Annotated in this window: 190 protein-coding genes, 26 tRNA genes, 3 rRNA genes, 3 pseudogenes, 1 riboswitch and 3 other annotated features (1 of these 226 only partly in view); of the genes and pseudogenes, 178 read left to right on the top strand and 44 right to left on the bottom strand. The window is 36.0% G+C overall.

Annotated features, from left to right (window positions below; genetic code table 11):
- Positions 1 to 654, top strand: partial view of a YncE family protein gene (locus IGJ34_RS14145; protein ID WP_430597705.1) — the 3' portion only. 468 nt of this gene lie to the left of the window's left edge; the window shows 654 of its 1,122 coding nt (coding positions 469-1,122); its start codon lies beyond the left edge, outside the window; it ends in the stop codon at positions 652 to 654.
- 76 nt (positions 655 to 730) lie between these two features.
- On the top strand, positions 731 to 2,071 hold the full coding sequence (locus IGJ34_RS14140) for a dihydrolipoyl dehydrogenase family protein (protein WP_430597704.1): 1,341 nt from the start codon (positions 731 to 733) through the stop codon (positions 2,069 to 2,071).
- Positions 2,072 to 2,262: 191 nt separating this feature from the next.
- Here the strand turns inward: IGJ34_RS14140 and IGJ34_RS14135 are convergent, their stop codons facing one another.
- Both IGJ34_RS14135 and IGJ34_RS14130 read right to left on the bottom strand, forming a co-directional pair.
- A complete protein-coding gene (locus tag IGJ34_RS14135; protein WP_069640263.1) occupies positions 2,263 to 2,652 on the bottom strand; it encodes a hypothetical protein in 390 nt (129 codons plus the stop codon).
- Between the two features lie 162 nt (positions 2,653 to 2,814).
- On the bottom strand, positions 2,815 to 3,555 hold the full coding sequence (locus IGJ34_RS14130; protein WP_206833859.1) for a tyrosine-protein phosphatase: 741 nt from the start codon (positions 3,553 to 3,555) through the stop codon (positions 2,815 to 2,817).
- Positions 3,556 to 4,169: 614 nt separating this feature from the next.
- Between IGJ34_RS14130 and IGJ34_RS14125 the strand changes: the two genes are divergently transcribed.
- A complete protein-coding gene (locus IGJ34_RS14125; protein WP_430597703.1) occupies positions 4,170 to 7,031 on the top strand; it encodes a Cna B-type domain-containing protein in 2,862 nt (953 codons plus the stop codon).
- Between the two features lie 132 nt (positions 7,032 to 7,163).
- Positions 7,164 to 7,616 carry a universal stress protein gene (locus tag IGJ34_RS14120; protein WP_069640260.1) on the top strand — a complete coding sequence of 151 codons (453 nt, stop codon included), beginning with the start codon at positions 7,164 to 7,166 and terminating at the stop codon, positions 7,614 to 7,616.
- A 198-nt stretch (positions 7,617 to 7,814) separates the two neighbouring features.
- Here the strand turns inward: IGJ34_RS14120 and IGJ34_RS14115 are convergent, their stop codons facing one another.
- Both IGJ34_RS14115 and IGJ34_RS14110 read right to left on the bottom strand, forming a co-directional pair.
- Complete coding sequence (locus tag IGJ34_RS14115) at positions 7,815 to 8,099, bottom strand: hypothetical protein (RefSeq protein WP_069655020.1); 285 nt, start codon at positions 8,097 to 8,099, stop codon at positions 7,815 to 7,817.
- A gap of 153 nt (positions 8,100 to 8,252) precedes the next feature.
- Positions 8,253 to 9,569 (bottom strand): S1C family serine protease, encoded by a 1,317-nt coding sequence (locus IGJ34_RS14110; RefSeq protein ID WP_069655021.1) that lies wholly within the window; start codon positions 9,567 to 9,569, stop codon positions 8,253 to 8,255.
- Positions 9,570 to 9,992: 423 nt separating this feature from the next.
- Between IGJ34_RS14110 and rlmH the strand changes: the two genes are divergently transcribed.
- From rlmH to IGJ34_RS14045, 13 genes and pseudogenes are all read left to right on the top strand, one after another.
- The gene (gene rlmH, locus IGJ34_RS14105) at positions 9,993 to 10,472 is read left to right on the top strand and encodes a 23S rRNA (pseudouridine(1915)-N(3))-methyltransferase RlmH (protein WP_069655105.1); all 480 of its coding nucleotides are present in this window, start codon (positions 9,993 to 9,995) and stop codon (positions 10,470 to 10,472) included.
- 43 nt (positions 10,473 to 10,515) lie between these two features.
- Positions 10,516 to 10,995: a hypothetical protein gene (locus IGJ34_RS14100; protein ID WP_430597702.1), complete on the top strand. Its 480-nt coding sequence runs from the start codon at positions 10,516 to 10,518 to the stop codon at positions 10,993 to 10,995.
- A gap of 152 nt (positions 10,996 to 11,147) precedes the next feature.
- Positions 11,148 to 12,104 (top strand): hypothetical protein, encoded by a 957-nt coding sequence (locus tag IGJ34_RS14095; RefSeq protein WP_430597701.1) that lies wholly within the window; start codon positions 11,148 to 11,150, stop codon positions 12,102 to 12,104.
- Positions 12,105 to 12,647: 543 nt separating this feature from the next.
- The gene (locus tag IGJ34_RS14090; RefSeq protein WP_430597700.1) at positions 12,648 to 13,538 is read left to right on the top strand and encodes a hypothetical protein; all 891 of its coding nucleotides are present in this window, start codon (positions 12,648 to 12,650) and stop codon (positions 13,536 to 13,538) included.
- 443 nt (positions 13,539 to 13,981) lie between these two features.
- Entirely contained in the window at positions 13,982 to 14,395 is a 414-nt protein-coding gene (locus IGJ34_RS14085) for a DUF1310 family protein (protein ID WP_206836570.1), read from the top strand.
- The gene (locus tag IGJ34_RS14080) at positions 14,379 to 14,762 is read left to right on the top strand and encodes a hypothetical protein (RefSeq protein WP_430597699.1); all 384 of its coding nucleotides are present in this window, start codon (positions 14,379 to 14,381) and stop codon (positions 14,760 to 14,762) included. The genes IGJ34_RS14085 and IGJ34_RS14080 overlap by 17 nt, the downstream gene beginning before the upstream one ends.
- Positions 14,763 to 14,790: 28 nt before the next feature.
- Complete coding sequence (locus IGJ34_RS14075) at positions 14,791 to 15,189, top strand: DUF1310 family protein (RefSeq protein WP_111247134.1); 399 nt, start codon at positions 14,791 to 14,793, stop codon at positions 15,187 to 15,189.
- Position 15,190: 1 nt separating this feature from the next.
- Positions 15,191 to 16,474, top strand: coding sequence for a hypothetical protein (locus tag IGJ34_RS14070; protein WP_430597698.1), 1,284 nt, complete (start codon positions 15,191 to 15,193; stop codon positions 16,472 to 16,474).
- A gap of 13 nt (positions 16,475 to 16,487) precedes the next feature.
- Complete coding sequence (locus IGJ34_RS14065) at positions 16,488 to 16,811, top strand: hypothetical protein (protein WP_111248032.1); 324 nt, start codon at positions 16,488 to 16,490, stop codon at positions 16,809 to 16,811.
- A 4-nt stretch (positions 16,812 to 16,815) separates the two neighbouring features.
- Positions 16,816 to 17,094: a hypothetical protein gene (locus IGJ34_RS14060; protein WP_430597697.1), complete on the top strand. Its 279-nt coding sequence runs from the start codon at positions 16,816 to 16,818 to the stop codon at positions 17,092 to 17,094.
- A 69-nt stretch (positions 17,095 to 17,163) separates the two neighbouring features.
- The gene (locus IGJ34_RS14055) at positions 17,164 to 17,409 is read left to right on the top strand and encodes a hypothetical protein (protein WP_086277165.1); all 246 of its coding nucleotides are present in this window, start codon (positions 17,164 to 17,166) and stop codon (positions 17,407 to 17,409) included.
- Positions 17,410 to 17,541: 132 nt separating this feature from the next.
- On the top strand, positions 17,542 to 17,862 hold the full coding sequence (locus IGJ34_RS14050; protein ID WP_206836562.1) for a DUF960 family protein: 321 nt from the start codon (positions 17,542 to 17,544) through the stop codon (positions 17,860 to 17,862).
- 47 nt (positions 17,863 to 17,909) lie between these two features.
- Positions 17,910 to 18,376, top strand: a pseudogene (locus tag IGJ34_RS14045) (JAB domain-containing protein).
- 209 nt (positions 18,377 to 18,585) lie between these two features.
- Here IGJ34_RS14045 and IGJ34_RS14040 read toward each other — a convergent pair.
- A complete protein-coding gene (locus IGJ34_RS14040) occupies positions 18,586 to 19,476 on the bottom strand; it encodes a tyrosine-type recombinase/integrase (RefSeq protein ID WP_206836556.1) in 891 nt (296 codons plus the stop codon).
- A gap of 95 nt (positions 19,477 to 19,571) precedes the next feature.
- Here IGJ34_RS14040 and IGJ34_RS14035 point away from each other — a divergent pair, with 95 nt between their 5' ends.
- Positions 19,572 to 22,145: a hypothetical protein gene (locus IGJ34_RS14035; RefSeq protein WP_430597696.1), complete on the top strand. Its 2,574-nt coding sequence runs from the start codon at positions 19,572 to 19,574 to the stop codon at positions 22,143 to 22,145.
- 127 nt (positions 22,146 to 22,272) lie between these two features.
- Here IGJ34_RS14035 and IGJ34_RS14030 read toward each other — a convergent pair whose 3' ends face one another.
- On the bottom strand, positions 22,273 to 23,805 hold the full coding sequence (locus tag IGJ34_RS14030) for a GNAT family N-acetyltransferase (RefSeq protein ID WP_430597695.1): 1,533 nt from the start codon (positions 23,803 to 23,805) through the stop codon (positions 22,273 to 22,275).
- A gap of 469 nt (positions 23,806 to 24,274) precedes the next feature.
- On the opposite strand from IGJ34_RS14030, the pseudogene IGJ34_RS14025 reads away from it, so the two are divergent.
- Positions 24,275 to 25,593: pseudogene (locus tag IGJ34_RS14025) on the top strand (ISL3 family transposase).
- 177 nt (positions 25,594 to 25,770) lie between these two features.
- Here IGJ34_RS14025 and IGJ34_RS14020 read toward each other — a convergent pair.
- Positions 25,771 to 26,502, bottom strand: a complete 732-nt coding sequence (locus IGJ34_RS14020) for a LytR/AlgR family response regulator transcription factor (RefSeq protein WP_206836544.1) — start codon at positions 26,500 to 26,502, stop codon at positions 25,771 to 25,773.
- 13 nt (positions 26,503 to 26,515) lie between these two features.
- Entirely contained in the window at positions 26,516 to 27,811 is a 1,296-nt protein-coding gene (locus IGJ34_RS14015; RefSeq protein ID WP_206836541.1) for a sensor histidine kinase, read from the bottom strand.
- Positions 27,812 to 28,069: 258 nt separating this feature from the next.
- On the opposite strand from IGJ34_RS14015, the gene IGJ34_RS14010 reads away from it, so the two are divergent.
- The 14 genes from IGJ34_RS14010 (at position 28,070) to IGJ34_RS13945 (ending at position 40,232) form a co-directional block, all read left to right on the top strand.
- Positions 28,070 to 28,504 (top strand): hypothetical protein, encoded by a 435-nt coding sequence (locus IGJ34_RS14010; RefSeq protein WP_430597694.1) that lies wholly within the window; start codon positions 28,070 to 28,072, stop codon positions 28,502 to 28,504.
- A gap of 105 nt (positions 28,505 to 28,609) precedes the next feature.
- The gene (locus IGJ34_RS14005) at positions 28,610 to 29,209 is read left to right on the top strand and encodes an accessory gene regulator B family protein (protein ID WP_430597693.1); all 600 of its coding nucleotides are present in this window, start codon (positions 28,610 to 28,612) and stop codon (positions 29,207 to 29,209) included.
- Positions 29,210 to 29,247: 38 nt separating this feature from the next.
- A tRNA-Cys gene (locus IGJ34_RS14000) sits at positions 29,248 to 29,318 on the top strand.
- 48 nt (positions 29,319 to 29,366) lie between these two features.
- Positions 29,367 to 29,486: a cyclic lactone autoinducer peptide gene (locus IGJ34_RS13995; protein WP_206836828.1), complete on the top strand. Its 120-nt coding sequence runs from the start codon at positions 29,367 to 29,369 to the stop codon at positions 29,484 to 29,486.
- Positions 29,487 to 30,354: 868 nt separating this feature from the next.
- A complete protein-coding gene (lanM, locus tag IGJ34_RS13990) occupies positions 30,355 to 33,429 on the top strand; it encodes a type 2 lanthipeptide synthetase LanM (protein ID WP_430597692.1) in 3,075 nt (1,024 codons plus the stop codon).
- A gap of 15 nt (positions 33,430 to 33,444) precedes the next feature.
- A complete protein-coding gene (locus IGJ34_RS13985; protein WP_430597691.1) occupies positions 33,445 to 35,604 on the top strand; it encodes a peptidase domain-containing ABC transporter in 2,160 nt (719 codons plus the stop codon).
- A 26-nt stretch (positions 35,605 to 35,630) separates the two neighbouring features.
- Positions 35,631 to 36,998, top strand: a complete 1,368-nt coding sequence (locus IGJ34_RS13980; RefSeq protein WP_430597690.1) for a S8 family peptidase — start codon at positions 35,631 to 35,633, stop codon at positions 36,996 to 36,998.
- Between the two features lie 45 nt (positions 36,999 to 37,043).
- Positions 37,044 to 37,199, top strand: coding sequence for a mersacidin family lantibiotic (locus IGJ34_RS13975; RefSeq protein WP_010772178.1), 156 nt, complete (start codon positions 37,044 to 37,046; stop codon positions 37,197 to 37,199).
- A 29-nt stretch (positions 37,200 to 37,228) separates the two neighbouring features.
- Positions 37,229 to 37,432, top strand: coding sequence for a lichenicidin A2 family type 2 lantibiotic (locus IGJ34_RS13970; protein ID WP_430597689.1), 204 nt, complete (start codon positions 37,229 to 37,231; stop codon positions 37,430 to 37,432).
- A gap of 50 nt (positions 37,433 to 37,482) precedes the next feature.
- A complete protein-coding gene (locus IGJ34_RS13965; protein WP_430597688.1) occupies positions 37,483 to 37,686 on the top strand; it encodes a lichenicidin A2 family type 2 lantibiotic in 204 nt (67 codons plus the stop codon).
- Positions 37,687 to 37,737: 51 nt separating this feature from the next.
- Positions 37,738 to 37,893, top strand: a complete 156-nt coding sequence (locus tag IGJ34_RS13960) for a mersacidin family lantibiotic (protein ID WP_206836700.1) — start codon at positions 37,738 to 37,740, stop codon at positions 37,891 to 37,893.
- Positions 37,894 to 38,053: 160 nt separating this feature from the next.
- On the top strand, positions 38,054 to 39,091 hold the full coding sequence (locus IGJ34_RS13955) for a site-2 protease family protein (RefSeq protein ID WP_430597687.1): 1,038 nt from the start codon (positions 38,054 to 38,056) through the stop codon (positions 39,089 to 39,091).
- 301 nt (positions 39,092 to 39,392) lie between these two features.
- Entirely contained in the window at positions 39,393 to 39,713 is a 321-nt protein-coding gene (locus IGJ34_RS13950; RefSeq protein ID WP_430597686.1) for a DUF960 family protein, read from the top strand.
- Positions 39,714 to 39,761: 48 nt separating this feature from the next.
- Positions 39,762 to 40,232: a JAB domain-containing protein gene (locus IGJ34_RS13945; RefSeq protein WP_430597685.1), complete on the top strand. Its 471-nt coding sequence runs from the start codon at positions 39,762 to 39,764 to the stop codon at positions 40,230 to 40,232.
- 230 nt (positions 40,233 to 40,462) lie between these two features.
- Here IGJ34_RS13945 and IGJ34_RS13940 read toward each other — a convergent pair whose 3' ends face one another.
- The gene (locus IGJ34_RS13940) at positions 40,463 to 41,470 is read right to left on the bottom strand and encodes a LacI family DNA-binding transcriptional regulator (protein WP_430597684.1); all 1,008 of its coding nucleotides are present in this window, start codon (positions 41,468 to 41,470) and stop codon (positions 40,463 to 40,465) included.
- 211 nt (positions 41,471 to 41,681) lie between these two features.
- Here IGJ34_RS13940 and IGJ34_RS13935 point away from each other — a divergent pair, with 211 nt between their 5' ends.
- The 5 genes from IGJ34_RS13935 to IGJ34_RS13915 all read left to right on the top strand — a co-directional run bounded on the left by IGJ34_RS13935 (position 41,682) and on the right by IGJ34_RS13915 (position 46,148).
- A complete protein-coding gene (locus IGJ34_RS13935; RefSeq protein ID WP_430597683.1) occupies positions 41,682 to 42,329 on the top strand; it encodes a ribulose-phosphate 3-epimerase in 648 nt (215 codons plus the stop codon).
- A 40-nt stretch (positions 42,330 to 42,369) separates the two neighbouring features.
- Positions 42,370 to 42,807: a ribose 5-phosphate isomerase B gene (gene rpiB / locus IGJ34_RS13930; RefSeq protein WP_069655031.1), complete on the top strand. Its 438-nt coding sequence runs from the start codon at positions 42,370 to 42,372 to the stop codon at positions 42,805 to 42,807.
- A gap of 128 nt (positions 42,808 to 42,935) precedes the next feature.
- Positions 42,936 to 43,862, top strand: coding sequence for a sugar phosphate isomerase/epimerase family protein (locus tag IGJ34_RS13925; protein ID WP_430597682.1), 927 nt, complete (start codon positions 42,936 to 42,938; stop codon positions 43,860 to 43,862).
- A gap of 51 nt (positions 43,863 to 43,913) precedes the next feature.
- Positions 43,914 to 45,287: a PTS transporter subunit EIIC gene (locus IGJ34_RS13920; RefSeq protein ID WP_430597681.1), complete on the top strand. Its 1,374-nt coding sequence runs from the start codon at positions 43,914 to 43,916 to the stop codon at positions 45,285 to 45,287.
- A gap of 123 nt (positions 45,288 to 45,410) precedes the next feature.
- Positions 45,411 to 46,148: a DeoR/GlpR family DNA-binding transcription regulator gene (locus IGJ34_RS13915; protein ID WP_069655034.1), complete on the top strand. Its 738-nt coding sequence runs from the start codon at positions 45,411 to 45,413 to the stop codon at positions 46,146 to 46,148.
- Positions 46,149 to 46,238: 90 nt separating this feature from the next.
- Here the strand turns inward: IGJ34_RS13915 and IGJ34_RS13910 are convergent, their stop codons facing one another.
- From IGJ34_RS13910 to IGJ34_RS13900, 3 genes are all read right to left on the bottom strand, one after another.
- Complete coding sequence (locus tag IGJ34_RS13910) at positions 46,239 to 47,009, bottom strand: ABC transporter permease (protein WP_430597680.1); 771 nt, start codon at positions 47,007 to 47,009, stop codon at positions 46,239 to 46,241.
- 84 nt (positions 47,010 to 47,093) lie between these two features.
- Positions 47,094 to 48,026 (bottom strand): ABC transporter ATP-binding protein, encoded by a 933-nt coding sequence (locus tag IGJ34_RS13905; protein WP_069655036.1) that lies wholly within the window; start codon positions 48,024 to 48,026, stop codon positions 47,094 to 47,096.
- Positions 48,027 to 48,353 carry an ArsR/SmtB family transcription factor gene (locus tag IGJ34_RS13900; protein ID WP_069655037.1) on the bottom strand — a complete coding sequence of 109 codons (327 nt, stop codon included), beginning with the start codon at positions 48,351 to 48,353 and terminating at the stop codon, positions 48,027 to 48,029.
- Positions 48,354 to 48,526: 173 nt separating this feature from the next.
- Here IGJ34_RS13900 and truA point away from each other — a divergent pair, with 173 nt between their 5' ends.
- The 9 genes from truA to IGJ34_RS13855 all read left to right on the top strand — a co-directional run bounded on the left by truA (position 48,527) and on the right by IGJ34_RS13855 (position 60,324).
- Entirely contained in the window at positions 48,527 to 49,264 is a 738-nt protein-coding gene (gene truA, locus IGJ34_RS13895) for a tRNA pseudouridine(38-40) synthase TruA (RefSeq protein WP_206836721.1), read from the top strand.
- A 414-nt stretch (positions 49,265 to 49,678) separates the two neighbouring features.
- Positions 49,679 to 52,678 (top strand): sulfatase-like hydrolase/transferase, encoded by a 3,000-nt coding sequence (locus tag IGJ34_RS13890; protein WP_430597679.1) that lies wholly within the window; start codon positions 49,679 to 49,681, stop codon positions 52,676 to 52,678.
- A 612-nt stretch (positions 52,679 to 53,290) separates the two neighbouring features.
- The gene (locus tag IGJ34_RS13885) at positions 53,291 to 53,947 is read left to right on the top strand and encodes a DUF998 domain-containing protein (RefSeq protein WP_206836726.1); all 657 of its coding nucleotides are present in this window, start codon (positions 53,291 to 53,293) and stop codon (positions 53,945 to 53,947) included.
- A 413-nt stretch (positions 53,948 to 54,360) separates the two neighbouring features.
- Positions 54,361 to 55,266 carry a phosphatase PAP2 family protein gene (locus IGJ34_RS13880; protein ID WP_430597678.1) on the top strand — a complete coding sequence of 302 codons (906 nt, stop codon included), beginning with the start codon at positions 54,361 to 54,363 and terminating at the stop codon, positions 55,264 to 55,266.
- Positions 55,267 to 55,534: 268 nt separating this feature from the next.
- Positions 55,535 to 56,455, top strand: a complete 921-nt coding sequence (locus IGJ34_RS13875; RefSeq protein ID WP_206836733.1) for a phosphatase PAP2 family protein — start codon at positions 55,535 to 55,537, stop codon at positions 56,453 to 56,455.
- Positions 56,456 to 56,717: 262 nt separating this feature from the next.
- The gene (locus IGJ34_RS13870) at positions 56,718 to 58,031 is read left to right on the top strand and encodes an NCS2 family permease (protein ID WP_430597677.1); all 1,314 of its coding nucleotides are present in this window, start codon (positions 56,718 to 56,720) and stop codon (positions 58,029 to 58,031) included.
- A gap of 144 nt (positions 58,032 to 58,175) precedes the next feature.
- Positions 58,176 to 58,544: a MarR family winged helix-turn-helix transcriptional regulator gene (locus tag IGJ34_RS13865; RefSeq protein WP_069655043.1), complete on the top strand. Its 369-nt coding sequence runs from the start codon at positions 58,176 to 58,178 to the stop codon at positions 58,542 to 58,544.
- An 88-nt stretch (positions 58,545 to 58,632) separates the two neighbouring features.
- Positions 58,633 to 59,736 (top strand): NADH-dependent flavin oxidoreductase, encoded by a 1,104-nt coding sequence (locus IGJ34_RS13860; protein WP_069655044.1) that lies wholly within the window; start codon positions 58,633 to 58,635, stop codon positions 59,734 to 59,736.
- 132 nt (positions 59,737 to 59,868) lie between these two features.
- Positions 59,869 to 60,324 carry a GNAT family N-acetyltransferase gene (locus tag IGJ34_RS13855; RefSeq protein WP_430597676.1) on the top strand — a complete coding sequence of 152 codons (456 nt, stop codon included), beginning with the start codon at positions 59,869 to 59,871 and terminating at the stop codon, positions 60,322 to 60,324.
- Positions 60,325 to 60,385: 61 nt separating this feature from the next.
- Here the strand turns inward: IGJ34_RS13855 and IGJ34_RS13850 are convergent, their stop codons facing one another.
- Positions 60,386 to 61,411, bottom strand: coding sequence for a YdcF family protein (locus IGJ34_RS13850; protein ID WP_111247559.1), 1,026 nt, complete (start codon positions 61,409 to 61,411; stop codon positions 60,386 to 60,388).
- A gap of 117 nt (positions 61,412 to 61,528) precedes the next feature.
- A complete protein-coding gene (locus IGJ34_RS13845; protein ID WP_111247558.1) occupies positions 61,529 to 62,125 on the bottom strand; it encodes a lipoprotein BA_5634 family protein in 597 nt (198 codons plus the stop codon).
- A 209-nt stretch (positions 62,126 to 62,334) separates the two neighbouring features.
- Here IGJ34_RS13845 and IGJ34_RS13840 point away from each other — a divergent pair, with 209 nt between their 5' ends.
- Positions 62,335 to 63,525, top strand: a complete 1,191-nt coding sequence (locus tag IGJ34_RS13840) for an AbrB/MazE/SpoVT family DNA-binding domain-containing protein (protein WP_069655048.1) — start codon at positions 62,335 to 62,337, stop codon at positions 63,523 to 63,525.
- A 135-nt stretch (positions 63,526 to 63,660) separates the two neighbouring features.
- Here the strand turns inward: IGJ34_RS13840 and IGJ34_RS13835 are convergent, their stop codons facing one another.
- Together IGJ34_RS13835 and IGJ34_RS13830 are read right to left on the bottom strand one after the other, a co-directional pair.
- Complete coding sequence (locus tag IGJ34_RS13835; RefSeq protein ID WP_430597675.1) at positions 63,661 to 64,524, bottom strand: sce7725 family protein; 864 nt, start codon at positions 64,522 to 64,524, stop codon at positions 63,661 to 63,663.
- Positions 64,524 to 65,195, bottom strand: coding sequence for a hypothetical protein (locus IGJ34_RS13830; protein ID WP_069655050.1), 672 nt, complete (start codon positions 65,193 to 65,195; stop codon positions 64,524 to 64,526). Before IGJ34_RS13830 ends, IGJ34_RS13835 begins: the two co-directional genes overlap by 1 nt.
- A 287-nt stretch (positions 65,196 to 65,482) precedes the next feature.
- On the opposite strand from IGJ34_RS13830, the gene IGJ34_RS13825 reads away from it, so the two are divergent.
- The 5 genes from IGJ34_RS13825 to IGJ34_RS13805 all read left to right on the top strand — a co-directional run bounded on the left by IGJ34_RS13825 (position 65,483) and on the right by IGJ34_RS13805 (position 75,590).
- Positions 65,483 to 69,730, top strand: coding sequence for a bacterial Ig-like domain-containing protein (locus IGJ34_RS13825; RefSeq protein WP_430597674.1), 4,248 nt, complete (start codon positions 65,483 to 65,485; stop codon positions 69,728 to 69,730).
- Positions 69,731 to 69,830: 100 nt separating this feature from the next.
- Positions 69,831 to 70,436: a bacterial Ig-like domain-containing protein gene (locus IGJ34_RS13820; protein ID WP_111247554.1), complete on the top strand. Its 606-nt coding sequence runs from the start codon at positions 69,831 to 69,833 to the stop codon at positions 70,434 to 70,436.
- Positions 70,437 to 71,864, top strand: coding sequence for a helix-turn-helix domain-containing protein (locus IGJ34_RS13815; RefSeq protein WP_069655053.1), 1,428 nt, complete (start codon positions 70,437 to 70,439; stop codon positions 71,862 to 71,864).
- A 720-nt stretch (positions 71,865 to 72,584) separates the two neighbouring features.
- On the top strand, positions 72,585 to 74,126 hold the full coding sequence (locus IGJ34_RS13810; RefSeq protein ID WP_430597673.1) for an ABC-F family ATP-binding cassette domain-containing protein: 1,542 nt from the start codon (positions 72,585 to 72,587) through the stop codon (positions 74,124 to 74,126).
- Between the two features lie 471 nt (positions 74,127 to 74,597).
- Positions 74,598 to 75,590 (top strand): phosphatidylinositol-specific phospholipase C, encoded by a 993-nt coding sequence (locus tag IGJ34_RS13805; protein ID WP_205634368.1) that lies wholly within the window; start codon positions 74,598 to 74,600, stop codon positions 75,588 to 75,590.
- 510 nt (positions 75,591 to 76,100) lie between these two features.
- On the opposite strand, the pseudogene IGJ34_RS13800 reads toward IGJ34_RS13805, so the two are convergent.
- Positions 76,101 to 76,949: pseudogene (locus IGJ34_RS13800) on the bottom strand (IS3 family transposase); the annotation flags it as partial.
- Complete coding sequence (locus tag IGJ34_RS13795; RefSeq protein WP_111246974.1) at positions 76,937 to 77,467, bottom strand: helix-turn-helix domain-containing protein; 531 nt, start codon at positions 77,465 to 77,467, stop codon at positions 76,937 to 76,939. The pseudogene IGJ34_RS13800 and the gene IGJ34_RS13795, both read right to left, overlap by 13 nt.
- Positions 77,468 to 78,148: 681 nt before the next feature.
- Here IGJ34_RS13795 and IGJ34_RS13790 point away from each other — a divergent pair.
- Positions 78,149 to 81,400 carry an Ig-like domain-containing protein gene (locus tag IGJ34_RS13790; protein ID WP_430597672.1) on the top strand — a complete coding sequence of 1,084 codons (3,252 nt, stop codon included), beginning with the start codon at positions 78,149 to 78,151 and terminating at the stop codon, positions 81,398 to 81,400.
- Between the two features lie 130 nt (positions 81,401 to 81,530).
- Here the strand turns inward: IGJ34_RS13790 and IGJ34_RS13785 are convergent, their stop codons facing one another.
- Positions 81,531 to 82,697 (bottom strand): ISL3 family transposase, encoded by a 1,167-nt coding sequence (locus IGJ34_RS13785; RefSeq protein WP_430597671.1) that lies wholly within the window; start codon positions 82,695 to 82,697, stop codon positions 81,531 to 81,533.
- A 449-nt stretch (positions 82,698 to 83,146) separates the two neighbouring features.
- On the opposite strand from IGJ34_RS13785, the gene IGJ34_RS13780 reads away from it, so the two are divergent.
- Both IGJ34_RS13780 and IGJ34_RS13775 read left to right on the top strand, forming a co-directional pair.
- The gene (locus IGJ34_RS13780) at positions 83,147 to 83,974 is read left to right on the top strand and encodes a class I SAM-dependent methyltransferase (RefSeq protein WP_206837788.1); all 828 of its coding nucleotides are present in this window, start codon (positions 83,147 to 83,149) and stop codon (positions 83,972 to 83,974) included.
- Between the two features lie 1,358 nt (positions 83,975 to 85,332).
- Positions 85,333 to 86,001, top strand: coding sequence for a hypothetical protein (locus IGJ34_RS13775; protein ID WP_069655059.1), 669 nt, complete (start codon positions 85,333 to 85,335; stop codon positions 85,999 to 86,001).
- Between the two features lie 409 nt (positions 86,002 to 86,410).
- Here the strand turns inward: IGJ34_RS13775 and IGJ34_RS13770 are convergent, their stop codons facing one another.
- Positions 86,411 to 86,755: a potassium channel family protein gene (locus tag IGJ34_RS13770; protein ID WP_069655060.1), complete on the bottom strand. Its 345-nt coding sequence runs from the start codon at positions 86,753 to 86,755 to the stop codon at positions 86,411 to 86,413.
- 1,510 nt (positions 86,756 to 88,265) lie between these two features.
- Here IGJ34_RS13770 and IGJ34_RS13765 point away from each other — a divergent pair.
- Both IGJ34_RS13765 and IGJ34_RS13760 read left to right on the top strand, forming a co-directional pair.
- Entirely contained in the window at positions 88,266 to 88,844 is a 579-nt protein-coding gene (locus tag IGJ34_RS13765) for a histidine phosphatase family protein (protein WP_206849288.1), read from the top strand.
- A gap of 335 nt (positions 88,845 to 89,179) precedes the next feature.
- Complete coding sequence (locus IGJ34_RS13760) at positions 89,180 to 89,569, top strand: hypothetical protein (protein WP_430597670.1); 390 nt, start codon at positions 89,180 to 89,182, stop codon at positions 89,567 to 89,569.
- A 217-nt stretch (positions 89,570 to 89,786) separates the two neighbouring features.
- On the opposite strand, the gene IGJ34_RS13755 is transcribed toward IGJ34_RS13760, so the two are convergent.
- A complete protein-coding gene (locus tag IGJ34_RS13755; RefSeq protein ID WP_430597669.1) occupies positions 89,787 to 90,263 on the bottom strand; it encodes a hypothetical protein in 477 nt (158 codons plus the stop codon).
- 421 nt (positions 90,264 to 90,684) lie between these two features.
- Between IGJ34_RS13755 and IGJ34_RS13750 the strand changes: the two genes are divergently transcribed.
- A complete protein-coding gene (locus IGJ34_RS13750; RefSeq protein ID WP_430597668.1) occupies positions 90,685 to 91,779 on the top strand; it encodes an acyltransferase family protein in 1,095 nt (364 codons plus the stop codon).
- A gap of 136 nt (positions 91,780 to 91,915) precedes the next feature.
- Here the strand turns inward: IGJ34_RS13750 and fabI are convergent, their stop codons facing one another.
- Entirely contained in the window at positions 91,916 to 92,668 is a 753-nt protein-coding gene (fabI, locus tag IGJ34_RS13745; protein WP_206837803.1) for an enoyl-ACP reductase FabI, read from the bottom strand.
- Between the two features lie 303 nt (positions 92,669 to 92,971).
- Between fabI and fabF the strand changes: the two genes are divergently transcribed.
- A complete protein-coding gene (gene fabF / locus IGJ34_RS13740; protein ID WP_069655067.1) occupies positions 92,972 to 94,210 on the top strand; it encodes a beta-ketoacyl-ACP synthase II in 1,239 nt (412 codons plus the stop codon).
- 2 nt (positions 94,211 to 94,212) lie between these two features.
- Positions 94,213 to 94,647, top strand: coding sequence for a 3-hydroxyacyl-ACP dehydratase FabZ (fabZ, locus tag IGJ34_RS13735; RefSeq protein WP_010762460.1), 435 nt, complete (start codon positions 94,213 to 94,215; stop codon positions 94,645 to 94,647).
- 159 nt (positions 94,648 to 94,806) lie between these two features.
- On the opposite strand, the gene IGJ34_RS13730 is transcribed toward fabZ, so the two are convergent.
- Positions 94,807 to 96,483 (bottom strand): PucR family transcriptional regulator, encoded by a 1,677-nt coding sequence (locus tag IGJ34_RS13730; protein WP_430597667.1) that lies wholly within the window; start codon positions 96,481 to 96,483, stop codon positions 94,807 to 94,809.
- Positions 96,484 to 97,097: 614 nt separating this feature from the next.
- On the opposite strand from IGJ34_RS13730, the gene IGJ34_RS13725 reads away from it, so the two are divergent.
- The 5 genes from IGJ34_RS13725 to IGJ34_RS13705 all read left to right on the top strand — a co-directional run bounded on the left by IGJ34_RS13725 (position 97,098) and on the right by IGJ34_RS13705 (position 104,809).
- Positions 97,098 to 98,240, top strand: a complete 1,143-nt coding sequence (locus IGJ34_RS13725) for an ankyrin repeat domain-containing protein (protein ID WP_430597666.1) — start codon at positions 97,098 to 97,100, stop codon at positions 98,238 to 98,240.
- A 24-nt stretch (positions 98,241 to 98,264) separates the two neighbouring features.
- The gene (locus IGJ34_RS13720; protein WP_167351528.1) at positions 98,265 to 98,426 is read left to right on the top strand and encodes a hypothetical protein; all 162 of its coding nucleotides are present in this window, start codon (positions 98,265 to 98,267) and stop codon (positions 98,424 to 98,426) included.
- Positions 98,427 to 98,664: 238 nt separating this feature from the next.
- Entirely contained in the window at positions 98,665 to 102,657 is a 3,993-nt protein-coding gene (locus IGJ34_RS13715; protein ID WP_430597665.1) for an MSCRAMM family protein, read from the top strand.
- Between the two features lie 281 nt (positions 102,658 to 102,938).
- Positions 102,939 to 103,502, top strand: coding sequence for an elongation factor P (gene efp / locus IGJ34_RS13710; RefSeq protein ID WP_069655071.1), 564 nt, complete (start codon positions 102,939 to 102,941; stop codon positions 103,500 to 103,502).
- Positions 103,503 to 103,645: 143 nt separating this feature from the next.
- Positions 103,646 to 104,809 (top strand): cation:proton antiporter, encoded by a 1,164-nt coding sequence (locus IGJ34_RS13705; RefSeq protein ID WP_069655072.1) that lies wholly within the window; start codon positions 103,646 to 103,648, stop codon positions 104,807 to 104,809.
- Between the two features lie 55 nt (positions 104,810 to 104,864).
- Here IGJ34_RS13705 and IGJ34_RS13700 read toward each other — a convergent pair whose 3' ends face one another.
- Positions 104,865 to 106,334: a peptide MFS transporter gene (locus tag IGJ34_RS13700; protein WP_430597664.1), complete on the bottom strand. Its 1,470-nt coding sequence runs from the start codon at positions 106,332 to 106,334 to the stop codon at positions 104,865 to 104,867.
- Positions 106,335 to 106,522: 188 nt separating this feature from the next.
- On the opposite strand from IGJ34_RS13700, the gene IGJ34_RS13695 reads away from it, so the two are divergent.
- The 7 genes from IGJ34_RS13695 to IGJ34_RS13665 all read left to right on the top strand — a co-directional run bounded on the left by IGJ34_RS13695 (position 106,523) and on the right by IGJ34_RS13665 (position 113,975).
- Positions 106,523 to 106,909 (top strand): YbgA family protein, encoded by a 387-nt coding sequence (locus tag IGJ34_RS13695; RefSeq protein ID WP_430597663.1) that lies wholly within the window; start codon positions 106,523 to 106,525, stop codon positions 106,907 to 106,909.
- A 204-nt stretch (positions 106,910 to 107,113) separates the two neighbouring features.
- Positions 107,114 to 107,950: an ABC transporter permease gene (locus IGJ34_RS13690; protein ID WP_430597662.1), complete on the top strand. Its 837-nt coding sequence runs from the start codon at positions 107,114 to 107,116 to the stop codon at positions 107,948 to 107,950.
- A complete protein-coding gene (locus IGJ34_RS13685; RefSeq protein ID WP_069655075.1) occupies positions 107,943 to 108,722 on the top strand; it encodes an ABC transporter permease in 780 nt (259 codons plus the stop codon). Before IGJ34_RS13690 ends, IGJ34_RS13685 begins: the two co-directional genes overlap by 8 nt.
- 57 nt (positions 108,723 to 108,779) lie before the next feature.
- Entirely contained in the window at positions 108,780 to 109,820 is a 1,041-nt protein-coding gene (locus tag IGJ34_RS13680; RefSeq protein ID WP_206837817.1) for an ABC transporter ATP-binding protein, read from the top strand.
- 27 nt (positions 109,821 to 109,847) lie between these two features.
- Positions 109,848 to 110,912: an ABC transporter substrate-binding protein gene (locus IGJ34_RS13675; RefSeq protein ID WP_430597661.1), complete on the top strand. Its 1,065-nt coding sequence runs from the start codon at positions 109,848 to 109,850 to the stop codon at positions 110,910 to 110,912.
- Positions 110,888 to 112,672: an adenine deaminase gene (locus tag IGJ34_RS13670; RefSeq protein WP_206849319.1), complete on the top strand. Its 1,785-nt coding sequence runs from the start codon at positions 110,888 to 110,890 to the stop codon at positions 112,670 to 112,672. Before IGJ34_RS13675 ends, IGJ34_RS13670 begins: the two co-directional genes overlap by 25 nt.
- Positions 112,656 to 113,975, top strand: coding sequence for an amidohydrolase (locus IGJ34_RS13665; RefSeq protein ID WP_430597660.1), 1,320 nt, complete (start codon positions 112,656 to 112,658; stop codon positions 113,973 to 113,975). The genes IGJ34_RS13670 and IGJ34_RS13665 overlap by 17 nt, the downstream gene beginning before the upstream one ends.
- Here IGJ34_RS13665 and IGJ34_RS13660 read toward each other — a convergent pair.
- The 4 genes from IGJ34_RS13660 to IGJ34_RS13645 form a co-directional block, all read right to left on the bottom strand.
- Complete coding sequence (locus tag IGJ34_RS13660; protein WP_430597659.1) at positions 113,970 to 114,512, bottom strand: hypothetical protein; 543 nt, start codon at positions 114,510 to 114,512, stop codon at positions 113,970 to 113,972. The genes IGJ34_RS13665 and IGJ34_RS13660 overlap by 6 nt on opposite strands.
- 77 nt (positions 114,513 to 114,589) lie before the next feature.
- The gene (locus IGJ34_RS13655; RefSeq protein WP_430597658.1) at positions 114,590 to 115,108 is read right to left on the bottom strand and encodes a transcription repressor NadR; all 519 of its coding nucleotides are present in this window, start codon (positions 115,106 to 115,108) and stop codon (positions 114,590 to 114,592) included.
- Positions 115,109 to 115,129: 21 nt separating this feature from the next.
- Positions 115,130 to 115,969: a chorismate mutase gene (locus IGJ34_RS13650; RefSeq protein ID WP_111247530.1), complete on the bottom strand. Its 840-nt coding sequence runs from the start codon at positions 115,967 to 115,969 to the stop codon at positions 115,130 to 115,132.
- Positions 115,970 to 115,981: 12 nt separating this feature from the next.
- A complete protein-coding gene (locus tag IGJ34_RS13645; RefSeq protein ID WP_430597657.1) occupies positions 115,982 to 116,686 on the bottom strand; it encodes an NAD-dependent protein deacylase in 705 nt (234 codons plus the stop codon).
- Between the two features lie 229 nt (positions 116,687 to 116,915).
- Between IGJ34_RS13645 and IGJ34_RS13640 the strand changes: the two genes are divergently transcribed.
- Positions 116,916 to 117,215: a hypothetical protein gene (locus IGJ34_RS13640; RefSeq protein WP_069655083.1), complete on the top strand. Its 300-nt coding sequence runs from the start codon at positions 116,916 to 116,918 to the stop codon at positions 117,213 to 117,215.
- Between the two features lie 102 nt (positions 117,216 to 117,317).
- On the opposite strand, the gene queG is transcribed toward IGJ34_RS13640, so the two are convergent.
- Both queG and IGJ34_RS13630 read right to left on the bottom strand, forming a co-directional pair.
- Positions 117,318 to 118,466, bottom strand: a complete 1,149-nt coding sequence (gene queG, locus IGJ34_RS13635; RefSeq protein WP_206849302.1) for a tRNA epoxyqueuosine(34) reductase QueG — start codon at positions 118,464 to 118,466, stop codon at positions 117,318 to 117,320.
- Between the two features lie 312 nt (positions 118,467 to 118,778).
- Entirely contained in the window at positions 118,779 to 119,849 is a 1,071-nt protein-coding gene (locus tag IGJ34_RS13630) for a zinc-binding alcohol dehydrogenase family protein (protein WP_430597656.1), read from the bottom strand.
- Positions 119,850 to 120,035: 186 nt separating this feature from the next.
- On the opposite strand from IGJ34_RS13630, the gene IGJ34_RS13625 reads away from it, so the two are divergent.
- Positions 120,036 to 121,142, top strand: a complete 1,107-nt coding sequence (locus tag IGJ34_RS13625; RefSeq protein WP_430597655.1) for an NAD(P)/FAD-dependent oxidoreductase — start codon at positions 120,036 to 120,038, stop codon at positions 121,140 to 121,142.
- Positions 121,143 to 121,362: 220 nt separating this feature from the next.
- Here the strand turns inward: IGJ34_RS13625 and IGJ34_RS13620 are convergent, their stop codons facing one another.
- A complete protein-coding gene (locus IGJ34_RS13620) occupies positions 121,363 to 122,343 on the bottom strand; it encodes an L-lactate dehydrogenase (protein WP_069655088.1) in 981 nt (326 codons plus the stop codon).
- Between the two features lie 350 nt (positions 122,344 to 122,693).
- On the opposite strand from IGJ34_RS13620, the gene pth reads away from it, so the two are divergent.
- From pth to IGJ34_RS13420, 40 genes are all read left to right on the top strand, one after another.
- Positions 122,694 to 123,260, top strand: a complete 567-nt coding sequence (pth, locus tag IGJ34_RS13615) for an aminoacyl-tRNA hydrolase (RefSeq protein ID WP_069655089.1) — start codon at positions 122,694 to 122,696, stop codon at positions 123,258 to 123,260.
- A gap of 33 nt (positions 123,261 to 123,293) precedes the next feature.
- Positions 123,294 to 126,827, top strand: a complete 3,534-nt coding sequence (gene mfd, locus IGJ34_RS13610; protein WP_430597654.1) for a transcription-repair coupling factor — start codon at positions 123,294 to 123,296, stop codon at positions 126,825 to 126,827.
- A gap of 126 nt (positions 126,828 to 126,953) precedes the next feature.
- Positions 126,954 to 128,537, top strand: a complete 1,584-nt coding sequence (locus tag IGJ34_RS13605; RefSeq protein ID WP_069655091.1) for a putative polysaccharide biosynthesis protein — start codon at positions 126,954 to 126,956, stop codon at positions 128,535 to 128,537.
- Between the two features lie 5 nt (positions 128,538 to 128,542).
- Positions 128,543 to 128,818, top strand: coding sequence for an RNA-binding S4 domain-containing protein (locus IGJ34_RS13600; protein ID WP_010763793.1), 276 nt, complete (start codon positions 128,543 to 128,545; stop codon positions 128,816 to 128,818).
- Between the two features lie 63 nt (positions 128,819 to 128,881).
- Entirely contained in the window at positions 128,882 to 129,343 is a 462-nt protein-coding gene (locus IGJ34_RS13595; RefSeq protein ID WP_069655092.1) for an FtsB family cell division protein, read from the top strand.
- Between the two features lie 43 nt (positions 129,344 to 129,386).
- Positions 129,387 to 129,860, top strand: a complete 474-nt coding sequence (locus IGJ34_RS13590) for a S1 domain-containing RNA-binding protein (RefSeq protein ID WP_069655093.1) — start codon at positions 129,387 to 129,389, stop codon at positions 129,858 to 129,860.
- 94 nt (positions 129,861 to 129,954) lie between these two features.
- Positions 129,955 to 131,337 (top strand): tRNA lysidine(34) synthetase TilS, encoded by a 1,383-nt coding sequence (gene tilS, locus IGJ34_RS13585; protein ID WP_430597653.1) that lies wholly within the window; start codon positions 129,955 to 129,957, stop codon positions 131,335 to 131,337.
- A 146-nt stretch (positions 131,338 to 131,483) separates the two neighbouring features.
- A complete protein-coding gene (hpt, locus tag IGJ34_RS13580) occupies positions 131,484 to 132,029 on the top strand; it encodes a hypoxanthine phosphoribosyltransferase (RefSeq protein WP_069655095.1) in 546 nt (181 codons plus the stop codon).
- Between the two features lie 100 nt (positions 132,030 to 132,129).
- Positions 132,130 to 134,292 carry an ATP-dependent zinc metalloprotease FtsH gene (gene ftsH / locus IGJ34_RS13575; RefSeq protein WP_069655096.1) on the top strand — a complete coding sequence of 721 codons (2,163 nt, stop codon included), beginning with the start codon at positions 132,130 to 132,132 and terminating at the stop codon, positions 134,290 to 134,292.
- Between the two features lie 130 nt (positions 134,293 to 134,422).
- Entirely contained in the window at positions 134,423 to 135,319 is an 897-nt protein-coding gene (hslO, locus tag IGJ34_RS13570; RefSeq protein ID WP_430597652.1) for an Hsp33 family molecular chaperone HslO, read from the top strand.
- Positions 135,320 to 135,331: 12 nt separating this feature from the next.
- Complete coding sequence (gene dusB, locus IGJ34_RS13565; protein ID WP_430597651.1) at positions 135,332 to 136,327, top strand: tRNA dihydrouridine synthase DusB; 996 nt, start codon at positions 135,332 to 135,334, stop codon at positions 136,325 to 136,327.
- A gap of 94 nt (positions 136,328 to 136,421) precedes the next feature.
- Positions 136,422 to 137,918 (top strand): lysine--tRNA ligase, encoded by a 1,497-nt coding sequence (gene lysS / locus IGJ34_RS13560; RefSeq protein WP_069655099.1) that lies wholly within the window; start codon positions 136,422 to 136,424, stop codon positions 137,916 to 137,918.
- 719 nt (positions 137,919 to 138,637) lie between these two features.
- A 16S ribosomal RNA gene (locus IGJ34_RS13555) occupies positions 138,638 to 140,198 on the top strand.
- A 284-nt stretch (positions 140,199 to 140,482) separates the two neighbouring features.
- Positions 140,483 to 143,394, top strand: a 23S ribosomal RNA gene (locus IGJ34_RS13550).
- Between the two features lie 95 nt (positions 143,395 to 143,489).
- Positions 143,490 to 143,605: ribosomal RNA gene (rrf, locus tag IGJ34_RS13545) — 5S ribosomal RNA — on the top strand.
- The 16S, 23S and 5S rRNA genes sit together here with 25 tRNA genes alongside, the layout of an rRNA operon.
- A gap of 14 nt (positions 143,606 to 143,619) precedes the next feature.
- Positions 143,620 to 143,692 (top strand) — tRNA-Val (locus tag IGJ34_RS13540).
- Positions 143,693 to 143,698: 6 nt separating this feature from the next.
- Positions 143,699 to 143,771 (top strand) — tRNA-Lys (locus tag IGJ34_RS13535).
- A gap of 12 nt (positions 143,772 to 143,783) precedes the next feature.
- A tRNA-Leu gene (locus IGJ34_RS13530) sits at positions 143,784 to 143,865 on the top strand.
- A gap of 35 nt (positions 143,866 to 143,900) precedes the next feature.
- Positions 143,901 to 143,973 (top strand) — tRNA-Thr (locus IGJ34_RS13525).
- 8 nt (positions 143,974 to 143,981) lie between these two features.
- Positions 143,982 to 144,053: transfer RNA gene (locus IGJ34_RS13520), tRNA-Gly, on the top strand.
- Positions 144,054 to 144,068: 15 nt separating this feature from the next.
- Positions 144,069 to 144,154: transfer RNA gene (locus IGJ34_RS13515), tRNA-Leu, on the top strand.
- Between the two features lie 97 nt (positions 144,155 to 144,251).
- Positions 144,252 to 144,325, top strand: a tRNA-Arg gene (locus IGJ34_RS13510).
- Positions 144,326 to 144,334: 9 nt separating this feature from the next.
- Positions 144,335 to 144,408, top strand: a tRNA-Pro gene (locus tag IGJ34_RS13505).
- Positions 144,409 to 144,420: 12 nt separating this feature from the next.
- Positions 144,421 to 144,493 (top strand) — tRNA-Ala (locus IGJ34_RS13500).
- Positions 144,494 to 144,511: 18 nt separating this feature from the next.
- A tRNA-Met gene (locus tag IGJ34_RS13495) sits at positions 144,512 to 144,585 on the top strand.
- Between the two features lie 15 nt (positions 144,586 to 144,600).
- A tRNA-Ile gene (locus IGJ34_RS13490) sits at positions 144,601 to 144,674 on the top strand.
- A 37-nt stretch (positions 144,675 to 144,711) separates the two neighbouring features.
- Positions 144,712 to 144,801 (top strand) — tRNA-Ser (locus IGJ34_RS13485).
- An 84-nt stretch (positions 144,802 to 144,885) separates the two neighbouring features.
- Positions 144,886 to 144,959: transfer RNA gene (locus IGJ34_RS13480), tRNA-Met, on the top strand.
- Between the two features lie 54 nt (positions 144,960 to 145,013).
- Positions 145,014 to 145,087 (top strand) — tRNA-Asp (locus IGJ34_RS13475).
- 12 nt (positions 145,088 to 145,099) lie between these two features.
- Positions 145,100 to 145,170, top strand: a tRNA-Gly gene (locus tag IGJ34_RS13470).
- 4 nt (positions 145,171 to 145,174) lie between these two features.
- A tRNA-Ile gene (locus IGJ34_RS13465) sits at positions 145,175 to 145,248 on the top strand.
- Positions 145,249 to 145,267: 19 nt separating this feature from the next.
- Positions 145,268 to 145,355, top strand: a tRNA-Ser gene (locus IGJ34_RS13460).
- A 9-nt stretch (positions 145,356 to 145,364) separates the two neighbouring features.
- A tRNA-Glu gene (locus IGJ34_RS13455) sits at positions 145,365 to 145,436 on the top strand.
- A gap of 18 nt (positions 145,437 to 145,454) precedes the next feature.
- Positions 145,455 to 145,544: transfer RNA gene (locus IGJ34_RS13450), tRNA-Ser, on the top strand.
- Positions 145,545 to 145,628: 84 nt separating this feature from the next.
- A tRNA-Met gene (locus IGJ34_RS13445) sits at positions 145,629 to 145,702 on the top strand.
- A gap of 54 nt (positions 145,703 to 145,756) precedes the next feature.
- Positions 145,757 to 145,830, top strand: a tRNA-Asp gene (locus IGJ34_RS13440).
- A 13-nt stretch (positions 145,831 to 145,843) separates the two neighbouring features.
- Positions 145,844 to 145,916, top strand: a tRNA-Phe gene (locus IGJ34_RS13435).
- 17 nt (positions 145,917 to 145,933) lie between these two features.
- A tRNA-Gly gene (locus tag IGJ34_RS13430) sits at positions 145,934 to 146,004 on the top strand.
- 11 nt (positions 146,005 to 146,015) lie between these two features.
- Positions 146,016 to 146,089 (top strand) — tRNA-Ile (locus IGJ34_RS13425).
- 11 nt (positions 146,090 to 146,100) lie between these two features.
- A tRNA-Glu gene (locus IGJ34_RS13420) sits at positions 146,101 to 146,172 on the top strand.
- A gap of 103 nt (positions 146,173 to 146,275) precedes the next feature.
- On the opposite strand, the gene IGJ34_RS13415 is transcribed toward IGJ34_RS13420, so the two are convergent.
- Complete coding sequence (locus IGJ34_RS13415) at positions 146,276 to 147,553, bottom strand: ISL3 family transposase (protein WP_430597274.1); 1,278 nt, start codon at positions 147,551 to 147,553, stop codon at positions 146,276 to 146,278.
- A gap of 385 nt (positions 147,554 to 147,938) precedes the next feature.
- Here IGJ34_RS13415 and licT point away from each other — a divergent pair, with 385 nt between their 5' ends.
- The 21 genes from licT (at position 147,939) to IGJ34_RS13310 (ending at position 172,424) form a co-directional block, all read left to right on the top strand.
- Entirely contained in the window at positions 147,939 to 148,778 is an 840-nt protein-coding gene (gene licT / locus IGJ34_RS13410) for a BglG family transcription antiterminator LicT (protein WP_069654719.1), read from the top strand.
- A 145-nt stretch (positions 148,779 to 148,923) separates the two neighbouring features.
- A complete protein-coding gene (locus tag IGJ34_RS13405) occupies positions 148,924 to 150,825 on the top strand; it encodes a beta-glucoside-specific PTS transporter subunit IIABC (protein WP_111247589.1) in 1,902 nt (633 codons plus the stop codon).
- A 77-nt stretch (positions 150,826 to 150,902) separates the two neighbouring features.
- Positions 150,903 to 152,336: a 6-phospho-beta-glucosidase gene (locus tag IGJ34_RS13400; RefSeq protein WP_111247590.1), complete on the top strand. Its 1,434-nt coding sequence runs from the start codon at positions 150,903 to 150,905 to the stop codon at positions 152,334 to 152,336.
- A 16-nt stretch (positions 152,337 to 152,352) separates the two neighbouring features.
- Positions 152,353 to 153,174, top strand: a complete 822-nt coding sequence (locus IGJ34_RS13395) for a histidine phosphatase family protein (protein ID WP_111247591.1) — start codon at positions 152,353 to 152,355, stop codon at positions 153,172 to 153,174.
- Positions 153,175 to 153,300: 126 nt separating this feature from the next.
- Positions 153,301 to 154,059 carry a tyrosine-protein phosphatase gene (locus IGJ34_RS13390; RefSeq protein WP_069653568.1) on the top strand — a complete coding sequence of 253 codons (759 nt, stop codon included), beginning with the start codon at positions 153,301 to 153,303 and terminating at the stop codon, positions 154,057 to 154,059.
- Positions 154,060 to 154,086: 27 nt separating this feature from the next.
- Positions 154,087 to 154,569, top strand: a complete 483-nt coding sequence (locus IGJ34_RS13385; protein WP_430597650.1) for a nucleoside deaminase — start codon at positions 154,087 to 154,089, stop codon at positions 154,567 to 154,569.
- 190 nt (positions 154,570 to 154,759) lie between these two features.
- Positions 154,760 to 155,077 (top strand): cupin domain-containing protein, encoded by a 318-nt coding sequence (locus IGJ34_RS13380; protein ID WP_069653570.1) that lies wholly within the window; start codon positions 154,760 to 154,762, stop codon positions 155,075 to 155,077.
- Between the two features lie 22 nt (positions 155,078 to 155,099).
- Positions 155,100 to 156,737, top strand: coding sequence for a peptide ABC transporter substrate-binding protein (locus tag IGJ34_RS13375; RefSeq protein ID WP_430597649.1), 1,638 nt, complete (start codon positions 155,100 to 155,102; stop codon positions 156,735 to 156,737).
- A 172-nt stretch (positions 156,738 to 156,909) separates the two neighbouring features.
- Complete coding sequence (locus IGJ34_RS13370) at positions 156,910 to 157,350, top strand: GNAT family N-acetyltransferase (RefSeq protein WP_430597648.1); 441 nt, start codon at positions 156,910 to 156,912, stop codon at positions 157,348 to 157,350.
- A 470-nt stretch (positions 157,351 to 157,820) separates the two neighbouring features.
- The gene (locus IGJ34_RS13365) at positions 157,821 to 158,252 is read left to right on the top strand and encodes a hypothetical protein (RefSeq protein WP_111247593.1); all 432 of its coding nucleotides are present in this window, start codon (positions 157,821 to 157,823) and stop codon (positions 158,250 to 158,252) included.
- Between the two features lie 883 nt (positions 158,253 to 159,135).
- Positions 159,136 to 159,825 (top strand): winged helix family transcriptional regulator, encoded by a 690-nt coding sequence (locus IGJ34_RS13360; RefSeq protein ID WP_069653574.1) that lies wholly within the window; start codon positions 159,136 to 159,138, stop codon positions 159,823 to 159,825.
- Between the two features lie 339 nt (positions 159,826 to 160,164).
- On the top strand, positions 160,165 to 163,512 hold the full coding sequence (locus IGJ34_RS13355) for a pectate lyase-like adhesive domain-containing protein (RefSeq protein WP_430597647.1): 3,348 nt from the start codon (positions 160,165 to 160,167) through the stop codon (positions 163,510 to 163,512).
- 16 nt (positions 163,513 to 163,528) lie between these two features.
- Positions 163,529 to 163,873 (top strand): LPXTG cell wall anchor domain-containing protein, encoded by a 345-nt coding sequence (locus tag IGJ34_RS13350; protein WP_430597646.1) that lies wholly within the window; start codon positions 163,529 to 163,531, stop codon positions 163,871 to 163,873.
- Positions 163,870 to 164,676, top strand: coding sequence for a WxL domain-containing protein (locus IGJ34_RS13345; protein WP_206836779.1), 807 nt, complete (start codon positions 163,870 to 163,872; stop codon positions 164,674 to 164,676). Before IGJ34_RS13350 ends, IGJ34_RS13345 begins: the two co-directional genes overlap by 4 nt.
- 34 nt (positions 164,677 to 164,710) lie before the next feature.
- Positions 164,711 to 165,556 carry a WxL domain-containing protein gene (locus IGJ34_RS13340; protein WP_430597645.1) on the top strand — a complete coding sequence of 282 codons (846 nt, stop codon included), beginning with the start codon at positions 164,711 to 164,713 and terminating at the stop codon, positions 165,554 to 165,556.
- A gap of 101 nt (positions 165,557 to 165,657) precedes the next feature.
- Complete coding sequence (locus tag IGJ34_RS13335; RefSeq protein ID WP_069653579.1) at positions 165,658 to 166,731, top strand: DUF916 and DUF3324 domain-containing protein; 1,074 nt, start codon at positions 165,658 to 165,660, stop codon at positions 166,729 to 166,731.
- A gap of 27 nt (positions 166,732 to 166,758) precedes the next feature.
- Positions 166,759 to 167,427, top strand: a complete 669-nt coding sequence (locus IGJ34_RS13330) for a hypothetical protein (protein ID WP_111247598.1) — start codon at positions 166,759 to 166,761, stop codon at positions 167,425 to 167,427.
- Between the two features lie 19 nt (positions 167,428 to 167,446).
- Positions 167,447 to 168,160 (top strand): signal peptidase I, encoded by a 714-nt coding sequence (gene lepB, locus IGJ34_RS13325; protein ID WP_240485846.1) that lies wholly within the window; start codon positions 167,447 to 167,449, stop codon positions 168,158 to 168,160.
- A 135-nt stretch (positions 168,161 to 168,295) separates the two neighbouring features.
- Positions 168,296 to 168,437: riboswitch (SMK box riboswitch) on the top strand.
- Positions 168,435 to 169,622, top strand: a complete 1,188-nt coding sequence (gene metK / locus IGJ34_RS13320; protein WP_111247599.1) for a methionine adenosyltransferase — start codon at positions 168,435 to 168,437, stop codon at positions 169,620 to 169,622. It overlaps the preceding riboswitch by 3 nt.
- A 290-nt stretch (positions 169,623 to 169,912) precedes the next feature.
- The gene (locus IGJ34_RS13315) at positions 169,913 to 171,376 is read left to right on the top strand and encodes an MDR family MFS transporter (RefSeq protein WP_069653582.1); all 1,464 of its coding nucleotides are present in this window, start codon (positions 169,913 to 169,915) and stop codon (positions 171,374 to 171,376) included.
- Positions 171,377 to 171,617: 241 nt separating this feature from the next.
- A complete protein-coding gene (locus IGJ34_RS13310; RefSeq protein WP_430597644.1) occupies positions 171,618 to 172,424 on the top strand; it encodes an alpha/beta hydrolase in 807 nt (268 codons plus the stop codon).
- A 30-nt stretch (positions 172,425 to 172,454) separates the two neighbouring features.
- Here IGJ34_RS13310 and IGJ34_RS13305 read toward each other — a convergent pair whose 3' ends face one another.
- Entirely contained in the window at positions 172,455 to 173,102 is a 648-nt protein-coding gene (locus IGJ34_RS13305; protein ID WP_069653584.1) for a TetR/AcrR family transcriptional regulator C-terminal domain-containing protein, read from the bottom strand.
- A 228-nt stretch (positions 173,103 to 173,330) separates the two neighbouring features.
- Here IGJ34_RS13305 and IGJ34_RS13300 point away from each other — a divergent pair, with 228 nt between their 5' ends.
- Both IGJ34_RS13300 and IGJ34_RS13295 read left to right on the top strand, forming a co-directional pair.
- Positions 173,331 to 175,052, top strand: coding sequence for an ABC transporter ATP-binding protein (locus IGJ34_RS13300; RefSeq protein WP_430597643.1), 1,722 nt, complete (start codon positions 173,331 to 173,333; stop codon positions 175,050 to 175,052).
- Positions 175,045 to 176,814: an ABC transporter ATP-binding protein gene (locus IGJ34_RS13295; RefSeq protein WP_111247604.1), complete on the top strand. Its 1,770-nt coding sequence runs from the start codon at positions 175,045 to 175,047 to the stop codon at positions 176,812 to 176,814. Before IGJ34_RS13300 ends, IGJ34_RS13295 begins: the two co-directional genes overlap by 8 nt.
- 109 nt (positions 176,815 to 176,923) lie before the next feature.
- Here IGJ34_RS13295 and IGJ34_RS13290 read toward each other — a convergent pair whose 3' ends face one another.
- From IGJ34_RS13290 to IGJ34_RS13270, 5 genes are all read right to left on the bottom strand, one after another.
- Positions 176,924 to 177,487 carry a class I SAM-dependent methyltransferase gene (locus IGJ34_RS13290; protein WP_069653587.1) on the bottom strand — a complete coding sequence of 188 codons (564 nt, stop codon included), beginning with the start codon at positions 177,485 to 177,487 and terminating at the stop codon, positions 176,924 to 176,926.
- Positions 177,487 to 178,455 (bottom strand): TIGR01212 family radical SAM protein, encoded by a 969-nt coding sequence (locus IGJ34_RS13285; protein ID WP_069653588.1) that lies wholly within the window; start codon positions 178,453 to 178,455, stop codon positions 177,487 to 177,489. Before IGJ34_RS13285 ends, IGJ34_RS13290 begins: the two co-directional genes overlap by 1 nt.
- A 14-nt stretch (positions 178,456 to 178,469) precedes the next feature.
- Entirely contained in the window at positions 178,470 to 179,120 is a 651-nt protein-coding gene (locus tag IGJ34_RS13280; protein WP_069653589.1) for a phosphatase PAP2 family protein, read from the bottom strand.
- Positions 179,121 to 179,274: 154 nt separating this feature from the next.
- Positions 179,275 to 180,306: a DUF4097 family beta strand repeat-containing protein gene (locus IGJ34_RS13275; RefSeq protein ID WP_206836796.1), complete on the bottom strand. Its 1,032-nt coding sequence runs from the start codon at positions 180,304 to 180,306 to the stop codon at positions 179,275 to 179,277.
- Position 180,307: 1 nt separating this feature from the next.
- Positions 180,308 to 180,964 carry a DUF1700 domain-containing protein gene (locus tag IGJ34_RS13270; RefSeq protein ID WP_069653591.1) on the bottom strand — a complete coding sequence of 219 codons (657 nt, stop codon included), beginning with the start codon at positions 180,962 to 180,964 and terminating at the stop codon, positions 180,308 to 180,310.
- A gap of 310 nt (positions 180,965 to 181,274) precedes the next feature.
- Here IGJ34_RS13270 and IGJ34_RS13265 point away from each other — a divergent pair, with 310 nt between their 5' ends.
- The 10 genes from IGJ34_RS13265 (at position 181,275) to wrbA (ending at position 196,650) form a co-directional block, all read left to right on the top strand.
- Complete coding sequence (locus tag IGJ34_RS13265) at positions 181,275 to 183,572, top strand: LysM peptidoglycan-binding domain-containing protein (protein WP_430597642.1); 2,298 nt, start codon at positions 181,275 to 181,277, stop codon at positions 183,570 to 183,572.
- A 51-nt stretch (positions 183,573 to 183,623) separates the two neighbouring features.
- Positions 183,624 to 183,850 (top strand) — a binding site (T-box leader).
- Positions 183,851 to 184,055: 205 nt separating this feature from the next.
- A complete protein-coding gene (gene leuS, locus IGJ34_RS13260) occupies positions 184,056 to 186,569 on the top strand; it encodes a leucine--tRNA ligase (RefSeq protein ID WP_430597641.1) in 2,514 nt (837 codons plus the stop codon).
- A 570-nt stretch (positions 186,570 to 187,139) separates the two neighbouring features.
- The gene (abc-f, locus tag IGJ34_RS13255) at positions 187,140 to 188,741 is read left to right on the top strand and encodes a ribosomal protection-like ABC-F family protein (RefSeq protein WP_430597640.1); all 1,602 of its coding nucleotides are present in this window, start codon (positions 187,140 to 187,142) and stop codon (positions 188,739 to 188,741) included.
- 437 nt (positions 188,742 to 189,178) lie between these two features.
- On the top strand, positions 189,179 to 191,830 hold the full coding sequence (locus IGJ34_RS13250; protein WP_430597639.1) for a fibronectin type III domain-containing protein: 2,652 nt from the start codon (positions 189,179 to 189,181) through the stop codon (positions 191,828 to 191,830).
- Positions 191,831 to 191,840: 10 nt separating this feature from the next.
- Entirely contained in the window at positions 191,841 to 192,371 is a 531-nt protein-coding gene (locus IGJ34_RS13245) for a hypothetical protein (RefSeq protein WP_083241732.1), read from the top strand.
- 63 nt (positions 192,372 to 192,434) lie between these two features.
- Positions 192,435 to 193,091 carry a hypothetical protein gene (locus tag IGJ34_RS13240; protein WP_069653597.1) on the top strand — a complete coding sequence of 219 codons (657 nt, stop codon included), beginning with the start codon at positions 192,435 to 192,437 and terminating at the stop codon, positions 193,089 to 193,091.
- A gap of 23 nt (positions 193,092 to 193,114) precedes the next feature.
- On the top strand, positions 193,115 to 193,429 hold the full coding sequence (locus IGJ34_RS13235; protein ID WP_206836812.1) for a hypothetical protein: 315 nt from the start codon (positions 193,115 to 193,117) through the stop codon (positions 193,427 to 193,429).
- A gap of 336 nt (positions 193,430 to 193,765) precedes the next feature.
- Positions 193,766 to 195,232 carry a glycoside hydrolase family 1 protein gene (locus tag IGJ34_RS13230; protein ID WP_430597638.1) on the top strand — a complete coding sequence of 489 codons (1,467 nt, stop codon included), beginning with the start codon at positions 193,766 to 193,768 and terminating at the stop codon, positions 195,230 to 195,232.
- 342 nt (positions 195,233 to 195,574) lie between these two features.
- Entirely contained in the window at positions 195,575 to 195,886 is a 312-nt protein-coding gene (locus tag IGJ34_RS13225; protein ID WP_069653600.1) for a rhodanese-like domain-containing protein, read from the top strand.
- A gap of 158 nt (positions 195,887 to 196,044) precedes the next feature.
- Positions 196,045 to 196,650, top strand: coding sequence for an NAD(P)H:quinone oxidoreductase type IV (gene wrbA / locus IGJ34_RS13220; protein WP_069653601.1), 606 nt, complete (start codon positions 196,045 to 196,047; stop codon positions 196,648 to 196,650).
- Positions 196,651 to 196,868: 218 nt separating this feature from the next.
- On the opposite strand, the gene IGJ34_RS13215 is transcribed toward wrbA, so the two are convergent.
- From IGJ34_RS13215 to IGJ34_RS13205, 3 genes are all read right to left on the bottom strand, one after another.
- Positions 196,869 to 197,687 carry an amino acid ABC transporter substrate-binding protein gene (locus IGJ34_RS13215; protein WP_206836295.1) on the bottom strand — a complete coding sequence of 273 codons (819 nt, stop codon included), beginning with the start codon at positions 197,685 to 197,687 and terminating at the stop codon, positions 196,869 to 196,871.
- A 14-nt stretch (positions 197,688 to 197,701) separates the two neighbouring features.
- Entirely contained in the window at positions 197,702 to 198,337 is a 636-nt protein-coding gene (locus IGJ34_RS13210) for an amino acid ABC transporter ATP-binding protein (RefSeq protein WP_069653603.1), read from the bottom strand.
- Between the two features lie 157 nt (positions 198,338 to 198,494).
- On the bottom strand, positions 198,495 to 199,139 hold the full coding sequence (locus IGJ34_RS13205; RefSeq protein WP_181429461.1) for an amino acid ABC transporter permease: 645 nt from the start codon (positions 199,137 to 199,139) through the stop codon (positions 198,495 to 198,497).
- A gap of 62 nt (positions 199,140 to 199,201) precedes the next feature.
- Positions 199,202 to 199,448, bottom strand: a binding site (T-box leader).
- Between the two features lie 105 nt (positions 199,449 to 199,553).
- Positions 199,554 to 199,784 (bottom strand) — a binding site (T-box leader).
- Between the two features lie 256 nt (positions 199,785 to 200,040).
- Between IGJ34_RS13205 and IGJ34_RS13200 the strand changes: the two genes are divergently transcribed.
- The 6 genes from IGJ34_RS13200 to IGJ34_RS13175 all read left to right on the top strand — a co-directional run bounded on the left by IGJ34_RS13200 (position 200,041) and on the right by IGJ34_RS13175 (position 204,292).
- Positions 200,041 to 200,763, top strand: coding sequence for a gamma-glutamyl-gamma-aminobutyrate hydrolase family protein (locus tag IGJ34_RS13200; protein ID WP_206836293.1), 723 nt, complete (start codon positions 200,041 to 200,043; stop codon positions 200,761 to 200,763).
- Positions 200,764 to 200,827: 64 nt separating this feature from the next.
- Positions 200,828 to 202,474 carry a peptide ABC transporter substrate-binding protein gene (locus IGJ34_RS13195; protein WP_430597637.1) on the top strand — a complete coding sequence of 549 codons (1,647 nt, stop codon included), beginning with the start codon at positions 200,828 to 200,830 and terminating at the stop codon, positions 202,472 to 202,474.
- 230 nt (positions 202,475 to 202,704) lie between these two features.
- Positions 202,705 to 203,268 (top strand): alkaline shock response membrane anchor protein AmaP, encoded by a 564-nt coding sequence (amaP, locus tag IGJ34_RS13190; RefSeq protein WP_206848991.1) that lies wholly within the window; start codon positions 202,705 to 202,707, stop codon positions 203,266 to 203,268.
- 13 nt (positions 203,269 to 203,281) lie between these two features.
- Positions 203,282 to 203,497 carry a DUF2273 domain-containing protein gene (locus IGJ34_RS13185; protein ID WP_069653608.1) on the top strand — a complete coding sequence of 72 codons (216 nt, stop codon included), beginning with the start codon at positions 203,282 to 203,284 and terminating at the stop codon, positions 203,495 to 203,497.
- A gap of 38 nt (positions 203,498 to 203,535) precedes the next feature.
- A complete protein-coding gene (locus tag IGJ34_RS13180) occupies positions 203,536 to 204,006 on the top strand; it encodes an Asp23/Gls24 family envelope stress response protein (RefSeq protein ID WP_069653609.1) in 471 nt (156 codons plus the stop codon).
- Positions 204,007 to 204,043: 37 nt separating this feature from the next.
- The gene (locus IGJ34_RS13175; protein ID WP_069638886.1) at positions 204,044 to 204,292 is read left to right on the top strand and encodes a GlsB/YeaQ/YmgE family stress response membrane protein; all 249 of its coding nucleotides are present in this window, start codon (positions 204,044 to 204,046) and stop codon (positions 204,290 to 204,292) included.
- A gap of 63 nt (positions 204,293 to 204,355) precedes the next feature.
- Here the strand turns inward: IGJ34_RS13175 and IGJ34_RS13170 are convergent, their stop codons facing one another.
- Positions 204,356 to 204,676 (bottom strand): DUF960 domain-containing protein, encoded by a 321-nt coding sequence (locus tag IGJ34_RS13170; RefSeq protein ID WP_111247618.1) that lies wholly within the window; start codon positions 204,674 to 204,676, stop codon positions 204,356 to 204,358.
- A 193-nt stretch (positions 204,677 to 204,869) separates the two neighbouring features.
- A complete protein-coding gene (locus IGJ34_RS13165; protein ID WP_430597636.1) occupies positions 204,870 to 205,484 on the bottom strand; it encodes a 50S ribosomal protein L25/general stress protein Ctc in 615 nt (204 codons plus the stop codon).
- A gap of 526 nt (positions 205,485 to 206,010) precedes the next feature.
- Here IGJ34_RS13165 and IGJ34_RS13160 point away from each other — a divergent pair.
- Positions 206,011 to 206,766 (top strand): pseudouridine synthase, encoded by a 756-nt coding sequence (locus IGJ34_RS13160; protein WP_430597635.1) that lies wholly within the window; start codon positions 206,011 to 206,013, stop codon positions 206,764 to 206,766.
- Positions 206,756 to 207,442 carry a YjjG family noncanonical pyrimidine nucleotidase gene (locus tag IGJ34_RS13155; RefSeq protein ID WP_111247620.1) on the top strand — a complete coding sequence of 229 codons (687 nt, stop codon included), beginning with the start codon at positions 206,756 to 206,758 and terminating at the stop codon, positions 207,440 to 207,442. The genes IGJ34_RS13160 and IGJ34_RS13155 overlap by 11 nt, the downstream gene beginning before the upstream one ends.
- Positions 207,443 to 207,490: 48 nt before the next feature.
- On the opposite strand, the gene IGJ34_RS13150 is transcribed toward IGJ34_RS13155, so the two are convergent.
- Positions 207,491 to 207,943, bottom strand: coding sequence for a GNAT family N-acetyltransferase (locus IGJ34_RS13150; protein ID WP_069653614.1), 453 nt, complete (start codon positions 207,941 to 207,943; stop codon positions 207,491 to 207,493).
- A gap of 123 nt (positions 207,944 to 208,066) precedes the next feature.
- On the opposite strand from IGJ34_RS13150, the gene udk reads away from it, so the two are divergent.
- The 22 genes from udk to IGJ34_RS13040 all read left to right on the top strand — a co-directional run bounded on the left by udk (position 208,067) and on the right by IGJ34_RS13040 (position 230,558).
- Positions 208,067 to 208,696, top strand: coding sequence for a uridine kinase (gene udk, locus IGJ34_RS13145; RefSeq protein WP_430597634.1), 630 nt, complete (start codon positions 208,067 to 208,069; stop codon positions 208,694 to 208,696).
- 178 nt (positions 208,697 to 208,874) lie between these two features.
- Complete coding sequence (locus tag IGJ34_RS13140; RefSeq protein WP_069653616.1) at positions 208,875 to 209,543, top strand: response regulator transcription factor; 669 nt, start codon at positions 208,875 to 208,877, stop codon at positions 209,541 to 209,543.
- Positions 209,534 to 210,631: a sensor histidine kinase gene (locus IGJ34_RS13135; RefSeq protein ID WP_430597633.1), complete on the top strand. Its 1,098-nt coding sequence runs from the start codon at positions 209,534 to 209,536 to the stop codon at positions 210,629 to 210,631. The genes IGJ34_RS13140 and IGJ34_RS13135 overlap by 10 nt, the downstream gene beginning before the upstream one ends.
- Before the next feature lie 56 nt (positions 210,632 to 210,687).
- Positions 210,688 to 212,037 (top strand): ABC transporter permease, encoded by a 1,350-nt coding sequence (locus IGJ34_RS13130; RefSeq protein ID WP_430597632.1) that lies wholly within the window; start codon positions 210,688 to 210,690, stop codon positions 212,035 to 212,037.
- 44 nt (positions 212,038 to 212,081) lie between these two features.
- Positions 212,082 to 212,699, top strand: coding sequence for an ATP-binding cassette domain-containing protein (locus tag IGJ34_RS13125; protein ID WP_430597631.1), 618 nt, complete (start codon positions 212,082 to 212,084; stop codon positions 212,697 to 212,699).
- A gap of 104 nt (positions 212,700 to 212,803) precedes the next feature.
- Positions 212,804 to 214,291 (top strand): ABC transporter permease, encoded by a 1,488-nt coding sequence (locus IGJ34_RS13120; protein ID WP_430597630.1) that lies wholly within the window; start codon positions 212,804 to 212,806, stop codon positions 214,289 to 214,291.
- 12 nt (positions 214,292 to 214,303) lie between these two features.
- A complete protein-coding gene (locus tag IGJ34_RS13115) occupies positions 214,304 to 214,978 on the top strand; it encodes an ABC transporter ATP-binding protein (protein ID WP_111247624.1) in 675 nt (224 codons plus the stop codon).
- Positions 214,971 to 216,452: a PASTA domain-containing protein gene (locus tag IGJ34_RS13110; RefSeq protein ID WP_430597629.1), complete on the top strand. Its 1,482-nt coding sequence runs from the start codon at positions 214,971 to 214,973 to the stop codon at positions 216,450 to 216,452. Before IGJ34_RS13115 ends, IGJ34_RS13110 begins: the two co-directional genes overlap by 8 nt.
- A gap of 537 nt (positions 216,453 to 216,989) precedes the next feature.
- Entirely contained in the window at positions 216,990 to 217,331 is a 342-nt protein-coding gene (locus IGJ34_RS13105) for a type II toxin-antitoxin system PemK/MazF family toxin (protein ID WP_069653623.1), read from the top strand.
- A 260-nt stretch (positions 217,332 to 217,591) separates the two neighbouring features.
- Complete coding sequence (locus IGJ34_RS13100) at positions 217,592 to 218,566, top strand: Gfo/Idh/MocA family protein (RefSeq protein WP_111247625.1); 975 nt, start codon at positions 217,592 to 217,594, stop codon at positions 218,564 to 218,566.
- Positions 218,567 to 219,125: 559 nt separating this feature from the next.
- Positions 219,126 to 220,994, top strand: a complete 1,869-nt coding sequence (locus IGJ34_RS13095) for a BglG family transcription antiterminator (RefSeq protein ID WP_069653625.1) — start codon at positions 219,126 to 219,128, stop codon at positions 220,992 to 220,994.
- Positions 220,995 to 220,999: 5 nt separating this feature from the next.
- Positions 221,000 to 221,338, top strand: coding sequence for a PRD domain-containing protein (locus tag IGJ34_RS13090; RefSeq protein WP_069653626.1), 339 nt, complete (start codon positions 221,000 to 221,002; stop codon positions 221,336 to 221,338).
- Positions 221,339 to 221,395: 57 nt separating this feature from the next.
- Complete coding sequence (locus tag IGJ34_RS13085; RefSeq protein WP_111247627.1) at positions 221,396 to 221,749, top strand: glycine-rich SFCGS family protein; 354 nt, start codon at positions 221,396 to 221,398, stop codon at positions 221,747 to 221,749.
- 25 nt (positions 221,750 to 221,774) lie between these two features.
- Positions 221,775 to 222,149 (top strand): DUF4312 family protein, encoded by a 375-nt coding sequence (locus IGJ34_RS13080; RefSeq protein ID WP_430597628.1) that lies wholly within the window; start codon positions 221,775 to 221,777, stop codon positions 222,147 to 222,149.
- Positions 222,150 to 222,932 (top strand): DUF4311 domain-containing protein, encoded by a 783-nt coding sequence (locus IGJ34_RS13075; protein WP_430597627.1) that lies wholly within the window; start codon positions 222,150 to 222,152, stop codon positions 222,930 to 222,932. It begins immediately after the preceding gene.
- Between the two features lie 24 nt (positions 222,933 to 222,956).
- The gene (locus tag IGJ34_RS13070) at positions 222,957 to 223,619 is read left to right on the top strand and encodes a DUF4310 family protein (RefSeq protein WP_430597626.1); all 663 of its coding nucleotides are present in this window, start codon (positions 222,957 to 222,959) and stop codon (positions 223,617 to 223,619) included.
- A gap of 121 nt (positions 223,620 to 223,740) precedes the next feature.
- A complete protein-coding gene (locus IGJ34_RS13065) occupies positions 223,741 to 225,060 on the top strand; it encodes a PTS sugar transporter subunit IIC (protein ID WP_430597625.1) in 1,320 nt (439 codons plus the stop codon).
- Positions 225,061 to 225,374: 314 nt separating this feature from the next.
- Positions 225,375 to 226,463 carry a DUF871 domain-containing protein gene (locus IGJ34_RS13060; RefSeq protein WP_430597624.1) on the top strand — a complete coding sequence of 363 codons (1,089 nt, stop codon included), beginning with the start codon at positions 225,375 to 225,377 and terminating at the stop codon, positions 226,461 to 226,463.
- A gap of 8 nt (positions 226,464 to 226,471) precedes the next feature.
- A complete protein-coding gene (locus IGJ34_RS13055) occupies positions 226,472 to 227,581 on the top strand; it encodes an amidohydrolase/deacetylase family metallohydrolase (protein ID WP_430597623.1) in 1,110 nt (369 codons plus the stop codon).
- A complete protein-coding gene (locus tag IGJ34_RS13050) occupies positions 227,571 to 228,665 on the top strand; it encodes a DgaE family pyridoxal phosphate-dependent ammonia lyase (RefSeq protein WP_430597622.1) in 1,095 nt (364 codons plus the stop codon). The genes IGJ34_RS13055 and IGJ34_RS13050 overlap by 11 nt, the downstream gene beginning before the upstream one ends.
- Positions 228,666 to 228,680: 15 nt before the next feature.
- The gene (gene dagF, locus IGJ34_RS13045) at positions 228,681 to 229,424 is read left to right on the top strand and encodes a 2-dehydro-3-deoxy-phosphogluconate aldolase (protein ID WP_430597621.1); all 744 of its coding nucleotides are present in this window, start codon (positions 228,681 to 228,683) and stop codon (positions 229,422 to 229,424) included.
- 123 nt (positions 229,425 to 229,547) lie between these two features.
- Entirely contained in the window at positions 229,548 to 230,558 is a 1,011-nt protein-coding gene (locus IGJ34_RS13040) for a sugar kinase (protein WP_430597620.1), read from the top strand.
- Positions 230,559 to 230,686 lie beyond the last annotated feature (128 nt).

Raw genomic sequence — 230,686 nt, 5'->3', positions numbered from 1 at the left:
CATGTTGGAGGGATCACATATGATCCGATTGCAAAAAATGTCTGGGTTTGCGCTCGCCATAAAGATCGAGCAGAAATTGTTGCGATTCCAATGGACAGTATAGAAAACTATGAATTAAAAAATACGCTTCAACCAATCAAGTACACACAACAAGTAGAACTACCACAAGTAAAAAGAGCGTCAGTCATTACGTATTCAAATAAAAATATATATGTCGGCTATTTTGATAGTCAATCAGATGGCAAGTTAGAACAGTACCCTTTAGATGAAAGAGGGAAAATGACAGGGCAATTGGCTTCGGAGCAAGTAATCCACACAACTATGGATATAGATAAAAGCAAAACAAATGAAACAATCGTTAAAGAGTTACAAGGGATTACGTTTGTTGAAGATAAACTAGTTGTTACTCAATCTTATGGTGCGTCCAACAACTCTAAATTACTACTATTTAATTATGATACAAACAAAAAAAGTTTTTTAGATAATGATATAGAGAAAGTGGTTGATATGCCGGCTCATGCAGAACAAGTATCAGCAAGTGAAGGACAAATATATGCGATTTTTGAGTCTGCTGCTAAACCTTATCGAGAAAACGAAAAAGTATGGGTTGATCGAGTTTTAAGGATCGATACCAAAAAATTGCTTCAAGAATAATAAAATCACTAAAAAGAATATTTAGTAAAGAGCGAAACATTCTAAGCTAAAATTAACTAGATGGGAAAGTGAGTGTATGACAAAATCGTATGATGTGATTGTTATTGGAAGTGGATTAAGTGGTTTGACGATTGCTTACGGACTAAATAAAAAAGGGTTGAGTGTTGCTATTGTCGAAGCTAACAAGTTTGGTGGAGCGGTTGCAAACTACGGTAGTACTCGAAAAAAAGAGTTGGTTGCTTTTGCAGAGCTAAAACTTACTGCACAGCAACTAGCCAAAACAGGTGCGATAAATGAACTAACGCCCAACTGGCAGTCAGCTATGGCCTATATAGATTCACTCGAGAACACTGAATCACTAGAGCATGAAACAGCATTGCGAAAGGCTGGAATCGATACAATTTATGGAGAAGCAATATTTGTGGATGAGCATCATATTGAAGTAGCTGGCACTCAATATGAAGGGGAAAAATTTGTGATAGCAACAGGTGCAAAAAGTAGAACATTACAAATTGAAGGTAGCGACTATTTAAAAGACAGTACTGATTTTTTGACGCAAAAAGAGTTGCCGAAGAAAGTAATTTTTATTGGGGCTGGGATTATTGCGTTCGCCTTTATAACCATTGCTGAAGCTTTTGATACAGAAGTGACTGTCATCCAGCATGATGAGCGAGCCTTAGCTGCCTTTGACCAAGAACTTGTTTATAAGCTGATTGAGTTAAATAAAAGTCGTGGAATAAACTATCATTTTGATGAACAGCTTATTGCAGTAAAAAAGAATCGAGACAATTATAGTGCCATAACGGCTAAAGGTATCGAGTATCAAGCAGATGCTATTTATTGTGTTGCTGGTAGAATACCAAATATATCTGATTTAGGAATTGAAAGGATCGGGATTGAATCAGATCAACACGGTATTGTCGTCGATGAGTATCTAACAACCAACATATCAACTATATATGCATGTGGAGATTGTAGTAACACTTCTGTACCAAAACTAGCTACATATGCAGTTTGGGAGGCAGACTATTTAGTCGAACATTTGACCGGAGATGGGCTGAAAAACATAGACTATCCATTATCCGTGATGTCCACCTTTAGTCAACCTAAATTAGCCCAAGTAGGCATCTCAATTTCCCACGCCAAAGAACATCAAGATCTATATAGCGTTGAAACGATTGATATGACTGATTGGCTAGATTATAAAAAAAATAATGACGCTATTGCGTTAGTAAAAGTTATATATCAGAAAAGTGATAATAGAATAGTTGGTGCAACTAGCTTAAGTAATCAAGCGGATTTGTTTATTAATTATTTTACGATGGCATTGCATGCGGGATGGACTAAATCAGAGCTGAAAAAAATCATTTTTGCTTACCCATCATTAGCGAACGATGTGTTAAGAGCGTATCATTAAAATAACATAGAAAAATCGATGCGAGTGAAGGAAATTCAATCTTTGAGTTTCCTTCCCCCTGTTAGTGAGGAGAATAGCACGATGAATACTCGCTATATCAGTCTTGACAATAGTTGGCATTCATAGAAAAACTTCTTAAAAGGAATTGCTTTGTTATGATTACGACGGAAAAATTTAAAATCATACCATTGTTATTTTTTTCTGTTTTTTTCCATATAATCAATCGTTGTAGGGATTATTTTTTGAACATATAACCAGATAATCAAAAAAAATATACTAGGAAATACTAAATTTACTACTGTATGAAGAGTAGCGTTTGTAATGAAAATATTTATAATCCCAGTTATGTAGCAACTGCAATAAAAGGTAAGTGCAATATTTTTAAATTTTAAAATTTTTAATTTAGTAGATTCACTTATTTTTTTTTTATACTTTAGTTCATAGTTATCAGTGTTTATCAACAATGTAATCATCGTACCAAAGACACCTATTTTAGCTGTTTTATCTGCTAATAATAAGATATATGCAAGAACAAAAATAATTGGAATATATGAGATGATGTCTTTTAATTCTTCCTTCACTTTATAACCATCCATTCGCTAGCAGATCTTTTTTATGGTAGTGTATTAATTTTAAAACGAGATTGGGACATACCTCTACGATTTAGACAACTCGAATAAGCGGTAGGAACAGAAGCCACTATCTCAACCTCGTTTTCTGAGATAGGTTATGTTCAACAACTGCTAAACAATGAATTTTTTTCTGAATTGATCTACATAATCAGTATCTAGTTTTAATCCCTCAAATAAATAATTGTCAAAAGAACCAAAATGCTCTTCTAAAACTTTTTTTGCATGACATAAATACGTTTTATCAACATTTAAAGCAAGTTCCAAAGCGTTTAGTTGCTGTTCAGTAAGTTTGCTTTTCATTGAGTCAATAATTTGTTTATTTGCTGATTTTCTAGATTCATTTGTTTTTAGATAATCGTCCATGATGCTTTGATCAGAGGCACCAGCTATTTTTAAAATAAGAGCAGCTGCAAATCCAGTACGATCCTTCCCGGCAAAACAATGAAATAGAATAGGTTGATTTTCTTCTAAAATTTCCGTAAGAAACTTACTATAACCAGACAGTGCAGAATTACTGATTACAAGTTCCTCATAGGTTTCAAACATCGCTTTTTCGACATCACTTTGATCAATATCTAACATTCCTTGTAAAGAAGCGATGCTAGATGAATCCTCAGATGCTAATATATCAATATTCTCTATTTTAATGTTGTTCATATCCATATCTGGCTGCTCTGAGATTTCTGTTTTGTTTCTAAAATCATAGACCTTTTTGATTCTACAATCATCCTCTAAAAATTGAATGTCTTTTTTCTCTAATCCAACTAACTGACCACTTCGATAGAAATAGCCTTCTTTTAAAGTTCCTGTAGGTACGGTAATGCCACCTATATCTCTTAAATTTGTTATCATAATAAACACCTTTCTACATAATTTGTATATGTAATAATACTCGCGATATTTGCGGATGTAAAATAAATAGACAGATGAAATTGTTAATAGTAGCGACTCTTTATAAAAAATTAATATTCTATTTTTATAGAAGTATATTGAGGATTAATTGTATTTTTAGTGTAAATTTTTATTTTATTAGAAAATATATTTTTTTAAAAAGAAAATATTAATTGGCGGAGAAACTCCTTGTGTATCATCTTTTTTTATTATAAAAACAGTTATTTTGAAATTAAATTAAAAATATTATAAAATTAAATATTAATATTGAATAGTTAGTTAATCAGATGATACTCTAAATATCTAGGGAAGAGAAAACTTCATTTCATGATGTGATAATTAAATAACGAGTGTCCGGTTTTTATAATTTCTAAAGGTAATGTATAATCTAAACTGTTTGATACAGAATAAGATTTTCAATAACGTTTTAATAGTGAGTAGATTTTAATAAAAGAACATGTATATTCTAGTGAACTAGAAAAAATGTTTAATTTAAAAATTACCTTTGAAATGTTATTGGAAATCAGATACTACTCCATTTATATGCAATTATAAAAAAGAAAGAAGATGAAAAGATGAAGAAATACATATATTTATTGTTGATTTTCTTTAGTTTTATTTGTTTACCTAAAGTTGCCAAGGCGGAGGCGACTATTTTACCGCCAGAACCAATTAAAAATGTTCGTTTAGATACTAATTTAAAAGGTAATCCTGATGTTAAGCTAGTTAATTTGAATTTATTGAATTCTAGATTATATACGATTGTCGATAATGATAAAAATTTATATTTTTGTTTGGATGAGAGTAAATACTATCCATCAGGTCAAGATTATAAAGTAGATATGAATGAAAAAATATCTGGCTCAGTACTATGGTTGATGCAAACTTTCTACGAAAATCAATATACTCAGAATTCTGTACCAAATGTTGAAGGATATCGTGATGCAAACGAGTTAACTAGATATGCTGCAATACAAGTTGTTATTTGGAAATTAACTGGAGGAAAATTTGATAATAAGTTAATTGAATCAAATCCTTTAATAAAAGATCTATACACAGAAGCGCAAACAAAGACCAATGATGATACTTCGTATCAAGAAGTGATTAACAAAATAAATAACGTTGAAATCAACGCAAAAGAGATTATTCCAAACGGTGACGATGGTACAAATTATAATTACTTATTGCAATTTGAAGACAATATCGATCAAGAAACAGAAAAATTACTTCAAGTAAAGGATGAAGAGATAAATATAGGGGTACAACTGTATAAAAATTCCAAAATAACTGATATTACGAAAGATGCTACAATCAATAAAGACTACAATAAGCGAACAATCTCTATAGATATACCGAAAGACCTAATTGATAAAGATAAAGCCGATGATGCGGTCATTTATTTTAATATAGATACAATGCTCACGACTAGACATCCCTACTATTTGGTATTTGTTTCAAGTGGAGTTCAACCACTCGGTGGATATCAACCAATTGAAAGGACATTAACTACCAGAACTAGTATTGATTTAGATTTATCCGAAACATCTTTTTCAGTGTTGAAAAATTGGGAGGATTCAAATAATCAAGATGGCATACGTCCATTGAATTTACCTGTACAATTATATCAGAGCGATAAACCATACACGCATACAAGTAACGAAAGCCTGACACAAGGCAATGAAACTAAATTTGGTGAGGTACAAGAGCTAAATGAAGAAAATGGCTGGGAGTATATCTGGGGGAACTTACCAATAAAAGATAATAATGGAAATCCTCTATATTATACGGCTAGAGAAGAACTTGATTCAAAATATGATTTGAGTATAAATTCGACTGATGAAGGAAAAGCTATTCTTTTAACCAATACGTATAAACCTGAAACAGTTGACCTAAAAGGAGTCAAATTATGGGAAGATGGAAATAATCAAGATGGGATACGCCCCTCATCTATTGTGGTCAATTTATTAGCAGATGGAGAAATAATTCAAACAAAGAATGTTACAGAAAATGAAGGATGGGCATATGAATTTTCCGATTTACCTAAATACAAAGAGGGGAAAGAGATTGACTATACAGTGACAGAAAATTCCGTTCCTAATTATACAGCAATTAGTGATGGAGTGAATATTACAAATACCCATATCCCAGAGGTAACAGAGATCAGTGGAACAAAAATATGGGATGACAAGAATGACCAAGACGGTAAACGTCCAACAACGATAACAGTAAACCTTTTAGCAAATGGATCACCAGTTGACTCAAAAGAAGTAACGGAAAAAGATAACTGGACATACCATTTTGATAACTTATCTAAGTATAAAGATGGGCAAGAGATCGTCTACACTGTAACAGAAAATGATGTGCCAGAGTATTCGACAAGTATAGAAGGAACAACTATTACGAATCATTATACGCCAGGAAAAACCAGCGTAACAGTAACAAAATCGTGGAATGATGGAAACAATCAAGACGGCATTCGTCCCGACAGTATCAAGGTCCAATTATATGCGGATGGTGAAAAATCAGGAGAAGAAGTTGCCTTAAATGAAGCCAACAATTGGACAACCACTTGGACGGATCTGGCAGAGAAAAAAAATGGACAACCGATTGTCTATACTGTAAAAGAAGTAGGAAGTATCGAAGGATACAATAAAACAGTCAATGCCGAAAATAGCGGCAACATTATTATTACAAATACCCATATCCCAGAGGTAACAGAGATCAGTGGAACAAAAACATGGGATGATAAAAATAATCAAGACGGTAAACGTCCAACAACGATAACAGTAAACCTTTTAGCCAACGGAGCACCAGTTGACTCAAAAGAAGTAACGGAAAAAGATAACTGGACATACCATTTTGATAACTTACCTAAGTATAAAGATGGGCAAGAGATCGTTTATACTGTAACAGAAAATGATGTGCCAGAGTATTCAACAAGTATAGAAGGAACAACTATTACGAATCATTATACGCCAGGAAAAACCAGCGCAACAGTAACAAAATCGTGGAATGATGGAAACAATCAAGACGGCATACGTCCTAACAGCATCAAGGTCCAATTATATGCGGATGGTGAAAAATCAGGAGAAGAAATTACCTTAAATGAAGCCAACAATTGGACAACCACTTGGACGGATTTGGCAGAGAAAAAAAATGGACAATCGATTGTCTACACTGTAAAAGAAGTAGGTAATATTAAGGGATACGATGCAACAATCAATGCCGAAAATAGCGGCAACATTATTATTACAAATACCCATATACCCAAAAATGGAATAAAGGGTAATGATCCTAAAACGCCAAGTAAAAATAGCTCTAATAAAGATTATCCAGCAACGGGAGAAAAAAATAGTTGGATTTTCTATGCAATAGGATTACTATTGATAGTAATTGTGAGTTATGTAGGCTTAAAGAAGGTAAAATACCATAAGTGAAATGGTTATAAAAAGCACACGAATCGCAAAAATTAATTCTTAAATAAAAGATAATAAAACCAATATAAAGTTGTATTAAAGGTATAAATTTCAAATGAATGATATACTTAAGGAAAAATTGAGGTGAATTTTATGTATAAAAAAATAGTAACAGTGGTTGATGTATTTGGAGAACCAAATGGAGTATTAGCTGAAGTCATTACTATGTCGCAAAGAGAAAATTCTGAACTTCATTTATTAATTAACAAACCTGAAATAGAAGCGCTTGAACAACTGAATTATCTACCATATGATAGTGGAATGTATATGCCTTATGAATATGATATGATTAAAGAGAATGACGAAAATTATCAAAAAGATGTGGATAAGGTTATTTCAAAAGTCAAAGCCGAGGGCGTAGACAAATTAGTGACTACAATTTATAGTGGCAGTACAAAATCTTTTATCAATAAATATATCGAAAAAAATAGTATGGATTTAATCGTCCTAGGTAGCTATGATGAATTATTGTCTAAAAGAGAACTAGAATCTGTCGCAAAACATGTTATAAAGAATACGACTAGTAATCTACTTATTTTGAGATGATCCCGATTTATGTTGAATTTGAACGTGAATAAAATAGCTTGAAGCGTAGAGGAAAAAAACTTCTACGCTTTTTTAGTGTTCTTTTATCTGTACTGATGAGGAGTTTTATCTGTAATTAGTTTCATAAAAAAAGATGTCGGTGATTATTCAGCGACATCAGAACGTGTAGATTCGATATATAGACTTTACTTACATTTGCTAGTCGCCGTTATATTCAGCAAAACTAGGCCCATTTGAACGAACTTTATCTTGTTCTCCTTCTTCTAAAGAGGTAAACAAAGTACTATCATTTAAAAAGGTATTCCAATCTGCATCCATCATGGCATTTAGATCTTCAATAGAACGATGTCCTAAAACCTCAGTGTTCAAACCGTCACCTGTAATGAAATGTCCATTTTCATCATGCTTCGCGTTTTTTACTGTATCTAAATCATATTTTTTATCAAATAATTTATCCCATTCTTCACGTAATTTGTGAGCCATAGTGCATCCCTCTTTCAATATTTTTACTGTATCTTTATTCTACAATATTCTTTGAGTTATTCCTCCTATAAAGCTTTATGATTAAAGCAAAAAACTAGGCTGTACTTTTTCATGTCATTGAAAAGAATACAGCCTAGTTTTATTTAACTGAGATTATGGATTTTGAGAATTGTCTGAGTTAGATGAGTTTTGTTTAAGTGCGGATTGATCAATAGTTAAATCAACATCTACACTTTGTTCTTTTCCATCACGATAGAAGGTAACTTTCATCTTGTCGCCGACTTTTTTCTTATAAAGTGCGCTTTGTAAGTCAGTGACAGAATCAATATCTTTGTCATCGATTTTAGTGATAACATCGTATCTTTCAATTCCTGCTTTATCAGCTGGAGTAGCTGTTTGAACGGTACGAACAAGTACGCCCATTTGAACTGACTCAGGAAGTTTTAAGATTTCTTTTCGTTGTTGCGTTGAAACATTTGTTAATTCTTCCATTGAAATACCTAGAGCTGGACGAGTGACTTTACCTTCTTTTTCCAATTGGTTGATGATATTTACTACATCATTACTTGGAATCGCAAAGCCCATTCCTTCAACACTTACTTGGCTTTCAGATTGAACGATTTTAACAGAGTTGATTCCGATTACTTGTCCTTCAATATTCACTAAGGGACCGCCAGAGTTACCTGGGTTGATTGCGGCATCTGTTTGGATTGCATTGATATTGATTGCTTGCCCGTTATTTTCATTTTGGATATTTCTGTTTAATGAAGAAATGATCCCTTGTGTCACCGAGTTAGCATAAGCGGAACCTAATGGAGAACCGATAGCTAATGCTGGTTCACCGATTTTTAGTTTATCTGAGTTACCAAATTCAGCAATTGAATCAACTTTATCAGAAGAAATTTTAATTACCGCAAGGTCAGTATAAGAATCGGTACCGACTAACTCACCTTGAACTTTTGTACCATCATGTAAAACCACTTCTAAGCCTTTTGCTTGGTCTACTACGTGATTATTGGTCACAACATAAGCTGTTTTACCATCTTTCTTATAAATCACGCCACTCCCTTCACTGGCCGCTTGTAAATCACTGCCATCGGAATTTGAACTGTCCTCTTGACTACCATCGTTTCCACCAAAAATACTACCAAACCCTCCATCAGAAGTATTTTGACTAGGGCTTTGCAAGTTGATGACCGAAACCACAGAGTCTTTCACTTTATCGACGGCTTTAGTCACATCGCTTGTTACGTCTAAATTAACATTAGTGACCTTCGTGTCTCCTTTATTATCTTTCACTGTGTTTGTAGTGGTAGATGAGTTAGAAGATGGACTTTGACCAGTGATCACATACGCACCACCGAAAGCCAGTGCTCCTCCGAGTAACCCACCAACTAAACCAATCCCAAATTTTTTGAATAAGCCATTTTGCTTTTTATCTGAATTAGGTGTAACATCTTTTTTTTGCATACAAGCAACCTCCTATTTAATTATCATTATTTGTTCTATTTAGTATAGTCTTTCAAGACACCTTTAGTCTACCCAAGAGCTTTGAATTTTTTATGAACAAGTTGGGGAGAAAAACAGATACAAACAATGAAAAAATGATTTTAAGAAATACTTATACACAATAAAATGTGAAAAACGGTTGAAAAATAGAGGAAAACCTCTGTTAAAAAGTTATCCACAAAATGTGGATAATGTGGATAAACAAATGGGAATATGTGTTTGTATCTCAAAATACTATGAAATGAAGGATATTTGGACCTGTAACTGTGGATAAGTCTGTGCATATGTGTATAACTTTGTGGGAAAGTATGTGGAAGAGTAAAAACATTCATGATAAAATTGTTAACAAGTAGAAAAATGGAAACAGGAAGAGATGTGAAACGAGTGAAAATAAAAATTATTACTGTAGGAAAATTAAAAGAAAAATACCTAGTCCAAGGAATCAATGAATATTTAAAACGTCTGCAAAGTTATGCAAAAGTCGAAATGATTGAAGTAGCCGATGAAAAAGCACCAGAAAATTTAAGCGAGGCGGAGATGCTTCAGGTGAAAAGAAAAGAAGGCGAACGGATTTTAACTAAAATAGGGGATCAAGATCATGTTTTTGTTTTAGCTATAGATGGGAAGCAGTTTAGTAGTGAAGCATTTTCAAAAGAGATTGAGCAATTAGGGATTCATGGAAAGAGTCAATTGGCTTTTGTAATCGGTGGCTCGTTGGGATTAAGTGATGAGGTAATGAAAAGAAGTCAGCAACAGATGTCGTTTGGAAAATTGACTTACCCACATCAGTTGATGCGTTTGGTTTTGGTAGAACAGATTTATCGTGGGTTTCGGATAATGCGAGGGGAACCGTATCATAAGTAGGGATATTTTTTTATAAGTTAGTTCAAATAAAGGAGTTAAAGTTATGTTTTTTCTTGTACAAATGGGAATAGTTGTTGTAACTATACTTATTACAGGCATCTTTGTCATAATTGATCGAAGAAAGCTAGAAAAAGAATATATCGTTAGTGAGAAATATGTAATAGAGAAGGGAACACCTGTAGCTTGCAAAAGTTTCAGGCACATACGTATTTCCAAAATGAATAATTATAAAGCGATTAATTATTATGTAACAGCAGATGGCAGAAATTTTGAGACGGTAGCAACTACTTTTTTGGATAAAGAATTAGCTATTTTAGATAAAAATGTACTCGTCTTAAAATTAATTGATAAACAAGAGGATTCACTATTAATTAGCTATGATATGAAAAAAATGTCTAAAGAAAACTTGTCGATAGTAGAAAGTATAGTGGTAGGAGATACAGTGAAAATGAATGATATTGTAGCAAATTTAAGAAAGCAGGTTTTACCTTACACAATTGATACCACGATTCTGGTAAAATAACGGTTAGAGTTAATTTTTTAGACGAATATAATGATAGATTAGGAGAAATTATGGCCCCATTCTTTTTGATTTTTGCATATATGTGTATACCGTACTTTGTGTATTCTATAGTGTTTGCCTGTTTATATCGGATGTATTCTATTAATGAGCCAATGAAAAATTTTGCATCTAGAATTGGACAAGAATTATCGGTTAGGTATAAGTTAATAAGTTTCTTTTGTTTGGTTGTGTTAGCAATTATTGGTACATGGCAAGTAGTTCAATACTATTTATTTTCAGGAGCGTATTTTTGGTTTGTCCTACTAACTGCTGGATTATTATTATTTGTTTATCTTGCCCCTATAGGACTCTGTGTTACTCCATTTATAAGGTTTAAGTCTAGCAGTCGAAATCGTTTGAAGAAGTTTTATTGTAATTTTGTTGGATCGTTCACTTTTATGTGGGCAATAATTCTTTTGGTTGATCAGGACATAAAAATTTATGGCGATGAAGGTGGCGTTTCTTATCGCAATGGCAGTCTACCATTAAAAATGTTAGGTGGAATAAGTTTACTCATTATCGGATTGTATGGGTTAGTTAGCATTTCTGCAAAATATAGCAATAGTTACCAAAAATATAAAGTAGAAGAATCAACATGGATTATTGCAAGGTCTTCAATAATGGATTCGGTAACGAAAAAAATAAATCATTGGAAAAAAAATAATCTGTATTGTCGTAATAAACCGCTATTTATAGCATTGATGCCACTTATTCTTGTGGGTATTATAGTGTTAGTGTTTTTACTTTTTGATGATCTAGTAATTCTAGTTATGTTGATGATGAATCTAATTCCTTTTATCATTCTATTTATTGCAGTACTACTGTTAAGAAAAGTATGGCTAAGTAGAAGAGTAAGTGCAATGATAAAGAGTATAGGCGCTAGTGTGTTAACAATCATTTGGTTAGTTGTTTTTTTATTATTCGTTTTAATGACGGCTATGAACTGGGAGATATATATTAAAACAGATCCCATTTATATTTTTGTGGATAGTTTATTTTTACTAGCGAATGGCTACTCATTTATTTGGACATGGATAGACTTAGCAAAGAAGGACAAAAGAATGAATTGAAATAGGAAAAATGAGAAACGCTTTGTGTTAAACGAGTTTAGTTGTTATTAACTGGGCAATGTAAATATAAATTATTTCTAAGAAGATCAATCATCTTAAGTGACGGTTGGTCTAATTTTTGTTCAAATTGGGACGATTATATTTTAATACTAATAACGAGAGGAGTGACTGAGTAAGGCAGTCTGAAAAGACATTCAATTACATTGTTGGTATTTGATCGAGATATTAGCCCTAACCAAACATAAGGACTGAAGCAATCATCATGATTCCCAAATTACTTGATTAGCATAGGAAAAAGCTATATTGCGCTTAATTATTTAAACACCCCTTGCATTAAAAAGATACAAGGGGTGTCTAGTAAAATAACTAAACAGTTATTTCATAAAATTGCAGTTTAATTAAATATTAACCCAAATAAAAACTGAAATAGTAACTGCAGCAGCAACTGTAATCATAGCGATCCCTCCTTTCAAAAATAGGATATTTCAAACAATTTATATATAATAATATGCTATACTTATACAAAAGGGGAGTGGAATTATAATGAATGTAGAAGAAGCACTTTATTTTTTTAGAAAAAATAAAAATTTAAAGCAAAAAGATATTCTTACACATACGGATACTTCCGTCTATTCAAAAATTGAAACAGGAAAAAAGATTTTAAGATTTTCTGAGTTAACAGATATTTTAGAACGTTTCTCTATTCCACTAGACGAATTTTCAGAATATTTAGAAGATAGCATGGAACAAAAAAAGTATCGTAGACTGTTTAAACAGTGTGGTAATGATCCAATTGATAACTTAAGTAAACGAGAGCTACTTAACTACTACAACCAATTAACCTTTTCTAAAGAAATGCATCTTAGGGAAATGGCAAATTTTATCGGGATAAAAACATTATTCTCCAATTTTTGGAAAGAAATTTCTCCTGTAAGCCAAGAAGAATTAAACCAAATCTACGAACTTCTAATAGAAAAAGAGTATTTTTTTCAGTATGATTACGCTGTATTATCCAATACAATTTTTCTATTTAACAATAAGCAAATCAAGCACCTAGCTAAAAAAGCGTTGCCTGTTAAAGATATTGAAGTCAGAAATGTGGAGACAACAGAATTTATTAAAAACATGATAAACAATTTAATCACAACTTTACTACGTAAAAAAGAATATAAAGAAAGTCATTATTACTTAAGATTAGCCTCTACAAAAGAAGGCAATCTTACGTTTGACTACAAATTAGTCATTCAGTACTTGGATAATTTGACAAGTTATTTAATTACTGGTGACGATAGTTATAAAGAAAATATTTACGACTATATCCATTTATTAACGAAGCTCGGAGAGCAGAATTTTGCGAAAAGTATTGAGCGAGAAGTTTGCTCGATCCTTTCAGAAAGCAAAGATGTTCCGATCTTTATTCAAGCAGATCTGTAATCTACATTCGGATAGAAAAACCATCAACCACTATTAGCATACCACATTATTTATAGTCTTTTTACTCAAATTGTAAATAATGTCAGTTTTATAGTCATACGCTGTTTTATTTCTCATGAGAAATTACTTTTTACCAAATGGTCTGTATTCTTACTCTTACTTTTATTAAACTATACTTATTGGAAAATAATAAGAGAGTAAACTAAACGAAGGAGTTCTTCAGTATCAGAAACAAAAAAAGATTCATAACTTGTCAAGGAACTTTACTGACCGTCTGACAGACGCTTTTCAGCTAAATTTATCAAGTAAAAGCTTGTATTTAATAGGTGGGCTACAGACTCTGCTGTGGTTAATCGGGATTATGTCTACTAGCTATTTAAATAACGAATGTATTCATTTTGCAAGTATGTTATAGTTTACTTATTAATGATGAGGTGTAAAGGATGACTAAAAGAAAATTTATAGTAATAGTAGTAGGAATAGTTTTAATTATTATTCTAGGTATCGGAGGAAAAGTGTATATGGATAACAAACGATTTAAAGATGAAATGGTCAATGTGGTGAATAGTGGTCAGGCAAAAAAAGTTTTTGAAGAAGAGTTAAAAAATTTAGACTCGAAAGCATTAACAACAGATGGAATCATTCAATCTTACGAAGTGGATTATAATAGCATTGAACATAACCCGATGGGTGGTATTATGAATAAACTTATTATTAATAAAAATGAAAAGCTTTATGTACGTGTTACTTTGTCAAAGAATTCTAATAATGAATTAGAAGAAAGTGGTGGTGGAGTATCTGGAGACTTAAGAGAATTATTAGACAAGGAGATTAAGGTCGATGGTGAAAACAGATAAAGAAAATGTTGAACTCGCTAAACAAGAGTATGACCAATATGAAGTTGGAGATACTGTTACTATTGGAAAAGGGGACAGTAAAAAAACAATAGGCTATGTATCAAAAGTAGTAAATGATAAAAAAACTGGAGAACAAGCCTTTATTATTACAGATGGCAATCCGAAAGTACAAAAACCGTCTGAAGTGAACAATGTAACTGTACTGTATCAAGGTTCTACAAGTCCAGAGAAAATAGGCAGTCAAGCTGGAGAAGTGAAGCGTGATTGGTGGGACAACAACAAACAAATCTTAAATAATATTGAGAAAAGTTATAAGAAACCGAATACCATATTTGATCCGACCAAACAAATTGCAAGTATGTTATAGTTTACTTATTAATGATGAGGTGTAAGGGATGACTAAAAGAAAATTTATAGTAATAGGAGTAGGAATAGTTTTAGTTATTATTCTAGGTATCGGAGGGAAAGTGTATATGGATAACAAACGATTCAATGATGAAATGGTAAACGTGGTAAAAACCGGTCAAGCAAAAAGGGAGATAGAAATAGGGTTAAAAAACTTGGATTCAAAAGCTTTAACGCCAGAGGGAATTATCAAATCTTATGAAATAGATTATGAGAGTATAGAACACAATCCTATGGGAGGAATTATGTTTGACGTAATTATAAATGATGATGAAAAACTTAGAGTGTATAATCTTTTAAATAAAAATACAGAAGATGGCACTTTAGAAAATTCTGGTGGTGGAAATACAGCGGAATTAGAAGAGTTGTTAAAAAAAGGAGGGAATTAGTATGGGATATTCTGATAAAGAAAATGTCGATATAGCGCAAATGGAGTATCGTTCATATAAAGAGGGCGACCCAGTTAAAATAAATAATAATGGTACTACAATAGGCTACGTATCAAAAGTAGTGAACGATAAAAAAACAGGGGAACAAGCTTTTATCATTACAGACGGAGATCCGAAAGTACAAAAACCGTCTGAAGTGAATAACGTAACGGTGCTGTATCAAGGCTCTACAAGTCCAGAGAAAATAGGCAGTCAAGCTGGAGAAGTGAAGCGGGATTGGTGGGACAACAACAAGCAAATCTTAAATAATATCGAGAAAAGTTATAAAAAACCGAATACTATATTCGATCCGACCAAACAAATGAAATCTTCTGCTAAAACGCTAAATAGTGCGATGGACAAATATTCCAATGCTCGCTTTGATGTATATGGTCACTCTCAAGCTTCTTCAAATGCCCAATATGCTTTAGGAGCATTGGATTCAAAAGATAAGTTAAACCGAGTGAATGGGGCCTTTCTTTATCAAGGACCGAATGCTTACTGTATGATGACAGAAAAGCAACGAAAGCGAGTGGCTCAGTTAAAAGATCGTATCTTTAATTTCGTAGATGAAAAAGATATTGTTCCCATTGGATATAGACATACAGATTGGAACATTAAATTGTCACATGTAGGAATGCTTATTTTTATTGATTCAAAGAAAACAGGAATGATTGACCAACATATGTGGGGTGGGTATCAGTTTAAGAACGGAAACCTACAAGTAACGAAGGAATCGTTAGTACAATTCCAACAAGCCAAACATGCGTATAATATGTTGATTATGCGTGAGCAAGTGAAGAACTTAGAACAATTAAAGAAGAAATTCACGGCAAGTGGTGGGGGTCTGTCATCTGGTGAACAAATTTATTTAGATGATAGTCAAGCCTTAGCGGTTGTGAGCCATGCTTCCTCAGAATTTGAAACCGCGATGTTATCAGTTGTGATCGTGTATCAAACAGGCATACAAAACGCAGAAAAATTATGGACAGAAACTTTAACGGATGCTCGATCGATTGGGACTGATTTATCTGAAGGAGAAATCAAATCTGCCCTAGCAGAAGGTGGTTGTACAGAACAAAGTATTGTGACAGAACCCGTGAATGAGTACAAAGAAAAAATAAATAAAGCCAAAAAAATGGCTGAAAAATTCCAACAATTAGCGCAAGAAATACGAAGTAAAATCAATGAGCTTGTTCAAAGAGACAAAGAACTAGCGAACCAATTAAAAGGGCTTGTTTCATAGAGGAGAAATAAAAATGACTATAGATGCAGAAGAAGAATTATTCCAAAATTATCAGAGAACTAGAGTGGAGTTGGAGGAGCAAGAAGATAGAGTAAAAGAATATCTCCAAAATGGAGAAGATTATACGCAAGAATTGTTGTATCAAGTACGGCAAGTTGTGGGGAAAAGAGAGCGTTCTATGGATTCGTTAATGGATATACAACGAGAATTACAACGCAATGAAGCGAATTACTTGGAAGAATTAACCCAAGAACGAAAAAACTTGATTCAGCAACAAGACGAAGCGGAATCTGATTATCGAAAGAAACGTCAAAAATTAATCCAACAGGAGGGCTAAAGGGGTGTCAAAAGAAGCAAAAGAACGGGAACAAAAAGCACGAGAAAAAGCGTTCCGAAAAGAAAGTCAAAAAATAGCGCTACGTGGACTGGGAAAAAGTGCAAGTGCCCAAATGAACACGGATAAAGAATCAGTCAAAACAAAAGGAGAAAAAGGGATGAGTGAAGCATCTTCGATGATTAATTCAACTGGAAGCTCCTTTCAAGAATCAGTGAAAGGTCAATTTAGTAAGAAGGTAACGCAAGTATTTGAGGAACAAAAACAAACGTTAGATTCTTTTTAATAGGTATTTTCCCAAAATTTCATTACTCCTGCGACAAGTGCTCTAGAACAAACTATAAAGGGGCAACAAATGAAAAAAATTTTTCTTGTAAGCCAAGTATTATTTGCTATTAATATAGTGATACTCATAATCATACCTGCAATTTTTTTATTTCTTTTTAGTATTTTTCCTAATCTAGATTCAAGCGAAAATGGATTAGGTGCCTATCCGTTGGCTTGTTTTATATGGGGGATTGCTGGACTAATGCTAACTATTCCATTTGCCGTGATTATGGCAATTATATACGTTATTTATGAAAAGTATAACAACCAATGAAAGAAGCTGGTTCTGTTTTGTATCTTGAGTAACTGATGTATCTAGCTCAAAAATAATTATATATTATATCTATGAAGATCAATCATCTTAATCGGTGGTTGGTCTATTTTTGTGTTTTAAGGAGGAAATAAAATGTTTGATAACAAAGAAAATCGTTACATCACGAAGGGAGTGAATGAACAAGAACCAAAAGAAATTCAACTCTATTGCTGGCAATTGATCGACAAAAAAAGAAGTGAAGCAGAAACAGAATTAGACTACTTACAACTCTTTGAGTTCAATCCAGATAACCAACGCCAAGCAATTGAAGTGATTCATCGACAAGAGCAACCATTTTTCATTGATTATCATACCTACACCATAAAGGGAAAGATGCCTGATTTCCAAATTAAAAAGTTATGGGTGATCGATGATCATAGTCATCAAACCATGTTATTACCAGAAGATTATTAACTGCATTTTTCTAAGAACCAACTACAACAATCATAAAGGCGAAAAACATGAAAACAAACCAACCGAGAAAACGTGTAGCTATTGTTAGTCTTGAACTGGTGAAAGAATCCTCCACTTTTTACGCAGCTAGAACCTGTACTAGCCCTCAAGTTGTCTATGAGTTATTCGCCCCGTTTATTGAAACAAAAGACCGAGAACATTTGGTGGTCGCTGGTTTAAACGTAAAAAATGAACCAACGGCTATTCAAGTTGTTCATATAGGAACCATCAATCACTCGCTTTTCCTAGAGATATCTTAAAGATGGCGCTGCTGTCAAATAGTGTGTCTATTTGTGTTGGGCATAATCATCCTTCAGGTAGTGTGACCGCTTCATTAGCGGATATCGAATTTACTACGAAGTTAGAAAAAGCTTGTCGATTGCTTCAAATCAACTTACAGGATCATCTGATTATTGGTAGTGATGGAAACTATTTATCTATGAAAGTAGAAGGCTATATAACCGATAGTAAGTAATGAAGCCTTATGAGGGAAGCTCATAAGGTTATTTTTATACCATATAATGTTGGCGATTTGAGCGAAGTAAATAAAATCGCAAATAATATCATAATAGAGTAAAATAGCAGTCCTTATTCTATGAAACCTGTATTTGTTGAAAAAAGAGGTGAAATAAACATATAAATAGAAATTAGGGTAATTGTCCATTTTCAATTACCCTAATTTCTTTATGAATTGTTTCTAAAACCATAAAGAGTAAGAACTTTTTGTTTCCGCGTAGAAGAAACACTTGTGTAAATTTCCGTTGTAGAGATATTTGAATGTCCTAAAAGTTCTTGAATATCTCTTAAGTTAGCACCATTGTTCAATAATTGTGTTGCAAAACTGTGACGTAAATAGTGAGGAGTAGACAAAGAATTAATTTGAGATAAATATCTATATTTTTTGTAGATATTTGAAATTCCAAAGATAGACAAGCGATTACCATATTTATTTAAGAAGAAAGAATCTTCAGTGGGGGAAGGGGTATACTCTTTGCGACAAACTAAATAATCATTGATTATTTGTTTTGATATATCAGTGGTTAAAAAAAGTATCCTCTCTTTGTTATTTTTGCCATGAATAATTAAATCGCCATTATTATAGTCGCTCAAATTGATATTACTGATTTCGCTAATTCGAAGACCTAAATTAATCATTATCTCGATGATTGCTTTATCTCTTAAGTGATCACGTTCTTTTTTACCAGATGATGGCTGATAGTCATTAACGCTACTAGTTAATCGACGGAGTTCGAGCACACTTAGTGTTTTTGGCAATCTTTTTTCTTTACGTATAGCTATAGTAGGTAAAGCCATGAGCTGTAAATTCTCTTTTTCAGTTAAAAAATTCCAAAACATTTTTATTGTAATCAATTTTCTTTTTTTAGTGTTGGACTTATAGTTGTTTGTTTGAATTAAAAAATCAGTATAATTAACAAAACAATCATCAATAGTACCATTAGTTGGATCATAGTGATTTGTAAGTTGATTTAAATCAGTTGTATATGCATGAATTGTTTTAGTCGAAAGATTTTGCATTTTTTTATAAATAATAAAACTATTGATATAGCGTTCCATATTTTCTCCTTAATAAAAGTTTATATTTTTTTACAACATATATGATATAATAAAACTACTAATAATACGCAATTATTTGGAGGTTTTCAGCAACTATGTTATTAGATTCTCACGAAATTTCAATACAACAACTGAAAAAAATTTTGAATGAAAAGGAACAATTTATTTTGTTACAAGGAAATGTAAATTCAGGAAAGAGTAAATTAGTGACATGTTTATTAGATTCTTGTGATGATTCTAGTATAGAGTATTTAACTTTTCATAAAAATGAGATAAATGATGACGATTATTCTCCTTTCATCAAGGCTTCTAGACAATCAACCGGACCATTTACTCAAGAAATAAAACAATTATTTAATGGAAATATGGAAAAAGACTATTCGGCTATACAAGTGATTATTCAATTTATTTCAAGCATATATTCAGTAAAAAATAATAAAAATTCTACTCCGTTTTTCAAATGTGAAGAAGAAGCCTTCTTATCTTCCATTAATAACAAGATGTATTACAAAATAGCAAAAGAAATGTTAAGAGAGTTAAATCAAAAAAAAGGATTAAAAAAATTCTTGAAAAAAAAGAATTTTCGCGATTCATTAACTAAGGTGATGGAAAAAAGAACATATATTTTCTTTTTTGAAGAAATAAATACATGGGATGAAAATTCTTTGATTCTTGTCAAAAAATTGATCGATTATGGTGAGGAAACATATCCTTTAATTAATCAATCTAAAATAATATTTACTTTATCAAATAATATTGAATTATCCACCACCAAAAAACAGCTAATTCAAACAATTATAAAAAAATGTTCGGCAAAAAAGATTGATATGACACCATTGTCAAAAAAGGACTTAGAAACCTTGATTTTTGAGTACTCGACTTTATCTATGGAACAAGTAACTGAACACGAAGTAATTGAAGTACTTCAGCAAACTTCAGCAGATAATCTTGAAGAGTTACCTTATATGATTCAAGAAATTGAGGAGATTATTACAGATAAGTCTATCAGTTTCGAAGGTGAATCAGCATTATATAATGCTTTGAGGGACAAATTAAATACAAGTAGCTTATCTTCAGAAAAATCAGAAGAAATGTTAGAATATGCTTCTTTGTTAGGAAATACTTTTTCTAGAAGAGAAATATCTATGGTTTCTAATTTGACTTCAGATGAATTTCAATCAATTGTGAACAAAGTGATAGATCTCAGAATTTTGAGAGAGAGACCTCACAACAGTTATATGTTTGCAACTACGTTTTTTCAAGAACTATTTAAAACGCGAGCATTCATAAAGCGCAATGAATATCATGAAAAATTAGAAAAAATTGTGGCCCAACTGTATCCTCATAATTATTTAAGAAGAGCCAATTATTTATTTCAGGTAAAAGATAAAGAAAAAGAAACAGAAAGGTTATATTTTCTGGGTGCTCTTTCAGATTTAAGAAATAATTTAGAAATACATTCAGAGATTAAAGAAAATCTTACATTAGAAAACTTAAATTTGCTCGAACAGTTTGAAAAAGTTTATGATTATTTAAATAAAAATGATTATTCATCGACTATCCGAGTTCTAGAGATTATCGATAAAAAAACAGGAGAAATGACTCAAAAAATTGAGATTGCATTATTATTAGCGTTAGCTTATTCTAAAAGAATTGTTAATGAAGACAGGTTAAAAGCTGTAAATATATTAGAAAAATATATCATAAATCAAGAATTAGAAGTGAATTTTCCCGATGTCTATGAGCGATTATCGATGCGATTAATGATTATTTATGTACATGCCGGAAGATTAACAAATGCTCAAGAGATTGGAGAAAGACTGCTTACTATTTTTTCAAACTATCCCAATGATAATATAGATATATTAATCAAAAAAAATACACTTTTTCGAATTTCGAACGCTATTCATAAGGAAGAAGTCGCTTTAGAAATGACTAAACAAGCGAAAGAATTCTTTTTAGAAAATCAGAATTATACAGGTGGGCTGATCCATACATTTAATGCTTTGACAAACTATGCATCCTCTCAACTTATTAATGGTCTTTACGAAGATTCATTTACTACTTCTAATCAGATTAAAAAATTTATAGCTATACATCCTAATGTTGTTTTTCCAAGACAACATATTTGGAAAAACAATTATTATCTAAGTGGATATTTGAGTAAGCAATTACATGCCAGTGAATGTAGAGAAAAATTAAAAGGGCTAGTAAAAGAACTCCCAATAAATGCAGAGCGATTGTTTATTGTTTCTAATTTATCAATTTTTAATGCTTTAATGGACGATTTTAATGCTGCTATAAAACTGCTTAATGATGAGAATAAAATACAAGTGATAACAAAAGATATGGAAGGAAAATATAATTTCAGAGTTCAATATAATCTAGCAGTATATTCTTATTTAAATGGCTCTTCTGAAAACGGGGTAGAAAGAATAGAAAAACATATAAATATACTTGAGCAATCAAATGATATTGAAAAAGTATACGAATTACGTAGAGCCAAACTGATTTTAAAAAAGATGAAAAATAAAGAATCTACTTACTCAGGATTTCAGTGGTTACACGTTTTAACAAAAGAAACTGCGGAACATACATTAACTAGAACTTGTGAAGACTATAAAAAGTTAGGATTCATGTTTACTTCATTAAGTAATTGGGATATTTAAACATTAAGAAGATTGAAGTAGAAATCATTGTTTTTGAAAGAATGACTTCTACTTTTGACTTTTGTTGTATAGGAATATAATACAACTGATTTTCATTTTGAGCTCATATTTTTTTCTATACTTATTATTAGGAAAGTTCTTTAATCATTCCAGCCCCTTTTCGTAATTCTTTTCTTGTTTTAAACCCAAAGTTGGCATAGTATGTTTCTGTTACTTCATCTGTAGCCATTAACCCTACAATTGCTTTAGGATCTGCCACGTTACTAATATATTCTAACAATTCCGTCACAATCTTTGTTCCAACACCTTGCTTTTGCCATCGAGGGACAACCCCAATATCTTGTAAGTAAAAACACAATTTTGAATCTCCAACAACTCTTCCCATACCAATTGGTTTTTTCGAAGCATCATACAGAATAATCCCATAAAGTGTGTGGTTAATTGCTGTTTGATGAACGCTTTTAGAATGTATTTCCCATCCTATTTTTTTTCTCAAAGATATCCATTCTTCTGGTGAAACAATTGCTCTTTTTAAAAATACTGTTTTTCCCGAAGTTAGAATATGCTCTTCATACGAAGATATATCTTGATTTCGACTGATAGATAAGCCTAAGAGTGTAGCTAGAACAAAATCATAAGAATACCCTAAATTTTTATAATTATAATAAATACTCATGCTCATTGTTAAATGTGGATTGGTGGATATATCGGTAATAAAATAGTTATTATTGTCATCGATTCGATAGTCTATTCTCCCAAATCCAAAAATTCCTAAATCATAAGCAACTTTTTCAGCATTTTTTTGAATTTGTTTAGCTAATGTAGGATTATCTTCAGAAAATTTATAAAAAGAAAATTTATTGTTCCCTCTAATATCATAACTCAAAATTTTGTTTTTTAGATTTTTTTCATTTCCTAATTTAATTCCAACAGGTTCCATTGCAATTCCGCTATATGAATCTAATATTACCGGTAATTCAACTTCTTTCCCGCTAATAAATTTTTGAACAATAATTCGAGAATTATATTCTAGACTCATTTTTTTTATAAATTTTTCCTTCGATTTTGAATAAGTAAAGATATTTTCTTCTTTCAAACCAATACTAGATGATTCAGAATTTAGTTTACAGATAACTTTCATATTTTCAGCTGGCTTCTCATCAAAAAGCCAACCCTTATGAGGATCAAAAAGCCAACTTGGACAAACATTTGATTTAGTATTTCTTAAAACAGAATACCAATGATATTTATTTCTAGAAAAACTACTTACATAGGCATTACTATTAGTATGTATAATATTATTCAAATCGCAAAATGCTGGAATTAATGATTTTCGACCTTCACTGATACCTTTTTGAGCAGAATTTAAAACAATTATTTTTTTAGGATTATTATTTTTCAATTTACCTGTAGAAAATTCTTCAATAAAATCATTCTCATCAAAATAAACTTTTAATGAAAACCCCATTTCTTTAATTGTTTCTGATATTTCGATATATTGTTGCAAAGAATAGTATTCTGAATCTACAGGATTTGCTTGATAATTTTCTGGTGTTTTTGTAATTTCTTTTACATTACATACCATGACAATTAAATATTTACAAGATGATTCTTTTGCTAAGAAACTAAATTTATTTATTCGTGTGATTATATTTTCCATAAAAAAACCTCCAAATAATTGCGTATTATTTGGAGGTTTTAAATCAGTTTAGATTTCGAGAAAAATATCATTCACTTACGATACGCAGAACCGTATCATAAGTAGGGATATTTTTATAGAGAGTAGGAATAACTATTTTGTATCTTAAATTCATTTAAAGAAAAGGTTGAAGAGATAAGCAATAAAAATAGTTTGCCATCATGACAGTTTGTATTTAGATAATGAAAAAAGTTATCCTTTAATACGTAAACTTTATCAATAGACTGATTCAACTGGTATTATAGAGGATAAACACAAAATACATTACACAAAAACGATGAAGAGTAACTTTCATCGGTTTTTGGGCACTATACTTTCTGATGTTGGTGAACAATTACCGGCATCTTTTTTAATGCGAAATACTAGAAAAGACACCCTGATATCCTTTAGAATTAAGTCGTCTAAAACCAATCAAAAGGAGAAAATCAAGATGTCCTATACAAACCTTATCAAAAATACCTAGATATTCTAGACTTAAACATTACTTTTAATGAAGATTTTTTAAAAAAGGAACGGATCAAAGGACGAATCTGCCACGTATTTGCTGGTACATTGGATTATTTCGCTCACTCCTGTCCTCATTGCGGGGCCAAAGAAAAAGGATCGATTATTCGTTGGAGCTTTACAACGTGTCTGATTTTAGTGAATGATGTTTCTGAATACCAAACATACTTACGCTTGAAAAAACGTCGTTTCTTCTGCCATTCTTGTGATAGAACTTTTGTCGCTGAAACAAATCTTATCGAAAAGTGTTGCTCAATCTCGAAGAAAGTGAAGCTTTCGATTGCCAATCGTTTAAAAAACACCACATCTATGAGTGAAATTGTCCGTCAGAAGAAGGTCTCTGTTTCTTCTGTGTATCGCGTATTGAAACAGTTTTACGAACCAAAAAAAATCAATCGCCTCACCTTGCCAGAAATTCTTTGTTTTGATGAATTTAAATCAGTGAAACAAGTCGCTGCCTCTATGAGTTTCATTATGATGGATGGACAAACAAAGCAATTACTCGATGTCGTTGAAAATCGCCAGCTCCCTTTTTTAGAACGTTATTTCTCACGATTTCCTTTGACTGTTCGTGAAGGTGTAAAGTACATTGTTTGCGATATGTATACGCCTTATTTTTCGTTAATTAAGAACCTATTTCCCAAGGCTCAGATTGATCTTGACCGCTTTCATATTGTGCAACACGTTGGGCGAACATTCTTAAAACACCGAATTCAGCGAATGAATACCTTTCTCCATCAAGGTTTTGTAGAGGCAAAAAAATACCGTCACTTGAAGAAATACTGGAAACTGCTTCAAAAGAATCAATCGAAGCTCCATTTTGAAAAACACCAATGGCGTCCTTCTTTCCGTGCCTATTTAACAGAAACAGAACTTGTCGATCGGTTACTCGCCTATGATGAAGAATTGAAAGCTGGCTACACCTGTTATCAGGCTTTTCTCTATGCCATACAAACAAGAGATTACGCACTGTTTCACACGTTATTAGAACAAGATTATTCTAGGCTTCCAGCTTATTATCAAACAACCATTACTACCTTTAAATAAGGTCAAACGGGCATTAAAAATGCGTTGAATTTGCCTTATTCCAACGGACCATTAGAATGCTTGAATAACCATATAAAAGTATTAAAGAGAAACGCCTATGGCTTCCGTAACTTCTATAATTTTAAATTGAGAATTACTTTATGCTTTGGCACTGTTCTTTTCAATCAAATAGAAAAACCTAGAGGAATTTCCCTCTAGGCTTCATTAGTGATTTAATTCTTTGGATTTCTTCACCAACATTAGTTGACAAAGAACCCTTTTTTGTGTAATGAAATTAAGAACTGCTACTAGGTAGAATGAAAACTAGGTATGTACAATTAAGAAATAATAAATTGACTAGCGTAAGAAAATCATAATGAGTGACAACGAGATTTTTTAGCTATTCTCAATAAGATTTTTCATAAATCTTGTAGAAATATAACAGATTTCTCCGTTGTTCATTTCTACCTCCCGTTCTTTTTTATGAATTTTTTTAATGTTTTTTTTGTTTATGACAAATGATTTATGACAGCGATAGAAATCATCTGAAATGGATACAAGTTCCTTGATTGCCCCATAAAATTCAAGCTGAGAATTATCCAAGTGTAGTATAATTTTATGTGGAGTGGGAGAGGTTTCAAAAAAGAGAATATCTTCATGATTTATGACATGCACTTTATCACCCACATTAATTTTAAAGATGTTCTTTTTTTCTTGTCGATCATTTTTGTAACGTTTAAAAGCAGTATGAACACATTCCTGTATGCGTTTTTGAATGTGTTCAGGGTGGTCTTTGATAATATAGTCCATTGCTTCAACTTTATAAGTAAATGTTAAGTATGAAAGCTCAGCATGTGTTGTAACAAAAACGATTTTACCTAAATCATCTTGTTCTCTTATCTCAGAAGCTAGAGCAATACCAGTCATTTCATGTTTTAAATCAACGTCTAAAAAGTACAATCCTGTTGTTTTGGGATGTGTTTTAACATACTCTAAGATCTCATGAGGATCTGCTGAGGAGATAATTAACTCCATGTCATAGTCTTCAATCATGATCGTATTTTTAACATAGCGCTCAATATTTTTTCGCTGCTCTGTTTCATCTTCACAAATAAAAATTGATAGCATATCTAGACACTCCTTAAGTTTTATTATGGATAATAATTTTTTGAATAAATGTAGAATCAACTATAAGGGTTTCTGAAGTACATTGTGGACAAGCGTCAATCAATTCTTGTAAATTTGTTAGTCCTAAACCCCTATTATTACCTTTAGTTGAAAAGCCTTGTTTCTTTAATTGGTAGATTTTTGGAATGGATGTTTTGCAAGTATTTTGTATAACGATAAGTATTGAATTTTTCTGTTTTATAAACGCAACTTGTAAAAGACCGTCCCGCAATTCTTCTAAGGCTTCGATTGCGTTGTCAAGTAATATCCCTAGGATACGTACAAGTGAGACATGGGGAATATTGATAAAATCAATTGTTTCTTGAATTTCTACAGATACGTTCATTTTTTTTTCTTGAGCCAAAATGATTTTAGCAGTCAATATACTTTTTATATCATCTAAATGCAGTCGGCTTATGTCTTTAAGTTCAAAATTATACTGTTCTATTTGACTACCTGTAGGTTTGATATTATTAAAAAAATAAGTTTCTAATGCATCATAATCCTTTTTTATAAAATATCCTTCCAATGAAGTTAAAATATTTTGGTAATCATGTCTAAACTTTCTGATCTCTAAATATTGATATTCTAAATCAGAAGTATATTTACGCATCGTTCTCACTTCAGTCTCTTTTTTTTCAATTTCGTATGTTCTTTTTAATGAATCGATATACGAGTGAACTGAAACTGAAGACACAAGAATCAAAATGATAAAAAAGAGTAGATTTAATTCGATAATAGTACGATTATTACCCGAAATTAATTCAAATAAAACATTCAGATAAAAGAGCAAAAGAGTTGAAGTGGTGCCAAATGCGAACAAAGTTTTTGTGCTATTTGATTTCATGGCATCGGAAAAATGGGTTGAAAAGTTTCTAGTAATTAAAATAATACCGATCGTAATTACTGCATATGAAATTAAAAAAGGAATTATATTTTCTGAGAGAGAGTCAAATAGATGTAGTCTCAAGAAAAATGAAATGAGAAGACTGGCAATATGATCACCTAGAATATTGATTATTAATACAGTAGACAAAATAATCAAATCTAGTTTCCAATCTTGTTCATGCATTCTAATAATAATAAATAACAATATTAGTTGGAAAATTATTGTATAGATTCCTAGATTAATATGAACAATACTGTTGTTTACCAAAAAAAGTAACAAGACGAAGATTTCTTTTAAAAAAAAACTTTTATTCGTCATAAATAATTTGATGCTGATATATATAATTAGAGCTTGAATAACTAATGCTGTTATTTCTGCCATAAAGTACACCCTGACCGCCTTCTGTGAATTAATATCATTATAACAGTAATTTTTTTAATATAAAAGATAATAATTAAATTTTCGTAGTCTAGATATTGATTTTTATAAAAGGTAGAAGAGTAAGAAGTGTCTTACAGTTATGACCTTTTTTTATTCTTTGATGATTCAAATAATAATAAGTATTTAGAGTGGGTTATACTGATAGCAGAAAAACTAATGACTATGACTTTTTTTTATTATTAGAAAGGGGGAGGAACGATGATTTTAGAGAGATTGGCAGTAATAGATTTTTCTTTTTTAGAAAATCAGTCTAATGCGAAAGGCTGGGACAATATGTTTTATGATGTATTCAAATTATTTAATGAAAAAGAAAAATTATTACATCCACCTATCGATAGCGACAATGATCACTTTATTTTTATTACGCAAGGTTTCATATATCTTAAGCAGTATGATCAGGAGAAAATTCACATATACAAAAATGAACTCTATAAAGAATTAAATGAAATTAAAGGTCAAACACTTCTTTTAATGATTTATGATGATTCTGAAATTGAAATGATGGAGGAAATATATATAAAAATAAAAAGATACTTAAAAGTAAATCGCAAATTAATAAAAAAAATTAACGTAATAGAGTTTGAAAATACTGCTATTAGAATATATAAAGCATTCAATGTTGACAGTCCTTAGAGAAAATCACGAAAATTTACAGTTTTGATGAAAATTTCGCTATTTAGGATAAAAGCTTTCACCATTCATGAACATGTTTATACTGGAAGTATGGAGGTGATGGGAGTGAAGCAAGTAATAAACAAAGGCATGTGTCTGACAGAACGCACAGCAATTTTTTTAGTCGAACAATTAAATGTTGATGCGGAGACAGATAAAATAAAGTATTTAAAATGTAAATTGGCTTTAGAAATCATTTTGATAAATTTTTCCAAATTGAGCATTATTTATGTATTATCTTTTATGCTGGGTATTACAAAAGCGGTCTTAGTATTTCACTTAGCATTTTTATATATCAGAAAATATGCTTATGGAGCACACTCAAATTCTAGTCTAAAATGTACGGTTATTTCTCTTATTTTGTTTGTTGGAATTCCTTTTTATCTAGTCAATTTTGTGCTTATATCTAAGGAGATGCTGCTTATAGTATTGCTGGTAAATAGTAGTCTAATTTATAAATTTGCACCCGCAGCAACAAAGAAAAATCCAATAACTGATTTGAAGAAAAAAAGGGAATTAAGGAGAAAAGCTCTAGTTGCCAATAGTGTAATGATGCTTTTATTAATCATTAATGTGATCCCTTTAGTAATACTAAACTTGGTTATTTTTGGAAGTTTTTTCTCTTGTTTAACATTAAGCCCGTACGTATACGCAGTAATCGAATAATAGGTTCAAAAGAAGGTCAAAAGTATTATTTAATTTTTGATGGTATAGCCAATTGGTAAGGCACAGGTCTGCAAAATCTTGAGTATCGGTTCAAACCCGAGTACCATCCTTAGTAAATAGCTTTAAATATAATTTTACATTACAGGAGGAGTCAGCTATGATTGAAAAATTTTTAGAGTTTATTGGTGGCGTAGGGGTAGAGACTTTTTGCTTTGGGGCACTATATGAACCAACTATTCCAGAAGAGTTACGAAGTATAGACAAGACAGAAAAGTAGTCGTAGTAATTGTATAAGGTGAGCCAGCAGTAAAAAATGAGAATGAAGTTTAATGACTAATGAACAATTATATTTATTAAGATCAAGAGAGTAATTTATGAATACATACTGTAGACAAATACGTTCAACATTCAAAAATAGAATGTTGGGCGTATTTTCTTATCTTGATAATGAAAATAATGGTAAAAAAAAGGTTGCTGTTCTTTTTCTAGCTTCATAAAGCTAATTTTTTAAATTCATGGCAGCAAAAATTAGCCGCGTGTGCACAGCGATTTCCCCCATTTTCCGTACTTCGTTCAAAGTATCCTTCTAGAGTAATAGAGAAAAACGGCAACACTTGATTTTCTAGGTATAAGTAATAATCATAGTAATCACCATAAATCCTTGAGAAATTGCTACAAATAGCTTCAACTAGATTTGAGCAATTACGGTTTTTAGGAGTAATAATAACATCCTAAATAACCTTTAGCTCATCAAAAGCTGTATGAGCGCAATAAGTAAATTGATTCCCTCGTTCTCCCTAAGTTATGTCCTGCGTTCTTGTTTTTTCTATCTTATAGAAAGAAATGTAGACTAAAAAAATTAAATGTACTTTCTATTGGGCAATAGAGAAACAAGTAATATACTATAACTTATTTAATAGGAGAATAACTAAAAGAATGTTCAGTTAATTTTTGTGGAAATTTTATTTTTAATCCTAATATTGGAATAAAATAGTACAGTTTTGATATCAAAACTGTTTGTTTTTAAGAGAAATTGGCAATCCGGTTCTTTTTTTGACATCTGCTGATGAAAATCTAAAAAGTAGAGAATTCACTCTATACTAAATGTATAAGTTAATTCAAAAGAAAAAAACGGGGTGAATGATATGAGAAATGCAGTATTAGAAAACAAATTAAATGAGCAATCGTATGCTTTTGCTACAACAATGAAAGAACGTGGACAGCTTTTTTCGGATGAATTAGTTAATGAGGAGGACAACCAGCATTTGAAAAAATGGTTGGAAAGAAAATCATTAATGGGATCTAAGTTATTTGAAACTAAGTTAGATATTTATGGAATTACAGAAGATGACTATAAAAAAGGGTTAAGAGAATTAACAAGAGAAAACAGGCGAACTCTTGAAAAAAACTTAGCTGATCAAGACTGGTATCAACTGCATATGGAGTTGACGAATGAAACTTCTCACGAAATAGAAGCTACAATCAGTGATGTGTCTTATATTATTCGCAAGCACCTACTGTATTTGAACCAAGAGATTGAAAAGATAGTTAATATCTCGGAGATAAATATAACAGATGAAGCTCTTATCAAATATATCGAATTTGCTGCTACAGATATGTTAGGAATAATTATGCGAACCGTTGTTTTGGATGTCCATGAGAAAAAACAACAAGTGAATAATCAAGAGTTTACTTTCTTATCCTACTTAGCAGATAACTTTACAACCAATGAACAGCTAAATACTTTTTATGAAAAATATCCTGTACTAGCAAAACTGTTAGCGAAACGATTGATTTTTTCTATTGCTAATTTTAAAGAGTTTATTAATGCCTTAAATCAGTCTAAAAAAGATATTTCTCAACTGTTGAATATATCAGTGAAAAATTTGGAAATAACTAAATTAAAAATTGGCGCAGGTGATAGCCATGGTAAAGGCAAAACTGTAATCATTGTTACATTCAATCAAACAAAGAAATTGGCTTTTAAGTTCAAAAATCTTAGAGTAGGAGAACGATTCAATACCTTTTTGAAGAAAATAGAAGAGCATTCTGAGTTTTCATTTTATAAAGTAAAGAGAATTTATGGGGAATCGTTTACTTTTGAAGAATTTGTTGAATTTAAAGAATGTGAAAATAAGAAAGAAGCGGGAGAATTTTATCAAGGGTTTGGTCATTTGATTGCACTATCCTATATTTTACAAGCAAATGATTTACACTTTGAAAATATTATTGCACATGGTAAATTTCCAGTCATTATTGACATTGAAACCTTAATTCAAAATGAGCCGCCAATAGAATTGGGAACGGATGCTTATGGAAAGTTCAAATATTCTGCGACAGATTCTGTTGTGAATACAGGATTAGTTCCAACTTTATTATTTCAAGAGAGAGTAGCTGAGGAAGAAAAGGAAAAAAAAGGTGTTCAGTTTAGCGCATTGAGTGGTGGAACGCAAAAACTGCCCTTTAAAGTATTAAAACTAACAAACCTTAATTCAGAAAACATGAAATATGAGTATCAAGATCACATTTTGGAAGGTGCATTGAACATTCCATCAATAGAGGGGATACAACTTAACTTTGAAGAATATAGTGAAATGATATTGGACGGTTTTACTACATTCATGCAATTTGTTATTCAAAATAAAGACACAGTGGCGAAGTGGGTTGAACTTTTATTCAATGATTGCTTGGTAAGGAATGTCATTAAAGCAACGCAGCGATACGCTGACATGTTAGATTTTTCAACTCATCCTAACTGTACTATGGATTATAAGGAACGTGAAAAATTGTTTGAAAATATATGGGCATACCCATATAAAGACCTGCGAGCTGTTCCTTTTGAGGTAGAAGATTTATTAAATCATGATATTCCTATTTTCTTTAATAATACAGGAACAAAAGATTTGATTACATCAGATGGATCAATTATTTCAGATTATTACGCAGAAAAACCAATTGAACGTACAGTGAATAAGATCAAAAATCTTACCGAGAAAGAGTTTCAGCAACAATTGAATTTATTAACATTGTCATTGGGATTGTATAACGGAGGTTTGGAAGAGTTAGTAGTTAAATCAGCTAAAGAAGAAACAACGAAAAAGACAGCTTTGTCTAAAGCGATTGCAATTGGAGACTTTTTATTGGATCGAGCTATTTGGGGGGAAAACAAAAAAACAGTGACTTGGCAAAAGTTACAAGTGGATAGCTATGATAATTGGTCAAATAGTGCAGTTTATTATGGACTGTATGAAGGACTCCAAGGGATTTACCTTTTCTTTTACAATTTAAACAAAATTAAACCAAGCCAAAGCTATCAAGAAGTTATTGATGCATTAAATAACTATCTCTTTAAAGAGAATCCATTTAAACCGGCGAATACAGATATGTTCTCAGGTCTAGGAAGTATTCTATATTTGTATACTCAATTATGTAAAGATTCTAAGAACGATTTGTGTTTAGGCAAAACTAGAACAATGGTTGAGGATCTAATTGAATGTATGAATAATTCTTCGTTGCAACCAGATTGGGTTGGTGGTTTAGCAGGCTTTTTAAAAGTATTGGTAGAGTTGTATAAAGTTACAAATGATGATTTCTACTTAAAATCGGCAGATCAAGTAGTTGAAAAAATAGATATTTCAGAAATTAAAGTGGGCGGTTTTGCCCATGGATACTCTGGAATTTTAACAGCACTAAATTCTTTTGCACAGGTTGCAGGATACACTGAGAATGTCCAAGAAAAAATATGTCAAGCATTATTGTTGGAAAGAAAAACCTTCAGTGTACAAAAGCAAACGTGGCAAGACTTAAGAGAGGGCGAAGCAAACGGAAAACACTTTTGGTGTCATGGATCTGCTGGGATTGGAATGAGCCGATTGAGCTTACTTAGTTCAAATATTCAGGATGAAGTAATGCTGGATGAAGTAAGGATCGCTGCAAACAATGTATTGGAAAATGAATTAAATAATGATGGCTTATGCCATGGTAATTATGGAAATATCGAATTTCTTATACAACTTTCTGAATCAAATTATGCAGATAAAGAATTAAAGAGGAGAATCAACCAGTATAAAGAACGACTGCTCGCCAATTCCAGCTATAAGCTTTTAGGACTTAAAAACATACCGAGCGTTACTTTATTTGATGGCTTAAGTGGGATAGGGTATGAACTTTTAAGAATTGCCTCCCCTGAAAAGGTACCTAATGTTTTAATGTTGGATTAAAAGGAAGTGAGAGTTATGAAGAAACGAATACCGATTTTAGAACAAAATGAACATAGTGAATGTGGTTTGACTTCTGTTTGTATGATTTTGAACTATTTTGAAATAAAAGAAGATTTAAATAGTTTGAGAGACAAATACGGTGTTCCTAAAGGCGGTAATACGCTTTTAGATTTACAGGAGGTATGTTCTCATTATGGAATAAGGACAAAAGGAGTACGTATAAAAGACTATAGTTATTTTAAAACTTTGACTAATCCATGCATCTGTTTTTGGAATAAGCGTCATTTTGTAGTATTTGAAAAAGTTGCTAAAAATAAAATAGTTATCATTGATCCGGCGCAAGGAAAAAAAATACTTTCTTATGAAGAGTTCACAGAACATTTTTCAGAGGTGATTTTGGAAATTGTAGAAGTACCAAATAAAATACCAGAAAAAAAGAAAAATAAATCATGGGAAGTGTTGCAAACCATTCTAAAAACACAAAAGCTAAAGATTAGTTTATTGATTCTCTTTACGTTATTGGCTCAATTCTTGTCACTACTAGTCCCTATTTTTACAACAACCCTTGTGGACAACATGTCTCTATTATCACAGAATAAAAATATTTCATTATTCTTTGTTGTAGTATTGGTTATGTTATTTTGTTCGAATTATTTACTTCAAGTAACTCGAGGGTTGATTATAGCGAAATTTCAAAAGAATTTTGAGAAAAGTTTAATGAGGAAATTTATGAAAAAAGTGATGGAGCTACCATTGAAGTTTTTTGTAAATCGTTCAACAGGAGATTTGATTTTTCGTTCGAATCTTACAACTTATATTCAACAAATACTGAGTCAACAGATGATAACGACTGGAATAGACTTGATTTTTCTTGTAGTGTATCTTACTTTGATGGTCTACTATTCCCCTAGAATGGCTTTTTTAACAGTAGTAACTACAATGATAATTGCAGCATTTTCAGTAATGAACTCAAAAAAGTTACGAAGTGTTGCGGATAGAGAAATGCTATCTCAAAGTAAAGTACAAAACAACTTAGTAGAGTTATTTGAAGGAATGGAGACAGTAAAGTCATTAGGAATGGAGGAACATTTTTATACTACTTGGGAAAATAATTTTAGTCAACAACTGGATATACAGGAGGAAAAAGGCCGTTATAGTTCTTGGATAGGTAATATATCAACATCGATTCAATTTGTATTGCCATTCCTGATTACTTCTTTTGGCATTCTAGAAGTACAACAACAACGTTTAACAATAGGCGAATTGGTAAGTTTTAATTCATTAGCATTATCTTTCTTAGCACCAATCATTACTCTTTTAAGTTCATTTTCTTCATTACTAATGTTGAAATCTTACTTTAGAAAAATCAATGATATTTTATTGCAAAAAACAAATGAAAATAAGAAAAACAGTAAAGGAATAAAAATATTTGAAAAATTAGAATTGGAAAATGTTTCATTCAGGTATAGCTATTTTGAAAAGCATTTAATAAAAAATCTGCATTTGACTATTGAACAGGGTGAAAAAGTTGCAATTGTCGGCCCAAGTGGATCTGGTAAAAGTACATTATTGAAATTGATTTCAGGAATGTATCCAGCAACAGATGGAAGTGTGAAAATCAATGGGGTAGATGTAAACGATATTGAGAAAAATGCATTGAATAAAGAAATTGCTATTGTGAATCAAGATCCAGCAATTTTTAATACGACACTTTATGAAAATCTTGTTTTGAAAAATAAATCTGTTGCTTTAACTAAATTTAATGAGGCAGTAACTAAATCCAGAGTGGATGAAATCATAAAAGATATGCCGTTGGGGTTTGAAACTCAAATTTCAGAAGGAGGTATGAATCTCTCAGGTGGTCAAAAACAAAGGATTTCAATCGCGAGAGCGTTAATAAAAGACCCATCATTATTGATTTTAGATGAACCAACGAGTTCTTTAGATAATATTTCCGATAATTTTATCATGAATAATATCATCAATGATGCTACGCCTTGTATTGTAGTTTCCCATCGGCTTAACACAATTAAGCATTTTGATAGAATTATTGTCATGGACAAAGGCTGCATTGTAGAAGATGGACGGCATAGTGAATTGATGGCTAAAAAGGGTTTATATCATAAAATTTATTCTGGAGAAAAATTACAGGAAAAATTACAAGAAGCAGTATAAAAATAAATTAAAAGGAGATCAGGATGATGAGATACTTGATTCACATTATATTGGTTAGCGTATTGGGGGCATTCGCAGCTTTAAGTTTGGGGATAAGTGCTTTTGGTGAAAATCAAATGAACCTAGTTGAGCAAACCTTTTTGCTGAATGATAAAAAAGAAGTCACTCAACTCACTCAACTTGTATATGATATTAACCCTTCAATCAAACAAACAGTGATAGAAGAAATTGATATGGTTCATTTAGAAAATGTAACCCCAGAAGAGTTGGAAACAATTGAAAATATTACGCAGATTGAAAAAATTTCTGAAAAATCAGGTCAAATGTCCAAAGTAGAAACAGAGAGTATCAAACTCACGGACGTTACAACAAATTTTGAAGATGTCAAAAGAATCGATAACACGCGGGCACTTTTTTCTAGAAAAAGTTCATCCTTATTAGACTTATTAAGTTGGCATGTTGATGATGTTACAAGCAATAAACAGTCATATGCAATTGCGACTGGAAAAAATATTAAAGTCGCTGTTATTGATAGTGGTATTGATACTGAAAGTGAATATTTTCAAAAGAATTTAACTTTGGAAAACGCAAAGAGTTTTGTTTCAAATGATCAATCAATCATAGATGAAAACGGTCATGGGACGATGGTAACAGGCGTCTTGACTCAAGTAGCCCCGGATGTGAAAATAACTCCTTATAAAGTAATAAACGCGACAACAGGCGAGTCTGTCTGGACAATACAGGCGATTATTCAGGCAGTCAAGGATAAGAATCAAATTATAAATTTGAGCTTGGGTACGTATAAAAATGATAAGAGTAAAGAAGAACGACTAACAATTAAAGCGTATGAACGAGCAATCAAGTTTGCTAAAAAAAATCATGTTTTTGTACTAGCTTCAGCTGGAAATGATGGCCTAGATTTAGATGCATTGAAATTAAGGGAAAGAAAAATACATTTGCCAGGTGGAATGAAAAATCTTTTTACAATTGGTGCGACTCGTAAAAATGATAATAAATCTTCTTATAGTAATTATGGAAAGGAAATTGATTTTGTAGCACCAGGAGGAGATATTTATAATGATGAGGGGCAGCTGGATTTGAATGAGTTTATATTTACAACGTATCCAGTATATTTAGATAATGGATTAGGTTCATTAGGAATTCCCCAAGGCTATATGTTCAGTGGAGGCACTAGTTTGGCAACACCAGCAGTTTCGGGAGTTGTTGCAACTATTTATGAAAAGTATTATCAACGGTATGGTATTTATCCACAAAATCAAGTTGTAAATAAGTTATTAAAAGCTGGAGGAGTAGACATAGGGACTCCAGGATTGGATAAATATTTTGGTTATGGGAAGGTAAATGGCTATCAGTCGTTATCTAAAATAAATTAAGCAACACTAAAATCATAAGAAAATTAGAAAAAGGAGAGAAGAAAAATGGAAAAAATCGTAGGAAAAGCATTTGAAGAATTGACTGAGGAAGAGATGAAAAAGATGCAGGGCAGCGGGGATGTACAACCTGAAACTACCCCAATTTGTGGTTTTACTATCGGCATTGGAATTGGCGCACTTGCATCAGTAAAATGGTGTTAATAAATAATAAGAATAGGGAGGAAAAAAACATGGAAAAAATTGTAGGACAATCATTTGAAGAATTAAGCAAAAAAGAAATGGAGGCAATGCAAGGAAGCGGAGATGTACAAGCAGAGACAACCCCGGTATGCGCAATTTCAGCCACAGTAGCTGCAAATTCAGCAGCTTGTGCAGGAGTAGGAGCAGGAATCGGTACGGGTATCACAATTGTATTAACATTTAAACGTTGCTAAAAACAGTAATTTAAAACTAAAAAATTTAATTGAAAAAGGAGAAAAGGAACATGGAAAAAATTGTAGGACAATCATTTGAAGAATTAAGCAAAAAAGAAATGGAAGCAATGCAAGGAAGCGGAGATGTACAAGCAGAGACAACCCCGGTATGCGCAATTTCAGCCACAGTAGCTGCAAGTTCAGCAGCTTGTGCAGGAGTAGGAGCAGGAATCGGTACGGGTATCACAATTGTATTAACATTTAAACGTTGCTAAAAACAGTAATTTAAAACTAAAAAAATTAATTAAAAAATGGAGCGAAAAAACATGGAAGAAATCGTAGGAAAAGCATTTGAGGAATTAACAGAAGAAGAAATGAAAAATATGCAAGGAAGTGGCGATGTTCAACCAGAAACAACACCAATCTGTGGATTCACAATTGGAATTGGAATCGGAGCACTTGCATCAGTAAAATGGTGTTAAGCTAAAAAGGAAAAATGAGAGACTAGAGTTTATTTACTATAAAACTCTAGTCTCTTTACACTTATGATTAAAAATCAATATATCAGGATAGAAGCTAATGCTTTCAATTGTTTCTGGTAAGCTATAACCATAGAGCGATAAATATGAGGAGTGGAATAAAATGAATAAGAAAAAAATAGTTATACCAACGTTGATTATTGTATTTTTAATTCTAGAAATTATTTTTCCAAGTGTTCGAAATGTTAGTTTTTATCTATTTATGCTAATGTTAGCTACTTTTTTTGCATTATTTTTCCATGAATTTGGACATGTACTTGGCTGTCGGGTAACTAAAACAAAAATCACTAAATTCGTTGTCTTGTGTTTTTCACTAGAGTTATCGAATCAAGGCTATAAATTGCGACTAAATAGAAATTTTGCTTGGTTTGGTGGAATGGTCCAATTTTCTGTTGGGAATGATGATGATATAGATGGCATATATCAAAAAGGAGCAATTATCGCTTTAGCGGGACCATTGGCAAGTATTATCTTTTGTTTTATCAGTTTTATTTTCTCAAAAATGACACCCAACTTACTTTTTGATAGTTTGAGTGTGATGAATTTAGGTGTTTTTGGTGTAACGATTCTTCCGTATTATTCTAGTGGTGTTCATTCTGATGGGTATCAATTCCTAAAACTAGTCAAAAAAGATAACTATTTTCAAGTTATTTATTTATTATCCAGCTATCTATCAAGTAATGTAGAACCAAAAAAATGGCCTGAAATTAGTTGGTCTGCAATTCAGAAAATTATAGATAACAATGATATTGGCGAGCGACTTATTTTAGCTAGTTATGCTTTTTATAGAAGCCAATTTGTAGATATAGATGATCAGAGCAGTAGCTTAATCTTCGATGAAACTCTTGATCTTGAAAAAATGAAAGGTACAGATACATCAAAACAATTATATAGAGCCTACTGTCAATCGTATTATTATATCGAAAATCCCCATGTTCAATCAAATGATTTTTTTATTGATAAGTTGGATCTAATTAGTAAAGCTCGTGTAAATTATTTCACGGCATTGACAACTGAAGAAAAAAACAAATATCTAAAAGAATACGATATGATACTAAGTAAAAATAAAGATGAAACAATGGGATTTTGGATAGGAGAGAAGCAATTTAATAGAAAATTACATCAACTTGGGAAGATATAGGAGAAAATAATAAATATCAAACAACTATTAATTATTTAAAAAATTTATATTTATATCTCACCAAATGAGACTACATGTACATTAAAAGTGTTTATGATTATATTCATTTGGAAAAGGAAAACTTTCTAAAATGATTGAGAAAGAAGTTGAGCAGTTGGTATTACCTAGGATCAATTTACCTATTAATACGATGAAGCTGAACTAGCGTATTCATCTCAAAAACAACTATATATTATATCTATGAAGATCAATCATCTTAAATGGTGGTTGGTCTATTTTTGTGTTTTAAGGAGGGAATAAAATGTTTGATAACAAAGAAAATCGTTACATCACGAAGGGAGTGAACGAACAAGTACAAAAAGAAATTCAACTCTATTGCTGGAATTTGATCGACAAAAAAAGAAGTGAAGCAGAAACAGAATTAGACTACTTACAACTCTTTGAGTTCAATCCAGATAACCAACGCCAAGCAATTGAAGTGATTCATCGACAAGAAGAACCATTTTTCATCGATTATCATACCTACACCATAAAGGAAAAGATAGCTGATTTCCAAATTAAAAAAATATGGGTGATTGATGATCGTAGTCATCAAACTATGTTATTACCTGAAGACTATTAATTGGCATTTTTCTAAGAACTAACTACAACAATCATAAAGGCGAAAAACATGAAAACAAACCAACCGAGAAAGCGTGTAGCTATTGTCAGTCTTGAACTGGTGAAAGAATCCTCCACTTTTTACGCAGCTAGAACCTGTACTAGCCCTCAAGCTGTCTATGAGTTATTCGCCCCGTTCATTGAAACAAAAGACCGAGAACATTTGGTGGTCGCTGGTTTAAACGTAAAAAATGAACCAACGGCTATTCAAGTTGTTCATATAGGAACCATCAATCAGTCATTAGCTTTTCCTAGAGATATCTTAAAGATGGCGCTGCTGTCGAATAGTATGTCTATTTGTGTTGGGCATAATCATCCTTCAGGGAGTGTGATCGCTTCATTAGCGGATATCGAATTTACTACGAAGTTAGAAAAAGCTTGTCGATTATTTCAAATCAATTTACAAGACCATCTGATAATTGGTAGTGGAGGGAAATATCTGTCTATGAAAGCAGAAGGTTATATAACCGATAGTAAGTAATGAAGCCTTATGAGGGAAGCTCGTAAAGTTATTTTTATACCATAGAACGGAAGAAAAAAACTAGCTTCCAACTAAAAGATGTTACAGTAATTGATAAGTCCAATTCATTTTTGGCTCAAGAGTGACATTCTTTTTTGAGTTTTTCTCTTACTAAAGTCACGTCAAATAAGCAATCCAGTAATTGTGAAATTAAATGGACACCAAATATACTTTGGAAAGAACCGTTTTAATTAAGATATACTAGATTCTCTTAAAACCAATGAAACCGGGACGATGATTTGTCTGCCTAATTCCCCTTTTTTATTAATCAACTCTAATAATGATTCTACGGCATAATTGGCTATTAAATCCGTATTTTGCTTGACCGATGAAAGGGACGGCGTCGTGTATTTTCCAAAAGCAGTGTCGTCAAAGCCAATCAATTTAATTTTGTGTGGGACAGCAATCTGATTCTTCTTCAAACTTCGCATCAACTCTAAAGCAATGAGATCATTGATAGAAAAAATCCCATCTGTACTTGGATTCTTCTTGAGAAAAGCAAGCAAATTCTCTTCAAAATCAGACTGTTCAATATCAACAGCAAGCAGATGCAGTTTTTGATCGAATGGAATACTGTTTTTCTTCAAAGCATCTTTAAACCCTTTCAAGCGTTCTTTCGCACTTGTCGATTTTTGATTGTGCATCGCGATAACAGGGTGTTGACAGCCTTCGTGGATCAGTTCTTCTGTACTTTCAAATGCACCTTGATAATGATTGGACGAAATAAAAATAGTATCTTCTTTCTTTTTCGGCTCTCGATCGATACAAATATAAGGAATCTTCTTTTCAGCATTAGAAGAAGCAAATTCAAACGCCTCTGCACCAGAAATAACAATTAGCCCATCTACACCTTTGCCCTCTAAAATCCGCAAATAAGCAAGCTCTTTTTCTGAACTTCTGGACGTATTACAAATAATGGTGGAATACCCCTTAGCAAATAAAATCTCTTCTAAACGCTGAACAACATCGGAAAAGAAATAGTTACTGATGTCCGGCACCAATATACCAATCGTAAATGATTTATTCATACGTAAATTTTTAGCGCTGTAATTCATTTTGTATCCTGTTTCTTCAATAACTTTTAGAACCTTTTTTCTAGTTTCTTCAGAAAATCGTCCATTATCGTTGATAACTCTTGAAACAGTGGCGACAGAAACACCTGCTATTTCAGCAATATCTTTAATCGAATAGTTTGTCATAAATGGTATCCTCTTGCGTAATCGTTCTCTTTTTTTCTTACATATTTACCCACATTTTCTCATAAAAAGACATTGAATACAAATTTTCACTGGAAATTTTAGTTGACAGGTCAAAATATTGGTGATATATTAACCATGAAAATAGGTAAACGATTACTCAATATTTTTTTGGTATTTGGGTAATCGTTATCTCAAATCAGGAGGGAACGCGATGACCAAATTATTATGCTCGTCTATGATGTGCGCCAATTTTTCTAATCTCAAAAAAGAGACTCAAGAACTTGATCAAGCAGGCATCGATATTTTTCATATGGATTTTATGGATGGCAGTTTTGTCCCCAATTTTGGAATGGGGTTGCAAGATTTTGAATTAGTTCGTTCCGTTACGGATAAACCTGTAGATGTCCATTTGATGATCCAAGAGCCGAGCAAGTATGTTGAAATGTTTGCAGATCTTGGCGCAGATATTATTTATATTCATCCAGAAGCAGACCAACAAGTGGCGCGAACACTTGAAACGATTCATCAAAAGGGAAAAAAAGCTGGGATTGCGATTAACCCAGGGACATCGGTTGAAATGATTCAAGGGCTATTACCGTTAGTAGAGTATGTGATGGTGATGACGGTTAATCCAGGGTTTGCTGGCCAAAAGTATTTAGCATATACAGATCCAAAAATAGAAAAGTTAGTCGCTTTATCAAAAGAATATGATTTTGAAGTGATGGTAGACGGCGCAATTTCACCAGAAAAAATTGAACGATTAAGTAAAGTTGGTGTAGCGGGTTTTGTGTTAGGAACCTCAGCGTTATTTGGCAAAACTGGAACCTATAGCGAAACATTGGCGAAATTGAGAGCCTAAAATTTCAAGGTCTAGGAATCAAAATAGGAGGAAGAAGTTTATGAAACTAGCAATTGGGAATGACCACGTAGGATTTGAACTAAAACCAATCATCGTAGACTATTTAAAAGAATTAGGACACGAGGTGCAAGATTTCGGCGCATACTCATCAGAGAGGACGGATTATCCACTGTATGGAAAAAAAGTGGCGGAAGAAGTTGCTTCCGGAAATGTGGATGCTGGAATTTTAATCTGTGGCACAGGTGTTGGAATTTCGATTGCTGCGAATAAAGTAAAGGGCATTCGTGCAGTTGTTTGTAGTGAACCATATTCAGCTAAGCTTTCAAAAGAGCATAACAATACGAACGTAGTAGCATTTGGTTCACGAGTGGTCGGCAGTGAGCTGGCTAAAATGATTGTAAAAGAATGGTTAGAAGCTACGTTTGAGGGTGGAAGGCATGGCAAACGAGTCGAGATGATGCAGCAAATGGAAAAATAAAAAGAGACAGATTTTCTCTAAATTTTGAATATAATTGATAAAATGTGGAATTAAGTGAAAATTAATGGTTGTAATTGAAAAAAAGAGATGCTATTATGGGGGGGTAGAAGAGAAAAGGAGGAATAAAAATGAAGTTAGCAACAAGAATCAACTCATTTTTACCGAAGTTCAATAATGATGTAGAAGAAGTGTTACAAGAGTTTGGCCGTTTAGGGTTAACCCATGTTGATTTTAATTATCCAGAACATGTAGAAAATAGTAAGGCTGGAAAGATGAAAGAGCTTTTACAGAAAAATAATTTACAAGCAAATGGCGTCGCATTACGCTTCAGAAGTGAGTTTATCAACGGTGAATTGGGAAATTCGGATCAGACCATTTCGGACAATGCCGTTCAGTTATGTAAAGAAGCTTGTGACTATTGTCGTGAAGTGGGGGGAGAAGTAGTCACAATCTGGTTAGGATTTGATGGGTTTGATTATTCATTCCAAATTGACTATGAAAAAGTTTGGAACCAAATCAAAGTCTGTATGATCGAAATTACAGACTATGCGCCTGATCTTAAGATCAGCATTGAGTACAAGCCGTTTCAACCAAGAGCCTATGCATTCTTAGATAGTTTCGGAGTTGCTTTATCAATGGTTCACGAGGTTGGTCGTGAAAATTTAGGGATTACCTTAGATTATTGCCACATGCTAATGAAACATGAAAATCCAGCATACGGCGCGAGCATCTTAGGCAGTCGTCAAAAATTATTTGGGGTTCATTTAAATGATGGTTATGGGCTAAACGATGATGGCTTAATGATTGGTACAAGTAGCTTGATTAAGACGATCGAATTTATCTACTATACGAAGTTACACAATTATGATCACGCTTTCTATTTTGATACATTCCCAATTATTGAAGATCCTGTAGAAGAGTGTGAAAGAAATATCAATATGATCAAAAAAATTGATGCCATTATTGACCGACTAGGGATGGAATACATTGCAGATATCATTAAACAAAATAGTGCCGTTAAAGTAAGTGATTTAGTATTAGAAATCTTAGCTTAAGATTTCTAATACGTGATTCTAAGAATAAAAACAACCGGGGAGTGAATAAAAATGGATTTCAAATTAGCAGCAAAAGAAATATTAGAAAATATTGGCGGTCCAGAAAATCTAGCGAATATGACCCATTGTGCTACACGATTGAGATTAACGTTGAAAGATCCTTCAAAGGCAAATGACGAAGCTGTGAAAGAAATCGATGGTGTTGTCAATGTTGTCAATAAAGCAGGACAATACCAAATCTTGATTGGGACAGAAGTTCCCAAATTATATGATGAATTTGAAGCACTCGTCACAGGTGAAGATAGCAACGTTCAAGCGAATACTAGTGGAGAGAGTTCTGGTAATCTGATAAGTGCCATTTTTTCAGCTATTTCGGCAATTTTTGCTCCACTATTACCTGCATTGGCTGGTTCAGGAATTTTACGAGGTTTATTGATTTTAGCTGTCCAAACGGGGATTTTATCGGAAAATAGCGGAACGTACAGTATCTTAAATGTAGCGTCGATGAGTGTCTTTTATTTTTTGCCAGTTTTGTTAGCGTTTACTTCGGCTAGAAGATTTGGTGCCAGCCCTTATTTATCTGCTCTGATTGGTGCAGCATTATTAAATCCAGACTTTATTGCATTGATGGGAGATACTGGGAACGGTGCAACAACAAGCTTCTTGAAAATCCCCGTGGTTTTGATGAATTACAATTCAACGGTTGTGCCGATCATTCTTTCCATTTGGGCGTTTTCTTATCTATATAAGTTTTTAGATAAAAATGTTCCAGAGACGCTAAAATTAGTGGTTGTACCGCTGATTTCCTTGGCGGTAATGATTCCATTAACTATTATCGTGATTGGGCCGATTGGTGTCTATAGTGGTGAAGCAGTGGCTCAAGTGGTGAATTGGTTGATTGAACGAAGTAGCATTTTGACAGGTATTTTGATTGGTGGTGGTTGGAGTGTGCTTGTTAGTTTAGGGATTCACTGGGCTGTTAATCCAATCATGATCAATAATGTTTCAACATATGGTTTTGACTATATTGTACCGTTTACCTTTGCTTGTAACTTTGCCGTTATTGGTACAACGATTGGCGTATATTGTAAAGCGAGAAACAAAAAATTGCGTAGTTTTGCCGTAACAGGTCTCGTAACGATTGCACTTTCAGCAATTATTGAACCAACACTCTTTGGTTTATTAGTAAAAAACAAAAAATTATTTTTAGCTCAAATTATTGGTGGTGCCGTGGGTGGTGCTTATTTAGGACTGATGAAAGTTGTAACCAATGCCTTTGTGTTTGGGAGTGTAACAACCTTTCCAGCTTTTGTGACAGATAATGCGTCAAACTTTATTCAGGCTATGATTGGATTAGCTATTTCACTAGTTACGTCAGCCGTGTTAGCCTATATGTTTACAGAGAAAGACGAACTGTTATCGTAACATCTAAAAATAACTTCTTTCAAATGCATTGATTTCGTTACTATTTATCCAGATTTATGGTATTTTAAGAATGGGTAATCTTCTTGCAAGCAATAGTAATGAAAAAAATGAAAGGAGTTTCTTATGATTCCATACATTCGACAAGAAAAAATTATTGAAATACTAGAGAGTAGAGAGTTGATCAGAATTGAGGAATTACAAAAGTTAATACCTGAAGTATCAATTTCAACTCTTAGACGTGATTTAAAAGAACTAGAAGGACTAAACAAAGTACAGACTTTATCAGGAGGTGCTGTCAAGATTTCTTCAAGTGTGTCAGAGTTACCGATGGCAACGAAAGCTAGTTTACAAATGAAAGAAAAACGCTATATAGCGGAACTAGCTGCTCGTGAAGTAGCTGCTGGAGAAACGGTTTATTTAGATTCAGGCTCAACCTGTACAACGCTTCTAAGAGAATTACTTAAAAAAAAGATTCGGATCATTACGACCAATACGGATGTACTTAGATTGACAGGAGAGTTTGAAGCGGAAGTCACGATTTTAGGTGGAACCTACGATCCTAAAATTTCTTCATTAAGTGGGCCGTTAGCTGAAGCAAATATCCAAAAATATGTTTTTGATAAGGCCTTTCTAGGCGCAAATGGTATCGATTTGAAATTTGGAGTAACAACACCTAATTTAGTAGAAGCAATCAAGAAGAAGACTGTAATTGATCATGCGAAAAAAGCATTTCTACTGTGTGATAGTTCTAAGTTTCATAAAACATCTGCGGTGAAATCTTTTGAATTAAATGAAGTCATTTTGATTACGGATAAAGCAGATTCTGATCTAGGTAAAGAAATGACAATTATTTCCAAATAAGGAATGTAAAATAAAGCACGTCTCTCTTTTTTTTAGAGACGTGCTTCATTATATTTCAATAAAATTCAAAAATACTCATAGATAGCATCGTTAACTTCTCAAACCACGCCCTCGATCAATCAAATACCAACAAACGGCATAAAGCATTGATATGAAAAGAATCAGGATAATCAGAGAAAATAGGATTGGTACATCGATCGTTCCAAGAAAACCGTATCTAAAACCTGAAATCATATACACGATTGGATTGATTTTTGAAATAGCCTGCCAGATCGGCGGCAACATTGAGATTGCATAAAATACCCCACCAAGATAGGTTAAAGGCTGTAAAACAAAAGTTGGCACAATCGATACGTCATCAAAAGATTGTGCGAAAATACCATTTAAGAGACCTGCCAATGAAAATAAAATAGCGGTCATCAGAAGGGTAATAATCACAATAGACCAAGAATAAACGTGAAGGGGGACAAAAAATAGGGAGATCATTGTGACGAGTGTACCGACTAGAATACTTCTGCCAAGTCCCCCGAAGACAAATCCCCAAATAATAATGTGCGTTGGAACTGGAGCAACTAGTAGTTCTTCAATATTTTTCTGAAACTTTTGTGAGAAAAATGAGGAAGAGACATTGGCATAAGAGCTTGTGATGACAGACATCATGATGAGTCCAGGGACGATGAATTCCATATAAGAAAATCCGTCCATCTCGCCAATCCGTCCGCCAATCAGGTTTCCGAAAATAACGAAATAAAGTGATGTAGTGATTACTGGTGGTACCAACGTTTGTACCCAAATTCGCAGATAGCGATTGGTTTCTTTTACTGCAAGACTTCTGAGAGCCGTGAAATATAACTTAAACATTTTTATTCTCCTTATTCGTATCAATGTAGTGATTTTTAAAAAGAAAAACCAATCTGATTCTCCTAGCGTAACTATTCCCTTAGCTTAATAACTGGCATCCATCGGGTGTTTTTCGTCCGTGATTTTAAGGAATAGCTCCTCTAAACGGTTGGATTTATTACGCATGGAAAGTACCTGTATCCCTTGTGTAGTCAGCTGTTCAAACAATCCGTTCAATCCTTGATTACGTTCGACTTCTACCTCAAGGGTTTGCTCATCTTCAAAGATACTTTTGTACCCTATGATTTCAGGTTCCTTATCAAAAGGAGCCAGATCAAAGATAAAGGTTTCAAATTGTAATTTGGCTAGTAGTGTTCTCATACTAGTATTTTCAATCAACTGACCAGATTGGATGATTCCGATATTTCGACAAAGCATTTCAGCTTCTTCAAGGTAGTGGGTTGTTAGAATGATTGTAGTACCATTTTCGTTTAACTCTCTTAGAAAATCCCACATTTCCCGTCTTAATTCAATATCGACTCCTGCTGTAGGCTCATCTAAAATAAGTAAGCGAGGTTCATGCATCAAAGCGCGTGCAATCATTAATCTACGTTTCATACCACCTGAAAGCATTCTGGCACGGACGTTTCGTTTTTCCCATAAATCTGATTGCTTCAGATATTTTTCGCTACGTTTCAGTGCATCTTTTTTCGAGACGCCGTAGTAGCCCGCTTGGTTGATCACGATTTGTTCGACTGTTTCAAATGGATTAAAGTTAAACTCTTGTGGAACGAGCCCAATCTGTTGTTTGGCAAGAACTAAATCATTATCTAGATCATAACCAAAAACCTTTACCTTCCCAGATGTTTTGTTGACAAGCGAGGTGATAATACCGATTGTAGTTGATTTCCCAGCGCCATTTGGTCCTAAAAGTGCGTAAAAATCGCCTTCTTCTACAGTTAAGTCGATACCTTTGAGGGCCTCGACACCACTACCGTAGATTTTTTTTAGGTCGTTTATTTCTAGTGCATACGTCATTTAATCAATGTCTCCTTCTAACTCTTTTGTATTTTGGCAAAGACACTCTGAACTGCTGTCAGAAAGTAATTGCACCATAGAGCCCATAAACTCTTTTACAAAGTCTTCTCTTAAACTATAGTGATGCCATTGGCTTTGCTTGCTTACAGAGACAATCCCAGCACTTTCTAACACTTTCATATGATGAGAAAGCGTTGGCTGGGTAAAGTCAAAATGCTTCAATACGTCACAAGCGCACATACTACTATAAGATAGCAAATCGATGATTTTCATTCGTTTAGGATCAGCCATAGCTTTGAGTATTAAAGAAATTTTTTCGTAATCCATATCGATTCCTCCTAAATATAGATAGATGTCTATGTTTAATATAGAGGAACACAAATGGAATGTCAAGGTGATTTATTTTTAAAACAAAGTGATGCTACTGAATCTGTTATAATAGAAAGGAATACCAGTAGGACGAAAGAAAAATTGCATTTTAAGAGGAGTAAACGAATACGATGAGAAATATTAAATTAACGATCGAATATGATGGGACTAGGTATCAGGGCTGGCAAAGACTAGGTGATTCGGATAAAACAATTCAAGGGAAAATCGAAAATATCTTAACACAAATGACGCGGACAAGAATTGAAATCATTGGTTCTGGTCGAACGGATGCTGGAACGCATGCAAGAGGGCAAATTGCGAATTTTAAAACAGATAGTAAAATGGTGCTGTCTGAGATGATTGACTTTCTAAATCGTTATTTGCCACAAGACATTGTTGTAAAAAAAGCAGAAGAAGTCCCCGAAAGATTTCATGCTCGATATAATGCCAAAGGTAAACAATATAGTTACTATGTTTGGAACAATACAATTCCTTCTGCCTTTGAACGTAATTATAGTTTCCATTATTCTGAAGAACTTAATTTTGAATTAATGAATGAAGCCTGTCGTAAGTTAACTGGGACCCATGATTTTATTGGTTTTTCTTCTCTTAAAAAGACGAAAAAATCTACGACTCGGACAATCGATGAATTATCAATCCAAAAAGAAGGGAATCTGATTCATTTTACCTTTGTTGGGAATGGTTTCTTGCATAAAATGGTTAGAATTCTTATGGGCACGATCTTAGAAATCGGATTTGGCACAATGAAATTAGAGGTTATTGATGAAGTATTTGAAAGTAAAATCAGGAGTGAAGCTGGAATGACGGTCCCAGCACAAGGCTTGTTTTTAGATGAGGTTTATTATTAAGTGTGTTTAGTAAAATCATCGTAAAGCAATACTTGATTGTTAACGCAAATACTTAGAGAGATAGTATTCTGTGTTTAAAGTTGTCGTTAGCACCAGGTTAAAATGACATGTGGGAAGTAAGTACAGCGATAAAAAATATTTTCACTATTTTATGAACAAAAAACAGTGAAGAAAGGTCTGGTAATTGTAACAAAAAGTATTAGGCGCGCAAGTTTTACCTGGGCGCCTAATACTTTTTAGTTGAACGATAAATCGATCATTTTCTTGTGAAAAACGAACTGAGAAAATCTTGAAAATCTGATTTTCTCAAGAAAATGCGGATATTTGTGATTTACTTGTGTATTTTTATGCTATACTAGCGAATGTACGAAATAAATTAGGAGTTAGATTTAATTAGTAAAGGGAGATTTTGTAGTGAAAGAAAAGTCATTAAGGCTAAATTATATTCCAATAATTGTAGCCTGTCTGTTCATGGTGATTCAAAGGGTGTTGCAATCTGCAACGGTTGTTCCAGAGTATGGTAGTTATGCAAGTCGGTTTTATATTTATCAGACGATAAATACAATTGTGATGGTCGGAGTAAATATTTTTCCGATCTATCTAGGATTCAATTCGAGTAAAATGAAGGACAAGAAAGTTTTAAAAAACATTAGTAGTTATTATTTGATGTACGTTGCTACGTCTTTATTAGTAAATATTTTTTTCTATGTTACTAAAAAGTCGTTGAACGTGAAAGACTATTGGTCGATTTTCTTTCCAATCAGCCAAAACCATTATAGTTATGCGGTTTCTTGTGTATTGGCTTTGTTATGTTTACCGAAGATCGTTCGTTGGTGGGATGACAATTCTGATCAGCAAATAAAAAGTGGGTTGCTGCTCACTTCATCAATGTTTGTATTGTTACCAACCTTGTTTAGTAAAGACATTTGGTCTGCTCAAGGTGGGAAAAATGTTGTATGGATCTTTTATTTGCTTTTTGTAGGATATGCCTTAAAAAGGTTAAACTTAGTTCAAAAAGTACGCTTGCCTATTCTGCATTTATTGTTTAGTGGAGTCTTGTTGATCAGTTCCATTTTTGTTATGACCAAGATTTCCATGTTTATGCGCGGAGATGCATCAACAGCGCTTCGTTTTTGTGTGCCGTTTTCCGTTCTAGGGATGTACTATACCCTAAGTTTATTTGCTAATTTGCAAAGTAGGAAAAGACTTAAACTAAATGTACCCGTTTCAATAATTGCAACGACGTTAATAAGTACACAAGTCGCAATTAATTCGCCTGTAGCCACCTATTTCATCGGAACATTTTATAGAAAACCTTATGAAAAATCAGGTGCTCTATGGTTTAAAGCAATCATCCTCTCGTCAGTCCTATGGCTAGGTGCAGCCGTTTTGTGTACAATCATTAATTTCTTGTTTCAAAAAACACCCGTGTTTAAATGGTTGGAAAAATTAGTGAGGGTTGAATCAGTTGATGAAGTGAAGAATAAGGTATTAGCAGTGTCTAAATGGCTCTCTCAAAAACGCCGACTGGTGTTAACCGCTGCATTCTTTTATGGTTTTACAATTGTCCAGATGTTTTTGATTTCTGAATCTAAAATAAAGGTAAGTGTAGCAGATACTGTTAATTCATATGCTTTTATTTTACTGAAGAGACAAGCACCCATCGTGTTGAATGTTTTGATAATCATGATGTTTTTCCTGTTGTTATTTGTTCTTACGAATAAATTTTGGCACTCGTTTGTCCTGACATTGATGATTGATTTATTGATTACTATTTCCAATTATCTGAAGATGTCATTACGTGAAGAGCCTGTGTTACCAGCAGATCTAAAAATGTTGACTGGGATCAAAGAAATTCTTGATATGGTCAATCCATTTGTGATTCTTATCGGGGTGATCGTTGTCTTCGTATTAGCTGTGTCCAGTTATTTATTAGAACGAAGAGCACGACAGTTATACGATTTAAAACCAAATGGGAAAAAAAGAATCACTGTGATGATAGTTATACTCGTATTTTTTTCAAGTCTATTTTTCGTCAACCATAAAAATTCACCATCTTATTTAATGTTTAACTTTTTTAGAGTGAATCGTTATTTTTATAATCAGAAATTAGGAGCTCAAATCAATGGACCTATCGTTCAGTTTTTGAATAATATCGATATTACGATTATGGATAAGCCAGCAGGGTATTCGGAAACAGCAATCCAAAAAATTATGGAAAAGTACGATAAAGAAGCGAATGAGATTAATAGTAACCGGTTAGAATGGGCTGAGAATGAAACATTTATCTTCAACCTAAGTGAAAGTTTTAGTGATCCAAAGCGAGTGCCTAATCTGACGATAGAGAATGATCCGATACCGTATATTCGTCAAACAATGAAGAAAAATACGAGCGGCTGGATGTTGTCAAATGGATACGGCGGTGGAACAGCCAATATGGAATGGAGTTCATTAACAAGTTTGGACATTAGTAATCTTTCTCCAACCTTACCAACGCCATATACTCAATTGGTGGAAAAACAGCTGATTTCTCCTAATATAACGAATCTATTTGATGAGAGTATCGCTATCCATCCATATGCTGCGAGTCTTTACAATCGGAAAAATGTATTCAATAAGTTTGGCTTTGATAAATTTTATTACGTAGATGGTCCGGATAAACTGACGTATGAAGACAAAATAGATGATCACATTTATATTTCTGATGCGTCAGCGTATAAAGAGACCTTGGAAAAAATTAATGATAATTTTGATAAAACTCAATTTATCCAATTATCTACGATGCAAAATCATATGCCGTATAAAGAAAATTTCTACCATGAAAATAATTATTCGTTTAGCGGCACAGCTGTTGTGAAAGATCGACAACAAGAACTAAGCACTTTTATGCAAGGTATTCATTATACTGATGAAGCAGTGGAAGAGTTTATAAAAGAGTTGGATAAGATTGAAAAACCGATTACTTTTGTCTTTTATGGTGACCATCTACCTTCGATTTATAGTGGTAATAATATGAGCAAGTATGGTTTAGTTCAGCACGAGACAGATTATTTTATTTATAGTAATCGCTATAGTCGAGAACGAAGTAAAAAGGTAAATAAAAAAATTGTTTCCCCGTACAATTTTCCGGCATTAGCATTACAACAAGCAAATGTTAAAATAACGCCATTTTATGCATTAATGACAAGAGTTACAAATGATATTTTAGCATCCACAACGGATCCTTCAGCTAGTATATCGAATAATTATAATGGACAAAAAATCTTTGTTACTAATAAAAATGAGTCAATAACAGAAGATAAATTAACAAAGAAACAAAAAGAACTATTGCAAGATTATCGCTTGCTCCAATATGATTTAACTGCTGGTGAAGAGTATGCATCTGAATGGGCAATTCAATCATGGACTGAATAAAAATTTCTTAACTAAATCTGATAAGCGCTGAGATAAAGGCTTAAATAACTATGAGCGATTTCAGAAAAAAGAAGCCCTAATAATAAGATGAGGTAATACTTGTCCTTTTATTGGGGCTTTTTTAGGTTATAGTGACGATTATCTATCCTTCAATACTACAGGACTCAGACTCGTAATCGTTTTAGTTTCATCTCTAATAAATTGGTATCTTCAAAAGTAGCAGGATATTGAAATCAGGCGCTAAACGATAGTTGCAGTTTACCACGGTGAATCGTTGGGTTTTTAAATACATCATATAAAACGATACAGTTCCTTATCTCCATAAAAGTATCACGCTTTTCAGCATTTCACGCATTTGGACACGCAGTGCTAGAATATCACTAGTTAACATAGTAGTTTCCTCCTAATAGATGGTTGATTTAATGAGTGGCTGCCTATTTTTTGTGTTCATATATACCATTTGTGAAAACATTCGCTAATAGAGGGCTAAAATGAAAGGTAAAAGAAACACCATTTTTTTTCGAACTAAAGAATAAATTTTATTAAATTACCTCATAATTGCGTATAATTAGAATGACTAAACAGATAGAAAAATAAACTAGGAGGATCACGATGAACGGGTTAAAAAAATATGGCAATTACTTTTTATTATTCGGTGCAATAAGCGATTTTTTAACGCCTTACATTCTGGGGATTTTTTACCCAAATATGAACCAAAAGACTATGGTAATTAGTGTGTTTGGTGATGTTGACAGCCCCGTCAGACAAGAATTTTTGATTTGGTCTGTAGTGTCTGGCTTATTATTCGTTTTGGCAATTCCATCAGTGTACCAAACATTTAAGAGCACCTCGCGAGAATTAGCCAGTTTGCTGGCGTTAGCAATCGGTTTTTACGGAGTTGGAGATTGTATTTTTACTGGCTTATTCAGCATTGATACTGAGCAAGCAAATTGGAATTTATCTACTTGGATCCATAATATTGGCTCTGGTTTAGGGTATATTGGCTTCCTTCTTTTTCCACTTTTTTTATATTTACTGTATCAAAAAAGAGAGGAAAAAAGGGAAAGTGGTGTTTATTTGATGTTGTTTTTAGTTAGTATTGTTTTTGCAAGTATATATGGTTTGGCACGAATTCCTACAATCAATCAGTTGCCTGTATTGAATCAGATTGGCCTTTGTCAGAGAGTGAGTTTTCTGTTTAATTACTTGCCAATCATCATCTTTGCACGAAACCAAATCAAAAAAAGGAAATGTAACACAAAGAATTAAATTGGAAAACCTTGGCTATTCACTTGATTCTATTTAGCTACCTTTAGAATAAAAGTGATGAATAGAATACGAATTACAAAGATCAAATACTGGGAGTCATGGAGGGAGGAGCTCTGTGATTCCTTTTTGATTACCAAAGAAAATCTCACACATAAAAAATGGACTAAATTATTTACAATTTGTATGGTAATTTATGTTGATGAGTGGTAAACTATGATTTGTGAATGAGTTAATAATAATCAATACCAAAAGTTAGTAGTGAGTTTTGATTCATACGCCTAGATTGCTAAAGATTGACGAGTTTTTAGGAAACGCTAACATTTAATTGGAAAGAGCCCCTCAATTAGATATAGCTATTTTTCAGTCGAAGCTAAATAAGCCCATTACACTTTTATAATTAGGAGGAATTAAAGATGTTGGAAAAAGTGTCAGATAGTAGAAGAATTGCAATTGTTATCGCCATATTTGTGGTTTTACTAGGGATTGGTAGCTTTGGCGACTTAGCTATCTCAAATGCAGTGATGAGTCAAAATTCATATATTGCAACGTTTTTACAAAATTATGCTTGTTTTCCTGTAGGTGTCGTGATCATGATGAGTGGGGAAATTATCATGCAGTATGCGGTTCGATCGAGTCAACCTACAATTGCAAAATTATTGATTGGTGTGGCAGGAACGGCTCTTTCTCTCTATGGAATATGGTATTATTTAAAATTTGCTATCCAATATACATTATCTTCAATTCAAAATTTAGAACACAATCGTCCAATCGGTCAAGCGAATAATGATGGAGGAATCAATCCCACACTTTCCACAGGAATCAATATCATTATTTGTTTCGTTGTTTTTGCTATAGCAACACTAATTGTTCAAAAATGGTTAAGTCATAAATCAGCGGAAGAATTTGATCGATTGATGCGTGTGGCTATTTTAGGGATTGCAGTGGCGTTTGTTTATCTAATGTGTGTAGAAGAAATCAAAATTTTATGGGGTCGTGTTCGTCCGTATGAGCTAAACGGTGTTCAAGATAATTTTACACCATGGTACAAAATGAATGGTCCGACTGGACACAAGTCATTTCCTTCAGGGCATTCTTGCGAAAGTATGTTTGCTATATTTTTCCCTTTATATGCTAGCAAAAAAAATACTAAATTACGTAAGAGATTATTGATTTTTGGTGTGACTTGGGGAGCTATTACTGCAATCAGCAGAGTATTGTTAGGTTGTCATTTCTTTAGTGATGCAACGATGGGAGCTTTCATTATTATTTTTCTTGTCTTTGTTGGAACAAGATGTACAAAATTAAAGCTTGTAAATTAAAAAAAAGTTAAAAACTGAGGTTGGAACAGAAGTGTTTATTTCCTAAGGAGTTGCTTCTGCTCCCATCCCCAGTTTTTTTAGTTGTTGTGCTCTATATAAATATAGGATAAAAGTATTTGCCATAAAACAATGAATGTAGCGGTGATTTTTTTATTTTAGCACTAATTTTCATCCAAAACTTTACTCAATCTTAACGAAATCTATACGAAGATCATACTAGAACGCAACAAATCTCTTTTACAATTTAGGTTAGAGAGGAGGTTCATAAATGAACTTTATAAAAGAAAAAAGAGAACTTGTTACACTTGTAAGTTTAGGGATTTTGTTGTTGATAGGTGGGATAGGTGATAAGCAAATCAGTCAAGGAATCATGAATCAAGGATCGTTGTTTGGGACTTTTTTCCAAAATTATGGATTGATTTTTCCAGGTATCATTCTGTTTATGGCGACTCAAATTTTTATCTATTATGCAAAAAAGAGTGATTTACCAACCTTCGATAAAGGGAGTATCTATGTTATTGCTATTATTGCTGGTTTCTACCAAATTTGGCAAATGGTTAAAATTATGCTTTTTTATACCGTTAATTCACTGAATAATCACCAAGCGAATCAACCGATTGGGGCAGCTAACAATGATGGCGGTGGATCAATGAGTTATCCAAATTGGTTTTTTCCCGTACTCGTGGTTCTTTCATTCGTTCTCTTTGTGTCAGGGTGTCTGCTCTGTAAACGATGGCTAAAAGGAAAAAATCAACAGGAGTTAAATCGATTGCTCTTGGTTGGCCTAGGCGCAATCGTTGCTGTATATACGGCTAACACGATAGTGGACGCAATGAAAAATCTTTGGGGCCGATTTCGACCGTACGAACTGCAAAGTAATTGGAATAATTTTACGAATTGGTGGAGTATTAATGGCGGAAATGGCCATAAGTCATTTCCATCAGGACATTCAGAGCAAGCTTGGTTAGCCTTATATCTACCTTTGTTCGTTGCTCCTTCTAATAAGAAGAAACGTTGGAATATTGTACTTTTGACAAGTCTATTTGGTTGTCTTGTGGCTTGGTCTAGGGTACGGATCGGAGCGCATTTTCTAAGTGATGTCGCTGTCGGTTCTGTGATTGCTATCTTCGTGGTATACGTGGTTGCTCGTCTGTTGAATCAGCGTTTAGATGGAGAGGATTTGTCATAATTATTTCGTTGTTTCAGGTTATTTCCGAAAGGCTTGCTTCTGCTCCCACCGTTTATTCAGATTTCTTGAGGCTGAGATATGACTCGTAGAGTTATTCCTTAGCCTCATTTTTTACGTATATTAGAATAGTATGGATTAAGGCAAGATTTTAGTCTTTGTATTTACTTATCTAGCTGTTTATTATATGATTGAACACGTTGTTTAAGTAATGCAGTGCATTTTTATGAATTATTTATTATTCAGATTTTTAGGAGGATATCAGGTGAAAGAAAAAATTATTTCCTATTTTGAGATCGACAAGTTAAATACGACGGTCAAACGAGAATTTTTAGCTGGGTTTACGACATTTATTTCGATGGCGTATATTCTATTCGTTAATCCAACTGTGCTAGGTGCTTCTGGGATGGATGAAGGAGCCGTCTTTACTGCGACTGCTTTAGCAAGTGCATTAGGGTGTATTTTGATGGGAATCTTTGCGAAGTACCCAATTGCAACGGCGCCAGCGCTTGGGATCAATGCTTTTTTTGCTTATTCCGTTTGTGTGGGGATGGGTGTTCCTTGGGAAACAGCTTTGGCAGGTGTTTTTGTAGCATCATTGATTTTCATTTTGATCACTATATTTAAATTACGTGAGTTGATCATTGATGCAATATCAGCAGATCTAAAATATGCTATCTCTGGTGGGATTGGGTTATTTATTGCGTTTCTTGGATTGAGTGAAGGTGGCATCATAGTTTCAAATGAATCGACTTTAGTTGCGTTAGGTCCATTGAATGTTGGAACGACGTGGTTGACTATTTTTGGTTTAGCGATTACAGCAATTATGATGGTCCGTCGCGTTCCAGGGGGGATTTTTATCGGGATGACAGCAACGACTATTTTGGGTTTAGTAACAGGTTTGATTGAAGTGCCTACTAAAATTATTTCAGGTGCGCCTAGTCTTAAACCAACGTTTTTAGTTGCTTTAAAGCATGTGGGGGACATAAATTCACTCCAATTATGGGTCGTCGTTTTAACATTTTTATTAGTGACATTTTTTGATACGGCGGGTACCTTAGTTGGTTTAGCGAATCAAGCCGGTTTTATGAAAGACAATAAAATGCCTCGGGTTGGAAAAGCGTTAGCGGCTGATTCAACAGCAATGTTAGCTGGTTCTCTCTTAGGAACTTCTCCTGTTGGAGCATATGTAGAATCTTCTGCAGGAATTGCAGTCGGTGGACGTTCTGGGCTGACTGCTGTAACAACAGGTCTGTTCTTCATCGTGGGACTATTTTTCTCGCCGTTGCTTTCAGTCGTGACTTCTCAAGTAACAGCGCCAGCGCTAATTGTTGTGGGTGTTTTAATGGCTCAATCACTTAGTCAAATCAAATGGAAAGAAATGGAGATTGCCATTCCTTCTTTCTTGATTCTTTTAGGAATGCCATTGACTTACAGTATTTCTGATGGAATTGCGCTAGGGTTTATTTTCTATCCAATTACAATGATTGCTGCAAAACGTGGGAAAGAAGTATCACCAATCATGTATGGATTATTCTTTGTGTTTGTAGGCTTTATGTGGATTTTAAACGCAGGTTAAAGTAAAATAAGGAACTAGGAAAAGTCATGCCCTTGAGGTTCATGGCTTTTTCTTAATTAGTAAGTTTCTTAAAACGTTGACTTTTCCACCAAAAGAAAGCAAAATGTAACTAGTTTAAGAGAATAATCTGCGAGGAATGATCAAATGGAAACACCTCTTATATCACAATGGTTGGATTATACAAAGAAGCAGTCCATTGTTGAAAAAAAATTAGAAGACATGTTGAAGAAAAATAATCAACTTACAACAAGTGAGTATTATGCTTTATATCAACTTAAACAAAATGGCCGTCATATGAGGTTAAATGATTTAGGAAATTATTTATGTTTGAGCCAAAGTGCACTGTCCCGTTTAATCAACAGGTTGGAAGACAGAACTCCTGCGGTTATTGCAAGAAAAAATTGTGCAGATGATAAACGTGGTGTCTATGTAGAGTTAACCAATGAAGGGGAAAATCTAGTAATATCTGTTGAGCAAGAAGTAGAGGCTATTTTAAAAAAGTATTTTATTTAAAAGACTAAAGAGTTGCTTTTTAGTCTTTTATTCTTTATTATGTATTTAGTTGCATGCGCATGCATGTTTATGGTCGGGAGGAATTTGAATGAATAACGTAGATACAGGATTCACATTTAAAAGAGGATTACACTTAAAAAATCGACTTGTTGTGGCACCAATGACCACTAAGATGTCTTTTTTTGATGGCGTTGTAACAAATGATGAAATTGAATATTATGGATTGCGTTCAGGAGAAGTAGGAGCATTTATCACAGCAGCAGCAAATGTTCATGAAAATGGGAAAGGCTGGGACGGAGAATTAGGTGTGTATGAGGATCGCTTTATTCCAGGGCTAGCTAAATTGGCGGCAGCGATTAAAAAGAACCAGACGAAAGCCATTTTGCAAATTTTCCATGCTGGAAGAATGACAGATTCTAACATATTACATGGTAGTCAACCTGTTGCACCAAGTGCGGTTGCAGCTGAAAGACCTGATGCACAAACACCCAGAGAGTTAACAGAAACAGAAATTCTTGAAATAATAGAAAGTTTTAAACAAGCAACAGAAAGAGCGATAAAAGCAGGGTTTGATGGTGTAGAAATTCACGGAGCGAATACGTATTTGATTCAACAATTCTTCTCTCCACATTCTAACCGTCGGACGGATGAGTGGGGTGGGACACTCGAAAAACGCTTCAAGTTTATCAATGATTTGGTTGATGGCGTAACAGAAGTTGTCGATCGATCAGATGTGAAAGACTTTATCGTGGGCTATCGATTTTCACCTGAAGAATACGAAGAACCAGGTATTCGTTTACAGGATACATTGTTCTTAGTCGATCAATTAGCCAATAAACCCTTAGATTACGTGCATTTATCAATCGGTAATTATAGAAATCATTCAGTTAGTGAGGCATATCAAGAAAAACCAATCATAGCTTATATAAAAGAAACGATTAATGATCGTCTTCCACTGATTGGTGTAGGCGATATTCGGAATGGTGCAGATGCAAAAGAGGTTTTAGCAACTGCAGACTTGGCTGCCGTGGGACGAGCAATTTTGATCGATCCTCATTGGGCTCAAAAAGTACTAGATGATCAAGATCATCTAATCAGAACAGAACTGTCTCACTATGATCGAGATGAGTTACGAATTAGTAATGGTGTTTGGGGATTTTTAGAAGGCATGATGCCAGAACGACTTCAATAAAACTAGAGAAGGAAAGGTCAGATAAGATGGTACTCATTTATCTGATCTTTCTGGTTTTTTATTTGCTATAGGAATAGGTATAATTGAAGCAAGGCCTAATGGGGGAAAAAAATAAAAAAATGGAGGAACCAAATGACACTCAAAATAGAACAAGTAAAGACAACAAATCCTGATTTATTAAGTTTGATTCAGGAGCTGAATGACTTCTTCGATGAAGAATGGGGAAAAGAGGTGGCTCAACGCTACCAAAACCATCATAATTTAGCGGAGATGTCTTATGCAGTTGTCGCATATGATGATGGGAAAGCAGTTGGGTGTGGTTGCTGGAAGCTGTTAGATAAGCAAACACCAGAAATCAAAAGAATGTATGTAAAACAAACGTATCGTGGAAATGGAGCAGCTGGAAAAATCATCCAGGCATTGGAAAGGGATATGCTAGAAAAGGGCTACCAACAAGCAGTGTTGGAAACAGGCAAAGAAATGGTAGGGGCTATTCGTTTTTATGAAAGACATGGCTACCGAATCGTTTCAAATTATGGCGAGTTTGTTGAGGATGATTTATGTATTTGTATGAAAAAAACATTATAGAAGGTGAAAAAAGCAGCGACCTTTCAATAGGGTTGCTACTTTTTTCGGATATCCTTAGTTTTTAGATAGGCAATTGACTATAAATCACGAATGCCAAACAGATTAAAATCATAGACAGTGTAAACCATTTATATTGCGTTAACAAGGCAATGTATTCACGAATAAGTGCAGTCGGGAGGAAATACATTGCGGTTGGGGCACCAACCCCTTCGGCTTTTAAATGCGCCTTTCTTGCATATAAAGCACCGCGTAACACATGATAATTATTTGTTGAGAATAAAATAGTTGGCTCTCGCTTTTCAACCATCCAATCTTCAAAAATAATTTTTTTTGAAAAGGACATATTTTCAAAAGTTGTCGTTGATTGATCTTCCACTAAAATTTGAGTTTCTGGTATGTTCTGTGACAATAAGTATTTTTTCATCGCAAAGGCTTCTGAGACAGGCTCGTCCGCTCCTTGTCCGCCGCTAACGATAATTTTAGCTTTTGGATTTTTATGATAGTACTCAATAGCTTTATCTAATCGGCTTTTTAGTAATGGAGGAACATTTTCACTTGTGATACCTGAACCTAAAGTAATGATATAATCAACCTTTTTTTTGATAGGGATCATTTGGTACATCCAAGAATAAAATAAATAGCAAGTAAATAGAAAAGAAAAAAGTAAATCACTTAACAAGACAAAAATCAAAAATGAAAAGAATAACGCAGGGATTTTGCTAGATCCAACTGACCATAAATAGAAAAAAGCAGGAACTGTAATAAGTAGATTGATCCCCAATAATGCGGAAAGTTTAGCGGTGACACTGCGGCCTTCCTTTGTCTGCATCGTATGTGTATTAAAAATAAAAAAGACACACATACCCAAAAATAGTAGTGGAACTAACGCATAAACAATAATAAGAACCAGGGTAGAGCTGTTTGCGGAAATTTCGCTTACCTTTAACAATCCCATCATCAATAAAGTCAACGTAAGAAACAAGCCCCCAAACGCGAAAATCATCCCACCAAAAAAACTACGACGTTCTTTTAGTAAGATTAGGCTACCAATAATAACAAAAACACAAAATACAATAACGAATGGCATGATAGTTAACTCTCCTTCACCAAATAAATAGGAAGGGTGTGGGAAAAAAGTGAAAAGCACTTTTGTTTCACACCCTAAATGCGAATAAACGGTGGGAGTAGGAGCAAATGGTGACGTTTAGGCCCCACTCTCATTATATATTTGCGTCTGTTCGATTTTAGTATAATTGATTAGGGCTTTAGATGCATCTGTTTTGACTTTTAAAACGCCTAAATAAATGGGAGAACCAGTAAATTCATTGTATTGATTTTCTGGGAGAATTAACAAATTATTGACAGTTGCAGAGGACTCACCTAAAACAACATACTCATTAATAGTTGTTGGAAATGCTTTGTTTGCTTCGTCAGTAACCAAAGCGTTATGTTCTTTTGAATATAACGCTGTTTCGTTCGGAGCAATCGTTCTTATTGGTTCGAATTTGTAATTTTCTTTTGAACCTGTTACTTTTTTGAACGCATTAAACGCAATTAATTTTTGTGCATCAGTTGTGTTTAAAGCAAGAGTTTTGGAGTTGTCGATCCATTTTCCTTCAACAACGACGGATTTCTCAATATCTTTTTTTTGTGCATGGATTGAATCATTTATTTTTGCTCCATCCTTGTCTATAAGAACAATCCCATATACGGGTTTATGTTTAAAATTATTGTAGGCAAAAACTCCTCCTACCGATAAAACAACTAAACTTATAACAGAAACAAACATTTTTTTTAACATAAAAATCTCCTTTTGTAATTATTTAACATCAGTATATGAAAAAAACGAAAGATCAACCATCGATTATTACGTATAAAAACGAACAATAATGAAAGATAAAATAATATTTTAATAAGTGATTCGCCTAATAGGCTACCTAAAACTTGCTTTTATACTAAAGAAATCTATACTATTTATGAGATGTTAAGATTAGTTCAGGAGGAATAGTCATGGAAGAAAAACAATTTAGTGTTACACTGCCAGATAAGATAGTAGAAGAGTTTCACTTAGAAAATGAAGATGATGTAATAGTAAGTATCAAAGATCAAAAAATAGTGATCGAGCCTAAAAAGAAAATGGCAGGTAATCAGACCCTCTCTCTAAGATGGTTTTTGATTCCGACAACGGTGTTCAGTATTCTATTTTTGGGCTACTTATTTTATACTAACAACAGCCAAATTGCGTTAGTAGGTCCGTATTCAATTGCAAATTTTGTCCTTTCATTAGGTGTCTTAAGTGGTATTTTTAGTTTTTTACTCTTTTTTATTAAAGGGAAAAGAAATCAAGTTACAACACAGTCGAAGGATATTTATTGGCGGAATTTTCCTACAATCTTGCTTTCGTTTGTTGTCATTTTAGTTTTTACATTATTAGTATTTTTTAAAGTAATTGGAATAGTGTTTATTGGTGCGACATTTGATCGTTATACTGCAACCTTGTTATTTTTTGTGTTTGTCGGATTAGTCAATTATTTTATGATTTACTCAGCATTGTCGATCACACCGGCTAAATTGACTAATTTATTGATATTTGTGATTATTGGTGGCGTTTTGCTTGCCATGATCACAAACAAAGATTATCAATGGTGGCAATTCAACTTTAGCTTTTTAGGAACAATCGAAGCTAAAAGTCGTTGGCAATTTAATTTAACGTTGATGTTTTCTTCATTGTTGATGGTGGCATTGATCGATGGGCTATTTGTAGAATTACAAAAAGCGATGCCACATAGTAGACGATTAACGATTTTGCGAATTCTCTTAACCTTGACGGCACTGGATCTTGGGGCTGTCGGATTATTTCCGTATACTGAAACAGGTCCATTTCAAGGAATTCATAATCAAGTGGCGGGTTATTTAGTGTATTTGATTGTGATTTTGATTGTGGGGATCAAGTGGTTATTACCTAATGTAACGAAAGAATTCCTGTCGATTTCGTATATGATTGCAGTAACACTAGTCGTAGTTGTTGTGTTATTTCAATGGACTAGTTATCTTTCACTTACGGCATTTGAGTTATTATCGTTCATGCTAGCATTTAGCTGGATCGTGTTACTGCTTCAAAATCTACAAAAAATGGCGCAAAACATCAATAATACTTTTCAGGAAAAAGTCAAACTGGAACCTGGAAACAAAAAGGAATAAGGATAGTAAAATAGAGGATGGGACAGAAGCGTTTAATCCCGAGAAACAAGAAGGGATTGCTTCTGCTCCCACCGTTTATTCGCATCTGGGGTGTGAAACAAAAGTGATTTTACTTTTGATGTGCGCCCTATTTTCTTATTCAAAACGATCTATGTATCGAGACATCAATTCCATATGATGCATCACAGCAGCTTTCCTCATAACCCCCATACCAGGAAATTTGTCGTTTGAAACTGCTTCAAACAATAAGTCGATTCCTAACGTTACGTTCTCGCCACACAATTTACTTTTCCATGTACGGATCTCGTCCATGACCTCAAAAAATTTGTCTCTTTGCGAGGGTGTTTCTTCACTTGAAAGGAAATGATGGATTCGCAGCATACTATTTTCAAAATAAACAAGATGCAAACTCAAGATTTTTGATGGATATCGATGTTCATAGTAGATTCGGCTGTCAATAGAAAAATCACTAAAACCGACAAATCCGTTTTGTTGAAAGGTCAAATGCGTATCTGAAAAGAATTCATCAAGACATTCTTGATAAAAACTGGTTTTAGGGAGCCTTGTAAAGACATCTTGGGAAAGAATCTTATCGCCTTTGACTTTTTGCAGTAGACGAAATTCTTTTGGGATCAGGACTTTGGTATGATTCCCGAGCCAATCGCTTTGTAATGCAGGAGTTGAGTTTCTGATTACAAATAATTGAGGTTGTTCATTCAGCGTTTCAATAGGCTGTTCCACGATCATTGCCTTGTTCAATGGCAATGAGTTTAAATAAAGACTACCTTCTTTAGTCAGAAAATCACCAGATTGAGGGTTTTGAATCAGATAAAAAGGATGTTTTTCCCTATGAAATACCTCAACGAATTTCTTTAAGGTATTCGAATTTTTGACGGGTTCAATAATCGGCAGTATCTTTTTAGATAAGCAGTTTTTTTCTACCAATTCTGTCAAAGCGAGTAAGTCAAACTGCTTACCGCGAAAATAAGGGTAATACATTATTTCCCCTCCAATAGACGCTGTTCTAGTTCCAAATAGGCTTCGCGTGTGGCGTCTAATTCACTTTTTAAGGCTTCCACTGCTTGATCACAACTATCTTCAACAAAGCGATCATAAAAATTCACACCACCACCAAACAAATCATAATCTGGTTGTCTTTTTTTTAACTCTTTGTATAGCTGATCCGTCGAAAATACGCGTAAACCGCGAGAGGTTTTTTTCGCTTTGCCGACTTCGCGAGCTTGAGCTGTGATCAAACGAAAAAGCAATTCGTGCTCATTGACCAAAAGTGGTTGTCTTTGCGGTTTTTTCTCTATTGTAAAATAGCCAGGTAATCTTTGAGCTTCTTCAGAAAGATATTGATGATAAACCATGACCCCGATATGGCTGGGTATTTCTTCTTTTATTTTTTCAAAAAGAGCAGCGGGCAAGACAAAATAATTGTAGTTTCCAATAAAGGAAAGTTTTGCTTTTGAACGAAAATCTGCTTTACTGACCTTTAATTCATAACAGCGCCATTCGAATTGTTTCCCCACATTCAAGCGACAACTCAATGTATCAACAATCCCTTGGTCATCTGGCATCGTTACTTCTTCCACTACGATATCTCCATTTTCCCGACAATAATAATAGAGCACTTCTTCCATCTGGGTTGTTAATGATGTTTTCATAGTTAGCTCCTTTTTCTTTTCTTCTACTATAAAACGTATGTTCGTAAAAATAAAGTCTTTTTCTTATTCTTTAAAAAAATAATAATGAATGAGTTGAATCTAAAAAAAATAAAATTCCAGAAAGGGTCTTTTTTTTCAGAAAAGGAAAGGAATGTTTAGGAGTTTATACAATAAAATAGCGGGAAATGTTTTTGTTTTTCTTTAAAATATAAAAAAATAATCATAATAATGTTAAAAAAAGTATATTATATAGTTATATGGGAAAATTAAGAATAAGGAGATTGATCATGAAAAAAAGAAAATTACATATATTTATGCTTACGGTTTTACTGGCACAGAGTTTTGGGTCAACGGTGAATGCGTTTGCGGTAACAACAACTACAAACGGACAGTCCCAAGATACAGCTTCTGTTGACACACCAGCAGAGTTGAATTCTGACTCTATTTTAGAAAATAACATTTTGGAATCATCATCAGAAAACTCAAGTACAGTGATAACTGAAACTGATAAATCAGCAGAAACACCGCTACCAAATGAAGTGGAGGATACAACTTCAGCGGAGGACACAGAGCAAGCAAACACAATTGATACACAAATCCCAAAAATGAAAACTGCAGAAACAAACATAGCAATCGAAGACGAAATTTTAACCAACATGACACTGACCAATATGGATGGTGTCGAATACAACCAAAGCACGTTAAACAGAGTATTGAATAGCACTCCAGTGACAGCAAAATTGAATTTTTTGATTGCAGATAAAGATTATGCACCAGGTTCAGTTTACACGTTGATCTTACCCGATCACCTAGGCTATTCAGATATCAGTGGTGATGTAGCAAACGTTGGGGCACATTGGTCAGTCGATGCACAAAGCAAAACATTGACGATCACGTTTAATCAACGAATTACGGAGACACAATTTAATTTAGACTTGAAAAGTTATGTATTTACAGAGGAAGCCCCTTTAGTAACAATCAAAACGCCTGGTCAAACAACTAATCAGTATAACTTCGATTTGTATGAAGAGGTCGCACCGATCAAGTATGAAGAAACCACAAATAAATACGGAATCAACGGGAATATTTATTATAACTTAGATCGAACATTATCAGGCAATCAAACATTAGAATTAGTGATGTCAGAGTCTCCAGGAGCAAAATTTTATAATACCTCTAAAGAAGCAATCGGTGTTTTCTCATATGATGTAGATATCAATGGGAATGTGATCGCAGATTCAAAACAACTTTTAGAAAAAGAGAAGGACTACACTATTGATGAGGACAATGCATACCGAGGAGCAGTGACGATAAACAATATGGACCAACAAAAAGCGTACGCGTTATCTGTCGATCGTGCTTTAGCCTTAGAAAGTGTGTCCAATTATTCTTATAGTTTTTACAATCAATATCCTACAACGAAATTAGGATCTGTTAGTTTAAACCGTTCATCCGGACAATATAGTGGACTTGAATTTACTGCAAAAACAAGTAAAGATCAAAAATCTTTAAAAGAAGCCAATTTAGGTTCGCTACAAAGCGCTAGTTTCCAAGAAAAAGGAAATTATTATCTCTATCTGTACAATCTACCTACACAAACCAAAGTGGGCGAACAGATCATTTTGAAAAGCAAAAATGGACAACCGATTACAGATTATCAACTTTCTGCTTTTGATGCAGCTTACAAAAACGTTCAAATCACTGATTATTTTGATGTAAAAAAAGAAGAAAATCAATTGGTTTTGACTGCAACGAAAGACAGTGTATTGAGAATAATGGCGGAAAAGCTACGCATTCCTTTTGAACAAAAAGACATTGATATTACGGTTAGTACTCCTGTTGTGAATGGCGGAAAAGAAATCATGTTCGTCTCTGATCAATACCTTCAGCCGCTCTCTATTATTAACCCAAAAAATGTCGAGACCGCTTGGGGAAATTATGATCAAAACGGAGCCTACATGAGCGATACAACAATAGCAATCGAAGGAAGCAATAAAAATCCTGTAAAGAACGCAACCATTAAAATCGAACATCCAAACTACTTACAATTAAGAGCACCCAAAGGGGAATACGCTACGTACAAATTAAATAAAGATTATACGATAACAGCGACTGATAGCGGTTCTATTATTAAGTTTACAACGCCAGTCACGACATCATTTAATCTTGATCTAGGCTTTAACTATGTACCAGATAGTCTAGAAAAAAGTAAAAGTATCCCTGTCGATACACTTGCAGTGACCTTAAGTGCGGATAACTATGAAGCTGTGGAAACAACCGTTAGAACCGGCAGAAAACTGTATTCTGAACGAACATTACAAACGAGTGGTAATCAATTTTTAGTAAATGCAAGAAATGATTCGTTTGATTCTTTAATCGTATCAACTAAAATTCCTACAGGCGTAGATGTAGTTTTTGATATTTATGATGTGTCAAATGACCAAGTGGAATCAATTTACCCACAGTATTGGGATCGTGGTTATTATTTCGATAAACCTTTAGCGCCAACTAGCGCAGCGTATCCAAAAATTACATTCGATGAAGCGACAAATAGTTACAAATTCGATTTTGGTAAGACCTCCAAACGCTACATTATTGAATACAAATACGCCAATGGCTGGATCGATGCGAAAACAATCAATGTGACCGGTAGTACTGCCGAACCATTGTATAGCAATCAGATAATGTCAGGGACCGTTTCTATAAAAAATGAAGCGAAAGAAATCCTATCAGCTAGTCAAACAAGCCATGAATCATTGAAGAATGTCACCAAAAATGAAGTGAAAACAAAAAATATCAATAATGGAACACGCACAGTCAAAAATCCAACGTTTACTATTACGACTAAAGGAACAACGAACGCTGGCATCGATTTAAATTCGATTGCTATAACAAATGTCCCGCAAGATGCTTATACAGTTAAGCAAACAGCAACAGGTGCTCAAATTATTTTTGAAAAGTATACATTAACGCAAGATATTACGATTACCTACAATACAGTGTCTAAAAACGCTGGACAAATTTCTACAGAAACTACTATTAGTGCGGATAATTTAGAACAAATGACAGAAACGCGTAGAAATACAGCGACAACACCTATTGTTTTGAGATTCTCTGAAGGAGATGCAGAAGGTATCGTTTATTTGGCTAAAGCACAATTTCACACGTATAATGAAAAAGATCAAACAATAAATATTCCAAATGTTTCATTTGAATTGATCGACAATGTGACGAATAATAAAACAGAGTTTGAAACAAACGAAGCTGGCGAATATAAAGTTGATGCCATCATGTCTGGAGAATACACATTAAGAGCCAACAAAATACCAGAAGGGTATACGATCAATGAAGAATATACGGATGGTAAAATAATCAAATTGACGAAAGATGAGAATACAATTGATATTCCTCTTAAAGAAGTCATTGATCAAACCGGTGTAAAAGCAAAAAATTCAACGATTTATGTAGGGGATACGTGGAAGCCAGAAGACAACTTTTTAGAAGCTACTGATCAAGAGGGCAACCCAGTTTCATTTGATCAAATCACGGTAACTGGAACTGTCGACAATACAAAAGTCGGTGAGTATGAAATTACGTATCATAATCAAGGAAAAGAAGCGAAAGCAACTGTTTCTGTTATCTTAGAGGAGACGTTAAAAGTTAAAGATTCAACGATTTCAGTTGGCACAAAGTGGACATCAGCAGATAATTTCGTCGAAGCAACAGACAAAACAGGAAAAGCGATTTCCCTAGATCAACTCACTGTAACAGGCTCTGTCGACACAAGTAAAGTAGGCGATAATAAAGTCACATATGAAAATCAAGGCAAAAAAGCTGTGGCAACCATCCATGTTGTCGCGACACAAGAAACACTTGCTGTTAAAGACTCTACGATCTATGTAGGAGATACTTGGGAAGCTGCTGATAATTTTGTCTCAGCAACTGATAAAAATGGTCATAATAGTCCGATTCAAGATATCAAGGTAACAGGTACGGTAGATACAACAAAAGCCGGTATCTATGAAGTTATTTATGGCACAGATACACTAAAAGAGACAGCTAAAATCACTGTAAAAGCGGACCAATCAACACTAGTAGTAAAAGATTCAACAATTTATGTAGGCGATGATTGGAAGAGTGCTGATAACTTTGTATCGGCAACGGATCGTGATGGCAGAGCAATTTCTTTTGAAGAAGTAGAAGTTACTGGAACAGTTGAGACTAAAGAAAAAGGCGAACATAATGTTGCTTATACGGTTCAAACGACGGAAACAAATGAGCCTAGTAAAAGCAGAAAAGTTGCACCAGCCAAAAAACAATTGACTGCTACAGCCAAAATTACAGTCCTTGAAAAAACGGCATCTAAACAAAATGCAACAACGAAGAATCAAACTCATATTGTGAAACCAGATAAACAAGGGAAGTACCCTAACACTGGTGAAAAAGTTAATGATTCTATTCGTTTGATTGGACTCTTAGCCGTATGGATCACGATAATTAGCGTGATCTGTCTAAGGAAAAGAAGAACAGATTAACTGAAGGACGCGAGGATTGGGGCTAGGACGGAAGCAGTGTAAACACTGTTTTTGTTCAGCCTTTTACTCCGTTGGCCCAAACGTTGGAGGTGCTGAGCTAATGAAGAAGAAACCTTTGATTGTAGGAACTGCGTTACTATTTTCATCCGCACTTTTTACCCAGTTTGAACCCTTTTATGGTGAAAAAGCAACAACACCTGGGAAATATAAAATGAGTTACAAAATAGATGGAAAAGTCGAAACAGCTATAATTGAAGTGAAAGAGAATCAAACGGAAGTGTTATTGAAAGATATCGTCATCAAACAAAATGAACAGTGGTCTCCTTTAGACAATGTTGTTTCATTAAAAGACAGAGATGGCGAGCCACTTGAACTAAACCAAGTAACAATCAAACATAACGTCAATACACAAGAAACTGGCCTTTATTTTGTGAAATTTTCCTACAAAGATTACGATGCGACTGCTAAAGTAACGGTCAATCCTTCAATCCGTTCCGAACATAAAAAAAGAGAAAAAAAGCAGTATTCTCCGATGGAGGCACAAACAAAAATCATGTTGAATGATGAACTGTTGCAAAATGAACCGACTGAACCAAAGGGAGACCTAAATACACCCGGTGGAGCGGATCTACCAGATTCCACGAGTTTTGGAAATATGTTGAGTTTCATGTCAGGGACACTGTTGTATGGGACAAGGAGAGTATAAATGGATTTCTTGTTATTAGATGATCGAACGAATTTAAAGCTATCTATTATTCGAAAATTGGAGCAGCACTATTCATTTTCAGAACGTAAAGATAATTTATGTGAGCAATTGACTATTTCTCAATACCTTCTAGAAAGGAACATTATTGAAATAAATGAGGACTTGAAAAGGTTTCAGTTGATTGATGAAATGGAATTGATCGAGCAAAGTAATGAGATCATCTTATTTCAAGATTCTCAGATATCATCAAGCATTGTTGAGGAAAGCTATTTAAAACATTCACTAGAATTTACATTATTACAAACGATATTTTTTAACCAATTTACTTCGATCAAAAAATACGGAGAAAAACATGGAATGAGCCGCACTGTTGTCTATAAAATTGTTGATAGGATTCGAAAAGAGCTAGTGCAATATGATATAAAATTATCCAAAACATTCCAACTAGTTGGAGATGAAAGGACGATCCGTCACTATTTTGTGATGCTTTTTTATCGAATTTACAAGGATTCAGATGAGTTGTACAATCAATCAGATAACGTATTGGTAAGTGAGTTACTTGCATCTATTAAAGTGTATTGCAATGATGTTACGGTATTTTATCTGTTTAAACATTACTTATTTGTTATGTTAGAAAGAGTGAATAGAAAACACAACTATTTTTTGCCTAGTCCTACTCACTCAGCCACTTTTGACACAAAAAACGTGATATATCAAATAATAGATCAATGGACCAAGCAGACGTTAAGTGGAACCAACCGCGAAAAAGAAGTCGAAGTAAGAGGCATTGTTAGCCAGTTATCTATTTACAGAAGTGAATTTTGCGACCTTGAAAATCAGTCGGTTGAACAGTATAAGCAGCAATTAGAGCGACAAATTCGTCTATATCCACAGCTAACACTAACAAAACCAGAATGTTGGCTTAATGTAACTAGGACGATTTATCAGCACCAATTTATTACCCCTTTGATTGATCTTACACTACGTGTGATAGACTTAGATTTTTTCCATGAGCGTTATCCAGTCATATTTGAAGTCTGCCATTCATTTATGTATCAACTAGATAAAGAAGCATTTAAACATAGTAAAAAATCTCTTTTTTTCAATTTATTACTTGTACTTTCTCAACAATACGATCAGGAAAATGAGAAACATCCGATAAATATCCATGTGAACTTCACCCAAGGCGAAACATATAATCAATTTATCAAAGAACAAATTCAAATTTTTGATTCTTTTAGCATAAATTTTCAACCAGTCTTACGTCCAGATACAGATTTAATCGTCTCTGATTATCATTCTAAAACAACTTTTTCAGCACGAACTCTAATCTGGCTAGCGCCCCCAAGAGCAAGCGATTGGCGTAATTTTGGTGAGGAGATTGTGTGGATCAATAGAGAGCGGCAGTTGAATAAAAAAAGAATCTAAGATCAATAATAAAGGCATGAGAGCAAGCCTATTAAGCTTTTTCTCATGCCTTTTTTCTATATAAATGAAATCTAGAAGATTATTCGATCTACGATTTCCGAGATAATCGTTGTGACCCAAGCGTATAAATTGCCATGTTTTTTAAATTTTTTGGTCTTTTTTTCTTGATTCATTGTAAACCTCCTTTAGTTATAACGTAATAATACGATAATCAAGAAAAAAACAACATCGATAAAGAGCATTCGTTTATTACAGTTTTGAAATAAAAAAAATTCAAATAGACGAGAAATAAGAGATTTGAGTAATACGTGTCTCTTTTGGATTGTTTGCAAAAAGTATAGTAATCCATGTTGTGGAATGGAGTCATTTACTCAATATAATTACTCAAATTAAATTGAAAGTTGACTAAATTTCTTCAAAATGGTAGAGTACCTCTGAGGAAGGTGTTTCAAATGTACGTATTATTTATTTCAACTCTTAGCTCCCTACAACTTATTTTTGATGAAGTGTTGTGTGGAGCTTAATCGGAAAGCTTATGAGCTTTTCTTATTCATCAGTAAATGTCGTATACTAAAAAATAGCACAAGTTTGCTATGTATTTAGTCTACCTATTTACTGAAGAATATATAGATTATAAGGCCCTAGACATTTTGTCTATGGGTCTTTTTTGTATGTTCTTTAGTAAAAATCTATGAAACCAAATGAAAGAGGAAAAATAAAATGGAATTATTACAAGTCAAAGAATTAACGTATGCAGTACCAGATAAACAGCTTTATGAGAACAGCTCATTTACTTTAAGAAGCAACGAACATATGGGAATTGTTGGTAAAAATGGTGCAGGAAAAAGTACATTACTAAAAATGCTCTTAGGCACAGTATTACCAGATGCAGGATCGATATCGTGGAATCCAGTGGCTACATTAGGGTATTTAGACCAATACGTGGATATGGATCAATCGCTAACCATCAATGAATTTTTAAAATCAGCCTATCAAGAATTATTTGCTACGGAAAAAGAAACGTTGAAACTCTATGAAACCTATGGAGAAACGGGCGATGACCAATTATTGACAAGAGCAGCTACTTACCAAGAAAATTTGGAACTGAAAGGTTTTTACCAAGTTGAAAACGATATTAACAAAGCCATTACAGGACTTGGGATAAGCGATGCAGATCAACCATTAGCAGCTTTAAACCGTGGAGATCAAATCAAAGTCATTTTGGCAAAGTTACTATTAGAAAAACCGTCTGTCTTGATTTTAGATGAGCCGACTAACTATTTGGACCAAGAACATATTGAATGGTTGACAGAGTATTTAAATGCTTTTGAAAATGCCTTTATTATTGTTTCCCATGATACAGAATTTTTAAGTAACATTGCAACGTGTATCTGTGATATCGATTTTGGTTCGATCAAGAAATACCATAGTAATTATACTGACTTTTTAAAACAAAAAGCTCATTTAACAGAGGCTTACCAAAGTCAGTTTGAAGCGCAACAACGTAAAATCAAAGAAACAGAAGCGTTTATTCAAAAAAATATTGCAGGGATCAAAACGAAAATGGCGCAAGGCAGAAGAAAACATTTGGAAAAAATGGATCGTTTGAAAGAACCAGAGAAAAAAGTGGAATCTAACTTTTCCTTTAAATTAATGCCTCAAAGCTCACCGAATGCGTTAACGATCGATGAACTAACAGTAGGCTATAAAGCCCCCTTACTTACTGTACGTGATTTACAAGTGAAAAAAGGCGAAAAAATAGTAATTACGGGTCAAGATGGGTTAGGAAAATCTACACTGGTAAAAACACTTTTAGCAATGGTACCGGCGATTTCTGGAAAAGTACAATTTTCCCCTCAAGTTGTTACAGGTTATCACTCACAAGATATCGAGTGGGAAAATACTGAATGGACACCGATTGAAGCATTAGCCAATAAATACACGAAACTTACGTATGAAGATGTTCGTCGAGAGTTAGCGAAGTGTGGGGTGAAACGAGAAATTGCATCTAAAAATATTTTTATGTTAAGCGGTGGGGAACAATCAAAAGTGAAATTATGTGATTTAACCATGCAACCAAGTAATTTTCTGATTTTAGACGAGCCAACCAATCACTTAGATGTAGAGTCAAGAAAAGCGCTGCAAGAGGCCATAAAGGCTTTTAGAGGCAGTGTCGTATTGATTTCAAATGACGAAGAGTTTTATTCAACTATAGGTGATCATATCTATACAGTTGCGGATAAACACCTTGTGAAGCAATAAATCATGTAAAACATTCTGGTATAACGTTTCAATGAGTTGTAGAAACACGGAATCAAGTATTCGATGAAGTTCATCCTACAATTTATCGAAATCAATAGAACGAAGGTTAAGTCGTATAGTAGTGATGACATAGAGAAAAGCCCAATCTACAGCAACGTAAATAGATTGGGCTTTTCTTTTTCTTACTAAATTACGATATTAGTATTGTGTACTGTGTCACAATACGGTATGCTATGTTTAACAATTTGGAGAAAGGAGTATTTATGGATAGAGCGAATAAATAAAAACTCAAATTTATTCGAAAAAAGTAGCTTAAATAATGGGATTCTTCTCATTGGCAAAACAATCGCTAGAAACGATCGTAGAGGTTACAACTGGGAAAGAAAGAGCTTCGGAACTGAAGGCAAGAATTAAAGCATTAGGTTACAACCGATAGTGAACCAGTACATATTTATTAAAGGAGAGCGTAAAATGACAGAGCTAAAAAAGAAAGAATATTATTTTGGAGGGATTAGTGTGAAAAAACTAGGAATTGTGCTATTTTCTTTATTATTAATCCTGCTATTTAAAGTCAATGACTCAGAAGCAGCTAGCTTGGGTAATCACTCACAATGGATGAATGCAATACGGGATGATACTGAAATATCGCGTCTTTCCATACCTGGAAGTCATGATAGCGGGACGTTCAAATTAAGAGACCCTATCAAGCAAGTCTGGGGAATGACCCAAGATCGAGATTTCGAAGATCAGTTCAGTTATGGCGTCAGGTTTTTTGATATCCGTGTTCGAGCAGTAAAAAATGATCAGCTAGTCCTTCATCACGGAAGTATATTTCTGTATGCATCACTATGGGAGTTTATAAATAGTGCTAATACGTTTTTAAAAAATAATCCATCTGAAACGATTATAATGTCTTTGAAAACGGAGTATGAAGCCATGCCAGGTGTTACAAAAAGTGTAGAAGAAATATTCAGAGATACTTATTACGACAATAACTTTTACAAAGGAAATTCTTTGTACCCTAAATTAGAAGATGTAAGAGGCAAAATTGTATTGATGAACAGGATGTCTGGTAGGATAGATTTTTCTGGTATACCGTATATAAGATGGGATGACAATAAGACTTTTAGCAAGTGGATAGGCAGTCGGGCTATAAATGTTCAAGATCAATATAATGTGAGCTATTACCCTAAAAAAGAGGCAATTGAAGAGTTCCTTCGTTATACAAATAATAATGCCGATGATGGTAGTTATTTTATCAACTTTGTCAGTTTAAGTAGTGGCGGAACAATGTGGAGTAGCCCATATTACTACGCAGGTTATTTAAATCCTTCTACGGCACAATATATAAACTCAAATAGTTCACAAAGAGCTGGTTGGGTTATTATGGATTATGCAGGAAAAGAATGGGGACCAAGGTTGTATGAGTCTGTCATTAAAACGAATAATAGATTCACGAAATAAAACTAAAAAAACTTTTAATGGAGAATAAGTTGGGTAATTATTACTAAGGGGTTCGCTTTATTTATTTAGTAGAGTTTACATTATTGTAAGTCTGCTTTAGCATGTTATATTCATCAGTAATGGGGGATAAAGCAAGAGAAAAAATCGGGAAAATAAAATCTGCTTAAAAGTTTTAGAATAACTTGAAAAAGAAGAATCTACTGAATCCCAAGTAGTCATCGAAGAAATAGAAAAGCATTTCAAAAAGACGATAAATGAAGAAAATTTTTAGGGTGTGGGACAAAAGTAAAAATCACTTTTGTTTCACACCCCAGATGCGAATAAATAGTGGGAGCAGAAGCAATCACTACGCTTCGCTTCGATCACATCAAATTCTAAGTGCTAAAGCACTAAGATTTGAAGGCTTCGGAAATAAGCTGAAATTCACAAAAATTTGAAAAACAATTTTCGTAAATTCCTTCTTATTTCTCGGGATTAAACATGATGTGCGCCCTAAAAATTGTATGTAGATTAACCAGTCAATTTTGCTTTTATCCGATGATGATTGTAATAATCAATATAATTTGTAACTGCTCGGTTTAATTCCTCAAAGCTAGAAAAACTACGGGCATAATACATTTCTTGTTTCATTAGACCAAAGAAATTTTCCATTAATGCATTGTCCAAACAATTTCCTTTTCGTGACATACTCTGGTATAACTTTGCTTGCTTCAATTGTCTAACATACTGTTGATTTTGGTAATGCCACCCTTGATCGGAATGGATTGTTGTTCGAAAGTTGGTCTTTTTACTTTCTTTAATGGCTGTTTTTAAAGGAATCAATACACAATCCAACGTTGGTTTTTGCTGAAATTGATAGGCAATGATTTCTCCATTAAAACCATCAAGAAAAGGACTGAGATAGGCTTTTCTTTTTAGTTTAATTCCTTCGGAATTTCGTTCAGTATAGTGAAATTCTGAAATATCTGTAAAGATTTTTTGTTTTGGCATCGTGCTAAAAAAGCGACGATTCACCTTGTTCTTTGCCAAGGTTCCCACTAAACCTTTGTAAGATCGATACCTTCTTGAACGACGAGTAAAGCTTATACATACTAAGTTATATTTCTTCATAATTCGTCGGATTTTCTTATGATTGATTTGATAGCCCATATTCACTAAAGCCAGTTTGATTCGACGATAGCCATAATTGCGATCATTCTCTTCAAAAATTATTTGAATCAATTTCTCTATGTGAGTCATTTTTTCTTCGCTCATTATCTGTTTTTTCCAGTAATTGAAGGTAGAACGCGGTAGCTTAATCGCTTGTAATACATGATCTTGACGATACTTTCCAATAAGTTCTATGGCTATTCTGGTTTGAACTCGTCTTTTCGCTTCGCCATAATAGTTTGTTGGAAAGTCCGTAGCTTTTTTAAATACTCGACCTCGATTCGCAAACGTTCATTCTCACGCTCTAATTCCTTTTCACGAGATAGTTTGCTTGTTTCTTGCTGTTTTTTTGTTGGTTTATTCATCCTTTTTTTGGGTCTCCCTTTTTGATTAGACAGAGCCGTTTGACCACCAGCGATGTATTTCCTTTGCCAACGAGAAATCATCGACCCATTAGGCAGCTTGAATTGTCTTGCTGCTTCACCGAAAGAAGCACCTGTCGTTTCTATAAAGTGTAATACATCTCGCTTAAATTCACTAGTATATTTTGTCAGTGAACGGTGTCTTTTGAGCCCTTCTTTCCCAAATAATTGATAGGAGTGTTTCCAATTGTAAATTAAGGCATTTGATGGGAGTCCGTATTTTTTGGCCAAGGCTCGTCCGCCCAGCGGGCCTTCTAGGTACTCTTTCACTAGCTTTAATTTGAATTCTACCTCATAATAACTCATAAAAAATAACCTCCAAAAATTGTATTTTTCACGTACAACTTTCGGGGGTCACATCATTATGTCCCAGACTCTATGACTCGAAAAGCCACCATGAAATAAAACGTAATGCCATGAAGCATAGGGAGCAAAATTGGCGCGGGCCAACGCCACTAGTGCTACCGACTTAATCGCTGTGACATATAGGAAAACCAAAAGAAAAAGGAAGACTAAGTCATTATTACTTATGAAAAATTACGTATTTTTCCACTTGAAATTTTTTCTGGAAACTTCAAACGAATAATCTTTAAATTAGTTATTTTTTTAATATTATTAAAAATAATAGTATCATCGATATAAGTAGTCCATTATTTTGTGTTTTTATATAAAATGCCTTCAAACGTAGAATGGATGGTAAAGTTTGCAATTTTTTTGGTTTTCTATTTGAAATGATTGTGGTTAGTTTGACTATTTATTGTATTTACTACTTCACTCCTGAATTTACCATTGAAATATGTACTTTTATCCGCTAGTCTCTTATATATTTAAAAATTCTTAAATAAATTAATGTTTTTTAAAACAAAATTACGTTTCTCTATCTTTTTATTTGAATTATATATAAAAGTGGTATAGAGTATCAAACATCCTAATTAGAAAAGATTTTTTTTTTTGAATAGTATATACACATAATTGGAGGCATTTATTTTGGATAGAAAACAGAGAATTTATCAAATTGAATGTATGAAAGAAATATTGAAAAAAAGACCCATAAAAAAGGTTAATCGATTTAAAATGAGAAAAGTAAAAAAAATATGGGTATTTTCGTATGCCGTCACAACCATTTTTGGTGTGAATATTATGATGGATTACTTCGCTAATGGACATAGTATTCTTGCATATGCTGATGAAGCAAGTAGCCAGTATACGCCAAGTTATTATTATTATAATGGAAATCCAATAATTATAAGTGGTGGTACTATTGGTGTAAGTATGGAAATTAGAGTTCCTAATAGTCTAGGGAAAACAATTAGATCAGTGACGTTTAGTAATGGCTCTGGACAAAAAACGCTTAGTTCCTTTACATCACCTGTTCAAGATTCTTCATCAGACAGTTATACAATTCTAACGAGTCAACCGCCCTTAACTGTGAACCCTACAAGTCAAGCACAAGATAGCTATGTTCGTAATCCTATAATATTTACTTATACAGATGGGACTACCTTTAAGACTTCTATTGGGACTAGTGATGTAATTCGAGAGATGGAAATAGCTATCAGGCGACTTCAAAGACAGATTAATTCGTTAAATAACTTTGATGACAACTATAAAATCAAAACGAATGAGGCTTATGTTTCCAAGGCCAATGAATTAGCAAATAGTTACGAAGCCAATTTATTGTATCCTGAAAGTAACACTATTGTTTCACCCGATTTTCCAGATGGAGCTGTCTTAGATGCGATGTCATCAGATAAAAAAGACCAGAATACATGGTTTGGTGAATTAAATACAACAGTTGCAAATAAAACAACTGAAATTAATGCAATCACAGATGCTGTTCCAGGTGGAAAGGAAGAAGCAAATCAAAAAGTGGCAGATTATCTTACTCAAGCTAAAGCAGAAGTATTTGCTTCAGAAGGAACAGCCATTTCTACCAAAGCACAAGAGTGGATTGATAAAATTAATGCGATACAAGTTGAGCGAATAGCTGCTACGCCGGAAACACCAACCATTTCACCAGCTACTGAAGGTGAGCAAGAAATATCTGGAACGGGTCAACCAGGAGATACGATTGTTATCACCGATCAAGGAGGTACTGAGTTAGGAATGGGTACTGTTGGAGAAGATGGCAGTATCAAAATTGCTACGAATCGTCCGTTAGAAAAAGGGGAAATAATCACAGTGACTCCTAGCATAGGAGATAAAGTGGGAACCCCAGCAACAGTAACGGTATTACCAAAAAGTGAAACCGGCGAAGGAGACACAGGTAACATAGGAACGCCAGATTCACACAAACCAACAATTAACCAACCAACGGCTGGCGACCAAGTAGTAACTGGTACAGGAACCCCAGGAGATACCATAGTGATCACCGATCAAGGAGGAACTGAATTAGGAACCGGTACAGTAGGAGAAGATGGCAGTATCAAGATCGATACGAACCGTCCACTAGAAGCAGGCGAAGTAATCACGGCAACGCCAAGTACAGGAGAAAATGTAGGCACGCCAGCAACAGTAACGGTATTACCAAAAAGTGAAACCGGCGAAGGAGATACAGGTAACATAGGAACGCCAGATTCACACAAACCAACAATTAACCAACCAACGGCTGGCGACCAAGTAGTAACTGGTACAGGAACCCCAGGAGATACCATCGTGATTACGGATCAAGGAGGAACTGAATTAGGAACCGGTACAGTAGGAGAAGATGGCAGTATCAAGATCGATACAAACCGTCCACTAGAAGCAGGCGAAGTGATCACGGCAACACCAAGTACAGGAGAAAATGTAGGCACGCCAGCAACAGTAACGGTATTACCAAAAAGTGAAACAGGCGAAGGAGACACAGGTAACATAGGAACGCCAGATTCACACAAACCAACAATTAACCAACCAACAGCAGGCGACCAAGTAGTAACTGGTACAGGAACCCCAGGAGATACCATAGTGATCACCGATCAAGGAGGAACTGAATTAGGAACCGGTACAGTAGGAGAAGATGGCAGTATCAAGATCGATACGAACCGTCCACTAGAAGCAGGCGAAGTAATCACGGCAACGCCAAGTACAGGAGAAAATGTAGGCACGCCAGCAACAGTAACGGTATTGCCAAAAAGTGAAACCGGCGAAGGAGATACAGGTAACATAGGAACGCCAGATTCACACAAACCAACAATTAACCAACCAACGGCTGGCGACCAAGTAGTAACTGGTACAGGAACCCCAGGAGATACCATCGTGATTACGGATCAAGGAGGAACTGAATTAGGAACCGGTACAGTAGGAGAAGATGGCAGTATCAAGATCGATACAAACCGTCCACTAGAAGCAGGCGAAGTGATCACGGCAACACCAAGTACAGGAGAAAATGTAGGCACGCCAGCAACAGTAACGGTATTACCAAAAAGTGAAACAGGCGAAGGAGACACAGGTAACATAGGAACGCCAGATTCACACAAACCAACAATTAACCAACCAACGGCTGGCGACCAAGTAGTAACTGGTACAGGAACCCCAGGAGATACCATCGTGATTACGGATCAAGGAGGAACTGAATTAGGAACCGGTACAGTAGGAGAAGATGGCAGTATCAAGATCGATACAAACCGTCCACTAGAAGCAGGCGAAGTGATCACGGCAACACCAAGTACAGGTGAAAATATCGGAACCCCAGCAACAGTAACGGTATTGCCAAAAAGTGAAACCGGCGAAGGAGACACAGGTAACATAGGAACGCCAGATTCACACAAACCAACAATTAACCAACCAACAGCAGGCGACCAAGTAGTAACTGGTACAGGAACCCCAGGAGATACCATAGTGATCACCGATCAAGGAGGAACTGAATTAGGAACCGGTACAGTAGGAGAAGATGGCAGTATCAAGATCGATACGAACCGTCCACTAGAAGCAGGCGAAGTAATCACGGCAACGCCAAGTACAGGAGAAAATGTAGGCACGCCAGCAACAGTAACGGTATTACCAAAAAGTGAAACCGGCGAAGGAGATACAGGTAACATAGGAACGCCAGATTCACACAAACCAACAATTAACCAACCAACAGCAGGCGACCAAGTGGTCACAGGAACTGGTACGCCAGGAGATGTTCCAGAGAAAAAAATAACATCTAAAAATCTTCCTAAAATGGGTGATGAAATTTATCAAAGTGTCTCTGTATGGGGAATTTTATTGATGTTATTTAGTGGTGGTATCTTTTTAAAAAGAAAAAAGAATGAGTAATATATAAGGATTATACTAATTTAAAAAATTAGCTCGAATAAATGATGATGTAGTCAAATTAAAACCAGATTGGGGAATAACTCTGGTTCTACGTCAAATTGTGTTTGTGAACAAAAAACTGAATAGAAATCTAAGTCTGGTAAGGATAGAACATTCTTATCAGGCTTTTTATTGTTGTGAAAAGTAAGACTTTGTTAAAGAAGAGTAATTTCTTTTTGAACCAGTGTGGTAGCTGATTATCTAGCTGTTGAAGATACTCAAAAAAGAGCGTATGTTCTCGATGAGAAAAAGCATATTTTAAATATTGAACCGTATCATAGCCTGTTCGTAGGACATCATCATAGTGCAACAGTTCATCGACAATATCTTGTTGACTTAATGGTCGTTTAAATAAGGGCTGATAAGCTCGACAGTTTATATCTAATTTATCGGAATCTTTCAATAGTAGCTTCCAATAGCGTTTTAAACGACGGTATTGTTTTGGTTCAGAACTTTTCAAACGGTTCATCGTTTGAATTCGCAGTTGGTTCAACGTACGATTCATTTGTTGGACGATATGAAAGCGATCCGTCACTAATTGAGCATTCGGAAAAACCGTTCGAAGAAGTTGATGGTAACTAGCGTTCATATCGGTTACGAGATACGCTACATGTAGCCGAGCTTCACGTGTAAAGCGCATGAAATGAGCGGTCAATTTGTATAGTCGTCTATCTTCCAGCACTTCTAACAACTGATTCCGTTCTCCATCCACACAAATAAAGCTCATACTTCCTTGGCAAAATTTCATGGATTTAAATTCATCAATACATAGAATTTTAGGGAGGAAGTTCCAGTTTGTTCGATAATTTTTTGATAGTCTCTCCATCATTCTAAGGACTGTTATGTCTGAAACAAAGTGTTTTTGAGCAATCATTTTTCTTGAAACATTCTTTTTCAGGTCAAGCATAATTTGGTATTGAAGCTGTTTAGATAAGTGATGATGTTCTTCAATCAGCTCTGTATGAGCGTGGAAAGTAGCACCACATTCATGACAAAGAAAACGTGTCCGTTTTAGTTCTAATAGAGTGAAGCGCTCATTAAAAACAGGCAATTGAGCTGTTGTTGTATGACTGCCATTTTTGATGATTTGTCCATGATTGAGGCGCCCACATTTCTCGCAATGAGTAGGTGAATAGGTCAGTTTGGCTTTAATCACTTGAGCTTGCACTCCTTTTACTGGTCTTTGTTCCAACCAATTTTCTTCAAACCGGAGGTTTTTGTCTGTAAGTCCGAGCAATAATCTGGTATTCTTATCCATAGGGAACAACCTTTCTGATGATTTGTGGTTTTTGTCGATTTCATTTTATCAGTTAGTTGTTCCTTTTTTGTATTTAAATGCTCAAAAAAGTGCTGGTAGAAAATCTTTTTTGATTTCCACCAACACAATATATTATAGAGACATAACTCTTTCATTCTGATTTTTTTACGTTACCTTAATCAAGCCGTTAAACAGAAAAATTTCTATTTTCATGTTCTTACAAATTTTAAAGTATAGTAAATGTGTTTATTGGATTTAGTAATGTATTTCGAACCCTATAAAGTGATTATGGCCAATTTATTCGCTATAATCTATTGAAGGAGTATCATGTTGTTGTTAATTTTGTACTTAAAAACAGTTGATTTAAAATAGATTGTATAAATTGAGAGCCTGTTTAAATCGGGAAAGAAAAGAAGATAGATCGAGGAATCAAAAAGGAGTTGGAAAAAATGACAAATTTCAATAAAACAATGTTAGCTATTCCCTATATTAGAAGTAATTTTTTAGGAGATGAATTATCTGAAAAAATGCTGTATTCCCTAAATGTAAAAGAAGAAGCTGCCAATTTAACTAACAACATTAATGAAGCAAATGGTGGCATGTTTACAAGAGGAGTTGAGGTAAGGAGTTTATATTTTGAAACTATTTTGAATAACTATTCCAAATATTTCGAGCAATTAGTGGTGTTAGGTATTGGACTAGATACTAAGTATGATAAGTTAGAATGCCTTGCCGACAAAGATAGTTATGGAATTGATATTGCTAAAAAAGATATAGAATGGATTCATAGTCAATCGGGATATAAAACAAAGGTATCATTAATAGAAGGGGATATAAATCATATAGAAAATGTAATGGAAAAATTAAAGGCACAAGGCTTGGATACGACTAAAAGAACCTTTATTATTTGGGAGGGCGGAACATATTACTTAAATCCTTCACAAGTATTCAAAGTTCTAAGTTTTTTTCGAAATCAAATGAATTTAGTTGGTGTGACAGTTGATCTGATAAACAATGAAGTTATTGAAGATAGAGAACACCCAAATTTTAACACGATCAATAAAGTGCTAGATATATTGAAAAACAGTGGGAACCAATGGAAAGGTTTCTTTGATAAACGAGAAATGACACATTTTCTTAAGGATAGTTTAAAGTATAGAGTATGTGAAATTTTAGAATATGAGAAAGTGGAACAAGAATTATATCCTAAACATACATGTGTTATGATGGAAAATTTAATGTACTTTGTTGTTGCAACGAATCTCAAAAAAAGATAGAAAGATTAGGAGTGGAGAAGAACACAAAGAATGCTTGATAGTTACGAGAAGAGGGGAGCTTAGAAGGAATTAACTAGTGTTGTTATTGAAAACTAAAATAAATGCTACTTATTTAAACTACTAAACTTTTGTTCAAGGTAGGACTTATAAAGCTTAGGATAATTACGATTTAGCTGGAAAAACGTTACAGACTTTTGTGAAAATAGAGTATAGTCAAATTTGAATCTACCTGTAGCTGAATCTAGTAGTTTTCAATGCTAATTTTGAATGTAAATCAATTTTAGACTACAATTGATGTAGGACTATTGTTTGATTTTAAAAGCACTAAAAGAGCTTGGGACATAAGTCCTAACGAAAAATCTAGATGAGGCTGGGACAGAAGCGTTTAATCTCGAGAACCACGTAGGTACTGTGCAACATCAACTCATACTTCGTTGTGTTTTACAGCAATAAGAAGGAATTCACGAAAATTGTTTCTCAAATTTTTGTGAATTTCAGCTTATTTCCGAAGCCTTCAAATCTTAGTGCTTTAGCACTTAGAATTTGATGTGATCGAAGCGAAGCGTAGTGATTGCTTCTGCTCCCGCCGTTTATTCGTATATGGGGTGTGAAACAAAAGTGATTTTACTTTTGTCCCACGCCCATCTAGATTATTTTTTTGTACAAAAATAAGAACACCTTTGCTAAAATAAAAGTAACGACACAAATAAACTAGCGAAGTGTTCTTAGGTTTAAAAATTATACCACAAAATCAAGTCATTCTTCCCTAAAGAAGGTAAAAGAGATAGAAGTTAACTTTAATGATATGCAACCTAATAAATCAAACGATGATATACATAATATTATTACTGAGAATTGGTGCCGTAACTATCCCAAAAAAGATCAAGAATAAAACATTTTAAGGAGAGCAATATGAGAATATTTCGAAACTATTATAAGCTTATTAACAATTTTTATAATGAAAGTTCAAATTTTATTAAGTTATCAATACTTACTGCTACTTTTATAACATCATTGCTAATTAAAGAAATGCTATTTGAAAATATTGATGGTATATTCGGTTATATTCTAGGGTTGACGTCATTCTTGATACTATTTTCTTTATATTCATATTTGTTTTATAAAATTAATCATTAGCTCTTTATAAAAGCAAGGTAGTCTGTATCAAAACGATTGGTATAGGGAACCTCAATAATACATAAAATGTTGCTATGACAGTTACCAAATGGCTAAATTCATTATAAAATCCATCTTAATACATACTATTTAAATTACAATGAGATTTTTATAATATTCTAAAATATAAATATTGAATTTGTTAATATACTATTATTAATAAGTATTGGAGAGATAATTTTATGAAAAAGAGAAACTTTATTCTTTGTATTTTGATTTTTTTATTTGTTTTTACGGGAACTAAAGACGCATTTGCAGATACAGTAAATGGAGAGATATGTGATTCAAATGGAAATCCTCTAATTTACGGAAAAGAGTACTATGTTTGGCATATAGGAGATACAAATATAAAAAGAGGTGGATTAACCTTTGAACCTCATCTTAGTTATGATAATTTACTTTTTTCTAATAATTCTAGTGCAGTCGGAACAGCTCAAGTAATAACGGGAAAACCTAACGGAGAAATAGTACGCGAAGGAGACACTGTTAAAGTAAAGTCAACGAACGGTAACTGGGGAAACGAACGTGAGTGGGCATCTAGAAACTACTTTACGGGGGGCATATATAATGATATGATTTTAAAACAATCTGGAGATAATTTGTTTATTGCAGGGAATAATGTAGATGGAAAAGGTCAAATTGGATTTGGTAAGTATGAAGCGGATGTTTATTATGGAAATATAGCGGTATATAGCACAAATTTAATAGCTAGAACAGGTAAACAAAATAAACTATGGTTATACATGAATAGAAGTCAATTGTTAGGTAATAAAATTCCTACAGATCCTGCTGGCTTAAATTTTGTATATAGAACTACAAGAAAAAATTTAGAGTTTAGACCTGTAAATTAACAGTATTCATTTTTTATTTAGCAATCAAAGAGCGGAAGAGAGAGCTATTTTAGAAGTGGTACAACTTTTGTGAAAAACGATTAGTAGCAGCCTACATGAGATCCAAAAGGAAAGAAAATAGTTCTTGATTAAATGTAAAAGCAGTTCACCTAAAACCTTATATGATGTAGGATATATTTATACATCATATAAGGTTTTTGAATTTGGAGTGATTATTTAAATTTAAAAGCGAGAGTATTATGCCGTTTACTGAAGCAAGCGAAAGCCTGTCAGGACTAATTAGAGGATGAGTTACATAAACAACATAGTTATACAATGGAAAGTCAAAAAGGAGTTGGCAATCAAACCAGCTCTTTTTGTGTAAATTCGAAGCAAATAGCCATAGACTATTTTGCTCAATAATTTTGAACTAATGAGTATCTTTTCGCTTACTAATTTTTCTCGCTTTTTCTGCAGATGCTAATTTTGATATAAACAACGAAATAATTCCTAGACCAACCGTGACATAAAGCATTGTAAAGGCTTTTCCTATCGCAGTTACAGGATACATGTCCCCATAGCCGATGGTTGTCAAAGTAATAAAACTTAAATATAGCGCATCAAATAATGACAGTGACTCTGCCCAACTATAAAAGATTGTGCCAGATATTAATGTCAAGAAAGTCAAGGCAAATAACGCTCTGAACTCATCATCATCTACGAGTTTAAAAAAGTCCTTAAAAAGTCTTTTAATAATAAAATAAAGAGAAATCATTTATTTTCTCCTCTCCTCAATAATCATTTAACACCTAAGATTGAGTATAGTCTTTATTCATAAAAATAATCAAGAATTTTTTATCTTTCGCATATTTTTATTGGAACTACAGAAGATGATTTTGCTTGTATGTGAGAAGAAATTTGGGTTGGTTCTTTGTAATGAAAGAACGAGAAGACTCCATTTAGACAGTTGATTGACACGGTGTATAATTTGTTTTAAGGACGATAGACGTAGCAAATACTTGGTATATTGACTCTGATTACTTATTTTATTAGAGTGATACTGTTATAATGATTGTAGTCTACATGTGATAGAAGTATAAATTTACTAAAAAATGAAACGAAGATAATTTTTGTAGAATGTTCAATTCCGCTCTAAATATTTTTGAATTAGATGTATCGAATCAAGAAAAAGCCAAACGGATATTGGCAAAATCGCAAGTATTTGGTGGTATGGGCTCATGGAATGATTCTCCAGGTTACAAGGCTTACAAATTAGGGATAAAAAAGGAATACGAAAAAGTTACAGAAGAGCTGTTTAATCAGCAATCTATTCTTCAGAAAAAGATTAATGGTGAAAAAAAGATCAGTAGGAGGAGAAGCCAGCTCGTGGAATCCATCTAAAGCTTTAGAAAAACGTGAAAAAGAAAATCCCCAAATATAAGGCAGTCACTGAAGAATGAGAAAAGATTGATTCTATAGCTATAGGTATTTGCTTAGGTGTAGTACTTGGTGTAATGTTCGTTGATTTCGTAAAAAATATGGTGAACTTGCTTGTGAAAAAAAAGACCTACCTTTAGGTGAAGGTAGGAAAAGGAGTTGAAAAATGAAAAAGTGTTTTGTTAGGGTGTTTGTTTGGTATAAGCAAATAGTACCTTAGATTAATGAATAAAATATGAATAAAAATCATCATTTTCATTATTAATTTAGAGCGTGTCTATAATTGGAAAAGAAAAATGTATAGACAAACTAACATTCATGGCTAGACTAATAAAGAGTGTTTACGGTATTGTTTAACCATAATTGGAATAGCGATAGCAGCAAGTATAACGAATGTTTTTTTCATAAAATCATTCCTTTCTAAAGTATTTATTTTATTTCAAGTGCCAAAGCACAACGTGGACGGTAGGATTCGAACCTACACCTCGATGATAGAGAACAAACAACCGTTTAGACTCTAGGAGTTAAACACCACGTTCACCCACATGAATTAAGATTAAGGAAAGAGGCAAATGAGCCTCTTTCACTCAAAAGTTTGGGACAAGTTTCTTACTTTCTTTGTAGAACATATAAACGAATCTGAGGTATCTAATTGTTTCAAAAGCAATGATCATCTCTTTTGTTTATCTATATACAGAATACCGTTTAAACCTTAAATCAAGCCTAAAAAAGTAAGAAGTAAGTATGAAGAATGATTAACTAAGTGATAAGAATCGTAGCTCCTAAAATAGACTAATAATAGAAGTAAAGAAATGTAAAATTTAAAATGAAGGATAGGTGTAAAGAGTATGAAAACATTGTATTTAATGAGACACGGACAAACACTATTTAATGTGCTGGGTAAAATTCAAGGAGCATGTGATTCACCTTTAACTGAAAAAGGAATAGAGCAAGCTCAGATTTCTAGGGACTATTTTATAGCTCATGGTATAACGTTTGATTATGCATATTCATCTACACAGGAAAGAGCCGTTGATACCGCAGAAATTGTATGTGACTATAAAAGTATTATACGATTAAAAGGTGTCAAAGAATGGAACTTCGGTTTGTTTGAGAGTGAAAGCGAACAATTAAATCCTAAAATTAAAGCAGGAGAGACCTCGTATGGAGATTTTTTTGTAGATTACGGTGGAGAATCCAGTGAACAAGTACAAAAGAGAATGAATACCGCTCTTATCGAGGTGATGGAAAAAGAAGGCCATCAAAATGTTTTATGTGTTAGTCACGGTGGTTCTATGTATCGATTTATTCAGAAATGGTTATCTCAAGATCAGATTAAAACAATTCAATTTACCAACTGTTGTATTTTAAAATTTGAGTATTCAGATGGACTATTTGAATTTAAAGAATCAATCAGTCAAGATTAGTAGAATAGTGTAACAGGATTGGTTAGGAGAAAAAAAGATTCTATAACTATGAGAATTTGCTTAGGTGTAATTTTTGATAACCTTGGTTTAGGAATAGCATTAGGTGCTATTGACTTAGTTTAAGCATTTAAAACGTTCTAAGGAGAGTAATAGATGGAGTTGTTTGGTATGATTGAATAAGACAATGCAATAGCGAAAAATATGAACAAAGAAAGTCATTTATATCGTTGATTTATTAAGTACTTTAAATAAGAATTGTTCGGGAGGGTCGCCGTTTTGGGTGATAGGCTTTGGACAGTTCAGTCTTGACTAGCTTAACATAAGGAGTAAAAGATATGGGTATCCAATTTCAGTTGGACACAGGGGATAGAATATATCGTAATGAAGATATTACAGCAAAACTTATAAAAAATTGTTTAGATAAGGTAGACAAGAATGAAGTAGAATTTTTAGTGTTGAAGCCTAATAGAGCAATTAAAGATAGTTTATTCATACAAATAATAAGTCATTTTGTAGTGGAAATTCGTTTTGAAAATCGGGAGAAGGATTTTATTCATTATTCTTATATTACTGATAATCAAGAAGAGGTTTTGAACATACTTATTGATTATTGGAAAGTAAATAAAATTCCTGATATGAAAAATTGGAAAGATATATCTGATTCATTTAAACTTAATTTTTTATCTCGATTATTCAATAAATTAAAAGGATTTAATAATGACTAGTGGCATGGAAAAAGAGTTTTAAGCTGTAAATGGATTGGTAGTTAGACTGCTTCCTTCACTGACTACGACGTATAAGAAAAGCATCATTCACGTCAAAGGCCCTTTGAAAAATAGTGAAATTTGAACGGAAATAAATGGACTCCTTGCAAAAAATGATCTTGAGTTGCTCTAGAACTCAAGATCATTTTTTATATAAGGTACATCTAGTTAAAAAATTTTAGCTATTCTTTTTTAAGGCTAAGTATACGTCACGAGCCTCTTTTGACTCTTCTTTCATCGTTGGATAAGCTTTTTTTATATCGTTCGCAGTAATAAAAAAGAAAATAATTGCTACAATTTCAAGAGGGAAGACAATCAAGCCCATTAGGCCCAAAGACACATCTCCTGTTCCCCCGCTATATATTTCAGAAATCATTAAAAGACCAATACAAAAACCAATTGCATCTGCTACATACATGATTATTGGGGCCACATATTTTCTTTTGGAAACAAGTGTTAATTTACTTGCACCAATATGCGCTAAAACCGTAAACACAAAGATAATCGTGCCGACTGAGTTTAGATCCATTCCTAAAAAAGACAAAATAAATACAGCGATAATAATGGTTGGAAGGGCCAAATAGTATCCATATATTTGGTATGGCCTAACTTTGTCTTTCATTTCTTTTTTTGCAACCTTTAAACTTTCTTTCATAACTAACATCCTCCTTAATTTTAAAACCATTTGTTATTATACCATTTATAACATTCTTAATACCATATAAAATTAGATTATTTCAGATTCTATTTTTTCCTAACTTGCATTTAGAACAGTCTGTTCTTTTAACAGAATGTCTTTAAGGTAGAGGGATTCAAGTGGAGTTAAATCAGTCTGCAAAAAGTTATATAAGCGTAAGATCCGTTTTGGATAGGTTATATTTGCAGAGAACGAAAAAAAATTATACGGGAAAGTATGTTATTAAATTGATGCCTATTTATAAACATAAAGGTGACATTTAGATTTGAACTATCGAACCTTTAGCAGTATGAAAAAATCAGTCTTAGTGCTGATAAATTATAAAATAGACTTTGTTATAATTAAAATGAAAGAATCGCCATAGGAGGTAGTGGGTGTTATGGAGTTGGGTACTATTGGTAGGTCGGTTAAAGAAAAACAAATGAGTACTGGTGGGCTTGATGTAGTTAAATATGTAGCAGCAATTTTAGTGATTTGTTTTCATTGTGAAAGAATTTTTCAAGATCCAGCAATCAATCATTTATTCAAAAATGTCTTATGTCGAGTTGCTGTTCCTTATTTTTTGATTTCTACCAGCTACTTTGTTAGAAGAGGACAAACTCAATCATCAGATTATATAAAACAATATATCAAATCGTTGGCGAAATCTTATTTATTTTGGAGTCTGATTTATTTGCCAGTTGGCTTTACGTGGGTCCAACAAAATCATTCTCTCAGTCCAATGCTCTACCCAATTGCATTGATAGTAGGAGTCTTTTATACAGGAATGTATTATCATCTATGGTATATTCCAGCTATGATTTTTGGTATTATTTTCGTTCAGTGGTTACTTGAAAAAGTGGGCTATATCGTTTTATTTGTTTTTTCGGGGGTAGCATACGGATTTGGTTCATTGGAAACTTATTATGCTTATATAGAAAATGAACAGCTGAAAAAGTTTGTTGATCAGTATTTGCGTTTATTCCTTACCACTCGTAATGGTTTATTTTTCGCATTAGTTTTTGTAGCAGTAGGTTTTTTCTTATGGGATTATCAAGAAAAATTCATTCGCTTCCATAAGTATCTGATTACACTTTTAGTTGGGTTGGGAACATTGTTAGTAATTGAAGGTAGTGTGGTTTATGCTAATGTAGGAATCGATAAAAATTTTATGTGGATGTTGATTCCGTTTACTAGTTGTCTATTTTGTTGGAGTTTGTCTATAAATGTAGATGAAAGAATTGACGTAAAACGATTAAGAGCGTTAGGAAAGTATTATTTCTTCATTCATCCATTATGTATTTTGTGGACTGCCACTTTAGTAAATAGTTATGCATTTTTTGGCAATACGTGGTTACAGCTAACTGTAACGCTTATTACAACGCATTTATTGAGTTCACTCGTGATTTCATTGGTTCAACAATTACCTTATTACTATTTTGATTTAAAGCTTATGCTGCAAGTCAATCGTTCCTATTTAGAAAAGTTTATATGAAACGCGGAGAGGTGCGGATACAGAAGTAATCCCATCGGAAAGAAGCTGGAATTCATAATCACTTTGAAGAAAAAGTGGTTATGAATTCCTTCTTACTTTCTGGGAAGTAAACATTGTTATCTTTGTTCCTCGGTTTTTAAGTAAGATGAACCCCTTTGTCTACATAAATAATGTCCCCGACAATACCAGCAGCCAATTCGCTGACTAAAAAGGCACATGTATTCCCCACTTCTTCAATCGTAACACCGGCTTTATCTGGTGTACGACCTTCGGAAATCTTGATCAATTGGTCATAATCTTTCACACCAGTTACTGCAAGAGTTTTGATAGCGCCAGCTGAGATGCCATTCACACGGATCTTGTCTGCTGCAAATTCATAAGCTAAATATTTTACGGCAGTCTCTAAAGAAGCTTTAGCGATTCCCATCATGTTATAGTTCGGGATGGCTCTTTCAGAACCTAAATAAGTCATTGTAACAATCCCGGAACCAGGATTTAACATTGGTTTCGCATGATGTGCAACAGCTAAAAGTGAGTAGCTGCTGATATCTTGGGCTAACAAGAAACCAGAACGGCTGATATCACTTACATTGCCATCTAATTCTTCTTTGTTAGCAAAAGCAATAGCATGAACTAGCCCATCGATCTTATCAACTTTTTCTTGAATCGTTTGGAAAGCTTGTGCAATTGATTCATCAGAAGCAACGTCACATTCAACAAGTAAATCTGTTGGTTCAGCTAATTTTAGCAATTGTTTTTTCATGCGTTCGTTTTGGTATGTGTAAATAATATCAGCACCTTGTTCTTTTAGTGCTTTAGCACATCCCCAAGCGATACTTCTTTTGTTTGCTACGCCCATTACGACGACTTTTTTATTTTTTAGAAACATATGGTTTTTCCCCTTTTAAAATTATTTTTAGTGTGTGAAAAAGGTCTCACATCTTAAAAAAATCTAACTATCTGACTTTATTTAAGTTGACGGATAAAAGTGCAACTGGTATTATCTGTGTTGAGAATGATAAAAAAATTCTCGAACGAATAAACAACACCAATACAGACATTTTATCGGATGTCTGAATTATTAACTAAAATACTTTGAAAGTCAAACTATTTTACTTAAATTTAAACAAAAAAGTGTTGTTTATGCTAGTTTTTTTTAATTTGATAGTCAAAACAATGGTGGAGGTGCACAATGAAACGAGTTGTAATAACAGGAATGGGAGCAGTGACTCCTTTAGGAAATACGGTAAAAGAGTATTGGCAAAATTTAGTCAATGGAAAATTAGGAATCGCTAAGATTACTAAATTTGATTCTGAAGATACAGGTGTAGCACTTGCAGGTGAAGTGAAAGACTTTGATCCAAGTGAGGTTCTTGATCGTAAAGAACAAAAGAGAATGGATTTATTTTCGCAATATGGTTTAGTTGCTGCAATGGAAGCTTGGAATATGAGTGGTCTGACGAAAGAATCAATTGATCCAAAACGTTTTGGTGTGATTGTGGGTAGTGGAATTGGTGGCATGACAACCTTACAAGATCAAGTCAGAGTTATGGATAAAAAAGGAGCTAAACGTGTCACACCTTTCTTTGTACCAATGGTGATCGCAAATATGGCTTCAGGAAATATTTCAATCAAATTAGGGGCAAAGGGTCCTTCTCAAACAATCGTAACGGCTTGTGCATCCGCGACAAATGCAATTGGAGAAGCATTCCGCACGATCAAATACGGTTTGGCTGATATGATGATCACAGGTGGAACAGAAGCAACGATCTGTGAAATCGGTATTGCTGGTTTTGCTGCTCTAAGCGCTTTGAATACAACGGAAGATCCAACGAGAGCTTCGATTCCATTCGACAAAGAGAGACATGGTTTTGTGATGGGTGAAGGTGCCGGGATGCTGATGCTAGAAGAATTGGAACACGCTCAAAAACGAGGGGCGACAATCTTAGGTGAAATCGTAGGATATGGCAGCAATTGCGATGCTAGTCATATGACGGCACCATTGAAAGATGGTAGCGGAGCAGCAGATGCTATCGAATTAGCCTTAGCAGAAGCGGCAATTGATGCCTCAGCTGTAGGCTATGTCAATGCACATGGGACATCAACACCAGCCAATGATGCAGCCGAGACGGCAGCCTTGAAGCGAGTGTTTGGCGAACGTGCACATGCTATTCCGATTTCAAGCACGAAAAGCATGACAGGTCACCTTTTGGGAGCCGCTGGAGGAATCGAAGCAATTGCTTGTGTGAAGACTTTACAAGAAGGTCTAGCGCATCCTACTGTAGGGTATAAAGTAGCAGATCCAGAATGTGATTTAGATTATGTAACAGACGGTTCACGCCCCGTACAAGCAGAATATGCGATCAGCAATTCGTTTGGTTTCGGTGGTCACAATGGTGTTATTTGTATGAAAAAATGGGAGGAAAACTAACAATGACAAGATTAATGAACGCAACAGAAATTATGGAAATGATTCCAAACCGTTACCCAATTTGCTTTATCGACTATGTGGATGAGATTATTACAGATAAAAAAATCATTGCCACAAAAAATGTAACGATCAACGAAGAATTTTTCCAAGGACACTTTCCTGGAAACCCAACAATGCCAGGTGTTTTGATTATTGAAGCTTTAGCACAAGTTGGATCGATTTTAATTTTGAAAATGGATCAATTTAAAGGGGAAACAGCCTATATCGGAGGAATCAACAAAGCGAAATTCCGTCAAAAAGTTGTTCCTGGAGATGTATTGAAATTACATTTTGAAATCGTTAAGATTAGAGATTATGTAGGTATTGGGAAAGCAACTGCTTTTGTTGAAGATAAAAAAGTGTGTGAATGTGAATTGACCTTTATTGTAGGCAGATAATGATAAATGAATTGAATAGCGTAAAAATAGGCTAAGACAGAAGCGTTTAATCCCGAGAAATAAAAAGGGATTGCTTCTGCTCCCACCGTTTATTCGCATTTAGGGTATGATACAAAAGTGATTGTTACTTTTGTATCATACCCTTTTTTGTCAGAATGTTCAGTGATGTAAATCATATAAGTTGAGTGCTAATTGCAATGCAAACGTATTTTTCTCCTGATCCAATGCTACAGGTAACAGCATTTTGATCTTTTTAATCCGATAAAGCAATGTATTTCGATGAATAAATAGGGCTCTGGATGTTGTTGCGATATTCAAGTGATGTGCTAAATAGGCTTTTAAAGTTAGGGTGAAATTCGTTTTATTTTCTAAATCATAGGTCAATAACGTGTCTAAGTAATGAGTATAGAACTTTTTTCCTTGCTCTTTTGAAATCGAATCAACTAGAAAAGAATCAAAATAAACGTCATCAAAAAAATAGATTTTTTCTTCTTTTGAGTCATTTTCTAATAACTGGATGACTTTTTTTGCTTCCTCAAAACTTTGATCTAGTTCTAGGATCGGTAGAGTTGAGCCGATTGTGCAAAAAAATTCACGTTCAGCTGGTCCCTGCTGTTCTAAATACATCCGAATTCGCTCAGCTGTATCGGATAATTCATTATGCGTTTTGACTGCACTCGATTTAGGATCTGTTCCTAAAAGTAGAACCAACTGATTTTTACGGCTGAATAAATGAAGATGTGGAAATCGATTTGCTGTATAGCTTGTCAATGAGGACAATAAGCTTTTCATGATGCGATCCTCAGCTTGCTTTTTTTTCATCAGAGAGTCCGTTTGTATTCCTGATTTCTGAAGAGACAGAATCAAAACCGTATAATTTAAGGTAGGATCAATTGGCGTGTCATAGGTAGCTAAAGCATCCAGGTCCTTGATTTGACCAGATAATAAGTGATCGAAAAAATCACGGCGAATACGATTTTCCGTCCGTTCAATTTCAAATAGACGTATTTGCTCTAACGCAAATGCCATCGAGCCATTTTCTAAAGCAATATAATCAAAATCAATCAGCGGCCTTTCTATTTGAACGACCAGAATAAAACCATAATGAACCGTATCGAAATAAACCGGCACGATTACACAGGGATATTCTTTTTCGGCAAAAAATAATGGGCGAGTAATCGGCTTTTTTATGCGTTCAAAATTAGTGGGTAAATCAGTAAAAAATTCAATTGGAAATGTAAAGGTATTTCCAATCTTTTTGATCGTTTCTTGGATTAAGGGATGTTTATTATCATTACAAGCGATGACTGACCAGTCACTGTCAATTAGCACTATAGGATTTTGCACCATCTTGGCCAAGCTAGCAGCAATTTTCTTCATCCCACCACCATGTAGTGAAATCTCAAAGAATTGTGAATGAATAGCTAAAGAGGCTTGATTTCGTTCATTCATACGACCAGAGATTTCACCCATAACGATATTCATGATTTTTGAAAAGGCAATCCCGTAAGGAATTTCGATGATCGGTAAGGCTAATTCGTTGGCTAAATCACGCATAGATTGCGGGATGCCCTTTAAATAAATATGTGGTTTGATGCAAATTGCCGAACAATTGATTTCTTTAAACCGTTGGATAAAACGTTTTTGAATTTCGGTATTTTCACTAAAAAAATAGCCAGAAGTAATTAATAATTCCCCAGCGGACAACCAATCAGAAGCATTTGGATTATCTAAAATATTGACGCCAGTAATGTCATTTTCAAGACCATTCGCACCAGCGACTAATTTGAACGTTTTAAACGGAGCAAGCTGTAGAAAATGATTGACTGTTAACATACTATCCCCTCTTTCTAATGTATGATTTCATTCCTTTAACTATACGTTAATTAGTTAAAGTATACAAATCGAAAAGGAAATATTTAGCTGTTTTATCCGTTTATGAGAAGGCTCTCTTAGTGTAGATTATAGAGTATAAAGAAGTTGAAATGAATAAGGAAGTGAGGGGGTTGTACATGAAAATCCCTGTCAAAATAGCGAAAATTCTTGGCTAAGATTCAAAAAAATAGAAAGGAGAAATTCACAGTAGGATTAATTTGGCGATCAACTTCATTTTATGAAAAGGGAGGACTATATAGGATAGTGGTAGAGGGGTTAGACAATGTATCCAAATTCGTTGGGTGATGATTGTGTAAATCAAAATAATGTAAAGACGAAACTATTGATCTAAACATCAGCTTTATCTATTAGTCAAACGAGTCATTCGATTGCAAAAATGAGGGAAGTATTGGATTTTGTGCCCAGCGGTGGTTTGTCGGTCCTTCAAAAGCATGGCCAATCAATACAGCTACTGCTCATAAAGAAGCAGGAATCACCCTCCACCAATGTCGGCTGTTGAAAAAGCAATCGTGACCGTTAGCGAATAACTATAAAAAATAAAGAGGAGCAAAGTTATGGACACCATAAAAACCAATCAAGCGTTGCTAAAAGCTGTAGAGAACAATGATAAAAAACAAGTTTTTCAGTTGTTGAACGAAGGCTTGGATATTTCTTTGACTGATAAAACAGGCCGCTCACTTTTGATGATTGCGGTACAACAGAACGAACGTTCAATGGTCAAAGAATTATTAGCTTTTGGAGCAGATGTAAATCAGCGAGACAACACGCAACTAACACCGTTTATCTGTGCTGCTGCGAATGGATTTGATGAAATTGTTCGTGAGATTCTTAAAACAGGAGCTGCCGATTTAGCTTCAGTTAATCGTTTTGGCGGAACTGCTCTGTTACCCTCTAGTGAAAAAGGCTATTTAAAAACAGTTCAGTTGTGTTTGAATGCAGGAGTACCAGTGAATCATGTGAATCGTCTAGGATGGTCAGCGTTATTAGAAGCGGTGATTTTAGGCAATGGCGGTTTCTTGTATCAAGATGTAATCAGGGAACTCGTTCAGCATCAGGCTGATAGCTCTCAAGTTGATGCTACTGGTAAAAATGCTCTTGATTATGCAATTGAAGTCGGTCAAGATGAGCTGATGGCTATTCTAGATAAAGAGGAAACATCAGAGAAAAATTTTACTAAGATCCGAAATTATTTGCGGAGTGATGAACTGACAAAAGCTCTAACAGTATTAAAAACATTAGACCAATCAAATCTAAAGGTATTATATTATTTAGGCTATACGTATCAACGAGCAAAAGACTATCCCAAAGCGCTTGAGTATTATAAAAAAGGCTGGTCAAAAGACGACCAATTTGCTTTTTATGTAAGCAATAGTTATCGGATGATGGGGGCGATAGAACAAGCATTACAAGTATATGATCAAGCAATAGAAACGGATCGAAGTTTCTTTTATCGCTATCATAAATCTAATTTTTTAAGAGAATTAGGGCATCATGAAGACGCTGTTCAACTAATGGATGACTTGTTAGCCGACTACCCTGAACGAGTTGATTTTTATTTTCATAAGGCCAATAGTCTGCGGAGTTTGAGCCGACATCAAGAAGCTATTGAAGCAATGGAAAGGGCGATTCAAATCGATCCAGGAAACCCATTATTTTCAGAACACCGTGCACAATCAATTCAGTTGGTAAAAAACTAAAGAAATGTATTGGTAGGAAAGTCAATGGCATCAGTAGAAAAACAAACAATTGATATAGACCAAGAGAATGAAAGAGGGGCAGTTTCGTTGTTCTTTTCAGCTTTTTATGTTAATGATGCCCATCCGATAATGTTAACCTTAATTTCGTTTGACGAAGAGAAGGTAAAACCTTTCAATCAACGATAGCAAGTCAAAAAAAAGAATTGAAGCGGTCAAAGAGAAATCGTTGATTGTGTGTTAAGAATTGAATGAACTAGAAAAGCTGTGTCCATTTGTTGGAACACAGCTTTTCTAGTTCATTAGATGCTATGAAATATCCTGCGTTCAAAACAACATCCTGTTAAATAGAAAAAATGTAAAAAAATACAAAAGAAATTAAATTGTGATACAATATATTTATAACTTTAAGATAAGGAGATTATTTATGAAGAAAAAAATAATTAAGGTGTTGGTTCTATTACTTGTGTTGGTTCAAGCAATAGATGTAATTGGTATGTTCAGGTATATAGCTGTTGCGTATGCAGAAGAAACTGTTGCAAGTTCAGTTAAAGAAGAGGTTATTGAAAACGATGAGAAATTGGAAGAGATAGATACATCTACAAATAGGAAAGAAGAAATAAAGGAAACTGAAATCTCGGAAAAACAAATCCTTGATATTCCAGAACAAGAAACAATTGCTAGTGAAGAGAGTCAACGATTGGCAGATAATGGCATTGAAGAAGAAGTGACGGCGGTTATTGAAAACGAAGAGATTCTTAGAGATCAAACTTATGAACTAGTAACAGATGTTTATCCAAATCTAAATAACGCAGACGGAACGCCTAAATTAGATTATCAGGCCGGAGAAGAAATTGCTTTGTATTCTAAACTAGTGATTTCTAGTGGCACTTTCCCGTCCAATCAAGTGAAATTTAGAATAGCCTTGTCAAAACAACATTTTGCGTATTTTGGAGTAGTTTCAGATGGATTAACCTTTCCAGTGACCAGTGAACTTTCAGGTGACAGTGAAAATATATATTTAGATATTACGATAGACAATGTTCGAACGGGGATGGATATAGCGATTCCTTTTAGAGTGAAGTTTCTTTCTGATCGATTATATTATGGAACCAAAGTTCCTCTTACTCAAACTCTTTACGGTCAAAATGGAGAAGTATTAAAAGAAAATTCTCTTGACCTAGAAGCAAGAACATCGAATAGAAAGATTGTATTTGGTAAGGAATATTTTAACCAAAATAATAGACAAGTTCCCAATGAATTTGTTGACGCGGATCATTTAATTAGCTCGGACTTTATCGATGAAGTACCATTCCAAGTTGTAGGAGATAGTGCTAACGACGCAGGTGATTCTTTAGTTGAAATTAAGCTAACAAAGAACGTTATATTTAAGGCGGAAGACAATAATGTAGCATGGGCATATGATGAATCGAGCCATTCAATTAGTAGGATGCTGAGATCAAGCATCAATATAAGCAGTACATTTAAAGTGAGGTATCAGGATGTTTATACAAATACACTAGACTACCCTGTTAGATTTACTGGTAGTGTTAACGTATTGAACATAAACGGGGAAATTGAAACAAACTTAGAGAAGGCCAGCGCAATAGAAGAAAGAAAGTTCTTCTCCAGACAAGTTGGTGATACTGGTGTAAAATTCATGGATTGGAAAGACCAAAACGCTAAATATTACGTAGAGGAAAACCAAGATAAAGAAATAAGTGGTGGCATACGTGCTAAGTACAACGAAGAAAAGGGTAAAATGTTTTTAAGTAAGATCGAAGATGTACCGACCAAAGTGGCGGAAGTTTCACCGTTTACTCTTACGGAAATTTGGTTAAGTAAAAAAGGGAATCCGACAAATACAGATAAAAATAAAGTGTACGGGATCACAGAAACTGGGGAATCTACTTTGATTGCTGAAGATTTAGGTTCTACAGCGTTTAGTTTAAAAGATCCGAAGCCGTTTGTTTCATTTTATATTGAATTTGATAATACGGTAGAACTAAACGATTTAACTGATGAAGTTGTATTAAATTTTTCTGCGAAAAGAAGTTCAGAGTATTGGGAATATTTAAGCGAAAATTTATCAGAGATGTCCCATTCAGCGTATAATGTTGGGAATGTTTACTACACTGACCAGAATGGAGATAAAGGGAAGGATACTTCAACTAGTTCTGTTTCTACTGAAAAAGCTGTGAATGATATCAGATTTTTAGACCTACCAAATAAATCAATGGTCTTTTTCGGTGAAAAATTTGAGATGACATTTTGGCATGGTATTAAAAATACTACCAATCCTAAATTAATTAATCCTAAATTGCTTATCATGCTTCCTAGAGGGATAGAGTTAATAGAATTCACTCATGATGCAACGAATGTAACGTACACTGAAAAGCAAAATTTTATGAATAGTGGCAAGACGGCCATCATTATCGAGCCAAAGACAAAATGGAGATTAGCAGACTTTGCAAAGATATTCGCCCCACATCAATCAAAACTACACTTACAATTCAATAATTCTGCAAGTTATGGTAGTCATTTTATTGAATCGTATCTGACCTATGAGAATAATGGAGAGAATGGTATAACAATGTCGAGAGCGGGAAATCAAGAAGCGTATAAGCTATCTAACGTGGATCCGTATCAACTTCTTAGTGATGCAACTGAAAGAAATGAGATGTTCGTCTATTCAAAACCAATCAGTCTAATTGCACCAAGCAGTGTATTTGTAGATGTAGCTGCAAAGGTCAATGAGCAACAAGGGTTTGTTCACGGCAAAACCGATTTCGTTGATCAAGGGGAACGATTTAATCAAAAGATATCCATCATCAATTACAGCAATAATGATGTTAGCAATGTAACTGGAATCAATGTTTTACCTCATGTTGGAGACCTCAGTACTGTGGTAGACAAAGATGGAAAGTATGTTCCAAGAGGCTCGGATTTGGGTGGTTTGTTAGATGGAGAAGTAGAAGGACCAGAGGGATATACGGTCTATTATTCATATGATAAACCATCGCATCTAATGGCAGAAAATCAACAAAAAGGATGGATACAACAAGGAGAGAAGATTGACTATAATAAAGTCACGATGATTAAAATCGAATTAACCAATGGCGTTCTGGAAAAAAATCAGGAGTCAGAATTTACTTTTCCAGTCAAAGTACCGATTGATAAAGCAATCAAACACGAGGATAAGATGGTTAATACATTTACGATAACAACGAATGATACCAACTGGATTGAATCACGAGGTTCAGAAATTCCAGTAACAGCCTATTCGGTTAAAGGTTCAGTTTATCGAGACAAAAATGAGAATAGTCAAAAAGAGTCAGATGAGCCCTTTTTAGTAGGGTATGAAGTAGAGTTGGAACAAGAGGGAGTAACAGAACCGATTGCGAAACAATGGACGAATAGTCAGGGAGAATATGATTTTTCACCTGTTCCTTCCAGAGGCGATTACACGATCCGAATCAAGACAAAAGAAGGAGATATCATCTCTGAATACTCACAAAGTAGTGAAGAGCGGATAGCAACAGATGTAACGCTTGATCCAACGAATAATAAAGATGGGATAGCGACGGTTACTCTAGCACCAGATACCGTTTCCCACACGATTAATATGGGGGTTGATTCAGATCTTCCGATTTTAGGAACAATCGAATTAACGAAATTAGACAGTGTAACCAAACAAGCATTAGCTGGAGCCAAATTCCGTTTTGAACAAGCAGATGGTGGAATAATTGAAAAAAGTATGACAACGGATGCTGGAGGAAAAATACGGCTAAAAAATGTACCCTTAGGAAACTACAAATTTGTAGAAACGGAAGCGCCACTGGGCTATGAATTAGACTCTACACCAATCAATATTGAATTAACAGATGCAACCATCGTAAAAGTAACCAAAGAAAATACGCCAATTCTTGTTCCGATAGTGATTCTTGGATCAGTAGAGTTGACGAAAATCGATAGTATGACAAAACAAGCTTTATCAGGAGCAACCTTCCGATTGGAAAAAACAGATGGTACCGTTGTTCAAAGTGATTTAAGGACGAATGAAGAAGGCAAATTGCTGTTAACAAATTTACCATTAGGCGGCTATCAGTTTATAGAAACCACTGCACCGATTGGGTATGAATTGGACGTGGAACCTGTTTCTTTTGACATCACAGAGGCTTCAAAAACAGTTCAAGTGACAAAAGAAAACGCTAGAAAAGGAGAAAAAATAATCGAACCTTCTACAATTCAGCAAACAGGAAGGGGCATGACCAACAGAAATGGCATGCTACCTGTCACAGGCGAACAGAAACTGACCTATTTTATTTACTTAGGCTACACGGTAATATTTCTCCTATTGTTGCGAATGTTCTCAAAACAAATGTATAGAAGGTATCGCAATGATATGCTGAATGACTAAAGATGAAATGTAATAGTAAATTCAAGAGTGGAGACCAGTCTCTGCTCTTTTATGGTTAAAAACTGACACGATGTCATTTACTCTCAAAAAAAATGAATCCAAACAACGTATTCTCTAGAATATCCGCTAGTAATCTGCTACAATGATTGAGAAGAATTTTTTTAAGAAGCATCCATCTCCTAGTTGCAAAGCGATTTAGGCATAGTGGATACTATATTAGCGTTTCGACAAGATCAATGTAAATGAGATAGTCGAACCTTAAAGAAAGAGGAGAAAACAACATGATAGCAGTAAGTGATCTTAAAGCAGGCATGACTTTTGAGCAAGACGGTAAATTGATCCGTGTAATGGATGCTAGCCACCACAAACCTGGTAAAGGAAATACGGTTATGCGTATGAAATTGAAAGACGTTCGCACTGGTGCTACAACGGATACAACGATGCGCCCAGATGATAAAGTGAAAAAAGCGTTTATCGAAAGCAAACCAGTTCAATACCTATACAGCCAAGATGATACAGCTAACTTCATGGATTTAGAAACGTATGAACAATACGAAATCCCAACTTCTGTGATCGAAGAAGAATTGAAATATCTTTTAGAAAACATGGAAGTGAAAATCCAGTTTTACGGATCAGAAGTAATTGGTGTGACATTGCCGACAACGGTTGTTTTAAAAGTAAAAGAAACACAACCATCAATCAAAGGCGCAACAGTTTCTGGTTCAGGTAAACCTGCAATTATGGAAACTGGACTAGTGGTTAACGTTCCTGATTTTATCGAAGCAGACGAATCATTAGAAATTAATACACAAGAAGGTACGTATCTAAAACGCGCTTCAAAATAAGGTAAATGAAATGGCTGACAGAAGGGCAATTGATCTGTCAGTTTTTTATTGTGTTTATAGTGGAAGAATCGTTTCAGCCTACCAAATTTAGTAGGCATGGTACAATAAGTTATATCGTTTTATAAATAGAAAGGGAGAGAAATATGGGGTTTTTATTAACGTTGTGTCTGGTCTTATTATTTACAAAACTTGCGGGACATTTTTGTAATCGAGTGGGAATTCCTTCGGTGATTGGAGAATTGTTAGTCGGTATTTTGATTGGGCCTGCCTTATTAGGTTGGATCAAGCCAGATGATTTTATGCATTATTTTTCAGAGATCGGTGTTATTATCTTAATGTTTATTGCAGGGTTAGAAAGTGACTTGGAATTATTGAAAAAATACTGGCGGCCAGCCTTATCAGTCGCGCTTTTGGGAATCGTATTTCCTGCGGCAATGGGGTTTGGTGTTGGGGAAATGTTTCAGTTTTCCGTTCAGAATTCGATTTTTCTAGGGGTTCTTTTTAGTGCTACGTCTGTTAGTATTTCTGTTCAAGTGCTAAAAGATTTGAAAAAGATAGATAGCGAAGAGGGGGCGACGATTCTTGGCGCCGCTGTTGTCGACGATATCGTTGTCGTTTTGATTTTAGGAATCATGTTAAGCCTGATGAATCGTTCTACACCGGGAGGAAGTTTACCGATGTGGGAAGTGTTGCTATTGAAAGTCTTCTTCTTTGTTGTTATTTTTGCGGCTAGTAAATGGCTCGTACCTTGGCTGTTGAATTTGAGCAAAAAGTTGATTGCAATTGAAGCTGTTTCTGCCATTTCCTTAGTCATTTGTTTAGGATTTGCCTATTTTGCAGAGATGTTAGATATGGGGGCAATAATTGGGGCCTTTTTCGCAGGGGTAGCAATTGCTCAGACCGATTATCGCAAGCAAGTAGATGAGAAATTAGAGACGATTGGCTATACCGTATTTATACCGATGTTCTTTGTTTCTATTGGGTTGAATATGACCTTTGCGGGTATGTCAAAGCATTTTCTTTTCATCATTGTTTTAACGGTTGTGGCAGTGTTATCGAAACTCTTAGGGGGCGCTTTAGGCGCTCGTGTAACTGGATTTAAAGGTGTTTCAACACTGATTATCGGCTCTGGAATGGTGTCCAGAGGTGAAATGGCATTGATTATTGCCCAAGTAGGATTGACCTCAAGCTTTCTTTCAGAGGAATACTATTCATCTGTGATCATTGTCATTATAGCTACGACGATCATTGCACCATTGTTGTTGAAGGCGACAATTATGAAACAAGAAAAACAACTTCATTATTAGAAAAACAGTTTCCACCAAAGCATATTCCATTTAGCTTTGGTGGAAACTGTTTTTATTAATGGATGGAACCCATTAATTTCTTGATTGGATTCTTAGAAAGAATCAGTAAAATACCCGCAATTACAGCGACAATACCGACAATACCGAAATAGACAGACTCTGTTTGAGGTGTATAAAAACGTGCGATTTGAGCGTTGATAGCTTGCGATGCGGCATCTGCCAATAGCCAAATTGCAACGGTTTGTGACTCAAAAGCTTTTGGAGCAAGTTTTGTTGTAATCGATAGTCCAACTGGTGAAATACACATCTCACCTACGATCATAATGAAGAAACTAAAAAATAACCACAAAGGACTAACTCTTGTATCCGTCCCGTAAAGTAATCCAGGGAGCATTAAAAGTACAAAAGATAAACCAGCAAAAACTAAGCCCAATGAAAATTTTACGACAGTTGAAGGTTGTTTTTTCCCTAATTTTGTCCATAAAGTTACAAATACCGGAGTTAAAACAACAACGAAAATCGGATTTAAGGATTGAAACCAACTAGGAGCAATCGAAAAACCAAACAATGTATCATTTGTCCGTTCACTTGCAAATAATGCTAAAATTGAAGAGCCTTGTTCTTCTAATGACCAAAAGACGATCCCTGCTAAAAATAATGGGATGTAGCCAAGTACTTTCGGTCTTTCCTCTGCTGTTACATTTTTTGAAGTAAGCATCTTGATGAAATAATATACCGGCAATAAAATACCCAGCACACTCACACTATTGATGAAGAAACCAATGGTTAAATGCCCTGTAGTAAAGGCACCGCCAAAAAGTACGATGACAAAAACAAGCGCGATCAATGACGAACGTAGGAACGTTTTGCGTTCTGCTGTCCCAATCGGATTGGTTGGTTTTAAGCCGATTCCGTCTAATGATTTTTTCCCTTGTAAATAATATTGCAGTAAACCAAAAAACATACCGAACGCGGCGACAGAGAACCCAACATGATAGTTATACGTTTGGCCCAAAGTCCCAACAATGAAGGGTGCCAGCAATGCGCCGATGTTGATTCCCATATAAAAAATAGAAAAACCAGCATCACGACGTGTATCTGTTTTTGAATAAAGATGACCGACCATACCTGAGACATTCGGTTTCAACATCCCTGTACCAATTACAATAAGTAGGATAGAGAGAAATAATGCCGCAATGCCAAACGGTGTAGCTAGAACGATATGACCAACCATGATAAATACGCCACCGAAGAAAACGGTCTTTCTAGCACCTAACACTCGGTCAGAAATCCAACCACCAACAATACTGGACATGAATACTAGCGATCCATAAATCGACATAATTGCCAAAGCAGTTTCTTTTGGTAAACCTAAACCACCATTTGCAACCGTATCATAAATGTAATACAGTAGAATTGCTCGCATACCATAGTAACTAAATCTTTCCCACATCTCAGTGAAAAAGAGTGTGGACAGTCCCTTTGGTTGACCTAAAAATGACTTGTCCAACTGCTGCTCGTCCATAAATAATAACCTCAATTCTTTTTAATATTCAGAAAATTTATTTAACCTAATGTTTCAGAAAAAACTATACAGAGTACATTGTATACTGTAACTCTTTTAGAAATCGTAAATTTTCATGAATAAAGTATAAGAAAAATTGTATTTATATTCATTTTGTTTTCATGTAATGATAGAAAGGAAGATGCTTTTTGAAGAGAATAGCGCAACGACAGCAAGAATGGAGCTCACTTAAATATTTAATTTTGTCAAAATCTCAACCAGATTATAGAGCAATCCGGAAATTATTTGCAGATGATGGGTGGGACGAAGCAAAAGAACAAGCATTTCGAGGTTATCTGAAGCATGCATTAGCTGAACCAAACAAAAAAGGCAATCTTCTAAATGCCTATCAACATGTTTGGGGATATTTTAAAAAACAAGCAACAGAGACAGAACGGCAACAGTATGAAGTGTTGAGCGTAAATTTTTCGGTAGATCAAGATGCATTATCTCTATTCCTAAGAGAATTGACGCTAAAATATCAAGAACCATATCTATTGCAGTCTGCTCTCCTCTTCCCTAAAGAAGAGAACTAACGAAAGAATAAGAAAAAGGCAATCCAAATAGCGGATTTTAGTTTTAAGTTCGTTATATAAGTATGGATTTGTCTTTTTTTTATGTATAAATAAAGTTTTCGTTTAATACCCGAATGTTTATTGTGTAAAATCAAAAAACATATTGAAATTAGTTTGAAAAATGAGTATACTGAATCAGTGGAAAAACGAACGAGGAGTGTATAGATGAACAAGAATGTTCCGTATTTTATTGTAGCACCTGGGATGATTTTATTGCTATTTTTCTTAATGATTCCTTTGGTTACAAGTATTTTACCAACTATTTTTACAGATCATGGGGTGACAGTAAGCAACTACCTCGATTTTTTTAAAGACGAATATAATCTGTCGATCTTTTGGCGCACAATTAGAGTATCATTGATCGTTACGCTGATTTCAATTCTACTTGGAATCCCAACGGCGTATTACATCGCTGGTGTTAGTAAAAAATGGCGTGGCATTTTAATGGCAATGACCTTATTTCCGTTGTTGACCAATTCTGTTATTCGTAGTTTTGCTTGGATCAATATCTTAGGGAAAACAGGTGTGGTCAATTCATTGTTGTTAAAAACAGGTTTGATTGATCAGCCATTAAACTTACTTTATACAGAATTTGCTATTATCATTGGCTCTGTTTATCTTTTCCTACCAACAATGATCATGACCCTAGTAGGTGTTGTGGAAAATATCGAAGGGGAAATGCTGGAAGCTGCTGAAACGCTAGGTGCAAGCCCGTTTACTGCTTTCCGAAAAGTCGTGCTGCCACTTTCTATTCCCGGGACGATTGTTGGAAGTATCTTAGTTTTTACTGGGACATTGACAGCTTATACAACACCGCAATTATTAGGTGGAAATCAGAAGATGATGATGTCGACATTTCTATATCAAAAAGCCAATACTTTGGGAGATTGGAAAGCAGCAAGTGTTTTGGCCTTGATCATGATCGGTGTAACCTTGATCGTCATGAAGGGATTAGATCTGGTTGCTAAAAAAGTTGATAGGAGAGAGGCAAACAATGCGTAAACAAAAAGGGATGACGCTGATTGCGATCCTAGTATTCTTATTTTTATTCTTACCACTTTGCTTGATTGTTGTGACGTCTTTTGGAACAGCCGCAGCAATTCAGTTTCCGATTAAAGGATTTACACTGGATTGGTACGCAAAAGCGTTGCAGTCAGATACATTTATGAGCAGTTTTAAATTAAGTTTGATCATTGGTGTGCTAGCGACTGTTTTGGCATTGGTTGTTGGGATTCCAGCTTCTTATGCATTAGCACGGTATTCAGTAAGAGGACGAAACTTTATAAAAAGCTTCTTTTTATCCCCAACAGTGATTCCAGGAATCGTTGTGGGGTATACTTTGTTTCAATATATTGTAATCAAATTAGGTTTGCCGATTTTCCAAGGCTTACTGATTGGACATTTTCTGATTAGTTTACCGTATATTATTCGAGTAGTTGGTTCAAGCATGGAGCAGTTGGACTATTCGATGGAAGAAGTTGCGTGGACATTAGGCTGTACGAAAACTAGAGCCTTTGTCCAAATTGTTTTGCCGAACGTCTCTTCAGGAATATTTGCAGCATTTATGTTAGCATTTGTTAATTCATTTAATAATGTGCCAGTATCGATGTTTTTATCAGGACCAGGAGTTACGATGTTGCCGACATCTTTACTTAGCTATATGGAATACAATTATGATCCAACGGTTTCTGCCATTTCAGTAATGTTGATGTTATTGACGATGGGATTAATGTTTTTGATCGAAAAAACATTAGGATTAGCTTCGATTGCGTAAATAAAAGAGAACGCAATTACAGAGTTTGAACTTAATAGGTAGAAAGAGGAGAAAATTTTGACTTTTGTTGATTTAAAAGAGATTCGTGTGAGCTATGACGGCAAACAGGATATATTAAAAGATTTAAGCATTTCCATGGAAAAAGGGGAATTAGTTTCTCTTCTAGGTCCAAGTGGCTGTGGGAAAACAACAACACTTCGAGTGATTGCAGGATTGATCAAACCAAACGACGGCTCTTTTAAGTTAGATGAGGACGATTTGACGAAAGTACCGGTTCATAAAAGAAATTTTGGTATGGTATTTCAGAGTTATGCACTATTTCCGCATTTGACGATTGCAGAGAACGTTGCGTTTGGCCTGAAATTAAGAAAAGAATCGAAAGCGAGCACAAAAGAAAAAGTCGAAAAAATGCTAGAAGTTTGTGGATTAGAAAACCTTGGTGATCGTTATCCAAAACAACTTTCAGGTGGACAAAGGCAACGTGTCGCTTTAGCGCGTGCGTTGATTATTGAACCAAAATTATTATTGTTAGATGAACCGTTAAGTAATTTAGATGCAAAGTTAAGAGTAGCGATGCGAATCGAAATCAAACGAATCCAGCAACAATTAGGCATAACAACAGTATTTGTGACCCACGATCAAGAAGAATGTTTTTCTATTTCAGATAAGGTTGCAATCATGAATAATGGTGTGATTGAGCAATATGATTCACCTGAGAGGATCTACCGTTTACCCAAAACAAAATTCGTTGCACAATTTATTGGCTTTGAAAACTTCTTTAACGTAACGAAAAATGCTGAAGGGCACTATGAAAGCGAGAATGGTCAAGTGTTTACTACCACAAACCCGCAGCCAACGGCAACGGAGACTGTTGCAACGATTCGCCCAGAAGATATTGAGATTGTCGCAACAACAACGCAAACCTCAATCGAAGGAAATATTCTTGTTAGAACCTTTTTAGGGAAAAGTTATCAATATGAAGTAACAACACCACTTGGCAAACTATTAGTCAATGGAACAAGTGAACAGATTTATGAAACAGGGGACACAATCAATTTAGCTTTTCCAGCGGATAAATTAGTTATTTTAGATAAATAAACGATAAGACAAAGGGGAATAAATAGAATGAATAAGAAACTAATGATCGGTGCTTTAGCAACAGTAACTTTATTAATGGCAGCTTGTGGGAATAGCGAAGCGAATACTAAACAAGAAAGCAAATCAGGCAACAAGGCATTAGTTGTATCTACCTTTGGATTAAGTGAAGATATTGTAAAAAAAGATGTTATTGCTCCTTTCGAAAAAACAAACGATGCTAAAGTAACCTTAGAAGTCGGAAACAGCGCAGATCGTTATACAAAATTATTGAATAATCCCAATGCTGGAATCGATGTGATCGAATTAGCGCAAGCCAATGCCACACAAGGCGAAAAGGAAGGCCTCTTTGAAAAGGTAACAGAAAAAGAAGTACCAAACATCAAAGATTTAACTGCTGGAGCGAAAGAAGTCTACGAAAGTGGAGCAGGTATCCCGATCGCCGTCAATAGTGTGGGGATTGTTTACAACAAAGAAAAAGTCGGCAAAGAAATTACTAGCTGGGATGATTTATGGTCGTCTGACCTAAAAAGGAAAATTTCAGTTCCGGATATTTCTACAACAGCAGGACCATTAATGTTATACATTGCTAGTGACCATGCAGGTATTGATATTACTACCGATAAAGGCAAAGCAGCTTTTAATGCAATGAAAGAGCTAAAACCAAATGTGGTTAAGACGTATTCAAAATCATCAGATCTTGCAAATATGTTCCAATCAGGTGAGATTGACGTCGCTGTTGTCGCTGATTTTGCTGTCGATATCATTCAAGGTGCTTCAAAAGAGGCAACATACGTTGTCCCTGAAAGTGGTACGTACGCAAATTTCAACACGATCAACATACCGAAAAGCTCTAAAAATAAAGAATTAGCCTATACATTTGTTAATGAACGAATCAGCGAAGAATCGCAAAAAACAAAAGCAGTGTCATTAAATGAAGGTCCGACCAATAGTAAAGTGGTTCTTGATGAAAAACAAGCGAGCAATAAAACTTACGGTAAAGTCGCTGATCGAGCAAAAACAGTTGATTTCTCATTTATCAATGACAACCTGTCTGATTGGGTCGATCAATGGAACCGTACAATGAATCAATAAACGCGAGAAGGGCGATAAGTATGAACGTAGATATAATCATTCAAGATGTTTGGGTTTTCCAAACAGCAACACAGTCTTTTATCAAAAAAAATGTCTCTATTAAAGACGGAAAATTTCATTACATCAGTATTACAGAGATGGCTCACTTAATGCCGGAAACAATCATCAAAGCCGAGAATCAATATATGATTCCCGGCTTGATTGATGCCCACATGCACATTGAAAGTTCAATGACGACACCAACCATCTTTTCAAAAGCAGTATTACGTCATGGGGTCACCACAGTTGTGGCAGATGCGCATGAGATGGCAAATGTCTTTGGTTTAGAGGGGTTAGAGGAATTTATGAAGGCTGAAACAGAGCTTGATATTTTCCATGCGATTCCTTCTTCTGTGCCTTCGACTACACCAGAATTAGAAACGACAGGTGGCATCATTGGACTAGCTGAAGTGGCAGAACTGTTAAAAAATCCTAAGATTGTTTGTTTAGGTGAAGCGATGAATTTTAAGGGGATTGCGTATGAGCCAGAATCCTTGATTCGACAAATTATTGATTTATGTAAAAAAGAGCGACCAACAATGCCCTTAGAAGGTCATTGTCCTAAGATTTACGAAGAAGAGCTGGCAGCCTTTTTATATAGTGGTATTACCTCAGATCATACGCATCAGTTTCCAGAATCCTTAAAAGAAAAAATTGAAGCCGGTGTTTTTATCCAATTCCAAAATAAATCGATCACGTCTGAAAATATGCAAGTGATTATAGAAAATGAGTTTTATGAGTATGCCAGTATTATCACAGATGACGTAATGGCAGATGATTTGCTTCATGGCCATTTGAATGAGAACTTGAAGAAAGCCGTAAAAGCCGGTTTGCCACTTGAAAAAGCTATCTATATGACAACATACACACCAGCTAGACGTATGGGGTTTCATGATCGTGGAGAAATTGCACCAGGTCGTACAGCTGATTTTATTTTAATAAATGATTTAGAAGAGTTTTCGTTTGAGGCTGTTTATAAATCAGGAAAAAAAGTGTATGAAAAAGGAACGGGAATCGACTATCCTGAGGTGACGGAGGTATTTCCAGCTGAGTACAAAAAATCTGTCCATTGCAAACCGCTCACGGTCGCTGATTTAGTAATTAAAGTAGCAACTGATAAAGAGAGTGTTCGCTGTAACGTGATTCAAAAGCAAGAAGTCGGAACGTTTACTGAGCGAATCACAAAAGAAATTCCAGTGAAAGATGGAATTTTACAATGGCAAGAAGCAGACTGTGCTTTGTTGATCGTGATGGAAAGATATGGCAAAAATGGCAATATATCAATTTCATTGATGGATAAACCAATCAGTGAAAAAGGGGCAATTGCGACGACTTGGGCGCATGATCATCATAATGTGATGGTTATGGGAAATACGTTAGAAGATATCGTGCTAGCACAAAATGAATTGATCACGATTCAAGGCGGTTATATCGTGGTTGCAGATGGAGAAATCACTGGGAAATGCCCTCTGCCTATCGGTGGAATTCTTTCCCAAGCCCCAATTGAAGAACTAGGCGGAGACTTGCAAGAAGTCCGAGCAAGCATGCAAGCTTTGGGATACAAAAACATGAATGAGATTATGTCTTTCTCAACATTATCTCTGCCCGTCTCTCCGGCAATCAAAGTAACAGATAGGGGAATGATGAATACAAAAACACAAGAATTTTACCCTTTGATTTTCCCAGAAGATGGAGTGTTGTTGAATGAAGACACTCATTAAAGATGTTCATATTCTTTCAATGGATCACGATTTTTCAGAAGTTAAAAATGGTTTTGTACTGATCGAAGAGGAGCGGATTACTAAAATCGGCTCTCGTTCAGAACTTGACTCAATCACTATTCAAGTTGACCAAGTGATTGATGGCAAAAATGGACTGTTGATTCCTGGTTTGATCAATACGCATACCCATGCAGGCATGATTCCGTTTCGTTCATTAGGAGACGATGTACCGGATCGACTCCGCCGATTTTTATTTCCTTTAGAACAACATATGACAAAAAAATTAGTAAGAGCCAGTAGTAATTATGCGATTGCAGAAATGTTGCTGAGTGGTGTGACGACGTTTTGTGATATGTACTATTTTGAAAATGAAGTAGCTGAAAGCTGTAAAAAAATGGAGATCAGAGCACTCGTTGGTGAAACAATCATAGATATGCCGACTTGCGACAGCCAGAGTCCCTCTGGTGGCTATGAATACTGCGAAACGTTTTTAAAAAACTGGCAGAATGATCCATTAGTAACACCGATTATTGCACCACATGCGCCGAACACTAACAATCCAGAGATATTAAAAAAAATCGTTGAACTTAGTGAAAAATATAATGCACCAATCACGATGCATGTGGCTGAAATGACTTATGAAATGGCAGAATTTCAAGAAAAATATAAACAAACACCAATAGAATTTCTACAAACATTAGGGTATTTTGAACGTGATTTTATTTTAGCTCATTGTATCTTTGCGACTGAAAAGGATTTAGAAATCATTGCTAGTTCAAACGGCAAAGCCCGCGTCGCACATTGCATCGGTGCGAATACAAAGTCAGCAAAAGGGGTAGCACCTATTAAAAAAATGCTCGAAAAAAATATTGTTGTAGGTCTAGGGACAGATGGGCCTAGTAGTGGCAATACCCTAGATTTGTTTAGTCAAATGCGTCTGTTTGCTAATATGCATAAGACGCATAATCAGGATCGCGCACTTTTTCCTGCCAAAGAAATTGTTCGACTGGCAACGTTAGGTGGAGCTGAGACATTAGGGATAGCAGATCAAGTAGGTTCCATAGAAATCGGAAAAAAAGCAGATTTAACGTTGATCGAAACGGACTCTGTAAATATGTTTCCAATTTTTGATCCCTATTCAGCAATTGTATATTCCGCTAATGCCAGTAACGTGAATTCGGTTTGGGTCAATGGGCGAAAATTAGTCAGTGAGAAAAAAATGGTTGAACAAGGATTGAAAGAAATCAAAGAAACATTGTATCATGAAATGGCAAACTTCGTTGTAGAAGCCAAAAAATTATAGATTACCGGACATATCGCGACCTTGATCACCGGAAAGTAACTCCCCCATTACTAACTCTGTATTTACATGTACAGTCCGTATTTCATTCGTTTCTGCTGAAAAAACACGGATTGTTTTTGTGGCAATTAGCTGATAAGAAAGTTCATAGCTTGTCACAGAATCTCGTTCTGATCCCTTAATGATAAAGGCAGCTATTCCTTGAGGAGCCTCTTTAAATGACAATTCGATCATCTGAGGAATATTCATTCCATTTCGTGTAAAAACATCCACTGCTTTTATTCTATCCAACGATACTTCATATGAATATTCTTTGTCTCCGCCAGATGTTGACGTTTCTTTTGAACTCCACGCTTCTGATGAGTTTCTAGTTGTAGATAGTGTAGAATTACTTGTATGCGGTGATGTCGTTTGAGTAATCGAACTGTTGCTCTGATTGTTTTCTTCAGTTGAACTACTGGCAACTTCTTTCATTTTGCCATTTGCGCATCCGGCTAATAATACAAACAATCCCAAACCAATTATTATCTGTTTTTTCATATTTCTTACTGCCTCCTTGCATGTTCTTGACAAAACGCTCACTCGAATAAAACAAGCACGAACTGAATGTTACGTTGTTATTCCTTATACAAAATTCCTTTTTGCGCTAATGCTTTTTTGATGTGATTATGTGCTTCTTCATCTTCACAACGAATCGTGTGCAAGTGAATGCCACTCGTCAGCTCAGATAATAATGAAGCACTGTTTTTTTTATAGCTTTTGACAAACTCAGTCACTTCTTTTTCCGTGTGAATATGCAGCCCTCCTGTTAATTCACCATAAATCGGATGTTCCACCACCACATCTAACACTTCACCACCCAATGAAACAATCGTTAGCAGTTCGTCTTCAGTTTGCTCTGGCGTATGTTGGCAAGCTATTTTTCGGGTAACCCCTTGCTTGTCTTTTTCAGACTCAAGCAAATAACCTCTTGCTGTTGCGATAATTTCGTATCCTGTGGCTCTCAAGAGTGCCACATCTCCAACTATAATTTGGCGGCTGACCTTGAATTCTTTTGCAAAACGACTGGCACTCATTGGTTTATCTGCTGATTCTAATTCGAGTAAAATTGCTTCTCGTCTTTTAATACCCTCCATCCAATTTCCTCCTGTCGCTTACTAATCTAGTTGCTTTTGTTGAAACCGTTTTGAAGCATCCATAATCTCTTGATAGGTTTCTTTGATGGTTTCCTTGTATTGGTCATTTTCAATATATGTGTCTATTTTTGCTAAAACTTCTTGTTCTCTTGAAGAGTCTAGTACGGGTTGATCCGATGTTTTTTTGATCGTAGCAATTGCTTTGACTACATCCATTCGTTCCTCTAATAAAGCAACGATTTGTTTATCCAAAGCATTGATTTTATCCCGTTGAACAGTTAACGGTGTACGTTTTTCATCCAATTCGATTTCTTTGATGATTTTCGCAGGATTTCCACCGATCACACAATTAGCTGGAAAAGATTTTGTTACGACTGCGCCTGCCGCAACTACCACATTATCCCCTAATGTTACTCCTGGCGTGATAACAACCCCTCCACCAAGCCAAACATTATCCCCGATTGTGATGGGTTTACCATATTCCAAACCACTATTTCGTTTAACCGGATGCAATGGATGTGTCGCTGCGTATAATTGAACATTCGGCCCAAACATACAGTTGTCACCAATTGTAATTGGACATATATCTAGAAAAATACTATTGAAATTAGCATAGAAATTTTTTCCGACATGAATATTAAAGCCATAATCGAAACTGATTGACGGTTCAATGTAGCTACCTGTTCCAGTAGTGCCAAATGTTTCTTCCACTAACTGACGACGAATTTGTCGATCTTCTTCTCCATTGATCAGTTTCATTTGCTCCCTAGCAAACTTGCGTGCCGTTGCTAATTCTGGATCTCCTGCAAAATAAAGTTCGCCATCGATCATTTTTTGTCGTTCTGATTTGATTTCTTCCATAAAAAAACTCCTCTATAAAATAGTTTCAAAAACGCTTGCCGCGTCTTGTTTAAAAAAGTAAGCATCTCTATTTAATTGAATCGCTGTTTGGTTGATTACCAAAATTTTGGCGGTGTTTGCTGCATAATGAATCAAGTCACAAAATGGATGTACTTGAAAAGTAGTTCCTACAATAACAACTAAATCCGCCTTAGCGACTGCTTCGATAGATAATTCAATTGCTATTTCTTCTAATCCTTCCTCATATAATACGATATTTGGACGAATTTGACCGCCACATCGATCATGACAATCAGACAGTAGATACGTTTTAGCTGAAACGTTTTGTCCGCATTTTCTGCAATAGCAGTCATACAAATCTCCATGAAAGTTGACCAAATGTTTCGTTCCAGCAGCGGCATGTAGTCCATCGATATTTTGAGAGATGACCCAGGTATCTTTTATTCGTCCTAATTCTGCCATTTTTAAATGGATCATATTTGGTTTTGCTTTCGGATGGTACAGCGTTTGTATAAATGAATAAAATTTTTCTGGTTCTTCAATCATACATGAATGGCTTAGCAAATATTCAGGTTGTTCAACCCCTTGATATAGTCCAGATAGTGAGCGATAATCGGGCACACCAGAAGCAGTCGAAACACCTGCACCTGTTAAGAATGTGATTGTTTCAGCTTGCTCAATCAGAGTTGCAGCCTTTTTCTTATCAATCGTTTGCATACATTCATCTCCTAATAGATATAGTATAACGTAAATGAGGAGTAGAAAGAAAAAATATTCATATAAAATCAAAAGAAATACTCTATGCTGTACAACTTGGAATACTACTTATATGTAATAAAAACCATGTGAGAAGCTTTTAAGAATGTTAGGTTTTTCACTGTCTTTTCATGACAAACAAAAGAGAACGTGATAGAATACTTAATGTATAAAAGTGAGGTGAAAATTCGTGGTAGCATTTATTATTTATTGGGCAGCAATTTTGGTCTGCATCGCTTGGGGCGTATTAAGTTTATGGTTTTCGATCTATTATCTTTCACGTAAAGAAAACGGAAATTTATGGGCTTTTGCATTCTTCAACGTTCTTGCAGCTATTGTTTTAGCAATTGTTTTAGTTATTTACAAAACGTGGGATTTCGAGATTACAACTTATTCAAGCTTGATTTACACAATTTTAGCTTCATATGGCGTCTTAACAGTCTTACAAGCTATTTTAGGCCGCGAACCTAAAGAAGCTGTTAAAGCTTAAACTTATTAGTTAACTATCAAGAAAAGACTGGAATAGAAGCGTTTATTTGTATTTAGGGTGTGAAACAAAAGTGATTTTTACTTTTGTCTCACACCTTTTTCTTTATGTCTTTTCTAATTGTTTGATCGCATTCTTTATTTCTATAAGGACTTCTTCCTCTGTTTCTACCTCTAGCAACTCAGTTAAAAAATCAACCCATTTTTCCGCTTCTTTATTGCCTAATTTGCCGATTGCCCAAGCAGCTGTACCTCTGATAACAGGACGGACATCTTCTTTTGCGCAAACGACGATGTCGGGTAATGCACTGCGGTCACCTAAGTTAGCTAATGCAATCAACGCATTTCGTTGTAACGGTTTTTTCCCTCTCCAAGAGCCCGATAAATGTCCGAATTGTGTTTTAAATTCTTTATTGGACAGACTCAGCATTGGTTTTAACTTCGGATACACCGTATCGACTTCGGGTTCCATTTCTTTATGAAAATGAAAATCTTTCCCTCTGTTATAAGGGCAGACCAACTGACAAATATCACAGCCATAAATTACATTATGCATTTTTCTACGATATTCTTCTGGCATCATATCTTTGGTTTGTGTTTGATAAGATAAACATTTTTTAGCATTCATACTACCATTCCCTAAAAGTGCTTGCGTGGGGCAAGCTGTCACACAACGAGTACAATCCCCGCAACCAAAAGGAATCGGCTCATCTACTTCAAAATCGATATTGGTTACGATTTCGCCTAAATAAACAAAAGAACCAAACTCTTCGGTAATCAACAGCCCATTTCTCCCAATAAACCCTAGACCCGCACGTTGCGCAACAGCTACATCAACTAACTCTCCAGTATCAACTTGAGGCGCAAAACGCCATTCACCTGTTTCTTCTAGACCTTGTGTTTGAGATTGAATAAATGCAATCAACTTTGACAAACGATCTCGTAGAACATCATGATAATCAATGCCCCATGAAGCTCTAGCAAACATCCCTCGTTTTTCGTCTCTGGGTACTTTCCCTTCGATTTTAGTAGGATAAGCTAACGCGATAGAAATGATCGTTTTAGGATTTTCAAAGGTCTTTTCTGGGTAGATTCGTTCTTCTATCACTTGATGCTCAAACCCAGAGTTATACCCGAGTTCTCTTTGTTCTATCAGTGAATCTTCTAATTCATAGAAAGGCTCAGCAGAGGCAAAACCGATTTTGTCGATGCCTAAGCGCTTACTTTCCTCTATTATTTTTTCTTTTAGTGTCATCTGTGTACTCCTTATTTTAAAAACTAGATAGGGCGATTCTATGAAGCCAATTCATTCGACTGTTTACTTTATTATAAGCTACTCACCAAAATCTTGTCACCTTTTTAATTCCGCTCTTAATTCATCATTTTCCACATTTAACACAGATTTTTATTTAAATTCAATTATATAAAAACTAGTAAAACAATATCCAAAACAGAATGATTATTTCATTTTGTAATCAAAAAACACGAGAGTAGACAAAAGCGACAGATGCTTTTGACTACTCTTGTGCCTTTTACTCTCCTGTAAAACTAAAATTATCTAACTATTCTAGACTGTACCAGAATCCCCTTTTTCTTCTGGTTCTCCGTTAAATGGGCCACTAACCACAACTTTCCCTCTCATATGCCCCGCCTCGACATCAGCTGTGGCTTTTTTCAGATTGGCAGCATTGATTCCATTTGCATAAAGTTTCCCAACCGTCGCTCTTATTTTCCCAGTTTCTGCAAGATGACTGATTGTCGCAAGTGCTTCTCCTTGGGTTTCGATTTTATAGTCAAAATCTGTTTTCGCAAACATATACTCCCAATCAAAACTGACAGATTTATTTTTTAAGATACCGATATCTAGTTTCTCATCTAATCCAACGATTGTCCCAACGTGCCCAAAAGGGGTGACCAGCTCAGCTATTGTATCAAAGTACGGCTGTATATTGAATAAAACCGCAATATAGTCAATAGTATGAGTCCCTGTTTTTTCAATGCTTTGTTTAAGATCCTGATGATAGTCAAGAGGGTGATTCACACCGTTTGATTTTAACCAATCAACATTTTTGGGACTGGCTGTAGCAAAAACAGTCATTCCTGCCCAATGAGCAAGTTGAGTTAAAATCGATCCTACGCCGCCCGCTCCATTAATCACCAAAATGGATTTCCCTTTATTGGCATTTTCTTTTGGAATCAACTCAAATTTTTCAAATAATAATTCATAAGCAGTCAAAGCGGTCAAAGGCAAAGAAGCTGCTTCTTCATCCTTTAAATTGCTAGGCGCTAAAGCGGCGATTCCTTCGTTGACTAATTGGAATTCTTGGTTACTACCTGCACGTTTAGTTGTCCCCGCATAAAAGACACGATCCCCTACAACAAACTTGCTCACTTTTTCCCCAACAGAAACAACTTCTCCGACTCCATCGAATCCTAAAATACGTAATTGATTTTGTTTTTTTGTCGTTAGTCTTAATTTTGAGTCGACAGGATTTATAGATACTGCCTTAACTTTTATAAGGATATCTGACGCGCCAGGTATCGGAACCGAGCTATAATCATCTATAAAACTCGCTTCATTTTCAATTGGAAATCCTTCAAAAAAACCTACAACATTCATTTGATTTTTTTCATTCATTTGTTCTTCCTCCATTTAGCTCTTTCTTATCATTATGGACCTAAACGTTTTATATTGACATTTATTTGTTTCGCAAAAGTTCCCCATTATCCCTACTCATGCTCGACTGTCAAAATCCCTTGCATCCTCTACAAACTTATGTGAAAATGAGTTACTTGATTTTATAAGGACAAAAAGGAGTTTCTCATGAAAAAATTAGCCATTATAGGCGGCGGGATCATTGGTTTGACCTTAGCCAACTACATTGATTTGACAAAATATAGTGTAACAGTTTATGACAATCCCGTTGGGCAAGCAACTAAAGCAAGCGCTGGCATCATTTCACCTTGGCTTTCAAAACGCCGCAATAAAAAATGGTATCAACTAGCTAAAGATGGCGCCGCTTTTTATCCTAAGTTAGTTCAAGACTTCTCTCTATCGAATAACGTTTACCAACAAACTGGCACTCTGATTCTTCGAAAAGATGGTGAACTTGATGCACTGATGCAATTAGCAGAAGAAAGAAAACAACATGCACCCGAAATTGGTGACATTCAATTATTGACTAGGGAACAGGTCGTAGAAAAATTACCTTTATTGAAGGCACAATCGGCTTTATTTATCACAGGTGGTGGGAAGTTAGACGGTGCTAGCTACTTAGAAACCTTAAGACAACGTGCACAAGAAAACATGATCGTCTTAAAAACTGGTACAGCCATGCTTAGTCAGCGCCATGATCAATGGCTTGTCCAAATCGCTAATGCAACTGAACAATTCGATGCAGTAGCGCTCTGTACTGGACCTGGCTTGCCTTTATTGTTAGCGTCTATTGATTTTAAAACGGATATCAGAGCTCAAAAGGGACAACTTTTAGCTTTTGAAACACCTTTCAAAGATAGCGGTAGTTGGCCAGTTGCGATGTTAGATGGCGAAAGTGATTTGATCCCTTTTGAAAAAGGACAAATTCTAGTGGGCGCAACTCACGAAAACGATGGTGGGTTTGATTTAACTCCGACGAAAGAAGCCTTCTCTCTATTGCAACAAAAAACAGTACCTTTTTTAGCAGAGTCAACTTTTTTTGAAAAATACCAATCTACTTATCGTGTAGGAACACGCGCCTACACTTCAGATTTCGCCCCTTTCTTCAATTTTTTACCAAATAATCCTACTGCTGTCATAGCAAGTGGTTTAGGCTCTTCCGGACTAACAACTGGACCTTATATTGGCTTTCTTTTAGCTAAGTATTTCAATGAAGGAAAGAACGATTGGGAGTATTATCAAAAACCAATCGAACATTACTTGTCAAAATTATAAAAAATCAGAACAGGAAATGTATTGGATTTCCTGTTCTGATTTTTTATATGTTTTTGTGAATAAAAGTGGTAGCTTATCGTTAGCCACACCGAATTATGCTGGAAATGTTGAAGAAAAAGACGCCGATGTGATGTTAGAATATTTACCGAGGTAAGTAGAGAAAATAAAAAGCTTTATCAGAGATCACAACGAAATCTGATAAAGCTTTTTACTCATTTTTTTAATTATTTTCTGCTTCAAATTTCTCGAAAGCTGATTTGATAACGTCTTTAAGAGCATTAGCAGAAGCATTCATTCGATCCATTTCAGAATCTGTCAATGGAATTTCAATCACTTGTTTGATTCCTTGACGATTAATTACAGCCGGTGCACCAATGTAAATATCATTTTGGCCATATTCACCATCTAAGTAAACAGAAAGTGGGAAGACAGAATCTTCATCGTCTAAAATGGCTTTTGTTATTCGAGCTAAAGCAGCTGCGATTCCGTAGAATGTTGCACCTTTTTTCTCGATGATTGAATACGCAGCATCTCGTACATTAAAGAACAGGTTGACCATTGCTTCCTCATCTACATCCGGGTTATTTTTGACCCACTCATAAATTTGCAAGCCGGCAACGTTGGCGTGAGACCAAACTGGAAATTCAGTGTCGCCATGTTCACCTAAAATATAAGCATGGACATTACGAGCATCAACATCCACTAATTCAGCAATTGCTTGACGGAAACGTGCTGAGTCAAGAGATGTTCCTGAACCGATAACGCGTTCTTTTGGAAATCCAGAGAATTTCCATGTAGAATAAGTTAAAATATCAACTGGATTTGCTGCGACTAAGAAAATACCGCTAAAACCTGAATCAACGATTGCAGTGACGATTTGTTTGTTGATTTTTAAGTTTTTATGAACGAGATCGATTCTTGTTTCACCTGGTTTTTGTGCCGCTCCTGCTGTTAATACGACAAGATCAGCATCATGGCAATCATCATAAGTAGCAGCATAAATCTTTTTAGGAGAAGTAAAGGCTAGTGCGTGTGATAGATCTGCTGCATCGCCTTCCGTTTTCTTTGTATCTATATCAATAATACCAACTTCTTGAGCAATATTTTGAGTGACTAAGGCAAAAGCATAGCTTGATCCGACAGCGCCATCTCCAACTAAAATTACTTTTTGGTGGTCTTTGTTTCCTACTGCTGCAGTCATGTGTATCATTCCTTTCAGATAATTGTTTTATCACTATGATATTACCATCGTTTGTGAGGTTTGTCACGTTTTTTGTTTATATAAAATAATACAGTTTCCAGAGGTGTTTCATAAGAAAACTCTTTCATGTGCGGTGTTTCACTATTTGTTGGTTTTATCGTTTTTTTAATTTTCTAAGCTATAAATGGAGCTTACGGCTTTTTTAAGAATTTAAATGAGCCGGTAATTGCTTGTTTTATGGTATAATTATAAAAAAACTGGGCAAGGAATTCTCCTGCCCAGATATTTTGTGTTGGACAACGAATACAGGGTGGTAAAATAGCACCTTTTATTAAGGAGAATATAGATAGATGAAAATGATTGTCGGATTAGGTAATCCAGGAAGTAAGTATCAAGAAACAAAGCATAATATTGGATTTATTACAGTTGATGAAATTGCGCAACGCAACAATGCACCCTTTAATAGAAGTCAATTTGAAGCGGATATCGCTGAATTTTTTATAGGAACAGAAAAAATCATGTTAGTCAAACCTCTTACATTTATGAATGAGTCTGGTCGTTCAGTCGGCCCCTTGATGACCTATTATGGTGTAGAAGAAGCGGACTTGATCGTTATTTATGATGACTTAGATTTAGAAATCGGTAAAATTCGTTTACGTGAGAAAGGCAGTGCTGGTGGACATAACGGCATTAAAAGTTTGATTTCTCATTTAGGCACGAATGTGTTTCCAAGAATCAAGATCGGTATTGGACGCCCTATCGGTAGTAATACAGTTGTTCATCATGTATTGACCGGTTTTCCTAAAGAAAAACACGAAGAGATTTTAATAGCAGTGAAAACTGCGGCAGATGCAGCAATTTACGCTTGTGAAGGCCATACATTTGTTGATACGATGAATCAATTTAATGGAAAATAAGCAAAATAGAAAGTATAAAAGGAGGAGCCAGTTTTGAACATCATTGAACGAATTGGTGCAAGTGAGCTAGCCCAAGAGTGGCAAAATCAACTAACTAAAAACACACGCCAGTTGATTACGGGGCTAGCCGGCTCTGCTAAAACATTAGTCATGACGAGTGGCTATAAAGAAAAAAATAAAAAAATCATCGTAGCTGTTCCTAATCTTTATTATGGTAATCAGCTAGTTGAAGATTTTCGTAATATTTTATCAGATGAAGAAGTCTATATTTTTCCTGTAGATGAAGTTTTGTCTGCGGAAATGGCTTTTTCTTCCCCAGAAGCGAGAGCGGAAAGAGTTGCGGCTCTTAATTTTCTTTTAACGGATCAAGCGGGGATTGTTGTTGTTCCCGTAGCAGGTCTAAGGAAATATTTACCGAGTAAACAAACATGGGAACAAGCGCAGCTTCATTGGGAGATTGGCGGGGAAATTGAACTAAGTACATTAGCACAACAACTAGTTTTGATGGGCTATGAGCGTCAATCTTTAGTTGGAAAACCAGGCGATTTTAGTATTCGGGGCAGTATCGTCGATGTTTATCCGTTGAATTCTGAATACCCTGTAAGAGCAGAATTATTCGATATTGAAATCGATTCTCTCCGTTATTTTGAAGCAGATACTCAACGTTCAGTGGGGGCTATTGAATCGGTGACACTTTCACCAATGACGGATTTAGTATTTTCAAATGAAGACTTGACCTATGGCGAAAAACAACTAACTAACGCATTAGAAAAAAGAATTGCGATAGCCAAAGATACCGCTGAAAAAGAGTTTCTTCAAGATTATTTTGGCCAGTTGGCGACTTCTTGGAGCCAAGGAATTCCAACTGATACAGCTCATTACTATACTGATTTTTTATATGAAACAAAAACAACTTTATTGGATTATATACCAGAAGATAGTTTCGTTTTTATTGACGATTATGCGCGAATCTTAGAAGCAGAACGTGAAATCATTCGTGAAGAAAGTGAATGGCAAGTCTTAAAGCTAGAAGAAATGCGTGTCTTTCCTGAGCAAACTTTTGGATTAGAATTTCACGAGCAAGTAAGGAAAATGACTTTTGCGACAACATTTTTTTCGTTGTTCCAAAAAGGAATGGGAAACCTGCGTTTTCAAGCGGTTCATAATTTTCAGTATCGCTCGATGCAGCAATTTTTCGGTCAAATGCCATTACTAAAAACCGAAATGGATCGCTGGCAAAAACAGGATCAGACGGTTGTGGTTTTTGTGCCAACTAGAGAACGGAGTCAAAAAGTCGAAGAACTGTTTCGGGATTTTGATATTTCCAGTGTGACCGCTTCTGCTGATAAATTAATAGAAGGAAAAATTCAAATCGTAGAAGGTTCTTTGCAGTCAGGGTTTGAATTACCTGTCGAAAAAATCGTTGCCATCACTGAAAAAGAAATTTTCCATACTACGACGAAAAAACGAGCACGACGCCAAACCGTTTCCAATGCAGAACGCTTAAAAAGTTATAGTGATTTAAAAAATGGTGACTATGTTGTGCATGCGAATCATGGTATCGGTAAATATATTGGGATGCAAACGTTAGAAGTTGATGGTGTTCATCAAGATTACATCACGATTTTATATCAAAATGATGATAAGTTATTTATCCCAGTTACTCAATTAAACTTGATTCAAAAATTCGTTGCATCCGAAGCGAAATCACCAAAAGTCAATAAATTAGGTGGTAGCGAATGGAGTAAAACCAAACGCAAAGTTTCTTCTAAAATCGAAGATATCGCAGACGATCTGATTCAACTATACGCTTCAAGAGAATCCGAGAAAGGATATGCTTTTCCACCTGACGATGCTTATCAAAAAGAATTTGAAGATGCCTTTCCATATAGTGAAACAGACGACCAATTACGCAGTACAGCTGAGATCAAACATGATATGGAAAAAACTCGACCGATGGATCGATTACTGGTTGGGGATGTTGGATACGGAAAAACAGAAGTCGCTTTGCGTGCCGCATTCAAAGCAATCAATAATAATAAACAAGTCGCTTTTCTCGTTCCTACAACAATTTTAGCACAGCAGCACTACGAGACGATGTTGGATCGGTTTGAAGGGTTTCCGGTGGAAGTCGGCTTATTGAGTCGATTTAGAACGAAGAAACAACAAAATGAAACAATCGAAAAAATCAAACATGGACAAGTGGATATTGTTGTTGGAACGCACCGTTTACTTTCGCAAGATGTGAAGTTTAGTGATCTTGGACTTTTAGTGATCGATGAAGAACAACGCTTCGGTGTAAAACACAAAGAACGTTTGAAACAATTAAGAGCACAAGTGGATGTTTTAACCTTAACTGCAACACCGATTCCTAGAACATTGCATATGTCGATGCTAGGCGTTCGAGATCTTTCAGTTATTGAAACGCCACCAGAAAATCGTTATCCGATCCAAACATATGTCATGGAGAATAATCCAGGCTCGATTCGAGAAGCAATCGAACGTGAAATGGCGCGTGATGGACAAGTGTTTTACTTGTACAATCGCGTGGATACCATTGAACAAAAAGTTGAAGAAATTCAAGCGTTAGTTCCAGATGCTAGAATTGCGTACGCACATGGTCAAATGACCGAAGTTCAGCTTGAAAATACTCTGTTTGACTTTATTGAACGCCAATATGACGTGTTGGTTACGACAACGATCATCGAAACCGGTGTAGATATTCCAAATGCGAACACTTTATTTGTGGAAAATGCCGATTATATGGGCTTATCTACACTTTATCAATTGCGTGGTAGAGTCGGACGAAGCAATCGAGTAGCGTATGCTTATTTTATGTATGAGCAACAAAAAATATTAAATGAAGTTAGTGAAAAACGATTAGAAGCAATCAAAGATTTTACTGAACTTGGTTCTGGGTTTAAGATTGCGATGCGAGATTTGTCGATTCGAGGTGCTGGAAATCTCTTAGGCGCCCAACAACATGGCTTTATTGATTCTGTTGGGTTTGATATGTATTCACAAATGCTTTCAGAAGCAGTTGCACGTAAACAAGGGAAAAATATTCAAGATCAAAAAACATCTGTGGAAATTGATTTAGGAATTGATGCTTACTTACCAACGACTTATATTTCGGATGAACGTCAAAAAATTGAAATCTATAAACGAATTCGTCAGTTGGAAAATATGGACATGTATGATGAGTTGGAAGCAGATTTACTCGATCGTTTTGGTGAGTATCCAGATGAGGTAGCTCATTTACTAACGACGGGACAAATCAAAATGGATGGAGATCGAGCATTAGTAGAAACAATTCGTAAGAGACAACAAGAAATTACGTTTACGTTGAGTAAAATTGGCACAAAAACATACAATGTAGAACAAATTTTTGAAGCCTTGTCACACACGCAGCTAAAAGCAGATCTTGCAGTAGACAATGAGAAAATGGCGGTTTGTTTAAAAGTGCCTAAAGACATGAAAGAAGCAACTTGGCTACAAGAAGTAGCACTATTTACAAGTGCTTTAAGGCAAGAGAAGTATAAGACTGTAGCAGTTGAGGCAGAGTAAAACAATGAGCTGCGAGGGCAAGCTCTTTGGGAAAAATAGAATGTGAAAAAGACGTCACAGTCCAAGTTCTATTTCCCACTCAGAGCTAAATGAGCCTGTTACGCTTTTAAAATAGGAGGTCAACGAATGGCACACAAAGAAATGCGGTCGATGATGCAAGGTGCAGCTATTTTGACGATTGCATCGTTTATTGCCAAAGTACTGAGTGCGGTTTACAGAGTACCTTATCAAAATTTGGTTGGGGACGAAGGTTTCTATGTTTATCAGCAAGTTTACCCAATCTATGGCATTGCGATGACCTTAGGGTTATCTGGACTGCCGCAATTTATTTCAAAAATTGTCGCAGAGCAACCAGATATCAGCAAGCAAAAGAAAATGTTACAACAGCTTTTTCCATTTGTTTTTGTTATTGCGAGTTTGTGTTGGGCGTTTTTCTTTTTGGGAAGTCATGAAATTGCTTTTATGATGGGGGATCATCGATTAGCCTCTTTGATCCAAGTTGTTTCGTTTACATTCTTATTAGTTCCAATACTGTCTTTTTATCGTGGAAATTTCCAGGGGCATTTACTGATGGTTCCAAGCGCCGTTTCACAAGTAACAGAACAAATTGTTCGAGTCGGCGTGATTTTGATTGCAGCGTATTCATTTAGCCGCTTTGGCTGGTCGGTCTATCAGACGGGGACCATTGCAATGGGTGGTGCGTTGTTTGGTGGCATCGTTGCTGTGGGGATTTTATGGTATTATGACAGGAAAATACGGGTAGGAAGTTCGGCGTATCTTACGCAATGGAAAGTTGAAAAAGGTTCTGGGAAATTGTTTGGTCGTTTGGTCATCGAAGGTGGAATTGTATCCTTATATAGTGCCTATTTGATTTTCTACCAATTGATCGATTCTTTTTTAGTCAAAAATTCTTTAGTAGCTGCTGGAATCAGCGATGCTGCTGCGAAAGTTGATAAAGGAGTCTATGATCGTGGACAGCCACTGGTTCAACTAGGTTTAGTTGTGGCACTAGCCTTAAGCTCGAGTTTTCTACCAGCGTTGACAAAATATTTTATGAGCCAAGAAAAGACTCGATTTTTACAAGTCGCTAAACTATTTTTACGTTTAACTACAACGGTTGCTACAGCAGCTTCGATAGGATTAGCCTTGTTGTTGCCATATATAAATTTCGCTTTATTTAAAGATTACAAAGGGAATGGCGTGTTAGGCGTGTATGTTTGTTCGATTGCATTTATGGCAGTCATTCAAGCTTATCAGAGTATTTTACAAAGCCGCAATCAATTTATGACATCGATAGTTTCAGCAGGGATAGGGTTGTTAGTCAAGCTATTTTTAACAAGCTCTTTGACCTATAAATGGGGGACGCTAGGAGCAAGTGTTTCAACAATCGCAGGTTTAATTGCGACCTTATGTTTACTGATCCTATTTTCAAAAAATGAAATCAATCGTTTTATTGTAGAAAATCACTTCTTCCGAAAATTAACAGCGAGTATTGGAACAATGGGGATTGTATTGCTCTGTTACCAAGGAGTTATTGCACTCTTATTAGGGAACATTGAGCATCGTGGACAAGCGTTGATCATCGCCATTGTGGGTGTTTTGATCGGCGGCGCTACATTTATTTTTATGATTATTAAAATACGGTTATTTACAACACGGGAATGGCTAACATTACCGTTTGGAGCGAAAATATTAAGAATGAAGAGGTAAAAATTATGCGCTTAGACAAATTTTTAAAAGTTTCACGTATTATTAAAAGAAGACCTGTAGCGAAAGAAGTTGCAGATAAAGGTCGGATTCAAATCAATGGAATCTTAGCAAAATCATCAAGTAATGTAAAAATTGGTGATCAAGTAAAGATACAATTTGGTAATAAAATCTTAGAAATCGAAGTCCTTGAACTCCGCGATTCGACGAAAAAAGAAGATGCGGAAAAGATGTATCAGATTATTTCAGAGAAAAGAGTCGAAAATAGTGACAATTTAGATTAGACAAGCCTCTTAGATGTTGGTATAATAAGACAGACAAACCAAAAAACGAGTGGAGCGGAAAACATGGGCAATAAGAAAAAAGACATGGAGAAAGTTGCTGCATTAGATAATGAGTATACCAAAGAACAGTATGCCGAGTTTCAAAAACAGCAAAAGCAGTTGATTTTCAGGCGCCGACGTCTGGCAGTAGTTTTTCTCGTGGCGTTTGTGATTTTTATCGTTTCAGGCATCCAGCTAATGAAGGACTATCAACAATTGAGTGCTTTCAAAAAGCAGCAGACAGAAGCTGTAGCTGAATCGGCAGAAGCCGATAAGAAGTTAAAGCGTTTAGAACAGGACGTTGCTCTTCTAAGAGATGAGGATTATGTGGCGAAGTTGGCTCGTAGTCGGTATTATGTCTCTAAAGAAGGCGAACAAATTTACAACATTCCAGAGTTAGGCGGAACGACTAGCTCCAGTAATGAACAAAAAGCATCAGATAGTCAATCACAGTCTCATTCATCTGAAAAACAATCAGGCGAATAGCTGCAGATATAATAGGGTAAATAATAGGAGGAACATTTTTTTTATGTCAATCGAAGTAGGAGCGAAGTTGCCAGGAAAAGTGTCTGGTATCACTAATTTTGGTGCTTTCATCGATCTAGGTGAAGGGAAAACAGGGTTGGTTCACATCAGTGAAGTATCAAATGGATTTGTAAAAGATATCCATGATGTATTAACCGTAGGAGATGAAGTGACAGTAAAGGTTACTTCTGTCGGTGATGACGGTAAAGTAGGCTTATCTATTCGTAAAGCACAAGAACAAGCGGCAGAGCCAAAACGTGAATATCAACGTCGTGATAACAATGAGCATCAAGGGAGTCGCGATCGCGGCGCTCGTCCAGCACCTAAAAAGCAATTTACAAGAGCACAACCAATGAATTCAAAACAAGATTTTGATTCATTGATGAGTTCATTTTTAAAAGATAGTGATGATCGTTTAACTTCTCTAAAACGCAATACAGAAGGTAAGCGTGGCGGACGTGGTGGACGTCGTAACTAACGAATAAATGATTGAAGCTGAGCGAAAGCTCGGCTTTTGTGTTTTGGGCATTTTTTTGAGTAGTCTATAAACGATGAAACAAAGAGGTGAGTAGATGTTTCAAGAATTTTATGATCATTGTAAAAGAAATAAGTACTGGTTGCCATATCAAAAAGTGTTATTGGCTGTTTCAGGTGGAGTCGATTCAATGGTTCTATTAGAATTGATGCAAACTGCCGCACAAAAAGATCACTTAAAATTAGTGATAGCCCATGTCGACCATCAGTTGCGCTTAGAGTCAAAAGCTGAAGCAGAGTATCTTAAAAGTTATTGCCAACAAAAAGAAATTCCTTATTTTAGTAAAGTATGGGAACGATCAGACAAAATAAAAAACACAGAAGCCCTTGCTCGTGAGTTTCGCTATGATTTTTTTACGAAGCTCATGGAACAAGAAAATATCCCAGTACTTTTAACCGCACACCACAGTGATGACCAAGCTGAGACGATTTTGATGAAACTGACAAGAGGTAGTGCTTTACCGAATTTAGTCGGAATTAGAGCAACACAATCATTTGGAAAAGGCAAATTGACTCGTCCTTTATTAATTTTTTCCAAAGAACGATTGGAACAGTTCGCTAAAGAGTCAACAATTGTGTATTTTGAAGATAGCTCAAATCGCAGTGATGCATACATGCGGAATCGTTTAAGGCATCAAGTGGTTCCAATCTTAAAAAAAGAAAATCAAAAATTTTTGCAGCATATGGCTGATTTTAGTGAACAAATCGCCTTAGCGGACGAGATTATTCAGTTGGTTATAGAACCAAAGTATGACAGTTGGGTGGTAAAAACAACAGAAGGTTGGCTTGTTCAATTGACGGAATTGAAAGAAGAAAAAAGAAGTGTCCAGATATTTTTCTTGATGACCTTGTTTCAACGAACAATTGTTCCAAAAGGTGTAACCATCAACCGACTGCAGATTGATCAGCTTCTTTTATTGCTGGATCAACCCGCTCCACAGTTGTCTATGGATTTGGAATATGGGTGGCAAGTTGTGAAAGAGTATAACACCTTCCATCTGAAAAAAAGCGAATTAACCCATGAAGCAAAATCGTTTCATTTAAATGTAAACGACCACGTCTTCCTCTCTGAAACTGAATGGCTGGGTTTAGAAACGGCAGAGAAAAAAATAGTACTACCTGAAAAAGTAAAAGAATGGTCCGATTATTCATTGCTTATAAGTGGACAAACACCATTACCATTGACGATTCGTCATCGGAAAAATGGAGACAGAATCTCGTTAACACCGAACCTCACCAAAAGGCTAAACCGACTTTTTATTGATCAAAAAGTGCCCAATCTAATTAGAGAACGTGCGTGGGTCATTCATTCAGCGGAGGATCAGATTATCTGGGTTCCTCAATTCGCAAATTCATATTTGAGTATTCCTAAAGAAACTGATAAAATACTCTACAGGCTCCTTTATAAAATAAAAGAGTAACAACTGAAAAATACTTTTATTCAAAGAAGCAAAATAACATAAAATAATAACTAAAGACCTTAAAGGGAAAGGAGAGCCGTTTCTCTGGTGAATGGATTCGCTTAGAAGCAAAGGACATCGAACCTTAAAGGAAAAAGGAGAATAATATGTTAGAGAACGATATTAAACATGTTTTGATCACGAAAGAACAAATTCTTGAAAAATCAACTGAACTTGGCAAACAACTAACAGAAGATTACCAAGGGAAAAATCCTTTAGTAATTGGTATTTTAAAAGGTGCAATACCTTTCATGGCAGATATCACACGCTGTATCGATACTCATTTAGAAATGGATTTTATGGCTGTATCTAGCTATGGAAATGCAACGGTATCCTCAGGAGAAGTGAAAATCATCAAAGATTTGGATACAAATGTTGAAGGACGTGATATCCTGATCGTAGAAGATATTATCGACAGCGGACGCACGCTAGCCTACCTAGTTGACCTTTTCAAGTACAGAAAAGCAGCTTCTGTTAAAATCGTCACGTTATTGGATAAACCAGAAGGACGTGTAGTTGATATCGTCGCAGATTATGTGGGCTTTGATGTGCCAAATGAATTTGTTGTAGGGTATGGTTTGGATTATGCAGAAGCTTACCGCAATCTACCTTATGTGGGCGTATTGAAACCTGAAATCTACGAATCAAATTAATATCTCTCTTAGATTTAGTTATGTTACAATGTAAAGGTCAGAATTGATAAAAAATAAAACGTAAAATTAAATTACGCGCATTAGTCAAAGGAGGACAGGCATGAATAAAAAGAATAGCGGCATGAAAAATGGCCTATACTATGTATTGCTGATTTTGGCGATGGTCATGGTTGTGTATTTCATTTTTGGAAATAACAATCCCCAGTCACCAGATATCGAATACTCAACATTTAATACCCAGTTAGAAGAGGGGAAAGTCAAAGAACTGACGATCCAACCAACCAATGGTGTATATAAGATCACAGGTCAGTACAAAGAAAAACAAGAAATCAAAAACACTGGGGGTCTTTCTTTATGGGGATCAACAGAAGTTTCCACAAAAGCCTTTACCACAATTGTCTTGCCTAGTGATATAACCTTATCAGGTATCCAAGATATGGCCAAAGACAATAATGTAAAACTTACAGTAAAAGAGCAATCCACAAGTGGTGCTTGGCTGTCCATCTTATTTAGCTTCTTACCAATCGTATTGTTCATCTTCTTATTCTATATGATGATGGGACAACAAGGCGGCGGTGGAGGTGGCGGCGGTCGTGTTATGAACTTTGGTAAATCAAAAGCCAAAGAAGCAGACAAAAAAGCCAACCGCGTGCGCTTCTCTGATGTAGCAGGAGCGGAAGAAGAAAAACAAGAATTAGTCGAAGTAGTTGAGTTCTTAAAAGATCCACGACGTTTCGTTGAATTAGGTGCTCGTATTCCGGCGGGTGTTCTTTTAGAAGGGCCTCCAGGAACAGGTAAAACATTACTTGCTAAAGCTGTTGCCGGTGAAGCTGGCGTACCTTTTTATTCCATCTCAGGTTCAGACTTCGTTGAAATGTTTGTCGGTGTCGGTGCAAGCCGTGTTCGTGACTTATTTGAAACAGCGAAGAAAAATGCACCAGCAATCATCTTCATCGATGAAATCGATGCAGTTGGTCGTCAACGTGGCGCTGGTATGGGTGGAGGACACGATGAACGTGAACAAACCCTAAACCAATTACTGGTTGAAATGGATGGATTTGATGGTAATGAAGGTGTTATCGTCGTTGCAGCAACCAACCGTTCAGACGTGTTAGATCCAGCGTTACTTCGTCCAGGGCGTTTTGACCGTCAAATTTTAGTTGGCCGTCCAGATGTTAAAGGGCGTGAAGCGATTCTTAAAGTTCATGCACGTAACAAACCATTAGCTGACGATGTTGATTTGAAAGTCGTGGCACAACAAACACCAGGTTTTGCTGGTGCAGATTTAGAAAACGTCTTAAACGAAGCAGCACTAGTCGCTGCTCGTCGTAATAAGAAGAAAATCGATGCATCCGATGTGGATGAAGCGGAAGATCGCGTTATTGCAGGACCTGCGAAAAAAGATCGTGTTATCAACAAAAAAGAACGCGAAATGGTTGCTTACCATGAAGCTGGACACACAATTGTCGGGTTAGTCTTGAGCCGTGCCCGTATCGTGCATAAAGTGACGATCATCCCTCGTGGACGCGCTGGTGGTTACATGATCGCTTTACCAAAAGAAGATCAATTCTTAATGACTAAAGAAGATATGTTTGAACAAATCGTTGGGTTACTTGGTGGACGTACAGCAGAAGAAATTATTTTCAATGTACAATCAACTGGTGCATCTAATGACTTCGAACAAGCAACAGGGATTGCCCGCAGCATGGTAACTGAATATGGAATGAGCGACAAATTAGGTCCAGTTCAATATGAAGGAAACCACCAAGTTTTTGTTGGCCGCGATTACGGTCAAACAAAAGCGTACTCCGAACAAGTAGCATTTGAAATCGATCAAGAAGTACGTCGTATCTTGATGGAAGCACACGATAAAGCACGTGAAATCATTGAGGCTCATCGTGCACAACACAAACTGATTGCTGAGAAACTATTAGAGTATGAAACGTTAGATGCTCGTAGTATCAAATCATTGTTTGAAGAAGGTGTTATGCCTCAAGACGTTATCGATAGCCAATTCCCTAGCGAAAAAGCTCAAACGTTTGAAGAAGCAAAACGTGCACTAGAAGAAAAAGATGCACAAAGACAAGCCGAAGAAAAACAAGATTTTGAAGAAGCAAAACAAGAATTAAACGACGAAACGGAAGAAGTAAAAGCGGACAGCGAAAAAACAGAAGAAAAAGTTCAATCAGAAGTAAAATCTGATGATGAACATAAAAATGATTCTGAATATGACCGTAACAACTTTGATGATCGTTACAAATAAAACACGTGGAGCATCCTTTAAATAGGGTGCTCTTTTTTTAGCTGGAATTATTTAGTTGAAAAAATAATCAATTCCTAGTATTATCGGGTAATGAGTCAGAAAAGTACCAAGTGAGAAGAGGGAAATAAAAATGGAAGATTACTTAGTAAAAGCATTATGTTATGAAGGATCGATTCGCGCTTATGCAGTTTGCGCAACTAATACAATTTCAGAAGCACAAAAACGCCATGAGACATGGAGCTCATCCACCGCTGCATTAGGCAGAACAATGGTTGGCGCTTTACTACTTGGCGCAACATTAAAAGGTGAAGACAAATTAACGGTTAAAGTTCAGGGGAATGGACCAGCTGGTAGTATTGTTGTGGATAGTGATGGTAGCGGAAATACTAAAGGATACATAAAAAATCCTCACGTGAGCTTAACGTTAAACGAAAGCGGTAAGATCGATGTTCGTGGAGCTGTCGGAACAGAAGGTATTTTTACGGTGATAAAAGATTTAGGATTGAAAGAAACATTTTCAGGACAAACACCAATCGTTTCTGGCGAAATTGGAGAGGATTTTACTTACTTCATGGCCGTTTCAGAGCAGATTCCATCAGCGATTGGTTTAAGTGTTTTAGTCGATACAGATGAAAGTGTCAAAGCAGCAGGTGGATTTATGATTCAAGTCATGCCTGGAGCAGATGAAAAAACGATTGATTTTATAGAACAACGTTTACAAGAAGTACCGATGATATCTCGCTTGATCGATGAAGGTGAGTCACCTGAGGGAATATTAGAACGACTACTCGGTAAAGATCAAATCGAAATCTTAGAAAAAATGCCTGTACAATTCAACTGTAACTGCTCGAAAGAAAAATTTGGTACAGCGATCATTGCAGTCGGTTTAGATGAAATTAATGCCATGATTGAAGAAGACCATGGGGCAGAAGCGGTTTGCCAATTTTGCGGTAATAAATATCATTATAGTGAAGACGATCTAATTGAATTAAGAGATGAAGCAATCAAAAATACCCGTGAAAAATAGGAGCGTATCCTTATGTGGAAAATAGGAAATATAGAAATTCCAAATCGTGTCGTTGTAGCACCTATGGCTGGCATCAGCAATGCTGCGTTTCGTGTGACGGTCAAAGAATTTGGTGCAGGACTTGTTGTCTGCGAAATGATTAGCGATAAAGGAATCCAGCAAAGAAACCAAAAAACGTTAGATATGCTCTATATAGATGAGCGAGAATATCCATTAAGTGTGCAAATTTTCGGTGGAGACAAAGAGAACTTAGTTGAAGCGGCAAAGTTTGTTGAAGAAAATACTAAAGCTGCCATTATTGATATCAATATGGGATGTCCAGTAAATAAAGTAATTAAGGCAGAAGCAGGAGCTAAATGGCTTTTAGACCCGAATAAAGTCTATGAGATGGTTGAGGCGGTCTCCTCTGCTGTAGATTTACCAGTTACCGTCAAAATGAGAACTGGTTGGGATGAAGATCACTTATTTGCTGTAGAAAATGCACTGGCTGCAGAAAAAGCCGGAGCGTCTGCCGTCGCTATGCATGGGCGTACCAGAGTTCAAATGTACGAAGGACAAGCAAATTGGGATATTTTAAAAGAAGTGAAACAACATCTAACCATTCCCTTCATGGGAAATGGTGATGTATGTACACCAGAAGATGCTAAACGTATGTTGGAATATGTTGGTGCAGATGGTGTGATGATCGGTAGAGCCGCTTTAGGAAATCCGTGGATGATCCAACGGACAAAACATTATTTAGAAACAGGAGAACTTATGCCTGAACCAGCGCCACACGAAAAAATCGAAACAGCCAAAGTTCATTTGCAACGTTTAGTAGAATTAAAAGGTGAAAAAATCGCCACCAGAGAGTTTCGTCAGCACGCTTCCTACTATCTAAAAGGAATTCCTCGTGCGGCTAAAGTAAAAGTAGCAATCAATCAAGCAGAGACTCGACAAGTGATGATTGACTTGTTAGATGCTTTCGAGGAAAAAGCAGAAAAACATGCAGAAAAAGAAACAATCTAATAAAAAAAGCAGGCTGAAACAGAAATACGGCTTGCTTTTTTTTGTTTCAATGTGGCATTATAAGGGTATGTGATTTCAGAATGGAGGAAATACAGTGGCAGATGAACAACAAGCGCACCTAGAGGATCTAAACGATCAAATGCTTGTGCGTCGTGAAAAAATGGAAAACTTACGTGAAGAAGGGATCGATCCTTTCGGTAAACGTTTTGACCGGACACATAATTCAAAAGAATTACATGAACAATTTGACCAATACTCAAAAGAAGAATTGAATGAAAAAGATTTATCAGCAAGTGTAGCTGGTCGAATGATGACAAAACGCGGCAAAGGAAAAGCAGGATTTGCGCATTTGCAAGATCGTGAAGGTCAAATTCAACTCTATGTGCGGAAAGACCAAGTAGGCGATGAAGCGTACGAAATCTTTAAACACGCAGATTTAGGTGATTTCTTTGGTGTGACTGGACAAATTATGAAAACTGATACAGGCGAAGTGACGATTAAAGCAAAAACAATCGTATTATTGACGAAAGCCTTGCGCCCTTTACCAGATAAATACCACGGTTTAACAAATATCGAACAACGTTACCGTCAACGCTACTTAGACTTGATTAGTAATAAAGACAGTTTCGATCGTTTCATGAAACGTAGTCAAATTATTAGTGAGATTCGCCGCTATCTCGATAGTAACGGTTATGTGGAAGTAGAAACACCTGTTTTGCACAATGATGCTGGTGGAGCTGCTGCACGTCCGTTTATCACACATCATAATGCACTGGATATAGATCTATATTTGCGAATTGCTTTAGAGTTACATCTGAAGCGTTTGATTGTCGGTGGCATGGAAAAAGTTTATGAAATCGGTCGAGTATTTCGTAATGAAGGAATCGATACAACACATAATCCAGAATTTACAATGCTAGAAGCTTATACAGCGTATACTGATTACAAAGATGTAATGGATTTAACTGAAGGTATTATTCGGAATGCTGCAGAAAAAGTATTGGGAACAACAACTATCACATATGATGGTCAAGAAGTTGATCTAGGTTCTGAGTTTAAACGTGTGCACATGGCAGATGCAATCAAAGAACAAACCGGTGTAGATTTCTGGCAGGAAATGACTGTTGATGAAGCGCGCGCTTTAGCGAAAGAACATAATGTAGAAATCAATAATAATATGGCAGTTGGTCATATTTTAAATGAATTCTTTGAAACGTTTGTTGAAGAAACGCTTCAACAACCAACATTTGTCTATGGGCATCCAGTAGAAGTATCTCCTTTAGCGAAGAAAAATCCAGAAGATGGTCGCTTTACCGATCGCTTTGAACTATTTATAGTAGGAAAAGAATTTGCTAATGCATTTACTGAGTTAAATGACCCAATTGATCAACGTGAACGTTTTGAGGACCAAGAAAAAGAACGTGAACAAGGAAATGATGAGGCGCACGGTGTGGATGAAGACTTCATTGAAGCTCTAGAATACGGATTGCCACCAACCGGCGGATTAGGTATTGGGATAGATCGTTTAGTTATGCTCTTAACGGATGCTCAATCAATACGTGACGTCTTGCTATTCCCAACAATGAGATAAAATTTTAAAAGAAGAGATTATTTATCGATAATCTCCTCTTTTTTATTTACTGAAAAATAGTGTATGTGCTCCTCGTATCATGCAATTTAGATGATTAGAAACGAACAATAAAGAACAAAAGTAATAAAACAATCGGGAACCGAAAAAACTTTAAAAAAAGCGCAAATTTTAGTTGACCTAAGCCTATAATCTTGGTATATTATATCTTGTCGCAAGGCACTGATGAAACACGCCGAACGATGAGCATAATATAACAACTTAAAGTTTAAAAAAACTTTGAGAATCAGGAAAAAAAGTTGTTGACAAACAATAAGTAACCTGATAAACTAATGAAGTTGTCGCGAGAACTAAAGACAACGAACAAGAAATAGAATAACATTTCAAGTCTTAAAAAAACTTGAAAAATCAGGGAGAAAGTTGTTGACAAATAACAAACAACCTGGTAAACTAATGAAGTTGTCACGAAACATTCGATAACATTGAGCAGAAAAAACTTTGAAACTTTTTAAAAAAAGTGTTGACATCGAATCGAAGATTTGATATGATATAAAAGTTGCTGCGAGGTAACACAGTAGACCTTTGAAAACTGAACAAAGTAAGACGGACCAAACGTGTAGGTTGTTTTTACAACGGTAAAAACAAACAACAATTTTTAACAAAGCGAAGCAATATGCTAGCAAACAAATGAGCTTAACAATCTTCGGATTGTGTTCAACTTTTATTATGAGAGTTTGATCCTGGCTCAGGACGAACGCTGGCGGCGTGCCTAATACATGCAAGTCGAACGCTTCTTTTCTACCGAGTGCTTGCACTCATTTGAAAAGAGGAGTGGCGGACGGGTGAGTAACACGTGGGTAACCTACCCATCAGAGGGGGATAACACTTGGAAACAGGTGCTAATACCGCATAATAATCGACACCGCATGGTGTTGATTTGAAAGACGCTTTCGGGTGTCACTGATGGATGGACCCGCGGTGCATTAGCTAGTTGGTGAGGTAACGGCTCACCAAGGCCATGATGCATAGCCGACCTGAGAGGGTGATCGGCCACACTGGGACTGAGACACGGCCCAGACTCCTACGGGAGGCAGCAGTAGGGAATCTTCGGCAATGGACGAAAGTCTGACCGAGCAACGCCGCGTGAGTGAAGAAGGTTTTCGGATCGTAAAACTCTGTTGTTAGAGAAGAATAAGTAGGAGAGTAACTGCTCTTACCTTGACGGTATCTAACCAGAAAGTCACGGCTAACTACGTGCCAGCAGCCGCGGTAATACGTAGGTGGCAAGCGTTGTCCGGATTTATTGGGCGTAAAGCGAGCGCAGGCGGTTTCTTAAGTCTGATGTGAAAGCCCCCGGCTCAACCGGGGAGGGTCATTGGAAACTGGGAGACTTGAGTGCAGAAGAGGAGAGTGGAATTCCATGTGTAGCGGTGAAATGCGTAGATATATGGAGGAACACCAGTGGCGAAGGCGACTCTCTGGTCTGTAACTGACGCTGAGGCTCGAAAGCGTGGGGAGCAAACAGGATTAGATACCCTGGTAGTCCACGCCGTAAACGATGAGTGCTAAGTGTTGGAGGGTTTCCGCCCTTCAGTGCTGCAGCTAACGCATTAAGCACTCCGCCTGGGGAGTACGACCGCAAGGTTGAAACTCAAAGGAATTGACGGGGGCCCGCACAAGCGGTGGAGCATGTGGTTTAATTCGAAGCAACGCGAAGAACCTTACCAGGTCTTGACATCCTTTGACCACTCTAGAGATAGAGTTTTCCCTTCGGGGACAAAGTGACAGGTGGTGCATGGTTGTCGTCAGCTCGTGTCGTGAGATGTTGGGTTAAGTCCCGCAACGAGCGCAACCCTTATTGTTAGTTGCCATCATTCAGTTGGGCACTCTAGCGAGACTGCCGGTGACAAACCGGAGGAAGGTGGGGATGACGTCAAATCATCATGCCCCTTATGACCTGGGCTACACACGTGCTACAATGGGAAGTACAACGAGTCGCTAGGCCGCGAGGTCATGCAAATCTCTTAAAGCTTCTCTCAGTTCGGATTGTAGGCTGCAACTCGCCTACATGAAGCCGGAATCGCTAGTAATCGCGGATCAGCACGCCGCGGTGAATACGTTCCCGGGCCTTGTACACACCGCCCGTCACACCACGAAAGTTTGTAACACCCGAAGTCGGTGAGGTAACCCTTGTGGAGCCAGCCGCCTAAGGTGGGATAGATGATTGGGGTGAAGTCGTAACAAGGTAGCCGTATCGGAAGGTGCGGCTGGATCACCTCCTTTCTAAGGAATATTACGGAAACTTACACATTCGTCGACACTTTGTTCAGTTTTGAGAGGTTTACTCTTATAAATAGAAGTTAATCATTGGATTTTCTTCCTTATTATATGATTCTCTCAAACGAATTGTTCATTGAAAACTGGATATTGAAGTAAAAAAGTAATCAAAACAAACCGAGAACACCGCGTTGAATGAGTTTTTTAAGTAAAATAGTTCGAAGCTTATTTTATTGGTGACGCCTCTATCGCTAGAGAAACGAACCAAACAATTGACCGCAAGGTCATCAGGTTAAGTGAATAAGGGCGCACGGTGGATGCCTTGGCATTAGGAGCCGATGAAGGACGGGACTAACACCGATATGCTTTGGGGAGCTGTAAGTGAGCTATGATCCAGAGATTTCCGAATGGGGAAACCCAGCATCTTTTATAGGATGTTACTTTCCAGTGAATACATAGCTGGTTAGAGGTAGACGCAGAGAACTGAAACATCTAAGTACCTGCAGGAAGAGAAAGAAAATTCGATTCCCTGAGTAGCGGCGAGCGAAACGGGAAGAGCCCAAACCAACAAGCTTGCTTGTTGGGGTTGTAGGACTCCGATATGGTAGTCTGTCAAGATAGTCGAAGAACCTGGAAAGGTTCGCCAAAGTGGGTAATAGCCCCGTAGACGAAATGTTGGCAACACCTAGGAGTATCCTGAGTACGGCGGAACACGAGAAATTCCGTCGGAATCCGCGGGGACCATCCCGCAAGGCTAAATACTCCCTAATGACCGATAGTGAACCAGTACCGTGAGGGAAAGGTGAAAAGCACCCCGGAAGGGGAGTGAAATAGATCCTGAAACCGTGTGCCTACAACAAGTCAAAGCCCGTTAATGGGTGATGGCGTGCCTTTTGTAGAATGAACCGGCGAGTTACGATTGCATGCGAGGTTAAGGTGAAGAGCCGGAGCCGCAGCGAAAGCGAGTCTGAATAGGGCGAATGAGTATGTAGTCGTAGACCCGAAACCATGTGATCTACCCATGGCCAGGTTGAAGGTGTGGTAAAACGCACTGGAGGACCGAACCCACGTACGTTGAAAAGTGCGGGGATGAGCTGTGGGTAGCGGAGAAATTCCAAACGAACTTGGAGATAGCTGGTTCTCTCCGAAATAGCTTTAGGGCTAGCCTCGGAATTAAGAATGATGGAGGTAGAGCACTGTTTGGACTAGGGGCCCATCTCGGGTTACCGAATTCAGATAAACTCCGAATGCCATTCATTTATATCCGGGAGTCAGACTGCGAGTGATAAGATCCGTAGTCGAAAGGGAAACAGCCCAGACCACCAGCTAAGGTCCCAAAATATATGTTAAGTGGAAAAGGATGTGGGGTTGCACAGACAACTAGGATGTTGGCTCAGAAGCAGCCACCATTTAAAGAGTGCGTAATAGCTCACTAGTCGAGTGACCCTGCGCCGAAAATGTACCGGGGCTAAACATATTACCGAAGCTGTGGATTACACCTCTGGTGTAATGGTAGGAGAGCGTTCTAAGGGCGTTGAAGGTCGATCGTGAGGACGGCTGGAGCGCTTAGAAGTGAGAATGCCGGTATGAGTAGCGAAAGACGGGTGAGAATCCCGTCCACCGTATGACTAAGGTTTCCTGGGGAAGGCTCGTCCGCCCAGGGTTAGTCGGGACCTAAGCCGAGGCCGATAGGCGTAGGCGATGGACAACAGGTTGATATTCCTGTACCAGTTGTTTTTGTTTGAGCAATGGAGGGACGCAGGAGGCTAAGGAATGCATGCGACTGGAAGTGCATGTCCAAGCAGTAAGTCTTGAGTAGAGTCAAATGCTTTACTCTATACGGACAAGCTGTGATGGGGAGGGAAATAATAGTACCGAAGTTCCTGATGTCACACTGTCAAGAAAAGCTTCTAGTGAGAAAACAACTGCCCGTACCGTAAACCGACACAGGTAGTCGAGGAGAGTATCCTAAGGTGAGCGAGCGAACTCTCGTTAAGGAACTCGGCAAAATGACCCCGTAACTTCGGGAGAAGGGGTGCTGACTTCGGTCAGCCGCAGTGAATAGGCCCAAGCGACTGTTTATCAAAAACACAGGTCTCTGCAAAATCGAAAGATGAAGTATAGGGGCTGACGCCTGCCCGGTGCTGGAAGGTTAAGAGGATGGGTTAGCTTCGGCGAAGCTCAGAATTGAAGCCCCAGTAAACGGCGGCCGTAACTATAACGGTCCTAAGGTAGCGAAATTCCTTGTCGGGTAAGTTCCGACCCGCACGAAAGGCGTAACGATTTGGGCACTGTCTCAACGAGAGACTCGGTGAAATTTTAGTACCTGTGAAGATGCAGGTTACCCGCGACAGGACGGAAAGACCCCATGGAGCTTTACTGTAGCTTGATATTGAGTGTTTGTACCACATGTACAGGATAGGTAGGAGCCGATGAACCCGGAACGCTAGTTTCGGTGGAGGCGCTGGTGGGATACTACCCTTGTGTTATGAACCCTCTAACCCGCACCACTTATCGTGGTGGGAGACAGTGTCAGGTGGGCAGTTTGACTGGGGCGGTCGCCTCCTAAAGAGTAACGGAGGCGCCCAAAGGTTCCCTCAGAATGGTTGGAAATCATTCGCAGAGTGTAAAGGCAGAAGGGAGCTTGACTGCGAGACTTACAAGTCGAGCAGGGACGAAAGTCGGGCTTAGTGATCCGGTGGTTCCGCATGGAAGGGCCATCGCTCAACGGATAAAAGCTACCCTGGGGATAACAGGCTTATCTCCCCCAAGAGTCCACATCGACGGGGAGGTTTGGCACCTCGATGTCGGCTCGTCGCATCCTGGGGCTGTAGTCGGTCCCAAGGGTTGGGCTGTTCGCCCATTAAAGCGGCACGCGAGCTGGGTTCAGAACGTCGTGAGACAGTTCGGTCCCTATCCGTCGCGGGCGTTGGAAATTTGAGAGGAGCTGTCCTTAGTACGAGAGGACCGGGATGGACTTACCGCTGGTGTACCAGTTGTTCTGCCAAGGGCATTGCTGGGTAGCTATGTAGGGAAGGGATAAACGCTGAAAGCATCTAAGTGTGAAGCCCACCTCAAGATGAGATTTCCCATTTCTTTAAGAAAGTAAGACCCCTGAGAGATGATCAGGTAGATAGGTTGGAAGTGGAAGTGCAGTGATGTACGGAGCGGACCAATACTAATCGGTCGAGGACTTAACCAAAGAAACGAAATAAAAAAGAGTTTCGGAATGTTTGATTACTACTTCAATCCAGTTTTGAGTGAATAATCACTCAACTAAATAGCAACAACACCCAGTGTGGTGGCGATAGCGAGAAGGATACACCTGTTCCCATGCCGAACACAGAAGTTAAGCTTCTTAGCGCCGATTGTAGTGAAGGGTTTCCCTTTGTGAGAGTAGGACGTCGCCACGCTAAAGTGTTGTCTTGGAGGTTTAGCTCAGCTGGGAGAGCACCTGCCTTACAAGCAGGGGGTCGGCGGTTCGATCCCGTCAACCTCCATTTTTTGAGCCGTTAGCTCAGTTGGTAGAGCATCTGACTTTTAATCAGAGGGTCGCAGGTTCGAGCCCTGCACGGCTCATAGAAATATTTTGCGGGTGTGGCGGAATTGGCAGACGCACTAGATTTAGGATCTAGCGCCTTACGGCGTGGGGGTTCAAGTCCCTTCACCCGCATTTTTAGTCTCGTTTTATAACTAGGCGATTATAACGCCGGCTTAGCTCAGTTGGTAGAGCATCTGATTTGTAATCAGAGGGTCGAGGGTTCAAATCCTTTAGCCGGCATCCAGACTGCGGAAATAGCTCAGTGGTAGAGCACCACCTTGCCAAGGTGGGGGTCGCGGGTTCGAACCCCGTTTTCCGCTTAGCCTTTTCAAAACGCCGGGGTGGCGGAACTGGCAGACGCACAGGACTTAAAATCCTGCGGTGAGTGATCACCGTACCGGTTCGATTCCGGTCCTCGGCATTGCTTTGAAGCACTATGAATGGCAATTCTAAAATTGACAGAATAGATGTGACAAGTACGAAGCAGATGAACACATCTGACTTTGATCCTTGCTTTAGCACCCATAGCTCAACTGGATAGAGTGCTTGACTACGAATCAAGAGGTTAGGGGTTCGACTCCCTTTGGGTGCATTATAGCTACGGGAAGTAGCTCAGCTTGGTAGAGCACTTGGTTTGGGACCAAGGGGTCGCAGGTTCGAATCCTGTCTTCCCGATTTTATTTTTGTGGGGCCTTAGCTCAGATGGGAGAGCGCCTGCTTTGCACGCAGGAGGTCAGCGGTTCGATCCCGCTAGGCTCCATTAGTACTTTATTATTTTCGCGGTGTAGCTCAGCTGGCTAGAGCGTCCGGTTCATACCCGGGAGGTCGGGGGTTCGATCCCCTTCGCCGCGATTTTTTAAGAGCCAAGGACCTTTAGCTCAGTTGGTTAGAGCAGACGGCTCATAACCGTCCGGTCGTAGGTTCGAGTCCTACAAGGTCCATTGTAGTGACGATTTGAATAGTAGTATTTTTTATTTCGGAGGATTACCCAAGTCCGGCTGAAGGGAACGGTCTTGAAAACCGTCAGGCGGGTAAAACCGTGCAAGGGTTCGAATCCCTTATCCTCCTTTGCTAAGAATCACAATGCTTTAGCATTGATGATGAATTAGTACATGTTAACACCTTTCTATAGTCAATAGGGACTATAATTATCGCGGGGTGGAGCAGTCAGGTAGCTCGTCGGGCTCATAACCCGAAGGTCGTAGGTTCAAATCCTGCCCCCGCAATTGCTTTTAAATATAAAAGCATAGTAACATAAAGTGATGCAATACAGTTACATTGGTTTGGTAGTTCAGCTGGTTAGAATGCCTGCCTGTCACGCAGGAGGTCGCGGGTTCGAGTCCCGTCCAGACCGTTTTAAAGTATTGCGGGTGTAGTTTAGTGGTAAAACCACAGCCTTCCAAGCTGTTGTCGCGAGTTCGATTCTCGTCACCCGCTTTATGGGCCTATAGCTCAGCTGGTTAGAGCGCACGCCTGATAAGCGTGAGGTCGATGGTTCGAGTCCATTTAGGCCCATTTTTTAAATTATTTTCTTGGGGAAGTACTCAAGTGGCTGAAGAGGCGCCCCTGCTAAGGGTGTAGGTCGGGAAACCGGCGCGAGGGTTCAAATCCCTCCTTCTCCGTTTCATAGCGGCCCGTTGGTCAAGCGGTTAAGACACCGCCCTTTCACGGCGGTATCACGGGTTCGATTCCCGTACGGGTCATTTTTTAATATTTATTTCGGAGGATTACCCAAGTCCGGCTGAAGGGAACGGTCTTGAAAACCGTCAGGCGGGTAAAACCGTGCAAGGGTTCGAATCCCTTATCCTCCTTTGCTAAGAATCACAATGCTTTAGCATTGATGATGAATTAGTACATGTTAACACCTTTCTATAGTCAATAGGGACTATAATTATCGCGGGGTGGAGCAGTCAGGTAGCTCGTCGGGCTCATAACCCGAAGGTCGTAGGTTCAAATCCTGCCCCCGCAATTGCTTTTAAATATAAAAGCATAGTAACATAAAGTGATGCAATACAGTTACATTGGTTTGGTAGTTCAGCTGGTTAGAATGCCTGCCTGTCACGCAGGAGGTCGCGGGTTCGAGTCCCGTCCAGACCGTTTTATAATTTTTGGCGCAGTAGCTCAGTTGGTAGAGCAACGGATTGAAGCTCCGTGTGTCGGCAGTTCGATTCTGTCTTGCGCCATTTGAAAGAAGAAACATGCGGGTGTAGTTTAGTGGTAAAACCACAGCCTTCCAAGCTGTTGTCGCGAGTTCGATTCTCGTCACCCGCTTTTTTCTTTAAGGGCCTATAGCTCAGCTGGTTAGAGCGCACGCCTGATAAGCGTGAGGTCGATGGTTCGAGTCCATTTAGGCCCATAATTTTAAAAGGCCCGTTGGTCAAGCGGTTAAGACACCGCCCTTTCACGGCGGTATCACGGGTTCGATTCCCGTACGGGTCATGTCTATTGAAGCATTTTGGTTCTACGTCAAATTGTGTTGGTGAACAAAAAACTGAATAGAAATCAAAGTCTGGTAAGGATAGAACATTCTTATCAGGCTTTTTTATTGTTGTGAAAAAATAAGACCTTGAATAATATAAATACGTGAACGAAAATGATAAAAGTTTCGATAGCCATAGGCTACCCGTTTGATTACCTTAAGTTTATTGTTTAAGCCTTCAGTAATACCATTAGAATAAGGGAAGCGAAACGAATTCTTAATGCCTTCTTTATATTTGTTAAAGAAGAGTAATTTCTTTTTGAACCAGTGTGGTAGCTGATTATCTAGCTGTTGAAGATACTCAAAAAAGAGCGTATGTTCTCGATGAGAAAAAGCATATTTTAAATATTGAACCGTATCATAGCCTGTTCGTAGGACATCATCATAGTGCAACAGTTCATCGACAATATCTTGTTGACTTAATGGCCGTTTAAATAAGGGCTGATAAGCTCGACAGTTTATATCTAATTTATCGGAATCTTTCAATAGTAGCTTCCAATAGCGTTTTAAGCGACGGTATTGTTTTGGTTCAGAACTTTTCAAACGGTTCATCGTTTGAATTCGCAGTTGGTTCAACGTACGATTCATTTGTTGGACGATATGAAAGCGATCCGTCACTAATTGAGCATTCGGAAAAACCGTTCGAAGAAGTTGATGGTAACTAGCGTTCATATCGGTTACGAGATACGCTACATGTAGCCGAGCTTCACGTGTAAAGCGCATGAAATGAGCGGTCAATTTGTATAGTCGTCTATCTTCCAGCACTTCTAACAACTGATTCCGTTCTCCATCCACACAAATAAAGCTCATACTTCCTTGGCAAGATTTCATGGATTTAAATTCATCGATACATAGAATTTTAGGGAGGAAGTTCCAGTTTGTTCGATAATTTTTTGATAGTCTCTCCATCATTCTAAGGACTGTTATGTCTGAAACAAAGTGTTTTTGAGCAATCATTTTTCTTGAAACATTCTTTTTCAAGTCAAGCATAATTTGGTATTGAAGCTGTTTAGATAAGTGATGATGTTCTTCAATCAGCTCTGTATGAGCGTGGAAAGTAGCACCACATTCATGACAAAGAAAACGTGTCCGTTTTAGTTCTAATAGAGTGAAGCGCTCATTAAAAACAGGCAATTGAGCTGTTGTTGTATGACTGCCATTTTTGATGATTTGTCCATGATTGAGGCGCCCACATTTCTCGCAATGAGTAGGTGAATAGGTCAGCTTGGCTTTAATCACTTGAGCTTGCACTCCTTTTACTGGTCTTTGTTCCAACCAATTTTCTTCAAACCGGAGGTTTTTGTCTGTAAGTCCGAGCAATAATCTGGTATTCTTATCCATAGGGAACAACCTTTCTGATGATTTGTGGTTTTTGTCGATTTCATTTTATCAGTTAGTTGTTCCTTTTTTGTATTTAAATGCTCAAAAAAGTGCTGGTAGAAAATCTTTTTTGATTTCCACCAACACAATATATTATAGAGCCAGCATTTTGCTATGTGCATAATGTTTTTTTTTATTTATAAAATATTTTTATGAAAACGTTGACATTGTTATTACTATAAGGTATTCTATGTTTGTACACAACAAGTGAATATCTGGATAGTGATTGTTTAAATACAAGCTAAACCTAATTTTTCTAAATAAGAAGAGTCTCTTCTTATTTAGAAAGGTTGGGTTTTTCTTTTTATACAATCAAAGGAGTTGGCGTTATGAAAGGAGCGAAAAAATGATTATTCAAAAAATTTTGAATAATAATGTTGTGATTACGTTGGATGTGAATGAACAAGAACAAATTGTGATGGGACGTGGTATTGCATTTAAAAGAAAAATAGGAGACTTTATTGCAGAAGAACAGGTAGATCAAGTATTTCGTTTAGCAAATCAGGATACATCGTTAAAATTTCAAGAGTTACTGGGAGAGTTGCCATTGGAAGTGATGCAGCTATCTGATGACATTATTAAATATGCAAAAACAAAACTTGGTCGGAAGTTAAATGACACGATTTTTATTTCTTTAACAGATCATCTTCATACAGCCTTGGAACGGATGCGACTAGGAATTGAAGTGAAAAATTTTTTATTATGGGACATCAAGCGTTTCTTTTCAGATGAATATTTTATTGGAAGTAAAGCTGTTGAAATGGTTAAAGAAAAATTCGATGTGCAGCTACCAGAAGATGAAGCTGGGTTCATTGCGCTACATCTTGTTAATGCTGAAATGGATGAAGAAGTTGGCAATGTTTACGAATTAACAAAAATTATGCAGGAGATCACGAATATCGTTAAATATCATTTTAAAATTACTTTCAATGAAGATTCCGTTTATTTTTATCGTTTTAGTACTCATTTAAAATTTTTTGCTTATCGTTTATTAAATCATAAAGAATTTCGTGATGAAGATGATGGAGAATTATATGAAGTAATCAAAAAAAAGTATCGTAATGCATATAATTGTGTGAATAAAATTGCTGATTTTTTAACTGAACGTTATTCTTATACTGTTTCAAAGGAAGAAAAGATGTATTTGATCATTCACATTGCACGTGTAATACAAACCAATAGTTAGCGAGATTATTAAATATTGATAGATCAGTAATAGGATGAAAGGTGGATAGAAGTAGCGGTTCGGCAAGACCCTTGGATAGTGACATTAAGTTGGCTAAACCTTCAAAAGTAATGTAGTAAAAAACTAAACTTTGGAGGAATAAAAAATGGGAAAATATCATGATTTAGCAGAGAAAATTGTTAACAATGTAGGTGGAAAGGAAAACATCAATAGCTTGACACATTGTATTACACGCTTACGTTTTAAATTGAAAGACGAATCAAAAGCAAATGACGAAGTGTTAAAAAACATGGACGGTGTCGTTACTGTAATGAAAAGCGGTGGACAATATCAAGTAGTAATTGGGAACCATGTCCCAGCTGTGTATGAGGATGTTGTAAGTATTGCTGGAATTTCAGCAGATGCAGAACAAGAATCATCTGGTGGTAATTTATTCAATCGTTTAATTGATATTTTAAGTGGCTGTTTTCAACCATTTCTGGGCGCATTAGCTGCTGCTGGTATGGTAAAAGGACTAAATGCTTTACTTGTTTTCTTGAAACTATATTCAGCTACATCTGGAACGTATACGATGTTAAATGGTATTGGTGATGCAATTTTCTATTTCATGCCAGTGATCCTAGGGTATACCGCAGCTAGAAAATTCAATTTAAATCCAATGGTGGGAATTGTTATTGGAGCAGCTCTTTGTTATCCAACGGTTCAAGGAAGCGCATTACAAGCAGCCTTTGAAACAACCGCAGGTTCAGGTGCAGCAGCACCCTATAGTTTGTTAGGGTTACCTGCTTATGACACGTTTTTAGGTATTCCGTGGGTAGGTGCTGGTTACACAAGTAGTGTTGTACCGATTATTTTTATTGTTGCATTTGCAGCTCAAATTCAAAAACTCTTCAAGAAAATTATTCCTGAAGTGGTTCAAACGTTCTTGGTGCCATTCTTTGTATTATTAATTGCATTACCGATTGGTTTTTTAGTGATTGGACCAATCATCAGTATGTTAACAGATTTACTAAGTGCAGGTTTCCAAGCTTTGATGGGCTTCTCTCCAGCATTGTACGGTGTGATTCTAGGTTTCTTCTGGCAAGTACTGGTTATTTTTGGTTTACATTGGAGTGTTGTACCACTTGCAATCATGCAAATTACCCAAGAAGGGGCGAGCCAGGTACTAGTAGGTTCTTTTGCGGCAAGTTTTGCTCAAACAGCAGTTGTTATGGCAATGTTCTTCAAATTAAAAGATGCAAAAATGAAAGCTCTTTGTCCACCAGCAATTATTTCGGGAATCTTTGGTGTAACAGAGCCAGCCATTTATGGTATTACTTTACCTAAAAAAACGCCATTCATTTTTTCAATGATTGGTGCAGCAGTTGGTGGATTATACTTGATGATTAACAGTGTTACTTCTTATACAATGGGTGGATTAGGAATTTTCGGTGTTTTAAACTTTATTAATGGCGATAACGCAAGCGGAATGATTCATTCTTTTGTAGCTATTTTAATTGCTATGGTTATTGGTTTTTCATTAACCTTCTTCTTTTGGAAAGATGATGCTGTAGTAGAAGAAATTACAGAGAACAAAAAAGTACAAAAAGCAATCAAAGAAGCAGTTTTAAGTCCAGTTAAAGGACGTGTTTTACCCTTAAGCAAAGCAAGCGATCAAGCATTTGCGCAAGGAGCTTTAGGAAAAGGTATTTTGATTGAACCTACAGAAGGCGTAGTAAGAGCACCATTTGATGGCACTGTGATGACCCTGTTTCCAACTCTGCACGCAATTGGCTTGATATCTGATCAAGGCATGGAGTTACTGATTCATATTGGAATGGATACCGTTCAACTAGAAGGAAATGGATTTGAAGGGAAAGTAGCACAAGGCGATAAAGTGAAAAAAGGACAAGTGTTAGTCACTTTTGATATTGAAGCGATTCAAGCTGCTGGCTACAGTGTAGAGACACCAGTTATTGTGACAAATACGGATGATTATTTAGATATTGTAGAGACACAAGAACGTGAAGTTACCTCAAATGATACGTTGATTACTGGTTTAACTTAAACATAACAGATAAGAATGAAGCTTGCGGTGAACCTTGATTGGTTTTGCTGTAAGCTTTTAAAGAAAGGGATTTTGAAATGGCATTTAGAAAAGATTTTTTATGGGGCGGCGCAACAGCTGCCAATCAATGTGAAGGTGGCTATAAAGAAGGCGGACGTGGGTTAGCGAATGTAGATCTAGCACCTGTTGGACCAGATCGTTTTCCAGTGATCACAGGCGAGAAAAAAATGTTTGCGTTTGATGAGGACCATTTTTACCCAGCTCAAAATGCGATCGATATGTACCATCGTTATAAAGAAGATATTGCACTATTTGGCGAAATGGGTTTTAAGACGTACCGGTTATCGATTGCTTGGAGTCGTATTTTCCCTCTAGGAGACGAAACAGAGCCGAATGAAGAAGGCTTGAAGTTCTATGAGGATTTGTTCAAAGAATGCCGCAAACACAATATAGAGCCCCTTGTAACCATTACGCACTTTGACTGTCCAATGCATTTAGTAGAGAAATATGGCGCATGGCGCAGCCGTGAAATGGTTGGCTTTTATGAGAACTTATGTCACGCGATTTTCAACCGATACAAAGGCTTAGTAAAATATTGGCTGACCTTCAATGAAATCAATATGATTTTACACGCACCGTTTATGGGCGCTGGTCTTTACTTTGAAGAAGGCGAAAACAAAGAACAAGTCAAATATCAAGCGGCTCACCATGAATTGTTGGCAAGTGCAATCGCAACAAAAATTGCGCATGAAGTCGATCCAGAAAACCAAGTGGGCTGTATGTTAGCGGCAGGCACAAACTATGCCTATACTTGTAAACCAGAAGATGTTTGGGCAGCGAAAAAAGCGGATCGTGAGAATTTCTTCTTTATCGATGTGCAATCTCGTGGGGAATACCCAGCATATGCACTGAAAGAGTTAGAACGTGACGGGATTGTATTACCGATTGAAGAAGGTGATTTGGAACTACTGAAAGAACATACGGTAGACTTTATTTCATTCTCTTACTATTCATCTCGTGTGCAATCAACAGATCCAGCAGTCAATGAAAAAACAGCCGGCAATATTTTCGCTTCAGTGAAAAACCCATATTTAGAAGCAAGCGAATGGGGTTGGCAGATTGATCCGTTAGGATTGCGTGTGACAATGAATGACTTGTACGATCGTTATCAAAAACCATTATTTATTGTTGAAAACGGCTTAGGTGCTGTTGATACACCAGATGAAAATGGCAATGTGATTGATGATTATCGAATCGAGTATTTAGCAGCGCACATCCAAGCGATGAAAGATGCGGTAGAGCTAGATGGCGTCGACTTATTAGGGTACACAACATGGGGCTGTATCGATCTTGTCTCTGCCGGAACAGGCGAAATGAAAAAACGCTATGGTTTTATCTATGTCGACCGCGATAATGAGGGAAATGGCACCTTGAACCGTTCGAAGAAAAAATCATTTGACTGGTACAAAAAAGTGATTGCGACGAATGGAGAAGATCTGAACAACGAATAAAAAAGGAGATAATCAAATGAAAAAGATAGTAAAACTATTAGGGGTTTTCATAGTAAGTATGTTAGTAGTGGCAGGATGTGGTAATGGTAATACTAAAAAAGAGGATACCTCAGTTGCTAAAAAGACACCAGAAGAGTTGACTTTGTATATTGTTCGTCATGGTAAAACAATGCTAAATACAACCGATCGAGTTCAGGGCTGGTCAGATGCAGTTTTAACGAAAGCCGGTGAAGAAGTTGTAACAGCAGCAGGTGTTGGATTGAAAGCAGTCGATTTCCAAAATGCCTATAGTAGTGACAGTGGTCGTGCGATTCAAACGGCAAATCTAATCATAAAAGAAAATGAAAAATCATCAGACTTAAAAGTTATGACAGATGAACGTTTAAGAGAATTCAACTTTGGCACATATGAAGGTGATTTGAATCACACTATGTGGCAAGATATAGCGGACGATCAAGGAGTAACGTTAGAAGAATTTTTGAAAAATATGACGCCAGAATCGTTTGCCAATAGCGTAGCTAAATTAGATGCTAAAAATGTAGAAGAAGCTAAAGTCAATTGGCCAGCGGAGGACTATAAGACGATCACTACCAGACTTAAAGCGGGGATAGAGGATATCGTTGAAAAAGAAATGAAGAATGAAGGCTCAGGAAATATTTTGATTGCTTCGCATGGTTTAAGTATTTCTGCATTACTTGCTACCTTATTCGATGACTATAAAATACCCGAAGGTGGTTTAAAAAATGCAAGTGTCTGTACTGTGAAATACAAAGATGGAAACTATACTTTAGAAAAAATCAATGACTTAAGTTATGTTGAAGCAGGTCAAAAAAAATAGAAGAACAGTTGAACAATAACTAGCTTGTTTAGTTCAATCTTATTCAGACAAAATTCGATCAAAGAAACCATTTTGATCGAATTTTGTGTATAATAAGAACAAAAAGAAAGAAAAGGGATAAAAATTATGGTGACTATTACAAATTTTCGTGATATCGGTGGTATCCAAAATAAAGAAGGGAAACAAATTAAGAAGAACGTATTTTTAAGGTCAGGTGAGTTGTCTACATTATCGAAAGATGATGAGCAACGTTTGGAAACAAAATACCGTGTAGGTAAGATCATTGATTTAAGAAGTGAAGCTGAAGTCGAAGAGCGTCCGGATATGTCTATTCCAAAAGCAGAATATATCCATATTGATATTTTGGAAGATATTCAAGATGAAGGAGCATCAATTGAAGATTTTGTTAAAATCGGCTCCCCTGAGAAATCAGCTGCTTACATGGAAAAACTTTATGCTGATATTGCTCTGAATCAGACATCACAAAAGGGCTACAATAAATTTTTTGAACAAATCTTAACGTTACCAAAAGAAGAAAGTATTCTATTCCATTGTTTTGCGGGGAAAGATCGTACTGGGATTGCTGCACTGCTGGTATTAGAAACGCTTGACGTACCAAGAGAGGCTATTTACACTGATTATTTATTAACTAATAATTTAAGAAAAAAAGAAAATGCAATGATTTTAGAACAAGCGAAAGAAGCCGATTTAGAAGGAGCGAATTTAGAAGCTTTACATGTTGCTTTAAATGTAGATAGCAGTTATTTAGATAATTTTTATCAGACCGTTGAAAAGCAATACGGGGATGTTTCGACTTATTTAAAACAAGCAATTGGAATTGATAAAGTGACGAGAGAAGCATTCAATAACCGTTTTGTTGATTAAAGATTATTGAAAGAAGAGGGACTAGTTATGATGAAAAGTCAGCATATTGACCTATTGAATCGATGTATTGAAATTTCCCGTAATGCTCGCGAACATGGTAATACACCATTTGGGGCATTGCTTGCGGACAAAGATGGAATGATTCTTTTAGAACAGGAAAATATCGAAATCACTGAAAATATCTGTACGGGGCATGCAGAGACTACATTGGCAGCAAAAGCATCACAAAAATATAGCAAAGAATTTTTATGGGAGTGTATATTGTATACTACTGCTGAACCATGTGCGATGTGCACTGGCACAATTTATTGGGGAAATATTGGTACAATTGTTTATGCAATGACTGAAAAACGTTTGTTAGAACTAACGGGTGACAATGAGCAAAACCCAACGTTTGACTTACCTTCGCAAGAAATAGTGAATCATGGCCAAAAAAATATCCAAGTCATTGGCCCTTTTCCAGAAGTTGAACAAGCAGCAGCTGCTGTTCATCAAGGATACTGGAATTAAAAATAGAAATCATTTATAGAAATGTGGGGCAAAACTTGGTTTTAGTGTTGCTCCACATTCTAACGTTAGACAATTTATCTAACAAGTTAGATAAAAAGTCAGAATTTTCAAAAATGTTATTGACTTATTGAAAAGTAAAGGTAATAATGAATAAAATTACATACAAAAGTATAGGGAGTTGCTGTAAAATATGATCATTAAACCATCACTACCTCAAGAAATGACAATTTTTTTCGATGCAGAAAATCAACCAAATGAAAAGGTTCAAATGGGTGTAGTTATCCTACAACCAGGAGAAAAAAGACCATTAGAAGGATTTGCTAGACATGACCAAGATGAATATTCTTATGTTGTTTCGGGTGAAGCGCATACTATTTTAGAAGACGGCCAAGACTTGGTAGGAAAACCTGGCGATGCTCAGTTGATCGAGGCAGGAGAAGGGCATATCAATTATAACGACGGGGACCAAGCAGCAGTGGTTGTTTGGATGTTAGTAGAACGCGCATAAAACAAATATAAGGGAGAACGATATGAAAAAAGTAATCAAATCAATTATTGGTCTAACGTTAATACTGACCATTATTTCGGGATGTTCTAGTGGTAAAGAAGCAAAACAAGCAAAGGAAACAGCACCGTTAAACTTAATGTCACCTTCAGAATTAACGACCTTGGATACATCCGTTATGTTGGATTTTCCAGATGCAATTGTTCAAACCGCAGCATTTGAAGGGCTATATGCACTAGATGACAAAGATCAATTAATTCCGGCAGCAGCAAAAGAAATGCCTGAAATTTCTCAAGACGGTAAGACGTATACGATTAAACTTAGAGAAAATGCTAAGTGGAGTAATGATGATCCCGTGACCGCAGCAGATTTTGAATATGCTTGGAAAAAAATGATCGATCCTAAAAATGGTTTCGTATACAGCTTCTTAGTTGCAGATACTATTTTAAATGCTGAAGAAATTTCAGCTGGCAAAAAGTCAGTGGATGAACTTGGTGTAAAAGCAATTGATGATCAAACGCTAGAAGTGAAACTAAAAGAAGCAAAACCTTACTTTACATCAGTTCTTGCTTTTCCAACATTTTTCCCTCAAAATCAAAAATTCGTTGAAAAAATGGGAACGGATTACGGAACAACGAGTGAAAATGTTGTGTACAATGGTCCATTTACTATAGAAAACTGGAAACAAACCGATTTAAGCTGGGATCTCAAGAAAAATGAGAACTATTGGGATCAAGCAAATGTGAAATCAGATAAGATCCATTATGAGGTAGTCAAAGAAGCTTCAACAGCATTAAATCTTTTTGAAGATGGACAGCTGGATGTAGCAACAGTAACTGGAGAATTAGCAAAACAAAACCAAAGTAATCCAAACTATCACTCTTATCCAACAGCAACTATGAACTATATCCGCTTAAACCAAAAGCGTAAAAACAAAGAGACACCGTTAAAAAATGAAAACTTAAGAAAAGCGTTAGCACTAGGAATCGATAAAGAAAATCTAGTGAATAATATTATTGCCGACGGATCAAAACCATTGTATGGCGCCGTAACAGAAGGGTTCGTAAGTAACCCGAAAACAGGCGTAGATTTCCGAGAAGAAGCTGGTGATTTAATGACCTACAATAAAGAAGAAGCTTTGAACTATTGGGAACTAGCTAAGAAAGAATTAGGTGATAACATTACTTTAGATTTAATGGTAACAGATGATGGTTCTTATAAAAAAATGGGCGAAAGTCTTCAAGGTAGCTTAGAAAAACTACTACCTGGTTTAACTATCAACTTAACCGCATTACCAACTGAAACAGCATTGAATCTTAGTCGTGAAAGTGACTATGATATGTTCTTGATTTACTGGACACCAGATTATCAAGACCCGATTTCGACACTAAACATGTTACGGACTGGAAATGATCGTAATTACTCAAATGCTAAATATGATGCTTTGTTAAATGATGCATCACAAAAATACGCGACCGATATAGAAAAACGCTGGAAGACTTTGATTGCCGCTGAAAAAGAAGGAATTGAAGAGACGGCAGGAATGATTATTATAAGCCAAAATCAGCAATCAGTTTTACAAAATGAACAGATTAAAGGGGTAAACTATCACACTTTTGCTGCACCATTAACATTAAAAAATATCTATAAAGAATCGAAATAACAGTCCAAAAAAAGGTATGGAACAAAAAAATCATTTTTGCATCATACACTAAATGCGAATAAATACTTCTGTCCTAGCCACTTTTAGTCTAAAAATTTGGTTCATTGTACGATAATTGAAGAAATGCTATCATAAAATCAAGTAGAAAGACAAAATAGTTTAGGAGTATAACATGGAACAACACCAAGCAACTGAGAATGAGTACAATCAGCTCGTTGAAATATGGGAAAGGTCGGTTAAACAAACCCATGATTTTCTAGACATTAAAGATTTTAAAACAATAAGGAAAGAACTACCGACCTATTTGCCTCATCTAGATGTATGTGTTTGGACAGAGGGAGACAAGATCATCGGCTTTTCTGGTGTGGATGGTAATAAATTAGAAATGCTTTTTTTAGATCCACTTCATATTGGAAAAGGATATGGCAAGCAAGTAATGACGAATTTACTTAAGATGAAGGACATTCAATTGATTGATGTTAACGAACAGAATCAGTCTGCAAAAGCATTTTATCACGTAATGGGATTTGAGGAATATGCACGAAGTGAAGTGGATGATGCAGGCAGACCATATCCAATTTTACATTTACAAAGAAGTAACAAGGAAAAGTGACATTTTCCTTATTACTTCTTTCTATTTCACGAATGAAAGTCTAAAGAAGAGAGAAACTGTTCATTTAATGGTTAGATAAAATCTCTTCCTTTTGAGCAATATAGTTTAACCTCTACAGACTAATGTGTATAATCTAATGTAACGGCTTTTTTATCTAATTTATAATAGATTAAAGTAACTAAAAGTATTCTTTTAGAAGAAACGATTAAAACTTTATTAATAATAAAATCAAAAAATAATAATGTTCAATTGATGTTGAACTAAATTAAAATGACTCGATTTCCCTTGTAAACACTGGGTGATGGGCTTTTTTTTTATTTTAAAGTAGAAAAAAAATAGACAAAGGAATGAAAAAAATGACAAAAAAATTTCATTTTAATAGCATATTACTTGATATAAGAGCTCGAGAGATACTATAATGGAGATAAGTCAGCGTTTTTAGCTGCTTAGTTATGGGAGGAGAGAGCATTATGTATAGTTATACGGATATGATTTTGTCAGTAATGCAACGAGTTGAAGTCTACAATGAGATTTTTAATGCCATTTCTAAGGAAGTACAAGAGAACAGCTGTAGCCAAGCCATTAACAGAAGGGGTAAAGATACTTATTTATTTTGCCGCAGCAATGTTAACCGGTTCTTTGTAGAAGAAGCAAGTTTTAGAAAAGAATTAGTATTTTATGGCGAAAAAGAAGCAACCAAAATCCTGTTGGAGGGCTTAGATACTTATAAAGAAGGAATCTACTTTTGGCTAGAAGCATTGAATGACAAATGTGAAGTAGTTGATGAAATCAAGTACACACGTGGATTAAACAGTACTAAAAGTTCGTTTAGATTGATCAATCAGGCTTGTAAGGAAGCATGCGGTGGTATCCAAAGTGCGCATAGTGTTCATAAAATGTAGTAATGTTTAGTCAAAGAGAAAAAAATAACCGAATATAAGCAGATAATAAATATTTTGTAAAATTATTTTGTGAACTATCAAAAATTATAAGGATTAAAATAAACTATAGAGCTTTAATTGTTTAGCGTTTGAAATTTTTTTGATTATTTATTTGGAAAATCCCAAAACTAGTATACATCTAGTCTTGGGATTTTTTTATTTCTATATTATCTTTAAGAACTTTATCGATTAAAGGATCTAATGCAGTCTCAATTCTATGAGCATTCTCAAAATCTATATGTAAAAATACCGATTGAAAAGAGTTCTTGCAATTAAAGTTGTTCCGGTTGCGTATAATCCAATTAAAGAAATGGTCATTTGAGGGAGGAACAAGGTTTTCGCCATAAGGCCCTAAAACAAGATAAGTTCACTTTGTTGTATACTCATCAAGTGTTCAAATTCCATAAAATCCATCGCTAATAAATTTCCTTTTTTTCACTAAAATGAGTTAGTAATCGTTCAATCGGTTTGTTTCTATTCCTTTTTTTTACCGTCCTAATGTTTACAACATAATGCTAGAGGAGATGAGTTGTCCTTTAGAAAGTGTTTCTACATCAATACTTTTATCAATAACTTTCCAAAAAAAAGTAGAAAAATTAATAAGAATCAATAGGTTATTCACATAATTCTCAAAAATTTGTGTTATTTATCAAAAATATGATAAATAAAAGAACTAAATTATGTAGACTTGATAAATAAAATAGATTAAACTTATTTTAGTTTTGTAAGTATATCTTTAATATATCTTATTTATAACTTTTCTGATATGGAAAAGTATGTAATAAATAAATTATAACGATCAGAGCAATTCATTTAATAACAAAATCGTAAAGGAGAATTCCGAATGTACAACATAGGATTCGTTTTGGCTGGTAATACAGATGAACAAAAATACATAGATTCATTAAAAAGTATTCAATTGGACGTGCATCCAGTTAACAAAGATGAAGCTGCTGAAACTATAGGGAATTATGATGGAATCATCATCAATGAACAACAAGCACAAAATATTGGTATGATCTGTGAATTGATTATTCTATTGAAGAAAAAACAGGATACTTTTATATGGGTGATTTCAGAGAGAGAAAATAAAATGAATCACATTGTTTATTTACAGCTTGGTGCAGATGGAATAATAGACAATGAATGTGCTCCAGAAGAGTGTCAACTTATGATAACAAATGCTCTTAATAGATACAAAAATGTGCATCAAGTTAATGTAAAACGCACGGAAAAAGTGAGTAACGACTGTCAGTTCCAACTACGACCATGTAATTTTAGCGTTATATTAAATGGAATTGAAATCAATTTGACCAAACTTGAATTCAAAACAATTGAATTTTTACAAACACAGCAAGGCGTAGCTGTATCTTATGAGGAAATTTACAAAAATGTTTGGGAGAACGATGGAAATGATAAACAATACCGTGTATCGAATTTAATTTTTCATTTAAGACAAAAAATTGAAAAAGATGCGGCACATCCTGAATACATTAAAACTGTTCGTTCAAAAGGATATAAGCTATCGATGTAGTGCTATTTACTGAATGAATTGAATCTGTCATGGCGGTTGATCGGATATGTATTACGACAATGACGGTGACAAAAGAATCAAGCGAAATATGTTTTCTCTTTTTCAAGCCAACTGTTGAAAACATAAACAAAAATAGAGAAAATCAGTGTGTTTTTTGTCGACATCCAGGTAGAGAACAGCCATTCTCTATGGAGCGTTGAACAAAAGCGTAACACTAATTTTCCCCTGTATTGTGAATGTATCAAAAAATGGAACAATTGGCAAGAAAAATAGAAATAGATTGTGCGTTCTTCTAAGACAGACGTACAAAAAAATTGTTAAGGGAGGAGTTGAGAAGATATGAAAATCGGAAAAAAGTCTTATTTTATTGGACTAGTTATTTTTCTGTTCAGTATTTTAGCGGTTATTTTATTAAATAACTCTAATAAAATTGAAGCAGCTGAGGAACCTTTGATAGGAAACGTGGATTCTTCCACTCTATTAAAAACCGAAGAGGATTTGCATAATCAAGAAACGATCACTGTTCCTCAAATGGAAGCTTACATGGATGGAACTAATTATCAACCAGCTCAGACCAAAATTGAGAATAAAATCACTGGAAGCATGACAAATGAGCAGTATCAAACACAATATGCTGATTTGAATGCTCAGCAAAATCAAGCATGGAATACTCAATATAATTTCCGACCTGATACCAATGCGGTTCATGTAGGAACTTGGGCTGAGTTTAGAGCAGCTTTTGAGAATAATCAAGTCTCAAAGATCATCCTTGATGCAGATATTTATTATGGCACTGCGATTGCTATCTCTAGAGCAGAATCAATTGAAATAGATGGTCAAGGGCATCTCCTTGAGATGCGAAATGGTTCAATCAATGTTGATGATCTAAATTCTTTGGCAAGTTTTGGCAAAGCGTTTTCTGACGTACCAGTATTCCACATGCATGATATTCAAATTGCGAATAATACTGGGTATGGAGCGCTAGAGGGGAATCTTGGAACTGCGTGGTCATTTGTTAATGGTAAAGGACAATGGGGCACTGGCGGTTCAACCGGCTCAAATAGAAGATTATGGCGTTACAGAATTGGGAATGTTTACACTCCGTATGACACTAGTAAAAAAAGTGATAACCAACGTGTGGGTGGCCGCTTAATCAGTGCTCCTCGTGCTGAGATTAGCATGTATGGATACAATGTCATCGTAACAGGTGCTGAAAATTTCTATACCGGTGGAATGACATTTGAGCCTAGTACCTTTTATAAAGGCACAAACGCTGAGTATGATTATTCAGTTGTTTGGTTCATGGATAATACTGGTAAAAATGGGGACACTGATTCAACAGGGACCAGGAAATTTGATATTGGAGAAGGCAGTTTTGTGTATTTAAATTATACAGCTAATGGCACCAATTATCCTGCAGTGTATAACTTTTTCGATGAGCTAAGAGTCGGGAAAAATGCAACTTATAATGCGAACATGCCTGGATCAGCTGCCTATTTTAATGTGGACGGTGCAAGCTTTATAGCGGAAGAAGGTTCAACAGTCAATTTACTTTCTCGTGCAGGCAGTCGAGCTACTGTTCAATCTGGTGCAGTAAATGCTACGAATGCTGGTTCACAAGCAAACCCTAAAAACACTAAATATGAATTTAAGCCTAAATCAAATGTGTTCATTGTTGGGAATAATAATGGTGGAGTTCTTGCGTATAACTCAACAAATGGAGGCAATCAGTTCATATTTGATAGTCCAGAGTCATTTGACATTCGTAATTCGTTCAATAGTACAACGACAACCAATGCCTTTTTGGGAGATACAACGTCGAATAGAGGAACCAACAGTTTCACTATAAAAAATTCTGATATATCTATTTGGAATAATCAAGCAGACATTGATGGTGCGCCAACCTATGATTATTCGAATGTAACAGACTTCACTGTAACAAATGCATCTGCAAATGGAGGAGTGACAAGCTCCGATCCGGCTCTTCAAAGTCAATATCTTCGTCCAAATTATAAACGTATCTCAGGAATGAATAGTATACCTGAACTCACTTGGACGCCCGTAACTGATGCGGATTTCGACCAACAATCACGTATTTTAATAGGATATACAGCAGTTGGTGGTAGTGATCCGTTTGACGAAGATGGTAATGCAAAAACAAAACCCGTTTATGCAGATAGCATTCGTAAGGCTTATGTCGATTTCACTGATACTTTGGGAAATACTTATACAGGAACAAGTACCGATGATAACTATGTCCATTGGAAAAAAGCAGATCATGAGATACCAGGCTTTCAACTTGCTCAAAAAGACATGTTTGGAACGCCTTATCGTGCATCGTACGTCAATAATGTTTTGACTCCATATAGAATGGGGGAAAAGACCCCCACAACTGTAATTGATGTTACGCCACCAGAACCAGCTATTGTGACTGGCGATAAAGTAACTAATGGAATGAAGCAATTGATTGGGAAAAATGCTGAACCAAAAGCGAAAATCTATGTTGATATCAATGGTACGCGTCAAACAAATGTAGGGTCAGTCAATGATGATGGTACATGGGCATATAATTTACCTAGATATTTAAACACAGGCGAAACCGTCCAAATTTTCTTAGAAGATAATGCTGGCAAAATTACTGAGACTCTAGATCCAGCAGCACCTTCAACTAATAGTGCTAATGGAAATATCAATCCGGCAACCGAAATGAATTATCGTGATGCAACCTTCAAGCCTGCAACGAAATATAGTGTAGAAGACGGACTTCCAGACAATCCATTAATGGAAAAAACTGTTGTTTCTTCTGGCGATAAAACAACCCAGGTTGGTGACATTCTAACGTATACATTAACAGCCACAAATGGAAAAAATGCTAGTCTAGATGCTGTTTGGAATAAAGTAACGGTAAAAGATACGATTCCAGATGGATTAAAATTTGATCCAGAAACAGCAGACGTTACGATTAATGGCAAAGTGGCAGCAGAAACTGACTTTACCTATGACGTCGATTCTCACTTGTTGACGGTTAACGTCGGAAACTTGAAAGCGGGAGCTTCTGCAGTTGTAACCTTTAAAACAGAAGTTCAACAATCTGCAGTTGGTAAAGTGATCAATAACGTTGGGATAGCAACTGGTTTTTCACCAAGAGAATCTGGGGAATTTATAGAGGGACCTGATGATCCTAGCCGAGCGCATGATGTGTTCTCTAAAGAGGCAAACGTTGATAATCCAGGAGGAAGTATTTTTGGTATTCTAGAGCTTGTTTCAGCGCCTAAAAATATCAACTTTGGAGCAACTACGTTCAGTCCTAAAGGAACAAAAATCAATAATCCTTCTTATGAAGGAGAAGATCTAGTCGTGAAAGATGGCCGTGCTGTTCAAGAAACATGGACATTGAATGTACGTCTAGAAAAAGAATTAGCCAAAGTCGATGAGCCAGATGTCTTTATTCCAAGAGCGATTCGTTATGTACACAAAAATGATGAAATCACGTTAATGGGTGCATCACAACCAATCATATCACGTAAAAATGATAATAATGATCCATATAATATCAGTAGTACTTGGTCACCAGATGGCGATGGATTCAAATTAAATGTTGATTCTGGTCAATCAATAGCTTCAGGTAAATATGAAGCCACAATCGTTTGGGAATTAGTTGCAGGACCACCATCAGAAAATCCATAAAATAGGAGAGAAAAGTATGAATAAAAAAAGAATAATTATTATGCTGGCTTCTATCATGTGTATGGTGGCACTCGCATCATTTTCATCAAATGTGAGTGCAGCTGACAACCAAAATGGTGGACAAGTTGCGACTGAGGGAATCATTACGTTTTATGAAGACTCAACCGAACCAACAACAGAACCTTCAAAACCAACCCCGCCTAACTCGTCTGAACCTAAGGTCACAAAACCTGTTGGAAGATATCCTTCCACGGGCGAAATTATAAAAGGCTCAATTGGGATTAGCGGAATTGTTCTAGTTGCTGTTGCACTTTTTATTTTCTTCAAGAAGCGTAAAAAAGAACAGGAGGCAGATGGATGAAAAAGAAAAGATTGATTTTAGCTGCCTTCATGTTGTTTTTAGCAACAGTAGGAGTAATGGATTTTGCATCTGCGGAAGAAAAAACGGTGACAGGTCATGGAACCGTCGAATACACTGGCGAACATCCAAAAGAGCCAGTTGATCCTGAAAACCCAGTCAAGCCAGTTGATCCAGGTCCAGGACCCTCAACGGATGGGGATCTTAGATTTGATTTTGCGCCGACGTTGAATTTTGGTAGAAGTAAAATCACTGAAACAGACCGCAACTTTTACGTGAATGCGCAATTGTTTCATGATGGCACGCCTGCCAGAGGAAACTATTTGCAAATAACGGATTCCAGAGCAGAAGCTTCAGGATGGACGCTTCAAGTTCGTCAAGAGTACCAATTTAAAAATGATGTTATTCAAGATGACGCTGAAAAAGAATTGAAAGGGGCAGTTCTATCCTTTGATAAAGCGTGGGCAAATTCTGCGTATACTCAAGAAAAATCGCCCCAACTCAGTAAAGATATCATTCAATTGAATGCACCTGGCACAACATTTCCAGTAGCTTCAGCTGATCAAGGACAGGGAAAAGGCACATGGATTATCTCATTTGGGGCATCCGCTGAAAATAATGGTGACCAAGCAAACACCATGTTCCCTAAAGTTGATGAAAAAAATCAGCCGGTCTTAGATGAGAACTTCGAAAATCAGCAAGTTCAGGGAAACAAAGCAATCTTTTTATCCGTACCGGATGCAGTTAAAATCCATCCTGTACAATATCAAACCGAGTTAACTTGGATATTAGCCGAGTTACCATAAAACACACACATATATAAACTAGGAGGAAACACAAATGAAATTCAAAACATTATGTTCAGTAGCAGTAGTAGCAGCAATCACAACAGGAGCTTTAGCACCGATGGCAGCGAATGCTGAAACAGAGGCAAAATCATTAACAGGTAAAGGTGAAGTAACGTACGAAGAAGATAACGGAACAAACAACCCTGGTGACCCTGAAATTCCTGATGGAACAGACGTTGATCCAGGGAAAAATCCGGACATCACAATTAACCCTGATGGCGGACCAATCACAATAGACGTTGTGTCTAACTTGATTTTCCCTAACCAAAAAATTGGTGTATCACCAAAACCAACAACAGCAACAGCAAATCCTGTTTCATTAACGTTAACAGATGGAACAACTGTAACACGTGGTAACTACGTACAATGGACAGATAAACGTGCAGGGAATGACCACAAATACCAAATCAAAGCAGCGATGACTAAACAATTTACTAACGGTTCAAATACGTTGAACAATGCAACAATTTCTTATGCTAATGGCTTCCTAAACTCAGAAATGGGAGAAGCGAACTGGCCAAAAACTCGTCCAGCAGACTTTGTTTTATCTCAGGATGGAGTGAGTCAAGTTGTTCTTGACAACAATACAGCTGAATCAACAGGTGCCCGTGGTTTAGGTACATTCTACGCTGAATTTGGGACATCAACTGCAGATGCTAAAAATACTCTTGAAGAAAAATCTACTGGTTTAGCAGGCAAATCTGTTGAATTATCAGTTCCAGCTGGTCAAAACATTGTTAAAGGTAAATATGTTGCGGATATTACTTGGTCAATCGAGTATACTCCAGCTCCAGCAGCTCCAGCAGCTCCAGAAACACCAGAAACCCCAGCAGAATAATTAAAAATAAAACATAACAAAATAGTCAATACTCAAGATGCTGATTCCTTTATTGGAATCAGTGATCTTGTTTATAGTTTTGAATGGAAGAAGGAAAAATTATGAAAAATAAACTAACATACATAGTAACAGCAGTTCTTATTTCACTTATTACATTTATCGCAAGGCCAACCAATAGTCTCGCTCAAGAAGCAGGTGGTGCAACAGGATTTGTTTATGAAATTAAATTTCCTGAAAATCAACAAAAAGAGGCTGGCTATTTTGATTTAAAAATGACACCCGGTCAAACCCAAAAAGTACAAGTGTTACTAAAAAATCCACGAGACAAAGAAATAACCGTTGAAACAAGCCTAAATGGTGCCAAAACGAACATGAATGGTGTTTTAGAATATGGTCCAATCAATCTAAAAAAAGACGCATCGCTAAAATATGATTTTGTTGATCTTGTTAAAGCGCCAGAAAAAGTGGTATTACCACCAAACTCTGAAAAAACATTAGACATAGAAATTACCATGCCCAAAGCCTCTTATGATGGTGTGATTGTCGGCGGAATTCAGTTGAAAAAAGCAGATGATGAGGATCAAAAAACGCAAAACGGCGCAAACGTAATCAATAAGTACGCCTATGTTATTGCGATGGTTTTACAAGAAACAGATACTAAAGTAGAACCAGAATTGAACTTGAATAAAGTCAATGCAGGACAATCAAATGCGCGAAATGTTGTCTATGTGGATGTTTCCAACACGAAAGCAAACTTCTTAGACAATTTATCAATGGAAGCTCAAATCATGTCGGACAAAAGCGATGAAGTATTGTACGAAACAAAGAAATCTTCCATGCGGATGGCCCCAAACTCTAATATGACTTTTCCTGTAAGTATGCAAGGAGAGGAAATGGTTCCAGGGAAATACCGCGCGCACATTTTGGCAACTTCTGGAAGTAAAAAATGGGAATGGACAGAATCATTTGAAATTACTGCAGAAGAAGCTGATAAATTTAACCGAGAAGATGTTGGATTAGTCCAAGAAAAAGGAATTAACTGGCCACTGATCATCGGTGCAGCAGTAGGATTGTTCGTTGTTATTTTAGTTATTTTCTTTATTATTCGTATGATTCGTAAAAGAAGAGAAGCGGCTAAAAAAGCAGAACGTCATAAAAAGAACAAGCTAAAGTAAGGAACATACTAGCTGGAGGGAAGGATCATGACAACATTAGATTGGTTTTTTAGCATAGGGTTAGTGTTGGCAGTCCTTGCCATCCTATTTTTTATCCTTTTTCTGGTTTTAACAATCAGAACTGGAACTAAATTAAAAACTATAAGTAGAAAAAGAGCCAAAACAAAGAAAAAGAAGAAACGACTTCGCATTGCAAAAAAGAAATTGATTCGACAAAAGAAGAATCAGCGTACAGCTGCGATTATTTCGTTAGTGGCAAGTCTATTGCTAGGAGCTGGCGCTTTTTATTCGGCTTATTATCAAGCAATGAATTTAACCACAGATGACTCTGACTCAATTTCTAAAGGGTATTATCTTTTAAGTGATTTTAATGGTGAATTGTCCAAAGCAGGCAGTGGATCAGAATCTCAAGATAAAATGGAAACAAATTTACGTTATCTTGCAAATAGCATCGCAAGTTATGGAACGAAAAAAGCCAGTACTGTAAATACCCAAGAAGGCCAATTAACCTTAAACCGTTATTATAATGCAATGAAAGAACTCGGTACAAACGTAATGAGAAATTATACTCAAATTTATAACAATCCTGATTTGGCAAAAGACTATCAAGAAGATGTCAAGAAAGTAAAGGAATACGAACAAAAAGTATTCAAACTGTACAATATCAATGAAGCTGCTTTGGATCAAAAAAAGTAAACAATTGAGGTGATTTATCATGGAATCACAAAAACGTACAGCCAAAAAGAAAAAATACCGCGCTAATCAAAATCAAAAACGGAAGCCGAAAAATGTAAAACAACAAAAAAATAGTTCATCAAAAATCAAAAAACGGCGTACAGGAAAATCAAAAAAAGCGCTCATGGAAGCCAAAAAGAGAAGGAAGAATCGCAAACGAAAAATTTTTTTATTGGAATTTTTAGGTGCAATAGCTATTACTAGTATTCTCGTTTTCTTCATGTCTTTGTTTTTATTTTCTCTTCCTAAAGTTGAAGGATATTCTATGGTTTCCACATTGAGAGATGGAGATCGGGTTTACGTAAATAAGATTGGGAAACTCAAAACGTTTGAATTAGTATATGTTCAAATACCAGGAACCAAGGAAAAAGAAGTTCGACGAATCATCGGGATGCCAGGACAAAGGGTAACCTATAAAAATGATCAGCTGCAAATAGATGGACAAGATAGAGAAGAAAAATTTATCTTCGATGAAAAGCAAACTTCACAAGAAAACGGTCGACTTTATACGGATGATTTTTCGATTTTTACTTTAACTGGAACATCAAAAATTCCAGAAGGAAAATACTTACTGTTAGGGGATAATCGACCGTATTCAGTTGACAGTCGTCAGTATGGATTAGTAGATCGAAAAGATATTATTGGTGTGGTGGAAATGAGAATCTTACCGTTGCATCTGTTACAAAGATTCTAGTTTTCTTCATATCTGAAAGATGGTTTATTTATAGAAGTGATAAGACAGGCCCAACAGCTTTGTCTTATTTTTTAATGGTAAACTGTATTTTTTTGCAAATAGCAAGTCTTTTGCTAGATAATCTGTTATACTAGTAAGCGTTACAAGTTCCCGAAAGGATTTGTTGTAAAATAGTAGACTTTTCGATGAAATATTCTTGTTGGATATGAAGCGAGTGGTACTACATTTTGTACAAAGATGCCTTGTAACCGACTAAATTTAGGGGGAATACATTATGACAGAGAGACATTTATTTACATCAGAATCAGTTTCAGAAGGACATCCGGACAAAGTTGCCGATCAAGTAAGTGACGCAATACTAGATGCGATTTTAGAACAAGATCCGTTAGCCCGTGTGGCATGCGAAACAAGTGTAACAACAGGTTTGGTTTTAGTTTTTGGAGAAATATCTACTACTGCATACGTAGATATCCAAAAAGTTGTTCGGCAAACATTGAAAGATATTGGCTATACACGAGCTAAATATGGATTCGATGGCGATACCGTTGCAGTTCTTGTTGCAATAGACGAGCAATCACCCGATATTGCACAAGGGGTGGATGATGCACTAGAAACACGTGGTGAGAAAGATACCAAAGATGATATTGGAGCTGGAGACCAAGGATTGATGTTTGGTTTTGCAGTAGATGAAACGCCAGAATTAATGCCGTTACCAATCTCTTTAAGTCATAAACTTGTAAATCGTTTAGCACAATTACGTAAAGAGGAAAAATTGCCTTATCTACGTCCTGATGCAAAATCACAAGTGACAATAGAATATGATGAAAACGGCAAACCGCAACGTGTAGACACTGTTGTGATCAGTACACAACATGATGAAGAAGCTACGCTGGAGCAGATTCAAAAAGACGTGAAATCTCTCGTCATTGAAGAAGTGATTCCAGCAGAATTATTAGATGAAGAAACAAAATACTTTATTAATCCTACAGGTCGCTTTGTTATTGGTGGACCTCAAGGAGATGCCGGCTTAACTGGACGTAAGATCATCGTCGATACATATGGCGGATATGCTCGTCATGGTGGCGGCGCCTTTTCTGGAAAAGACGCGACTAAAGTTGATCGTTCTGCAAGCTATGCAGCGCGATACATTGCAAAAAACATCGTTGCAGCAGGATTAGCTGAAAAAGTTGAAGTTCAGTTAGCGTATGCCATTGGTGTAGCACAACCTGTATCGATTTCAATCAATACTTTTGGGACAAGCGAAGTACCTGAAAGCAAATTGATCGAAGCCGTTAGAGAAAATTTTGACCTGCGTCCAGCGGGAATTATAGAAATGCTTGACTTACGCCGTCCAATCTACAAGCAAACGGCAGCATATGGTCATTTTGGTCGTACAGACATTGAACTACCTTGGGAGCAGACAGATAAAGTCGATGCAATCAAGAAAAGCTTGATGGAGTAAACGAGGCGGCGCTACTAATGAAAATTAGTGGCGCCGTTTTGCTGTGAACCACCACGACTGGCTCCGCCAGAGTGGATGATGAACAGTACTTGACGACCAAAGGGAGAGAAGTTACCTATTAAAAGAAACATCAAGTATACTACAAAGTTACACCTAATCAACAGTACTAGGAACCAAAGAGAGTGTCGCTACCTTACTTAGTAAAGTCTCAACACTGTACCAATAAAATGTTGTAAATGAATTCATAAGTAACTTTATTAAACTAAAAAATAGCAAAAGGATGGAGATACATGGAAAGAAAAACAAACGTCAAACTTGTAACAATCAGTGTTTTTGTTGCAACATTTATGACAGCAATCGAAGGAACAATTGTTTCAACAGCAATGCCAACAATCGTAGGATCATTACATGGCATGGAAATTATGAACTGGGTCTTTTCTATTTATTTATTAACAAATGCGATGCTAACACCGATTTACGGAAAGCTAGCAGATAAAATTGGGCGTAAACCGATATTCATGGTTGGAATTATTATTTTTATCATTGGTTCGTCACTTTGTGGTTTAGCACAAAATATGATGACATTGATCATTGCTCGGGCAATTCAAGGAATTGGAGCAGGAGCAATCATGCCTGTTGCTTTAACGATTTTAGCTGATATTTATTCAATTGATAAACGTGCAAAAATGCTTGGATTAAATAGTGCTGCGTGGGGAATTGCTAGTATATTTGGTCCACTTGCAGGTGGATTTATTGTGGACACAGTTGGTTGGCACTGGATTTTCTTCATTAATGTACCGATCGGACTTGTTTTAATGGGCTTGATTGCTTACTTTTTAGTGGAACCAAAAAGAGAAAAATCTAAAGTACCAATGGATATCTTAGGTAGTGTTCAACTGATGTTCGTTTTATTAACACTGTTATTAGGATTCCAATTAATTGGTGATGGTGGTTTTAGCTTAAAAGTATTTCTTTGTTTGGGCGCATCAGTTTTATTCTTTATTGGCTTTATTTTTGTGGAAAAAAGAGCCAAAGATCCTGTTATTGATTTAATGCTGTTTAAAAATTCTACGTTTGTGATTGTTAATATCGTAGCGGCTTTGATCAGTGGCTTTTTGATGGGCGTAGAAGTTTATATTCCAATGTGGATGCAAGGCGTTTTAGGGAAAAGCGCAGGGATTGGTGGCTTAGTATTAGCGCCTATGTCCATTTTATGGATGGTCGGTTCGTTCATTGCGAGTAATTTAATGGAGAAACATACAACAAAACGAGTACTGACGATTGGCTTAAGTATTACATTGTTAGGCGGTATTTTCTTAGTATTAGTACCAGCGTCCATTTCATTTGTCTGGTTCTTTGCGATTTCTTCTGTTTTGGGTGTTGGTTTTGGGATTACGATCACAACCACTACAGTGACGGCTCAAAGCAGCGTGGATCCATCTGAAATGGGTGTTGCAACGTCATTTAATACATTAGCGAGAACCATTGGACAAACATTGATGGTATCAATTTTCGGGGTAATCATCAATGCAGTCACAACCTCAGAATTAGCGAAAAGTACATTACAGGTCGATCCGGATGTGATGAATCAACTTGTTAATCCACATACAGCAAATACAATACCAGCAGATTTACTGAGACCTTTACGAGGTATGCTTTATGCAGGTCTTCATAATGTATATGTCGTTGGGATTGGCTTGATTATTGTTGCGATTATTTTAAATGTGAGTGTTAAAAAGAAAATAGCAAAGTAGATGGATCATTATTTCTTTATAAAAAAGAACCATGATAGACGAAAATTTGACATACAAAGTTCATAATTACTTTGTAATATAAAGACATACCAAAGGCAACTAAACAAAATAAAGTTCGTTTCATTTTAACTCCTCCTCCCGCTCGTTCTTCATTGAAGAACGAGTTTTTTTGATCTATACAGTGCAAAAAAAGGGCGATTTAATGCTACAATAATAGAAAACAGAAAATGAGGGAGATTGGATGGCTTTTTTGCAAGCAAATATTTATTCTAACGTGTTAGAAATGGAAGTATCAGTAAATGTAGTTTTACCACAAAAAACAGAGAAAAAAATTGGTACTGCTACAAAAGGAAATTTTACAGATGTCCCTGTCTTGTATCTACTTCATGGGATGGGGGGAAATCATAGCGTATGGGAACGTCGGACTTCGATAGAACGTTATGTTTCGGATTTAGGGCTGGCTGTGATTATGCCATCTACAGACCTGGGTTGGTACACGGATACAACCTATGATATGAATTACTGGACGTTTATTTCTGAGGAACTACCAACCATCTGTCATGAATTATTTCCTCAACTATCAACGAAAAGAGAAAAGACGTTTGCGGTTGGATTATCGATGGGGGGATACGGTGCTTTAAAACTTGGGCTTGCCAAACCTGAAAAATTCGGTGCTGTGGCTTCCTTATCAGGTGCTGTGAATCTTGCTGATAGAATAGAAGATTTGCTAGCAATCAAAGGGAGAACGTTTTGGGAAGGAATTTTCGGTCCATTAGAAAATGTTCAAGGATCGATCAATGACCCTATGTTTTTACTAGACCAACTAGTCGCTAGCGGGGAGAAAGTACCAGATATTTTTCTTTGTTGTGGTGAAGAAGATTTACTTCTTTATGGAAATAAAACAATGGCAAATGCACTAAAAACTCGCAATATTGATCATACATTTAAAACGGGGCCAGGTAACCACGATTGGGTCTTTTGGGATGAGTGGATTCAACGAGTATTAAACTGGCTACCATTAGAAAATAAAAAAAGCTTGGACAAATAAAAATGTCTGAGCTTTTTTGCGTATTTAATACTAGACGAACGTATCTAACCCATTCAAAAATACCCGCAATGTTTTCATAAAGAAATCTTTTTGTTTTTCCTTCTGGCGATAATGAATACTTTCGCTGATATTGTGTAACTCATGCTCTTGAACGTATTGTTTCATCAAGATAATTTGCGTTTTCAAATAGTCGTCACCGGCCATGACTTTATTATAAAGTTTCTTCTCTTCGGCAGAATCCATCAGCATGCCAAATAGTAAATGCTGTAAAGAGGTAACCGTCATATAACTTAATTCGATGGAGAAACCAGCTTGATTTAGAATCCCGAGAATGGCGTCTAGATTTCTTAAACGCGATGGATAAGAAGGAATTGTATGAATTTCGATCTCCATAGCACAAGGATATTGTTGATACAATTCATAATAGTTTTCCATATAAGCATAAATTGTTTCTTTCCAATTTTCTTGCGGTTTTGGTGGGATAAATTGATTTTCAATCTCTTCCGCCATACTTTGCAGCAACGCTTGTTTATTTTCTACATGCCAATAAATAGCGGGGGCTTTTATATCAAGCTTTTGAGCGACTTTCCGCATGGATAATTTTTCTAATTCAGGATTTTCTGTTAATAACTGAAATGCAGCTTGAACGATTCTTTCTTTTGATAATTTTGATTCCAAATTTTCTCATCCTTTTATATAACAACTATAGATTAATTTCTTGAAATTTTTTCTCAGAAATGGTACATTGGTGTGCGGCTTAATTTTACAGTGTTAAATTAAGGGAGTCAAACAATGGATTAATGTCTCATCTTGTATGCTCATGAACGAATTATAACACTAAATAATCGTTGAAAGTTGTACAAAGAATCAAGTTAGGCTAGTTTTACAAAGAAAGTTGGGATATAAATGAGTATTATTATGGAACATGTTAAAAAGTACAAGTTGGAAGTTACCATAGCGTTGTTTACTGTCGTTATTATGGTCATGTCGGCATTATGGCAACCTAAACTATTACAAAAAGTGTTAGAAGCAATTATTAAAGAGGATAAGAGCCAAATGAAAGAACTGGGGTTGTATTTGATTGGAATCGCAGGTTTAGGGTTGATTGCTGGTGTTTTCAACACGATTTATTCTGCAAAAGTCGCACAAGGTGTGAGTGCAGATATTCGTGAAGCAACGTTTCGTAAGATTCAAACTTTTTCATTTGGAAATATCGAAGAATTTTCAGCAGGAAATTTAGTTGTTCGTTTAACCAATGATGTGACACAAATTCAAAATGTGATCATGATTGCATTACAGTCCTTATTTAGAATCCCGATTTTATTTATCGGTAGTTTTATTCTAGCGATGATGACATTACCACAATTATGGTGGGTCATCGTGTTATTAGTTATCGCTGTATTCATTATCACAGCATTATCATTTTCGCAAATGGGCAAACATTTTATGATTATCCAAACATTGATCGATAAAGTAAATGGATTAGCAAAAGAAAATCTTTTAGGAATTCGCGTGGTGAAATCTTTTGTTCAAGAGAAGAATGAGTTAAATCGCTTCACCAAAGTCAGTGAAGAATTGACGAAACATAATTTGATTGTTGGAACACTATTTTCTGTCATGATTCCCTCATTTATGTTAGCAGCTAATCTCGCGGTTGTAGGATCGATTTTTCTAGTTAGTAACCTAGTCAAAGATGACCCAACTGTAATTGGCGGAATTGCTTCGTTTATGAGCTATTTGATGCAAATTATGATGGCGATTATTATTGGTGGAATGATGATGATGATGACCTCTCGTGCGGCGGTCTCAATCAAACGGATCAAAGAAGTTATAGAGACAGTTCCAGCGCTTACGTATAAAGATGTACCAGAACAAAATTTAGACGGAAGCGTGGTGTTTGATCATGTTAGTTTCCGTTATCCAGGTGATGAGACAGATACTTTGAAGGATGTTTCATTTTCTATTAAACCTGGTGAAATGATTGGGATCGTAGGTGCAACTGGTGCTGGTAAATCCACTTTAGCACAATTGATTCCACGTTTATTCGATCCTTCTGAAGGGACGGTAGAAGTTGGTGGTATCGACTTGAAAGAGGTTAATGAGCATAGTTTGCGTAAAGCGGTCTCTTTCGTATTACAAAAATCAATTCTTTTCTCTGGTACCATCTCGCAGAATTTACGTCAGGGAAAACGGGATGCGAGTGAAGCGGATATGTCTCGGGCAACTGAAATTGCACAAGCAAAAGAATTCATCGAGAAATTAGCGCTACAATACGAAGCGCCAGTTGCTGAACGAAGCAATAATTTTTCCGGGGGCCAAAAACAACGTTTATCTATTTCACGAGGCGTAATCGGAGATCCTAAGATCTTAATCTTAGACGACAGCACAAGTGCCTTAGATGCTCGCTCAGAACGTTTAGTTAGAGAAGCTTTGGATAGAGATCTAAAAGATACAACTACGATCGTGATTGCACAAAAAATATCTTCAGTTGTTCATGCAGATCGTATTTTAGTTTTGGACAAAGGTCATTTAGTGGGTGAAGGTACCCATGAAGAGTTAGCTAAAACAAATTCAATCTATCAAGAAATCTACGAAACACAAAAAGGAAAGGATGAAAATAATGACTGATTTAATAAGAGCAAGTAAATTCTTTTTTCATTATTTAAAACGGTATAAACTTTCCTTCTTGTTTATCTTTGTAACGATTGTTATTGCAACTTATTTACAAGTAAAAGCGCCTCAATTTATTGGGGAAGCGATTCAAGAATTGGCAAATTACGTGAGAGCTTTAGGGCAAGGAACAGATGATAAGAGCAAGTTTATCGATATTACCTGGAAGTTATTGATTTTTTATGTACTGACTAGTGCAGCAAATTTTATTTACAGCATTTTATTCACGCAAGTTGTTGGAAAATCAACAAATCGTATGCGTATTGGATTATTCAATAAATTAGAAAAGTTAACGATTCGTTTCTTTGACTCTCATCAAGATGGTGAAATTTTAAGTCGTTTTACCAGTGATTTGGATAACATCCAAAATAGTTTGAATCAAGCATTGCTTCAAGTGTTGACCAATCTTGCATTATTCATCGGAGTGTTGATCATGATGTTTCGTCAAAATGTTCAGTTGGCATGGGCAACGATTGCTTCTACACCTGTAGCAATACTGATTGCTGTCGTTGTTATCAGCAAGGCAAGAAAATATGTTGATATCCAACAAGATGAAGTTGGTAAATTAAATGGTTATATGGATGAAAAAATCAGCGGACAACGCGTGATCATTACAAATGGTTTACAAGAAGAAACAATCGATGGTTTCTTAGAACATAATGAAACAGTGCGTAAAGCAACATTTAAAGGACAAGTTTACTCTGGTCTATTGTTTCCAATGATGCAGGGAATGTCTCTTGTAAATACCGCTATTGTTATTTTCTTTGGTGGTTGGTTAGCCTTGAACGGTGATTTGGAAAAAACTGTTGCGTTAGGATTAGTAGTAACATTTGTTCAATATTCACAACAATATTACCAACCGTTGATGCAGATTTCTTCTGGTTACAGTATGATCCAGTTAGCGATTACTGGCGCTCGTCGTTTGAATGAAATGTTTGATGAGCCAGATGAAATTAATCCAAAAGATGGAAAAGAAATCGATGGAATCAATGAATCCGTTTCGTTGAATCATGTTGAGTTCGGCTATGATCCAGAAGTGCCAATTTTAAAAGACGTTTCAATTAATGTAAGTAAGGGTGAAATGGTCGCTTTAGTTGGTCCGACAGGTTCAGGAAAAACGACAATCATGAATTTATTGAATCGTTTTTATGACGTAAATAGTGGTTCGGTTACATTTGACGGAACGGACATTCGTGAAATTGAATTAAGTAGCTTGAGAAGTCACGTAGGAATTGTCTTACAAGATTCCGTTTTATTCTCTGGTACAATTCGAGCAAATATTGCATTCGGTAAACCAGAAGCCGCTGAGGAAGACATTATAGCGGCGGCTAAACAAGCGAATATTCACGAGTTCATTATGGAGCAAGAAAAAGGCTATGATACTGAAATCACTGAGGAAAATAATATTTTCAGTACGGGACAAAAGCAACTGATCAGTATTGCGAGAACCATCATCACAAATCCATCATTATTGATTTTAGATGAAGCGACTAGTAACGTAGATACTGTAACAGAAGCTAAGATCCAAAAAGCTATGGATGAAGCAATCAAAGGCAGAACCAGCTTCGTAATTGCTCACCGTTTGAAAACAATTTTGAATGCAGATCGTATTGTCGTTTTAAGAAATGGTGAAGTGATTGAAGAAGGAAGTCATCATGAATTGTTGAAACAAGAAGGTTTTTATTCAGAACTTTATTACAATCAGTTTGTATTTGAGTAAATAGTCTAAAATAATATAAGAAAATCAACATGTAAAAACGAACTTGATTCTTGCTTATTGCGAGACTCAAGTTCGTTTTTTGTTATATATTCAATTGGTTGTGTGGGTTCTATTTTTTCTCAATACAAAATAAAATTGGTGGATTATTCTTTTGATTGATAAATTGGTAGGTCAGTACACTATATTCTTCTTGAGCTAATTGTTGAGAATACTTTTGAACTAATGCTAATTCAGCTTCTCCTCCAGCGTGTCCATAATAAACGACTAAAATAATTCGTCCCTTCCGCTTTAAGCGAGCAACTAGTGCATCTAGAGCTTTTTTAGTAGTATCTGGTTTTGTAATGATTTGTTTATCACTTTTAGGAAGGTACCCTAAATTAAAAATAGCTGCTGTTAGCTCTGTTTCTTCTGGAATTGTTTTTCCAATGGTTTCATGACCTTGTTGTAATAGAATAGTCTGGTTGTTTAAACCTAATTCAGTAATTTTTTTTTCAGTGTTTATCAGTGCTTGCTCTTGGATGTCAAATGCATAGACTAAACCAGTTGAACCAACGAGTTCTGCTAAAAAAGCGGTGTCGTTCCCATTACCCATCGTAGCATCTACGACGACATCTCCAACTTGAACGATCTCTTTTAAAAGCGTATGACTAAAATGAAGCGCTGTTTGCAACATCAACTAAAAACCTCCTTAGCGTTACGCACATTATAAAAACCTTGAACGCTGTTTCGACGTTTCATCTCATCATCAATGGCATTCAGGACTTCCCATTTCTTCAAACTCCACATCGGACCAACTAAAGAATCAGTAGGTGCGTCCCCCGTTAAACGATGGATCACGATTTCTGGTGGAATCATTTCTAACTGATCACAGATAACATTTACATAATCAGTTCGGGTCATTAACTGCAAACGTCCCTCGTGATAATCTCTTAACATACGAGTATTAGTCATAAGATGCAATAGGTGCAATTTGATGCCTTGAATATCTGAATCAAGAATCGTGCGACGAACATTTTCTCTCATCATGTCTAGACTTTCTCCAGGCAAACCGTTGATTAAATGAGTACAAACTCGAATATCATGTTTCCGTAATTTTGCTACACCTTCTAAATACGTTTGATAATCATGGGCTCGATTGATTATACTACTTGTGTTTTCATAGGTCGTCTGTAACCCCAATTCCACCCACAAATAATACCGCTGATTCAGTTCAGCTAAATACTCGACGACCTCATCAGGCAGACAATCTGGACGAGTTCCAATCGAAATGCCGACAACTCCTTTTTCATTAACGACTTGTTCAAAACGATGCCGAATGACTTCAATAGGCGCATGAGTATTTGTAAAGTTTTGAAAATAGACGATGTATTGAGCGACATTTGGCCACTTTTTATGCATCATGTGAACTTCCTTTTGAAATTGGATCGGTAAAGGGTCCTGTGGTGCAACGATCATATCACCCGAGCCTGATACGCTACAAAAAGTACAACCACCTTTAGCAACAGTCCCATCTCGATTCGGACAATCAAACCCACCGTCTAAAGGAACCTTGAAAATTTTCCCACCAAATTGCTGACGTAAAGCATAATTCCATGTATGGTAGCGTTTGTGTGGATCTTCTGTATAGATAAATTCAGCCATCTTTCTTCTTCCTTCTAATGTTGTTTACTTTTAAAGCGCCAGACAAAACGTTTTTCTAAATAAATTGGATACGTCATTAAGAGCCAAGCTAAACCAAAACAGAACCCACCTATGACATCGCTAGGAAAATGAACGCCCACATAAATTCGGCTAATACCGATTAGAAAAATTCCTAATCCCAAGAGAATTTGCAAAAATAAACAAAGATTTTTTTGTTTAATAAATTGTGGCAGTAATAAAATAATCGTGCCATACAGCAAGACACTTCCAGTAGAATGGCCACTTGGGAAACTGTAACTGTGTTCTGTTACTAAATGATTCAATGTTGGGCGGGGGCGCATAAATAATAACTTAATCAATGGATTGGCTATACCGGCAATCAACCCTACATTTATCAATAGCCAAAACATCTCCGCATAAAATTTTCCTCTGTAGAGAATAAATGTGATGGCTAAGGTGAGAATTCCGACTGTCAACGGATCTGCAAATTTTGTATACCAGATGAAAAACTGATTTGCAGAAGGATAAGGGGTTCGTACGATTGTCGTGATTGTCTGATCAAAACCGTTTAACCAACTAGAATAAAAACGCACGACATAACCTAAAAACATAAAGACAACTAAAAAACAGCTGCCCGCAAATTGATAGTATAGTTTATTTTTCATGAAAAATCCTTTCCAAAGTAGATAACGTTTATTATAACATCAAATAATCAAGAACACAGCTGAGAATCATCAAAAAAGAAGAGGTTGGTATAAATACCACGAGAGCTATCTCTCGCAAGATATTTATACCAACTTCTCTAAGTTCAAAAAAAAACTAGCTTTCTTCGCCATCTTCATAATCCGAAGGACCTTCAACTGAAATATCCCCAGAATTTGTTTGTAAAGTGAGTGATTTTGTTCCTTTTCCTTTTTTGTAAGACGTTCGTTCTTTACCGAAAATCGTACTATCACCTAATTTTGTTTTTGTTTCGATTGTTACATCATATAAAATTTCTTCGGTATGCAGGTCAATACTTCCTCTTTTAGTATCAACTGCTAATTTTTTAGGAATTACAGCTCCGTATAATGAAAAATCACCATTGACACTCTTGATGTCAGCTTCGCCTTTAAGATCAGTTGCTTGGATTTCACCATTGGTAGTCTCTATTTTAGTGATTCCTTTTACTGCATTCAGGTAAACATCACCAGATGCGCTAGTAATAGACCAATTAGCTGCAGTAAAATCATTTACTTGAATATCACCACTGTTGGTGTTGAATGTTGCTTTATCCGCTCGAACATCACCTTGAATGTTAAGATCACCATTAGATGTTTTAAGCGCCAATTTTTCTGTATTAGTATTATTAATGTTAAGATCAGCGTTAGCTAATGTAATAGATAAATCTTTTGTTGTAATGCTCGAAAGATTGATAGTCCCATCAGCTTTACCATCGATGATCAGGCGTTCGGTATCATCAGGAATTGTCAACGTTACAGCTGAGCCACGGTCGAACATCTCTAACGCTATTCCGTCTAGTTGTTGTTTTTTCTTAGTACTACTGGCTGAAACACTTAAATGATCCTCTTTTTCCTGAACATCTAAAGAGCTTTTAATTGAAATTGGCATAGAACTCCGAGTATTTAATACAATTTTGTTCGAGTTTTCAGTGATAATGTGAAACTCAGCATTACCTGAAAGATCAAGATGGACTTCTTTTGTACTTTGTTTATTTTTTATCTCATAGGTTTGTCTTTTTACATCTGTCATATAATTTTCAGCGCGTCTAAAGTAAACAGCACTCCCTATTCCACCTATGATCATAGCTAAAACTCCGATAGTTAGAAAAAAAGCAGTAGTCTTTTTCATATTAAATCTCTCCTCTTAAGACGTGAATATTCCATTGCAGATAACGTTTTAATATTTTTCCAAAGAATTTTGTTAGAGGTGTCAGGATCAATAAGCCGATGATACCAGCACCAGAAAGAAAAATACTAACAAACAATTGGAACATCGCTCCATCATTAAATCCAGAAAAGATTGAAATACCTCCAAGGATTGGCGAAAATAAGAGAACGATAGCGACTAACCAACAAGAAAATAAAACCATAATAAAAGCAAAAATCATCCAAAACATAAAGAGAAAATTAAAGGCAAGAACTCCTACAACCTGGCAGAACCGTGTAAAGCCGTTACGTTGAGGGCGTTCATAAGAACGAAAAGCATCATCATAAGGATGTTCAGGTGTATCTTCATAATGATCATCATTATTTGTGATAGGTTGTATTTCTTGCCAACCATCTCGTTCAAGTTTTTTTTCAGGAACAGTGATATCGAATTCCTGTAAAATTTCTTCAGCGATCCCTCTTGGTTTTCCTAAGCTTTTTGCAATCTGTTCTTCCGTTTCACCATCAGCTAAGCGCTCTTTAAAGATTGTTTCATATTTATTCAAGATAAACCCTTGCTGTTGATTTGTTAAAGGCTTTAAGTAGATTTTCAGTTCGATTAAAAAGTGCTCTTTATTCATTTTTTTCCCCCATCTCATTTTATTCGTCAGCTTCTCCTTTTCCACTATAATTTTTTTTAGACGTAATAACAAGTCTTTCGTCAAAAAATCAGCCTAAGGTAAAGAGCGACATCAGACTTGAGACCTAGTCTAGCCGAAAAAGAAAAAATCAATTATCTAATCGATAAAAATATTCAATTAGAAAGAAATGTTAAACAATATTTTGTGTGATTTTGGAAAGAAAAACTAAAAAAATATTTCTATTTTCTTTAAAAAAAGGGTATAATAAAAATTAAGGAATAGTTTTTTTAGAAAATTTGGAGGACTTATCATGGAGAAGTACAACACATCAAGAAAAGAGCGAAGAAAAGCGGAGCAGAACAAGCTTGCTTATGATCAGCTAAAAAAAGGAACCACTGTGCTTAGCTCTGCGATTGTAGTTTCCTCAATTGCTGCCCCGATTGCCGCTCCGAAAATAGCTGAAGCGGCAGAAGATCAACATTCAAGTGCTCAAGTAAGTTACTCAGACACAAATACACATACAGAAGGCGTTCAACCAACGACAACTGACTCTAACGATTCGATGACGCAAGAAACTCAGACGACAGCACCTGAGACCTCTTCCAGTGAAGAAACGTCTGAAACACAAGAATCATCAGAATTAAATACATCAGAAACAATCGAAAGTACTGAGACAACTGAATCAACTGTAACGACAGATTCTTCAACTCCTGAAAAGGAAGAATCAAAAATGCCAGAAATTATGATGCGTTCAGCAGCAATCCCTCAATCTAGAAGTATTAGCCCGAGTACCTTCATTGCTGACATCTCTGGTCACGCACGCTCAGTTGCAGCAGCAAATGATTTGTATGCTTCTGTAATGATGGCGCAAGCAATTCTTGAAAGTGATTGGGGCAGAAGTACATTATCGGCAGCACCGAATCACAACTTATTCGGAATCAAAGGTAGTTATCAAGGACAATCGGTTACCATGTTGACATGGGAAGTCTATAATGGACAGTGGGTTCAAGTAAATGCTACTTTTAGAAAATATCCTTCTTATTCAGAATCATTTAGTGATAATGCGTATGTCTTAAGAAATACATCTTTTCAATCAGGGATTTATTATTATTCAGGTGCATGGAAAAGCAACACGAATTCTTACAAAGACGCAACAGCTTGGCTGACAGGACGTTATGCAACTGATCCTACCTATAATACCAAACTTAATAATATCATAACAACGTACAATTTAACTCAATATGATACGCCTTCATCAGGCGGCGGAAATACAGGTAGCGACAATAACAGCGGTAATACCGGGGGCAACACAGGTGGAAATACCGGAAGTGGCAATAATAGCGGCAATACAGGCGGCGGAACAAGCAGTCAAGATGTGACGCATACTGTAAAAGCTGGCGATAGTTTATGGGGATTGTCAGCTAAATATGGCACGTCAATTGCTAATATTAAAAGCTGGAATAAACTTTCTGGAGATGTCATTTATGTAGGTCAAAAATTAATCGTTAAAAAAGGTTCTGGTAACGTAGGCGGCAATACAGGTGGAAATGCCGGAGGTGGCAATAGCAGTGGCAATACAGGTGGTGGAACAAGCAATCAAGATGTGACACATACTGTAAAAGCTGGTGATAGTTTATGGGGATTGTCAGCTAAATATGGCACGTCAATAGCGAGCATCAAGAATTGGAACAAACTTTCTAGCGATGTCATTTTCGTAGGTCAAAAATTGACCGTAAAAAAAGGCTCTGGTAATGCAGGTGGTAGCACTGGTGGAAATACTGGAGGTTCAAACGGGAATACAGGTGGTTCTGGCAACACTGGAACCTCGAATTCTTACTATACAGTAAAATCAGGTGACTCGTTATGGGCAATTGCTAATTCAAATGGTATAAGTATTGCAAGCTTGCGTCAATGGAATAATTTAAGTGGCGATATCATTTATCCAGGCCAAAAACTGATCGTGAAAAAAGGGTCAGGAAATACTGGTGGAGGTAACACAGGCGGTAATGCAGGTGGCTCAACTGGTAATACGGGAAGCTCTGGCAATACAGGAACTTCAAACGCCTCATACACAGTAAAATCAGGAGATTCACTATGGGCAATTGCCAATAAAAATGGTATAAGTATTACTAATCTACGTCAATGGAACAAGATAAATGGCGATATTATTTACCCCGGTCAAAAATTGATCGTGAAAAAGGGTGCAGAGAATACAAGTGGTAGTAATAGTGGCTCAACTGGTAATACTGGTAGCTCAAATAATGCTGGAACAGCTACTAGTCACTACACGGTAAAATCAGGTGACTCACTTTGGGCGATTGCCAATAAAAATGGCATAAGTATTGCAAACTTGCGTCAATGGAACAATCTAAGCGGAGATGTGATTTACCCAGGTCAACGTTTAGTTGTGAGAAAAGGCCAAGGAGGATCTGCTAGTTCACCTAGTAATCAAGGTAGTAACGAAACAGCAGGATCACACACTGTAAAAAGTGGAGATACTTTATGGGGACTTTCTCAACAATATGGAGTAAGCGTCCAAAAAATCAAACAATTGAACGGGGTATCTAACGATATAATCTATATTGGTCAAAAATTGAAAGTTAAATAAAACAATTGAAATTGTTTGAAATATTTGGTAGTATGATAGCACATGATAGATATGTAAACAGTGAAGAGGAATAGTAGAAAGAACCATGTTTTAGAGAGCGTATGGCTGGTGAAAATACGTACAGAAGCTTTCGAACTCGCCTTTGAGTTATTTTACTGAATGAGTTAGATGTAGTTAACTTTATTAAGTATAATCGGCGGCGGCCGTTACAACGCTGAGGTTTGTATTTATACAAGCGAAGTTAGGTGGTACCACGTTGTCAATCACACGTCCTATAGGAATATTTTCCTGTAGGACGTTTTTGTTGTGAATCACTACGATTGGCTCTGCCAGAGTAGCTGATGAACAATACCGGACGCGTAAAGAAACAGCCATCAACATATCATTGAATGACTGCCAAGTAATGACTTAAAAATGGTAGAGAATTAATTTAAGAAAACGGAAAAAAGTAATAAAAAGCTACTTAAATAGGAGGAAAAAAACGTGAGTTACGATCACAAGAAAATCGAGAAAAAATGGCAAAAATATTGGGCTAAACATAACAGCTTTACTACTCATGACAACCCAACCAAAGAAAAATTTTATGCTTTGGATATGTTTCCATATCCGTCAGGACAAGGGCTCCATGTTGGTCACCCAGAAGGATATACAGCGACAGATATTTTGTCACGTATGAAAAGAAGTCAAGGATACAGTGTGTTACATCCAATGGGCTGGGATGCATTTGGTTTGCCAGCAGAACAATATGCATTAGATACTGGAAATGATCCAGCAGAATTTACGAAAAAAAATATTGAAACCTTTAAACGTCAAATCAATTCACTAGGATTTAGTTATGATTGGAATCGTGAAATCAATACGACAGATCCAGATTATTATAAATGGACACAATGGATCTTTACTAAACTATATGAACACGGTTTGGCTTATGAAGCAGAAGTTGCCGTTAACTGGGTACCAGAACTTGGAACTGTGATTTCGAATGAAGAAGTTATCGATGGAAAAAGCGAGCGTGGGGGGTACGATGTTGTTAGAAAACCGATGCGTCAATGGATGCTAAAAATCACAGCATACGCTGACCGATTATTGGATGATCTAGACTTAGTTGATTGGCCTGAAAGCATTAAAGATATGCAACGTAATTGGATTGGCCGTTCTGAAGGTGCAAACGTTGATTTTAAAATCAAAGGAAGTGACGACAGCATCACCGTCTTCACGACACGAGCAGATACTTTATTTGGTGCTAGTTACTTAGTTGTTGCACCTGAATTAAAACTAGTTGATGCAATCACAACTCCGGAGCAAAAAGCAGCAGTGATAGCTTATCAAGAAGAAGTTAGTAAAAAATCTGATTTAGATCGTACCGATTTATCTAAAACAAAAACAGGCGCTTTTACAGGAGCTTATGCAATCAATCCCGTGAATGGCAAAGAAATACCGATTTGGATCGCCGATTACGTATTAGGTAGTTACGGAACGGGTGCTGTTATGGCGGTACCGGCTCATGATGAAAGAGATTACGCGTTTGCTGATAAGTTTGGCATCGAAATGATTCAAGTGATTGAAGGCGGAAATATCAAGGAAGAAGCGTACACTGGTGACGGTCTTCATATCAATTCTGGCTTCTTAGATGGCCTAACAAAAGATGAAGCGAATGAAAAAATGTACCAATGGCTAGAAGAAAACGGCTGTGGTAAAAAAGAAGTTACTTATCGTTTACGTGATTGGTTATTTTCTCGTCAACGCTATTGGGGCGAACCAATTCCAGTGATTCATTGGGAAGATGGGACAACAACGACAGTTCCAGAATCTGAATTACCTTTGACATTACCGAAAACAGATGATATCAAACCTAGTGGAACTGGCGAATCACCACTTGCAAACATTACTGAGTGGATCAATGTCATTGATCCTGAAACGGGTAAAAAAGGCAAACGTGAAACGAATACAATGCCACAATGGGCAGGTAGCTCTTGGTATCATTTACGTTATATCGATCCACACAATAAAAATGAACTAGCGAATTATGAAAAATTAGAGCGTTGGTTACCTGTTGATATTTACATTGGCGGAGCGGAACATGCCGTTCTTCACTTATTATATGCGCGTTTCTGGCATAAATTCTTGTATGATATCGGTGTTGTACCAACAAAAGAGCCCTATCAAAAATTGTACAATCAAGGAATGATTTTAGGTCAAAGTTTCCGTGACAGTCGTGGTGTATTAGTACCTACTAACATGGTTGAAAAAAAAGACGGCGTTTGGGTAAATATTGAAACAAGGGAAGAGCTTGAAGAAGCACCAGCCAAAATGAGTAAATCCTTGAAAAACGTTGTAAATCCTGACGATGTTGTCGAAAAATACGGTGCAGATACACTAAGAATGTATGAAATGTTCATGGGACCGCTAGATGCATCGATTGCATGGAGCGAAAATGGACTTGAAGGTAGTCGCAAATTTTTAGATCGCGTGTGGCGCTTGATCGTAGATGAAAATGATAAGATGCGTGATCGTATCACGACAATGAACGATGGACGTTTGACTAAAGTGTATAATCAGACAGTGAAAAAAGTGACAGAAGATATGGAAAACCTACACTTTAATACGGCAATTTCGCAATTGATGGTCTTTGTGAACGAAGCAAATAAAGTCGATGTTTTACCATATGACTATATTGAAGGATTCGTTCAATTACTAGCGCCAATCGCACCACACGTCGGTGAAGAGCTGTGGGCAATCCTTGGAAACGAAGAAAGTTTAACAAATGCGCCTTGGCCAACATTTGATGAAGCTGCATTGATTGAAGACGAAGTCGAAGTTGTTTTCCAAGTTAATGGAAAAGTTCGTGCGAAACTGAATATTACTAGAGGATTGAGCAAAGAAAAATTAGAAGAAAAAGCTTTAGCAGCAGAAGAGATTCAAGCCTTTATTGATGGGAAAACAGTACGCAAAGTCATTGTTGTTCCAGATAAATTGGTAAATATTGTAGCGAATTAAATATAGTTGAAACAGAGGTGCTGCATAAAATCGGTGTCTCTGTTTCGCTATAAATAGGAATAGGAGAGAAAACTGATCAGTTATATCACGTTTATTTGACCGACAAATAGGGGAACTAGTGGAACAATTAAAATAGTATAAAAAAAGTAAATAAACACATTTTGCACAAATCAAACTATCATGCTACAATAATCCTAATAAATGACGAAGGTGGTGAATAAGTACAATGGTCAACATGCCAAAAATAACAACGGGTTTTTCTTATGTAATAGGCTACCTAGCTTTTTGTCATGTTATTATTTTCAATTTTTTATCTCAAGGGACAAGTGTGTCCAAAAAGGGATAAAAAATTAAATAAAACAGACCATTCAGACTTATTTACTTGAAACGAATGAATCATAAAATAACGAAGAAGTAGCAATGAGGGGTTCACTTGTCTTAATCAAAAAAGTGTAGCTTCTCTAGCTTTATAGTAAATAATGAAGGTTGAACGAAGATAATTGTTCAGCTTTTTTGTGTATGCTAAAATTTATTAATGGTGATCTGTCTGAATGGCAGAAAGAGGCAAAGATGTTACTCCAATTACAAAAAATAACTAAAAATTATGGAACAGAACCACTTTTTGAAGAGTTAAATTTACAAATAAATGAAGGTGAAAAAATAGGAATGATCGGAACAAACGGCTCTGGTAAATCGACCATTTTAAAAATTATTACTAGAATGGAAAGCATAGATTCAGGAACAATCAGTTGCAAGAAAAATACACGAATTGGCTATTTAGCTCAAATACCGGACATTTGCGAACAGAAGGTCAAAGACTATTTATTAGAAACGTTCACATTACTGAATACGATTCAAAATCAATTAATACAATTGGAAGAGCAAATGATGAGTCCAGAATGTGACATAGACAAAATAGTAACTCGCTACGGTCAAAAACAAGAAGAATTTCAACGAGCTGGCGGTTACGAGATGGAAAACAAACTAGAGATGATCGCCAATGGACTAACAATCAATTACTTGTTACCAAAAAGAATTTCGGAATTAAGCGGCGGTGAGCAAACAATTGTTGCATTGGCAAGAATTCTGTTACAGGAAAATGATCTTATACTGTTAGATGAACCAACTAATCACCTCGATGCCAAAAGAATTACCTGGCTGGAAGGCTATTTGACTCACGAAAAAACGGCTTATTTGATTGTTTCCCATGATCGATTGTTTTTAGATCATACAGTTGAAAAAATCGTAGAGTTAGAAGATGGTAAATTACAAGAATTCAAAGGCAATTATTCTGCATATAAGCGACAAAAGGAAGAACAGCTTGAAAAAATTAGAAAAAATTTTGTAGAACAGCAAAAAGAAATGAAAAAATTGAAATTGGCAATTCGTCGCTTTCGACAGTGGGGACACGAAGGAGATAATGAAAAATTCTTCAAAAAAGCCAAACAACTTGAAAAACGGTTAGAAAAAATTCAGAAAATCCCAAAACCTAAAGACGAAACCGCGAAAACAAGAAAAAAATTCAAGGAAACATATCGATCTGGGAAAGAAGTTTTTCAATTTAAAGAAGTCAGCAAAAGTTATGCTGACCAAAAACTGTTCGATAAAGTCGAATTTTCACTATTTTGGAAAGAGCGTGCAGCGATTGTAGGAGAAAATGGCGTAGGAAAAAGTACGTTACTAAAGTTGGCACTTGCAATGGAGGAGCTTGATAGTGGGGAAATCAAGCAGGGAACGAATCTTCGCATTGGCTATTTGCCTCAAGTAATACATTACGATACGCCTAAACAAACTCTATTACACTCGTTCAGGGAAGCTTGCGTCTTAGATGAACAAGAAAGTCGTCGTGCATTAGCTAACTACGACTTTTACAATGATGATGTAATGAAACAGGTTCGATTTTTAAGTGGTGGAGAAAAAGTGCGTTTGGAATTAGCAAAACTGATGTATAACGAGGTTAATTTTTTAGTATTAGATGAGCCAACAAATCATTTAGATATCGAAACGAGAGAAGAAATAGAAGAAATACTAGAAGCTTTTAAAGGAACGATGTTAGTCGTTTCGCATGATCGTTTCTTTCTACAAAAAATGGTTGATACATTTTTAATTGTTGAAAAACAGAAAATCACAAAAGAAATTGGAGATTACTCAGATTTACTTACTCTTAAATAGATAAAAACAAATCAAAAATAAAAGGTGAGGCTGGGATAGAAGCTTATTTCTGGAAGGAGTGTTCCTGATCCCACCGTTTATTCGCATTTAGGGTGTGAAACAAAAGTGATTTTTACTTTTGTCCCACACCCGTTTTTCTTTTTCAACTGGTCTTCATAAAGAAAAATCTCGAAATTGAGTCATAAAATAGTGTAGAGTAAAAGAAAAATGGAATAGTTTATAAAAAACTTAACAATTGCGAAAAGCTGAATAATCAAGCTTGAATAATCAAAAAGAAATAAAAAGTAAAGAATAACTTACTTTAATTAATGAAATAAGTATATTTTTTTAAAAAATTAACGCCATTGAATTGATATTCACTACGAATTACAATACAATAATAAAAGAAAGATTTATTTTTTGTTGATTTATATGCAAAATATTAAGGGAGGACTGTCGTGAAAAAAAATATTCGATTGATATTTATCAGTTTTATCATTTTAATTATTTTTCCAAGTGACTGGTCCTATGCTATAGAAATTCAGCAACCTGTTGCAGAAGAATCGGTAACAAGTGAGTCAACGGAAGAAAGTATGCCATCTGAGTCGTCAGAGATCCCTGTTGATGATTCTTCGTTTAGCCAAGAATCAACGACTGAAGAAGAATCAATAGAAAATGGAAAAATAACTAATACAAATGATACGAATAACTTAGTAGATGAAAATAATTCTGAAATAAATAGCAAAAATATGTTAAGAGCAGATGATCCACAAGATACAGATGGCTTCTGGTTGGTCGACACAGCAGCTACTTTGACTGAGTATTTAAAAGATAGTCAAAAACTGAAATTTCGACTAACGGATAATATTGATTTGGGATCTAATGGCTATCAGTTGAAAGATGGCATGATCATCGATGGTGCTAATCACATTATTACATACAACAAAGGCGCTTCGGCTACTCGTGGTTTTTATGCAAATCAGGAGAACGCAGTAATTGAAATTCGTAATACACAGTTTGGAAACAGCGATGGTTCTGGTGCTGTTGGGTATTATGGCTTTTTATCTGGAGGTTCAGCCATTAATATGACCTTTATTTTTGATAGTGTTGATTACTATTCAACAAATGGTCAAATGATTTACAACACTAATGGATCGGTCCTTATGCGAGGACAAAATACGATCGATCAAAGAGGTACGAGTACATATTCCCAAGAATGGGCAGAAATCAACTACGTAGAAATCCAGAATGGACATACATCTATCACACATTCCTCCAATCAAACAAGAGCATTTATCTGGTCAACAAGTACGTATTTAGCAAATCCTCACGCAAACCAATCTCAAATAGTGGTAAGAGAAAATGCACAGCTTGATATACAGACGAATAGTAACATGACATATGGAACGTTAGCTCCGAGCTATGTTGTTGAAAAGAATGCTGTTTTTAATTTGGATAAAGTAACACTTGCTACAGATAGTGCAAGGAATCAATTCTTTGCATCTAATCAAACACAACCTGTAACATTTGATTTTCAAGAGCAGTCTCAAGTCGATTTTAAGTTGCCTTTGCCAATCAATCTTTATACTGCTAAAGGTGGGATGAATATTGGAGAAAATGCTGATGTTTCCCTAGATGTTGCAAGTGGAACCATCTTTACAACTTCGTCATCCAGTAATTTTGCACTCAATATGAATAAAGCAAAACAGGTTTCATTTGCGGGAACGAGTCTAGGAACTTTGGGGTTAAATGGTGCCAATGGCGTAAATAATCTATCTTTTACAAGTAACTATTTACAAAAAATAGAAACTTTTTCAAGTAAAACGGACAGCGCGCCGACACAAGAACTATTTAAGCAAGCTTCAGATTTAAGTGTTCAAGGAACGAATTTTACGAATATATCAGGTTCGAGTAGCCCATTTAGTGATGGAGAATTACTTGCTTTAAAAAACGCACAAAAATTGGTATTTAGTGAATTCGTGGATGTTCCAGATCAATTAGAACTATATGCCCTTAAGTCATTGGATACATCCGTTTCACTAATTGGAAGTTCTGTAAATAATGGGAGTCAAGCAACCGAAGTGAAATTCTTCATTTTCTCTTCTGAAGAAGATACAAATGATTTAAGGAAAGCAAGGCAAATTGTTACATTAAATTCATTTGAAAATCAGAAAAATACAGTACTTAAATCTCAGTACGAAATCACTATAGACGGTTTGAACCCAAACACACTTTATTGGGCTCAAATGGTTGTGATCAATCAAGCTGGTGAGAGTGAATTTTCTGATGCAGAAATATTTGCTACCCAACCACAGTTGAGCAACCTTACAGCTAATGTCACAACCACTACTGCAATCATCAACGGGGTATTGGCAAGTGATACAGGAAAATGGACAGACTATTCAAATGGAGAAGCTGCTGCAATACCTGACCAACAGGCAGATTTTGGCAGTAAGTACCGACAAGTTACAGTAGAGTACAGTAAAAACAAAGACTTTCCAAAAGCTGAAACAATGTCTCAAGTGGCGGTACTTTCTGGTAATAAAAACCAAAATTTCAGTGCGAAATTAAAAGGACTTGAAGGAGACGTAACCTATTATGTTCGTGTGAGTGTTGCAGGTGTTTATGGAGAAGAAGTTGTTTTAGCGATGACACCGTTAACAGAATTCCAAACGATAACAGATATTATCAAAGTAGAAGTGCCAATCGAAATGGCCTTTCAAACCCAAAATAAAGACATTGGAACTTTGCAAGAAGGGCAAGTGTCTTCAAGTGAGTATCCAGTCGTAAACAAAGGAAACACCCCAACAAAAGTATCGATAACCAATCTAACGAAGGAAAATGCAGCGGCCAATCAGTTGCAACTGTTAGATAGTCTATCAGGAAATTTAGGTCAGGATGAACTAGCGTTGCAATTGCTTGTTGATAACAATCAGGCAGAGCCACTTTTCTTAACGAACGAATTATCACAAAATCCTTTATCGGTCGGTGTTTTAAACGTGAATGAAGAAAAAAACTTGCGTCTTAAAGGTAAGTACTTTAACGCCACAAGACAAGCAATATTTCCAACGTACAAAGTGACATTCAAAGTAGAAAAAGATGAAAAGTGAGAGGGATTTTATGGATAACACAAACGAAGAGAAGAAGAAAAAGAAACGATTGCTGATTTTACTATTGCTATTCTTATTAGCAGCTTCAGCGGCAGGCTTATATTATTATTTTTCAACTAAAACGGAACCTGTACAAGTTGTTTCAGGAGACTACTTACCAGATGCAAAAGGCGCTAAAAAAATGAGTGATAAAGATCTCAAAGCAGCTGAACAAAAAGCTGTGGATGCAAGTAAATTCAATATGGTCATTAAATCAGAGGCTGTATTTGAGAACGGCGACAGTGAAGGTAGTCTATACATTCAAAATCCTATCGAAAACGGGTATCCCATCAATGTGGTAATTCATTTAGATAGCAATAATGAACAAGTTTATTCCTCTGGTGCAATTCAGCCAGGGTATGAAATAAATGGAGCAAAACTAGAGAAAAAACTTGCTCAGGGAGATTATCCAGCAACAGCTACGTTTGATATTTATGATTCAAAGACAAACAAGAAACGTGGGCAAGTTCAAGCTGGCATTACAATTCGCATCAACAACTAATATCGTTATTTAGCAGATTTTCTGTTAAAAATAAATCATTTCACACACAGAAGGAGAAACAGAATGAAGAAAACAAACTTTTTACTTACTACAATGATGCTAGGTCTAAGCGTATCAGGACTAACACAAATAGCTTTAGCTGATGATATTAATGGGAATAATTCAGCAGAGATCACGATTAATGGATCAATCGGTAAATTAGATAATACAAATCCAGATACGAATATCCCAGAAGGCTCTGATGAGTGGATTAATGTTACTGTTGATACAGTGACGGCCTTCCATACTACGACTGCTAGTGCACATAAAAACATTGAGTCAGCTGATTATAACATCGTAAATAATTCAGGTCGCGGTGTTGCAGTGACATTGAATAAAATGGAAGGAACTCCTAAGTACGTGGACACCTTAGCAATCGAAGCTAAAGGGAACGATTTAGTTGAGGCTCCAAAAAAGACTAATTTGGTTGCAAACAATGCGTTAGTTGACCTAACAAGTTCAGCAGTTTGGATGCGATTGGCCAATAAAGATGGACGTTTGAATATCGAAGATGATGCAGCTTCAGCCTATGCGAATTCTGCTAAATTCTTTTATACTGGTACAACAACGGCTAGTTTGCCAACAAATGTCAATGAAACTGCAGCAAAAGAAGACTATAAACTAACATTGAAATTCACATCGATCCAAAAAGATGGAACAACGATTGGTGTAACACCATAATTAAATAAAGGCCGTGATATAAGATGAAACAATTCAAATGTTACATCATTACGATCATTCTTTTGGTGAGTTGTATTACTTCTTTTCAAACGATTGCGGATGCTACAACTGATATAGAGATCCATGGACAAATCGGTAGAAATGAGACAACTATACAGCCATCAATCAAACCAGAACCAGGGTCAGATACGAAATTAGCACAACCAAAGCAAACGCACATAAGAGTAAAAAATTTTCCAACCGCTGGTAGTATTGTCGAACAGCTAACGCCGATTGGCTTATTGCTCCTGTTGATTTTTTTATTGCTCAGTAGGTGGAAAGCACATAGAAATAAATAGTTTGTATAGCACTATTGTAATCTAACTCGTTATTCAAATGTAGAGGGTGGAGGAAACGGATAGTTCGTTTTTTCCATCCTCTATTTTTATTCGAAGCGTTACGCAAAAACAGATTTGACAGCGCTTTCCTTTGTGCTATAATGATAAGTAACGGAATGTAACTGAATTTTCAGGCATAACCATAATAGCGTAAAGACGACAAGGGTTTTGTTGTGTTTATTCTATTATGGTTTTTATATTTTTGGATAAAAGATTGAGAAGGAAGGTTCTGGTAATCGATGTTTTGAGATGACTGGACTGTATTTCTTAAAAATGTATAGTGAGGAGAAATGACCAATGAGCAAATCAGTATTTCCAGAAAATTTTTTATGGGGTGGCGCAACAGCAGCTAACCAATATGAAGGCGGCTATCTATCAGGAGGCAAAGGGCTTAGTACGCTTGATGCAATTACAGGAGGCAGTCACACAACACCTAGAATGATTACCTATAAAACGAAAGAGGGTAAAGTTGAAACATGTAGTAGAGGAGAAGCTTTGCCAGAAGGGGCAGTTGGCTATGTTGATCCAGATAAGTATTATCCTAGTCATGTAGCCACAGATTTTTATAATCATTATAAGGAAGATATTGCATTATTTGCAGAAATGGGCTTTAAATGCTTTAGGCTTTCAATCGCTTGGGCTAGAATATGTCCAAAAGGAACAAAGGAAATCAATGAAGAAGGTTTGGCTTTTTATGATAAAGTCTTTGATGAGTTGTTACGTTACGGAATTGAGCCAATCGTAACAATCAATCACTTCGATATTCCAATGTATTTAGCAGATGAATTAGATGGGTGGTCAAATAGAAAAGTAATTGACTATTTCGTGTTTTTCTGTGAAACGTTATTTAAACGCTACAAAGACAAAGTCAAATATTGGATGACCTTCAATGAAATTAATTTTTTGCGCAGCTGGACTCAAATTGGGATTCACCAAAATGATCAACAAGCAAAGTATCAAGCAGCACATCACTTATTCGTTGCTAGTGCTAAAGCGGTTAAATTAGGATATAAAATCAATCCTGATTTTAATATAGGGATGATGGTGGCTTATATTCCGAGTTACCCAATGAGTTGTAATCCAAATGATGTGATGGAAGCAATCAAGTTTAATCGGGAACAAGAATTTTATATTGATGTGCAAGTAAAAGGCTATTATCCAGCCCACAAAGTAAAAGAATTTGAACGAAAAAATGTCGTCATTCAAAAAGAGGCGGGGGATGATGAGCTTATTAAAGAAGGAACCGTTGATTACATTGGCTTTAGTTATTATATGTCGACCGTTTCTGCAGCTAATCCAGATGAAGTGAAATATGTGGGGGGAAATCAAATGCCAGCAGTCAAAAACCCATACTTGCAAGAATCAGAGTGGGGTTGGGCTGTTGATCCTCTAGGATTGCGTATTTCGTTGTGTAAATTGTATGATCGATATAATATACCATTATTTGTTGTAGAAAATGGCTTTGGTGCAGTGGATAAACTAGAAACAGACGGTACGATCCAAGATGATTATCGTATCGATTATTTCAGCAAACATATCGCTGCGATGAAAGATGCCATTGAATTAGATGGTGTTGATTTGATAGGCTATACGCCATGGGGATGTATTGATGTCGTTTCATCTGGAACAGGTGAAATGAAAAAAAGATATGGTTTTATCTATGTTGATATGGATGATGAAGGGAATGGAACATTGGATCGATCTAGAAAACAATCATTTTATTGGTACAAAAAATTGATTGCCGCAAATGGTCTACAAGAATAAAGAGGCGGGGTAGGAGGTTGGGACAGAAGTGTTTAACTCCGAGAAATAAGAAGGAATTTACTAAAATTGCTTTTCAAATTTTTGTGAATTTCGGCTTATTTCCGAAGGAGTTACTTCTGCGCCCACCGTTTATTCGGTTACTAAGAGCCTGAAACATAACTTTTTTAGTTATGTCCCAGGCTCATTCTCTTTTCTTAAAATAAATGTTCATAAATTGGGCGTAAAATGTTGTAGTAAAAATCAACCATGGTATACTGCTAATGAGGCGAATTTTCTGGTTACAAAATTGTTTAATAAGTGTAGTCAGATGTTTGAAAAAGCCGCAGGAGGAATCATAATCAGATGAAAAGAGTATCAATCAAAGAATTAAAAGAATTAATCGAACTAACAGTGAGTGAGCCCGTTTCAATCATTGATGTCCGGGAAGTGGAAGAATTTGCTGCAGGTCATATCGTCAACGCTAAAAATTATCCTTTGTCCACTTTACCAGAGGCAATGACAGAGATAAATCGTGAACAACCCCATTATGTGATTTGTCAGCATGGCGTGCGTTCAGAGCATGCGTGCTCGTTTCTTGAAAATTATGGCTACAATGTTGTTTCTGTTTCAGAAGGTATGTCTGTTTGGGATGGAAAAGAAAATAGTTATCAATAAAAAAATCGCAATGAGCCTGATGCTTGTTGCGATTTTTTTGATGAACAGAATTAAAGTGAAAACTTATTTTTAGTAAGCAAAATCCTTTGCAAGTATACTTACTTTTTGTTAGTATATAAATGTAGATAAGAAAACAACAGTTATTGGAGGAAAAAGTCATGACAACAAAATTATTAATTGCCTATTATAGTTCAACAGGAACAGGTACACAAATGGTAAAATGGGCCAAAGAAGCAGCAGAAGCGAATGGAGCAGAAGTTCGTTTAAGAAAAGTTCATGAGTTAGCGCCAGATGTGGCAATTGATTCAAATCCAGCTTGGCGCAAAAATGTCGAAGCAAGTAAAGAAATTCCAGAAGTGACAAGTGACGATTTATTATGGGCAGATGCCTACATTTTCTCTTCACCTTCACGCTTTGGTGTAATGGCCAGCCAGTTAAAACAATTTTTTGATTTACAAGGCGGGCTTTGGGCACAAGGAAAATTAGCGAATAAATTTGTCACAGCATTCTCTTCTGCACAAAATCCAAACGGTGGACAAGAGCAAGTAATCCAAGGGATATACACAGTAATGCAACATTGGGGTGCAATCATCGTGCCAGCAGGTTACGTAAATCCATCTACTTTTGCTGCTGGCGGTAACCCTTATGGAACAAGTGCTTCAATCGACGGTGAAGGGAATATGTTAAAAGCGGACGAAGTGAAAGCAGCAGTTCAAGATCAAACCAAACGTTTGGTTGATGTAACAAGTAATTATTTAGGTTAAAAAAAGTAAAACGATACCACTATTGCGTTCTTTTTATTAAAGAATGCGATAGTGGTATCATAAATAGTTTAGAAATCATTACCCCCCCAAACGAGATCACTTCTCTTGGGGGTTTTTATTGGATAGACAGCCTAATAGATTGTTACTTCTTAAATGCGGTGATTAGATAACGCTTTAAAGTAGGCAAGATAAGTATTGGGTTATCTAAAAAATAGTTCTTATTTTGTTACATCTTCTCCAAACCACTTTTTTGAAATATCAGCTAGTTTTCCGGTTTTTCTAAGCTCTTCAAAACCGTTGTTGATTTTTTCGGCTAGTTCTTTATCGGATTTTCTCAGACCAACAGCGAAAGCTTCACTTTCAAATTCACCACTAACAATCGAATAATTTGCTAGATTATCCTCGTGAGAAAGATAATAGTTGGCATAAACACGATCAATCAATAAGCCATCAATTCGTCCGGACTTTAAATCCATAAATGCTTCATTAAAACCATCATACAAAATAGCTGTTTGATCTTTAACCAAATTTTTCAAAATGTCAGGTTGTGTTTCAAAGCTGTTGTAGCCAGAAGAACCATTTTGGGCACCTAGAATTTTGCCTTTCATATCTGAGAATGAATGGATATCATTCTTTTTCAGAGAAACGACGACTTGTTCATTTTTCATGTACTCATCACTAAAAAGTACTTTTTCTTCTCGTTCAGCACTTTTAGAATAACCATTCCAAATCAAGTCAATTGTTTGATTTTGTAATTCATTTTCTTTCATGGACCAGTCGATTGGTTGAAAGTCCACAGTGATCCCATATAACTCAAATACTGCCCGAGCTAAATCAACGTCAAATCCAATGATTTCACCGGATTTATTTTGAAAGCCCATGGGGACAAAGGAATCATCTAAGCCAACGATAACTCTTTTTTCATCATTGATTCGTGTCCATTGATCAGCATCTGTTTTTTTTCTACCACAACCGACTATGGATACTATTGCAAAAATAGCTGTTATGGCAAGGATTAGATAATTTTTTTTCTTCATATAATCTTTCCTTTCTACTGAACCGGTTTTACTGTTAATAAGTTGTCAGCAATATTTTCAGCAAAATTCATATCGTGGGTGACGACGATTTGAGTCATGCCTTGTGCTTTTAACGTTAAAATCACTTCTTCGACTTGTTGGCGAAGTTCAGGATCAAGTGCACTAGTAGGTTCGTCATAGCCTAATACTTTAGGTTTCATTGCAAGAGCCCGAGCGAGAGCGACTCGTTGTTTTTGACCGCCGGATAATTGATAAGGATACAAGTTCTCTTTTCCATGGAGATCGAATTTCATCAATAAGTCCATTGCTTCCATTTCACTTGCTTCTTTCGATTGTTTTAAGGAAAGGATAGGTGCTAACGTGATATTATCTAAAACTGAAAGGTGAGGAAATAATTGGAAATCTTGAAAAACAATCCCCACGACTTGATCTGCATTATTCATTTCTACAGGATTAAAGGGGACACCATCCATCGTTAATTCACCTGAATCAATGGTTTCTAGACCAGCTAAGCAACGCAACAACGTTGTTTTACCACCACCAGAAGGCCCTACAATCGTTAAAATCTCTCCATCTTTGATCTCTAAATTTAATTGATCGATGATGCGACGACTATCAAAACTTTTAGTTAAATTTTTTATTCGTAACATGATTTTCCTCCTAATTTTAAAAGCGTAGCGGGCTCGTTCTACTCTGACAGGAAAATAGGAAATTAAGAATGAGGCGCTTTTTGCCTCAATCGAAATTTATCTTTTACCCGAAGAGTTAGCCCGTAAAGCTAGATGACATATAGCAACAGTCTTCCGTTTATTTGTAATACTGATAGTGTTTTTCCAATTTTTTCGAGGCTAACGTTAGGACGGCCGTCAACAAAAGGTAAATAATACCAACTAAAACTAAAGGCAATAAACTGACATCGCGACTCATCGCAATTTTACCAGCACGTAATAGGTCCCCTAAACCAAGTACATAGATCAAAGAAGTATCTTTAACCAAATTGATCACTTCATTACCGATAGAAGGTAAAACGATTTTGATCACTTGGGGTAAAATAATTCTTGTGACGGTTTGAAATCGTGTTAAACGTAAAACTTTCGCCGCTTCATATTGCCCTTCTGGAATCGATTGAATGCCGCCACGAAAAATTTCTGCAAAATAAGCTGCATAATTTAAAATAAACGCGAATAAAGCTGCATCATATCGTTCAAAGACAATGCCAATCAATGGTAGGCCGTAAAAAACAAAAATAAGTTGTAGTAACAACGGTGTCCCACGCATTAGCCAGATATAAATAGTAATCAGAAAATTCAAAGGTTTAAAATTTGTCTGTAAGGCAAATGCAACTAAAATCCCAAGTGGAATCGAGCCTAATAGTGTAAAAATAAATACTTTCAATGTCATGAGTGCGCCGTCAACTAAAGCCGGCATAATTTCTAAAATATAGTTCATCATTTTTCCTCCAGTTTTTTATTTTTTTATAAGAGTAAACAAAAAAGTCCCCTTGACTGGTTTGCCAAGAGGACGAAATAATCGTGGTTCCACCTCAATTCGTTAATACCTCACAATATTAACCTCGTAGAATCTTTTGTAAAAGAAAAGATTCTTTTCTGATAACGGAGAATGCCGCATCTTCTTACTTGATTCAGAAGGTGACTAAAACAGGTGTGTTCATCGAAGGTTTCCAGCTTTTTTTCTCAGCGAATAAAAAAGTCTCTGTCAAGAAAGTATCTTTGATTACTTGTTCTGTTTGTGCGTTTTAATTTTATTAGAATAGCTAATACGAATTGTTCTAATAAGTTATTTCTATTTATTGTAACAATATACGATGTTTAGGGATAAAAAACAAAAAATCCTTTGGCAATTAAGCCAAAGGACGTAAAAATCGTGGTTCCACCTTTTTTTATTATCGCTTCACAACGATAACCTCATGAAGTCATAGACTTCCAACGCTGTAACGGGCATACCCGAACTTTCCTACTGCTACATTCAAAAAGTTAACTCCCAGATGTGGTTCGCTTTATCCTTCTGTCTTTTTACACCAACCAAAGACTCTCTTTGAGAATAAAATAAAGGTACTCTTCTGTTCTTTGTTTTTTTATAACTTTACCACCAGTTTTTCCGCTTGTCAACAACTGTTTGTTTAGAAAATTCAGAAAATAGCTTGTTTTAAGCATAAAAGTAACTGATTGAACAAAGTTGAGGTAAAATAGAAATAGTTACTTCCTATTAAAAAGTAAGTAAACGGTGATAGTGAAAAACTATCGCACTGTTTCTATTTGTACTATCCTTCTATAAATATATCTGATAAACTATGTACAATTATTGTCGGAAAGTAAAAAAGGAGTGGTATCGATTGAGGCGGCCGATTATTGGAATTGCAGCGAATGAAATTGAAGACGCAGGGGCGAAATTGTATCATTTACCGATCAGTTATACTCCTTTTGGATATGTTAAAGCCGTTCAAAACGCTGGTGGTTTACCGGTGGTTTTGCCAGTGGGCTCTCCTGATTTGGCTAAGGAGTATATCAAACAAATCGATAAGTTGATTTTGGCTGGCGGACAGAATGTTTCACCAGCATTATATGGTGAATCAGTTCAACTTGAAGAAGCGTCATTATCAGAAAAAAGAGATCAATTTGAGTTAGCGTTGATTGAAGAAGCTATTGCACAAAATAAACCGATTTTTGCGGTTTGTCGTGGTCTCCAATTAGTTAACGTAGCACTTGGTGGCAGTTTGTATCAGGACATCAGTCATTTTAGCGATGGGAAAATTGCCCATATGCAAGTACCGGTATCACGTGAAATTCCTACACATCAGATCCAAACAGAAGACACGAGTATTTTACGTGACATTTACGGTAAAAAAACAACTGTTAACTCGTTTCATTTTCAAGCTGTCAAAAAATTAGCAAAGAAACTAAAAGTTACAGCACTTAGTGAAGACGGCATTATTGAAGGAGTGGAAAGTAACGATTCGAATCTCGCATTTTTAGGCGTGCAGTGGCACCCTGATTTTGCTTTTGATCATTTAGAACAAGAAATGGCTGTTTTTCGTTATGTTGTTGAAGAATTATAGGTAATGTAGATTGAACAGAAAACAAGCGTTATGATCAGTTTTAAGAAAGAGGAGGAATTGGACAATGAAGAAAAAGTTTGGTGTTTTTGTATTAGCAGCGGGTTTATTATTGACGGCTTGCAATGGGGGACAAGGGACCAGCACATCTGGTGAAAAAACGGATGGCGGTAAAACAGATCAGACACAAGTAATCAAAGTTGCTTCTGGAGGAGAGTTATCAACACTAGATAGCGCACATTATACGGATGTATACAGTTCGGATATGATTGGTCAAGTTGTAGAAGGACTTTATCGAATGGATAAAAATCATGAGCCAGAATTAGCTGTTGCAGCAAGTGAGCCTACCGTTAGTGATGATGGATTAGTGTACACATTTAAATTAAAAGAGACAAAATGGAGCAATGGTGATCCTGTTATAGCAGGTGATTTTGTCTCAGCATTTAAAAATGTTGTAGATCCAAGTTTTGGTTCAAGTAGCAGTAACCAAATGGATATTTTCAAAAATGGTCGAAAAATCCGAGAAGGGGAAGCAAAAGTGGATGAGCTTGGGGTCAAAGCAATTGATGATCAAACATTAGAAATGACCTTAGAATACCCAATTCCTTATCTATCTCAAGTATTGGTTGGAACGCCCTTTATGCCAAAAAATGAAAAGTTCGTCAAAGAAAAAGGCGATGCTTACGGTACATCAACAGATAATTTTGTTGGAAATGGCCCATTTGTAATTTCTGGTTGGGACGGTAATACAGAAAATTGGAAACTAACAAAAAACAAAGACTACTGGGATCAGGAAAATGTTAAGCTAGATACGATTGATGTTCAAGTAGTGAAAGAAATCGGTACTGGAACAAACCTTTTTGATGCAGGTGATCTAGATTACACTGTTCTAGCAGATACGTATGCATTGCAATACAAAGACTCACCGCAAGCACATTTTATTCCTAAGGCAATGGTTGGCTATTTGAGTCCTAATCATAAGCGAGAAGTAACCGGCAATGTAAATGCGCGTAAAGCTATTTTACAAGCAATCGATAAAGAAACATTTGCTAAAGATATTTTAGGGGATGGTTCTACAGCTATCAACGGTTTTGTGCCAAAAGATTTTGCGAAAGATCCTGAAACAGGCGAAGATTTCCGAAAAGAAAATGGAGATTTCCTTCCATATGATTTAAAAGAAGCACAAAAAAGTTGGGAAATAGCTAAGAAAGAATTAGGTAAAGATGAAATTGAATTAGAATTATTATCAGCCGATTCCGCACTTGCGAAAAAGACAATCGAGTATGTCCAAGGGCAATTACAACAAAATCTACCTGGGTTAAAAATTACGTTGAAATCTATTCCACTGCAAAATCGATTGGACTTGCAAACAGCAAGCAATTTTGACTTAGTTTTTGGTACATGGACACCAGATTATGCTGATCCAATCAACTTTTTAGAATTTTATGACTCTAAAAGTGGGTTGAATACTTCAGGCTATAATAATTCTGACTATGACAAAGGATTGAATGATGCTAGAATCACTTTAGCTAACGAACCAGAAAAACGTTGGGATAAATTAAAAGAATTAGAAGAAACCTTGATTGAAAAAGATGCCGCTGTTCTGCCGCTTTATCAAGGAGCAATTGGGTATCTAAAAGCGGATCAATTAAAAGAATTACAAGTTTTTCCGTTTGGTAGAACAGTATCTTATCGTTTAGCGTATGTTGAATAATAGATAAAAAAGGGAGCATAAAGATCAACATCTTTATGTTCCCTTTTTTTATTATGAAGTCATTAGTATCTTCATCGCAGTGTTTACAGTGAAAAAGAGAAAGGCGTAAACGAGGATCCAACAAAGAGCATGCATATCTTTTGTAATTGTTTGATAATGCGTTTAACATAAAAGTATAGATTAGAGAAAAATCTTGAAAAAGTACAATCAACGTTGGAGGGAGAAAATCTATGCGAGTAATCAAAGTACTTATTTCTATTATACTATTAGCTGGTATTTTTGGGATTGCTGGTTTATATTCTCAAATAGTAGATTTAGGTGTTGTGACCACATTTTTTGATAATTTACTGTTTCAATATGATTGGCTATTTTATTTTTACCAAGTTGTTCTTTTTGCTTTATTAGCAATCTTGTTGCTGGCTTTTTTGATGATTATATTCAAACCGATCACGTCAAAACAAATCCACATAAAAAAAGATACCGGTCAGGTCAACTTACCACTGAACACACTGGAATCGATTGCTAGAGCTTCATTACATGGCATTGTAAATGGTGATAATACACAGGTAAAAGTTAGATTAACAAAGAAACAAACGGCAGATGTAGAAGTCACGATAGCAGACGAACAACAACAGCAGTTCTTAAGTAGAGGGAAACAAATTCAAGAATCAATCCCACAAGCCTTGCAAAACATGGCAATGATCGAGACGAATAAAATCAAGGTTATTTTCAAAAAGAAAAAAGCAGAATCGTCTTTATTGCCAAGCAGTAAAAAAGAGTCACGTGTGGTTTAAAGGAGGAAGGATAATGAAAAAAAGAATGACAATAGCTCCTTACCGCAATCAAATTATATGTACCGGATTAGCTGTTCTAATTGCCATACTGTTTATGACAATTGGATTTTGGAAAACAGTTTTGCTTGTCGCTTTAACAGGAATCGGCTATTTTATTGGCAAAACGCAAGATGAAAACCGCTCTATCTCTTCAATTTTAGCTACAATACAGGCTTTTTTTGAAAGATAAAAATAAATCGAATCAAAATCAGAAAGGTTGAGAAAAATATGGATAACAAAGCAACTGGAAACACAACTGAAGGAACAAACGCAAATGGAATCAAAACAAAATTAACATTTGACGATCAAGTCGTGAAAAAAATTGCTGGTATCGCCGTATCAGAAATCCCTGGTATTTTAGGATTAAGCGGAAATGCGATTACAAACTTGACCGATAAATTTACGAATGGAAACAATCCAACGAAAGGCATTAGTGCAGAAGTTGGAACGAAACAAGTTGCAATTGATTTAGATGTCATTGGGGAATATGGTAAGAATATTGCTCAAGTATTTGATACAGCAACAAAAAAAGTTGCAGAAGAAGTAAAAAACATGACGGGGCTAGATGTTATTGAATTTAACATGAACGTAGATGATGTGATGTCAAAGGAACAGTACGAAGAAAAATTTGAAAACAAGAAAAAAGATGATAATGAAAATGATAAAAAACAAGAAAACAATACACGTACATTACAATAATGTTTCGCTGTAGTTGAATTAGAGGAGGATGTTTATTATGTTGAGTTTTATTTGGTCATTGATTGTCGGTGGTGTACTAGGAGCCATTGCTGGAGCAATTTTAGGTAGAGATGTACCAGGTGGTGTAATTGGCAATATTATCGTTGGATTTATTGGTAGCTGGGTAGGCACAATGCTTTTAGGAAACTTTGGCCCAATTATCGGTGGGTTTCCAATTATTTCCGCATTGATCGGTGCAGTGATTTGTATCGCAATTTATTCATTTATTGCGAAACGAATGGCATAAGTATAAAGAAATAAAAACCAGTTCTACATGACTTTTACAAGCTATGTAGAACTGGTTTTTTTATTATTCCAGCATTTCTGCTGGCAATAAAATCGTTTCTTTATGACCATCATCAAAAGCAAATACTTGAGACGGATAGTTTTCAGAGTAAGGAAAAGGTAAGTCAACGGCCATTTGAACATCGCTGATTTCTTGTGAAAAATGAACAGTTACTGTCCCACCATTGTCTATTAAATCAAAATACAGCATATTCGTAAGTGGGATGACCCCTTTTAAATCCAAATCGATAATCAGCCAGATACTGTCGATCAAAGCGCCAGGTAGGCTTTCAACCACACCTAAAGATGCATAACGACTACGTTCACTATCAAAACTTTCAACCATTTATATGACCTCCTTTAGCTATCTAATATCAACAGTATACCTTATTTAGGAAAAAGTCGCTTCTGTCATGTTTCAAAAAAAAAGCAACTAAAAAGCTTGCACAATCTGTTGAATGCAAAGATAGAAAAAAGAAATTGAGACATCACTCTAAGAGTGACATCTCAACCTTCTAAAATCTATTTTAATAGATGGATTATTCTGGTTTTTCACCGATCACTGTAGGTTCAGTAGCTTCTCCAGAACTTTCTTCTTCTGATTCCGTTTTCGCTTCTACTACGGCTGCAATTTGTTCTTCACTGTCAGTAATGATCTCATAATCTTTACTTTCTGGTAAATCAGCCACGGTAATAGCATCGCCAATTGCAAGTTTTGTAATATCCACTTCTACACGTTCAGGTAACTTATCTGGTGTTGCTGAAACTAAAACATTATATAAGTTTTGAGCAAGTTCACCACCAGCTTTCACCCCTTCGGATTCACCGATAAGCACGATTTCAGCTTCTACTTCCGTTGTTTCTTTCATATTTACAGCTAGAAATTCGATATGTTTCATTTGATTTGTAAAGGTGTCCAATTGAGCTTTAAACATCAATGTATTGATTTTTTTACCACCAATAGTCATTGTGATTACGGCATTGGCACCATTGTCTCGTAAAATTTTTGTTAAATCTTTTTGATCAACTGAAATAGGTGTACTTTCAATTTCATACCCATAAACGACGGCGGGAACTTGGCCAGAGTGACGTAGTTGATTTCTTAGTGAACGCGGACGGACAGCTCTTTCTTTGACTTCTAATGATACTGACATAACCTAAATTCCTCCCTTAAATTTAAAAGCTGAACAAGCTTTTATAGCCTCCCTGTATTATGAGACTTGCTTATAAAGCTAGATAAATCAAAATGAATTTATATTTGGTTATCTGCAAAACGCAACATGATGGAAAAAAGGAGTTTTGTTGACGTAGAGTATAAACATGTAAAAGCATAAACTTAGCTAAGGTTTTCCTGTTCAAATTTGAAACGAACAAGCAGCTTCTACAAACGAACAACAAAAACAAAAAATCCCGAATAATTGTGCACAATTATCCAGGGGGAATTCCATATGATATCTTATTCTCTCCCAGGTCATTACGCTGTTTTTGAGAAACCTTATTCACTTTCTACATCAACCTTAACGCGAATTCAATGGTAAGTCAAGGGAAGTGAAGAAAGAACGGATGACCTTTAAAGAGTCTTAAAAAGTATCGATTCGGAAAAATCGTACGTCGTTCAGGGTGATTTCTTTTCATTTTTTAAAGTTTATACTAAAATATTAAATGAAATGAGGAAAATAAATGCGGTTAGATAAATTATTAGAAGAAAAAAAAATCGGTTCTAAAAGAAAAGTAAAAACACTGATTCGCAGTAAACAAGTTACGGTTGACGGTCAGATCATCTTGAATGAAAATTTGAATGTAGATGCAACATTACAAGAAATTTACGTTGGGGATCAAAAAATCCAACACGAATCCCATGTGTATTATATGCTGAATAAGCCTAAAGGTGTTGTGACGGCAGTCAAAGATGCTCAACATCAAACCGTTATTGAGTTAATTCATCCTAGTGATCAACGAGCAGGATTATATCCTATAGGTCGTTTAGATCGTGATACAGAAGGATTATTGCTAATGACGGATAATGGTCAGTTAGGGTATCAATTATTGTTGCCACATAAAAAGGTTACAAAGAGGTATGAAGTTAGAGTGAATGAACCTTTAACAGCTCAGGATCGTATAGCATTTGCGCATGGAATCGTTTTTTCTGACGGAAATAGGTGTAAGCCGGCCGAGCTGGAAATTTTAACATCAGAAAAAAATGAGAGCCATGCCTATTTAGATATCACGGAGGGAAAATTTCATCAAGTCAAAAAAATGTTTTTATCTGTTGGAAAAAAAGTGCGTTATTTGAAACGATTATCAATGGGGCCAATCCAATTAGATACAGACCTTGATTTAGGGGAATATCGTCCCTTAAACCAAGCAGAATTACAGATGTTGTTGCCTTATTTTACGACTCATAAAAAAGAAAAGAGAGTGGAAGATGAAATTTAAAACATTATTATTTGATGTAGATGATACATTACTAGATTTTCAATTAACAGAAAAAAAAGCACTACAAGCTCTTTTTCAAGAAGAAAACGTCACGCTAACAGATGAAATAGAAGCAACATACAAAAAAATCAACAGTCAATTGTGGCGTGAATTTGAGCAAGGAAAAATAGATAAAACAACGGTGACGGATACGCGCTTTAGTTTACTATTTGAGCAATTAGATAAAAAAGTAGATGGGAAAAAGATGGGGGAACAATATCGCCATTATCTAGGTCAGGGGCACGATTTGTTGGGAAATAGTAAAGAAATCATTGAACGACTCAAACCTGATTACGATCTGTATATTGTGACAAATGGTGTCGCAAAAACGCAATATCAACGACTGAACGATTCAAATATGACACCCTTTTTTAATGATATCTTTGTTTCAGAAGAAGTAGGTTTTCAAAAACCGATGAAAGAATATTTCGACTATGTTTTTGAACGAATTCCTAATTTTGAGCGAGAAAAAACATTGATTATTGGAGATTCATTGGCTTCAGATATTCAAGGAGGGAATTCGGCAAATATCAAAACAGTTTGGTTAAATCCAGGGAAACAACACCCAATAGCTGAGGTTAAACCAACATATGAAATCAGTTATTTAGATGAGATTTTTAACGTGTTGGAACAATAAAAATTGGCAGTCGCAGGAGTTCATAAGACTTGCGACGGCTATTTTTTTTTATAGATCTATACATAAGCGAACCATATCTTTTAAAATAAGCTTATTCTCGATTATTTCTTCCTCATAGTGACGAAGAAAAAAATCACGATCAATACTTGTCATGCGAAAGCCGCATTTTTGATAAAGATATAATTGACCCAAGCTAGTACTGCCCGTACCGATTTCAACGGTTTTGTATTGATTATTTTTAGCATAAACGAAAGCAAACTGGATCAATTTTTTACCAAAACCTTGCCCCTGATAGCTTTTTGAAACGGCAATATTCACAATTTCTAATGTTTCGGGTCTTGTAGGAAGTAAGACTAGAACACCAATCGGTATTTCATCATGAAGTAGTTCAAAACATAAACCACGTTTAGTATAGTTAGCGACTAAATGTTTAGCTGGATCAGCTAATAATAGTAGGTCATAGTGGACTGTTTGAAGAGTTTCGATTTTCTTGATCGTCATACTGTTTTTTCCTTTCTAATAAAATAGTCAATAAGTGAATAAAATTGTGGCATTTATGCTCGTTTCTATTATAATAGAAAAAGGTTATTATGACTATTACATATAAGAGAGAGGTTTCGTTGAATGAAAAATACTCAACCAATCGTGATTGGTGTTACTGGCGGTTCGGGCAGTGGGAAAACCAGTGTCAGTCGAGCGATTTTTAATCATTTTCCCAATCATTCTATCATGATGCTGGAACAAGATTCTTATTATAAAGATCAAAGCCATCTGAGTTTTGAAGAAAGACTAACAACGAATTATGATCACCCGTTTGCTTTCGATACGGATTTGCTAATCGAGCACATACAACAGTTGATTAACTATCAAACAATCGAAAAACCAGTGTATGATTACGTTGCACACACTAGAAGTTCAGATATTCTTGTTCAAGAACCAAAAGAGGTCATTATTTTAGAAGGGATACTGATCTTGGAAGATGTTCGGTTAAGAGAGCTAATGGACATTAAACTCTATGTCGACACAGATGATGATATGCGCATCATTCGCAGAATCAAACGTGATATGGAAGAACGCGGAAGAACTTTAGGCTCTGTTATTGAACAGTATTTATCAGTAGTAAAACCAATGTATCATCAGTTCATCGAACCCACAAAACGATATGCAGATGTGATTGTTCCAGAAGGCGGAGAAAATCACGTAGCGATTGATTTGATCACGACAAAAGTAGCAAGTATTTTAAATGAAGTATAAATAGAGAATCACTAAAAAACAATGGTTTTTATTTGAATTTATCAAATAGAGTCGTTGTTTTTTTGTTATATTATTCTAGTGCAAAAACAGGAAATATAGACAAACTATTCTTAGGTGTAGTATCTTATGAGATAACTATTGACGAGGGCATCAGTGATCTTAGAGAGGAATGGATTAGATGAGAATTTTAATTATTGAGGACAATCGTGAACTGGCGACATCAGTTCAAAAAGGATTAGAACGGGAAAAATTCTTAGTCGATCTGGCTTTTTCTGGGCTAGAAGGAGAAGAGAAAGCCTATGTAAATAACTATGATGCTATTTTATTAGATTTGAATTTACCTGATAAAGATGGATTATCGATTTTACACTTTTTAAGAGAATCCAATATAGACAGTCCAATCATTATTATCACTGCGAGAGATGAAATTGAAGAAAGAGCAAAGGGTCTCGATTTTGGAGCAGATGATTATTTAGTAAAACCATTTGAATTATTAGAATTAGTTGCCCGTATTCGTGCAGTCATCAGACGTTTTCACGGTCGAACATCACCTCATATCCAAATCAATCAACTGATGATCGATCCTGTAAAACGTTTTGTTTCTTATGGGGGAACGGAAATCACTTTAAAGCCAAAAGAGTTTGATATTTTATTATGTATTGCCCAACAGCATCCGGCGGTTGTTTCCACAGAAGTAATCGCTGAACATGTTTATGATGAAAATTTTGATCCATTTTCGTCTGTTTTGCGTGTTCATCTTGCTAGGTTAAAAAAACAACTTGCTCAAGCATCTGGAAAAGAATTGCTTAAAACGATTCGAGCGAAAGGATATCAATTATGCGAGTAAATTTTAAAATCAGTTTAACGGTGCTGACCTTTGCTTTTTTTGTTATTTTGATCATTAGTGCTGGCTTTTTTGCAGTGAAAAGTAACTGGAGTTCACTGAATATCGGTCAATCGATCGGTTCAGCGATTTATATTGTAAACGATGAAAATGAAACGATGGCTCAAGCACAGCCAACCACAACCGTTGCATTAAAAGCATCTGAATTAGTCAGTACTCAAGCGTTAGATGATATTTATTTAAATAGTTTATTAAAATATTTGCCGATGATCATTTTAGCAGTGTGTTCAGCTATTTTAGTACTGACGATGACCTTATGGTTTGTTTTACGGCGAATTTATACGAAGCAGATGGTTTCGATCATTCATGATTTACAGTTTTTAGAGAAATTTTCTGAAGATAAAGTTGAAGATAAAACTGTTGCGAAAGCATTCAAACAGTTAAAAGACAAGTTTGATGGGAACCTAGCTGATTATAAGAGGTTGAGTAGTTATCTCACTCATGAACAGAAAAATGCTATTGCGATTTTAAGGGCTAATTTGGAATTAGAACACAATGAAACGGGCAATCTACACATTTTAGATCGCCTAACGGATAGCATCGATGATATCTTGACCCTTTCAAACAGTTCTGAAGAAGCAATGAGTGAGAAGGTGGATGTGTCATTAATTTGCGCAGAAGTATGTGATACGTATCGCAAAAGTTACCCTGAACTTACATTTTCCTTTGATGAAATTGGCTCGACGTTGATTTTAGGCAAAAATCGTTGGATCTATCGAGCAGTATCAAATTTAGTGGACAATGCAATCAAATATGGGAATGAAAAGCCTATAGAAGTGGCTGTTAATAACCGAAACGGAAGTGTTATTGTTGAGATAACAGATCATGGGAAAGGAATCGACCCAGAGGTTCACACCACTATTTTTAACCACAATTACCGAATCAACGGACTAAAACAAGATGGTTACGGGATTGGCTTATCGGTTGTTTCTCATGTTTGTGATTTATGCCAAGGCTTTGTTTATGTTGAAAGTAAGAAAAATCAGGGATCAACTTTTTATCTATCATTTCCACAAATTGCTGAAAGTTAACATTCAGTTAACAATTGGTTTGGTATTGTAGAACAAGAAAGGAGGAGAGCTAGAACATGTTCGTCTTTAAACATGCTTTCTTAAATCTTAGAAGACACATCTGGAATTATTTACTAGTCGGCATCATGCTATTTCTTATGATTTTAGGGACAATGGTTACAAGTACCCTCTATAGCTCTGCTAAATTATTCACGCAACATTACAGCAACCAATTTAAGACCATAGTAACGATTCTAGAACCTGATTTAAGTAATATATCGCATGAAAAAAAACTAACAAAGGAACAATATGTCAAATTTGGAAAGTCTAAGTACGTAAATGGAATGAAAATGATTGAGAACACGCCGATTTCCTTTGAAACGTTAACAACAATCCCATCTCCAAGTATGGTTCAATTCCGAGAATCAGAGGGAAATGCATTGAAAGAGAATTACAATCAGGGCCTAGCAAATTGGTGGGGAGCTGAATCAGATAGTCTTGTAAAAGAACTCGCTGAAAATGGATTGGATATTAGCGCAGGAAGCACAGTTCTAAAAGACAATGAATGCTTGGTCAGTAATGAATTTGCCGAATTGAACCAACTCAAAATAGGAGATTCAATTCAAGTCGTTTTAACAGGAAATGAAAAAAAGGCACGACAATCATTAGTTATTGCTGGAATGTATCAACCTAATGAACAAGTCCAATCAGATGGTGCTAGTCAATTGGTGGGGGGGCAAGGAAATGATATTTTTACAAATTGGGAAACCTTGCATGCGATGGAAAAAGACGATCAATTCGTGTATAACAGTGTATCGTATGAATTAACAAGCATGGCTATCTTTGAAGATTTTTTCGATGAGATCAAAACAAAAGGGTTACCAAGTGAATATCAAGTGATGACTAATGAAGCGAATATGAAACTATTGTTAAGTCCAGTTAACGGGACAGGTACACTTTCTGGAACGATTTTGTTAAGTTTCTTGATTTTTGGCAACTTTGGGTTAGCACTACTTTCAATTCGGCTGTTTAGACAAAAGCAAACAGAAATTTATGTGTTGCGTAATATTGGTATCACGAAACAGCAAATAATCAAAAGTCGACTGATCGAGTTGGTGGTAGTTGCGAGTTTTAGTTTTACTTTTGCCTTGATAGCGACAAAATTTATCGTACAGCCGATTGCAGATTGGCAATTAAACAGCCAAAGGCAACTGATGGGAAACGTTGATCAGCTATTTAGTTTCGTCGCTAGTGAAAAAAACGAATCTATAGCATCTATCCCAATGGTGTTCAATGCTAATTCTTTCATCACTTTTATTGGAGTTACCTGCTTATTCTTGATTACCATCATGTCCATTGACAGTTATAAAGTTTTTAAATTTGAACCGATTGAATTTTTGTTAGAAAGGAATTTAGATGAGCGATGATTCTCTCTCTTAAAAATATAGTATATACGAATAAGAAAAACAACGTGACCGTATTGGACGATACAACGATCGATTTTTCATTGGGGAAGGTTTACGGCATTTTAGGAAAAAGTGGGGGAGGAAAAACGACCTTGCTTGCACTGATTGCAGGACTAGACAAGCTTGATTCAGGCACAATCTTTTATAAAAACCAAAACGTTGAAAACCTTGATCGCGACAATTATCGGCGACACGAAATCGGCACAGTTTTTCAACAGTACAATGTCCTTTCAAATGAAACGGCCTTGGCTAACCTCAATTTGAGCGCTTCAAGTGCTGTTGCACATGGAAATGGTTATTTTTATGATGCCCTAAAAAAAGTTGGCATCGATGAGAAAGTAGCAAGACAAAAACTTAAAATATTGTCTATTGCTAATCAGCAACGGATTTATTTGGCCAAAGCACTAATCAATGATCCTGAAATCGTCTTAATTGACGAACCTGCTGTGACGTTAAGTGAACTTTCATTAGAAATGATCATGGAGTACATACGTATATACGCGAAAAATGAAAATAAGTGTATCATCATCAGTTCTCAATCAAAAGTGATTGCGGAATATGTTGACGAATTATGGGGATTGAATGGTGGGAAACTATCATTTATAAAAGACAATGGTGAATAGGATAAGCTTTAGCGTATATCAAAGGTTGTTGTTGAATCGACTGAACAGTGTGATGTATCTGTCTAAGTTATTCTTCATTGTTTTTTAACAGGAAGGAAGAGTATATGAACTATTGGAATCGAGCATTGTGCAGTGTTACAAGAAGAAAAGGAAAATCAATTATTTTATTTGCAGTTATTTTTATATTAGGAAACGTGATTGCCGGGGCGATCGCGATTCAACAATCCACCGCAAACGTCGAAAAGAAAATTAAACATGACCTAGGCGCTACTGTGAGTGTTGAATTGGATTATCAAAAAATGATGGATGAAGGTCAGTCTTTTTCCCCTTCCACATTAAAAGTGGAGGATGTTAAAAAGTTGGGACAGTCATCGTATGTCAAAGAATTTGACTATAACGTGAAAACCAACTTTTTTGTAAAAAAAATCAAGACCTATGAAATGGAAAATGCTACAACAATGGGTGGTATGCCCAAAATGTTGAGTATTAAAGGAAACAATTTACTGGAACCGTTAGATTTTAAGGATAAAAAAGTCAATTTAGTTGAAGGACGAACATTTAAGCAAGATGAAATCAATAACGGAAAAGATGTTGCAATCATTTCAAAAAAACTTGCAGAAGAAAATGGTTTTAATGTAGGAGACAAAGTCGTTTTAGATAGCTTGATCATGGATTATAAACAAGATGGCTCAACCGAAGAACTTGCAAGTCAAGATCACCCAGTAGAAATTATTGGTATCTTTGAACCGACAAGTGTTGAAAAGAAAAAATCAGATGGAAAAGATCAAAAAGGTTTCGAAGAGCAATTCATGGAAACCGAGCAGTTTAATACGGTCTATATGCCAAATGATGCAGTGATGAACATCAATAAAATAGAATTTGAAAAAGGAAAATCATTGTTACCAGATCATTATAAAAAAGCTGACGGGACAGACATGACGCAAGAGGATATGGACCAAATCACTCCTATCTATGTGCTTAAGTCTCCAGAAGATGTCGAAGCCTTCAAAGAAGAATCAAAATCAATGATACCAGAAGGCTACAAAGTAACAGCATCAACGGATCAGTATGATGAAGTTGGCGGTACATTCAAAAAAATGTCACAAATTTCAGGTTATGTTGTGATTTTAGCAATTGGCGCTACATTATTGATTATTTCATTAGTAGTCATTCTTTTCTTGCGCGACCGTAAACATGAATTAGGCATTTATTTGTCCTTAGGTGAAACAAGGGCCAAAGTAATGCAACAGATTTTGATTGAATTGTTGTTGATTAGTTTAATTGCAATGTGCTTATCCCTTGTTACAGGGAATCTGCTTGGGAAAATGGTTTCAGAATCCTTGATTGCAAGCGACGCCTTTTCACAAACGAGCAATGCAGCGAGCAATGGTGCTGCCATGACGATCGGTGGAGGCAGTGGGGTAAATATGTCATCATTAACAACTGAAGATGTTTCCAATGCATATGAAGTGAAATTCTCAATTAGCTATATCGTGACCTTCTTAATTGCAGGATTAAGCACAGTTCTATTGTCTGCGATTTTACCTTTGACGTATGTCTTACGGTTGAATCCAAAGAAAATCATGATGTAGGAGGAAACCAAAATGACAATTTTACAAACGAAAAACGTGAGCTATTTTTATCAAGACGGAGACAAACGTCGAATGATTTTACATGATACATCCATTCATTTTGAAAAAGGACAATTTTATACGATCTTAGGGCAATCTGGTTCTGGAAAAACAACGTTTCTTTCATTGATCAGTGCATTGGATGAACCAAAATCTGGAGAAGTTTTATACAAAGGCCAGAACATCAAAAAAATTGGACTGGAAAAGTATCGTAGAGATGATATCAGTATTATTTTTCAAAGTTACAATTTAGTTCCCTATTTAACGGCTATAGAAAATGTGTTAGTCGCGATGTCGATCACAGATAATGATATGCCAAAAGATAACCGTGCAGTTGCCTACAATTTATTAGATTATATCGGTATCAATAAAGCGAAGGCAGATCGTTTGGTGGGACAATTATCAGGGGGAGAACAACAACGTGTAGCAATTGCGAGAGCCTTAGCAACAAATGTTGATATCATTCTTGCTGATGAACCGACAGGAAATTTAGATGAAGGCATGGAACAAGAAATCGTGGATATCTTTAAAGATTTAGCAGAAACACATAATAAATGTGTGATTGTCGTGACCCATTCGAATGAAATAGCCAAACAATCAGATAAAACCTATTTTCTTAAGCAAGGTGAGTTGATGTTGAATGAGTGATTTTTTATCGAATTTCAATAAATCGAATTACGATGAGACAAAAGAAAAAAAGCTGCGGGAAGATCTGAATAAAGAAGGGTCAACAGATTCTTCATTAAATAAAGTGTCCGATGAAAAACCAAGTGAGCAACCAACAAGAATGGGACCAGTCAATGTGACTGATCCCAAAGTTGATAGTTCCTCTTTTTCACCAGATACAGAACAAGCAGGAAATGACCAAACAAGAAGAAGTCAGCCAGAAGATGAAACGGAAATAGATCCTACGTACCATAAGAAAAGGAAACAAAAATTTTTAATAACAGGGATAGGGACCTTTGTAGCACTTTGTATGTTGTATTTCGGTTATTTCCAAATGACCCATGTTGCACTCCCAGAGTTTTCTGGAAAAGATTTAGCAGAAGTACGAACCTGGGCGACGGAAAACAAAGTGAAATTAAAAGTTGAACAGACGTACAGTAAACAGGTCGAAGCAAACAAAGTGATTTCCCAAACAGTAAAAAAAGGCAAAAAAATCAAAAAAGGGGCTGAATTAACGGTTGAAGCAAGCATAGGTGCTGACCCAGAAGAAAAATTGAAGCTCCCTGATTTTATGACGATGAAAAAAACAGAAGTAGAAAAATGGATCAAGGATAATAAAGCAGACAATATTTCGTTGATCGACGAATATAGTGATACGTTGGAAAAAGGCAAAGCTGTGCGCTTTGAAATCGTCAATAAAGATGTGACAAAAGAAAATTATAAACGTAAAGACAAAGCGAATATGTATTATTCCAAAGGAAAAGAGACGTTTGAAAAAAATATTTCTGTCCCTGATTTTACGAAAAAAATGAAGACGGAAGTTGAAAGTTGGGCTAAAACAAATGAGATAAAAGTGACCTATGAAGAAGCTAGCTCAGCAGAGGTTCCAGCAGAAAGTATTATTTCTCAAAGCATTGCGAAAGATCAGAAAGTCGCTAAAAAAGACAGTTTGACTGTGACAGTATCTTTAGGTAAAGGCTATATTGTGCCGAACTTTGCCGATTATACACAAGAAGAAGCTGGGACTGCTGTCGAAGGTTTAACAGTTCAAGCCAAGAGCGTGTTTACGAATAACGTAGCGTATGGTCAATTAGTTTCGCAAAGTGTTGAAGCGGGAACTCAGTTGACAAGCAAAGATGATTTGAAAGTTAAAGTCTACTACTCTGCTGGGCAACCTTATCTTAAAGATCTAAGAGGGAACACAGTAGAAGGGGATTTACAAAAGTATTTCTATGACGAATTCCAATCAAAAGGAGCAAATATCCAATATACTGTAAGATACGTTGACTCTGCACAACCTAAAGGCACAGTGGTCGGTATGAGCGCCTATAATTTATATGTACCGTTGGATTACACGGTTACGTTAGATATTAGTTTGGGGAATTTAGATGGCGGATCTGATCCAATACCTAAAAAAGATTCTGAGAATGAAACAGACTCAAAAGAAATGCCCTAATACGCTGAAAAATAGTAAAGAGAGAAATCAGGAAAGTAAGTTGTCCTGATTTTTTTCTTTGGTTATGAAATAATAGGAGATGACAAAATAAAAGTTTGATGAGAAACAATAGTTCTTACCAGTTAACAATTAAAGAGAGTTCTTTTTTTTAATTGATTTATTTCTATATAAAATCTGTTTTTGATAGAAATAGGAAAATATGTGGGTTGATTTTAATGATTATTGTTTAGTGTATTTTTTGACTTATAACGATACAAATCCATCTTTTTTTGGGGTTTTAGAAAGAGATTACGCAGTGCTAATTTGAATATATATAGTTATTTTGTTAAATATACCAATTAAGAAAGAAAGGTTTTGATATATTTTAAGTTTTTTAAAATAAAATATATTATATATTTTTTTCTCATGAAACCCTTTTTTTGCAGAAATTATCAAAGTTTTCAGGGGATAGTATAAATTTTTGAAAAAATATTCTAGAAAAGCATGATATAATTTACACGAAAGAAGTTTTTGTTAGGTTAGGGGTGATAAAGTATTATGATGCGAAGGGGAGAAATCTTTTATGCAAATCTCTCGCCTGTTGTTGGTTCGGAGCAAGGAGGGATTAGACCAGTATTAATTATTCAAAATAATAAAGGCAATTTATTTAGTCCAACGTTGATTGTTGCACCTATTACTAGAAATGTGAATAAGAAAATGCAGCCGACACAGGTCAAGGTGGATATACCGCATGACGAAAGAATGACACCGTCATTGGTATTACTAGAACAAATCCGAACGTTGGATAAAGAACGAATTCTTCACAAAATTTGTCATTTAGAAGATGGCGATATGCTGAAGGTCAATCAAGCACTGAAAATAAGTATTGGTATTCGTTAAATGGGAGTAGTACATAGGTAAAGATATACATAAATATTCGTAAGCAACGGGTTGAAAAAGTAGTTAATCGAACGAAACAATTCGCGAATATTCTTTAGGAAATGTGAATAGGAATTAGAGCCTAGAACAAGACTGTATAGTAGTCTTATTCTAGGCTCTAAAATGGCTCTATTGAGTCTAAAAGGGTTCCCTTACTTAAAAGCGTTTTTTTGAAGTTTTCAGCATTTATGGCTATAGTATAGTCAAAGGAGTCGATCAGTATGAAGAAAATTCGTTTTGGAATAATAAGTACGGCTCAAATCGTCCCTCGGTTTGTAAAGGGAATCAGAGAAAGCCGTTCCGGAGAAGTTCACGCAATTGCTTCACGTACTTTGGCAAAAGCAGTAGAAATGTCAGAAGAATTGACTATTCCTAAGGCTTATGGCAGTTATGAAGCATTATGTGAAGACGATGAAATAGATATTGTTTATGTGGCGACCTATAATAAAGGGCACTATGAAGCGACAAAAATGGCATTGACGTATAAGAAACATGTATTGGTTGAAAAGCCGTTTACGTTGAATTTGCAGCAAGCAGAAGAGCTATTTGCATTAGCTGAAAAAAATGGCTGTTTTTTGATGGAAGCACAAAAATCTGTGTTTTTACCGATTAGTTTACAAGTGAAAGAAGTTATTCAACAAAATAAAATTGGCAAAATACACTGGTTGCAGTCCGTTACATCGTACCCTAATGCCGATCATATCAGTTGGTTTCATTCCTTAGAGGCTGGGGGTGGAACGCTACATGGATCAGGAAGCTATCCCTTACAGTACATGCAGTTTATTCTAGATCAACCAATTACAGAATATAGTGGTAGTGTTACAAGAAGAAAAGGTGAAACAGACGATCAGGTAAATCTGGCTTTAAAATTTCAAAATCAAGCCCTAGGAAACATTTTTATTTCTGTAAAAGTAGATATTCCAAGTAAAATGACGATTTATGGTGAGTTAGGCCGTATAGAAATCCCTTATTTCTGGAAAACAAAGCAAGCTACTATTTACTACGCAGATGGCAAACAAGAGACTTTGTTAGGGGAATTTGACAGTGAATTTGTTTTTGAAGTAGAGCATGTGAATGAATGCCTTCAAAACCATTGTATAGAAAGCCCCATCATGACTAAAAAAATGACAGTAGCGACGGTAGATTTGGTGGACAATTTATATACTAAATGGTTGGAAGAGGACGATAAATTATAAAGATATTGCAATCGAAGCTTATCTATGTTAAAGTTATCCTCATGCGACGAGTTGACTCAATCAGATAGCTTCGGCTGTTCCGTTTTGACGGCTAGTGATTGACAAAACAACAGAGGCACATATGTTAAATCATACCTACCGGATGTAGGCGTGTCGGATAAATATTTTTGTGGAGAAGATTTTATCTATTTATTTTTATAAATACTGTGGCAAAAAAGAAGACTTCGGTCTTCTTTTTTGTTTTAAGATGAGGTGTAAATACTGCATGTCACATCGTTAGACTGAATTGTTTTTTTTGTATCTTGTTCAAGTTGGTGCAAGGAGTATTAAATAATGGATGATTTTGATTGCACTAAGAAAAAAGTCTGATAGATCCATTGATTACAAGTAAATTAATTATAGATGGTTTTATAAAATAACGATTTTTTGAATATAAAATTTCTGAATAAAATAGTATACGAAGAAAGTTGCACTTGTGTAAGTGCAACTTTTTTGTGTTGTTAAGCAATAAAAATCAAGCTATAGTTCAAGTGGAAGGGAAAGAAAGTGGGTGAGTAGGATGTCATTGCACTTATCAAAACGGGAAATAAAAATTTTGTTGCTGCTTTTAGATTTAGAAGACAGCGTTACAACAAAAGAATTAGCAGAAACCTTTGAAGTTAGTGTGCGGACAATCAAGTATGATTTGGAAAATGTACGTGATTGGTTCAAAGATCAAAACGTCTTGCTTAAAACGCGACGGAACAAAGGAATTTGGTTAGAAATACCAGATTCAGAACGATTGACCTTGAAAAATGAAATTATCGAAGTAGAGCGATTCGAAACCTATCCTGATCAGGAGTTACGAGCAAATCAATTGATTTTCCGCTTGTTATTAGCATCAAAATGTCTAACTTCTCAGGAATTAGCAGATGATTTACAAGTCAGCAGAAATACGATCATCAGTGATTTAGATCGAGTAGAAGAATTAGCTCAAATGTATGAACTGACACTTAACCGTCAAAGTCGTCAGGGATTTTCGATTATAGGGGAAGAAAGTAAAATTCGCTTATTAATGGAATACATCACTCAAAAGGAAATAACTGAATATGATATTTACCAAATCATGAGCTACTTTGTCCAATCTGGCCAACAGAGAAAAATGCAGGAAGTTCATGTTGGTGTCAATACGATATTTCAAAAAATATACCAAGTTGCACTAAAGGAAATGACAGGTCTGTTAGATCCGTCTTTGTTTGATCAGTTTAACTACGCTGAAATTCTTTCGATTACATTAAGAGTGGCGATTGCCTCTTCAAGAATACAGCTTCATCATACCGTTGGTGGGTACAAAATGCTGACAAATCAAAACGTTTTACAGCAAAAGCGAGAATTACCATTTTTATTGATGAAAAAAGTCTTTGATCATTATGAGTTGCCGCTTTTAGCCGATGAGTATTTTTATATTTATAGTGACGTATTTGTTGCGAATAACCAGCAAGATATTGTCGGGTTGACGGAGAAGCTGATCAAAGATGTATCAAAAGAAGTCAATTTTCCTTTTTATAGAGATCGTCAGTTATTTACGAATCTCTTCGCTCATTTATCCTTACGTTTAACAAAAAAACACCTCTTTATAAACGAATATAATCCTTTCGTTGATGATATCAAGGCGAAGTATCCGCAATTATTTTCAGCAATACAACTGGCTAGCCAAAGTGATATCGTAGGGTCTGCGCTCTTGATCAATGATTCTTTCATTGCCTATATTGCCCTACATTTTTTGGTGGCATATGAAAAAAATCTTCATGAAATCAATGTTGTGAGAATTGTCTATGTGTGTTCAACAGGCTTAGGTGTGACAAGTTTGATCGAACAGAAGATTCTAGAAGAAGTATCGAATGTTGAAATTGCTGGATTTGCTTCTGTTTTAAACGCTGTGGATGTAATAGAAGAAAAAAATCCAGATTTGGTTTTGAGTATTTTTCCAATCGAAATTGTGAATCGACCTTTTGTCAAAGTAAATCCTCTGCCGACAGAAGCAGATATTCACAGTATCCAAGAAGAAGTAAATAAAATTTTGGCGCATACTCAATCGGGAAAAGTACCTCGATTGATTCCTCGTCAGCAAATTAAGGAAACGCAAGGCATTGAAGCGGAAAGTCGAGATATTGTCGTGCGTACATATGTGATTTATGAAGAGTTACTTAAAGCATTCGCCGAAAAATTAACGCAAGAATATAAAGAAGCGTTTTTGCTTCATGTGATGTTGATGGTCCATCGAATCACCTTTGATAGTCAATATGAGAATGAAGGCAATATCGTCAAAGAAACATTATTGGCGCAACAAGAATTGGTGGAACATATCGAACGGATTTTTGCTAAAAATGAGTTAATGGTTAATCAAGCAGAAATTACTGCTTTATTGAATTATATAAGAGAGGAGTAACAGGTATGAAGTTAAATGAGGATGCAAAAAAAATCATTGATGAAAGTCCACATAAAGTGGCGTTAGAAGCGACAGTTGCGCAAATTTATGGATTGTTGGAGAAGCAAGCAATGCAACCGACTCAATTACAATGGACAATTTTGATCAACCACGTCAACGAAATGATCAAGCGCTCGATTGCTGGAGAAAAAATGTCTGGCGTTGATCCTGTGATGTTTGAAGAAGTATCGAAAGAGGCGTTAGCAATTGCAGATCAAGTGGTTCAACATATTGGGAATCTGCCACAAGATGAAATGTACGTATTATCGATTCATTTTGAAGCGGCAAGGCAAAACGATAGTTAAGTATGAAGAATTGAAGTTTGACTATCACTATCTAAATAAAAAATGGAGGAATCAACTATGATAACAGTAGTAATCGCAGATCGCTTAGGTAAAGGACAAAATGTTGCAAAAGGTGTAGAGGCCGCAGGAGGCAAAGCCGTTGTTGTGCCAGGAATGGGTGCAGATATGCGTTTAGGAGATGTTATGCAACAAGAAAAGGCAGATTTAGGCATTTCATTTTGTGGAAGCGGAGGAGCTGGTGCCTTGACAGCGGCTACAAAATACGGCTATCCAGAACGTCATGGTATGCGTTCGATCGACGAAGGTGTAACGGCAATAAATGATGGGAAAACAGTTTTAGGTTTTGGTTTTATGGATCAAGAAGAATTAGGCAAACGTATAGTTGAAGCGTATCTGAAAAAGAAAGCGTAACGATTAAACTAGGAGGGAAAACCGAATGGAACAAGTAACGATAAAAAAACGTCAGGTGATTCAGGTTGAAGGAACGGGGAAAGAAAAAAATCTGGCTTTCGCCAGTGCGCTGAATCAAATCCATAATCGTGTACTAAAGGAAAGAGAGGATGTGATCGTTCGAATAGAGCCATTAGATATTCAGATTATCACAGCAGAACAAGAAACTTATACAGAACGCTTTTTCTTTTTCTTTTTACCTCGAGCACGTGCCGATTATCGCGTAATGCTAGATGTGGAAGTGGAGATTACACTGATTGAAACGGACACGATTACATTTGTAGAAAAAAAAGTTGCTGATCCAAATGGTCTTCCTATTTTTTTTGGAAAGAGACAAAAAATGCATAAGGAGGCAAATTAGATGGATGTTTTAGTCGTTTTACTCAAGTCATTACTGATTGGGGGATTGGTTGGATTTGCAGCGGGTGCCGGCGCTGCAAGAATGTTCCACGCACCAACTACACAAGGCCTAGGTGCATTTAGGACATTAGGTGAAATGAATGCATGTGAAGGAGATGCAGCCAGTCATTTTTCATTTGGATTAGGTTTCTTCTTCAATGCTTGGGCATCAACGGTTGGCGCAGGAGCTTTTACACAAGATGTCGATCATCGTGTCATTCCTAACTGGGCTGCAGCCGCTTTATTAGCAAAAAATAAAAATATCGCTGAAACAATGCACAATCCTAAGAAAATGGGGATTTCAGGTGCAATCGTAGGGATGTTGGTGGTGGCATTTTTGAATACGACCGCATCAGCGATTCCAGAGTCTTTACAAGTGACAGCGGTTGCTGTGTTAGTACCAGCAGCGAATCTTTTGATCAACACAGTAATGCCCGTTTTATTCTGGTTGGCGGCAATCGATGCTGGAAAACGCTCTGGACTTTGGGCAACTATTTTTGGGGGTCTTGCGACAATGATTATGGGAAATGCCGTACCAGGTGTTGTATTAGGAATTTTGATTGGTAAGGGAGTCGACGAAATTGGCTGGAATAAAGTAACGAAAAGTATGATGATAGCAGTAATTTTGTTATTTGTCTTTAGTGGTTTTTTCCGTGGATTTGATTTACAAATGATTGAAAGTTTCCGTTTGCAAATTCCAGGTTGGCTGCAAAATGTGCATGATGTTTTTAGTGTTGGCAACTAATCAAGTAGAAAGTGAGGAACTTTGATGGATGAAATAGTAGCGTTAGAAAAAAAGAATTTTTGGTTTGCTGATTGGTCATTTCCAATTTTGGTCGGTTTACTGTCAGCAGGTGTATTTGCTGGAACGCATATGTACATTGAGCATGGTGTGGGGGCATTTAATGAAGTAGCGATCGTTGCGATGTTGAAAGCTGGGATGGATGGTGGCTCATACGGGGCTGCGGCTGCATTCGGCGCAAGCTTCTTGTTTGCACGTATTTTAGAAGGATCATTGGTTGGGATTTTAGATATAGGCGGAGCGATTTTAACGGGAGTTGGGATTGGGGTTCCAGCGATTCTTTTAAGTATGGGAATCACAGCACCTGTTAAAAATTTTGGTCTATCCTTAACGACTGGAATGATCTTAGGGTTGATCATCGGTGGAATCATTATTATGATTCGGAAATTCACTATTAATCAGTCAAATTCTACCTTTGGTGCAGATGTCATGATGGGAGCTGGAAATGCTTCAGGTCGCTTCTTAGGGCCGCTGATCATAATTAGTGCATGTGGTGCGTCAGCGCCAATCGGTATTGGGTCAATTATTGGCGCTGTGATTTTCTATGTATGGAAAAAACCGATAGCAGGTGGTGCAATTTTAGGTGCAATGATCTTTGGTGCACTTTTTCCAGTAGATTTGCCTCGTTAAAACCGATTAAAGTTGCACTTTTCTTTTAAAACCGTTTACATTATAATGTTACCATGTTATTATGAATTGGAAATAATTTGATTTTTTATTCATACTAATTTTTGAATGGAGGACAAAAGAAATGAATGGTTTTGTGCAGTGGATGGAAGTAAAATTGATGCCAATTGCCAATAAATTTGGTTCACAAAGACATATGACGGCGATTAGAAAGGGACTTATTGCAACAATGCCTTTGACAATCGTGGGTGCTTTTTTCACAGTATTTCAGAATATTCCGATTGAGGCTTACATGAAGTTTATCGAGCCTTACCAAGCAGTTTTAGATATTCCGTCACGATATACAATGGGGATTTTAGCTCTATATGCAACGTTTGGGATTGCTTCTTCTCTGGCGACAAGTTATAAGTTAGATTCTTTGACATGTGGGATTTTAGCGGTGATGGCATTTTTAGTCACAGCAGCACCTCCGACACGCGTTTTTGAAGATGTTAAAAATGTGATCGGTGCTGGACGCTATATCAATTTAGCTAATATAGGGTCAGCTTCTTTATTTGGGGCTATTGTTACTGCACTTGTTTCTGTGGAAATTTATCGTTTCTTTATCCAAAAGAACATCACAATCAAAATGCCGGACGGTGTTCCGCCAGAAGTGTCGAATTCATTTATCGCATTGATTCCTGGTGCAGTGATTTTATTATTATTTTGGGTGATTCGTCATGTTATCGGTTTTGACTTAAATGGTTTTTTGAGTACGTTATTGATGCCGTTAAAAGACACCTTAGCAGGAAACAGTTTGCTTGGCGGATTACTTACAGTCTTCTTGATTTGTTTCTTCTGGGTTTTAGGGATTCATGGACCAGCAATCATGGGACCGGTTATCAGACCTTTTTGGGATATGTCGATTGCTGAAAATACCCTTGCTTTCCAAGAAGGTGCATCGGTTCATAGCTTGCCGAATATCTTTACGGAACAATTTTTACAGTGGTTTATCTGGATCGGTGGAGCCGGTACTACTTTAGCATTAGTCGTTTTAATGATGTTTTCCAAATCAACCTACTTGAAAAGTTTAGGACGCTTGTCCTTCTTACCGGGATTATTTAATATTAATGAACCAGTGATTTTTGGGACACCTATCGTAATGAACCCGATTTTGGGGATTCCATTTATCGTTGCACCATTGATCACAACGACATTTTCTTATTTCTTAACGGTGACAAATGTGATTCCAATGATGGCGGCACGTTTACCGTTTGCGATACCTGCGCCAGTTGCTGCTTGGATGAGTACAAACTGGAGTGCCCCAGCAGCACTATTAGTCTGTGTCAATTTCGTAATTACTTTGGCGATTTATTATCCATTCTTCAAAGTATACGAAAAACAACAGTTAGACAAAGAAGCAGAGGAATTAGCAGCTGAAAAGAAAGCGAAAACAGTTGCATAAGTAAGAAATAAGAAAGGGAGGGTAGTAACGTTACTATCCTCTTTGGTGATTAAGATCATGTTCATTTGGTTTAGTATATTTTTTATTTTTAGTCAAGTCATGATTGAAAAAAACTGGTTACCTGCAAAATTTACAGGGTTACGGTTGTTGCAGTTATGTCTTGTATCAATTGGGTTGATTTTGTTCTCCATCCTAGTTGGAGTTTTCGTTAGACAGCCTCTATTTATAGTAGGGAGCGTAACTATTTTATGCAGTTCAGTTATTTCTTGGAAATACAGACATAAATTCGATCATATAAAGTGAGGGCAAAATGAATGAAACGAGCATTAGGAATATCCGTTTATCCAGATCATAGTGATATAGAAAAAGACAAAGCGTATTTAAAAAAAGCAAGTGAATGTGGATTTTCACGAATCTTCATGAGTATGTTAGAGGTAACGCAAGGCAAAGAAGTGGTAAAAGAAACATTCAAATCATTGATCACTTATGCAAAAGAATTAGGGTATGAAACGATTTTAGATGTGGCGCCAACTATTTTTGATGAGTTGCAAATTTCATATGATGATTTAACTTTTTTTGATGAAACTGGTGCTGATGGTATTCGTTTGGATGTTGGATTTGATGGAAACAAAGAAGCAAAATTGACTTTTAATCCGTTTGAATTAGCAATTGAGCTGAATATGAGTAACGATGTAGCGTACTTAGACAATATTTTGACTTATGAAGCCAATGTCCCATTTCTTTACGGATGCCACAATTTTTATCCGCAAGAAGGAACAGCATTACCGTATGATTTCTTTGAGCGTTGTAGCATTCGTTTTAAAAAACATGGGATTCGTACAGCGGCATTTATCAATTCTCAAGTAGGTGAGATTGGTCCATGGGATGTCAATGATGGGTTACCAACCTTAGAAATGCATCGACATTTACCAGTCGACATCCAAACAAAACATTTATTTGCGACGGGATTGATTGATGATGTAATTATTGGAAATGCGTATGCATCAGATGAAGAATTAGAATTATTAGGTAGTTTAAATCGTTATCAGTTAGAATTGGCTATCGAATTTACAAAAGATGTCAGCGCGATTGAAAAAGAAATTACGTTGAAGGAACAGCACTTCCGTCGTGGTGACATCACAGACCAAGTAGTTCGTTCAACCGAAGTTCGTAAAAAATACAAAAATAAAGCCAATCCAGCACATGACAATGTACAAACCTTTCAAATTGGCGATGTAGTCATTGGGAATGATGCTTTTGGAAAATACAAAAATGAACTGCAGATTGTTTTACAGCCACATTCAGATGAGCGTAAAAATAAAGTAGGGAAAATAACAGAAAAAGAATTATTGTTGTTGGCGTTTGTAAAACCCTGGACTAAATTTAGATTTAAAGAAAAGTAGGGGATAAAATGAGTTACGATTTAATCATAAAGAACGGGAAAACTATTAAAGGAAATCCAGTAGAAATAGCAATCAATGCTGGAAAAATTGCAAAAGTTTCAGAGAAAATTGATGCGAACGGTAAAGAACTGATCGAGTTAGAGCAAGGGACTTACGTATCAGCTGGCTGGATCGATGATCATGTACATTGTTTTGAGAAGATGACGTTATATTACGATTTTCCTGATGAAATTGGTGTCAAAAAAGGTATAACGACATTAATTGATGCGGGTACGACAGGTGCAGAAAATATCCATGAATTCTACGACTTAGCAAAACAAGCAAAAACAAATGTCTATGCGTTAATCAATATTTCAAAATGGGGGATTGTTGAACAAGATGAACTGGCTGATTTAAGCAAAGTCAAAGAAGAATTAGTGCATAATGCATTAGCTGAATTACCTGGTTTTGTGGTAGGGATCAAAGCTCGTATGAGCAAAACGGTGATTGGAGAAAATGGTATTACTCCTTTAGAAATGGCTAAGAATATTCAAAAAGAAAATAATCATTTGCCGTTAATGGTTCACATTGGATCTGCGCCTCCGGAACTAGAAGAAATTTTAGCTCATATGTCAAAAGGAGATGTTTTGACCCACTGTTTCAATGGGAAATCGAACGGAATAGTCAATAAAGAAACCAATCAAATCAAAGATTTTGCTTGGGCTGCTTATGATAAAGGGATTGTATTTGATATCGGTCATGGGACAGATAGTTTTAATTTCCATGTCGCAGAAACAGCTTTAAGAGAAGGAATGAAGGCAACGTCTATCAGTACAGACATTTATATTCGAAATCGAGAAAATGGACCAGTGTATGATTTAGCGACGACAATGGAGAAATTGCGCGTAGTAGGGTATGAATGGTCTGAAATTATTGAGAAAGTTACTGTAACGCCTGCTGAAAATTTCCAGTTGGCTACAAAAGGACATCTGAAAGAAGGGTATGATGGTGATATCACGATTTTTAAGATTGAAGCAGGGCAGAAAATAGTGACTGATTCAAATGGATTTACTAGAGAAACAAAAGAATTGATCAAACCTGTAAAAACCATTATTGGAGGAACAGTTTATGACAATTAGCTACGAAAAATTCAAGTTAAAAGAAGTCATCAATGCGTCAGGCAGAATGACAATCTTAGGCGTGTCAAAAGTGTCAGAGAATGTCTTAGCTGCTCAAAAGTTCGGTGGCGAACATTTCTTTGAAATGAGTGAATTAAGTATTCAAACAGGTGCCTATTTAGCGAAATTATTAAAGGTCGAAGATGCTCAAGTCGTGTCTTGCGCTTCTGCTGGTATTGCGCAAAGTGTGGCGGCTTTGATCGGGGAAGGTTCTGTCTATCATGCTTATCATCCGTACACAGAGAAGGTAACGAAACGTGAAATCATCCTGCCTAAAGGGCACAATGTAGACTACGGCACGCCCGTTGAAGTAATGGTCCAACAAGGTGGCGGTCAAGTAGTGGAAGCAGGGTATGCAAATATGTGCTCGTCAGAACACATCGAAATGATGATCACGGACCAAACTGCCGCGATTCTATACATCAAGAGCCATCATACGGTTCAAAAAAGTATGCTAAGTGTGGCAGAAGCCGCAACGGTAGCCCAAAAGCACAAGCTACCACTAATCATAGATGCGGCAGCAGAAGAAGATCTCTTCAAATACATCAAGGCTGGCGCAGACCTAGTGATTTACAGCGGAGCGAAAGCCATCGAAGGCCCAAGCGCAGGACTTGTGATTGGGAAAAAAGAGTACATCGAATGGATTCGTCTGCAAGGTAAAGGCATTGGCCGTGCAATGAAAATCGGTAAAGAGAATATTTTAGGGTTCACCCAAGCCGTTGAAGAGTATGTAAAAAATGGTAGTGAAACAGGAGCGTCGATACGAGCACGGTTGGCGCCATTTATTGAAAAATTGAACACTATCCCAAACCTTGAAGCCAAAGTCGTTCAAGACGGCGCTGGAAGAGATATTTACCGTGCCAGTATCAAAGTCAGTGGGCCAAAATCAGCTAAAGAGGTCATTCAAGAACTAAAAGCGAAAAGTCCAGCAATTTACACCCGTGAATACCAAGCAAATAACGGCATTATCGAATTCGATATCCGTTCAGTGAATGAAGCGGAAATGAATAAGATCACGAAAAGACTACAAGAAATGATGAATTAAAGGAGAGAATCAATTATGACATTAACACCCAACTATTTAGAAGACCGTATTTGCCTAAACGTCCTAGCCAACTCAGTAGAAAATGCGAAAGACTGTTACGAAGCAGCAGAGGGACACATTGTTTTAGGCGTATTATCTAAAAACTATCCAACAGACGAAGCGGCGATCGAAGACATGAAAAAATACGCCGCAGAAACCAACAACGCATTGTCTGTCGGCTTAGGAGCTGGTGATCCAAACCAAAGCCAAATGGTGTCAAGAATTTCAAAAGACTTACAACCTCAACACGTCAACCAGGTTTTTACAGGTGTTGGCACATCTCGTGCTTTATTAGGGCAAAATGAAACGATCGTAAACGGCTTAGTGTCTCCAACGGGCAAAGTCGGCATCGTCAATATCGCTACAGGGTCATTAAGTTCACAAGCACCAGCGGGAGAAGTGACGATCGAAACAGCCATTCGCTTATTACAAGACATGGGAGGCAGCTCGATCAAATTCTTCCCGATGAAAGGCTTAGCGCATATCAAAGAATACAAAGCAGTCGCTGAAGCTTGTGCGAAATACGACTTCTATTTAGAACCAACTGGTGGTATTGATTTAGAAAACTTTGAAGAAATCGTACAAATCGCAGTGGAAGCAGGAGTGAAGAAAATCATTCCTCATGTGTATAGCTCGATCATCGACTCAGCGACTGGTGATACTAAACCAGAAGATGTGAAAACCTTGCTTGGGATGATGAAAAACACTTTGGGCAAATAAAAACTGAGCTAGATAAAAAATAAAAGCAGAACAAGCTCGTTCAGGACTGACAAAACAATAGACAAGAGTTCTCTTTTTTTCGAAGTCCTAGCTTGAAAAGCTAGAAATAGGCAGGGGTCAGAAATGAGAATTGCAGCTTTTGGTGAAATAATGATGCGCCTAACTCCACCAGAATATTTGATGCTGGAGCAAACCAAAGAATTACGTTTAGACTTTACAGGGACAGGTGTCAATATTTTAAGCAATCTTGCGCATTTTGGGTGTCAAACAAGCTTACTGACAAACCTACCTGATAATCGTTTAGGTGAAGCCGCTAAAGCGCGTGTTCGTCAGTTAGGTATTCAAGATCATTGGATTGGCGTATATGGAGATCACATAGGCTCTTACTTTGCTGAAATGGGTTTTGGACCAAGACCGACTCAAGTAACCTATCAAAATCGCCGAAATAGTTCATTTGGTGTGAGTGGAGCTTCTAATTATGAGTTCGATGCATTTTTAGCTGAAGTTGATTTAGTCCATATTTGTGGTATAGCATTGAGTTTAACTGAAAAAACGCGTGAGGCGGCATTTATGTTAGCTGAAAAGGCACATGCTTTAGGAAAAAAAGTTTGTTTTGATTTTAATTTTCGCCCCAGTTTAAACGAAGCTCATGGTGTTTTATTTATGAAGGAACAATATGAAAAAATGTTACCGTATTGTGACGTGGTTTTTGGCAGTCAGCGGGATTTGACTGACTTGTTAGGAATGGAATTGGCTAAAACGTTAGACGCCTCTAAACAATTTGAAGTATTGGTTCAACAGTTTATGACGGACTACCAGATTGAATATTTTGCTGGAACGATTCGTCAAGGTGAAGGGTACAAACATTATTTAACAGGTTTTTTATTTGATTCAGAAAAACAAGTCAAAGCAGCACCAAGAGAAATCGTTCGTTTAGATCGAATCGGTGCTGGAGATGGATACGCTGCCGGAATTTTGCTTGGCATCAGTGAAGGATGGTCATTATTAGAAACAGTAGAATTTGCTACTGCTAATGGTGTTTTAGCACATACGATCCAAGGAGATGTGCCACTTACAACTAGAAAACAGGTAAAACATCTAATGGAACAGCCGACAGTGGATCTGATTCGGTAGGAGAATGAGTAGAATGAAATAGTGTAAATGCGTTTATACTACTTTCGTTCTACTCTTTTTTTCATTATAATGAAGATAAGCAATGATTTTAGCGAAACCATTTACGTGATGCAGATAAATTGGTATGC

The organism is Enterococcus sp. AZ177 (genome assembly GCF_050544585.1).
GTDB classification, from domain to species: domain Bacteria; phylum Bacillota; class Bacilli; order Lactobacillales; family Enterococcaceae; genus Enterococcus_L; species Enterococcus_L plantarum.
The sequence above is the reverse complement of the archived record's forward strand: the minus strand, read 5'-3'. Positions and strand labels throughout refer to the sequence as shown.

Coding starts and splice junctions, on each gene's coding strand:
- IGJ34_RS13335 (WP_069653579.1), top strand. CDS start 165,658: ATGAAAAATAAACTAACATACATAGTAACAGCAGTTCTTATTTCACTT.
- IGJ34_RS13355 (WP_430597647.1), top strand. CDS start 160,165: ATGAAAATCGGAAAAAAGTCTTATTTTATTGGACTAGTTATTTTTCTG.
- IGJ34_RS13360 (WP_069653574.1), top strand. CDS start 159,136: ATGTACAACATAGGATTCGTTTTGGCTGGTAATACAGATGAACAAAAA.
- IGJ34_RS14090 (WP_430597700.1), top strand. CDS start 12,648: ATGAATGTAGAAGAAGCACTTTATTTTTTTAGAAAAAATAAAAATTTA.
- IGJ34_RS13225 (WP_069653600.1), top strand. CDS start 195,575: ATGAAAAGAGTATCAATCAAAGAATTAAAAGAATTAATCGAACTAACA.
- IGJ34_RS13815 (WP_069655053.1), top strand. CDS start 70,437: ATGGATTTCTTGTTATTAGATGATCGAACGAATTTAAAGCTATCTATT.
- IGJ34_RS13765 (WP_206849288.1), top strand. CDS start 88,266: ATGAAAACATTGTATTTAATGAGACACGGACAAACACTATTTAATGTG.
- IGJ34_RS13920 (WP_430597681.1), top strand. CDS start 43,914: ATGGATTTCAAATTAGCAGCAAAAGAAATATTAGAAAATATTGGCGGT.
- IGJ34_RS13840 (WP_069655048.1), top strand. CDS start 62,335: ATGGAAGAAAAACAATTTAGTGTTACACTGCCAGATAAGATAGTAGAA.
- IGJ34_RS13345 (WP_206836779.1), top strand. CDS start 163,870: ATGAAAAAGAAAAGATTGATTTTAGCTGCCTTCATGTTGTTTTTAGCA.
- pth (WP_069655089.1), top strand. CDS start 122,694: ATGAAAATGATTGTCGGATTAGGTAATCCAGGAAGTAAGTATCAAGAA.
- IGJ34_RS13280 (WP_069653589.1), bottom strand. CDS start 179,120: ATGAAAAATAAACTATACTATCAATTTGCGGGCAGCTGTTTTTTAGTT.
- IGJ34_RS13385 (WP_430597650.1), top strand. CDS start 154,087: ATGATGAAAAGTCAGCATATTGACCTATTGAATCGATGTATTGAAATT.
- IGJ34_RS13285 (WP_069653588.1), bottom strand. CDS start 178,455: ATGGCTGAATTTATCTATACAGAAGATCCACACAAACGCTACCATACA.
- IGJ34_RS13945 (WP_430597685.1), top strand. CDS start 39,762: ATGAAAACAAACCAACCGAGAAAGCGTGTAGCTATTGTCAGTCTTGAA.
- IGJ34_RS13620 (WP_069655088.1), bottom strand. CDS start 122,343: ATGACTGCAGCAGTAGGAAACAAAGACCACCAAAAAGTAATTTTAGTT.
- udk (WP_430597634.1), top strand. CDS start 208,067: ATGAAAAATACTCAACCAATCGTGATTGGTGTTACTGGCGGTTCGGGC.
- IGJ34_RS13240 (WP_069653597.1), top strand. CDS start 192,435: ATGAAGAAAACAAACTTTTTACTTACTACAATGATGCTAGGTCTAAGC.
- ftsH (WP_069655096.1), top strand. CDS start 132,130: ATGAATAAAAAGAATAGCGGCATGAAAAATGGCCTATACTATGTATTG.
- IGJ34_RS13415 (WP_430597274.1), bottom strand. CDS start 147,553: ATGGATAAGAATACCAGATTATTGCTCGGACTTACAGACAAAAACCTC.
- lepB (WP_240485846.1), top strand. CDS start 167,447: ATGGAATCACAAAAACGTACAGCCAAAAAGAAAAAATACCGCGCTAAT.
- IGJ34_RS13715 (WP_430597665.1), top strand. CDS start 98,665: ATGAAGAAAAAAATAATTAAGGTGTTGGTTCTATTACTTGTGTTGGTT.
- IGJ34_RS13875 (WP_206836733.1), top strand. CDS start 55,535: ATGAACTTTATAAAAGAAAAAAGAGAACTTGTTACACTTGTAAGTTTA.
- IGJ34_RS13860 (WP_069655044.1), top strand. CDS start 58,633: ATGAATAACGTAGATACAGGATTCACATTTAAAAGAGGATTACACTTA.
- IGJ34_RS13855 (WP_430597676.1), top strand. CDS start 59,869: ATGACACTCAAAATAGAACAAGTAAAGACAACAAATCCTGATTTATTA.
- IGJ34_RS13235 (WP_206836812.1), top strand. CDS start 193,115: ATGAAACAATTCAAATGTTACATCATTACGATCATTCTTTTGGTGAGT.
- IGJ34_RS13230 (WP_430597638.1), top strand. CDS start 193,766: ATGAGCAAATCAGTATTTCCAGAAAATTTTTTATGGGGTGGCGCAACA.
- IGJ34_RS13040 (WP_430597620.1), top strand. CDS start 229,548: ATGAGAATTGCAGCTTTTGGTGAAATAATGATGCGCCTAACTCCACCA.
- IGJ34_RS13395 (WP_111247591.1), top strand. CDS start 152,353: ATGAAAAAGATAGTAAAACTATTAGGGGTTTTCATAGTAAGTATGTTA.
- IGJ34_RS13380 (WP_069653570.1), top strand. CDS start 154,760: ATGATCATTAAACCATCACTACCTCAAGAAATGACAATTTTTTTCGAT.
- IGJ34_RS13210 (WP_069653603.1), bottom strand. CDS start 198,337: ATGTTACGAATAAAAAATTTAACTAAAAGTTTTGATAGTCGTCGCATC.
- IGJ34_RS13940 (WP_430597684.1), bottom strand. CDS start 41,470: ATGACAAACTATTCGATTAAAGATATTGCTGAAATAGCAGGTGTTTCT.
- IGJ34_RS13850 (WP_111247559.1), bottom strand. CDS start 61,411: ATGCCATTCGTTATTGTATTTTGTGTTTTTGTTATTATTGGTAGCCTA.
- IGJ34_RS13120 (WP_430597630.1), top strand. CDS start 212,804: ATGAACTATTGGAATCGAGCATTGTGCAGTGTTACAAGAAGAAAAGGA.
- IGJ34_RS13900 (WP_069655037.1), bottom strand. CDS start 48,353: ATGGATTACGAAAAAATTTCTTTAATACTCAAAGCTATGGCTGATCCT.
- tilS (WP_430597653.1), top strand. CDS start 129,955: ATGTTTCAAGAATTTTATGATCATTGTAAAAGAAATAAGTACTGGTTG.
- IGJ34_RS13960 (WP_206836700.1), top strand. CDS start 37,738: ATGGAAGAAATCGTAGGAAAAGCATTTGAGGAATTAACAGAAGAAGAA.
- IGJ34_RS13975 (WP_010772178.1), top strand. CDS start 37,044: ATGGAAAAAATCGTAGGAAAAGCATTTGAAGAATTGACTGAGGAAGAG.
- fabI (WP_206837803.1), bottom strand. CDS start 92,668: ATGTTTCTAAAAAATAAAAAAGTCGTCGTAATGGGCGTAGCAAACAAA.
- IGJ34_RS13795 (WP_111246974.1), bottom strand. CDS start 77,467: ATGAGTTATTATGAGGTAGAATTCAAATTAAAGCTAGTGAAAGAGTAC.
- fabF (WP_069655067.1), top strand. CDS start 92,972: ATGAAACGAGTTGTAATAACAGGAATGGGAGCAGTGACTCCTTTAGGA.
- IGJ34_RS13725 (WP_430597666.1), top strand. CDS start 97,098: ATGGACACCATAAAAACCAATCAAGCGTTGCTAAAAGCTGTAGAGAAC.
- IGJ34_RS13705 (WP_069655072.1), top strand. CDS start 103,646: ATGGGGTTTTTATTAACGTTGTGTCTGGTCTTATTATTTACAAAACTT.
- IGJ34_RS13140 (WP_069653616.1), top strand. CDS start 208,875: ATGAGAATTTTAATTATTGAGGACAATCGTGAACTGGCGACATCAGTT.
- lanM (WP_430597692.1), top strand. CDS start 30,355: ATGAGAAATGCAGTATTAGAAAACAAATTAAATGAGCAATCGTATGCT.
- IGJ34_RS13685 (WP_069655075.1), top strand. CDS start 107,943: ATGCGTAAACAAAAAGGGATGACGCTGATTGCGATCCTAGTATTCTTA.
- IGJ34_RS13650 (WP_111247530.1), bottom strand. CDS start 115,969: ATGGAAGAAATCAAATCAGAACGACAAAAAATGATCGATGGCGAACTT.
- IGJ34_RS13845 (WP_111247558.1), bottom strand. CDS start 62,125: ATGTTAAAAAAAATGTTTGTTTCTGTTATAAGTTTAGTTGTTTTATCG.
- IGJ34_RS13775 (WP_069655059.1), top strand. CDS start 85,333: ATGAAAAAGAGAAACTTTATTCTTTGTATTTTGATTTTTTTATTTGTT.
- IGJ34_RS13985 (WP_430597691.1), top strand. CDS start 33,445: ATGAAGAAACGAATACCGATTTTAGAACAAAATGAACATAGTGAATGT.
- IGJ34_RS13060 (WP_430597624.1), top strand. CDS start 225,375: ATGAAACGAGCATTAGGAATATCCGTTTATCCAGATCATAGTGATATA.
- IGJ34_RS13155 (WP_111247620.1), top strand. CDS start 206,756: ATGAAATTTAAAACATTATTATTTGATGTAGATGATACATTACTAGAT.
- IGJ34_RS13100 (WP_111247625.1), top strand. CDS start 217,592: ATGAAGAAAATTCGTTTTGGAATAATAAGTACGGCTCAAATCGTCCCT.
- IGJ34_RS13050 (WP_430597622.1), top strand. CDS start 227,571: ATGACAATTAGCTACGAAAAATTCAAGTTAAAAGAAGTCATCAATGCG.
- IGJ34_RS14050 (WP_206836562.1), top strand. CDS start 17,542: ATGTTTGATAACAAAGAAAATCGTTACATCACGAAGGGAGTGAATGAA.
- IGJ34_RS13760 (WP_430597670.1), top strand. CDS start 89,180: ATGGGTATCCAATTTCAGTTGGACACAGGGGATAGAATATATCGTAAT.
- IGJ34_RS14100 (WP_430597702.1), top strand. CDS start 10,516: ATGTTTTTTCTTGTACAAATGGGAATAGTTGTTGTAACTATACTTATT.
- IGJ34_RS13095 (WP_069653625.1), top strand. CDS start 219,126: ATGTCATTGCACTTATCAAAACGGGAAATAAAAATTTTGTTGCTGCTT.
- IGJ34_RS13665 (WP_430597660.1), top strand. CDS start 112,656: ATGAAGACACTCATTAAAGATGTTCATATTCTTTCAATGGATCACGAT.
- IGJ34_RS13590 (WP_069655093.1), top strand. CDS start 129,387: ATGTCAATCGAAGTAGGAGCGAAGTTGCCAGGAAAAGTGTCTGGTATC.
- IGJ34_RS13150 (WP_069653614.1), bottom strand. CDS start 207,943: ATGACGATCAAGAAAATCGAAACTCTTCAAACAGTCCACTATGACCTA.
- IGJ34_RS13825 (WP_430597674.1), top strand. CDS start 65,483: ATGAAAAAAAGAAAATTACATATATTTATGCTTACGGTTTTACTGGCA.
- queG (WP_206849302.1), bottom strand. CDS start 118,466: ATGACACTAAAAGAAAAAATAATAGAGGAAAGTAAGCGCTTAGGCATC.
- IGJ34_RS13770 (WP_069655060.1), bottom strand. CDS start 86,755: ATGATTTCTCTTTATTTTATTATTAAAAGACTTTTTAAGGACTTTTTT.
- IGJ34_RS14125 (WP_430597703.1), top strand. CDS start 4,170: ATGAAGAAATACATATATTTATTGTTGATTTTCTTTAGTTTTATTTGT.
- IGJ34_RS13835 (WP_430597675.1), bottom strand. CDS start 64,524: ATGTATTACCCTTATTTTCGCGGTAAGCAGTTTGACTTACTCGCTTTG.
- IGJ34_RS14140 (WP_430597704.1), top strand. CDS start 731: ATGACAAAATCGTATGATGTGATTGTTATTGGAAGTGGATTAAGTGGT.
- IGJ34_RS13720 (WP_167351528.1), top strand. CDS start 98,265: ATGGCATCAGTAGAAAAACAAACAATTGATATAGACCAAGAGAATGAA.
- IGJ34_RS13055 (WP_430597623.1), top strand. CDS start 226,472: ATGAGTTACGATTTAATCATAAAGAACGGGAAAACTATTAAAGGAAAT.
- IGJ34_RS14075 (WP_111247134.1), top strand. CDS start 14,791: ATGACTAAAAGAAAATTTATAGTAATAGGAGTAGGAATAGTTTTAGTT.
- IGJ34_RS13105 (WP_069653623.1), top strand. CDS start 216,990: ATGATGCGAAGGGGAGAAATCTTTTATGCAAATCTCTCGCCTGTTGTT.
- IGJ34_RS13595 (WP_069655092.1), top strand. CDS start 128,882: ATGGGCAATAAGAAAAAAGACATGGAGAAAGTTGCTGCATTAGATAAT.
- fabZ (WP_010762460.1), top strand. CDS start 94,213: ATGACAAGATTAATGAACGCAACAGAAATTATGGAAATGATTCCAAAC.
- IGJ34_RS14080 (WP_430597699.1), top strand. CDS start 14,379: ATGGTGAAAACAGATAAAGAAAATGTTGAACTCGCTAAACAAGAGTAT.
- truA (WP_206836721.1), top strand. CDS start 48,527: ATGAGAAATATTAAATTAACGATCGAATATGATGGGACTAGGTATCAG.
- wrbA (WP_069653601.1), top strand. CDS start 196,045: ATGACAACAAAATTATTAATTGCCTATTATAGTTCAACAGGAACAGGT.
- IGJ34_RS13880 (WP_430597678.1), top strand. CDS start 54,361: ATGTTGGAAAAAGTGTCAGATAGTAGAAGAATTGCAATTGTTATCGCC.
- IGJ34_RS14130 (WP_206833859.1), bottom strand. CDS start 3,555: ATGATAACAAATTTAAGAGATATAGGTGGCATTACCGTACCTACAGGA.
- IGJ34_RS13865 (WP_069655043.1), top strand. CDS start 58,176: ATGGAAACACCTCTTATATCACAATGGTTGGATTATACAAAGAAGCAG.
- IGJ34_RS14055 (WP_086277165.1), top strand. CDS start 17,164: ATGAAAAAAATTTTTCTTGTAAGCCAAGTATTATTTGCTATTAATATA.
- IGJ34_RS13205 (WP_181429461.1), bottom strand. CDS start 199,139: ATGATGAACTATATTTTAGAAATTATGCCGGCTTTAGTTGACGGCGCA.
- IGJ34_RS13315 (WP_069653582.1), top strand. CDS start 169,913: ATGGAAAGAAAAACAAACGTCAAACTTGTAACAATCAGTGTTTTTGTT.
- hpt (WP_069655095.1), top strand. CDS start 131,484: ATGTTAGAGAACGATATTAAACATGTTTTGATCACGAAAGAACAAATT.
- IGJ34_RS14085 (WP_206836570.1), top strand. CDS start 13,982: ATGACTAAAAGAAAATTTATAGTAATAGTAGTAGGAATAGTTTTAATT.
- IGJ34_RS14035 (WP_430597696.1), top strand. CDS start 19,572: ATGTTATTAGATTCTCACGAAATTTCAATACAACAACTGAAAAAAATT.
- IGJ34_RS13375 (WP_430597649.1), top strand. CDS start 155,100: ATGAAAAAAGTAATCAAATCAATTATTGGTCTAACGTTAATACTGACC.
- IGJ34_RS13700 (WP_430597664.1), bottom strand. CDS start 106,334: ATGGACGAGCAGCAGTTGGACAAGTCATTTTTAGGTCAACCAAAGGGA.
- IGJ34_RS13905 (WP_069655036.1), bottom strand. CDS start 48,026: ATGACGTATGCACTAGAAATAAACGACCTAAAAAAAATCTACGGTAGT.
- IGJ34_RS13820 (WP_111247554.1), top strand. CDS start 69,831: ATGAAGAAGAAACCTTTGATTGTAGGAACTGCGTTACTATTTTCATCC.
- IGJ34_RS13110 (WP_430597629.1), top strand. CDS start 214,971: ATGAGTGATTTTTTATCGAATTTCAATAAATCGAATTACGATGAGACA.
- IGJ34_RS13915 (WP_069655034.1), top strand. CDS start 45,411: ATGATTCCATACATTCGACAAGAAAAAATTATTGAAATACTAGAGAGT.
- IGJ34_RS13910 (WP_430597680.1), bottom strand. CDS start 47,009: ATGTTTAAGTTATATTTCACGGCTCTCAGAAGTCTTGCAGTAAAAGAA.
- IGJ34_RS13925 (WP_430597682.1), top strand. CDS start 42,936: ATGAAGTTAGCAACAAGAATCAACTCATTTTTACCGAAGTTCAATAAT.
- IGJ34_RS13780 (WP_206837788.1), top strand. CDS start 83,147: ATGACAAATTTCAATAAAACAATGTTAGCTATTCCCTATATTAGAAGT.
- IGJ34_RS14110 (WP_069655021.1), bottom strand. CDS start 9,569: ATGCAAAAAAAAGATGTTACACCTAATTCAGATAAAAAGCAAAATGGC.
- IGJ34_RS13690 (WP_430597662.1), top strand. CDS start 107,114: ATGAACAAGAATGTTCCGTATTTTATTGTAGCACCTGGGATGATTTTA.
- IGJ34_RS13370 (WP_430597648.1), top strand. CDS start 156,910: ATGGAACAACACCAAGCAACTGAGAATGAGTACAATCAGCTCGTTGAA.
- IGJ34_RS13955 (WP_430597687.1), top strand. CDS start 38,054: ATGAATAAGAAAAAAATAGTTATACCAACGTTGATTATTGTATTTTTA.
- IGJ34_RS14120 (WP_069640260.1), top strand. CDS start 7,164: ATGTATAAAAAAATAGTAACAGTGGTTGATGTATTTGGAGAACCAAAT.
- IGJ34_RS13215 (WP_206836295.1), bottom strand. CDS start 197,687: ATGAAGAAAAAAAATTATCTAATCCTTGCCATAACAGCTATTTTTGCA.
- IGJ34_RS13080 (WP_430597628.1), top strand. CDS start 221,775: ATGGAACAAGTAACGATAAAAAAACGTCAGGTGATTCAGGTTGAAGGA.
- IGJ34_RS13245 (WP_083241732.1), top strand. CDS start 191,841: ATGGATAACACAAACGAAGAGAAGAAGAAAAAGAAACGATTGCTGATT.
- IGJ34_RS13075 (WP_430597627.1), top strand. CDS start 222,150: ATGGATGTTTTAGTCGTTTTACTCAAGTCATTACTGATTGGGGGATTG.
- IGJ34_RS13830 (WP_069655050.1), bottom strand. CDS start 65,195: ATGAAAACATCATTAACAACCCAGATGGAAGAAGTGCTCTATTATTAT.
- IGJ34_RS13195 (WP_430597637.1), top strand. CDS start 200,828: ATGAAGAAAAAGTTTGGTGTTTTTGTATTAGCAGCGGGTTTATTATTG.
- amaP (WP_206848991.1), top strand. CDS start 202,705: ATGCGAGTAATCAAAGTACTTATTTCTATTATACTATTAGCTGGTATT.
- IGJ34_RS13180 (WP_069653609.1), top strand. CDS start 203,536: ATGGATAACAAAGCAACTGGAAACACAACTGAAGGAACAAACGCAAAT.
- IGJ34_RS13805 (WP_205634368.1), top strand. CDS start 74,598: ATGACAGAGCTAAAAAAGAAAGAATATTATTTTGGAGGGATTAGTGTG.
- IGJ34_RS13670 (WP_206849319.1), top strand. CDS start 110,888: ATGGAACCGTACAATGAATCAATAAACGCGAGAAGGGCGATAAGTATG.
- IGJ34_RS13265 (WP_430597642.1), top strand. CDS start 181,275: ATGGAGAAGTACAACACATCAAGAAAAGAGCGAAGAAAAGCGGAGCAG.
- IGJ34_RS14040 (WP_206836556.1), bottom strand. CDS start 19,476: ATGGAACGCTATATCAATAGTTTTATTATTTATAAAAAAATGCAAAAT.
- IGJ34_RS13390 (WP_069653568.1), top strand. CDS start 153,301: ATGGTGACTATTACAAATTTTCGTGATATCGGTGGTATCCAAAATAAA.
- IGJ34_RS13065 (WP_430597625.1), top strand. CDS start 223,741: ATGAATGGTTTTGTGCAGTGGATGGAAGTAAAATTGATGCCAATTGCC.
- IGJ34_RS14020 (WP_206836544.1), bottom strand. CDS start 26,502: ATGCTATCAATTTTTATTTGTGAAGATGAAACAGAGCAGCGAAAAAAT.
- IGJ34_RS13785 (WP_430597671.1), bottom strand. CDS start 82,697: ATGGATAAGAATACCAGATTATTGCTCGGACTTACAGACAAAAACCTC.
- IGJ34_RS13630 (WP_430597656.1), bottom strand. CDS start 119,849: ATGAATGAAAAAAATCAAATGAATGTTGTAGGTTTTTTTGAAGGATTT.
- metK (WP_111247599.1), top strand. CDS start 168,435: ATGACAGAGAGACATTTATTTACATCAGAATCAGTTTCAGAAGGACAT.
- IGJ34_RS14070 (WP_430597698.1), top strand. CDS start 15,191: ATGGGATATTCTGATAAAGAAAATGTCGATATAGCGCAAATGGAGTAT.
- IGJ34_RS14010 (WP_430597694.1), top strand. CDS start 28,070: ATGATTTTAGAGAGATTGGCAGTAATAGATTTTTCTTTTTTAGAAAAT.
- IGJ34_RS13660 (WP_430597659.1), bottom strand. CDS start 114,512: ATGAAAAAACAGATAATAATTGGTTTGGGATTGTTTGTATTATTAGCC.
- IGJ34_RS13405 (WP_111247589.1), top strand. CDS start 148,924: ATGGGAAAATATCATGATTTAGCAGAGAAAATTGTTAACAATGTAGGT.
- hslO (WP_430597652.1), top strand. CDS start 134,423: ATGGAAGATTACTTAGTAAAAGCATTATGTTATGAAGGATCGATTCGC.
- IGJ34_RS13275 (WP_206836796.1), bottom strand. CDS start 180,306: ATGAAAAAGACTACTGCTTTTTTTCTAACTATCGGAGTTTTAGCTATG.
- IGJ34_RS13165 (WP_430597636.1), bottom strand. CDS start 205,484: ATGTCAGTATCATTAGAAGTCAAAGAAAGAGCTGTCCGTCCGCGTTCA.
- IGJ34_RS14030 (WP_430597695.1), bottom strand. CDS start 23,805: ATGGAAAATATAATCACACGAATAAATAAATTTAGTTTCTTAGCAAAA.
- IGJ34_RS13130 (WP_430597632.1), top strand. CDS start 210,688: ATGTTCGTCTTTAAACATGCTTTCTTAAATCTTAGAAGACACATCTGG.
- IGJ34_RS13135 (WP_430597633.1), top strand. CDS start 209,534: ATGCGAGTAAATTTTAAAATCAGTTTAACGGTGCTGACCTTTGCTTTT.
- IGJ34_RS13980 (WP_430597690.1), top strand. CDS start 35,631: ATGAGATACTTGATTCACATTATATTGGTTAGCGTATTGGGGGCATTC.
- IGJ34_RS13750 (WP_430597668.1), top strand. CDS start 90,685: ATGGAGTTGGGTACTATTGGTAGGTCGGTTAAAGAAAAACAAATGAGT.
- IGJ34_RS13365 (WP_111247593.1), top strand. CDS start 157,821: ATGTATAGTTATACGGATATGATTTTGTCAGTAATGCAACGAGTTGAA.
- IGJ34_RS13675 (WP_430597661.1), top strand. CDS start 109,848: ATGAATAAGAAACTAATGATCGGTGCTTTAGCAACAGTAACTTTATTA.
- IGJ34_RS13400 (WP_111247590.1), top strand. CDS start 150,903: ATGGCATTTAGAAAAGATTTTTTATGGGGCGGCGCAACAGCTGCCAAT.
- IGJ34_RS13625 (WP_430597655.1), top strand. CDS start 120,036: ATGAAAAAATTAGCCATTATAGGCGGCGGGATCATTGGTTTGACCTTA.
- IGJ34_RS13115 (WP_111247624.1), top strand. CDS start 214,304: ATGACAATTTTACAAACGAAAAACGTGAGCTATTTTTATCAAGACGGA.
- IGJ34_RS13185 (WP_069653608.1), top strand. CDS start 203,282: ATGAAAAAAAGAATGACAATAGCTCCTTACCGCAATCAAATTATATGT.
- IGJ34_RS13175 (WP_069638886.1), top strand. CDS start 204,044: ATGTTGAGTTTTATTTGGTCATTGATTGTCGGTGGTGTACTAGGAGCC.
- IGJ34_RS13160 (WP_430597635.1), top strand. CDS start 206,011: ATGCGGTTAGATAAATTATTAGAAGAAAAAAAAATCGGTTCTAAAAGA.
- IGJ34_RS13310 (WP_430597644.1), top strand. CDS start 171,618: ATGGCTTTTTTGCAAGCAAATATTTATTCTAACGTGTTAGAAATGGAA.
- dusB (WP_430597651.1), top strand. CDS start 135,332: ATGTGGAAAATAGGAAATATAGAAATTCCAAATCGTGTCGTTGTAGCA.
- efp (WP_069655071.1), top strand. CDS start 102,939: ATGATAGCAGTAAGTGATCTTAAAGCAGGCATGACTTTTGAGCAAGAC.
- IGJ34_RS13730 (WP_430597667.1), bottom strand. CDS start 96,483: ATGTTAACAGTCAATCATTTTCTACAGCTTGCTCCGTTTAAAACGTTC.
- IGJ34_RS13935 (WP_430597683.1), top strand. CDS start 41,682: ATGACCAAATTATTATGCTCGTCTATGATGTGCGCCAATTTTTCTAAT.
- IGJ34_RS13290 (WP_069653587.1), bottom strand. CDS start 177,487: ATGTTGCAAACAGCGCTTCATTTTAGTCATACGCTTTTAAAAGAGATC.
- IGJ34_RS13330 (WP_111247598.1), top strand. CDS start 166,759: ATGACAACATTAGATTGGTTTTTTAGCATAGGGTTAGTGTTGGCAGTC.
- IGJ34_RS13270 (WP_069653591.1), bottom strand. CDS start 180,964: ATGAATAAAGAGCACTTTTTAATCGAACTGAAAATCTACTTAAAGCCT.
- IGJ34_RS13655 (WP_430597658.1), bottom strand. CDS start 115,108: ATGGAGGGTATTAAAAGACGAGAAGCAATTTTACTCGAATTAGAATCA.
- IGJ34_RS14015 (WP_206836541.1), bottom strand. CDS start 27,811: ATGGCAGAAATAACAGCATTAGTTATTCAAGCTCTAATTATATATATC.
- IGJ34_RS14095 (WP_430597701.1), top strand. CDS start 11,148: ATGAAAAATTTTGCATCTAGAATTGGACAAGAATTATCGGTTAGGTAT.
- dagF (WP_430597621.1), top strand. CDS start 228,681: ATGACATTAACACCCAACTATTTAGAAGACCGTATTTGCCTAAACGTC.
- IGJ34_RS13350 (WP_430597646.1), top strand. CDS start 163,529: ATGAATAAAAAAAGAATAATTATTATGCTGGCTTCTATCATGTGTATG.
- IGJ34_RS13600 (WP_010763793.1), top strand. CDS start 128,543: ATGCGCTTAGACAAATTTTTAAAAGTTTCACGTATTATTAAAAGAAGA.
- rpiB (WP_069655031.1), top strand. CDS start 42,370: ATGAAACTAGCAATTGGGAATGACCACGTAGGATTTGAACTAAAACCA.
- IGJ34_RS13170 (WP_111247618.1), bottom strand. CDS start 204,676: ATGGTTGAAAGTTTTGATAGTGAACGTAGTCGTTATGCATCTTTAGGT.
- IGJ34_RS13995 (WP_206836828.1), top strand. CDS start 29,367: ATGATTGAAAAATTTTTAGAGTTTATTGGTGGCGTAGGGGTAGAGACT.
- IGJ34_RS13950 (WP_430597686.1), top strand. CDS start 39,393: ATGTTTGATAACAAAGAAAATCGTTACATCACGAAGGGAGTGAACGAA.
- IGJ34_RS13070 (WP_430597626.1), top strand. CDS start 222,957: ATGGATGAAATAGTAGCGTTAGAAAAAAAGAATTTTTGGTTTGCTGAT.
- IGJ34_RS13645 (WP_430597657.1), bottom strand. CDS start 116,686: ATGCAAACGATTGATAAGAAAAAGGCTGCAACTCTGATTGAGCAAGCT.
- IGJ34_RS13885 (WP_206836726.1), top strand. CDS start 53,291: ATGAACGGGTTAAAAAAATATGGCAATTACTTTTTATTATTCGGTGCA.
- IGJ34_RS13605 (WP_069655091.1), top strand. CDS start 126,954: ATGGCACACAAAGAAATGCGGTCGATGATGCAAGGTGCAGCTATTTTG.
- licT (WP_069654719.1), top strand. CDS start 147,939: ATGATTATTCAAAAAATTTTGAATAATAATGTTGTGATTACGTTGGAT.
- IGJ34_RS13755 (WP_430597669.1), bottom strand. CDS start 90,263: ATGAAAGAAAGTTTAAAGGTTGCAAAAAAAGAAATGAAAGACAAAGTT.
- IGJ34_RS13965 (WP_430597688.1), top strand. CDS start 37,483: ATGGAAAAAATTGTAGGACAATCATTTGAAGAATTAAGCAAAAAAGAA.
- IGJ34_RS13970 (WP_430597689.1), top strand. CDS start 37,229: ATGGAAAAAATTGTAGGACAATCATTTGAAGAATTAAGCAAAAAAGAA.
- IGJ34_RS13295 (WP_111247604.1), top strand. CDS start 175,045: ATGACTGATTTAATAAGAGCAAGTAAATTCTTTTTTCATTATTTAAAA.
- IGJ34_RS13300 (WP_430597643.1), top strand. CDS start 173,331: ATGAGTATTATTATGGAACATGTTAAAAAGTACAAGTTGGAAGTTACC.
- IGJ34_RS13090 (WP_069653626.1), top strand. CDS start 221,000: ATGAAGTTAAATGAGGATGCAAAAAAAATCATTGATGAAAGTCCACAT.
- IGJ34_RS13810 (WP_430597673.1), top strand. CDS start 72,585: ATGGAATTATTACAAGTCAAAGAATTAACGTATGCAGTACCAGATAAA.
- IGJ34_RS13085 (WP_111247627.1), top strand. CDS start 221,396: ATGATAACAGTAGTAATCGCAGATCGCTTAGGTAAAGGACAAAATGTT.
- abc-f (WP_430597640.1), top strand. CDS start 187,140: ATGTTACTCCAATTACAAAAAATAACTAAAAATTATGGAACAGAACCA.
- IGJ34_RS13340 (WP_430597645.1), top strand. CDS start 164,711: ATGAAATTCAAAACATTATGTTCAGTAGCAGTAGTAGCAGCAATCACA.
- IGJ34_RS14115 (WP_069655020.1), bottom strand. CDS start 8,099: ATGGCTCACAAATTACGTGAAGAATGGGATAAATTATTTGATAAAAAA.
- IGJ34_RS14065 (WP_111248032.1), top strand. CDS start 16,488: ATGACTATAGATGCAGAAGAAGAATTATTCCAAAATTATCAGAGAACT.